208 protein-coding genes, 2 tRNA genes, 1 other RNA gene, 1 pseudogene and 1 riboswitch (2 of these 213 only partly in view) are annotated in these 230,686 nt (G+C 69.1%); of the genes and pseudogenes, 78 read left to right on the top strand and 134 right to left on the bottom strand.

What is annotated here, in order from left to right; genetic code table 11:
- Window positions 1–1,054, bottom strand: the 5' portion of a protein-coding gene (locus QSK05_RS07945) for an EAL domain-containing protein (RefSeq protein ID WP_285596495.1). Its footprint begins 26 nt before the window's first position; only the first 1,054 of its 1,080 coding nucleotides appear in the window; the start codon lies at window positions 1,052–1,054; its stop codon lies off the left edge, out of view.
- A gap of 324 nt (window positions 1,055–1,378) precedes the next feature.
- Window positions 1,379–2,041, bottom strand: coding sequence for a pyridoxamine 5'-phosphate oxidase family protein (locus QSK05_RS07950; protein ID WP_285595508.1), 663 nt, complete (start codon window positions 2,039–2,041; stop codon window positions 1,379–1,381).
- Between the two features lie 270 nt (window positions 2,042–2,311).
- Between QSK05_RS07950 and QSK05_RS07955 the strand changes: the two genes are divergently transcribed.
- Together QSK05_RS07955 and QSK05_RS07960 are read left to right on the top strand one after the other, a co-directional pair.
- On the top strand, window positions 2,312–3,376 hold the full coding sequence (locus tag QSK05_RS07955; protein WP_285595510.1) for a sigma-70 family RNA polymerase sigma factor: 1,065 nt from the start codon (window positions 2,312–2,314) through the stop codon (window positions 3,374–3,376).
- On the top strand, window positions 3,373–4,410 hold the full coding sequence (locus QSK05_RS07960) for a hypothetical protein (RefSeq protein ID WP_285595512.1): 1,038 nt from the start codon (window positions 3,373–3,375) through the stop codon (window positions 4,408–4,410). Before QSK05_RS07955 ends, QSK05_RS07960 begins: the two co-directional genes overlap by 4 nt.
- A gap of 44 nt (window positions 4,411–4,454) precedes the next feature.
- Here QSK05_RS07960 and QSK05_RS07965 read toward each other — a convergent pair whose 3' ends face one another.
- Both QSK05_RS07965 and QSK05_RS07970 read right to left on the bottom strand, forming a co-directional pair.
- On the bottom strand, window positions 4,455–6,284 hold the full coding sequence (locus QSK05_RS07965; RefSeq protein WP_285595514.1) for a hypothetical protein: 1,830 nt from the start codon (window positions 6,282–6,284) through the stop codon (window positions 4,455–4,457).
- Window positions 6,285–6,334: 50 nt separating this feature from the next.
- Complete coding sequence (locus QSK05_RS07970; protein WP_285595516.1) at window positions 6,335–7,192, bottom strand: UbiA family prenyltransferase; 858 nt, start codon at window positions 7,190–7,192, stop codon at window positions 6,335–6,337.
- Between the two features lie 102 nt (window positions 7,193–7,294).
- Between QSK05_RS07970 and QSK05_RS07975 the strand changes: the two genes are divergently transcribed.
- Window positions 7,295–7,786, top strand: coding sequence for a metallophosphoesterase family protein (locus QSK05_RS07975; RefSeq protein ID WP_352300694.1), 492 nt, complete (start codon window positions 7,295–7,297; stop codon window positions 7,784–7,786).
- A gap of 102 nt (window positions 7,787–7,888) precedes the next feature.
- Here the strand turns inward: QSK05_RS07975 and QSK05_RS07980 are convergent.
- Window positions 7,889–7,961 (bottom strand) — tRNA-Lys (locus tag QSK05_RS07980).
- Between the two features lie 162 nt (window positions 7,962–8,123).
- Window positions 8,124–8,750, bottom strand: coding sequence for an oligoribonuclease (orn, locus tag QSK05_RS07985; protein ID WP_285595520.1), 627 nt, complete (start codon window positions 8,748–8,750; stop codon window positions 8,124–8,126).
- 78 nt (window positions 8,751–8,828) lie between these two features.
- On the opposite strand from orn, the gene QSK05_RS07990 reads away from it, so the two are divergent.
- Window positions 8,829–9,986, top strand: a complete 1,158-nt coding sequence (locus QSK05_RS07990; protein WP_285595522.1) for a PrsW family intramembrane metalloprotease — start codon at window positions 8,829–8,831, stop codon at window positions 9,984–9,986.
- Window positions 9,987–10,009: 23 nt separating this feature from the next.
- Here QSK05_RS07990 and QSK05_RS07995 read toward each other — a convergent pair whose 3' ends face one another.
- Together QSK05_RS07995 and QSK05_RS08000 are read right to left on the bottom strand one after the other, a co-directional pair.
- Window positions 10,010–10,243 (bottom strand): DUF397 domain-containing protein, encoded by a 234-nt coding sequence (locus QSK05_RS07995; protein ID WP_352300436.1) that lies wholly within the window; start codon window positions 10,241–10,243, stop codon window positions 10,010–10,012.
- A gap of 226 nt (window positions 10,244–10,469) precedes the next feature.
- Window positions 10,470–11,327: a Sco1979 family transcriptional regulator gene (locus QSK05_RS08000; RefSeq protein ID WP_285595526.1), complete on the bottom strand. Its 858-nt coding sequence runs from the start codon at window positions 11,325–11,327 to the stop codon at window positions 10,470–10,472.
- Between the two features lie 327 nt (window positions 11,328–11,654).
- Between QSK05_RS08000 and QSK05_RS08005 the strand changes: the two genes are divergently transcribed.
- Window positions 11,655–12,251, top strand: a complete 597-nt coding sequence (locus QSK05_RS08005; protein ID WP_285595528.1) for an ATP-binding protein — start codon at window positions 11,655–11,657, stop codon at window positions 12,249–12,251.
- A 21-nt stretch (window positions 12,252–12,272) separates the two neighbouring features.
- On the opposite strand, the gene QSK05_RS08010 is transcribed toward QSK05_RS08005, so the two are convergent.
- A complete protein-coding gene (locus QSK05_RS08010) occupies window positions 12,273–13,121 on the bottom strand; it encodes an SAM-dependent methyltransferase (RefSeq protein ID WP_285595530.1) in 849 nt (282 codons plus the stop codon).
- Window positions 13,122–13,284: 163 nt separating this feature from the next.
- Here QSK05_RS08010 and QSK05_RS08015 point away from each other — a divergent pair, with 163 nt between their 5' ends.
- Window positions 13,285–13,566 (top strand): Lrp/AsnC family transcriptional regulator, encoded by a 282-nt coding sequence (locus tag QSK05_RS08015; RefSeq protein ID WP_285595533.1) that lies wholly within the window; start codon window positions 13,285–13,287, stop codon window positions 13,564–13,566.
- A gap of 24 nt (window positions 13,567–13,590) precedes the next feature.
- Here QSK05_RS08015 and QSK05_RS08020 read toward each other — a convergent pair whose 3' ends face one another.
- Window positions 13,591–13,737, bottom strand: a complete 147-nt coding sequence (locus QSK05_RS08020; protein ID WP_285595535.1) for a hypothetical protein — start codon at window positions 13,735–13,737, stop codon at window positions 13,591–13,593.
- Window positions 13,734–14,162 carry a carbohydrate ABC transporter permease gene (locus tag QSK05_RS08025; RefSeq protein WP_285595537.1) on the bottom strand — a complete coding sequence of 143 codons (429 nt, stop codon included), beginning with the start codon at window positions 14,160–14,162 and terminating at the stop codon, window positions 13,734–13,736. The genes QSK05_RS08020 and QSK05_RS08025 overlap by 4 nt, the downstream gene beginning before the upstream one ends.
- Between QSK05_RS08025 and QSK05_RS08030 the strand changes: the two genes are divergently transcribed.
- From QSK05_RS08030 to QSK05_RS08055, 6 genes are all read left to right on the top strand, one after another.
- Entirely contained in the window at window positions 14,152–14,928 is a 777-nt protein-coding gene (locus tag QSK05_RS08030) for a DeoR/GlpR family DNA-binding transcription regulator (protein WP_285595538.1), read from the top strand. The genes QSK05_RS08025 and QSK05_RS08030 overlap by 11 nt on opposite strands.
- 174 nt (window positions 14,929–15,102) lie before the next feature.
- A complete protein-coding gene (locus QSK05_RS08035) occupies window positions 15,103–15,801 on the top strand; it encodes a DUF3632 domain-containing protein (protein ID WP_285595540.1) in 699 nt (232 codons plus the stop codon).
- A 29-nt stretch (window positions 15,802–15,830) separates the two neighbouring features.
- On the top strand, window positions 15,831–16,364 hold the full coding sequence (locus tag QSK05_RS08040; RefSeq protein ID WP_285595542.1) for a 2'-5' RNA ligase family protein: 534 nt from the start codon (window positions 15,831–15,833) through the stop codon (window positions 16,362–16,364).
- A 63-nt stretch (window positions 16,365–16,427) separates the two neighbouring features.
- Window positions 16,428–17,225: a M10 family metallopeptidase domain-containing protein gene (locus QSK05_RS08045; protein WP_285595544.1), complete on the top strand. Its 798-nt coding sequence runs from the start codon at window positions 16,428–16,430 to the stop codon at window positions 17,223–17,225.
- A gap of 79 nt (window positions 17,226–17,304) precedes the next feature.
- Window positions 17,305–19,386: a putative bifunctional diguanylate cyclase/phosphodiesterase gene (locus QSK05_RS08050; protein ID WP_285595545.1), complete on the top strand. Its 2,082-nt coding sequence runs from the start codon at window positions 17,305–17,307 to the stop codon at window positions 19,384–19,386.
- 27 nt (window positions 19,387–19,413) lie between these two features.
- Window positions 19,414–19,980 carry a DUF1707 SHOCT-like domain-containing protein gene (locus QSK05_RS08055; RefSeq protein ID WP_285595547.1) on the top strand — a complete coding sequence of 189 codons (567 nt, stop codon included), beginning with the start codon at window positions 19,414–19,416 and terminating at the stop codon, window positions 19,978–19,980.
- 9 nt (window positions 19,981–19,989) lie between these two features.
- On the opposite strand, the gene QSK05_RS08060 is transcribed toward QSK05_RS08055, so the two are convergent.
- From QSK05_RS08060 to QSK05_RS08075, 4 genes are all read right to left on the bottom strand, one after another.
- On the bottom strand, window positions 19,990–20,397 hold the full coding sequence (locus QSK05_RS08060; protein WP_285595550.1) for a MerR family transcriptional regulator: 408 nt from the start codon (window positions 20,395–20,397) through the stop codon (window positions 19,990–19,992).
- Between the two features lie 332 nt (window positions 20,398–20,729).
- A complete protein-coding gene (locus tag QSK05_RS08065; RefSeq protein WP_285595551.1) occupies window positions 20,730–21,719 on the bottom strand; it encodes a CAP domain-containing protein in 990 nt (329 codons plus the stop codon).
- 292 nt (window positions 21,720–22,011) lie between these two features.
- Window positions 22,012–22,704: an enoyl-CoA hydratase-related protein gene (locus QSK05_RS08070; RefSeq protein WP_285595554.1), complete on the bottom strand. Its 693-nt coding sequence runs from the start codon at window positions 22,702–22,704 to the stop codon at window positions 22,012–22,014.
- 15 nt (window positions 22,705–22,719) lie between these two features.
- Window positions 22,720–23,502 (bottom strand): crotonase/enoyl-CoA hydratase family protein, encoded by a 783-nt coding sequence (locus QSK05_RS08075; RefSeq protein ID WP_285595556.1) that lies wholly within the window; start codon window positions 23,500–23,502, stop codon window positions 22,720–22,722.
- Between the two features lie 1,655 nt (window positions 23,503–25,157).
- On the opposite strand from QSK05_RS08075, the gene QSK05_RS08080 reads away from it, so the two are divergent.
- The gene (locus tag QSK05_RS08080) at window positions 25,158–25,397 is read left to right on the top strand and encodes a hypothetical protein (protein WP_285595558.1); all 240 of its coding nucleotides are present in this window, start codon (window positions 25,158–25,160) and stop codon (window positions 25,395–25,397) included.
- A gap of 324 nt (window positions 25,398–25,721) precedes the next feature.
- Here QSK05_RS08080 and QSK05_RS36270 read toward each other — a convergent pair.
- Window positions 25,722–26,723 (bottom strand): annotated as a pseudogene (locus tag QSK05_RS36270) (DUF222 domain-containing protein); the annotation flags it as partial.
- Window positions 26,724–26,955: 232 nt separating this feature from the next.
- Here QSK05_RS36270 and QSK05_RS08085 point away from each other — a divergent pair.
- Window positions 26,956–28,023: a PHP domain-containing protein gene (locus QSK05_RS08085; protein WP_285595560.1), complete on the top strand. Its 1,068-nt coding sequence runs from the start codon at window positions 26,956–26,958 to the stop codon at window positions 28,021–28,023.
- A 681-nt stretch (window positions 28,024–28,704) separates the two neighbouring features.
- Here QSK05_RS08085 and QSK05_RS08090 read toward each other — a convergent pair.
- The 4 genes from QSK05_RS08090 to bcp form a co-directional block, all read right to left on the bottom strand.
- Window positions 28,705–30,180, bottom strand: coding sequence for a cytochrome P450 (locus QSK05_RS08090; protein WP_285595562.1), 1,476 nt, complete (start codon window positions 30,178–30,180; stop codon window positions 28,705–28,707).
- A gap of 107 nt (window positions 30,181–30,287) precedes the next feature.
- A complete protein-coding gene (locus QSK05_RS08095; RefSeq protein ID WP_352300697.1) occupies window positions 30,288–30,584 on the bottom strand; it encodes a GroES family chaperonin in 297 nt (98 codons plus the stop codon).
- A 58-nt stretch (window positions 30,585–30,642) separates the two neighbouring features.
- On the bottom strand, window positions 30,643–30,957 hold the full coding sequence (locus QSK05_RS08100) for a DUF3618 domain-containing protein (protein WP_285595566.1): 315 nt from the start codon (window positions 30,955–30,957) through the stop codon (window positions 30,643–30,645).
- Window positions 30,958–30,969: 12 nt separating this feature from the next.
- Window positions 30,970–31,434, bottom strand: a complete 465-nt coding sequence (gene bcp / locus QSK05_RS08105; RefSeq protein ID WP_231485027.1) for a thioredoxin-dependent thiol peroxidase — start codon at window positions 31,432–31,434, stop codon at window positions 30,970–30,972.
- Window positions 31,435–31,539: 105 nt separating this feature from the next.
- On the opposite strand from bcp, the gene QSK05_RS08110 reads away from it, so the two are divergent.
- Together QSK05_RS08110 and QSK05_RS08115 are read left to right on the top strand one after the other, a co-directional pair.
- A tRNA-Leu gene (locus QSK05_RS08110) sits at window positions 31,540–31,621 on the top strand.
- A gap of 884 nt (window positions 31,622–32,505) precedes the next feature.
- A riboswitch (SAM riboswitch) is annotated at window positions 32,506–32,619 on the top strand.
- Between the two features lie 38 nt (window positions 32,620–32,657).
- Window positions 32,658–34,205 carry an aminotransferase class V-fold PLP-dependent enzyme gene (locus QSK05_RS08115; RefSeq protein ID WP_285595571.1) on the top strand — a complete coding sequence of 516 codons (1,548 nt, stop codon included), beginning with the start codon at window positions 32,658–32,660 and terminating at the stop codon, window positions 34,203–34,205.
- 15 nt (window positions 34,206–34,220) lie between these two features.
- Here the strand turns inward: QSK05_RS08115 and QSK05_RS08120 are convergent, their stop codons facing one another.
- The 3 genes from QSK05_RS08120 to QSK05_RS08130 are packed head-to-tail and all read right to left on the bottom strand — an operon-like array spanning window position 34,221 to window position 37,618.
- Window positions 34,221–35,756 carry a molybdopterin-dependent oxidoreductase gene (locus QSK05_RS08120; RefSeq protein ID WP_285595573.1) on the bottom strand — a complete coding sequence of 512 codons (1,536 nt, stop codon included), beginning with the start codon at window positions 35,754–35,756 and terminating at the stop codon, window positions 34,221–34,223.
- A gap of 48 nt (window positions 35,757–35,804) precedes the next feature.
- Window positions 35,805–36,464 (bottom strand): response regulator, encoded by a 660-nt coding sequence (locus tag QSK05_RS08125; protein ID WP_285595574.1) that lies wholly within the window; start codon window positions 36,462–36,464, stop codon window positions 35,805–35,807.
- The gene (locus QSK05_RS08130; RefSeq protein ID WP_285595576.1) at window positions 36,461–37,618 is read right to left on the bottom strand and encodes a sensor histidine kinase; all 1,158 of its coding nucleotides are present in this window, start codon (window positions 37,616–37,618) and stop codon (window positions 36,461–36,463) included. The genes QSK05_RS08125 and QSK05_RS08130 overlap by 4 nt, the downstream gene beginning before the upstream one ends.
- Window positions 37,619–37,805: 187 nt before the next feature.
- Here QSK05_RS08130 and QSK05_RS08135 point away from each other — a divergent pair, with 187 nt between their 5' ends.
- Both QSK05_RS08135 and QSK05_RS08140 read left to right on the top strand, forming a co-directional pair.
- On the top strand, window positions 37,806–38,375 hold the full coding sequence (locus QSK05_RS08135; RefSeq protein WP_285595578.1) for a hypothetical protein: 570 nt from the start codon (window positions 37,806–37,808) through the stop codon (window positions 38,373–38,375).
- Entirely contained in the window at window positions 38,372–39,520 is a 1,149-nt protein-coding gene (locus QSK05_RS08140; protein ID WP_285595580.1) for an alpha/beta-hydrolase family protein, read from the top strand. Before QSK05_RS08135 ends, QSK05_RS08140 begins: the two co-directional genes overlap by 4 nt.
- Here the strand turns inward: QSK05_RS08140 and rdgB are convergent.
- From rdgB to QSK05_RS08155, 3 genes are read right to left on the bottom strand one after another with little or no spacing between them, the layout of a single operon-like run.
- Window positions 39,510–40,124, bottom strand: coding sequence for an RdgB/HAM1 family non-canonical purine NTP pyrophosphatase (gene rdgB / locus QSK05_RS08145; RefSeq protein WP_285595582.1), 615 nt, complete (start codon window positions 40,122–40,124; stop codon window positions 39,510–39,512). The two genes, QSK05_RS08140 and rdgB, sit on opposite strands and share 11 nt — an antisense overlap.
- Window positions 40,121–40,873 (bottom strand): ribonuclease PH, encoded by a 753-nt coding sequence (gene rph, locus QSK05_RS08150; protein WP_285595584.1) that lies wholly within the window; start codon window positions 40,871–40,873, stop codon window positions 40,121–40,123. The genes rdgB and rph overlap by 4 nt, the downstream gene beginning before the upstream one ends.
- A gap of 31 nt (window positions 40,874–40,904) precedes the next feature.
- Window positions 40,905–41,705, bottom strand: a complete 801-nt coding sequence (locus QSK05_RS08155; RefSeq protein WP_285595587.1) for an MBL fold metallo-hydrolase — start codon at window positions 41,703–41,705, stop codon at window positions 40,905–40,907.
- A 124-nt stretch (window positions 41,706–41,829) separates the two neighbouring features.
- Here QSK05_RS08155 and clpS point away from each other — a divergent pair, with 124 nt between their 5' ends.
- The 7 genes from clpS (at window position 41,830) to QSK05_RS08190 (ending at window position 46,745) form a co-directional block, all read left to right on the top strand.
- Window positions 41,830–42,120, top strand: a complete 291-nt coding sequence (gene clpS / locus QSK05_RS08160; protein ID WP_285595589.1) for an ATP-dependent Clp protease adapter ClpS — start codon at window positions 41,830–41,832, stop codon at window positions 42,118–42,120.
- On the top strand, window positions 42,120–42,704 hold the full coding sequence (locus QSK05_RS08165) for a DUF2017 domain-containing protein (protein ID WP_285595591.1): 585 nt from the start codon (window positions 42,120–42,122) through the stop codon (window positions 42,702–42,704). Before clpS ends, QSK05_RS08165 begins: the two co-directional genes overlap by 1 nt.
- An 83-nt stretch (window positions 42,705–42,787) precedes the next feature.
- Window positions 42,788–44,092 (top strand): nicotinate phosphoribosyltransferase, encoded by a 1,305-nt coding sequence (locus QSK05_RS08170; protein WP_285595593.1) that lies wholly within the window; start codon window positions 42,788–42,790, stop codon window positions 44,090–44,092.
- 13 nt (window positions 44,093–44,105) lie between these two features.
- Window positions 44,106–44,714 carry a nicotinamidase gene (locus tag QSK05_RS08175; RefSeq protein ID WP_285595596.1) on the top strand — a complete coding sequence of 203 codons (609 nt, stop codon included), beginning with the start codon at window positions 44,106–44,108 and terminating at the stop codon, window positions 44,712–44,714.
- Entirely contained in the window at window positions 44,711–45,586 is an 876-nt protein-coding gene (locus tag QSK05_RS08180; protein WP_285595598.1) for a hypothetical protein, read from the top strand. Before QSK05_RS08175 ends, QSK05_RS08180 begins: the two co-directional genes overlap by 4 nt.
- Before the next feature lie 74 nt (window positions 45,587–45,660).
- On the top strand, window positions 45,661–46,353 hold the full coding sequence (locus QSK05_RS08185; protein WP_285595600.1) for an alpha/beta fold hydrolase: 693 nt from the start codon (window positions 45,661–45,663) through the stop codon (window positions 46,351–46,353).
- 158 nt (window positions 46,354–46,511) lie between these two features.
- On the top strand, window positions 46,512–46,745 hold the full coding sequence (locus QSK05_RS08190) for a three-helix bundle dimerization domain-containing protein (RefSeq protein WP_285595602.1): 234 nt from the start codon (window positions 46,512–46,514) through the stop codon (window positions 46,743–46,745).
- A gap of 10 nt (window positions 46,746–46,755) precedes the next feature.
- On the opposite strand, the gene QSK05_RS08195 is transcribed toward QSK05_RS08190, so the two are convergent.
- The gene (locus tag QSK05_RS08195) at window positions 46,756–47,337 is read right to left on the bottom strand and encodes a helix-turn-helix domain-containing protein (RefSeq protein WP_285595605.1); all 582 of its coding nucleotides are present in this window, start codon (window positions 47,335–47,337) and stop codon (window positions 46,756–46,758) included.
- Window positions 47,338–47,384: 47 nt separating this feature from the next.
- Between QSK05_RS08195 and QSK05_RS08200 the strand changes: the two genes are divergently transcribed.
- The 5 genes from QSK05_RS08200 (at window position 47,385) to QSK05_RS08220 (ending at window position 52,012) form a co-directional block, all read left to right on the top strand.
- Entirely contained in the window at window positions 47,385–48,272 is an 888-nt protein-coding gene (locus QSK05_RS08200) for a class I SAM-dependent methyltransferase (RefSeq protein WP_285595607.1), read from the top strand.
- 56 nt (window positions 48,273–48,328) lie between these two features.
- Window positions 48,329–49,162 carry a helix-turn-helix transcriptional regulator gene (locus QSK05_RS08205; RefSeq protein WP_285595609.1) on the top strand — a complete coding sequence of 278 codons (834 nt, stop codon included), beginning with the start codon at window positions 48,329–48,331 and terminating at the stop codon, window positions 49,160–49,162.
- A gap of 108 nt (window positions 49,163–49,270) precedes the next feature.
- The gene (locus QSK05_RS08210) at window positions 49,271–49,597 is read left to right on the top strand and encodes a hypothetical protein (protein WP_285595611.1); all 327 of its coding nucleotides are present in this window, start codon (window positions 49,271–49,273) and stop codon (window positions 49,595–49,597) included.
- A 62-nt stretch (window positions 49,598–49,659) separates the two neighbouring features.
- Window positions 49,660–50,466 carry a GNAT family N-acetyltransferase gene (locus tag QSK05_RS08215; protein ID WP_285595613.1) on the top strand — a complete coding sequence of 269 codons (807 nt, stop codon included), beginning with the start codon at window positions 49,660–49,662 and terminating at the stop codon, window positions 50,464–50,466.
- 61 nt (window positions 50,467–50,527) lie between these two features.
- On the top strand, window positions 50,528–52,012 hold the full coding sequence (locus QSK05_RS08220; RefSeq protein ID WP_285595615.1) for an aminotransferase class I/II-fold pyridoxal phosphate-dependent enzyme: 1,485 nt from the start codon (window positions 50,528–50,530) through the stop codon (window positions 52,010–52,012).
- Here QSK05_RS08220 and QSK05_RS08225 read toward each other — a convergent pair.
- The 9 genes from QSK05_RS08225 to QSK05_RS08265 form a co-directional block, all read right to left on the bottom strand.
- Window positions 51,996–53,738, bottom strand: a complete 1,743-nt coding sequence (locus QSK05_RS08225; RefSeq protein ID WP_352300699.1) for a DEAD/DEAH box helicase — start codon at window positions 53,736–53,738, stop codon at window positions 51,996–51,998. The genes QSK05_RS08220 and QSK05_RS08225 overlap by 17 nt on opposite strands.
- Window positions 53,739–54,071: 333 nt before the next feature.
- Window positions 54,072–54,308 carry a Uma2 family endonuclease gene (locus QSK05_RS08230; protein ID WP_285595619.1) on the bottom strand — a complete coding sequence of 79 codons (237 nt, stop codon included), beginning with the start codon at window positions 54,306–54,308 and terminating at the stop codon, window positions 54,072–54,074.
- A gap of 9 nt (window positions 54,309–54,317) precedes the next feature.
- On the bottom strand, window positions 54,318–55,679 hold the full coding sequence (locus tag QSK05_RS08235; RefSeq protein ID WP_285595620.1) for an MFS transporter: 1,362 nt from the start codon (window positions 55,677–55,679) through the stop codon (window positions 54,318–54,320).
- Between the two features lie 75 nt (window positions 55,680–55,754).
- A complete protein-coding gene (locus QSK05_RS08240) occupies window positions 55,755–56,060 on the bottom strand; it encodes a DUF3039 domain-containing protein (protein WP_285595621.1) in 306 nt (101 codons plus the stop codon).
- Between the two features lie 26 nt (window positions 56,061–56,086).
- The gene (locus tag QSK05_RS08245; protein ID WP_285595622.1) at window positions 56,087–56,653 is read right to left on the bottom strand and encodes a YqgE/AlgH family protein; all 567 of its coding nucleotides are present in this window, start codon (window positions 56,651–56,653) and stop codon (window positions 56,087–56,089) included.
- A gap of 54 nt (window positions 56,654–56,707) precedes the next feature.
- Window positions 56,708–57,091, bottom strand: a complete 384-nt coding sequence (locus tag QSK05_RS08250) for a VanZ family protein (RefSeq protein ID WP_285595624.1) — start codon at window positions 57,089–57,091, stop codon at window positions 56,708–56,710.
- Window positions 57,088–58,482, bottom strand: a complete 1,395-nt coding sequence (locus tag QSK05_RS08255) for an NAD-dependent malic enzyme (RefSeq protein WP_285595627.1) — start codon at window positions 58,480–58,482, stop codon at window positions 57,088–57,090. Before QSK05_RS08255 ends, QSK05_RS08250 begins: the two co-directional genes overlap by 4 nt.
- A gap of 92 nt (window positions 58,483–58,574) precedes the next feature.
- Window positions 58,575–60,308, bottom strand: coding sequence for a putative bifunctional diguanylate cyclase/phosphodiesterase (locus QSK05_RS08260; RefSeq protein WP_285595629.1), 1,734 nt, complete (start codon window positions 60,306–60,308; stop codon window positions 58,575–58,577).
- A 153-nt stretch (window positions 60,309–60,461) separates the two neighbouring features.
- The gene (locus QSK05_RS08265) at window positions 60,462–61,478 is read right to left on the bottom strand and encodes a LacI family DNA-binding transcriptional regulator (RefSeq protein ID WP_285595631.1); all 1,017 of its coding nucleotides are present in this window, start codon (window positions 61,476–61,478) and stop codon (window positions 60,462–60,464) included.
- Window positions 61,479–61,735: 257 nt separating this feature from the next.
- On the opposite strand from QSK05_RS08265, the gene QSK05_RS08270 reads away from it, so the two are divergent.
- Complete coding sequence (locus QSK05_RS08270; protein WP_285595633.1) at window positions 61,736–62,077, top strand: L-rhamnose mutarotase; 342 nt, start codon at window positions 61,736–61,738, stop codon at window positions 62,075–62,077.
- Window positions 62,078–62,138: 61 nt separating this feature from the next.
- Here QSK05_RS08270 and QSK05_RS08275 read toward each other — a convergent pair whose 3' ends face one another.
- Together QSK05_RS08275 and QSK05_RS08280 are read right to left on the bottom strand one after the other, a co-directional pair.
- Entirely contained in the window at window positions 62,139–63,797 is a 1,659-nt protein-coding gene (locus QSK05_RS08275; protein WP_285595635.1) for an MDR family MFS transporter, read from the bottom strand.
- Window positions 63,794–64,324 (bottom strand): MarR family winged helix-turn-helix transcriptional regulator, encoded by a 531-nt coding sequence (locus QSK05_RS08280; RefSeq protein ID WP_285595637.1) that lies wholly within the window; start codon window positions 64,322–64,324, stop codon window positions 63,794–63,796. Before QSK05_RS08280 ends, QSK05_RS08275 begins: the two co-directional genes overlap by 4 nt.
- Window positions 64,325–64,423: 99 nt before the next feature.
- Here QSK05_RS08280 and QSK05_RS08285 point away from each other — a divergent pair, with 99 nt between their 5' ends.
- The gene (locus QSK05_RS08285) at window positions 64,424–64,921 is read left to right on the top strand and encodes a MarR family winged helix-turn-helix transcriptional regulator (protein WP_285595639.1); all 498 of its coding nucleotides are present in this window, start codon (window positions 64,424–64,426) and stop codon (window positions 64,919–64,921) included.
- Window positions 64,922–64,980: 59 nt separating this feature from the next.
- Window positions 64,981–66,366, top strand: a complete 1,386-nt coding sequence (locus QSK05_RS08290; protein ID WP_285595641.1) for a dihydrolipoyl dehydrogenase family protein — start codon at window positions 64,981–64,983, stop codon at window positions 66,364–66,366.
- Window positions 66,367–66,435: 69 nt separating this feature from the next.
- On the opposite strand, the gene QSK05_RS08295 is transcribed toward QSK05_RS08290, so the two are convergent.
- Complete coding sequence (locus tag QSK05_RS08295; protein WP_285595643.1) at window positions 66,436–67,977, bottom strand: DEAD/DEAH box helicase; 1,542 nt, start codon at window positions 67,975–67,977, stop codon at window positions 66,436–66,438.
- A gap of 305 nt (window positions 67,978–68,282) precedes the next feature.
- A complete protein-coding gene (locus QSK05_RS08300) occupies window positions 68,283–69,599 on the bottom strand; it encodes a D-arabinono-1,4-lactone oxidase (protein WP_285595645.1) in 1,317 nt (438 codons plus the stop codon).
- Between the two features lie 141 nt (window positions 69,600–69,740).
- On the opposite strand from QSK05_RS08300, the gene QSK05_RS08305 reads away from it, so the two are divergent.
- Entirely contained in the window at window positions 69,741–70,964 is a 1,224-nt protein-coding gene (locus QSK05_RS08305) for an amino acid deaminase/aldolase (protein ID WP_285595648.1), read from the top strand.
- Window positions 70,965–71,058: 94 nt separating this feature from the next.
- On the opposite strand, the gene QSK05_RS08310 is transcribed toward QSK05_RS08305, so the two are convergent.
- The 6 genes from QSK05_RS08310 to QSK05_RS08335 form a co-directional block, all read right to left on the bottom strand.
- Window positions 71,059–71,598 (bottom strand): hypothetical protein, encoded by a 540-nt coding sequence (locus QSK05_RS08310; protein ID WP_285595650.1) that lies wholly within the window; start codon window positions 71,596–71,598, stop codon window positions 71,059–71,061.
- A gap of 159 nt (window positions 71,599–71,757) precedes the next feature.
- A complete protein-coding gene (locus QSK05_RS08315; RefSeq protein ID WP_285595652.1) occupies window positions 71,758–72,729 on the bottom strand; it encodes an acetylxylan esterase in 972 nt (323 codons plus the stop codon).
- Between the two features lie 26 nt (window positions 72,730–72,755).
- The gene (locus QSK05_RS08320) at window positions 72,756–73,619 is read right to left on the bottom strand and encodes an ROK family protein (protein WP_285595654.1); all 864 of its coding nucleotides are present in this window, start codon (window positions 73,617–73,619) and stop codon (window positions 72,756–72,758) included.
- Entirely contained in the window at window positions 73,616–74,539 is a 924-nt protein-coding gene (locus QSK05_RS08325; protein ID WP_285595656.1) for a 2-hydroxyacid dehydrogenase, read from the bottom strand. Before QSK05_RS08325 ends, QSK05_RS08320 begins: the two co-directional genes overlap by 4 nt.
- Window positions 74,511–75,317 carry an acyl-CoA dehydrogenase family protein gene (locus tag QSK05_RS08330; protein WP_285595658.1) on the bottom strand — a complete coding sequence of 269 codons (807 nt, stop codon included), beginning with the start codon at window positions 75,315–75,317 and terminating at the stop codon, window positions 74,511–74,513. The genes QSK05_RS08325 and QSK05_RS08330 overlap by 29 nt, the downstream gene beginning before the upstream one ends.
- 48 nt (window positions 75,318–75,365) lie before the next feature.
- The gene (locus QSK05_RS08335) at window positions 75,366–76,325 is read right to left on the bottom strand and encodes a hypothetical protein (protein WP_285595660.1); all 960 of its coding nucleotides are present in this window, start codon (window positions 76,323–76,325) and stop codon (window positions 75,366–75,368) included.
- A 150-nt stretch (window positions 76,326–76,475) separates the two neighbouring features.
- On the opposite strand from QSK05_RS08335, the gene QSK05_RS08340 reads away from it, so the two are divergent.
- On the top strand, window positions 76,476–76,982 hold the full coding sequence (locus QSK05_RS08340) for a gluconokinase (protein ID WP_285595662.1): 507 nt from the start codon (window positions 76,476–76,478) through the stop codon (window positions 76,980–76,982).
- Between the two features lie 30 nt (window positions 76,983–77,012).
- Here the strand turns inward: QSK05_RS08340 and QSK05_RS08345 are convergent, their stop codons facing one another.
- Complete coding sequence (locus tag QSK05_RS08345) at window positions 77,013–78,014, bottom strand: LacI family DNA-binding transcriptional regulator (protein ID WP_285595664.1); 1,002 nt, start codon at window positions 78,012–78,014, stop codon at window positions 77,013–77,015.
- A gap of 156 nt (window positions 78,015–78,170) precedes the next feature.
- Window positions 78,171–80,024 carry a glycoside hydrolase family 2 protein gene (locus QSK05_RS08350; protein WP_285595666.1) on the bottom strand — a complete coding sequence of 618 codons (1,854 nt, stop codon included), beginning with the start codon at window positions 80,022–80,024 and terminating at the stop codon, window positions 78,171–78,173.
- Between the two features lie 312 nt (window positions 80,025–80,336).
- Between QSK05_RS08350 and QSK05_RS08355 the strand changes: the two genes are divergently transcribed.
- The 4 genes from QSK05_RS08355 (at window position 80,337) to QSK05_RS08370 (ending at window position 84,066) form a co-directional block, all read left to right on the top strand.
- Window positions 80,337–81,584, top strand: a complete 1,248-nt coding sequence (locus tag QSK05_RS08355; RefSeq protein ID WP_285595668.1) for an extracellular solute-binding protein — start codon at window positions 80,337–80,339, stop codon at window positions 81,582–81,584.
- A gap of 11 nt (window positions 81,585–81,595) precedes the next feature.
- A complete protein-coding gene (locus QSK05_RS08360; protein ID WP_285595670.1) occupies window positions 81,596–82,534 on the top strand; it encodes a carbohydrate ABC transporter permease in 939 nt (312 codons plus the stop codon).
- A 17-nt stretch (window positions 82,535–82,551) separates the two neighbouring features.
- Window positions 82,552–83,421 (top strand): carbohydrate ABC transporter permease, encoded by an 870-nt coding sequence (locus tag QSK05_RS08365; RefSeq protein WP_285595673.1) that lies wholly within the window; start codon window positions 82,552–82,554, stop codon window positions 83,419–83,421.
- Window positions 83,422–83,583: 162 nt separating this feature from the next.
- Window positions 83,584–84,066: a molybdenum cofactor biosysynthesis protein gene (locus QSK05_RS08370; protein ID WP_285595675.1), complete on the top strand. Its 483-nt coding sequence runs from the start codon at window positions 83,584–83,586 to the stop codon at window positions 84,064–84,066.
- Between the two features lie 94 nt (window positions 84,067–84,160).
- On the opposite strand, the gene QSK05_RS08375 is transcribed toward QSK05_RS08370, so the two are convergent.
- A complete protein-coding gene (locus tag QSK05_RS08375) occupies window positions 84,161–84,433 on the bottom strand; it encodes a GlsB/YeaQ/YmgE family stress response membrane protein (RefSeq protein ID WP_352300702.1) in 273 nt (90 codons plus the stop codon).
- A 78-nt stretch (window positions 84,434–84,511) separates the two neighbouring features.
- On the opposite strand from QSK05_RS08375, the gene QSK05_RS08380 reads away from it, so the two are divergent.
- Window positions 84,512–85,183 (top strand): response regulator transcription factor, encoded by a 672-nt coding sequence (locus tag QSK05_RS08380; RefSeq protein ID WP_352300474.1) that lies wholly within the window; start codon window positions 84,512–84,514, stop codon window positions 85,181–85,183.
- On the opposite strand, the gene bluB is transcribed toward QSK05_RS08380, so the two are convergent.
- Complete coding sequence (gene bluB / locus QSK05_RS08385) at window positions 85,184–85,801, bottom strand: 5,6-dimethylbenzimidazole synthase (protein WP_285595681.1); 618 nt, start codon at window positions 85,799–85,801, stop codon at window positions 85,184–85,186. It abuts the gene before it with no gap.
- Between the two features lie 57 nt (window positions 85,802–85,858).
- On the opposite strand from bluB, the gene QSK05_RS08390 reads away from it, so the two are divergent.
- Window positions 85,859–86,485: a CG0192-related protein gene (locus QSK05_RS08390; protein WP_285595683.1), complete on the top strand. Its 627-nt coding sequence runs from the start codon at window positions 85,859–85,861 to the stop codon at window positions 86,483–86,485.
- Window positions 86,486–86,554: 69 nt separating this feature from the next.
- Here QSK05_RS08390 and QSK05_RS08395 read toward each other — a convergent pair whose 3' ends face one another.
- The gene (locus QSK05_RS08395) at window positions 86,555–88,465 is read right to left on the bottom strand and encodes a DUF6345 domain-containing protein (protein WP_285595685.1); all 1,911 of its coding nucleotides are present in this window, start codon (window positions 88,463–88,465) and stop codon (window positions 86,555–86,557) included.
- 164 nt (window positions 88,466–88,629) lie between these two features.
- Here QSK05_RS08395 and QSK05_RS08400 point away from each other — a divergent pair, with 164 nt between their 5' ends.
- Window positions 88,630–89,364, top strand: coding sequence for a dienelactone hydrolase family protein (locus QSK05_RS08400; protein WP_285595687.1), 735 nt, complete (start codon window positions 88,630–88,632; stop codon window positions 89,362–89,364).
- A 424-nt stretch (window positions 89,365–89,788) separates the two neighbouring features.
- Here the strand turns inward: QSK05_RS08400 and QSK05_RS08405 are convergent, their stop codons facing one another.
- From QSK05_RS08405 to htpG, 3 genes are all read right to left on the bottom strand, one after another.
- Complete coding sequence (locus QSK05_RS08405; RefSeq protein ID WP_285595688.1) at window positions 89,789–90,958, bottom strand: D-alanyl-D-alanine carboxypeptidase family protein; 1,170 nt, start codon at window positions 90,956–90,958, stop codon at window positions 89,789–89,791.
- Between the two features lie 113 nt (window positions 90,959–91,071).
- Window positions 91,072–91,641, bottom strand: coding sequence for a DinB family protein (locus QSK05_RS08410; RefSeq protein WP_285595689.1), 570 nt, complete (start codon window positions 91,639–91,641; stop codon window positions 91,072–91,074).
- Window positions 91,642–91,671: 30 nt separating this feature from the next.
- Window positions 91,672–93,603, bottom strand: coding sequence for a molecular chaperone HtpG (gene htpG / locus QSK05_RS08415; RefSeq protein ID WP_285595692.1), 1,932 nt, complete (start codon window positions 93,601–93,603; stop codon window positions 91,672–91,674).
- Window positions 93,604–93,798: 195 nt separating this feature from the next.
- Here htpG and QSK05_RS08420 point away from each other — a divergent pair, with 195 nt between their 5' ends.
- Window positions 93,799–94,563, top strand: a complete 765-nt coding sequence (locus QSK05_RS08420; RefSeq protein ID WP_285595694.1) for a PIG-L family deacetylase — start codon at window positions 93,799–93,801, stop codon at window positions 94,561–94,563.
- A gap of 61 nt (window positions 94,564–94,624) precedes the next feature.
- On the opposite strand, the gene QSK05_RS08425 is transcribed toward QSK05_RS08420, so the two are convergent.
- The 3 genes from QSK05_RS08425 to QSK05_RS08435 all read right to left on the bottom strand — a co-directional run bounded on the left by QSK05_RS08425 (window position 94,625) and on the right by QSK05_RS08435 (window position 96,422).
- Window positions 94,625–95,341: a hypothetical protein gene (locus tag QSK05_RS08425; RefSeq protein ID WP_285595695.1), complete on the bottom strand. Its 717-nt coding sequence runs from the start codon at window positions 95,339–95,341 to the stop codon at window positions 94,625–94,627.
- Between the two features lie 223 nt (window positions 95,342–95,564).
- Complete coding sequence (locus QSK05_RS08430) at window positions 95,565–95,801, bottom strand: hypothetical protein (RefSeq protein ID WP_285595697.1); 237 nt, start codon at window positions 95,799–95,801, stop codon at window positions 95,565–95,567.
- A 174-nt stretch (window positions 95,802–95,975) separates the two neighbouring features.
- Window positions 95,976–96,422 (bottom strand): hypothetical protein, encoded by a 447-nt coding sequence (locus QSK05_RS08435; protein ID WP_285595701.1) that lies wholly within the window; start codon window positions 96,420–96,422, stop codon window positions 95,976–95,978.
- A 232-nt stretch (window positions 96,423–96,654) separates the two neighbouring features.
- Here QSK05_RS08435 and QSK05_RS08440 point away from each other — a divergent pair, with 232 nt between their 5' ends.
- Window positions 96,655–97,455, top strand: coding sequence for a hypothetical protein (locus tag QSK05_RS08440; protein WP_285595704.1), 801 nt, complete (start codon window positions 96,655–96,657; stop codon window positions 97,453–97,455).
- A 9-nt stretch (window positions 97,456–97,464) separates the two neighbouring features.
- The gene (locus QSK05_RS08445; RefSeq protein WP_285595706.1) at window positions 97,465–98,436 is read left to right on the top strand and encodes a DUF1152 domain-containing protein; all 972 of its coding nucleotides are present in this window, start codon (window positions 97,465–97,467) and stop codon (window positions 98,434–98,436) included.
- Window positions 98,437–98,447: 11 nt separating this feature from the next.
- Here the strand turns inward: QSK05_RS08445 and QSK05_RS08450 are convergent, their stop codons facing one another.
- From QSK05_RS08450 to QSK05_RS08540, 19 genes are all read right to left on the bottom strand, one after another.
- Window positions 98,448–99,374 carry an ATP-grasp domain-containing protein gene (locus QSK05_RS08450; RefSeq protein WP_285595708.1) on the bottom strand — a complete coding sequence of 309 codons (927 nt, stop codon included), beginning with the start codon at window positions 99,372–99,374 and terminating at the stop codon, window positions 98,448–98,450.
- 10 nt (window positions 99,375–99,384) lie between these two features.
- Window positions 99,385–100,563, bottom strand: a complete 1,179-nt coding sequence (locus QSK05_RS08455) for a C45 family autoproteolytic acyltransferase/hydrolase (RefSeq protein WP_285595710.1) — start codon at window positions 100,561–100,563, stop codon at window positions 99,385–99,387.
- A complete protein-coding gene (locus tag QSK05_RS08460) occupies window positions 100,560–101,177 on the bottom strand; it encodes a GNAT family N-acetyltransferase (protein WP_285595712.1) in 618 nt (205 codons plus the stop codon). Before QSK05_RS08460 ends, QSK05_RS08455 begins: the two co-directional genes overlap by 4 nt.
- A 6-nt stretch (window positions 101,178–101,183) precedes the next feature.
- Window positions 101,184–101,447 (bottom strand): hypothetical protein, encoded by a 264-nt coding sequence (locus QSK05_RS08465; RefSeq protein ID WP_285595715.1) that lies wholly within the window; start codon window positions 101,445–101,447, stop codon window positions 101,184–101,186.
- The gene (locus QSK05_RS08470) at window positions 101,437–102,954 is read right to left on the bottom strand and encodes an AMP-binding protein (RefSeq protein ID WP_285595717.1); all 1,518 of its coding nucleotides are present in this window, start codon (window positions 102,952–102,954) and stop codon (window positions 101,437–101,439) included. The genes QSK05_RS08465 and QSK05_RS08470 overlap by 11 nt, the downstream gene beginning before the upstream one ends.
- A gap of 5 nt (window positions 102,955–102,959) precedes the next feature.
- The gene (locus tag QSK05_RS08475; protein WP_285595720.1) at window positions 102,960–104,954 is read right to left on the bottom strand and encodes a class I tRNA ligase family protein; all 1,995 of its coding nucleotides are present in this window, start codon (window positions 104,952–104,954) and stop codon (window positions 102,960–102,962) included.
- The gene (locus QSK05_RS08480) at window positions 104,951–106,033 is read right to left on the bottom strand and encodes an NAD(P)/FAD-dependent oxidoreductase (RefSeq protein ID WP_285595722.1); all 1,083 of its coding nucleotides are present in this window, start codon (window positions 106,031–106,033) and stop codon (window positions 104,951–104,953) included. The genes QSK05_RS08475 and QSK05_RS08480 overlap by 4 nt, the downstream gene beginning before the upstream one ends.
- Window positions 106,021–107,340, bottom strand: coding sequence for a lysine N(6)-hydroxylase/L-ornithine N(5)-oxygenase family protein (locus QSK05_RS08485; RefSeq protein ID WP_352300707.1), 1,320 nt, complete (start codon window positions 107,338–107,340; stop codon window positions 106,021–106,023). The genes QSK05_RS08480 and QSK05_RS08485 overlap by 13 nt, the downstream gene beginning before the upstream one ends.
- Before the next feature lie 66 nt (window positions 107,341–107,406).
- Entirely contained in the window at window positions 107,407–108,558 is a 1,152-nt protein-coding gene (locus QSK05_RS08490) for an acyl-CoA dehydrogenase family protein (RefSeq protein WP_285595726.1), read from the bottom strand.
- Between the two features lie 105 nt (window positions 108,559–108,663).
- The gene (locus QSK05_RS08495) at window positions 108,664–109,344 is read right to left on the bottom strand and encodes a 2OG-Fe dioxygenase family protein (protein WP_285595728.1); all 681 of its coding nucleotides are present in this window, start codon (window positions 109,342–109,344) and stop codon (window positions 108,664–108,666) included.
- A 162-nt stretch (window positions 109,345–109,506) separates the two neighbouring features.
- Entirely contained in the window at window positions 109,507–109,764 is a 258-nt protein-coding gene (locus QSK05_RS08500) for an acyl carrier protein (RefSeq protein WP_285595730.1), read from the bottom strand.
- A 13-nt stretch (window positions 109,765–109,777) separates the two neighbouring features.
- Window positions 109,778–110,701 carry a beta-ketoacyl-[acyl-carrier-protein] synthase family protein gene (locus tag QSK05_RS08505; RefSeq protein ID WP_285595732.1) on the bottom strand — a complete coding sequence of 308 codons (924 nt, stop codon included), beginning with the start codon at window positions 110,699–110,701 and terminating at the stop codon, window positions 109,778–109,780.
- The gene (gene lipP1, locus QSK05_RS08510) at window positions 110,698–111,630 is read right to left on the bottom strand and encodes a LipP1 family hormone-sensitive lipase (RefSeq protein ID WP_285595734.1); all 933 of its coding nucleotides are present in this window, start codon (window positions 111,628–111,630) and stop codon (window positions 110,698–110,700) included. The genes QSK05_RS08505 and lipP1 overlap by 4 nt, the downstream gene beginning before the upstream one ends.
- A gap of 26 nt (window positions 111,631–111,656) precedes the next feature.
- Complete coding sequence (locus QSK05_RS08515) at window positions 111,657–112,430, bottom strand: SDR family NAD(P)-dependent oxidoreductase (protein WP_285595736.1); 774 nt, start codon at window positions 112,428–112,430, stop codon at window positions 111,657–111,659.
- A gap of 95 nt (window positions 112,431–112,525) precedes the next feature.
- Window positions 112,526–113,770: an MFS transporter gene (locus QSK05_RS08520; protein WP_285595738.1), complete on the bottom strand. Its 1,245-nt coding sequence runs from the start codon at window positions 113,768–113,770 to the stop codon at window positions 112,526–112,528.
- A gap of 93 nt (window positions 113,771–113,863) precedes the next feature.
- Window positions 113,864–115,135, bottom strand: coding sequence for an ATP-grasp domain-containing protein (locus tag QSK05_RS08525; RefSeq protein ID WP_285595740.1), 1,272 nt, complete (start codon window positions 115,133–115,135; stop codon window positions 113,864–113,866).
- 2 nt (window positions 115,136–115,137) lie between these two features.
- A complete protein-coding gene (locus QSK05_RS08530) occupies window positions 115,138–115,989 on the bottom strand; it encodes a [LysW]-aminoadipate kinase (RefSeq protein WP_285595741.1) in 852 nt (283 codons plus the stop codon).
- A 22-nt stretch (window positions 115,990–116,011) separates the two neighbouring features.
- On the bottom strand, window positions 116,012–117,037 hold the full coding sequence (gene argC, locus QSK05_RS08535) for an N-acetyl-gamma-glutamyl-phosphate reductase (protein WP_285595743.1): 1,026 nt from the start codon (window positions 117,035–117,037) through the stop codon (window positions 116,012–116,014).
- Between the two features lie 40 nt (window positions 117,038–117,077).
- Window positions 117,078–117,257: a hypothetical protein gene (locus tag QSK05_RS08540; protein WP_285595745.1), complete on the bottom strand. Its 180-nt coding sequence runs from the start codon at window positions 117,255–117,257 to the stop codon at window positions 117,078–117,080.
- 221 nt (window positions 117,258–117,478) lie between these two features.
- On the opposite strand from QSK05_RS08540, the gene QSK05_RS08545 reads away from it, so the two are divergent.
- The 5 genes from QSK05_RS08545 (at window position 117,479) to QSK05_RS08565 (ending at window position 123,538) form a co-directional block, all read left to right on the top strand.
- On the top strand, window positions 117,479–118,690 hold the full coding sequence (locus QSK05_RS08545) for an ATP-grasp domain-containing protein (protein ID WP_285595747.1): 1,212 nt from the start codon (window positions 117,479–117,481) through the stop codon (window positions 118,688–118,690).
- Window positions 118,687–119,265, top strand: a complete 579-nt coding sequence (locus QSK05_RS08550; RefSeq protein ID WP_285595749.1) for a DUF1062 domain-containing protein — start codon at window positions 118,687–118,689, stop codon at window positions 119,263–119,265. Before QSK05_RS08545 ends, QSK05_RS08550 begins: the two co-directional genes overlap by 4 nt.
- Before the next feature lie 227 nt (window positions 119,266–119,492).
- Complete coding sequence (locus QSK05_RS08555) at window positions 119,493–122,477, top strand: AfsR/SARP family transcriptional regulator (protein ID WP_285595751.1); 2,985 nt, start codon at window positions 119,493–119,495, stop codon at window positions 122,475–122,477.
- A gap of 122 nt (window positions 122,478–122,599) precedes the next feature.
- The gene (locus tag QSK05_RS08560; RefSeq protein WP_285595753.1) at window positions 122,600–122,755 is read left to right on the top strand and encodes a hypothetical protein; all 156 of its coding nucleotides are present in this window, start codon (window positions 122,600–122,602) and stop codon (window positions 122,753–122,755) included.
- 69 nt (window positions 122,756–122,824) lie between these two features.
- Window positions 122,825–123,538 carry a response regulator gene (locus tag QSK05_RS08565; protein ID WP_285595755.1) on the top strand — a complete coding sequence of 238 codons (714 nt, stop codon included), beginning with the start codon at window positions 122,825–122,827 and terminating at the stop codon, window positions 123,536–123,538.
- Between the two features lie 91 nt (window positions 123,539–123,629).
- Here QSK05_RS08565 and QSK05_RS08570 read toward each other — a convergent pair whose 3' ends face one another.
- From QSK05_RS08570 to QSK05_RS08590, 5 genes are read right to left on the bottom strand one after another with little or no spacing between them, the layout of a single operon-like run.
- Entirely contained in the window at window positions 123,630–124,700 is a 1,071-nt protein-coding gene (locus QSK05_RS08570; RefSeq protein ID WP_285595757.1) for an acyl-CoA dehydrogenase family protein, read from the bottom strand.
- Window position 124,701: 1 nt separating this feature from the next.
- On the bottom strand, window positions 124,702–125,847 hold the full coding sequence (locus QSK05_RS08575) for an acyl-CoA dehydrogenase family protein (RefSeq protein WP_285595759.1): 1,146 nt from the start codon (window positions 125,845–125,847) through the stop codon (window positions 124,702–124,704).
- Window positions 125,848–125,857: 10 nt separating this feature from the next.
- Window positions 125,858–129,919, bottom strand: a complete 4,062-nt coding sequence (locus QSK05_RS08580) for a non-ribosomal peptide synthetase (protein WP_285595761.1) — start codon at window positions 129,917–129,919, stop codon at window positions 125,858–125,860.
- Window positions 129,916–131,040, bottom strand: coding sequence for a M20/M25/M40 family metallo-hydrolase (locus tag QSK05_RS08585; RefSeq protein ID WP_285595764.1), 1,125 nt, complete (start codon window positions 131,038–131,040; stop codon window positions 129,916–129,918). Before QSK05_RS08585 ends, QSK05_RS08580 begins: the two co-directional genes overlap by 4 nt.
- A complete protein-coding gene (locus QSK05_RS08590) occupies window positions 131,037–131,915 on the bottom strand; it encodes a RimK family alpha-L-glutamate ligase (RefSeq protein ID WP_285595766.1) in 879 nt (292 codons plus the stop codon). Before QSK05_RS08590 ends, QSK05_RS08585 begins: the two co-directional genes overlap by 4 nt.
- A 228-nt stretch (window positions 131,916–132,143) precedes the next feature.
- Here QSK05_RS08590 and QSK05_RS08595 point away from each other — a divergent pair, with 228 nt between their 5' ends.
- From QSK05_RS08595 to QSK05_RS08625, 7 genes are all read left to right on the top strand, one after another.
- Window positions 132,144–132,875, top strand: coding sequence for a sulfotransferase-like domain-containing protein (locus QSK05_RS08595; protein WP_285595768.1), 732 nt, complete (start codon window positions 132,144–132,146; stop codon window positions 132,873–132,875).
- A 106-nt stretch (window positions 132,876–132,981) separates the two neighbouring features.
- Entirely contained in the window at window positions 132,982–133,560 is a 579-nt protein-coding gene (locus QSK05_RS08600; RefSeq protein WP_285595770.1) for a beta-sandwich domain-containing protein, read from the top strand.
- Window positions 133,557–134,609: a BtrH N-terminal domain-containing protein gene (locus tag QSK05_RS08605; protein WP_285595772.1), complete on the top strand. Its 1,053-nt coding sequence runs from the start codon at window positions 133,557–133,559 to the stop codon at window positions 134,607–134,609. Before QSK05_RS08600 ends, QSK05_RS08605 begins: the two co-directional genes overlap by 4 nt.
- 43 nt (window positions 134,610–134,652) lie before the next feature.
- The gene (locus tag QSK05_RS08610) at window positions 134,653–135,948 is read left to right on the top strand and encodes a DegT/DnrJ/EryC1/StrS family aminotransferase (RefSeq protein ID WP_285595774.1); all 1,296 of its coding nucleotides are present in this window, start codon (window positions 134,653–134,655) and stop codon (window positions 135,946–135,948) included.
- Window positions 135,945–136,787: a transketolase gene (locus QSK05_RS08615; RefSeq protein ID WP_285595775.1), complete on the top strand. Its 843-nt coding sequence runs from the start codon at window positions 135,945–135,947 to the stop codon at window positions 136,785–136,787. Before QSK05_RS08610 ends, QSK05_RS08615 begins: the two co-directional genes overlap by 4 nt.
- Complete coding sequence (locus QSK05_RS08620) at window positions 136,784–137,719, top strand: transketolase family protein (RefSeq protein ID WP_285595777.1); 936 nt, start codon at window positions 136,784–136,786, stop codon at window positions 137,717–137,719. The genes QSK05_RS08615 and QSK05_RS08620 overlap by 4 nt, the downstream gene beginning before the upstream one ends.
- A 13-nt stretch (window positions 137,720–137,732) precedes the next feature.
- Window positions 137,733–138,983, top strand: a complete 1,251-nt coding sequence (locus QSK05_RS08625) for an ATP-grasp domain-containing protein (protein WP_285595778.1) — start codon at window positions 137,733–137,735, stop codon at window positions 138,981–138,983.
- A gap of 53 nt (window positions 138,984–139,036) precedes the next feature.
- Here the strand turns inward: QSK05_RS08625 and ssrA are convergent.
- The 7 genes from ssrA to QSK05_RS08660 form a co-directional block, all read right to left on the bottom strand.
- Window positions 139,037–139,405, bottom strand: a transfer-messenger RNA (tmRNA) gene (gene ssrA / locus QSK05_RS08630).
- A 145-nt stretch (window positions 139,406–139,550) separates the two neighbouring features.
- A complete protein-coding gene (gene smpB / locus QSK05_RS08635; RefSeq protein WP_285595780.1) occupies window positions 139,551–140,021 on the bottom strand; it encodes an SsrA-binding protein SmpB in 471 nt (156 codons plus the stop codon).
- A 110-nt stretch (window positions 140,022–140,131) separates the two neighbouring features.
- On the bottom strand, window positions 140,132–141,430 hold the full coding sequence (locus QSK05_RS08640) for a peptidoglycan DD-metalloendopeptidase family protein (protein WP_285595782.1): 1,299 nt from the start codon (window positions 141,428–141,430) through the stop codon (window positions 140,132–140,134).
- Window positions 141,431–141,501: 71 nt separating this feature from the next.
- Complete coding sequence (ftsX, locus tag QSK05_RS08645) at window positions 141,502–142,416, bottom strand: permease-like cell division protein FtsX (protein WP_285595784.1); 915 nt, start codon at window positions 142,414–142,416, stop codon at window positions 141,502–141,504.
- 17 nt (window positions 142,417–142,433) lie between these two features.
- The gene (gene ftsE, locus QSK05_RS08650; protein WP_285595785.1) at window positions 142,434–143,123 is read right to left on the bottom strand and encodes a cell division ATP-binding protein FtsE; all 690 of its coding nucleotides are present in this window, start codon (window positions 143,121–143,123) and stop codon (window positions 142,434–142,436) included.
- Window positions 143,124–143,328: 205 nt separating this feature from the next.
- Entirely contained in the window at window positions 143,329–144,438 is a 1,110-nt protein-coding gene (gene prfB / locus QSK05_RS08655) for a peptide chain release factor 2 (RefSeq protein WP_285595786.1), read from the bottom strand.
- 413 nt (window positions 144,439–144,851) lie between these two features.
- Window positions 144,852–145,094, bottom strand: coding sequence for a helix-turn-helix domain-containing protein (locus QSK05_RS08660; RefSeq protein WP_285595788.1), 243 nt, complete (start codon window positions 145,092–145,094; stop codon window positions 144,852–144,854).
- A gap of 265 nt (window positions 145,095–145,359) precedes the next feature.
- On the opposite strand from QSK05_RS08660, the gene QSK05_RS08665 reads away from it, so the two are divergent.
- Window positions 145,360–145,665: a hypothetical protein gene (locus tag QSK05_RS08665; protein WP_285595789.1), complete on the top strand. Its 306-nt coding sequence runs from the start codon at window positions 145,360–145,362 to the stop codon at window positions 145,663–145,665.
- A gap of 365 nt (window positions 145,666–146,030) precedes the next feature.
- Here QSK05_RS08665 and QSK05_RS08670 read toward each other — a convergent pair whose 3' ends face one another.
- The 6 genes from QSK05_RS08670 to QSK05_RS08695 all read right to left on the bottom strand — a co-directional run bounded on the left by QSK05_RS08670 (window position 146,031) and on the right by QSK05_RS08695 (window position 150,917).
- Window positions 146,031–146,459 (bottom strand): pilus assembly protein TadG-related protein, encoded by a 429-nt coding sequence (locus QSK05_RS08670; RefSeq protein WP_285595790.1) that lies wholly within the window; start codon window positions 146,457–146,459, stop codon window positions 146,031–146,033.
- Between the two features lie 747 nt (window positions 146,460–147,206).
- Window positions 147,207–147,596, bottom strand: a complete 390-nt coding sequence (locus QSK05_RS08675; RefSeq protein ID WP_285595795.1) for a TadE/TadG family type IV pilus assembly protein — start codon at window positions 147,594–147,596, stop codon at window positions 147,207–147,209.
- A gap of 3 nt (window positions 147,597–147,599) precedes the next feature.
- Window positions 147,600–147,818: a hypothetical protein gene (locus tag QSK05_RS08680; RefSeq protein ID WP_285595799.1), complete on the bottom strand. Its 219-nt coding sequence runs from the start codon at window positions 147,816–147,818 to the stop codon at window positions 147,600–147,602.
- A gap of 75 nt (window positions 147,819–147,893) precedes the next feature.
- Window positions 147,894–148,820 carry a type II secretion system F family protein gene (locus tag QSK05_RS08685; protein WP_285595801.1) on the bottom strand — a complete coding sequence of 309 codons (927 nt, stop codon included), beginning with the start codon at window positions 148,818–148,820 and terminating at the stop codon, window positions 147,894–147,896.
- Window positions 148,820–149,683 carry a type II secretion system F family protein gene (locus QSK05_RS08690; RefSeq protein ID WP_285595803.1) on the bottom strand — a complete coding sequence of 288 codons (864 nt, stop codon included), beginning with the start codon at window positions 149,681–149,683 and terminating at the stop codon, window positions 148,820–148,822. Before QSK05_RS08690 ends, QSK05_RS08685 begins: the two co-directional genes overlap by 1 nt.
- A 4-nt stretch (window positions 149,684–149,687) precedes the next feature.
- Entirely contained in the window at window positions 149,688–150,917 is a 1,230-nt protein-coding gene (locus tag QSK05_RS08695) for a TadA family conjugal transfer-associated ATPase (protein WP_352300504.1), read from the bottom strand.
- 479 nt (window positions 150,918–151,396) lie between these two features.
- Between QSK05_RS08695 and QSK05_RS08700 the strand changes: the two genes are divergently transcribed.
- The 3 genes from QSK05_RS08700 to QSK05_RS08710 all read left to right on the top strand — a co-directional run bounded on the left by QSK05_RS08700 (window position 151,397) and on the right by QSK05_RS08710 (window position 157,231).
- Window positions 151,397–155,371: a type VII secretion EssC family protein gene (locus tag QSK05_RS08700; RefSeq protein WP_285595807.1), complete on the top strand. Its 3,975-nt coding sequence runs from the start codon at window positions 151,397–151,399 to the stop codon at window positions 155,369–155,371.
- 388 nt (window positions 155,372–155,759) lie between these two features.
- Window positions 155,760–156,182, top strand: a complete 423-nt coding sequence (locus tag QSK05_RS08705; RefSeq protein ID WP_285595819.1) for an ATP-binding protein — start codon at window positions 155,760–155,762, stop codon at window positions 156,180–156,182.
- On the top strand, window positions 156,179–157,231 hold the full coding sequence (locus tag QSK05_RS08710) for a SigB/SigF/SigG family RNA polymerase sigma factor (RefSeq protein ID WP_285595821.1): 1,053 nt from the start codon (window positions 156,179–156,181) through the stop codon (window positions 157,229–157,231). The genes QSK05_RS08705 and QSK05_RS08710 overlap by 4 nt, the downstream gene beginning before the upstream one ends.
- A 74-nt stretch (window positions 157,232–157,305) precedes the next feature.
- On the opposite strand, the gene QSK05_RS08715 is transcribed toward QSK05_RS08710, so the two are convergent.
- Complete coding sequence (locus QSK05_RS08715; protein WP_285595823.1) at window positions 157,306–157,728, bottom strand: hypothetical protein; 423 nt, start codon at window positions 157,726–157,728, stop codon at window positions 157,306–157,308.
- A gap of 754 nt (window positions 157,729–158,482) precedes the next feature.
- Here QSK05_RS08715 and QSK05_RS08720 point away from each other — a divergent pair.
- Window positions 158,483–158,731 (top strand): WhiB family transcriptional regulator, encoded by a 249-nt coding sequence (locus QSK05_RS08720; protein ID WP_052535954.1) that lies wholly within the window; start codon window positions 158,483–158,485, stop codon window positions 158,729–158,731.
- Window positions 158,732–159,220: 489 nt separating this feature from the next.
- On the opposite strand, the gene QSK05_RS08725 is transcribed toward QSK05_RS08720, so the two are convergent.
- Both QSK05_RS08725 and QSK05_RS08730 read right to left on the bottom strand, forming a co-directional pair.
- Window positions 159,221–160,720 (bottom strand): sensor histidine kinase, encoded by a 1,500-nt coding sequence (locus tag QSK05_RS08725; protein WP_285595826.1) that lies wholly within the window; start codon window positions 160,718–160,720, stop codon window positions 159,221–159,223.
- Window positions 160,721–160,838: 118 nt separating this feature from the next.
- A complete protein-coding gene (locus QSK05_RS08730) occupies window positions 160,839–165,803 on the bottom strand; it encodes an NAD-glutamate dehydrogenase (RefSeq protein WP_285595828.1) in 4,965 nt (1,654 codons plus the stop codon).
- Between the two features lie 185 nt (window positions 165,804–165,988).
- Here QSK05_RS08730 and QSK05_RS08735 point away from each other — a divergent pair, with 185 nt between their 5' ends.
- Window positions 165,989–166,489, top strand: a complete 501-nt coding sequence (locus QSK05_RS08735; RefSeq protein ID WP_285595830.1) for a DUF2505 domain-containing protein — start codon at window positions 165,989–165,991, stop codon at window positions 166,487–166,489.
- 60 nt (window positions 166,490–166,549) lie between these two features.
- Here the strand turns inward: QSK05_RS08735 and QSK05_RS08740 are convergent, their stop codons facing one another.
- The 4 genes from QSK05_RS08740 to QSK05_RS08755 form a co-directional block, all read right to left on the bottom strand.
- Entirely contained in the window at window positions 166,550–167,056 is a 507-nt protein-coding gene (locus tag QSK05_RS08740; protein WP_285595834.1) for a DUF6912 family protein, read from the bottom strand.
- Between the two features lie 87 nt (window positions 167,057–167,143).
- Window positions 167,144–167,776 carry an HAD family hydrolase gene (locus QSK05_RS08745; protein WP_285595836.1) on the bottom strand — a complete coding sequence of 211 codons (633 nt, stop codon included), beginning with the start codon at window positions 167,774–167,776 and terminating at the stop codon, window positions 167,144–167,146.
- 22 nt (window positions 167,777–167,798) lie between these two features.
- Window positions 167,799–169,124, bottom strand: coding sequence for a CpaE/TadZ family protein (locus QSK05_RS08750; protein ID WP_285595838.1), 1,326 nt, complete (start codon window positions 169,122–169,124; stop codon window positions 167,799–167,801).
- Window positions 169,121–169,795 carry an SAF domain-containing protein gene (locus QSK05_RS08755; protein WP_285595840.1) on the bottom strand — a complete coding sequence of 225 codons (675 nt, stop codon included), beginning with the start codon at window positions 169,793–169,795 and terminating at the stop codon, window positions 169,121–169,123. The genes QSK05_RS08750 and QSK05_RS08755 overlap by 4 nt, the downstream gene beginning before the upstream one ends.
- 257 nt (window positions 169,796–170,052) lie before the next feature.
- Here QSK05_RS08755 and QSK05_RS08760 point away from each other — a divergent pair, with 257 nt between their 5' ends.
- The gene (locus tag QSK05_RS08760) at window positions 170,053–170,274 is read left to right on the top strand and encodes a helix-turn-helix domain-containing protein (RefSeq protein ID WP_285595842.1); all 222 of its coding nucleotides are present in this window, start codon (window positions 170,053–170,055) and stop codon (window positions 170,272–170,274) included.
- A gap of 54 nt (window positions 170,275–170,328) precedes the next feature.
- Here the strand turns inward: QSK05_RS08760 and QSK05_RS08765 are convergent, their stop codons facing one another.
- Window positions 170,329–170,871, bottom strand: a complete 543-nt coding sequence (locus QSK05_RS08765) for a hypothetical protein (protein WP_285595844.1) — start codon at window positions 170,869–170,871, stop codon at window positions 170,329–170,331.
- Window positions 170,872–172,461: 1,590 nt separating this feature from the next.
- Between QSK05_RS08765 and QSK05_RS08770 the strand changes: the two genes are divergently transcribed.
- Window positions 172,462–173,031, top strand: a complete 570-nt coding sequence (locus tag QSK05_RS08770) for an Rv3235 family protein (RefSeq protein ID WP_285596498.1) — start codon at window positions 172,462–172,464, stop codon at window positions 173,029–173,031.
- A 342-nt stretch (window positions 173,032–173,373) separates the two neighbouring features.
- Here the strand turns inward: QSK05_RS08770 and secA are convergent, their stop codons facing one another.
- Complete coding sequence (gene secA / locus QSK05_RS08775) at window positions 173,374–176,103, bottom strand: preprotein translocase subunit SecA (RefSeq protein ID WP_352300714.1); 2,730 nt, start codon at window positions 176,101–176,103, stop codon at window positions 173,374–173,376.
- A 173-nt stretch (window positions 176,104–176,276) separates the two neighbouring features.
- Here secA and QSK05_RS08780 point away from each other — a divergent pair, with 173 nt between their 5' ends.
- Window positions 176,277–177,434 (top strand): GNAT family N-acetyltransferase, encoded by a 1,158-nt coding sequence (locus QSK05_RS08780; RefSeq protein ID WP_285595848.1) that lies wholly within the window; start codon window positions 176,277–176,279, stop codon window positions 177,432–177,434.
- The gene (locus QSK05_RS08785; protein ID WP_285595850.1) at window positions 177,431–177,994 is read left to right on the top strand and encodes a GNAT family N-acetyltransferase; all 564 of its coding nucleotides are present in this window, start codon (window positions 177,431–177,433) and stop codon (window positions 177,992–177,994) included. Before QSK05_RS08780 ends, QSK05_RS08785 begins: the two co-directional genes overlap by 4 nt.
- Before the next feature lie 41 nt (window positions 177,995–178,035).
- Here QSK05_RS08785 and QSK05_RS08790 read toward each other — a convergent pair whose 3' ends face one another.
- The 6 genes from QSK05_RS08790 to mtrA form a co-directional block, all read right to left on the bottom strand.
- The gene (locus QSK05_RS08790; protein WP_502879746.1) at window positions 178,036–179,256 is read right to left on the bottom strand and encodes a winged helix-turn-helix domain-containing protein; all 1,221 of its coding nucleotides are present in this window, start codon (window positions 179,254–179,256) and stop codon (window positions 178,036–178,038) included.
- 68 nt (window positions 179,257–179,324) lie between these two features.
- Window positions 179,325–180,089 (bottom strand): ribosome hibernation-promoting factor, HPF/YfiA family, encoded by a 765-nt coding sequence (hpf, locus tag QSK05_RS08795; RefSeq protein WP_285595853.1) that lies wholly within the window; start codon window positions 180,087–180,089, stop codon window positions 179,325–179,327.
- Between the two features lie 146 nt (window positions 180,090–180,235).
- A complete protein-coding gene (locus QSK05_RS08800) occupies window positions 180,236–181,051 on the bottom strand; it encodes a ComF family protein (RefSeq protein ID WP_285595855.1) in 816 nt (271 codons plus the stop codon).
- Between the two features lie 434 nt (window positions 181,052–181,485).
- On the bottom strand, window positions 181,486–183,348 hold the full coding sequence (locus QSK05_RS08805) for an LpqB family beta-propeller domain-containing protein (RefSeq protein ID WP_285595857.1): 1,863 nt from the start codon (window positions 183,346–183,348) through the stop codon (window positions 181,486–181,488).
- Complete coding sequence (mtrB, locus tag QSK05_RS08810; RefSeq protein WP_285595859.1) at window positions 183,345–184,997, bottom strand: MtrAB system histidine kinase MtrB; 1,653 nt, start codon at window positions 184,995–184,997, stop codon at window positions 183,345–183,347. The genes QSK05_RS08805 and mtrB overlap by 4 nt, the downstream gene beginning before the upstream one ends.
- A 222-nt stretch (window positions 184,998–185,219) precedes the next feature.
- Complete coding sequence (gene mtrA / locus QSK05_RS08815; protein WP_352300517.1) at window positions 185,220–185,897, bottom strand: MtrAB system response regulator MtrA; 678 nt, start codon at window positions 185,895–185,897, stop codon at window positions 185,220–185,222.
- Between the two features lie 614 nt (window positions 185,898–186,511).
- Here mtrA and QSK05_RS08820 point away from each other — a divergent pair.
- The 5 genes from QSK05_RS08820 to QSK05_RS08840 all read left to right on the top strand — a co-directional run bounded on the left by QSK05_RS08820 (window position 186,512) and on the right by QSK05_RS08840 (window position 191,741).
- Window positions 186,512–187,465, top strand: coding sequence for a DUF7847 domain-containing protein (locus QSK05_RS08820; protein WP_285595863.1), 954 nt, complete (start codon window positions 186,512–186,514; stop codon window positions 187,463–187,465).
- Window positions 187,462–188,142 (top strand): DUF4129 domain-containing protein, encoded by a 681-nt coding sequence (locus QSK05_RS08825; protein WP_285595865.1) that lies wholly within the window; start codon window positions 187,462–187,464, stop codon window positions 188,140–188,142. The genes QSK05_RS08820 and QSK05_RS08825 overlap by 4 nt, the downstream gene beginning before the upstream one ends.
- A complete protein-coding gene (locus tag QSK05_RS08830) occupies window positions 188,139–189,395 on the top strand; it encodes a DUF4350 domain-containing protein (protein WP_285595867.1) in 1,257 nt (418 codons plus the stop codon). Before QSK05_RS08825 ends, QSK05_RS08830 begins: the two co-directional genes overlap by 4 nt.
- A gap of 118 nt (window positions 189,396–189,513) precedes the next feature.
- Complete coding sequence (locus QSK05_RS08835; RefSeq protein ID WP_352300716.1) at window positions 189,514–190,443, top strand: AAA family ATPase; 930 nt, start codon at window positions 189,514–189,516, stop codon at window positions 190,441–190,443.
- Window positions 190,444–190,448: 5 nt separating this feature from the next.
- Complete coding sequence (locus QSK05_RS08840; protein WP_285595870.1) at window positions 190,449–191,741, top strand: DUF58 domain-containing protein; 1,293 nt, start codon at window positions 190,449–190,451, stop codon at window positions 191,739–191,741.
- 56 nt (window positions 191,742–191,797) lie between these two features.
- Here QSK05_RS08840 and QSK05_RS08845 read toward each other — a convergent pair whose 3' ends face one another.
- Window positions 191,798–192,367, bottom strand: coding sequence for a dienelactone hydrolase family protein (locus QSK05_RS08845; RefSeq protein WP_285595872.1), 570 nt, complete (start codon window positions 192,365–192,367; stop codon window positions 191,798–191,800).
- Between the two features lie 35 nt (window positions 192,368–192,402).
- Window positions 192,403–193,398, bottom strand: a complete 996-nt coding sequence (locus QSK05_RS08850; protein ID WP_285595874.1) for a stage II sporulation protein M — start codon at window positions 193,396–193,398, stop codon at window positions 192,403–192,405.
- 45 nt (window positions 193,399–193,443) lie between these two features.
- Between QSK05_RS08850 and QSK05_RS08855 the strand changes: the two genes are divergently transcribed.
- Window positions 193,444–194,364, top strand: a complete 921-nt coding sequence (locus QSK05_RS08855; protein ID WP_285595875.1) for an RDD family protein — start codon at window positions 193,444–193,446, stop codon at window positions 194,362–194,364.
- Between the two features lie 287 nt (window positions 194,365–194,651).
- On the opposite strand, the gene ahcY is transcribed toward QSK05_RS08855, so the two are convergent.
- From ahcY to QSK05_RS08900, 9 genes are all read right to left on the bottom strand, one after another.
- Window positions 194,652–196,088, bottom strand: coding sequence for an adenosylhomocysteinase (gene ahcY, locus QSK05_RS08860; RefSeq protein WP_285595878.1), 1,437 nt, complete (start codon window positions 196,086–196,088; stop codon window positions 194,652–194,654).
- A gap of 186 nt (window positions 196,089–196,274) precedes the next feature.
- Window positions 196,275–196,634 carry an ArsR/SmtB family transcription factor gene (locus QSK05_RS08865; protein WP_285595881.1) on the bottom strand — a complete coding sequence of 120 codons (360 nt, stop codon included), beginning with the start codon at window positions 196,632–196,634 and terminating at the stop codon, window positions 196,275–196,277.
- Window positions 196,635–196,644: 10 nt separating this feature from the next.
- Entirely contained in the window at window positions 196,645–196,968 is a 324-nt protein-coding gene (locus QSK05_RS08870) for a hypothetical protein (protein WP_285595884.1), read from the bottom strand.
- A gap of 228 nt (window positions 196,969–197,196) precedes the next feature.
- Window positions 197,197–198,138: a cation diffusion facilitator family transporter gene (locus QSK05_RS08875; RefSeq protein ID WP_285595887.1), complete on the bottom strand. Its 942-nt coding sequence runs from the start codon at window positions 198,136–198,138 to the stop codon at window positions 197,197–197,199.
- Window positions 198,139–198,223: 85 nt separating this feature from the next.
- Entirely contained in the window at window positions 198,224–199,396 is a 1,173-nt protein-coding gene (locus QSK05_RS08880) for an SIS domain-containing protein (protein ID WP_285595889.1), read from the bottom strand.
- A 59-nt stretch (window positions 199,397–199,455) separates the two neighbouring features.
- Window positions 199,456–199,656, bottom strand: a complete 201-nt coding sequence (locus tag QSK05_RS08885) for a Trm112 family protein (protein WP_352300526.1) — start codon at window positions 199,654–199,656, stop codon at window positions 199,456–199,458.
- A 7-nt stretch (window positions 199,657–199,663) separates the two neighbouring features.
- Window positions 199,664–201,139: a phosphomannomutase/phosphoglucomutase gene (locus QSK05_RS08890; protein WP_285595895.1), complete on the bottom strand. Its 1,476-nt coding sequence runs from the start codon at window positions 201,137–201,139 to the stop codon at window positions 199,664–199,666.
- Between the two features lie 126 nt (window positions 201,140–201,265).
- Window positions 201,266–201,568 carry a hypothetical protein gene (locus QSK05_RS08895; protein ID WP_285595897.1) on the bottom strand — a complete coding sequence of 101 codons (303 nt, stop codon included), beginning with the start codon at window positions 201,566–201,568 and terminating at the stop codon, window positions 201,266–201,268.
- Window positions 201,569–201,761: 193 nt separating this feature from the next.
- Window positions 201,762–202,151, bottom strand: a complete 390-nt coding sequence (locus QSK05_RS08900; RefSeq protein ID WP_285595899.1) for a DUF3499 domain-containing protein — start codon at window positions 202,149–202,151, stop codon at window positions 201,762–201,764.
- Between the two features lie 212 nt (window positions 202,152–202,363).
- On the opposite strand from QSK05_RS08900, the gene QSK05_RS08905 reads away from it, so the two are divergent.
- The gene (locus tag QSK05_RS08905; RefSeq protein WP_285595901.1) at window positions 202,364–202,834 is read left to right on the top strand and encodes a metallopeptidase family protein; all 471 of its coding nucleotides are present in this window, start codon (window positions 202,364–202,366) and stop codon (window positions 202,832–202,834) included.
- Window positions 202,835–202,857: 23 nt separating this feature from the next.
- On the opposite strand, the gene QSK05_RS08910 is transcribed toward QSK05_RS08905, so the two are convergent.
- Genes QSK05_RS08910 through QSK05_RS08920 form a run of 3 tightly spaced genes read right to left on the bottom strand, consistent with a single transcriptional unit; the run spans window position 202,858 to window position 209,864 of the window.
- Window positions 202,858–204,429 (bottom strand): DUF5719 family protein, encoded by a 1,572-nt coding sequence (locus tag QSK05_RS08910; RefSeq protein ID WP_285595904.1) that lies wholly within the window; start codon window positions 204,427–204,429, stop codon window positions 202,858–202,860.
- On the bottom strand, window positions 204,426–209,492 hold the full coding sequence (locus QSK05_RS08915; protein ID WP_285595906.1) for a glycosyltransferase: 5,067 nt from the start codon (window positions 209,490–209,492) through the stop codon (window positions 204,426–204,428). Before QSK05_RS08915 ends, QSK05_RS08910 begins: the two co-directional genes overlap by 4 nt.
- Before the next feature lie 36 nt (window positions 209,493–209,528).
- Window positions 209,529–209,864, bottom strand: coding sequence for a WhiB family transcriptional regulator (locus tag QSK05_RS08920; RefSeq protein WP_502879747.1), 336 nt, complete (start codon window positions 209,862–209,864; stop codon window positions 209,529–209,531).
- Between the two features lie 581 nt (window positions 209,865–210,445).
- Here QSK05_RS08920 and cofD point away from each other — a divergent pair.
- Together cofD and cofE are read left to right on the top strand one after the other, a co-directional pair.
- Window positions 210,446–211,456 carry a 2-phospho-L-lactate transferase gene (gene cofD, locus QSK05_RS08925; RefSeq protein ID WP_285595912.1) on the top strand — a complete coding sequence of 337 codons (1,011 nt, stop codon included), beginning with the start codon at window positions 210,446–210,448 and terminating at the stop codon, window positions 211,454–211,456.
- Window positions 211,453–212,499, top strand: coding sequence for a coenzyme F420-0:L-glutamate ligase (gene cofE / locus QSK05_RS08930; RefSeq protein WP_285595915.1), 1,047 nt, complete (start codon window positions 211,453–211,455; stop codon window positions 212,497–212,499). Before cofD ends, cofE begins: the two co-directional genes overlap by 4 nt.
- 16 nt (window positions 212,500–212,515) lie before the next feature.
- On the opposite strand, the gene QSK05_RS08935 is transcribed toward cofE, so the two are convergent.
- The 5 genes from QSK05_RS08935 to QSK05_RS08955 all read right to left on the bottom strand — a co-directional run bounded on the left by QSK05_RS08935 (window position 212,516) and on the right by QSK05_RS08955 (window position 219,520).
- Entirely contained in the window at window positions 212,516–213,625 is a 1,110-nt protein-coding gene (locus QSK05_RS08935) for a DNA-3-methyladenine glycosylase family protein (protein WP_285595918.1), read from the bottom strand.
- 99 nt (window positions 213,626–213,724) lie between these two features.
- Window positions 213,725–214,879: a lysylphosphatidylglycerol synthase transmembrane domain-containing protein gene (locus tag QSK05_RS08940; protein ID WP_285595919.1), complete on the bottom strand. Its 1,155-nt coding sequence runs from the start codon at window positions 214,877–214,879 to the stop codon at window positions 213,725–213,727.
- Window positions 214,876–216,123, bottom strand: coding sequence for a glycosyltransferase family 4 protein (locus QSK05_RS08945; RefSeq protein WP_285595921.1), 1,248 nt, complete (start codon window positions 216,121–216,123; stop codon window positions 214,876–214,878). Before QSK05_RS08945 ends, QSK05_RS08940 begins: the two co-directional genes overlap by 4 nt.
- A 131-nt stretch (window positions 216,124–216,254) precedes the next feature.
- Window positions 216,255–217,247 carry a glycosyltransferase family 2 protein gene (locus QSK05_RS08950; RefSeq protein ID WP_285595925.1) on the bottom strand — a complete coding sequence of 331 codons (993 nt, stop codon included), beginning with the start codon at window positions 217,245–217,247 and terminating at the stop codon, window positions 216,255–216,257.
- 71 nt (window positions 217,248–217,318) lie between these two features.
- Window positions 217,319–219,520: a hypothetical protein gene (locus tag QSK05_RS08955; protein WP_285595927.1), complete on the bottom strand. Its 2,202-nt coding sequence runs from the start codon at window positions 219,518–219,520 to the stop codon at window positions 217,319–217,321.
- 307 nt (window positions 219,521–219,827) lie between these two features.
- Here QSK05_RS08955 and QSK05_RS08960 point away from each other — a divergent pair, with 307 nt between their 5' ends.
- A complete protein-coding gene (locus tag QSK05_RS08960; RefSeq protein WP_285595929.1) occupies window positions 219,828–220,595 on the top strand; it encodes a TIGR03089 family protein in 768 nt (255 codons plus the stop codon).
- Window positions 220,596–220,685: 90 nt separating this feature from the next.
- Here QSK05_RS08960 and QSK05_RS08965 read toward each other — a convergent pair whose 3' ends face one another.
- The 6 genes from QSK05_RS08965 to QSK05_RS08990 all read right to left on the bottom strand — a co-directional run bounded on the left by QSK05_RS08965 (window position 220,686) and on the right by QSK05_RS08990 (window position 230,112).
- Entirely contained in the window at window positions 220,686–221,975 is a 1,290-nt protein-coding gene (locus QSK05_RS08965) for a SpoIID/LytB domain-containing protein (protein ID WP_285595931.1), read from the bottom strand.
- A 237-nt stretch (window positions 221,976–222,212) separates the two neighbouring features.
- Window positions 222,213–224,681 (bottom strand): peptidoglycan recognition protein family protein, encoded by a 2,469-nt coding sequence (locus QSK05_RS08970; RefSeq protein WP_285595932.1) that lies wholly within the window; start codon window positions 224,679–224,681, stop codon window positions 222,213–222,215.
- A gap of 208 nt (window positions 224,682–224,889) precedes the next feature.
- Complete coding sequence (locus QSK05_RS08975) at window positions 224,890–226,020, bottom strand: class I SAM-dependent methyltransferase (protein WP_285595934.1); 1,131 nt, start codon at window positions 226,018–226,020, stop codon at window positions 224,890–224,892.
- On the bottom strand, window positions 226,017–227,186 hold the full coding sequence (gene wecB, locus QSK05_RS08980) for a non-hydrolyzing UDP-N-acetylglucosamine 2-epimerase (protein WP_285595936.1): 1,170 nt from the start codon (window positions 227,184–227,186) through the stop codon (window positions 226,017–226,019). Before wecB ends, QSK05_RS08975 begins: the two co-directional genes overlap by 4 nt.
- On the bottom strand, window positions 227,183–228,445 hold the full coding sequence (locus QSK05_RS08985; protein WP_285595938.1) for a glycosyltransferase: 1,263 nt from the start codon (window positions 228,443–228,445) through the stop codon (window positions 227,183–227,185). The genes wecB and QSK05_RS08985 overlap by 4 nt, the downstream gene beginning before the upstream one ends.
- Entirely contained in the window at window positions 228,439–230,112 is a 1,674-nt protein-coding gene (locus tag QSK05_RS08990) for a glycosyltransferase family 4 protein (protein WP_285595941.1), read from the bottom strand. Before QSK05_RS08990 ends, QSK05_RS08985 begins: the two co-directional genes overlap by 7 nt.
- 237 nt (window positions 230,113–230,349) lie before the next feature.
- Here QSK05_RS08990 and QSK05_RS08995 point away from each other — a divergent pair, with 237 nt between their 5' ends.
- On the top strand, window positions 230,350–230,686 hold the 5' end (the start) of the coding sequence (locus QSK05_RS08995) for a glycosyltransferase (protein ID WP_285595943.1). Its footprint extends 1,172 nt past the window's final position; the window shows 337 of its 1,509 coding nt (coding positions 1–337); the start codon lies at window positions 230,350–230,352; the stop codon falls past the right edge of the window.

Consider the following 230,686-nt stretch of genomic DNA (forward strand, 5'->3'; position numbering starts at 1 on the left):
GCCCGACGATGAAGCCCTGGCCGAACCCGACGCCCAGATCACGCAATGTCTGCAACTCACCGTCGGTCTCGATGCCCTCTGCCACCAGCGACACCTTCGCCTCCTCGGCGAAACCGACCAGACTGCGAGTGAGGGCGAGCCGCATCGGGTCCAGGTCGACGCCACGGACAATCTCGATGTCGAGCTTGATCACCGAGGGCCGCAGCTTCAGCAGATGGACGAAGTTGGCGAAGCCTGCGCCGGCGTCGTCGACGACGATCTCCACCCCGGCCTTCCGCAGCACTCCGAGAGGCTGGGCGAGCAGGGCGTAGTCACGCACCTGGGTGTGCTCGGTGATCTCCACGCTGAGCGGGTAATGGGCGTGACGCAGTAGGAGGTCGACAACACTCGGCGTCATCAGGGCCTCGGCGGACAGATTGACGTTCAGGCGGCCCCCGCCGGGAACCGCGGGCAGTTGCCGCAACGCCGACCGCATGGTCAGCAGTTCCAGCTGCACCCCCACCCCGGCCCGCATCGCCGCCTCGAAAGCATGTGCAGGAGTAGGAAATCCAGGATCGTCAAAGCGGGCGAGCGCCTCGTAGCCGACGACGCCACCGTTCATCAGATCGACGATCGGCTGGTACACCATGCGGAACCGGCTGCCGTCGAGCGCCTCGTGAATGAGCCCGGACTCGCCGATCTGGGCGCGGCGCAACTGCTCGCTCATCACCTCGGCAAGCAGGCCGAGGAACTGCGTGGCGCGCTCGTCCAGCCCCGGTGTACTCACACCGCTGGCACACACCAGCAGCGCCCGGCTGCCGATGGGGATGGCCGCGTAGGACCCGACCCCGTGGATGCGCGTGGTGGGCAGGTCGCGGCTGACCGGGTGCCAGTGCGTGTCGGCCAGATGGGTCGGCAGTGTGCCCGCGAGGATGTGCTGGGTGTACGTGCCCTCGATGGGCGTTCGATGGTCGAGCAGAAAATTCAGTGTCGTCTGACCACAATCGGCGGCCCGCAGAGCCACGTGGTCACCGAGGACCTCGACCACGGCGGCGAACTCCATGCCCAGGTGCACACGAGCCAACCGGAGCAGCCGCCGGATCTCCAGATCCTCACCAGAAACACGTGGTCGCGGAAAGGACGGCGCAGATGCCGTCTCAGTGCTTTCCACAGATTTGCCCCATCCCGGCACTTCGGCGCGCTGATCGTCGACCCAGCTTGATTTTACGGGAGCAAACGTGACCGACCGAGGCAAAGCTTTTCAGCAGTCCCCGGTCCATCGGATTGCGCGCCGGACCCGTGACAGGATTTCCTGCTGAATCCTGTCACATGGGGCTTTTTGCCCCACCGGCAACAAGTGTGATTTATACCACTTGCCACACGGTGGGACCAACTGGGATCACTCCTGGTTGACCGGGTACAGCCCCTGCGCGTAGTTCGAGGACGAGTAGTAGGCCTCGACCTCCGCCAGCGTCTGGTCCGGCCGCTCCATCTGATGGGCGATCTTCGCCCGCGACGGCAGGTGCTCGGGGTTCCAGGTCTCCTGATTCCACAGCTCCGAGCGCATGAACGCCTTGCCGCAGTGGAAGAACACCTCTTCGACGGACAGCACCAAGGCCAGCACCGGGCGGTGGCCCTTGACCACCATCCGGTCGAAGAAGGGCGCGTCACTGACGATGCGCGCCCGCCCGTTGATCCGGAGCGTGTCCGTCCGGCCGGGGATCATGAACAGCAGCCCGGCCCGAGGATTGCTCAGGATGTTCAGGTAGCCGTCGACGCGGCGGTTACCCGCCCGTTCGGGCATGACGACCGTGGTGTCGTCGATGACCTGGACGAAGCCGGCGGGGTCGCCCTTCGGCGAGACGTCGCACGACCCGTCGGCCGCGGACGTGGCCAGCAGGAGGAACGGGGACGCGGCCAGCCACTCCCGGTGTGGCTGCTCCAAACGGGTCATCACCTTGTCCGCCACCCGCTGGATCGGTGTGCCGACCACCTCACGCAGCGCGTCGACGCTGGTCACCTCGGTCATACCCGCCAGCTCGGCCGGTGGCTCGATCTGCATGTGATACCTCCCGTGGTCCCGGGAACGGACCGCCGGGCCGGTTGGGCACCTGCGCCCCTCCCGGAAACCCTGCCCGGTAAGGAACGCGACTGGCAATGGGGTTTCGTCTGCGGGGCAGTGTCCGTCGGGTAGGTGGTTCCCCCAGAATGATGGACGAGGAGACGCGCGGCTTCCCATGGTCGGGGCGAAGACCGGAAGTTTGTCGGTGGCCGCCCCTACGCTTGCGGGCAGATCGACGAAGTGGCCGTTGTCTGGGAGGGGAACGCCGGCATGAGCGAGGTCAGGACCGTCAAGGACGCTCTCGAGATCGATGATCGGGTCGGCGAGGAGCACCAGGCAGACGAACTGGAGCAGTTCCGCACCGAGCTCACGGCCTACGCCTACCGCATGCTCGGATCGGGCTTCGAGTCCGAAGATGCCGTGCAGGAGGCCATGATCCGGGGCTGGCGCGGGCTCGATCGGTTCGAGGGCCGTTCGGCTCTGCGTTCGTGGATGTACCGCATCACCACCAACGTCTGCCTCGACATGCTGAAGAGCCGCGAGCGCCGTGCTCTCCCGATGGATCTGGGCCCCTCGCAGAAGACGGCGGAGGTGGTGATCGGCGAGCCGCTCGGCGAAGCCACCTGGATCCAGCCGATCCCGGACGGCCGGGTGCTCACCGGCACAGCCGACCCGGCCGAGGCCGCGGTGCAACGCGAGACCGTGCAGCTGGCCTTCATCGCCCTCCTGCAGAACCTGCCGCCGCGCCAGCGGGTGGTGCTGATCCTGCGCGAGGTGCTGCAGTGGAGAGCCGCCGAGGTGGCCGAGTTGCTCGACACGTCCGTTGCTTCGGTGAACAGCGCCCTGCAACGGGCCCGGGCCACGCTCGCCACCGACGGCACCACGCCGGACGAGGCGATCGCGAAGGCGACGGCCGGAGCCAGGGCGGGTTCTCTTTCCACCAGCTCGGCCGGCACCACCGACGGTGAGGCCGCCGATCTGCTGCAGCGTTATCTCCAGGTCTTCGAGAACTACGACATGGAGGGCCTGGTGGCCCTGCTGCACGAAGACGCGACCATGTCGATGCCGCCGCTGAACCTTTGGCTGAGCGGCACGCAGGAGATCACCGCCTGGATGACCGGGCCCGGTTACGAGTGCCGGGGCTCCCGGCTCGTGGCCACCTCGGCCAACGGGATGCCGGCGTTCGCCCAGTACCGGGTCGCGCCCGATGGCGGCTGGAAACCATGGAGCCTGCAGGTGCTGCAGGTCGTCGACGGCCGCATCACCGACATGACCTTCTTCCTGGACACGCCTACCTTGTTCCCCTATTTCGGCCTGCCGGACCGTCTGGGGTGAGTCTCTCGCCCGAGGAGGCCACGCACCAGCTCTACGCGGTCGAGCCGGGCCTGTTCACCGCCGAGCGCACGCGTCTGGCTGCCGCTGCCCGCACGAACGGTGACACCGTCGCCGCGAAGTCGATCGGTGGGCTCCGCCGGCCCACCACCTCGGCCTGGCTGGTCAATCAGCTGGCTCGGGGTGAACAGGGCTCCGGTGACGACATGGAGCGTCTCGACCACCTGGGCCGGGAACTCCGTGCGGCCCAGGCCGCCCTCGACGCGCCTCGCATGCGTGAGCTCACGAAGGAACGACACCAGCTCATCGCCGCGCTGGTCCGTCACGCCGAACACGTGGCCGGCGGGGCCGGGCAGAAGGTCAGCGTGGCCGTTCGCCGAGAACTGGAAGACACCCTCGGTGCCGCGGTGGCCGATGAGCAGGCCGCAAGGGCCGTGATGTCCGGCCGACTCACCCGCGCGCTCACATACGCAGGTTTCGGCGAGGTCGACATCACCGAGGCCACGGCCACTCCACTCAGCGTGGTACTGCCGTACCGGGCGCGAGACAGTGACACCGGAGGCACGAAGGAGGCGGCCGGTCGACCCGGCGGCATGAGACGCAGTGACACGAAACTGCGCGATCCAGAACATGATTCTGGCGGAGGTGACCGGAAGAGCACCTCCCCGGACCAGCGCCCAGCCGCTCGGAAAGAACCTCGAGGCCACGTCGAGCAACGGGTCGAGCAACAGACCGCCCGTCGCGCCCGGGCCGAGGGACTGGTCGCGACCACCCGGGCCGAGGTCGCCGAGGCCGAGGCGGAGATGCAGCAGAAGGAACAGGAGCTCGCCGAGCTCACGTCGGAACAGGCCGACCTGCAGGCCAGGCTCGACGAGCTACAGGCCGAAGTGGTGGCGGTGCGTCGCCGGCTCGACGCCGGTGATCGCCGCACGTCCCAGGTCGGGCGCGAGGTGAAACGTCAGGAGCGCCGGCTCAAAGACGCCGGCAAAGCGCTGGAGCGGGCGCAGGCGGCACTCGATCGTCATGAACCGTCCTGAATGAGCGAACCAGGTCTTTCGATGGGATCAAACGATCGAACCTCTCAGGGCTCATAGTCGTCGTGCAGTACGACCCGGGAGAACTCGATCTCCTCCGCCCACTTCCAGAAGTGCAGTCTGCGGGCCTGCGGGGTGTTCCGCTGCAGGGACACCCGGAAACAGGTAGCACCGTCATCGCGCCGCACCGGCTGGTCGTTGCCTCCGAGCCCGGTGCGTAGAGCGTGCATCTGCCGGCCGGCCGACGTCCCGGCCAGCCCGGTGAGCACCTCCACCGTCACATCCACGACCTTGTCGCGGTCGACACCGGGAGTCCCCTCGATCGAGGCCAGGAATCGCGAGCCGAGACGATAGGCCGACAACGGACGCCCCGTCTTCTCCCCCGCCGGGATCCGCCGCGCCCAGCACACCGTCACGTCGAACCGGAAACGGTCTTCAGGATCGGTGAAAAGGTCTTCCGACGAGAGCATCTCGCGGTGATCGCGCTGGGCTCCCCTGCGGTTGCGGCGCCGTAGGCGTTCCAGCTCACGGTCCCGGGCCTCCAGCAGCCCGATCCGCCGGGCCAGTTCGGCCTCCAGATGCTGCATCTCCAGGGTTGACGAGCGCAGTTCCTCCTCCAGCCGGGCCTTCTCGACCAGAGCCAGACGTTTGGCGGAACGTTCCTCCTCCACCGCCAGCAGCGCACTCCGCAGAGCGGTCTTCTTCGCCGGGCGTTCCAGCACCTGCGCGGCCCGGCCGGCCAGCATCGAGGGGGTCGGCCGGGGAAGTTCCCTGACTGTTGAGCCCTCGTGCAGTTGCTCGACGTCGTCCCGGGTTCCGGCATCGCCCTTCTCGAGATAGCTGAGACCGGGCACCCGCACGTTCGGAACGGGGGCGGGCAACGGCACCACGACCGGCCCTGACGGATCAGGACCCTCCGGACGACCGGAGACAGCCGGCGATTCCATCGGCGCGAGCCACCCAGGCCCGCCCGGCAGTACCGCGAGGGACCGCACCGGAACGTCATCATCGACGTCCACCATGCTCAGTGCGGTGCCACCGGCGCAGACCCGCACCGGCACCACCTCCCCCACCGACATCAGGTCCCGCAGATCGTCGGTCAGGTCGCCCGTCACCCGGGCCCGGGACAGGAAGCTCGGGAAACCGGGCAGCAGAGCGATCTCGCACACCGACTCACCCACCGACTCGACCCGTCCGAGAAGTACTTCCCCGTCGACGACCTCGGCCATCCGCTCGCCCGGGGGCATCCGCATCCCGGAGACGTCCAGCCGCCGGGACCGGTCGTCGTAGATCCCGTGCACCTGCATGCCCCGCTCGAACAACCGGTCCGACGCCACCCCGGCGCACAGCAGGCCGACCTGGATCGTCGCGTATCCGCCGCCCTCCAGCATGACCATCGCCTGGGACGGATTCGGGCAACCGCTGACGGTTCCCTTCACCTCCGGTGCCGGACCCCGACCCGGGGCCGCCGTACGGGCCCTCAGCAGGCCGGCCGCATCAGCGGCCCTCAGCCCGTCGTCCAGCAGACGCTCGGTGGTGGCTGTCCCCTCCGCCTCCGAGTAGGCGAACCGCAACCGTGACCGGCGCAGGTCCCGCACCCACTCCAGCCCGGTCGGATAGACCCGCCCGGCACCGCCGTACACCTGGGTCATCTCGGGCATGCCGCGGGAGAACGCCCAGGACGCCGCCGGGTCGCAGATCAGGTAGACGTCGGCCAGCCCGTCCAGTTCACGGGCCAGCCGTCCGGCGTCGATGTAGGGCCGCTCCGCCCCCCGCGCCATCGTGACCACGACCGTGGGTCGCAGCCGTCCGGGCCGGTTGAGCTCCTCGGCCAGTTCCTCGGCCCGCCTGGGACCGGTGATCGTCTGAACTCCCACGCTGCATCCCCCTTTCTCACCGATCGGCAGAACCGGGGACCGTCTGAAGATCAGGCCGTCACGAGGAACCCGGCCACCACGAGTGCCACGGCGATCAGCGTCAGCCGGAACGCCGCTCGTCCGCCGCTCGCCCCGACGCGCCCGATCGCCCCGGTGATCCCGAGAGTCACCCCCGCCGCCAGCAACAGGACCGCGAAAACCTTCCGCAGCACCCCGATACCGTCCGATCCGAGCACCCCGAACAACAGACACGCCGCCGCCAGCGCGATCAGCACCGCCATCACGCTCAGCGAGCGGTCGGGCCCGATGCGCTGGGGCAGCCCTCTCACCCCGGTGATCGCGTCCGCTGCGCTGTCGCCCACCGTGTTCGCGAAGTGCGCGCCGGCTCCGAGCAGAGCGGCAGCACCCATGGTGGACGCCGGTGGCCACTGCCCGAGTACGGCCAGCGAGGCGATGGCCGGGAGAAGACCGAACGAGACCAGATAGGGAAGCGGGCTGATCGGTGCACTTTTCAGCCCGGCGTTGTAGCCGACCGCGCTGAGGACAGCGACGAGATGACAGAGAGCGGCGTCGTTCCCGAGCCGCCAGGACAGCAGAACCGCGGCTGCGGCGGCGCAACAGGCACTCGCAGCAACCACTCTCGCGTCGATCAGCCCGGCGCTGATCGGCTTGTCGGTGCGCTGCGCGACCTCGTCCCGTGAGGCGTCGAACGCGTCGTTGGACCAGCCCACGCACAGCTGCCCGGCCAGGATCGCCACCCCGACCGACACCGCCCGCCCGAAACCGTCCACCGAAAGACCGTTCTGAACGGCGATCGCATACGCCGTAGCGAATACGGTGACGGCCGCGGACGGCAACGGATGGCACGCCGCGAGCAGTCCTCGCGCCGCGCGTCCCCACGTTCGCATCGTTCCTCCAGCCGTTCGGACCACCACCCGCGTCCACCCGCGTCTATCCTGACGTCCGATTCAATCCGATCCAGGCGCCTGCCGTACTGTCGAGATGTGCCCGTGAAGCTGCTGATCATGTCCGACACCCACCTACCCAAACGTGGGCAGGACCTGCCCGCGCAGGTCTGGGACGGCGTGGCGGAGGCCGATGTGGTGTTCCACGCCGGTGACTGGGTGCTGGAGTCATTGCTGGACAAGCTGGAGCGCCGCGCGAAACGCGTGGTCGGGGTGTGGGGCAACAACGACGGGCCGGGTCTGCGCCGGCGCCTGCCGGAGGTGGCCCGGCTGGAGCTGGAAGGCCTCCGGATCGCGATGACGCACGAGACGGGGGCCTCCGACGGTCGGGAGAAGCGCTGCGACAAGGCCTACCCCGACACCGACCTGCTGATCTTCGGGCACAGCCATATCCCCTGGGACACCCTCACTCCGGGCGGCCTGCGCCTGCTGAACCCCGGCTCCCCCACCGACCGCCGCAAGCAGCCCGACCACACCTACCTCACGGCAGTGGCCGAGAACGGCGCCCTTCACGACGTGGTGCTGCACCGGATCTAGGGCCCAGCGCCTGAGCCCTGCCCTCACCGCGGCAACCGCCCAGCATCTGCTGGCTCCAAACACACGAAAGGCCAGGTCCGTAGACCTGGCCTTCGCCGAGGGTGGGCCATCAGGGACTTGAACCCCGAACCCGCTGATTAAGAGTCAGCTGCTCTGCCAATTGAGCTAATGACCCTCGCTGCTCGGCGCCTTGCGGCCCCTCGCTGCGTTGAAAACATTACCAGTTCCCCGGCCCAACTACGAAATTGGTATCCGCTCCCCACCGCGTGACGGGCGGCACAGACGCGTCCAGGCCTGCTCAGAGCACCGGAACCGTCACGCGGGCGGGTGAAGGGGGTCAGGAGGGCGGGAGAACGTACTTCTTCGCGGCGGCCCGGGCCGTCTCACTGTCAGGGCCGGGCTGGGGCACGAAGAGCACCTCGCGGTAGTACTTCAGCTCCTCGATGCTCTCCCGGATGTCGGCGAGGGCGCGGTGGCCACCGTTCTTGGACGGGGAGGCGAAGTACACCCGGGGGTACCAACGGCGGGCGAGCTCCTTGATCGAGGAGACGTCCACGATGCGGTAGTGCAGGTGCGCGTCGATCTCCGGCATGTCGCGCAGCAGGAAGGCGCGGTCGGTGCCGACCGAGTTCCCGGCCAGGGGCGCCTTGCGCGGATCCGGCACCCACGCCTTGATGTAATCCAGTACGAGCTTCTGGGCCTCCTGAAGCGTCACACCACCGTCCAGCTCGGTGAGCAGGCCCGAGGTGGTGTGCATGGTGCGGACCACGTCCACCATGGTGTCCACCACGCCGTCGGGCGGCCTGATGACGACGTCAACACCCTCGCCGAGCACGTTGAGCTGGGAATCGGTGACTAGCGCAGCCACCTCGATGAGGGCGTCCTTCCCCAGATCGAGGCCGGTCATCTCGCAGTCGATCCACACGATGCGGTCCTGCGAACGTTCGCTGTTCTCCGATGTCACGGCCGGTACTCTACGCTCCGAGACGTTCATCGGCTCCTGTTGAACCGCCGGGTACCCCGCGCCGCTAATCTCGACCGGGTGAGCACGCCCTTCCCCACCGGCACCCCCGCGCTGCACCAGCGGCGTCCGAGCATCTTCACGACGCTTCTCTGGGTCGCCGTGATCGTGGTGCTGATCTCCACCGGCTTGCTCAGCCTCCTGGCCATCACGCAGGAGATCGGCATACTCGGCGCCGTCACCGGATCGGTGCTGGCAGCCGTGCCGGTGTTCCCGGTCATCGCCACCTTCCTCTGGCTGGACCGTTACGAGGCCGAACCCCCGTCCCTGCTGGCCCTGGCGTTCGCCTGGGGCGCGGGCGTGTCGACCTTCGGCGCCCTGGTGATCAACACCGCCTCGCTGGTCGCCATCCGCAACGCCGGCGGCGACATGACACACGCCGCTGTGTTCGTGGCACCCTTCGTCGAGGAGGCGTTCAAGGGCCTGGCCGTGGTGCTCATCCTGCTGATGCGCCGCCGGGAGTTCGACGGGGTGGTGGACGGGATCGTCTACGCGGGCATGTCAGGCATCGGGTTCGCCTACGTGGAGAACGTGCTCTATCTGGGACGCACGCTGGCCGACGACGGAACCGGCGGCGGCACCCTCTTCGTGTTCCTGCTGCGCTGCGTGGTCTCCCCGTTCGCGCATCCGCTCTTCACCGCCGCTATCGGGGTGGGCGTCGGGGTCGCCGTGCGCGCGAAGAATCCGCTGGTGAAGGTCTTCGCCCCGATCGCCGGGTACCTGGTCGCCGTCCTGTTGCACGGGGTCTGGAACTGGTCCGCCTCGTCCGGCCTGGCCGGGTTCGCCGCGGCCTACGCGGTCCTGCAGCTACCCGTGTTCATCGCCTTCATCTCGCTGGCCCTGCTGGCCCGCCGCCGGGAGGGCAAGCTGGTCGCCCAGCACCTCGACATCTACGGTCAGACGGGCTGGCTGACCCAGGCCGAGGTGGCCATGCTGGCGTCCCTGCCGGCCCGCCGCGAGGCCCGCGACTGGGCCATGCGTACCGGCGGGACCAGCGCCCGCCGCGCCATGCGCGACTTTCAGGAGATGGGCAGCGAACTGGCCTTCCTGCGTGAGCGGATGGCCCGGGGAACAGCCGCGCCGGACGCCGCGAACACGGAGTACGCCGTCCTCGCCACGCTGTCGGCACTGCGGGACCGCTTCCTGCCGCGGCCCCACCCCGGACCGCCCGCCCCCTGAGTCACTTCTGGATCACCCCTGCATCACCCCAGGAGATGGTCGAAGTCGCCGTCCTTGGCGCCCAGGATCAGCGCCTCGATCTCCGCGTGCGTGTAGACCAGGGCAGGCCCCTGCGGGAACCGTGAGTTGCGCACGGCCACCTGCCCATCCTGCAGCGCCGCCATTTCGACGCAGTTGCCCTGAGAACCGCTGCGGGCTGACTTCTTCCACTCCGCGCTGATCAAGTCAGCCGGCATCCCGTTGTGAAAGTGCGACATCTCGACCTCCAAGTGCTGGGCAGACGACGGTGCTCAGGCTCGGACGCTGGCATGTCCTTCTGCACGTTCATTCTGCACGTGCATTTGCGCGAGCAGCCGGGCAGTTCAGGACTATACGGGCAGGTCGGGCCACTGGCCAGCCCGTTTTGCACACTGTGTGGCCAGTCAGCAACGCCCAGTTATCGATGGTTGTGCACGCAAGGGTGTTATCACCCCAAAGGCGCCCTCAGGCGTCGGCGAGCAGCTTCTGCAGCGTCCGGCGGGTCATGTCCGGCGGGAGACTGTCCACGGTGAGCCGGTCCATGTTCTGCGTGTACCGCTCCACATGGTCCGGCTTGTCGAGGTAATGAGCACTGGTCAGGTGCTCGACATAAACCGTGTCGGGCAGTTCCGGCTCGGGGAACCGCAGGATGGTGAAGGCACCGCCGTCCACCACATGCCCGCCGTAACGGAACGGCATGACCTGCAACGTCACGTTCGGCAACGTCATCATGTCGAGGAGGTGCTCCACCTGCTCGCGCATCACCTTCGCCCCACCCACCGGACGGTGCAGGGCGGCCTCGTCGACCACGGTCCAGAAGTGTGACGGGCTGTTGCGGTGCAGGATCGCCTGGCGTTTCACGCGGAAGTTCACCCGGCGCTCGACCTCTGCCACCGTGGCATTGGGCGCGCCGGAACTGACCATCGCCCGGGCATAGGCCTCGGTCTGGAGAAGGCCCGGCAGAAACTGAATCTCGTAGCTACGGATCATGCTGGCGGCCTCTTCGAGGCCGACGAACGTCTCGAACCAGTTGGGCAGGACGTCGTCGTAGCTGTGCCACCAGCCCGGGGCATTCGCCTCACGGGCGAGAGCCACCAGCATCTCGCGCTGGACCTCGTCCTCGACCCCGTAGAACTCCAGCAGGTCGACGATGTCGCGGTCCTTGAATCCGACGCGGCCGAGCTCAAGGCGGCTAATCTTGGATTCGGACGCGCGAATGCGATAGGCCGCGGCCTCACGGGTCAGATCTTTCGACTCTCGCAGACGTCGTAGCTGGGCGCCCACCAGAATGCGCCGGACCGTCGGTCCACCCGGCGTCGTCACAGTGTGTGCACCTCACCTGAAGTCAAAGAGGATCCGATCGCCCATGAGCGTGGCTCTTCGTGTTCAACCCGCCGCAGTGCCGCGACCTCGTGCCAGTGTGCCATCTCGGCGACCTCAAGTCCTAGCGGAAGCCGCTTTCAGTCAATTTCGGACTGCGCACACATTTACCCCTGATGCACGTGCATCCGCACGAACCAATCAGATACTCTCGAGATGCACGTGCATTTGGCGGTAGCGTTTGCACCGGCACAACGCGTGGCCCAGGGAGAACCGGTCCGGCGAAAGACCGAGGATCCCCGGGGTCGGGAACGAGGTATGGGGCCTGTCGTGGTGATTGCACAGCCGCAGTCCGCGGACGTCGCGCCGTCCGCGAAGCAGAGCACTGCCAAGAACATCAAGCAGGGTGCTGCCGAGATCGACCTCGTCCTCGAGGCCGGGTCTGCCACCTGCATCCTTCCTGTGACCCTTCACGCCGTTCCCCAGGGCCGGGCCATGGTCCGGCGCGGCCTGACCCACCTGGGCGCCGAGTCCGTCGCTGACGACATCGCGCTGGCCGCCACCGAACTCGTCGCCAACGCCATCGAGCACGGCGTGCGCGACGCGGTCGGCCGGGTCGGCGACCCCGACGAACTCCAGCGCCGCCGCGCGGACGCCGTCCGGATCAGCCTGGTGAGCAGCGGCACCCACCTCGTGCTCTCGGTGACCGACCCGAGCCCCACGCCGCCCGTACGCCGCCCTCGCGACCCGTTCGCCGGTGGAGGCCGGGGCCTGCAGCTCATCGAGTCCCTGAGCCTCTGCTGGGGCTGGACCCTGCTCGACGAACAGGACGGGCAGCGGGCCCCCGGGAAATCGGTGTGGGCCATGTTCCCGAAGGTCGCCGTCGAGAAGCCCATCCCTCAGATCCGGATCCAGGGCGCGGCCTGAGCAGTCAGGCCGGCGGCACCGTCAGACGATCTTGCCGACCCCGCTGAGGATACGGATGGGAAGGAAGTTCCCGTCGTTTCTCCATTGCGTGACGTCGACCAGCCCGGGCTCGATCAGCTCGGTGCCGTCGAAGAGCTGTTCCACCTGAGACCGTGACCGCACGACGAGCGGCGTGGGTGAGCTGTCGTAGACCTTCTCCAGCAGTTCGACCGAAGCCGGCTCCATGCCCTCGGAGCAGATCGCGGAGATCGCCAGGTAACTACCGGCCGGCAGCAGACGGCGGTACTGCTCGACCACCTTGATGGCCATCTCGCGCCGCACGAAGTGCAGCACGGCGATGAACAGCAGCCCGACGGGCCGATCCTGGTCGAGATGGGCCTTCAGACGCGGGTCGTCGAGGATCCCGTGAGGCTGGCGCAGGTCATGGTCGAGCGCGAGAACACCGGGGCGGGGTGCGCGCAGAGCGCGGTTGTACGTCATGACGATCGGGTCGTTGTCGACGTACACCACCTTCGCGCCGGGCCGCATCTGCTGAGCCACCTCGTGCACATTCGGAGAGGTGGGGATGCCCGAGCCCAGATCGATGAACTGCTCGACCCCGAGCTCGGCCAGCGCGTTGACGGCACGGATCAGGAAGCCGCGGTTGGCCTGGGCGCAGGCCTGCAGATCGGGGATGACCCGGCCGACCTCGTGCACGGCCTGCCGGTCGATCGCGAAGTTGTCCTTGCCACCGAGCGCGTAGTCGTACATCCGCGCGGCGCTGGGCTTGGCGATGTCGATCTCCGGCGGGATCCACTCCTGCTCGGACGCGGTCCACGACCAGTCGACAGCGATCTGCTCGGCCGGTGGCTCGTGCGGCTGGGTCGTCATCGTCGGCGTACTCCAGACTCGATGCACCAGGTCCCGTTCACCCTATGCGTGGGAACACTTCGGTCTGAATGGTGGAAACCCCCGTCTATGGCATCTAAAGCCTCACTTCGACCGGGAGGAAGGCCGGTGAGCACAGGGAGTGCCCCGGTACTACCCTGGGCAGGTGATCACCGCGTTCGTGATGTTGCAGGCCAGGCCCGACCGGATTCCCGAGGTCGCGACGGAGGTCGCGGGTATCGAGGGGGTGCGGGAGGTGTACTCGGTGACCGGTGACGTCGACCTGGTCGCCGTCGTGCGCGTCGAGCAGCAGGACGACCTCGCCGACGTCATCGCCGATCACCTGGGAAAGGTGGAGGGTGTGACGTCGACGCGTACCTACCTGGCGTTCCGCACCTACTCCCCCGATGCCGTGGACGACGCTCTCACCTCGGGTTTCGACCACTAGATCGGTCATTGGGGACGAGGCCCCTCACCGGGCGCTACCGGCCAGCAAACCGTTGACGATGTAGCGGTTGAACGTCAGGGCCGGCGTGACCGGGACGATGATGGCCAGCACCCCGGCCTCGTCGACCAGGGTCACCGGCACGGTGTGCCGCCCCTGCAGGCCGGCGATCACGACGGTGAGTGGTTGCGTGGACAGATCGCTGGACAGCACCAGTGGCAAGAGGAACTGGGCCCAGGCGACAGGAACGTGATCAGCGCGGTGGAGATGATGCCGGGCCGGGCCATCGGCAGCACGATGTGCCGGACCACCTGCAGTCGGCTCGCCCCGTCCACGGTCGCGGCCTCCTCCAGGCTCACCGGCATGCCGGTGAAGTAGTTGTGCAGCACCCAGGTGGCCAGCGGCAGAAACCCCGAGACGTACACGAACACGATGCCCGTGTAGGTGTTCACCAGCGAGAACTGGCTCATGATCCGGTAGATCGGGATCAGAGTGGCGTAGGAGGGCAACGCCATCGTGGCCAGGACCGTATAGAACAACAGGTTCCGGCCGGGAAACGTCATGCGGGCGAAGGCGTACGCGGCCAGGGTGGCCAGCACGACGGTCAGCGTGCGACGAGCGGACCGACTGAGCGCGATTCTCGACCGGGTGCGGGCCGACGGGAACGTCGATGTCACCGAACTGACCGCGAGCCTCGGGGTCTCCGGCGCCACCGTGCGCCGTGATCTGCAGTCACTGGCCGAGAACCGGATGCTGGTACGCACCCGCGGTGGAGCCATGTCGAACGACGTCGGCGACGAACTGCCCTCGCGCATCAAGGCTTCCCGCTTCCAGGCGGAGAAACGGCGGATCGGTGAGGCCGCGGCCGGGCTGGTCCACGACGGGGCTGTGGTCGGGCTGACCGGCGGATCGACCGCCCTCGAGGTCGCCCGCCACCTGGCCCGGCGACGCGGGGTCACGATCGTCACCAATGCCATCGACATCGCCGGCAAGCTGGCCGGTAACTCCGGGCTCCGCGTCGTCGTGATCGGCGGAATCCTGCGTTCCTCGCAGGAACTCGTTGGGCCGGCCGCCGAGACGATGCTGTCCGACTACCACCTCGACATCGCTTTCATCGGCGTCGACGGCCTCACACCCGACGAGGGCTGCACCACCTACGACGAGATGGAGGCCCAGACCGATCTGGCCTTCCTGCGCCGCTCCCGGCGCAGTGTCGTGATCGCCGACTCCTCCCAACTGGGCAAGGTCACCTTCGCCCGCATCAGCCCGCTGTCCGACGTCAGCGATGTGGTGACCGATACCGGCGCGGACGCCGAGCAGCTGGCCACGCCGGCGGCGACCGGGGCGAGGATCATCGCCGTCTGAGGGCACCGGAACAGCCGGACACCGACTTCGCAGCGGACCGTTCATCGTCCGTCGCTCTCCGTGGACAACGATGGTCCAGGGGTCTGTAACGCTTCGATCTCACTGGGCGACAACCGGGTCCGGAAGGGGCATTCGGGATCGAAGTACCCCTCCGGGGCTGCGATGATCTGATCGATGAGCACCGTCCAGCCTCCACTGAGCGGGTACTACCGCGCCCTTCTGCGGTCGTACCTGACAACGGCGAGCCCTGACCTGGCCGGGACGGTGCACGCCTTCGCCACCCCGGTCGAGAAGGGCGCCGACTCACAGGACCGGCTCTGGACGGCGTGGGGCGAGGTGATCCGTCAGGCGTCCCTGCGAGCGCCCGAAGACCAGACGCGCCTGGTCGATCTCGTCGTCGCCCTGCGCGACCGCGGGGTCAGGCCGGACCCGGCCAAGCCCCAGGTGATCTGGGGGCAGACCCTGTGGACCGATCTGCCGCTGCTGAACTCCCAGATGCGGGAGGCCTGGAACTGGGCCGCCCCGCCGGAGACATCGGACTACACCTGGCGCAACGTCAACGGTTTCGCCGCCCGGCTGACCGTGGCGGGCATCGACTTCGGCCTGCTCGGGCTGTGGACCATCCGTTCCAGCCTCGAGGAGACCACCCAGGTCTCCACGATCGAGCTGATGGCGGCCGCGGAGTGGTTCAAGTACCTCACCGCACAGCTCAAACAGTGGTCCGAGGCCGACCGGCAGTTCGACGGATCGGACGACCCGGCCTCGGCACCGGGAAAGCTGCTGCTGAAAGAGGGCTTCAGCCAGTCCGGGTTCAGCGCCACGCGGCTCAGCTACTGGCAGCGGCGTATCCGTGAGGGCAGTACCCAGAGGTAGACCGGCGCGTCGTCGTCGATACTGGTCACATGCCAGTTCCGGAACAGTCCGCCCTGATCGTGCCCGTCCCCGAGGTGGAGCCGGTGGTGGGCCCGTTCCGCGCGAAGCTGGACGTGAACGCGGCCAAGGGCGTTCCCGCCCATGTGACCGTGCTCTTCCCGTTCCTGCCGCCGTCGGCCATCGACGACGAGGCGCGCACCACGTTGCGTGACCTGTTCGCCGGGCACTCTCCTTTCGAGGTCACCTTTACCGAGGTGCGCTGGTTCGGGGACGCGGTGACCTGGCTGGCTCCGTACCCGGACATCGCCTTCCGGCAGCTCACGGCGGCGGCGTGGGGTCACTTCCCGCAGACGCCTCCCTACGGCGGTGAGCACGACGGCGACCATCCCCACCTGACGCTGGGCCATGGTCACCCGGTCGACGTGCTCCAGGAAGCAGCCGTCGAGGTGACGAGCCGGCTCCCGTTGACCGCCTCGGTCTCGGCTGTGCACCTGATCGCCGGGTCGGACGCTCCGAACTCGTGGCGCACCCTCGACGTGTTCACTCTGGGCAACCACAACTGACCCGTCCGGGCAGTCTGCCCGCCAGCTGTTGAGAACGGGCACCGCAGGCACGATGAGTCAGACGTGGATCACTCGCGAGTTCGGCACTCACGCATTCAGAGGAGCCGGCGGGGGCCTGCTCTCAAGCTCGTGCTGGCCCTGATGTTGCTGTCCCTCGTCATGATCACGCCGATGCTCGCCTGGAATCTCACCGGCGAGAAGGCGGCGCTCGGCCTCAACTACACGCTACGCAGCGCCGAGCTGGCCAGCGGAGGCACGACGACCGCGCGCTGGAACCCGTGTCAGAAGGCGATCGTCTGGCGGGCGAACCTGTCGGGCTGGTCGGCGGGGCAGCGTCCCGCGATGCTCAAGCAGATCCAGACCGCAGTGGCCCGGGTGACGAAGGTGACCGGGATGAAGTACCGCTACGCCGGCACCACCACGTTCATCCCGCGCCAGGAGAACCTGGCCTCGGCTCCGGCCGACATCGTTGTGGCCGTCATCAACCCGAAGACCACGAACTTCTCCTTCAGCGAGAACTCCCTGGGGTACGGCGGCGTGCTGTGGGCGACCTGGTACGGCGGGGACGGTGAAGGAGCGGCTGTGGTGCGGGGTTACGCCATTCTCATTCCCAGCGGGATGAAGAAGCTGAAGCCGGGCTTCGGGCCGGGCAACCGGCAGGGGAACGTGATCCTGCACGAGATGGGTCACGCCACCGGGCTGGACCACGTGCGCAGCAAGGCCCAGCAGATGTACCCCGATCTGACCGCCAAGTCACCCAACGGCTTTGCGCCGGGCGACGTGCAGGGCCTGACGAAGATCGGGACGAAGGCCGGCTGCATCAGCGTGCCGTCGCGCGTCAACATCACCGACTACAACTGAGACGTCATCCGACAGGATCAGGCGACCGGGATCAGTCCATGGGCTTCAGTCGATTGGCGCAGTGCCGATGAGCTTTTCCATGGGGGCAATGTCGCAGCGGGTACGGCAGTGGTGGAGTCTGCACGCGGGGGCGCGATTCTTCGTGACCCTGGCCGTGATCAGCCTCGTTCCGGTGCTGGCACTGGGCACGGTGATGGCTACGCAGTACCGGACCGAGCTGCGTGACCGCGGGGTGGCACAGGGCCGCCTGCAGGCGGCGCTCATCTCCCGCCTGATCACCGACACGCAGCTCGACTCGGTGACGCTGAAGAACGGTGTCACCGTGATCGAGCGCAGCCGGCTGGACCGGCTGGCCGACACCCAGGTGGACAGCGGTGTCATCACCCGCTTCCGGCTGCGGGGGCCCGACCTGCGCATCGTCTACAGCTCGGACGGCTCCGGACTACGGTACGGCCCGGCGATCGGTGACAGCACCGACCTCGACGGTCAGTCGGCTGCCGACGTGCTGACGGCGCTGAAGGGTGATCCGATCGCCTCGATCGTCACGACCACCCGGTCCGACCAGAAGCTAGAGGTGATCGAGGCGTTCGCGCCTCTGTACAACGTCCGTACGCATGTCCTGATCGGTGTCCTGCAGGCCGAGTTGCCGTACGCGCCGATCGCCGCCCAGATGAACTCCGGCCTGCACCGGTTGTATCTGGCCCTGGGTACCGGGCTGCTCACCCTCTACCTGGTGCTGGCGTCCCTGGTCTGGTGGTTCACTCGTGAACTGGCCCGTACCGCGGCGCGGTTCGAGCATCAGGCGCTGCACGACGCGCTCACCGACCTCCCCAACAAGGCCCTGTTCGCCGACCGCATCTCGCAGACCGCGACCCTCGTGGAACGGGGTGGCGGCATCCATCTCGGCCCCGGGCGAAGGGGTGGTGGCGCGGCCGTCGTGCTGTTCAACCTCGACGGTTTCCGTGACATCAACGAGGCGATCGGTCCGGTCAACGGCGACACCGTGCTGACGACAGTGGCCCAGCGCCTGCGCGACACCGTACGTGCGGTGGACACCGTGGCCGGTCTGGGGGGTGACCTGTACGGCCTGATCCTGGCCGGGGTCGAGAAGCCGGACCAGATCGAGGCCGCGGCGGGGCGGATCAACAAGGCGGTCGAGCAGGACATCATCCTCGACGACGTCGACGTACCGGTACGGGTGACCGGCAGCATGGGAGTCGTCTTCATGCCGAAGAACGGCACCAACGCCGAGGTGCTGCTCGACCGCGCCGACGTGGCGCTGCACGTGGCCAAGACCTCCCACAGCAAACTGGTCTGCTACGACGACGAGCAGAACAACTACAGCCCGGACCGGCTCGCGATGATCGGGCAGCTGCGCGCCGCCATCGACAACGACGAGCTGCGCCTGCACTACCAGCCCAAGATCGACCAGCCGGACGGTCATGTCACCTGCATCGAGGCACTGGTTCGCTGGCAGCACCCGGACCGGGGCCTGCTCTCCCCCGACCAGTTCGTGCCGCTCGCTGAGCAGACCGGATTGATCGACGACCTGACCCGCTGGGTGCTCACGACCGCTCTGCGCCAGCTCACGCTGTGGCGACAGCTGCGGGACGACTTGTCCGTCGCCGTCAACATCTCCGAGCGCAGTCTGAACCATCTGGACCTGCCGCAGATGGTCTTCGACGCACTGGCCGAGACCGGTGCCAGACCCGGCGCGCTGATGCTGGAGATCACCGAGGCCGCGCTGACCTCCGACCCGGAACGGGCCGGCGTGGTGATGCAGCACCTGTCGGGGGCCGGGGTGCGACTGAGCCTGGACGACTTCGGTGAGGGCTTCACCAATCTGGGCACCCTGGCCGAGCTGCCGCTGAACGAGCTGAAGATCGACAGGATCTTCGTACAGGACATGCTCAACGGACCGAACGACGCCGCGATCGTGCGGTCGGTGGTCGAGCTCGGGCACAACCTCAACCTCCAGGTCGTGGCCGAGGGGGTGGAGACCGCGGAAATCCTGGTGGCGCTCAACGAACTGGGTGTGAACGCGGCGCAAGGGTACTTCTTCACGCCGCCTCTGCCGTCCGCCGAGATCATGGACTGGATCAGCGCGAACTCACCGGTCAACGAGGCCCAGGACAGCCAGGACCAACCACCGCCGCAGTAGCGGACCGGGGGTGCCAGGATGGGCCTCATGAGTGACAGCGTGCCTGCAGACTCCTCCGAGCCCACCTCTGCCCCGGGCATCCGGATCGGTCATGTCGAGCGGTTGTCCGCGATGGAGGCGCTGAAGCGGCATTACGGGGCCGGGCGGATCAACTCCCTGGAATACGAGAAGCGCTCGGTGCTGGCGGAGAAGGCGCAGTACGAGTCGGAGCTGGACGAGCTCTTCACCGACCTGCCCCTGCCTCATTCGGTCGCGCCGGGTTCACCGGCCGACCCCGGCGCGAGCGCTTCCTCGTCCCCGGTTGGACCCTCTGGTTCGCCACCAGTCGTCGAGACCCTCACCCCGGGCGCCCCGCCCGTCGAGCCGGACCTCGGGCCGGCCCGGGTGCCGAGCCGTGGGGTGCTCAATATCGCGGAGCCGTACGCGACCACGATCGTGTCGATCACGCCGATACTGGCGGTGATCCTGTTCTTCGTGACCGGGACGTGGATCTGGTTCCTCGCCATCCCGATCGTGGCGTTGCTCGTCTACGGTCCTGACGGACGCGAAGGCACCGGTCCCGAGGCTGCGCGCCGGCGGGAACGGGAGAAGTAACGGGGTTCTTCAGTTACTACGTTCGCGATGGGTCGTGAGGCGGTTGCGCAGCGTTCCGGCGAACGACTCGGCGATACGTAACTGGCCCCGCAGAGCGTCGCAGCGGGCATCGGCGGCGACTCGGTACATGGCGAGGCGCTCGACCGTCTGGTCATGGCCCTCGTCCTCGGTGTCCGTGTCATCGAGCTTGTCGAGTACGCCGAGCAGATCGCGCATCTCGTCGAGGCTGAACCCGAGCGGTTTCATGTCCTTGACCAGCTGGAGCCGGGCGACGTCCGCTTCCAGGTACAGCCGGAAACCGCCCTGGCTTCGCGCCGAGGGGGCGATCAGACCGACTTCTTCGTAGTAGCGGATCGTGCGCAGGGAGAGTCCGACACGCTCGGCCACCTCGCCGATATGCATCGTGGGCTCCGCCATCTCTCCCCTTCACGCCGTCCTTTTGATCCTGCCGACCAGCCGCGACGCGTCAGTTTACGCAAGCTCTCCGGAGCCGCGCTGGCCGTATGCCAGATCTGCACTGAGAGCACGCTGAGAGACACTCACGTGGCGCAACACCTGGCCGGGGTCCCTGCCGAACAGAACGGCCCGTAAACCTTCCGCCCGGTCAGAGTTGAAAGATCATTCGGTTTCGTGAGGTGAGTCCCCGCACATCACGCAGCCTGCCTTGCAGCACGTTCTGGCCGACCGCAAAGAGGCCGGGAGCAACTCTGGACGAGTCGTTCCCAGCCTCTTGGTCGGCTGCTGGTGCCTTACAGCGGGGTGCCGAACGTCTGGGTCCAGTAGGGCGAGCCGTTTCCGACTGCGTAGCCCAGGCCCATCTCGGTGTAGGTGCAGTTGAGGATGTTCGCCTTGTGCCCGGCGGAGTTCATCCAGGAATCCATCACGTCGGCGGGGGTCTGCTGGCCCATCGCGATGTTCTCGGCAGCGGCGCCGAACTTGTAGCCCGCGTCGGACATGCGGTCGAACGGGCTGCGGCCGTCCTGGCTGTTGTGGTCGAAGTAGTTGTTCTTCGCCATGTCTTCGCTGTGGCTCTGCGCGGCCGCGGTCAGCTTGGAGTTCAGCTTGAGCGCCTTGCAACCGGCGGCGGCACGCTTGGTGTTGACGATCGAGAGCACCTTCTGAGCCCTGGTGCCACCCGTACCACCACCACTTGAGGACGTCGTGGTCGTCGTGGTGGTCGGCTTACCGGCCGGGGTGCTCGGCTTCGACGTCGGCGTCTTGCTCGGCGTCGCCGTCGGCTTGGTGGTCGGCGTCTTCTTCTTGTTGTTGATCGTCAGCGAGTACGTGGCCACCTTGGCGCTCTTGCCCGACTGCGAGGTGAGCACGCTGACCGTGTATTTGCCGTTGGGAAGCGACGTCGTCTTGAGACGCAGCGCGTAGGGCGCCTTCTCATCCTTCACGACCACACGCTTCTTACCGTCGACCACGAAAACAACCAGGCTGCCGGCCTTTACCTGCTTCGGCCCTTTGATCGTGTAGACGCCACTGACCGTGCCCAGGTTCTTCGGCGCGGCCGAGACCGCCGCGGCCGACTGCGTCGACTCCGGCGTGGGCGCGGTGGTCGACGAGGTGGACGGTGTGGCGCCGGCGTCGAAGTTGGCGGACGCGAGCTTCGTGTTCGACTCGTTCTTCGACCCGAACAGCGACGGCCCGACGAACACTGCCAGGAGCGCGATCAGGGTCAGCGGAGCCAGGACGAAGATGGCGTTCCTCGTCCAGTTCGATGACTGACTGTGCATGAGGACAAGACTCCCAAACGTGCTCGCAGCGGTTGTTCCATTTTCGAAGTTAGCACCGGCACAGTGCAGTGAAAATGCAGCAAACTGCCCCTGACCTCGTCACCTGCACTGTTCCGGCGAGGCTTAACACAGGCTTGGTGATGGCTTGTGGCCCTGCCGACCGGCCCACGCCTCCGGGCCGGCACTTACCGATGCGTACCTGCCGTAATGATTCCCGCCAACTGTCGAACTACTTTGCTGTTCTCACGCACTGGCCGACCTCACGCACTGGCCGACCTCAGCGCTGGCCGGCCTAGGACGCTGGCCGGATCATCAGGTCGTCCGACGCGGTGTCGCGCAGTCGGACCAGGGTCGGCGCATACATGGTGCTCTTGATCCGTCCCAGTGCCTCGCCCGCCTTGGGAGCAAGGTCGGCCGCGCACTTCACCGCTGAGGACAACACCTCGTTCTCCGCCACAATCTGGTCGACGATGTCCCGATCGTGCGCCTCCGGCCCGCCGTAGCGTTTTCCCGATGTCATGGCCTCGTGCGCGGCTTGAGGCGTGAGACGGGCCTGGATCAGTGCGGCCATGGCCCGGGTGAACGGAATGCCCAGGTCCACCTCCGGCAGACAGAACCAGCCGCGGTCGGCACGCATGACCCGGAAGTCATGCGCGAGAGTCAGCATGGCCCCCGCCGCGAACGCATGCCCCTGCACGGCCGCGACCGTCGGGACCGGAAGTTCGAGCAACTTCGCGAACAGTTCGTGGACCGCGACCACGTAGTCGACGAACTGCTGGTCGTCCCGATTCCGCAGCCAGTCGAGATCGAGCCCGTTCGAGTAGATCTTGCCCGTGCCCGTGGTCACCAGCGCGCGGGGACCGTCAGCATGGGCAACCTCTCCGAGCGCACCGCTCACCTCGGCCATCCAGTCGGGACGGAAACGGTTCTCGTCGTCGCCGAGGTCGAGTACGAAGACTTCGCCGGTGCGGGTCAGGCTGGGCATCGTCGGGACTTCTCCTCATTGGCCGGTGAAATCGGGGCTGCGACGTTCAGAGAACGCAGTGACCGCCTCGATCAGGTCTTCCGAGGACAGGAACGCCGCATTCCAGGCCGCCACTTGCTTGAGTCCGATTTGCACCCTACTCGCACGCTCCGCGTCAAGGACCTGTTTCACCCCCTGAACCGCCAACGGCGGATTCTTCGCCACCTCATCAGCGAACTCGCGGGCGGTGTCGAGCACCTCGTCCGGCCCCGGCAACACCCGGTTCACCAGACCGATCCGCTCAGCCCAGGCAGCATCCACGTCTTTACCGGTCAGGGCCAGTTCCCGGAAGTGACCGTCACCGATGATGGCCGGAAGACGTTGCAGACTGCCGAGGTCCGCAACCATCGCCATCCGCACCTCACGCACGCTGAATCGCGCTTCCGAACTGGCATAACGCACGTCACATGCCGCAATCACGTCGACCCCGCCACCGATGCACCAGCCACTTACCGCCGCCACCACTGGTTTACGGCACTCCGCGATTGCGGTTACGGCGTCTTGCATGACGCGGATCTCGTCGTGCAACCTGGTGCGGGGACCGGCCAGTCCGGGGGCGCCGTTGAACAGGCCCTGCCAGCGTTGGCCGAAGGCAATGAGGTCGAGGCCGTACGAGAAGCTTCCACCGCTTCCGGTGAGTACCACCGCGCGGATCGTCTCATCCCTGTCCAGCTCCGCGAACACCCGCGGTACCTCAGCCCAGAAGTCCGGCCCCAGCAGATTCCCTTTGCCCGGCCCGATCAGAGTCACCTCGGCCACGTGTCCTACCGACTCCGGTAACTCGGCTGTCCCTGAGGACCCGGCTGGCTCTGAAGACCTGACTGGCTCGGGGGACCCGACTGACCTTGGCGACCCGACTGGCTCTAGGGACCCGACTGACCCCGGGGACCCGACTGACCCCGAAGAATCGGCTCCCCCCGAGGACTCGACTGCCCCTGGCCGCCCGGGTCCTCCGGCTTCCCGACCGCCGCGCGGCAATGGTCGAACAGTCTTTACCGCGCCATCAGCGCTTTCCTGTCCCAGACCGGCTCCGGCATCCCCCAGCCTCCGCACGTCCAGCGACACCAACGGTTTGCCCGGGATTTCGTACTGCACAGCCGGTCGAGCGTGCTTCACCTGGTCGGTCATCTGCTCCTGCTCCCGCCATCGGAATCTGGAACTATCGGTCAAGTCGGCACAGGCCACTGTAAACCTGCTGCACAGGGGACGCCTCAGAACGGCGGTTCTCCATACCGGTCCTTCTCCTCTTCTATCTTCTTTCCCACCTTCTCCGCACCTCGCAACTTCCCGGCACGACGGTTGCGACGCTCCGTCCGGTCGTTCACCCACCGGATGTCACGCCCCCAGCGAGCAAGCCGCAAAGCGACACGTTGCGCCGAACTCGTCGTATCGGGCCGGCTTCTCTGGCGTCGTTCCCCGATCTGCTCCCCACCGGGTTTCTCGCCGGCGGACCCTTCAGGCTCTCCGGATCGTTCAGCCCGACCCTTCGCCGACCGGGCTCGTATCGGGAGTCCCCATCGTTCATCTCCCGGCAGAGGATCTGGCACAGAGGGATACTCAATACCCGCCGGACTCGTCCAGATAACAGTTCCCACCGGATAATCTTCATGCGCCGAACACCGCCGAACCTTCCATCCCCCAAATGTTTTCAGTCGATGATGTCGGCGACAGGCCGGATGCAGGTTGCAAACGCACGACAGACCGCCCTTCCCGAAGGGAACAATATGATCGATGTCGCACCTGCTCGCGGGTATGGTGCACCCCGGGTGAGTGCAACTCTGGTAGCGCGCCACCACGAGATCGGTCAGGTGTTGACCAGGCTTGTAGCGCTTCGCCGCCGCCGACTGATGCATGGCATCGCCACATTTGGTCAACCCGGAGTGACCCCTAGGACCGGTAGACCGCGAGCTGGAGCCGTGAGGCCGCGGTGTCGACCCGTCGGGACGAGATGCTGACCGCTCAGACTGGACTTGACCGCGCTGCTTCCCAGCCCAACCGTCGACCCTGTCCTTGCGCGGGGCCCCAGTCTCTGCCTCTGCTCCGGTCCTGGCCTTTTCTCCTGTCCCTCCCCCTGCCCCTGCCTTGGCCTCTGCCCCGTCCTTGGTTGCTGCTCTCGTCCCGCCCTTGATTCCTTTCTTGCCATCGGTTTCTGCCCTGTCGTCAGCTCCTCTTTCCCGGTCGCCCTTGCGGGATTCCCTCTCCTGGCGTTCGCTCCTTTCCATCGGATACAGAAGCGTGACTCGCTCGGCAGCGAAAGCGATCTTCCGTGCAAGGTCAGCCGGAACCGCCCCGTAACCCATTAACAGACCAGGCTCTTCGCTCAGTCCGAACAGAGCGGCATCTGTCATGGTGATGACAAGTTGCGGCCCCCGAGCACTCCCAGTTCGCGGTGACCGCCTCCACCAACCGAGGACTTGCCCCTTTCCGACCCGACTCAGACCGAACTCAGCCAACTGCCGATCCTGCTCAGCCTCTTGCGCCTCGACCATCTCTTCCAGATCTCCGGGAGGATCCTCATCGCTCATTTCCTGGCCGGTGATAGACCCGTCCGCGTTGGAGGAATCATCAAGGAATTCGGACTGCGGACCACCATCGGCCCGTTCGGCACCGGCACGGTCGGTCCAAGACCCGTTTGTTATCGAATCATCATCTGATGAAACGTGATTCAGCAAACTTTCATCCGACGAGTTATCAGTCTCCGAACTGTTCCCTGACGAACTGCCAGTGCGTGATTCACTCCCTGCTGGACCATCAACGCGCGAGCTGCTCCCCGACGGATCACTCCCCGGTGAAGCGTGCACCGGCGAACCGCCGGCCCGCCAACCATCGGTTCCCTCGCTGTCAGCTGTACCGCAGGAAGAGTCGGACCTGTAAGAACTCCCGGAAGTCTGCCTCTTCGAGCACTTTTCCAAGTCCGCCTCTTCATCGGACCGCCGAGGATCCCGAACCAGAGGAATCTCGACACCGGCAGCAGCGGCCTCGAACAGTGCGGCCATGGCATCGGCTCGACGCTGCTCATGGGTTCGCGGATCAGGAGCACCGTTGTCCAACGCCTCGTCGCGGCATGAGTCCGCCATGACATCAAGAAATCCGTCGATCACCTGGGCCACGTCGGCTGGGAAAATGCCATGAAGAGCCGCCATGCCGTCAGGCAATGCCTCGAATCTCACTTCCCGGCCCTGCTTCGCCCGTCGATGGCGGGCATTGGCACCATCCGGATCCAATGACGTCAGCAGATCCTCGATGAATCGCTTCAGCTGGGGCGCCGTCTTACGGGGAGCCTCGATCCTCAGAACGGCCTGAACCACATGCCACTCGGGGCATCCGGGCACGAACCAGGTAGGATCGGCCAAGGGGTGATGCAACCGGTCGCAGATCATCTTGGCCCGATACCAATCAAGTTCACCCGATCGCACCAGGTCGAGGATGTCCGGCAGATTTCGCTGGAGCCGCACCGCCGAGTTCACTGTGCTGCTCGCCCATGGTCGCGAGACACGAAGCAAGGGTGCGATCTCGGCAGAAACCTGGCTGCACGCACTGATCACCGAGGCCGAGTCTGCATCCCGATCGATCGCATCCTCGCCGAGTGAGTCAGGACCTCCATCTGTGTCACCACCGGACTCACTATCCGGATCCGCCGCGCCAAGGTCTGCATGACTCGAATCACTACGATCGTTGTTGCGCGAAGGCCGTGGAGAGGGATCTCCACCCATCGAACCTCCGCTCTGAGACTTGCAGATCGCCGGACTCGTGCGATCAACCATCTGCACCATGGAGAGCGCCTGTACCGCTTGCAACTGACGTACGAGGGTCTCGCACTCCGTGACCTGAATCAATGGACCAGGATCCAAAAGGGCGCCTCCAAGACGGCTGTTCAGAAGTCTCGTGACCGTCTTGAGGACAACGTGAAGAGCCTCGACGTCAGGCAGCCCTTCAACAACACCTTCCAAAGGCTCGGCGCCCATTGGGTAAACCCCCATTCAGCAATGGTTTTATCCATCCCCCGACCTCGCTGCCACGATGCTAACCCGCCCCACCGACAATCTTGGTCGAGCCCGGCGATCCAGCCGCAAGCATCCGCACATCCGGAATTCCGGCACAAGTCGGTGTCGAGATTCGGGTGTGAGGATGTGCTGCGGTCCGCCCAAGATTGTCGGTGGGGTGAGGCAGGATGGACTCATGACGGAAGTTCGGAGCGTCGGGAGGGCACAGATGGCAACGAGTCGTGCGGGGAACCAGGACACGGAGCACGATCGCGATCCGGTGACAGACCTGCGGCGCATCGCGTTCCTGCTGGAGCGATCACTCGCGTCGTCCTACCGGGTCAAGGCTTTCCGGGGCGCTGCCTCATCCCTCCTGGCCCAGAACCCCGAAGAAATCCGAGGGGCAGCGGCAGCGGGCAAGCTGACCTCGCTGAAAGGTGTGGGCGAGAAGACAGCAGCGGTGATCGAGCAGTCGCTGGCAGGCCAGGTGCCGGATTACCTGTCCAACCTCGAAAAAGAAGCCGAAACGCCGCTGGCGACCGGCGGCGAAGAGCTTAGGGCAGCGCTGAAGGGTGACTGCCATACACATTCAGACTGGTCTGACGGTGGATCACCGCCGGCCGAGATGGCCTGGACAGCGAAGGAACTCGGTCATGACTACATGGTTCTCACCGATCACTCACCACGCCTGAAAGTAGCGAACGGCCTCACCGCCGAACGCCTGCACCAGCAACTGGACATCATCGAAGTGATCAATCAGCAGCTAGCCCCTTTCCGGATGCTTACCGGCATCGAGGTCGATATCCTCGAAGACGGATCCCTCGACCAGGATCCAAAACTGCTGGCCCGCCTCGACATCGTGGTGGCCAGCGTGCATTCTAAACTTGCGATGCCGGCCAAGGCCATGACGCGACGGATGCTCATGGCGATCGAAAACCCGAACACCGACATCCTGGGCCATTGCACCGGCCGCATGGTCAAACCCCGCGAAGGACGAAATCCTCTGGGGCGAGCCGAATCCGAGTTCGATGCAGCTGCCGTTTTCGCGGCCTGCCAGGAACATTCGACCGCAGTCGAGATCAACAGCCGCCCGGAAAGGCTCGATCCCCCTCGTCGCCTGCTACGTCAGGCGGTGCAGGCAGGTTGCCTGTTCGCCATCGATACCGACGCGCATGCCCCTGGGCAACTCGACTGGCAGATTATCGGCACCTCACGCGCGGCAGAGTGCGGGGTCCCAACCGATCGCGTTATCAATACCTGGAACGTGGACGAACTGCTGACATGGACCGGGGCGTGACCGATACGTGGCTGCAGAAGAACATGGTTCGAGAATTTTGCGGTCACTGTCGGCCCACCCGCCGGCGAGGTGGCAGCGACGTAGTGGAGTGGCGATAGAGGACGAAGGAACAGCGGACGAGGTGAACGCGGAGAAGAACTCCGGGATCGCAGGTGAACCGCTACGGGGGCTGGGACGGGTCTCATGCTTCAGGACCAACAGGTCATCGGGTCTTGAGGGGCCACGCGGCGCGAACCGGACCGCATCATCACACGGAGGAACAGATGAGACCGCTGGGCCAGAGCAGACCCGACAGCACGAAGCGTGTGCTGCAGGAGCCGATGACTAGCCGTCTGCCCTTCCAGCTGAGCGCACCGTTCCAGCTGAGCACACCGTCAGCCGAGCGCGCTGTCCAAGCCGAGCGCGCTGTCCAAGCAGAACATGCCAGCAAAGCATAGAGACCCCGCCGGGAGTGACCCGCGCTGCGTCCCTGACACGCAGCCCGCATCCGCTCCCGACGGGGCATGAGAAAGCCTCTACCATCACCGGCTCCTTCGGCAACGAAGTTGGCAACAAAGCAGCAGAAGTTGTCAACTCGTGACGTGGAGATAGCGGTCACGCGAAGGCGGGGGCAGATTCGCCATAACAGAAAGGCCGCACATCACTACCCTGTGAAGTGGTCTCCTGGTTCCAGCAACTCCCTTACGCGCCGAGTGACGGGTCCGCAGCAGGTACTCGCGGGACCAGCGCCATGGGCAATCCGTGCTTGGGCCTTAGAGTCACCAGTGCCTCGACGACCGGCCGGGGAGCTCCGGCCGGACGACGCACGGCCCGGTCACGAAGCAGAGTGGCCAGCAGAAGCACCGCTTCGACCAGGGCGAAGTCGCGGCCGATACAAAGACGCGGTCCCGCCCCGAAGGGAAGATAGGCAGGATTACGGTCGCCGTGGCCCGAGCCGGAACGGGAACCGGAACCGGAGCCCGAGCCAGAGCCAGAGCCGGAATGGGAGCCCGAGCTGGAGCCGGAGCCGGCAGAACCAGAAACAGCATCGCTGTCGGACAGAAATCGTCCCGGATCGAATCGCTCGGGATCTGACCAGTTCTTGGCGCTGCGGTGCAGAAGCCAGGGACTGACGATGACGAGGGTTCCTTCGGGCACGTCGACGCCGTCGATGGTGTCGGCGCCGGCCGAACGCCGCGTGATCACCCAGGCCGGAGGGTAGAGGCGGAGCGCTTCGTCGACCACGGCGCGGGTGTAGGTGAGGTGGGGGATGTCTTTCCAGGCGGGAGGACGTCCGTTGAGCACCTGGTCGAGTTCGGCGTACAGACGTTCCTGGACCTCGGGGGCGTCGGCCAGCAGGTGCAGGATCCAGACCAGGCTGGACGCGACCGTCTCGTGGCCGGCGATGACCAGGGTGACCAGCTCGTCACGGATCTCCTGGTCGGTCATCCAGGGCCGGGAATCTGCGGCAGCTGGGTCGTCGGACCCGACGCCTGCCGCCCGGAGAAGCACGGCCAGCAGGTCGGTGTCTTCCGCCCGTACTCCCTGGGCCCGGCGGCGGTCGACGATACCGGCGGTGACCTGGTCGAGAGTTGCTACGGCAGAACGCATACGGCGGGCAGACAAGGTGGGGAGACGCGAGAGGGGGCCTGCGGCAAGAGGATTGGTCGCGCGGGCAATGACCTGGCGCAGAGCACGGTCCACGGCCCCGACCAGGTCGGAGCCGGCGTCGGACAGGTCGTCGGCGAAGAGCGTTCTTCCGACGACGGTGAGCATGGCCCGCATGATGGCCGCTTCGGCGTCGATCGGGGCGTAAGGGGCGGACTGATCCCAGTCATCGCGGAGTTGTTCACCGGCGACGACGGTGGAGACCGCCACCTGGTCCAGGCCACCGTGATGAAAGGCGGGCTGCATGATGCGACGGTGACGACGCCAGACCTCCCCGTCCGAGGTCAGGAGGCCGGAGCCGGTGACCAGGGAGAGCGCACCGTACTGGATGGTGGCCTTGGCGTAGTTGCGATGGTTGCGCTGCAGCACGTGCCTGGCCCCGGCCGGGGTGTTGACCAATAGCACCGGGGTCTTCGGCATCGGGAAAGCCACCAGGTCACCGTGCCGCTCGACCACCCGCTCCAACCAGGCCAGCGGGTTACGCATGATCGCGGGAACGCCGCGGATCATGTCGAGCGGTAGCGGTCCGTCAGCATCGAGCGAGGTGTAGCGCGCGTTGCGGCGAGGCGCGGCGGGCCGTGTTCCTGCGCCCCCGGAAGGCTCTGGCGAGAGCGAGCTCAGAGGTACAGCCCCGTCCGGTCGTCCTCCACACGGGGAGCCGCGACAGCGTGAATGTCACGCTCCCGCAGGAGGATGTACTGCTCGCCGTGCAGCTCGACCTCGGACAGGTCTTCGGGGTCGTAGAGCACCCGGTCACCGATCTGGACCTGCCGTACGTGCTGTCCGATGGCCACGACGGCCGACCAGGCCAGACGGCGGCCGACGGAAGCCGTGGCCGGGATGACGATGCCGGCGCTCGAGCGGCGTTCACCGGCCTCCTTGTCGATGGAGACAAGGAGGCGGTCGTTCAGCATGCGGATGGGCAGCTTGGTCGGGGAGCCCGGGGGAACTTCGGTGGAGAAGGAGCTCACCTCAGCCTCGGCCACGAATGAAGATCAGAGCACCGGCGACCACGACGAACGCACCGGCCACCGCCGCGACGCGCTCGCTGCGCAGCTCGCCCTCGGGGGTGTGGGTGACGGTCTGGAACCGGTCGGAGAGCGCAGCGGCACTTCGGCGCGCGATCTCCTTGGGCTGGGCCCGGGTGGTCAGCTCGTCGATCGTGGCGGCGAGGTGATCACGCCGCGCCTGGATCTGCAGCTCCAGCTCGGTGGGCGAACCGCTCGGCGCCTTGTCGGAGGAACCGGAACCGGCCGGCTTCTTCCCCCCGGACTTCTTGTCGCTCATGACAGCCTCTCGTCAGACCTTCAGGGCCTTGCGCAGCGAGGCGACGTGCCCCGTAGCCTTCACGTTGTACTTGGCCAGCTCGACCTTGCCCTCGGCGTCGATCACGATGGTGGACCGGATGACGCCGACAACGGTCTTGCCGTACAAACTCTTCTCGCCCCACGCGCCGTACGACTCAAGCACCTCGTGCCCGGGATCGGACAGGAGGGGAAACGTGATGGCGTCCCGCTCGACGAACTTGGCCAGTTTGGCAGGTTTGTCCGGCGAGATGCCGACCACGGCGAAGCCCTCGGCCTGCAGCGCGTCGAGGCTGTCGCGGAAGTCGCACGCCTGCTTGGTGCACCCCGGGGTCATCGCGGCCGGGTAGAAGTAGACGATGACGCGCCGACCGGCCAGGTCGGACAGCGAGACGGTCGACTCGTCGGCGGCGGTCAGGGTGAACGATGGTGCGGTGTCGCCGACCTCGAGCTTGGCCACGAAGAACTCCTCAATGCTGGTCAGCGGGTGTCACCCAGCCTACCGGGAGCCCGTACGAATACGGCGTCGCCCCGAAGGTCCGGCAACCTCTAGGCTGTCCTCAGCGCGCGAGTGGTGTAATTGGCAGCCACGCAGGATTTAGGTTCCTGTGCCTTCGGGCGTGGGGGTTCGAGTCCCCCCTCGCGCACTTCAGTGGTGTGCGCCGGCTGCTGCGGGATGTCAGCCAGCAGTACGTCGGCGGACCACCGGCAGACCGGCAGACGCGAGACCGGTACCCGGGTCAGGGCCACGGTCGCGTCGTCGATCGTCCAGGCGGCGGCGCTGCCGGCCTTCCCTTCGGGCACCCGGAACAGGCTTGTTCGAGGGAAGCGGACGGTAGCCCCATGAGTCGCCAGGAGCTTCAGATCGATCGGTGAGGTGTGACCGGCCACCACCGTGATCCGCTCGACAGTCTTCCACGCCGATCGATCATCAGCGCGTCGCCGTCGTGCGTGTAGGTCGGCGAAGAGGTCCGAGACCATCGCCGCGCCGACGGCGCTCCCGGACCGGTCGAAAGCCGACAGCCCGGGCGAGAACTGCTCGCCATACTGATGCTTCAGCTGCTCGGGGAGCGACATCGGTGGCCTCCTCGGACCCGGTCACGGTGGAGTTCGTTCGAAGGGCCGACGAAAGGCGCCGCTGAATGGTTGTTCTCGTAGCCGAGGAGCTTTCGCGGCTGCGCGACCGCATCGGACGTCCGTCGCTCGACCGCGCCCTGCGGATCCCGCAGGATCTCCGAGACCTCAGCTACGGGGTGCTCTTCCACGTACCGAAGCCCATGATGGCGCACTGCTTGACGGCCGGACCGGGCACTCACGCCGCCAGGAACATCCGCTCCAGCGCCCCTGGACCAGGTCGTCGGCCCGGTAGGCATCTCGGCACACGGCCATCTACTCGAACGGGAGCCCCCCGTGGATCTCCCTCACCTCTCTCCTTCAGGCCGTCACACTTGCCCTGGGCCCGCGTCTCGCAGGGCGAGACCGCGGCATCCACCTCTTGAGCGTCGTGAATTCGTCGCTTACTGTGGACGCAGGTCATGAGTACCAGCGCATAGCCCCGGCTTGCTGGTCGGCAACCCTCCTCCGCGGTGGGGTGCTCCGGGTGAAGACCTGGCGGCAACCAGATGGTTCGCCGCAAGCGCGGACCCGTTTTGCACCCGGGTCCCAGACCCGAGGAGCACTGCCATGTCCGCATCGTCGTCCTTCCGCAACACCCGGTACCGCCAGGCGAACCTGGGTGTCGCCACGCCGGCCGGTGGGATCTCCACCTTCACGCCGCCCGAGTCCGCCCGGGCCAGCGAGCCCACGACCACGGAGAGCACCCTGCAGATCACCGGTCCCAGCACGAGTACGACGACCCCGCCGACCGCAGCTCGTCTCCCGATCGGCCCGCTGCTGCCGGTGGTGGGCGGCAACCTGGCCGCTCCCCTGGCCGGCAACGGCACCGGGGGCCGCACGGCGCGGGCGGTCAACCTCGACTACGCCGCGAGCGCCCCTGCGCTGCAGGCCGTGGCCGACCACGTGGCCGAGGTGCTGCCGTACTACGCGAGCGTGCACCGCGGCGCCGGGTACGCCTCGCAGGTGAGCACGGCGCTGTACGAGAGCGCTCGGCAGACGATCGGTGCCTTCGTGGGGGCCCGCCCGGGTGACCTGACCGTTTTCACCCGCAACACCACCGACGCCCTGAACCTGCTGGCCGGTGCGGTGCCGCAGGACGGTCCGGGGGCCGGCGAGGTGGTGGTGCTGGACGTCGAGCACCACGCCAACCTGCTGCCCTGGACCGCCCGCCGTCATCGCCTGATCCCGACCGCGAGCACGGTGGCCGAGACCGTCGCCACGCTGGAGGCCACGCTGGCCGAACGCCCGGCCGCGCTGGTCGCGGTGACCGGGTGTAGCAACGTGACCGGAGAGATCCTGCCGATCGGCGAGATCGCCCGTATCGCCCACGCGCACGGCGCCCGTGTCGTGGTGGACGGCGCCCAGCTGGTGCCCCACCGCCGGGTCGACATCGCCGCGCTGGACGTGGACTACATCGCCTTCTCCGGTCACAAGATCTACGCGCCGTTCGGTTCCGGCGTGCTCATCGGCCGTTCCGACTGGCTCGACGCCGCGCAGCCGCACCTGGCCGGCGGAGGGGCCGTGCGCTCGGTCGACGCGCAGGGCCAGGCCGTGTGGACCACGGGGGTCGCCCGGCACGAGGGTGGTACCCCGAACGTGCTCGGCGCCGCTGCCCTGGCCGCGGCCTGCCGGGCGATCGCCGATCTGCCCGAGGGCGCGGTCGAGGAGCACGAGGCGGCTCTGTCCGCGCGGCTTCTCGACGGTCTGCAGGCGATCCCGGGTGTGCGGGTGCTCCGCGCCTGGTCGGACAGCACCGACCGGGTCGGTGTGGTCGGCTTCACCGTCGAGGGTCACGAGGCCGCGCGGGTGGCCGTCTACCTGTCGGCCGAGCACGGCGTCGGGGTGCGGGACGGCAAGTTCTGCGCCCACCCGCTGCTGAACCGTCTCGGTGTCACCGGTGGTGCGTTGCGCGCCAGCCTGGGCCTGGGTTCCCGGAGCGACGACGTGGAGCGTCTGCTGCACGCCGTGCGCACCCTGGTCACCGAGGGGGAGAAGCTGCAGTACGAACAGATCGACGGAGCCTGGACGCCGGTGAACGACGACCGTCCGGCCCCGAGCTGGTCGACGTGGGGCGCTACCAACCCGGTCGACGGTACCTCGGAGTGCGGTTTCTGAGGTGAAGAAGAGGGGTCACCGGACGGTCACGCTGACGGTGTGCCAGCCGGTGGCCCCGTCCGGCGCGGGCGGGGCCTCATCGCCCGTCTGAACGGTGCCGTCGCCGTCCGTGGCCCGGACCTGGACCTGGTGTGACCCCTTCGGGGCGTCGTCCCAGGCGAAGTACCACTGGCGCCAGGTGTCGACGCTGTCCTCGGCCCCGAGGGTGGCCTTCTGCCAGACCCCACCGTCCACCCGGACCTCGACGCCGGTGATCCCGCGGTGCTCGGCCCAGGCGATCCCGGCCAGGGTGACCGTTCCGGCGTCCACCTTCTCGCCGTTGACGGGTACGTCGATGCGGGACCCGGTCTTCACCGGGCCCCGCTCCGACCAGCCCCGCGGCGTCCAGTAGCCCTCGGCCCGGTCGAAGCGGGTGACCTCGAGGTCGACCACCCACTTGGTCGCGGAGACGTAGCCGTACAGCCCGGGCACGATCATGCGGACCGGGAAACCGTGTTCCAGCGGCAGCGGCTCGCCGTTCATGCCGATGGCCAGGATCGCGTCCCGGCCGTCGGTCAGGGTCTCGACCGGGGTCGACGCGGTCCAGCCGTCGGAGCTCGTGGAGAGCACCATGTCGGCGTCCTTGCTCACACCGGCCCGCTCGAGCAGAGGCTGGATCGGCAGGCCGATCCAGCGGGCGGTGCCGGTCAGGTCGCCACCGACCTCGTTGGACACACACATCAGGGTGAGATCCCGCTCGACCAGATCCCCGGCGATCAGTTCGGCCCAGGTCAGCGTGACCTCCTGCTCGACCAGGCCGTGGATGCGCAGTGACCAGTCCTCGGCCTTCAGCAACGGCACGCTCAGAGCCGTGTCGATGCGGTAGAAGTCGTCGTTCGGGGTGAGGAACGGTTCCATCCCCTTGACCCCGACCTCGACGCCGCTGCGGAGAGCCGGTGCCGGATCGGCGGGCACGGGCAGCTCGAGCGCGTCGCGGGAGGCCGTCGCACCCCGCAGCCGGGCACCCAGCCAGTTGCCGAGGGTGCCGGTCGCGATGCCCACGGCGAGCACCGAACCCAGACCGATCACGGTGCGGCGCCCGGCGATCAACGAGGCCGCGGTGCCGGGCTCGGCCCGGCCCCACTCCCGGATCACGCCGACGAGGCGCTGCAGCACGAACATGCCCGCCGCCGCCCCGATCAGGCTGGGCAGGGCTGCGAGCGCCGTGGACTCCGGCCGGGTGGCGGCTGCGAGCGCCGCGACGGCGCCGAGGGCGAGCACGAGCCAGGTGCCGGCCCGGCCGCGGAGGGCGAGGAGGCCGGCCAGGGCGCTGAGAAGGCCCGCGACCAGGTAGGCCACCGTCAGCAGGGCCACCTTGTCGTGGGTGCCGAACGTGCTGACCGCGAAGTTCTTCAGCCAGGGCGGCACGTTGGCCACCACGACGTCGCCGAGGGCCACGATCGGGGCGGAGGAGGGCGAGACCAGGCCGGCGATCACCTGGGCCAGGCCGAGCGCGAACACACCGGAGGCCAGACCGGCGCCGGCTGCGAGTAGTCGTCTGTTGCTGTTCATCTCAAGAGGTGAGCTTGCCCGATCCAGCTGTGCAATGCCACGAAACAGTCAGCCGCCGGGCCGGACCAGCCCACTCTCGTAGGCCGTCACCACCGCCTGGGCCCGGTCGCGCAGACCGAGCTTGCTGAGGATGCGCCCGACGTGCGTCTTCACCGTCTGCTCCCCCAGCACCAGGTGGGCCGCGATCTCGGCGTTGGACAGGCCGCCGGCGATCAGGGTGAGCACCTCGGTCTCGCGGGGCGTCAGGGCGTTGAGTCGCACGGACGGACGCGGGTCACCGGGTCGGCGGGCGAACTCCTCGATCAGTCGCCGGGTCACGGTGGGCGCGAGCAGGCCCTCGCCCGCGGCGACCACGCGGACGGCCTGGACCAGTTCGTCGCTGCGGGCATCCTTGAGCAGGAATCCGCTGGCTCCCGCGCGTAACGCCTCGAACACGTAGTCGTCCAGGTCGAACGTGGTGAGGATGAGGACCTTCGGGTGCCGGTCACCGGGCAGCGCCATGATGCGGCGGGTCGCCTCGATGCCGTCGAGGTGGGGCATACGGACGTCCATCAGGACGACGTCGGGCAGCATCACCCTGGTCACGTGGACGGCTTCGAGTCCGTCGGCGGCGGCGCCGACGACGTCCAGGTCGGGTTGCGCCGCCAGCAGCGCGGAGAATCCCTCGCGCACCATGGCCTGATCGTCCACGACCACGATCCGTGTCACTGGTCCGGTGTCTCTTCCTGGTCGCTCTGGTCGCTGGGTAGATGCAACCGCACGACGAATCCGTTCGGCGTCGGTCCGACCTCAATTCTGCCCCCGGCGGCCGCGGCCCGTTCACGCATGCCGACGATGCCGTGCCCGGTCTCCGGGGGATCGCCGACGGGGCCAGGCTCTCCGCTGGTCACGGTCAGGGTGACGTCGTGTTCGCCGGCCCGGGCCTCCAGACGCACGGGGGCTCCCCCGGCATGCCGGGTGGCATTGGCCAGGGCCTCCTGAGCGATGCGAAAGGCGGCCAGGGACTGTCCTTCCCGGAGCCCTGCGAAGTCACCGGTGATATCGGCGTCGAGCTGGACCCCGGCCCGGCGGGTGCTCTCCACCAGCTCGGGCAGCAGGTGCAGGCCCGGCTGCGGAGCCTCCGGGGCCGAGGAGTCCTCCCGCCGCAGCACGTTCAGGAGTGACCGGGTCTCGACCAGCGCCTTGCGAGCGGTCTCGGCGACGGACAGCAACTCCTCGCGGGCGGCGTCGCCCAGGTCGGGCACCCGGTACTGCGCGGTCTCGGCCTGCACCACGACCAGGGACATGTGGTGGGCGACGATGTCGTGCAGGTCGCGGGCCAGCTGGGCGCGCTCCTCCAGCACCCGGCGGCGGGCCCGTTCCTCCTCGCTCACCTGGGTCTGGGCCTGCAGATCCCGGCGGGCCCGCAGAAGGCGGCCGGTCAGTATCCCGAACAGGGCGATGGCGCCGAGCCCGACCACCCAGCCGCTGCGGGCGTTCGGCTGCACCCCCCAGTAGAAGAGCGACGAGGTCAGGACCCAGGTCCCGAGGGCGTCCCGGACGGAGTGCTGGGCGGCCGTGGAGAACAGCAGCACGAAGATGATCAGGCCCTGCACGATGAGCCACTGCCAGGGTGCGTCGTTCAGCACCGGCAGCGTGAACGCCAGGACGAAAGCCGTTGCCACACTGAACATCAGGGCGGGTAGCGGTCGGGCCACGACGAAGGCCAGGGGCGCGGCCACGATCAGCGCGACGAAGAACATCGGGCCGCGGCCCGTGGCGTGCAGGTCGTAAGTGGCCCCGGCGGAGCCGAAGGCGATCCAGAACATGGCGAAGGTGGCCACCAGCACGACGGGTTCAGGCCAGAGGCGTCTCCACTGCATGACCCGACCCTAGGTTCCCCCGCCCACCCCGTCGTCCCTCTGTGGAGTGACCCGTCGCAGGGGTGCATCCCACCGCGGTAGGGGGCCCGATCTGGCTCCCCAGCACGACGATCCTGCCCACCCCGGATTCCTATCTTCGCCCTCTGCCCCGCTGCCGGACGGTCCGGCCGCGTGGCCCGGAGGAGCCGTGACTCAGCGAATTCTCGCTGTTCTGGCCGGTGCGCTGGTGGTTTTCGGCATCGGTGGCTGGGGTCGAACAGTGGACGTCGAGGGGCCCGGGCAGTCGGGCGCCACTGCGGCGGTGCGAACCCTGGGCACGCCGGACGAGGTGCTCCCCGTGGGGTTCGCGCCCCACCCGGGTGGGTGTTCCTCTCCCATCGGTGGTTCCCCGTACGGGTTCACCGACGCCTGTGTGGTGCACGACCAGGGCTACGACCTGCTGCGGTACGCCGACGACCGGGGTGCGGCGCTGGGGCCCTGGGCCCGCAAGGCGGTCGACGCGCAGTTCGCCCGGCAGACGATGGCCGGCTGCCACGACCCCGGCTGCCGGCTGATGGCCCGGCTCTACAGCGGTGCGGTCCAGTTCAATTCCTGGCGACAGGGTTACGGGGTCCCTCGGCACGAGACGCCGTGGCAGCTGTTCGGGCCGGTCCTCGCCGGGCTGGCTGTCATGGCCGGGCTGCTGTCGCGGCGCGCGATACCCGGCCGCCTCCTCGTACCCGTTCGCGAGCACCACGGACAGCCGGCCACCCGATGAGGACCGTCACCGCTGCCGCCCTGCTCGTCCTGGTCCTGCCGCCGCGCCTGCTGCCCCACCCACTGGCCGTGGACATCCTCATCGGCATGGTCGCCCTGGTGCTCGGGTATGCCGCCGGAGCCCTGCTGGAACGACTGCCGCGGCTGGGCGCCCACCCTCGATCCGGACGCGTTCTCGCCCTGGGCCTGCTCGTCGTCGCCACACTACGCACCGGTTCCCGGCTGGACACGCTGAACGCATCCCTCGGGATCGCCGGTGGTTCCACCCCTCATGCCGTTCTCGCGGTGCTCGGCTCGGTCCTGGGCGCCGCGGTCGTCCTCCTGACCGTCCGGTCGCTGCGGAAGCTGTCCGGACGACGACTGGCCGTGGTGCTCTGCCTGCCCGTGCTCGCCGGGGCCCTGGTCGCCGCGCGATCCTCCTCGGACGGTCGGGAAGGAGCCGAGTTCCTTTCCGGGGCGCGAAATTCCGCCGACATCACCGCGGTCACACACCGTCCGGCCACCTCTCCCCGGCGTATTTATGTGATGCGCGGTTCGGCCGGGACGGTGGCCGACCGCGTCCGTCAAGCAGTCGGTCAAACAGTCGACCGAACGGGAACCATCACCCCGAAGGCGATCCTCATCGTCGTCCCCACCGGGTCGGGCTGGGTGAACCAACGGATGACCGCGAGCCTGGAAGAGCTGTACGACGGCGACCTGACCACGGTGGCCGTGCAGTACGCGTCCTCACCGAGCTGGCTGGCGTTCCTGCGGGGAGGTGAGGGGGTGCGCGAGACGGCGGCGGAGCTGATCGGGCAGATGCGGTCCCGGATCGACCGGCTGCCGGCCCGGCAGCGCCCCGATCTGCTGGTCTACGGCGAGAGCCTGGGGGCCTGGGGCGCCCTGCCCTGGCTGCATCAGGTGGACGCCGCGCTGCTGGTCGGAGTTCCGGGAGGTCATCAGGCCGTTGGACCCGGCCTGATGACGCTCAACCATGCCGACGACCCGGTTCCGGGCTGGCGACTACGGCTTTCCCCGGTGACGTTCTGGCGCTCGAACGCCGACGTGATCTCGTCGCAGAGCGTGCCGTTCGGTCACGGACACAGCTACGGCGGCCCGGAGACCGCCGCGGCCTGGTGCCAGGTGCTGATACTGCCTACGTGTTGAGTAACTTCGACAGATCGGCCGCCAGCGACCGGAACGCGTGGCCCCGGTGACTGATGGCGTTCTTCTGCTCGGGGGTGATCTGCGCGCTGCTGAGGGTGTTGCCCTCCGGCTCGTCCGGCACGAAGATCGGGTCGTAACCGAAACCGCCCGCGCCCCGCGGTTCCCGGATCAGGTGACCCGGCATCGTGCCGTGCCAGACCTGCTCCGTGCCGTCGGGCAGGGCCAGGGCCGCCGCACAGGCGAAGTGGGCGCGGCGGTGCTCGTCCGGCACGTCGCCGAGCTGGGCGAGCAGCAGCTGCAGGTTGGCCAGGTCGTCGCCGTGCCGGCCGGACCAGCGGGCGCTGAACACGCCGGGCGCACCGCCGAGCACGTCCACGGCCAGACCGGAGTCGTCGGCGATCGCCGGCAGCTGGGTCGCCTGCGCCACCGCGTGCGCCTTGAGCAGCGCGTTGGCCGCGAAGGTGACACCGGTCTCGACCACGTCGGCGACCTCCGGGAAGGAGTCCATGCCCAGCAACTCGGCCTCGACCCCCGCGTCGACGAGGATCTGCCGCAGTTCGGTCACCTTGCCGGCGTTGTGCGTGGCCAGCACCAGGCGGGTCACTTCGAGGCCTCCAGCGCCGCCTTCTGGATCAGCGCCAGCTCGGCGCACCCGGCCGCGCCCAGGTCGAGCAGGGTGTTCAGCTCGGCGCGGTCGAAGGGAGATCCCTCGGCCGTGCCCTGCACCTCGATGAACCGCCCGTCACCGCTGCAGACGATATTCATGTCGGTGCCCGCGTTGACGTCCTCGTCGTAACACAGGTCGAGCACCGGGCGGCCACCGACGATGCCGACGCTGACCGCGGCGACCGTGTCCTTCAGCGGCCGGGCGGTGGCGCTGCGCAGCAATTTCTTCGAGCGGGCGAACTCGACGGCGTCGGCCAGGGCCACGTAGGCGCCCGTGATGGCCGCGGTCCGGGTACCGCCGTCGGCCTGCAGCACGTCGCAGTCCAGCACCAGGGTGTTCTCACCGAGCGCGGAGGTGTCGATGATCGCGCGCAGGCTACGGCCGATCAGCCGGGAGATCTCGTGCGTACGGCCACCGACCTTGCCCTTGATCGACTCGCGGTCGCTGCGGGTGTTCGTCGCCCGCGGCAGCATCGCGTACTCGGCCGTCACCCAGCCCTGGCCGCTGCCCTTGCGCCAGCGCGGCACCCCCTCGGTGAACGACGCGGCGCACAGCACCCGGGTGCGCCCGAACTCCACCAGGACGCTGCCCTCGGCGTGATCGAGCCAGTTACGGGTGATCTTGATGTCGCGCAGCTGGTCGCTCGCGCGGCCGTCCACGCGGACGTCGGTCGTGGTGGTTGACATGTCCACGAGCCTACGGGCTGTGCCTCGTCCCCTATTGGACGCCCGACCCCTGCCGGACCGCGACCCGCTCGAGAAGGTACGACCCGCCCACCCGGGCCGCCTCGACCGGACCCACGTACGCGCTACGGGCCTCGCGCACCACGGTGTCCGCGTCGGTCCAGACCGGGATGTGGGTGAGCACGACACGCCGCGCTCCCGCCTCGGTGGCGGCCTCCCCGGCGCGCCGGCCGGTCAGGTGCACGCCCCGGGCCTCGTCGCGGCCCTCGATGAAGGACGCCTCGGAGAGGAACAGGTCCGCGCCCCGCGCCAGCTCGATCAGATTCGCGCAGGAATCGGTATCGCCGGAGTAGGCGACGACGGCACCGTCGTGCTCGATCCGCATGCCGAAGGCCGGGACCGGATGGTTGACGGTGCGCGTGGTGACGGTGAACGGCCCGATCCGGACCACCCCGCCGTCGGTGAACTCCCGCACGTCGTAGACCGAGGGCAGGTCGGCCTCGGCGTCGGGCCCGTAGGCGGCGAGCACCCGCCGGTCGGTACCGGCCGGCCCGTAGACCGGCAGCGGGGCCGCAGCCGCGCCCCGCGGGTGGTAGCGGCGAGAGACGTACAGGCCGCACAGGTCGATGAAATGGTCAGGATGCAGGTGCGAGATGAGCACCGCGTCCAGCGTGGAGGGGTCGGCGAACCGCTGCAGGGAGCCGAGGGCCCCACTGCCGAGATCCACGACGACACGCCACGTGCGTCCGTCCTCCTCGGCCTCGAGGAGATAGCTGGAGGCAGGTGAGTCAGGCCCCGGGAACGAGCCCGAGCACCCGACGATCGTGAGCCTCACCGTGGCCCTCCTGTCCTTCGCAGCGCTCCGTCGACACCGGTCATGGGAATCGAGCGTACGGCCGGGGAGCAGGCAATCCCATCCGAACTGCGAGTGACCCCCGCCTCTTCGTTAGAGTTGTCGTGTGTCGATCGCCCCTGTGGAACTCGAGAAACCGGACACGGTCGAACAACCGGACACCGATGTTCCCTGGATAACGCTCGTCTGGAACGACCCCGTCAACACCATGTCCTACGTGACCTACGTGTTCCAGTCGTACTTCGGCTACTCCAAGAGCAAGGCGGAGAAGCTGATGCACGACGTGCACGTGAAGGGGCGCGCGGTGGTCTCCAACGGCAGCCGCGAGGAGATGGAACGGGATACCGAGGCCATGCATGAGTTCGGCCTGTGGGCAACCTTCCGCAAGGACGACTGATGGCGCACCGCAAGGCTCCCTTCAAGCACTCCCGCGCCGGGGTCCAGGTGAACCTGGACGACCAGGAGCGCGAGATCCTCGTGCACCTGCTGGGCCAGCTGGACGAACTGCTCGACGACGGACGTCCCGCGGGCGAGGTGGACCCGCTGGAGGCCCTGGTCGGGATGCGGGGCTCCGCCGACGAGACCCCTCCCGTCACCCCCGAGGACCCGGCGCTCGCGCGGCTGCTGCCCGACGGCAACCGCGACGACCCGGAGGTCTCGTCCGAGTACCGCCGGCTGACCGAGTACGGGCTGCGCTCACGCAAGCGCTCCGGCGCCCGCACGGCCGCGAGCGCCCTGAACCGGCCGGCACCGGTCGTCCTCAGCAGCGAGGAGGCCCTGTCGCTGATGAAGGCCCTCACCGACGTGCGGCTGGTGCTCGGCGAACGGCTGGAGCTGAAGACCGACGAGGACGCCGAGGCCCTGCACCAGCGCCTGTGGGCCGGCGAGGAGGCGGAGTCCTGGATGGCCACGGCCTCGATCTACGAGGTGCTGACGGCCTGGCAGGAACACCTGGTCGTAGCGGTCTCCAAGAGACTCTGAGGCTTTCGTCGTCTTGACGATAAGAGGACCTGGGGATAGCGTCGTCCCATCGATAGCGTCAGATTGACGAAATGAGCGTAGCGATGAGCGTCCCCAGTTTTCGGCCCAGCCTGCTGACCGACCAGTACGAACTGACGATGGTGCAGGCCGCCCTCGCCAGCGGCGCTGCCCAACGGCGCTGCGTGTTCGAGGTCTTCGCCCGGCGACTGCCGGAGGGCCGGCGGTACGGCGTGGTGGCCGGCACCGGGCGCCTGCTCGAGCAGCTGTCGCAGTTCCGCTTCGGCGACGAGGAACTGGCCGACCTGGAGCGCCGTGGCGTGGTCGACGCGCCGACCCGGCGCTGGCTCGCGGACTACCGGTTCACCGGTGACATCACCGGATACGGCGAGGGCGAGTGCTACCTGCCCGGCTCACCGGTGATGACGGTGGAAGGCACCTTCGCCGAGGCGGTCCTGCTGGAGACGTTCGTGCTGTCGGTGCTCAACCACGACAGCGCGATCGCCGCCGCGGCCAGCCGGATGACCACCGCCGCGAACGGGCGTCCGTGCCTGGAGATGGGGCTGCGGCGCACCCACGAGGAGGCCGGCGTGGCCGCGGCCCGGGCCGCGTACATCGCCGGGTTCGCCGGCAGTAGCGTGCTGGCGGCCGGGGCGCGGTACGGCATCCCGACCATCGGGACCGCGGCGCACGCCTTCACCCTGCTGCACGACAGCGAGATCGAGGCGTTCCGGGCACAGGTCGCCTCGCTGGGGGTGGGCACCACCCTGCTGGTGGACACCTATGACGTGACCGCGGGTGTGGAGCACGCGATCGAGGCCGCCGGCCCGGAACTGGGTGCGGTGCGCCTGGATTCGGGTGATCTACTGGAGCAGGCCCAGGCCGTGCGGATCCAGCTGGACAAGCTGAACGCGACCGGGACGAAGATCGTGGTGACGAGCGACCTGGACGAGTTCGCGATCGCCGGCCTGGCCGCGGCACCGGTCGATTCCTACGGTGTGGGAACGCAGCTCGTCACCGGCTCGGGTGCCCCGACCGCCGGGATGGTCTACAAGCTGGTGGCCCGCGAGGGCGCCGACGGCAGGATGGTCCCGGTCGCGAAGAAGAGCGTGGCCAAGGCGAGCGTGGGCGGGCGCAAGTGGGCACTGCGGCGCCGCGACGCCCAGGGTGTGGCCGACCAGGAGCTGCTCGGCCTCGGCGGGCGGCCGACCGGTTCCCGCCCCGACGAGTACCGTTCGCTGCAGCGCACTCTCGTGTCGGGCGGGGAGGTCGTCGACACCTCCACGGTGGCCGACGCCCGGGCCCGGCACGAGCTCTCCCGCGCCGAACTGCCGGTGACGGCCCGCAAGTTGTCGCGCGGCGAGGCCGCGATCCCGACCGTGATGTTCTGAAGGAGTTTCAGGGATGAGTACAGCTCTGATCATCGTGGACGTGCAGAACGACTTCTGTGAGGGCGGCTCGCTCGCCGTCGCCGGGGGAACCGCCGTGGCGGAGGGGATCACGGCGCTCCTGCAATCGCAGACCGATTACGCAGCCGTGGTCGGCACCCGCGACTGGCACATCGACCCGGGAACGCACTTCAGCGAGTCCCCCGACTACGTGGACTCCTGGCCCCGGCACTGCGAGGTCGGCACCCCGGGAGCGGACTCGCACCCGGCGCTGGACACCACGCCGGTGCAGGCCTGGTTCCACAAGGGGCAGTACGCGGCGGCCTACTCCGGGTTCGAGGGGGTCTCGAACGCTTCGGAAGCTTCAGACGCTTCGGACGGGGAAAAGCTGACCGACTGGCTCCGGGAGCGCGGGGTCACGGCGGTGGACGTGGTCGGGATCGCCACCGACCACTGTGTGCGGGCGACTGCGCTCGACGCCGTCGCGGCCGGCTTCACCACCCGGGTCCTGCTCGGGCTGACCGCCGGGGTGGCCCCGGAGACCACCCGGTCGGCGCTGGAGCAGCTGAGCTCGGCCGGGGCGGAGCTGGTGGGGTCACCCGCGTCCCCTAAATTGGACGCATGAGCGAAGGTCTTGTGGGTCTGCCCGGCAGCGATCACCCGGGTTCCGGCCCGGTGGTGGAACCGCTGCTCGACGGACTCCTCGGGGACGTGGTGTCCGGTGACGCCGAGCAAGCGCTGGCGGCGCACCGCGACCACCGGCGGGCCTGGTACGGCGACCTGATCGGGGCGCTGCGGGTGCCCGTCGAGGCCGCCGAGCAGGTGATCTACGCACTGCACACGTCCGACGCCGGGCTGCCGATCGTGCTGGGTTCCGGGCCGGCCCCCGACGGGGACGACCTGGCGCTGCTGGAAAACCTGCGCCGGGCCCGGTTCCAGTTCCTGGACAACCACCGGGTCGAGCTGATCGCCGTGGAGCTGCCCTTCGCCGGTCCCGGAGCCGGGTCGGCGGCCGAGCGGGCGCGGATCATGCTGGACTCGCTCGACTTCACCGTGCCGGCCTGGTTCAGCGTCCCGGCCGAACCGGGCTGGGAGGCGGCATTCGACGTGCTGCGTGAGGACGGCGCCGAGAGCGTCGCGCTGCAGCTCCTGGGCTCCGCGCAGGACTCCGCCACCTCCCTGCGGGCACTGATCGACCGGGACCTGCCCTACGCGATCACCGCGGGTGTCTCCGGCCTGGTCACCGACGCCGACGGTTACGGCCTGCTGAACGCCCTCTGCGCCACCCGCGCCGCGCTGAACGGCGCCGAGGTGCCGGAGATGGCCGCGATCCTGGCCGAGAAGGAACTGGAGCCGCTGGCCTCGGCCGTACGCCGGATGAGTGAGGCCGACGCCGCCACGGCGCGGGCGTTCCTGCCGACCGTGGTCGTGCCGTCGGTGCGGGCCCTGGTGGAAGAGCTGGAGGCCGAAGGGCTGATCGAGCCCGACGCCGCCTGACCGAGACCATTTCGGGATCGTCCATCCGGGCCCTCCACACTGCGTTCATGATCACGTAACGCTACGTTTTCGCCATGAAGGTGCATAACCGCCCGGGTGCGGGTCCTACCGTTCTGGCGCTGCACGGCATGAGCAGTACGGCAGCGGTCTGGGGCGATCTGGAGAGACGACTCGCCGGGCGGCACCTGGTGGCGCCCCATCTGCCGGGCCGGGGCCCCTCGCGCGACGTTGCGGCCCTCGACGGGCTGGACGGGCTGGCCGACGTGGTGCTCGAGCTGGCCGACCGCTCGCTGTGGGCGGCCGCGGGCGAGACCGTGGTCGTGGGGCACTCGATGGGTGCCTTTCTCGCGCCGATCGCGGTACGGCGGATGGTGGACGCAGGGTTTCGGGTCCGCGGGGTGGTGCTGCTCGACGGTGGCCCCCGGCCGGCGCCGTCTGCCCTCACGCATCCGCTGGTGGTGCGCGCCCTGTTCACCGGGATCGCGCTGACCCAGTTCTGGAAGCTGTCGTTCCGGGCGGGCGACGACGCCGTCGACTGCCTGAGCCGGCCCACCCGGCTGGGGCTGCTGAACGATCTCGACATGCCCGTGCACCTGATCACGGCCGCCTCCGGCGCCCGCCCGTCCAGCCCGGAGTTCCTTTCCGACCAGGCCGTTTCGGAAGGGCTGGCCGAGCTGGGGCGGATGACCACCGAGCGTGTCGACACGACCCACGAGGGCCTGCTCACCCATCCGGCCGTCGCCGCGGCGGTGCGCCGGATCGGCTGACCCGGGCGCGACACCCCGAGTCCGCCCGGCGCAAGCGGATGTGACGAAGTCGGAACCTGCACAGGACCTTCGACCGAGCAGTAGATGACGTGTTAGAACTGGGTTAATGCCCGGCGACGGAGCCGTGTCGTCATGTCATCGAGAAAGTGATCGAGCTCATGCCTGAGCCGGAGGTCGAGGCCCTCGTGGCCGAGTTGTCGGTGAAGTACCCGCTGTTCGCCACGACAACGATCCAGCGCTGGGTCCGGCGTGAGTGCGCGCGCTACGCCGAGGCCCGCATCACCACGTTCGTCCCGATTCTCGTCCGCCGGGGCGTCGAACGCACCCTGCGCGAGCTGGACACCATCCAGGTCATCGACCTCACCGCCCCGAACCTGTCGCCCGTGCACTGAGCAACCTGGGCTACTGGGCCTCCTCCACGTCGAGGTGGATGCGCCGCCCGCCGTGATCCAGGATCGCGAGGATCTCGGCCGGTCCGTCCGGAGCGCCGAACGAGTGCGGCACCATCGTCGAGAACGAGGCCGCCTCACCCGTCTCGACCACGATCCTCCGCTCCCCCAGCAGCAGCTCGACGGTGCCGGACAGCACGGTGAACCAGTCGCTGCCCGGATGCACCTTCAGCGCGTCGTCGCCCCGGGGCGCCGGCTGGGTCAGGCGCACGCGCACCACCGTCATCCCGTTCGGTCCGTCCTGCCGGTTCAGCGTCCAGAACGTCCGCCCCCGCTCCTCGTCGTGGCGCGGGCGGATCACCACGTCCTCGTCCCCCGCCGACTCCACCAGCTCGTCCAGCGTGGCCCCCAGAGCCCGGGAGATGGCCGTCAGCTGGTCGAGGCCGATGCGGCGGTGACCGGTCTCGATGCGGCTCAGGGTCGAGGGACTGAGGTAGCACCGCGAGGCCAGGTCGTCGAGCGACCAGCCCTGGGCCAGCCGTAACCCGCGGATCCGGGCCCGGACGAGCCGATCGACGCCATCTTCTTGCTTCATACGCAAGATGGTATGCCTCAGGCGCAAGATGCTCGTAGGGTCGGGACATGGCAGAACATCAGCACGGTCACGGGCACGGTCACGGTCACGGCGACAGTCACGGCCGTCAGCCCTTCACCGACGACCACATGGTCGAGATGCTCGATCTGGACGGGGAGGTCCTGCGCGACCACCTCGACTCCGTGACCGGGTGGATCGCCGGGCACCTGGGAGAGCACCCCGTCCGTACGATCATCGACCTGGGATCCGGAACCGGTACCGGAACGTTCGCCCTGCTGCGCCGTTTCGGTGACGCCCGGGTGACGGCGGTGGACGCGTCGACCGGCCTGCTGGGGCACCTCACCGCCCGCGCGGAGCACCTCGGGCTGGGCGACCGGGTGACCACCCGTGAGGTGGACCTGGACTCGTCGGCCCTCGGGACGCCACCGGCCGATCTGGTCTGGGCATCCGCGTCGATGCACCATCTGGCCGACCCGGCCCGGGTTCTCGCCGACCTCCGCACCGCCCTGGTCCCGGGCGGCCTGTTCGCGATGATCGAGTTCGAGACCTTCCCGCGCTTCCTGCCCGACGACATCGGCCTGGGCACAGCGGGCCTGGAAGACCGTCTGAACGCGATCGCCGACCGGCAGCGCCAGGAGCACCACCCCACCGTGAACTCCGACTGGACCTCCACCCTCACCGCCGGCGGGTTCACCGTGCGGGAGGAGCGCACCTTCGGGATCTCGCAGACGGCGCCTCTTTCCGGGGCGGCCCAGCGCTACGCCCGGGTGACCCTGTCCCGCCTGCGGCAGGGGATCGGTGACCAGCTGTCCGCCGACGACCGGGCCACGCTGGACGCCCTGCTCGGCGACGACGGCCCTCACCACCTGGAGGCCCGCACCGACCTGGGCGTACGCAGCGAGCGCCGGGCGTGGGTGGCCTCCCCCGTCGGGTGATCGTAGGTACCGGCGGTACCCAGGCTGTTCGGGCGTCCCGCGGTCATGATGGAGGCATGCGTTTCGGCGAACTGCTGCACCTGTGGCGCGACCGGCTCGCCCCGGCCGACGCGGGGTTCCCGGCGACCACGTCACGCCGGGCGCCCGGTCTGCGCCGGGAGGAACTGGCCCAGCTCGCGGGGCTCTCCGTGGACTACGTGCTGCGGCTGGAACAGGGGCGTGCGACGAACCCCTCCGCCCAGGTCGTGAGGGCCCTGGCCCGGGCGCTGCAGGTGTCCCGGGAAGAACGGGACCAGCTCTACGTCGCCGCCGGGCTGTTGCCGCCGCAGGACGGGACGATCAGCGCTCACGTGCCGCCTGGCGTCCAGAGACTGGTGAGCCGCCTGGGTGACGTGCCGATCGGGGTGTACACCGCGGACTGGACCCTGGCCTGGTGGAACGACCTGTGGGCAGCGACGATGGGTGACCCGGCGGAGCTGGACGCGGCCCGGCGCAATCTGGCCCGGATGCTGTTCACCGGCGGCCTGCCGCGGGTGCTGCACTCGACGCGGGCCGACTCGCTGGGCCCCGCCATCGTCGCCGACCTCCAGGTCGCGGCGGCCCGGTACCCGGCCGACGGGGGTCTGACCCGGCTGGTGCGCGAGCTGCGCGAGGCCTCACCGGAGTTCGCCCGGCTGTGGGTGGAGTCGGTACCGGCCGAGCACACCACCGACCACAAGATCATCGATCACCCGGAGGTCGGCCCGATCCACCTGGACTGCGACATCCTCCTGGTGCCCGGGGCGAACCTGCGGATCGTCACCTACACCACCGCCGCCGGTACCCCGGACGCGACCAAACTGGACATGCTGCGGGTCACCGGTGGTCGCAGCGGGATGCGCGCGGGGTGAACCGGGACCGATCACCGTCAAGTCGGGCGCCGGCCGCGCCGATGACCGGGCATCACTCGTGATCCCTCACGGTGCTGCGGGTTTCGCGATCTCTGACGGAGGCTCCGGATGGCCATCTCCCATTCTTCCACTGCTCTGGTCCCGGTGACGGGCGTGGTGGGCGTGTATCTGAACAAGCGCACCGGCGAACCGGTAAAGGTACCGATCGTGGCGTTCTCACCGGAAACCGGTCAGACCTTCTACGTGGACCGCAACGGCAAGGTGGTGGACTACCGGCTCAGCCGGGAGGACGACGTGTGGAGCGTGGGGGTGTTCGCCGCCGGTGACACGGAGGGCATTCACGACGCCGTGGTGGCCGAGCTGAACTCCACCGGCCTCTCGCACCATCCGCTGCCCCACGTACCCGCGGCGGCGTCGGCGGCCGCCCTGTCGTAGAGACCCCCGCCCCCGGAAAACATGTTGCACACGGGGCCCCGCGGGGCCGAAGGTGTGCGGCGATGAACACTGCTGCGGTTCTTGCCGCTTTCGACGAACAACAGCGCCGCACCGGTGAGGGCGAGGGCGCCGACAACCCCGAGTCCGGCCGCGAACCCCGGGTGCTGGTCACGGTGAAGCCCGAGTGGGCGGCCGTCACCTGGTCGCGGCTGACCGAGGCCGACGCCGACGAGGTGATCGCCGCCCAGATCGGGCGGATGTCGGGTCTGGGGCTGGACTGGGAATGGAAGTACTACTCCTACGACACCCCGGCCGACCTGCCGGACCGGCTGCGGGCCGCAGGGTTCAAGGACGAGGACCCGGAGACCCTGATGGTCGCCGACCTGCACGAGCTCGAGCTGGTCGGGGCGCCGGAGGGTATCCGGATCGAGCCGGTCACCGACGCCGCCGGGATCGCCCGGATGGTGGCCGTGCACGACGAGGTCTTCGGTGGGGACCATCGGGCCTGGGGTGACGCCCTGCTGCGCCAGATCGAGGCGACCGCCGGCGACGAGGCGCCGGGTGTGGTCGGCCTGGTTGCCCTGGATGGCGACCTCGCGGTCTCCACCGGACGCGTGAATTTCCACCACGGTACGGATTTCGCCAGCATCTGGGGTGGCAGCACCCGGCCCGGATGGCGGGGCCGTGGCCTGTTCCGCGCGCTGGTGAGTCACCGTGCGCGGCTGGCCATCGACCTGGGCTATCGGTACCTGCGGGTCGACGCCGCCACCATGAGCCGGCCCATTCTGCAGCGCATGGGATTTCACGAGATCGCCACCACGGTTCCGTTCATCCATCACGCGCCGGAAACCGAGAACCGGCACCTCTGACACGACATCAGTGCGCCGCCCGCGTGACACACCCGATCCCCGGGCGGCACACTCCACCGTCGTGACCAGCTTCGACCCGCTCGACCCGCTCGGCCTCGCCGACGACGCCCCGCTCTTCGCCGCCTGGCTGCGGATGTCTGCCGGCGTGAGGTCGGGGAGCACCCGGTTCTTCAGCATTCCCGGGCACAAGCAGAGCAGCCGGCTGACCGGTCCCCTGGTGGACGGCGATCTGCCGCTCTACGCCGGACTCGACACGGTGCAGCTGAGCGGTGGCCTGCTGGCCGAGGCCGAGCAGCGCGCGGCCGCGTTGTGGGGCGTGGACTGGTGCCGGTTCTCGGTCGGTGGCTCGACCCACGCGAACCAGGCCGTGGCCCTGGCCGTCGGCGCCCCGGGCGACACCGTGATCGTCTCCCGCACCCTGCACCGTTCGATGCTGACCGGGCTGATCCTGGCCGGGCTGCGGCCGGTCTGGGTGCACCCCGAGCTCGACGAGCGGCACGGCCTGCCGCTCGGGGTTCCCAGAGAGGCCGTCGCGCAGGCCCTGGCCCACCATCCGGAGGCGAAAGCAGTTCTGGTGGGCGATCCTTCGTACGTGGGCACGACGGGTGACATCGCCGGTCTGGCCTCCACCGCGCACGCCGCCGGGGTGCCGCTGATCGTCGACGGCGCCTGGGCCGCGCACTTCGGGTTCCATCCCGGCTACCCGACCCACGCTCTCGCGCTCGGAGCCGACGCCCTGGTGCTCAGCGCGCACAAGACCCTGCCGGCGATGAACCAGGCGGCGCTGCTGCTCGCGCGCACCTCCTGTGCCTCCCGCGCACCGGGTCTGCTCGATCCCTCTCGACTGGAAAGGGGTTTCGAGGCCGGGCACACGACCAGCCCGTCCGGGGCGATCCTGGCGAGCATCGACGCCTCCCGGGCCCTGCTCCAGCACCACGGAGACCGGCTCCTGGGTGCGTTGTTCGACCTGCGGCTGAACGCCGTCGAGAAGCTCCGCGAGGTGCCGGGTCTGGAGGTGATGACCGGGGAGGGCACCGATCCGGCGAAACTGGTGATCCGGTTGCCCGGCACCGGGGCCTGCGGCCTGAAGGTCGATGCCCGCCTGCGGGCAGCGGGTTTCACGATCGAGATGGCCGACCGGGACACGCTGGTGCCGATGCTGACACTGGCCGACGAGGCACCCGCGGTCGATGCTCTGGTCAGCGCGATCATCACAGCGGTGGACGCGGAACGCGCCAGCGCTCGCGAGGCGGTGTTCGCGCCCTCCTGGCGCACGGTGCCCGTGACGGGCACTGCGCCGCGCGAGGCATTCTTCGCCCCGCACGAGACCGTCGGCGCCCTGGACGCGGTCGGCCGGGTGAGTGCGGAGCTGATCGCTCCCTACCCACCCGGCGTGCCGGTCCTCGCCCCGGGTGAGGTGATCACCCAGGAGATCGTGGACGCGTTACGCCAGGTCGCCCACGACGGTGGCCGGATCGCCTACGTCGAGGATCCGACGCTGACCACGTTCCAGGTGGTCGGCCGAACCCCTACTTCTGGCCGATGAACCAGCGCCGCAGCGTGGCGATGCGCTCCTGCAGCTGTTCGGCGCTGGCCTTGGCCACCTCGGGACCGCCACAGGCGTCACGCACGTTCGAGTGGACCACGCCGTGCGGCTGACTGGTCCGCCGTGACCAGGCGCCGACGAGGCTGTGCAGTTCCTTGCGCAGTGCCGTGATCTGCCGGTGACCGGTGACCTCCTGCGGTTGCTCCGGAGCGACCGCCGGCTTGTTCTTGTTGCGCGCCAGCTGGTCGGCCTGCCGCTGCCGCAGCAGCGTGGTGACCTGGTCGGGCTCCAGCAGGCCGGGGATGCCGAGGAAGTCCTCCTCGTCCTGGCTGCCGACCTCGGCGTGGGTGCCGAACTCCTGCTTGTCGTAGAGCACCCGGTCGAAGGTGGCCTGCGACTCCAGGGCCTCGAACGGTGTCTTCTCCAGGTCGCCGGAGGCCTTCTCCTCGCGGTTGGCCTCGAGCAGCAGGCTCTCTTCCGGGTTCTCGTCCTCGTCGCCGTCCTTCTTCGGCTTGTCGAGGGCGTGGTCGCGCTCCACCTCCATCTGGGCGGCCAGGTCGAGCAGCACCGGCACGCTGGGGAGGAACACGGAGGCCGTCTCACCCCGCTTGCGTACCCGCACGAAGCGGCCGATCGCCTGGGCGAAGAAGAGCGGCGTACTGGTGGAGGTGGCGTAGACGCCGACCGCGAGCCGCGGCACGTCGACACCTTCGGAGACCATGCGGACCGCGACCATCCAGCGCGAGGTACCGGCCGAGAACTCCTCGATCTTCTCCGAGGCACCCTCCTCGTCGGAGAGGATGATCGTCGCCGACTCGCCGGTGATCTCCTTCAGCGTGCCGGCGTAGGCCCGGGCCGTCTCCTGGTCGGTGGCGATGATCATCGCGCCGGCGTCGGGCACCCCGCGCCGCACCTCGGTCAGTCGCTTGTCGGCCGCCTGCAGCACCGAAGGGATCCAGGAGCCCTGAGGGTTGAGCGCGGTGCGCCAGGCCTGACCGATCATGTCCTTGGTCAGGGGCTCGCCCAGCCGGGCGGCCACCTCGTCCCCGGCGCTGGTGCGCCAGCGCATGGCCCCGGAGTAGGCCAGGAACATGACGGGGCGCACGACGCCGTCGCGCAGGGCCTCGGCATAGCCGTAGGCGTGGTCGGCGCGCGAGCGGCGGATGCCCTCCCGATCCTCCTCGTACTCGACGAAGGGGATCGGGCTGGTGTCGGACCGGAACGGGGTACCGGTCAGGGCCAGCCGGCGGGTGGCCGGGTCGAACGCCTCGCTGACACCGTCGCCCCAGGACAGCGCGTCACCCGCGTGGTGGATCTCGTCGAGGATGACCAGGGTCTTGCCGGCCTCGGTGCGCGCCCGGTGCAGCAGCGGCTTCATCGAGACCTGGGCGTAGGTGACCGCGACCCCGTCGAACGAGGCGCCGTGGGCCCCCTGGGCGTTGCTGTAGTTCGGGTCGAGGTGGATACCCACACGCTGCGCCGCGTCGGCCCACTGCCGCTTCAGGTGCTCGGTGGGGCAGACCACGGTGACCCGCTGCACGACGCGCCGCTGCAGCAGCTCGGTGGCGATGCGCAGGGCGAACGTGGTCTTACCGGCGCCCGGGGTGGCCACCGCGAGGAAGTCGCGCGGGTTGGTGGTCAGGTACTTCTCCAGCGCCGCCTGCTGCCAGGCCCGCAGCTTGGACGACGTGCCCCAGGGCGCCCGGGCCGGGAAGGCCGGGGGCAGCTGGGAGGCGGCCGACGAGCTCGCGTGCGCCGGGTTGGTGTGCCCCGGGCTCGGCGGTGGGGGCGGAGGAGGAGGTGGACCCGGCTGACTGGAGACCGAGTCAAACAGCGAGGGAGCGTTGGAACCGCCGGGGGTCACGCCGCCGTCCTTTCGTCGTTCACGCGGATCTGCCGGTGTCCCAGGAGATTTCCCGCATCCGGAGTGCCGCCGTCGGCCCCGTGATCCCTAGTGATTGGTCGCGTCATCGACCAGTGAGGCTACCTGCTGATGGGCGCCGGGGCGCGACGCCGACCCGGTGACGACCGCCGCCGAAGGGGTGCGATGGATCACGAATCAGCGCGTGACCAGGGCCGATGGCGTGATCGCGATCGGGAAGGGAACGGCCAGAACCAGTTCCTCGTCACCGGTGGCCCGGCCGGTCTCGGCATAGGCCCCGTCACGCAGTTCCAGGGTGAGCACGCAGGGTTCGTCCGGATCGACGATCCAGTACGACTCGACGCCTTGATCCTGGTATTTGCTGCGCCTGTACAGCCCCAGAACCATCCACAGGCCACAGAAGGTTGTGGACAACCCTGTGGATCACGTCGGTCGCGCCCGGAAACCCGCCAGCGCCACCAACACCCCGAAGACACCCGCGGAGAACCACATGATCGTGAACAGCCGGGCGTCTCCCCCGACCGGGTCGTGCCAGGCGGCGAACGCGGCACCGGTGACCCCGATGCCCAGCGCCGCCCCCAGCGCGTCGGACAGCTGCAGGGCCGAGGAGTTGCGGCCCTCCTGCCCGGGCTCGCTGTAGCTCAGGGTCAGGACGCCGGTGCTGGCGATCGACAGGCCCATGCCGGTGGCGCAGAAGGCCCACAGCGGCAGCACCAGCCAGCCCGAGACCGGGGGCCGGATCAGCAGGGTGAGACTGATCAGCGAGGTCGCGATGATCAGGGCGCCGATCACGAAGAGCAGGTGCCGGGGAAGAGGCATCCAGGGCCGGGCCTGCACGTAGGACCCCGCGGTCCAGCCGACGATGCCGCCGGTGAGTACCAGCCCGGCCTGACCGGCCTCGAAGCCGTGCTGGTTGATGAGCATGAGCGGGATGAACGACTCGGCACCGAAGAACATCCCGGCGAACAGGCCGCGCAGGGCGATGACGGTGGGCAGGCCGCGCCGCAGCAGCAGGGTGCCGCGCGGAACCAGGGGACGGAATCCCGCCACCACGAGCAGCAGGGCGAGCACCACGACCGTCCCGCCCACAACGCCGTGCCCCAGACGCGCCAGACCCCACTGCAGCCCGAGCACCCCGGCTGTGACGGCCACACCGCAGACCGCACGCCGGCGCACCTGCGAGGGGGTCAGGGCCGACGGGTCGCCGGGTTCGTGGGACGGGGCGGACCGCAGCTTCGGCAGCAGGGCCAGGGCCGGGGGCACGGCCAGCGGCACGACGAGCAGGAAGACCAGCCGCCAGGTGACCTCCTCGGCCAGCCAGCCGGCCAGCGCGGGGCCGACGATCCCGGGCACCACCCAGGCGCCGGCGGTCAGTGAGAAGACGCGGGGCTGCAGCCGGGTCGGGAAGACGTCGGCGATCACCACGTACATGGCCACGACGAGCAGGCCCGCGCCACCACCCGCCAGAGCTCTCCCGGCCAGGAGGAACGTGAAGGTGGGCGCGAAGCCGCAGATCAGCTGGCCGCCGCCGAACAGGACGAGCCCGGTGGTCACCGGCCGGCGGGTACCCGAGGTGTCGCACCAGCTGCCGCTCAGCACCACCCCGACGAGCTGGGCGGCGATGAAGACGGAGAAGCCGAAACCGATCTCCCGCACCGCGTTCAGGTCGCGGGTCAGCACGGGCATCGCCGTCGACACAGCGACCGCCTCGAAGGCGATCAGAGTGATCAAGGTGACGATGCCCGCGAGGGTGGTCAGGTACGGCGAAAGCCGGGCCGACGCCATTGCCCGCTCGGGTGTTTCCGGTGGTTCGGGGTGTTGCGTGGCCCCTGACTCAGAAGGGGGCGGCTGTTTCAGGGGTTACTTACCGTCCTTGTCATCGCCGCCGCCGGAGTTGAGGCCCTCGTAGATGTCTTTGCACATGGGGCAGACCGGGAACTTCTTCGGGTCGCGACCCGGCACCCAGACCTTGCCGCAGAGCGCGACGACCGGCTCTCCGGAGAGGGCCGACTCCAGCACCTTCTCCTTGCGCACATAGTGCGCGAACCGCTCGTGGTCGCCGGGCTCGACCTCCTGCTCGACGTGCTCACGCTCGAGCAGGCCGGTGGTCGAGCGGTCCGGCGAGGACATCGGGTCCAGCTGGGGTTCGGGGTAAGGCGTGCTCATGGCGACTGAGTCTACGACTAGTTCGCCTAATTCATGGTCGGGTCGTCCGGGTACGTGGACACCAGGGCGAGCTCTCCGCGCTGGCGGCGCAACACCTCGCCCCACAACCGGTCGGGCCGGTCGGTGAACGCGTCCCGGGGCTCGGAGTCGACGACGAACCAGGCTCCGTCGGCGATCTCGGCCTCCAGCTGACCGGCCGACCAGCCGGCGTACCCGGCGAAGATCCGCAGCCCGGCCAGACCGGGCACGATCACCTCCGGAGGGGCGTCCAGGTCGACCAGCCCGATCGAGCCGATGAGCAGGCGCACGCCGACGGGCTCCGTGCCCTGACCCGGCATCGCGACCAGTCCGAGGGCCGAGTCGAGTTGCACCGGGCCGCCCTGGAAGAGCCGCCCCGGAGCGGTCGTGTAGGGCTGCCAGGACGGGAGGACGGACGAGACATCCACGTCCATGGGCCGGTTCACCACGAGTCCGAGTGCCCCGTCGTCGCCGTGGTCGAGCATGAGGATCACCGTGCGGCGGAAGTTCTCGTCCTCCAGGGTCGGGCTCGCGACGAGGAGGCTGCCGCTCAGCCGACGGGTCTGGATGGGCATATGCACATCATCAGGGTCGGGGACGTGTGGATACAGCCCAAGCCACGGGGAGAGTCAGCCACGGCGCCACAGAATCGCTGTGACGATCACCACACCCGCCAGATCGGCCACCACATCGGCCGGGTCGCCCGACCGGTTCGGCAGGACGAAGTGCTGGAGCAGCTCACTCACCACCGCGTGCCCGGCCAGCACGAGAGCCACCGGTCCCAGGCGCAGATTCGCCCGGGCGGCTGCCCACACCAGCCCGCCGAAGATCGCACCGTGCACGACCTTGTCGACCGGCAGGCCCCCGGTGCCCGGGGTTCTCGGGGCGTAGAGCACGACCAGATGGAGGACGAGCGTCAGGACGAGCACGGTCCGTCGCCAGGGCGACGCGGCACCGAACCCGGACCTGACCGGGTCCGGTGCCGACGACGTCCGCAAGGAATCGGTGCTCACGCCTGAACAGCCACCGCCGCCTCGTGGACGGCGGCCGCGACCACGGCGCTGACGTCCGGGTGGAACACGCTGGGCACGATGTACGCGGCGTTGCGCTCGGAGTCGGTGACCACCCCGGCCAGGGCGCGGGCCGCGGCCAGCAGCAGGTCGGTGGTGATGACCTTGGACTGGGCGTCGAGCAGGCCGCGGAAGACCCCGGGGAATGCCAGGACGTTGTTGATCTGGTTGGCGAAGTCGCTGCGGCCGGTGGCGACCACGGTGGCGTGCTGCGAGGCCTCCAGCGGGTCGACCTCGGGCACCGGGTTCGCCATCGCGAACACCACCGCGTTGGTGGCCATCGTGGCGATGTCGTCGCCGGTGAGGATGCCGGGGGCGGAGACCCCGACGAAGACGTCGGAACCGGCGAGCGCTTCCTTCAGCGAACCGGTGACCCCGCGCGGGTTGGTGTTCTTCGCGGTCCAGTGCAGGCTCTCCGGCAGACCGGTGCGGGCCGGGTGCACGACACCCTCGATGTCGCAGACCACCACGTCCTGCGCCCCCGCGGCGAGCAGCAGCTTGAGGATCGCGGTGCCGGCCGCACCCGCGCCCGACATCACGATCCGGACCTGGGAGATCTCCTTGCGCACCACCTTGAGCGCGTTCGTCAGCGCGGCCAGGGTGACGATCGCGGTGCCGTGCTGGTCGTCGTGGAAGACCGGGATGTCCAGGGCCTCACGCAGACGCTCCTCGACCTGGAAGCAGCGCGGGGCGCTGATGTCCTCGAGGTTGATCCCGGCGAACACCGGGGCGATCCGGATGACGGTCTCGACGATCTCGTCGACGTCTTGCGTGTCCAGGCAGATCGGGAACGCGTCGATGTCGGCGAAACGCTTGAACAGTGCTGCCTTTCCCTCCATCACGGGCATCGCGGCGAGCGGGCCGAGGTTGCCCAGGCCGAGCACCGCGGAACCGTCGGTGACCACCGCGACGGTGTTGCGCTTGATGGTCAGACGGCGTGCGTCCTCGGGGTTCTCGGCGATCGCCTGGCAGACCCGCGCCACCCCGGGGGTGTAGATCAGGGAGAGGTCGTCACGGTTGCGGATCGGCACCTTGGACTCGATGCGCAGCTTGCCACCCAGGTGCATCAGGAAGGTCCGGTCGGAGACCTTGCCGATGGTGACACCGGACAGCGAGCGCAGCGAAGCGATCACCTCGGGCACATGGTCACCGCCGCGCGTGGCGCAGGTGACGTCGACCTGCAGCCGGTCCACGCCGGACGCGGTCACGTCGAGCGCCGTGACGATCGCGCCGGCGTGCTCGATCGCGTGGGTGAGCTCGCTGACCGCGGTGGACCGGGCCGGCAGTTCCAGCCGGACCGTGATGGAGGAGGAAACACTGGGTGCGCTCGGCATGCGCCCATTGTGGTCCAACTGTGGTGTGCCGGTGACCATCGCAGGACACCTTGCGGCCGGTTTCGGTGCCGTCGGCCCCTTTAAATATGAACTCAATTCAGCACATCCGTGAGGGCACCCGGCTCACCGTCGATGAAGCCCTGGTACTCGTCACAGCCCATCCTCTGCAGAACACCCAGCGTGTCGGCGTCTTCTACGCCCTCGGCCACCACGAGCAGCCCCAGGCCGTGGCCGAGACCGAGCACCGAGGCCACCACGGCACCGGCCCGCAGTTCGGCGGGCAGGTCGGCGACGAAAGACCGGTCGACCTTGAGCACGTCGACGGGAAGGCGGCTCACGTACTGCAAGGACGACCAGCCGGTACCGAAATCGTCGAGGGCGATCACCACGCCCAGCGCCTTGAGCTCTTCCAGCACCTGGCGGGCGGCGACCGGGTCTTCGGAGAATGCGGTCTCGGTGATCTCCAGGACGAGCCGGCCGGGTTCGACCCCGCTCTCGGACAGGGCGCGCGTGACGGTACGGGTGAGCCGGCCGCTGATCAGCTGCCGGGCCGAGACATTGACGGCGAGCGTGAGCTCCGGGTGCTGGCGGGTCAGGTCGGAGAGGTCGGCGAGCGACTGCCTGAGCACCCAGTCGCCGAGCTCGACGATGCGGCCGGTGCGCTCGGCGATCGGGAGGAAGACGTCGGGCGCGAGCACGCCCAGTTCCGGGTGACGCCAGCGCAGCAGCGCCTCGACGCCGGTGATCCGGCGCTCGCCGCAGGTGCGGCGCGACTGGTAGACGAGTTCCAGTTCACCGTCACCGACTGCCCGGCGCAGGGCGGTGGCCAGCTCGAGGCGTTCCTCCACATTGTCGCGCAGGCTCGCGTCGAACAGTTCGTAGCGCCCCCGGCCCCGGCCCTTGGCGTGGTACATCGCGGTGTCGGCGTCGCGCAGCACGCTGGCGACCGGGTCGTCGTCCTCGGGCACGGCGTCGATGACGGTGACCCCCACGCTGACGCCGGGGGCGACCTCGGCGTCGCCGATGACGATGGGGTCGTCGAGCACCTCGATGATGCGGCTGGCCATGGCGACCGCGTCGTTGACCGCGTCCACGGCCATGACCACCACGAACTCGTCACCGCCGAAGCGCGCGACGACGTCGGCGGACCGGCAACGGCGCCGCAGTCGCTGGGCGACCGTGACGAGGACCTGGTCGCCGACGGCGTGACCGAGTCCGTCGTTGATGTCCTTGAAACCGTCCAGGTCGCAGAAGAGAACGGCGAGACGGCGCTTGCCCCCGGGACCGGCAGGCCCCTCCCCCGAACGCAGCCGCGCCATCGACGCGGCCAGCCCTTCCATCAGGACGGTGCGGTTGGGCAGACCGGTCAGGGAGTCGTGGGTGGCACGGTGGTTCAGATCGTTGTCGCCGGACGGCGGGGCGTCCGGGTCGACGACCCGGTTGACGGCGACCAGCCCGCGTGAGGCACCGGCGTGGTCGTAGAGCGTGGCGACGGTCGACTCGATCTCGACCACCGCACCGGAGCGGCTGATCTGCCGGACGAACCCGTGCCAGCGCCCCTGCACATGGATGTGGCGCCGGGCGGCCGCCGCGTCACCCTGCGCGTAGATGGTCTCGATCAGTTCGGTGAGCCGCTGCCCGATCGCGTCACCTGCGAGGATGCCGTACGTGCGTTCCGCGGCCTCGTTCCAGTGGGTGACCAGCTCGAACCGGTCGATGCCGATCACCGCGTCGGGCAGGATCGGGAGCAGTGAGCCGGTCACGTCGGTCACGGCGGGCACGGCCGGCACCACGGGCACGGCGGCCACCGGACTGCGTGCGGGCATGCCGAATCCCGGGGGCGCCAGCCGCAGCCCCCGGTCCTGATTCAGATCCGATTGCGTCACGATGCAGCACACAGTATCTCCCGTGTCGCATTCTGTAACGGCGATTGGCCCGATTCGACCCGTTTCCCGACTGAGAATTTGCTGAGAAAATGATCAGGAACCGCGGACCGTCGACTCCCGCACGATCAATTCGGGCAGGTAGACGACCTGACGGTGCTGATGCTCGACGCCGCTCTCGTGCGCCTGCGTCTCCTCGGTCAGCAGTTCTGCCGCGGTGCGGCCGATCTGGTGCCGGGGCTGGCGTACCGACGTCAGGGGCACTGCGGCCGCGGCGGCGAACTCGATGTCGTCGTACCCGACGATGGCGAGATCGTCCGGCACCCGGATGCGCAGGCGGGTCATCTCCTGCAGCAGCCCCAGGGCCAGGAGGTCGTTCGCGCAGAACGCGGCGGTGGGACGCCGCGAGGCCGGCATGCCTGCCAGGCGCTGACCGGCGGCCCGCCCCTCGGCCACGGTGAGGGCCGCCGTCGGCAGCACGGTCAGTGCCCCGGCGCCTTCCACCGCACCGCGAAAACCACGGAGCCGGTCCTGCACCTGGCCGATGGAGTCCGGCCCGCCGACGAAGGCGAAGCGCTCGTGACCGCTCTCGACCAGGTACTCACCGGCCAGCCGGCCACCGTAGACGTCGTCGACCGAGACCGAGCACCAGTCGTCACCACCCGTGCGGTCGACGAGCACCACCGGCACGCCGATACCCGGCAGCGCCGCCCGGCCGACCCCACCCGGATCCACCGGCGTGACCAGCACACCGCGCACCCGCTGTTCGAAAAGCAGTTCCAGGTATTCGTGTTCCCGCTGGCGGCTGTTGTCGCTGTTGCACAGGAACACGGCCAGCCCGGCATCCCGGGCGGCCTCCTCGACGCCCCGGGCGACGTCGGTGAAGAACGGGTTGGCGGCGTCGAGCACCAGGTAGCCGATGGTGCGGCTGGCCCCGGCCCGCAGGTGCCGCGCGGACTCGTTACGCACGAAGCCGAGCTTCTCGATCGCGGACTCCACCCGGGAGCGGGTCGCCTCACCCACCCGGTCGGGCCGGTTCAGCACGTTGGAGACCGTGCCCACCGAGACCCCGGCCGCGGCCGCGACGTCCTTCACGCTGACCGAGCTGGACAACCGTCCGCCCCTCTCCGGGATCGCACCACGAACTGCTGATTGAAACGCCTCAGCGCCCCGAGCGCCAGAACCGCTCGCCGCACAGGAGCCCCGTCACGACCTACTCCGGACATTCTCCCCCACCGCGCCGCTGAACTGCGCCGACAGGACGTCCATGGCCACCAGTGCCTGTGACCCTTGACACTAGCGAGCGGCCAGACATAGCGTCACCGCACCTGAATCGTTTCAAACCCCTGGTCTTGCGAGGAACCGAACCCATGAACAGGTACTGCTTCCTGCTGCAGGTCCGGCCTGAGCGGCTCGCCGAGTACAAGGAGCGTCACGCCGCCGTCTGGCCGGAGATGCTGCGGGCCCTGGCCGACTCCGGCTGGACCAACTACTCGCTCTTCGCCCGCGAGGACGGTCTGCTGGTCGGCTACGTCGAGGCGCACGACCTGATCGCGGCCCAGGAGGCCATGGCCCGCACCGATGTGAACTCCCGCTGGCAGGAACAGATGGGCGAGTTCTTCATCGGGCTCGACGGTCGCGCGCCGGACGAGGGTTTCCTGCTGCTGGAGCAGGTCTTCAACCTGGAGGACCAGTTGGGGAAGACCGTCTGACCGGCACGGCGAAGGGCCGGGACCCCAGGGGGTCGCCGGCCCTTCGCCCGGTTCGGGTTCGCTACCTGACGTGCTTGCCCTCGGCGGCGGCACCCGCCGGAACCGGCTGGGCGTCGTCGACGAGCTCCGAAGGCGACTCACCGACGTCGGACGGCTTCATCGACACGGTCTTGCGCAGCGCGACCTCTTCGATGAAGAGCGTCGCGATCAGGCCGACCACACCGACCACCGCGGCCACCAGGAAGATCCGGGCCGTTCCGTCGCCGTACGCGGCGCGCACCACCTCGGCGACCGGGGCGGGCAGGCTCTTCACGTCGAGCGTGCTGCCGCCCGAGGAAGCGGCGGCGGGGTCGATGCCGATCCCGACCAGGCCCTTCATGATCAGGTCGGTGACGTGGCTGGCCAGGATGGCGCCGAGCACCGTGACGCCGACCGCGCCACCGAGCGACCGGAAGAAGGCGATGACGCCACTGGCGGTACCGATGTCGGTGCTGTCGACGGTGTTCTGCACGGCCAGGACCAGGTTCTGCATCGAGGCACCGACACCGGCGCCGACCAGGACCATGTAGAAGCCGATGAGCACCAGCGAGGTGGTGTGGTCGATGGTGCCCAGCAGGCCGAAGCCGACCACGAGCAGGGCCACGCCGCCGACGATGTAGCGCTTGTAGTAACCGGTGGAGACGATCAGCCGGCCGACGATGATCGACGAGACCATGACGCCGAGCATCAGCGGCATGGTGAGAAGACCGGCCTGGGTGGGCGAGTAACCGCGGGCCACCTGGAAGTACTGCCCCAGGAAGACCGATCCGCCGAACATCGCGATACCGACGGCGAGCGAGGCGATCACGGCGAGCAGCGTGGTGCGCTTGCTGATGATGGCCGGCGGCACGACCGGCTCCTTGACCCGGCGCTCCACCACCACGGCGAGGGCCAGGACGACACCGGCACCGACCAGGAACGCGGCGGTCTGCCAGGACATCCAGGCGAAGTCGTCACCGGCGAAGGAGACCCAGATCAGCACGGCACTGACAGCCGCGGCGATCAGCGTGGCGCCGGCCCAGTCGATCGAGGCCTTGCGCGGGTGGTGCTCCAGGTGCAGCGTCTTCTGGATCAGGACCAGGGCGATCACGGCCAGCGGGACACAGACGTAGAAGCACCAGCGCCAGCCCAGCGAGCTGTCGACGATCACACCACCGATGAGCGGGCCGCTGACGGTCGCGAGCGCCATCACCGAGCCGAGGTAGCCGTTGTAGCGGCCACGCTGACGGGGCGGGATCATCGCGCCGATGACCGTCTGCGACAGGGCGGTGATGCCACCCATGCCGACGCCCTGGATGACCCGGAAGCCGATCATCATGCCGACGTTCTGCGAGGCGCCGGAGGCGGCCGAGCCGATCACGAAGATCACGATCGCCAGCTGGAGCAGGAACTTCTTGTTGAACAGGTCGGAGAGCTTGCCCCAGATCGGGGTGGTGGCCGTCATCGCCAGCAGCGTCGCCGTCACCAGCCAGGTGTAGGCGCGCTGCGAGCCGTCGAGGTCGGCGATGATCGTGGGCAGCGCGTTGCTGACGATGGTCGAGCTGACCATGCCGACGAACAGGGCGGCGAGAATACCGACGAGCGCCTCGACGATCTGCCGGTGCGACATCTCGGAGGACGGGGCGCCGGAGGATGGGGGTAAGGACTGCTGCGACGGCGGATTGACCGTGCTGGAGCTCATGAGTGGACCTTTCTCGTACTGCTGGATGTCGCTTCTCCGGTGCCTGCCGCGCGGTGCGCCGTCGCATCGCCCCGGTGGAGCGCCGGATCGTTGTGAATGACCTGCTGAAGTGCCTCGTCCAGCCGGAGGAGCTGGGCACAGAGCGACTGCGCCTCCCCGTCCGTCCAGCCGTCCAGGGCCTTCATCACCAGAGCGGCCCGGTGTGAACGCATGTCGTCCAGGCGCTGCCGTCCGGCCTCGGTGACGTGAGCCAGCCAGGCCCGGCCGTCCTGCGGGTCAGGCCGGCGGGCGGTCAGGCCCACCGTCTCCAGCACCGCCAGCTGACGGCTGACCACCGAGTTGTCGACCCCCAGGACCTCGGCGAGGCACGAGGAGCGAACCTCCCCGAGGCTCTCGACCTGACTGAGCACCATCAGCGAGCTCAGCGAGAGCCGATCGGCTTCCTTACCGGAGAGGGCCTTCATCGAACGGCCCACGGACTGCATCTGAAGGAACAGGTCGGAGACCGCTTCGGCGGTGACAGACATGGCCGCCTTCTTCCAAGGATGTTTGCTTGCCTCACACAACTATAAAGGGAACCGTTGCACAGGGCAACTAATTCCCCGGACCGCTTATAGGGTGGCCGTGTGTCACCAGACGATCTCGAGCACGTCCCGGCCACCCCCGGGGCCGGGGAACACCTGCCCACCGCGTTCACCACGATCGAGCAGGAGCTCACGGTGTTCGTCCGGCGGGCCCGGGGCTTCTCCGCCCAGATGTCCCGCGAGTTCCATCCCGACCTGGAGCCGGGCGCCTACGCGATGCTGCTCTGGCTCGACGACGTGGGCTCGGCCCGGATGACGGAGATGGCCTCGTACTTCGGCATCGGCAAGCCGACCGTCTCGCGGCAGCTGCAGCTGATGGAGAAGCTTGACCTGATCGCCCGCGAGGTCGATGAGAAGGACCGGCGGGCCCAGCGGCTCACCCTGACCGAGAACGGCGCCGCCCTGGTCCACCGGGCGCGCGGGGCCCGGCGGGAGAGCTTCCGGGTGAAGTTCGGCGACTGGCCGGCCGAGGACGTGGACCGGCTGGCCGAGCTGCTGACCCGTCTCAACGAAAGCCTGAGCAAGCCCAACAGCCAGTGAACGGGAGTGCAGTGTCCGACCCAGTGCCAGACCAGTCAGCCCAGTCTGACCAGCCAGACGTGTTCGACGTGATCGTGATCGGGGCCGGCCCGGCCGGTGAGAACGTGGCCGGCCGCACCGCTGCGGGCGGGCTGAGCACCGTGATCGTGGAACGGGAACTGCTCGGCGGTGAATGCTCCTACTGGGGCTGCATCCCGAGCAAGACGCTGATCCGTCCGGGTGACGTGATCGCCGCCGCGCAGCGGGTTCCCGGTGCCGCGCAGGCCGTGACCGGAACGATCGACGTGCAGGCCGTCCTGGCCCGCCGCGACTACATGACCTCGAACTGGGACGACTCCGGCCAGGAGCCGTGGCTGAACGACAGCGGCATCGCGCTGGTGCGTGGTCACGCGAAACTGACGGGCCCGCGCACCGTCGAGGTCACCGACTCCTCGGGCGCCACCCGCACCCTGACCGCGAACCGGGCCGTGGTGCTGGCCACCGGCACCACCGCCGTGGTGCCGCCGATCCCGGGCCTGGCCGAGGCCGACCCGTGGACCAACCGCGGCGTCACCGAGATGAAAGACGTACCCGACCGGCTCGTCGTCATCGGCGGCGGTTTCGTCGGGGCCGAGATGGCGCAGGCGGTGAAGCGCCTGGGCGCCTCCGAGGTGACGGTGCTGGAGGGCGGGCCGCGCCTGCTCTCCCGCGAGGAACCCTTCGCCGGCGAAGAGGTGGGAAAAGCCTTCGCGGCGGAAGGTATCTCGGTGCGGACCGGGGCGAGGGCGACCAAGGTCGAGCGGCACGAGGACGGCACGGTGACGGTCACGCTCGACGGTGGCGACGCGATCACGGCCGATCAGGTCCTGGTCGCCACCGGCCGCCGGCCCCACACCGACGACCTCGGTCTGGACACCGTCGGCCTGACCCCGGGCCGGCCGGTCGAGGTGGACGATCAGCTGCGGGCCACAGGGCTGGAACAGAACGACTGGCTCTACGCCGTCGGAGACGTCAACGGTCTGGCCCTACTCACGCACATGGGCAAGTACCAGGCCCGGATTCTTGGCGACGTGCTGATCGGGAAAAACGCGCACGACCGCTCCAGCCGCGACGTGGTGCCTCGCGTCACCTTCACCGACCCGCAGGTCTGTGCCGTCGGCCTGACCGAGAAGCAGGCCCGTGACCGGGGTCTCGACATCCGGGTGATCAGCTACCCGACCGGCAGCGTGTCCGGGGCCTACACCTCGGGCGACGGCGTGGAGGGCACCAGCCAGATCATCGTCGACACCGCCCGTGAGGTGATCGTCGGCGCCACCTTCACCGGGCCGGGCGTCTCCGAGCTGCTGCACTCGGCGACGATCGCGATCAGCGCCCAGGTGACGTTGCCCGATCTGTGGCACGCCGTACCCAGTTTCCCCACGATCAGCGAGGTCTGGCTGCGCCTGCTGGAGGCGTACGGCCTGTAGGGGCACCCACACCATGAAGGACGCCCAACAGACTCGAGTCTGTTGGGCGTCCTTCATGCGTGCTGGGTCTTAGCTGATCGGGGCCTGACGCGGGCCACGGCTCGGGCGGCCGCTGCCGCCACCGGCCGGACGACCACCGCGGGGGGCGCCGAAGCCGCCGCCACCCTCACGACGCATGCCCCCGCCGACACCGCCACCACCGGACCGGCGGCGCTGGCCACCGGACGAACGCTCCGGACGGGCCGGGGCGAGCGGACGGACCTCGAACGGCTCGCCGGACTCGGCGATCTCACGAACCGCCGCGTGACCGGGGTGAACCTGGTCCATGGTGGCCGTGACCGAGGCGTCGCGGTGCAGACGGTTGATCTCGCGGGTCTGACCCGGCTCGGCGAACGCGACGACCGTGCCCCGGGCGCCGGCGCGCGCGGTGCGGCCGGAACGGTGCAGGTAGTCCTTGTGGTCGCCGGGCAGGTCGTAGTGCACGACCAGGTCGACGTCGTCCACGTGGATGCCACGGGCGGCGACGTCGGTGGCGACCAGAACGCGGGGCGAGCCGGCGGCGAACGCGTCGAGCGCGCGCTGACGCTGGTTCTGGTTCAGGTTGCCGTGGATCGCGGTGGCCTCGGCCCCGGCCCGGGACAGCTGGCGAGCCAGCCGGTCGGCGCCGTGCTTGGTGCGCACGAAGAAGATCGTGCGGGCCGGGCGGATCGCGATCTCGCTGGCCACGAGCAGCTTCTCGGCCGCACCACTCATGGCGAAGACCTTGTGGTCCATCGCCGTGGCAGCGTCGGTGGTCTGCTTGACCGCGTGGAACGCCGGGTCGGTGAGGTACTCGGTGACCAGCTTGTCCACACCGCCGTCGAGCGTGGCCGAGAGCAGCAGACGCTGCGTGTCGGCCGGGGTGGCGTCGAGGATGCGCCGGACCGCGGGCAGGAAGCCCAGGTCGGCCATGTGGTCGGCCTCGTCCAGCACGCTGATCTCGACCTGGGACAGGTCCGCCGCGCGGCGGTCCATCAGGTCGATCAGACGGCCCGGGGTGGCGACGACGACGTCGACGCCACGACGCAGCGCGTCGATCTGCCGGCTGATCGAAAGACCGCCGACGACCGTGGTGACGCGCAGGCCCAGCGGGCGGGACAGCGGGTTCAGGGCCTCGTTGACCTGGCGGGCCAGCTCGCGCGTGGGCACCAGGATGATGGCGCGCGGCGTCGAGGCCACACGCTGCTTGGGCTCGGCGGCCAGGCGCGCCAGCACCGGGATACCGAAGGCCAGGGTCTTGCCGGAGCCGGTCTGGGCGCGACCGAGCACGTCACGCTTGGCGAGCGCGTCGGGCAGCACCCGGGTCTGGATCGCGAAGGGCTTCTCCATGCCCTCGGCGGCCAGCGCGGTGACCAGCTGGCGGGGCAGGCCCAGCTCGACGAACGACTGGTCGTCGGGCGCGGGGGCCTCGGCCGCAGCGGTCAGAGCCTGCTCGAGGGGGTTGGGACCGGCCGGCGGACGGGGACGCCCGGAACGGCGGGGACCACTCGGACGACCGGAGGAGCGACGAGGCTGGTTGCTGCCGCCGAAGCGAGAACCGGACGAACGGGGACGATCAGTGGTGTACGGCATGTATGTGCGACTACTCCATCATTTGCGCAGGAGGCCACGCCGTTCGGAGACGCCGGCCCCTACTGACAGGACTCGACCTGAGGCTCCGAATGACCGATGACGGCCTGCGGCCGGCAATACCTCTACCGGCGGTGTGGAGCGACTCTTTACGTGCGACCACGCGGACGGCTCGCCCGCTAGAGCGGCGGCGCAGATCGCGTCGCCAGTGGAGACAGCGTATCAGGGCCAAGATTTCTTCCGGGCGTCGGCGATCTTGCCCATGGGTTTCCGGAGCGTGAATCCGCGTGACTCCCGGTTCACGACCTTCACCCGATCGGTCCCAGTACCCGGTCGAGGTAGGCGTTGGTGAACAGTCCCTCCGGGTCCAGGCGGCGGCGTAGGGCCGCGAACTCGTCGAGCAGCGGGTAGACCTTCCGCAGGCTCGCGGCGTCCTGAGTGTGGATCTTGCCCCAGTGCGGCCGGCCACCGTAGTCGGCCATGATCCGCTCGACCGCCCCGAAGTACCCCTCGTGCCGGGACCGGGCGGGCACGTGCACGGCCATGAACGCCGACGCCCGGCCGGAGGCCATCGACAGCGGGATGTCGTCCGGCGCCACCACCCGCACCTCGACCGGGAAGGGGATGCGCCAGCCCGAGTTGTCCACCAGCTCCCGCACCCGGCGCACGGCCTCCGGCATCGCCGCCCTCGGGATCGCGTATTCCATCTCTTTGAACCGCACCCGGCGCGAGGTGGTGAAAACCCGCTCGGAACGGTCGGTATAGGTGCGTGAGCCCCACACCCGCACAGCGAACCGGTTGATGGGAATCACCGCGGCCGGCACCCGGCGACCGGTGGCGACCGCCACCCGGAACACCTCGTTCGCCATCAGTTCCTCGTCCCACCAGGCCCGGATCCGGCCCAGGGGCGCCAGGACCGTGTCGAGGGGCAGGCGGGTCTTGTAACGGGTCTGCACCCGATCGGTGTGGGGGAACCAGTAGAACTCGAAATGATCGATCTTCTCGGCCAGTTCGTCGAACCGCGCGAGCACCTCGGGCAGCGGCACCGACACCTCTTCGGCGCACAACGCGAAAGCCGGCACCGTCTGCAGCGTGACCGTCGAGACCACGCCGAGTGCACCGAGATTCACCCGGGCGAACTCGAAGACCTCCGGGTTCTCGGTCGGCGAGCAGTGCATCACCCCGCCGTCGGCGGTGACCAGTTCCAGGGCCCGCACCTGGGTGGAGATCGCCCCGAACCGGGCTCCGCTGCCATGTGTTCCGGTGGCCAGGGCGCCGGCGAGGGTCTGCCGGTCGATGTCGCCGAGATTGGTCAGGGCCAGACCGACCCCCGCCAGGATCGGGTTCAGCCGGTGCAGGGGCATTCCTCCCTCGACCGTGACCAGGCCGGTGGTGGTGTCGATGGAACGCACCCCGGCGTGCCGGTCGAGCCGCAGCTGAAGCTCTTCGGGGCGGGCGATGCCGGAGAACGAATGACTGGCCCCCACCGGGCGCAACCTCCGCCCGGCCGCCCGGCGCACCGCCTCGACGATCTCGTCGGTACCCCGCGGCGAGATCACGGAGCAGTCGGCGGTCTCACAACCCGCCCAGTTGGCCCAGCCGGTCTTACTTTTCGTACTCGTCACCACGGATGTCCCCCCGAGGCCCAATCTGAACACGCGTCCAGTTCTTCTCAGTTTGTCCGGCCACACTGTGTGAGTCAATGGTCACACCGTTGCCAGATCGAGGTCTTGACCGATTAGCCCGATACGTCGACGCTTGCCCGCATGACCGCGCCTGAGACCGTGCGCCCCGTCCTGCCTCACCCGGCCGCGACCAGAGCCCGTCTGGACGCCGCGACCTCCCACCTCGATCCTCCGGTGGCCGTGGTCGATCTTCCCGCTCTCGACGCCAACGCGGCCGACCTCGTGCGCCGGGCGGGCGGGAAACCGATCCGCCTGGCGAGCAAGTCGATCCGCTGCCGGGCCGTCCTGGAGCGGGTGCACGCCCGGCCGGGGTTCTCCGGCGTGCTCGGCTTCACCCTGGCCGAAGCCCTCTGGCTGGCAACCACCTTCGAGGACGTGGTGGTCGGCTACCCGACCGCGGAGCGGAACGCCCTGCGCGAACTGGCCGCCGACGAGCAGGCCCGGCAGCGGGTGACCCTGATGATCGACTCGGTCGAGCAGCTCGACCTGATCGACACCGTGGCCCCCGGGCACCCGCAACTGCGGGTCTGCCTGGATCTGGACGCCTCCCTGCGCGCTGCCGGGGGGCGGGTTCACATCGGGATGCGGCGCTCCGGCGTGTTCACCCCGGCCGATGCCCTGGGTCTGGCCCGCAGTGTCGACGCCAGAAGCGGTTTCCGACTCGTCGGGATCATGTCGTACGAGGGGCAGGTGGCCGGGGTCGGCAACCGCCCCCCGGGAAAACGGCTGTACGGGCTGGCTGTCACCGCGATGCAGGCGCTCTCGGTGCGGGAGCTGGCGAGCCGCCGGGCCGAGGTCGTCGCGGCCGTGACCGCGCAGTACCCGCTGGAGTTCGTCAACGCCGGGGGTACCGGCAGTCTGGAGACCTCCGCCGCCGAGAGCGCCGTCACCGAGGTCACCGCCGGTTCGGGGCTCTACGGGCCCGCCCTGTTCGACGCGTACCGCCACTTCCGGCCTGCCCCGGCCGCGCTGTTCGGCACCGACGTGGTGCGCCGGCCCGGACCGGGATTCGTCACGGTGACCGGTGGTGGCTGGATCGCTTCCGGCCCGATCGGTCGTGACCGGGCGCCGGTCCCCACCTATCCCCCCGGGCTCTCGCTCACCGGTACGGAGGGCGCGGGTGAGGTGCAGACCCCGCTACAGGGGCCGCCGGCCGACGCACTGAAGATCGGCGACCGGGTCTGGTTCCGACACGCCAAGGCCGGTGAACTCGCTGAGCACGTGGCACAGTTCCAGTTGATCGCCGCCGACGGATCGGTCGGGACGGTGCCTACCTACCGCGGTGAGGGTCAGCACTTCCTGTAACCGGCCGGCCTGATCGGGGCCTCGCTCTCACCACCGCAACAGCCGCGAGACCCACTCGCTGCCGGAGTGGGTCTCGCGACCGTGAATACTGCTGCTACAGCTGGGTATCGATCTCACTCCCCGTCCGGGTGAGGGTCACCTGAACCTGGGAGACCTGTAGCCCGGTGGTGTCCCCGAGCTGCTGGAACTCGTCAATCGCTTCCTCGACGGAATTCACGGTGGTGCTGGGGTTCAAGAAAGTGCTGACGGCGGCCTGATCGAAGCTCCGCTGCTGATCGATCGCATTCTGATCGTTGATCACCTCCGTTGTCGCCTGCAGGTCCTGCTCGGCGAGGAGCTGGTCCTGCAATTGAGCCCGCTGGACGCCGATCGCCTCCAGCGCGGCCCGACGGTCATCGGCCCGGTTCTGAGCCTCCAGCTGCGCCTGCAGCTGGGCCTGTCGCTCGTCCTGACGATCCAGGATCGCCTGCTGAGCCTGCTGACCCTGTATCGACTGGCCGGTCAGCTGGGCCTGACGGTCCGTGGCCTCCCGGGCGTTCTGGGTCCTCAGTTCGTTCTGCTGGGCGAGGAACTGGGCCTGCTGGCTGATCGCCGTGGCCGTTTCCCCGAGATCACCGATGGGGCCGATGGTCATGTCTGTACCTCGATTCTTTTCGACGGATACCGACGTGATGAGCATCGGTCGGGCCCCCGCGACCAGTTACCGGTGCGGTGCGCCGTTCGGAGGAACGAGGCGGCGCATTAGCTCCGGCGGAGCAGTGACCGGTTGCGGGGAACGGCGCTGCGGCGTCGACTACGCCCTCGCATCGTGGTCACCCAGGAACTCCCGCAGCCAGTCGTACTGCTCGATCTCCTGATAGCCCTGGCCGCCCTCGTGGTTGTTGTAGGCCCATTCCCGGATCTCCTTGGGCCCCGGCCAGGCGTTGTAGGCGCCGTAGACCGTTGAGGGCGGGCAGATCTGGTCCATCAGGGCGACCGAGAACAGGGTGGGCACGGTGCCTGCACCGCGGGCGAAATTGACGCCGTCGAAATAGGAGAGCGTGCTCATCAGCTGCTGCGCGGCGTCACGGCGGCGGGACAGGAAGGTCGTCAGCTCGGTGTACGGCTGCTGGGTGGCGATCCAGGCGGCCCGGGGGAAGTCGCAGAGGAAGGGCACGTCGGCCAGCACCGCCTGCGCCTCACCGAGCACACCGCCCGCGATCGCCAGCCCACCGCCCTGGCTGATGCCGGTGGTGAGCACCCGACCGGCGTCCACCGCGTCCAGCCCCCGGGCCACGTCGACGGCCAGGGCCGCGTCGGTGATCAGCCGGCGGTAGTAGTGCGTCTGCGGCGACTCCCAGCCACGGGTGAGGAACCCCGGCACGCTGGAACCCTGCCCGCCGGTGTCCTCGGAATCACCGCCCTGGCCACGGGTGTCCATCACCAGGTGCGCGTAACCGGCCAGGGCCCAGCTGATCCGCTCGTGCGGCAGACCCCGGCCGCCGGTGTAACCGATGTACTGCACGATGCCCGGCAGCGGTGCGTCACCCCGGTTCACCGGCAGGTGCAGCCAGGCCTTCACCGGCTGGCCGCCGAACCCGGCGAACGTCACGTCCCAGGTGTCGACCGCCGTCAGGCGGTTGTCCACCTTCTCCAGCTGCGGGGCCCAGGACGCCTCCCGCGACTCCTTGAGCGTGTTCCGCCAGAACTCGTCGAAGTCGTCCGGCCGCGTGACCGACGATGCGTATGTGCGCAGCTCGTCGAGAGGAAGATCCGCGTAGCCCACTGTCTGCCCTTCCCTGGGAACTGATGTCAGAACGATGCCGCCGCGTGGACCGCGGCGCCGATCAGAGGGGCGTGCTCGGTGTCCACGGCCGCACGCAGCACCACGTCGCGGGCCAGTCCCTTGCGCAGCGGCGCCTCGATCAGGTCGAAAGAACCCGCCACCGAACCACCGAGCACCAGCACCTCGGCCCCGAAATCCCTGACGTAGGGTGACAATGCCTCGCCCAGAGCCCGGAAGGTGTGGTTCCACAGCTCGATCGCCGGACTCGTCCCCCGGCGCACCAGCGCGGCGATCTCGTGCACGTCGAGGTGCTCACCGGTCTTCTCCGCATAGGCCCGGCGGATCGCCCGGCGGGACACGGTCTCCTCGAGTTCCGCCCCGCCCCAGACGATGAAGTGCGCCTCACCGTCCGGCGGGACACCCGGCCCGGCGGACATCGGGAGGCCGTCCGCCACGAACGCCGAGCCGACCCCGGTCCCCAGCGTCAGGCAGACCGCCCGGGTGAAGCCCTTCGCCGCCCCGGCCGCGTACTCCCCCAGACCGAAACTGTCGGCGTCGTTGAGGAAGACGACGCGCCCCGGAGTCTGCGCGAGCCCGGTGACCAGGGCCTGCCGCACGTCGAACCCATTGAGCGACTCGAACTTCCCGACCCCCGCGTACCGCCCGATGCCGGTGTCGTACTCGAACGGGCCGGGCACGGCGACACCCCAGGTCGAGCCGGCCGGGACCTCGATCCAGGCGGCGCCTTCCAGCATGGTGCTCACGAAGGCTGCCGACGACACGTCCGGCTCGAGGTCCCAGCGCCGGCTGCGCACCACCCGCAGGTCGTCCAGCGACACCAGCGCCGCCGTCAGGTGCGACCCGCCGATCTCCAGAACCGGCACGTTCACGGCTGGATCACCACGTTGCGCAGGGGTTTACCGTCACGCAGGGCCTCGGCCTGCGAGCGCACCAGCGCCGCCACCCGGGGGGCCATGGCCGTGGTGTTGCCCCCGATGTGCGGGGTGATGATCACGTTGTCCAGCTTCCACAGCGGGTGCCCGGCCGGCAACGGCTCGGGATCGGTGACATCGAGCGCCGCCCGGATCCGGCCCGTGGACAGCTCCTCGACCAGGTCGTCCGTGACCGCGACCGACCCCCGGGCGACGTTCACGAGCAGGGCACCGTCTTTCATCGCCCGGAGGAAGGGGGCGTCGACGAGGCTGGTGGTGGAGGGGCTCAGCGGCACCACGACCACCACGATGTCGGCCGTCGGGAGCAGCTCCGGAAGCTCGGAGACACCGTGAACGACACCACCCGCGTCCGTACGCCGGCTCGAGGCGACCCGCACCAGGGTGATCTCGAACGGCGCGAGCCGGGTCATGATGGCCCGCCCGACGCCGCCCTGCCCGATGACGAGCACCGTGGAGTCGGCCAGCGAGCGGGTCTGCCCGCCCTCCCACTCCCCGTGGTCGGCTGCCCGCACGAACCGCGCCAGCTCGCGTTGCGCCGCGATGATCAGGCCCAGGGTGAGTTCGGCGGTGGAGGTCTCGTGCACACTGGCGGCGTTGCAGAAGGTCAGTCCCTCGGGGAGCAGCTCGGCGACCCCGTCGTACCCGATGCTCTGGCTCTGCACCACGCAGCGGTCCGCCCGGTCGACCTGCTCGAGTGCGCTCAGCGCGCCGGCCTGGGACATGTACGGCACCACCACCAGGTCGAGATCACGCCGCGGGGGTGGGCCCTGAAGGTTCCACCGCACCGCGGTGACGCCGGGCACGCCGGACACCGCCTCGAGCAGCTCGTCACTGGGCAGACTGACCACGATCGCCATGTGGCGAAGCCTGACATCCCGAGGCATCCGGACGCCAGGGGCGGCCCGCGAGCTCCGCGGCGTCGATCGTCCGGGCCGTGTCCCGCAGAGCGGCCGGGTCGGCGCCGGGGTCGAGGGCCCGGCGGGTCACGTCGGCCCGGGCCCGGAAGGTGGTGGGGCGGTCGAAGAGCGTTGACCAGGGCACCACTCCGACCGCGGCGACGTGCACGCCGTCGAGGCGGATCGTGCCGCTGCTGTCGGTGGTGATGCCTAGCTCGTCGCGGCGGACCACCGCGAGGACCTCGTCCGGCTCGTCGGTCTCCTCGGCCAGCTCGTCGACGAGCACGGCGCGCGCGACCAGCCAGTCGGACCGGATCCGGCCGCTGCTCTCGCCGTCGAGGCGGTAGACGCCGTTGCGCCAGCGGCACAGGGTGAGGGGCACCGGGGAGACCGTGCCCAGGTCGGCGAAGCAGGCCCCGGTCAGGGCCTGGGCGAAGAAGTATTCCTGCTGGCCGGGTGTGCCCTGCTCGGTGAGGGCCCGCAGGAACATCGTGTGTCCGTGCAGGAGCCGGGCCAGCGGGAGGGAGGCGGTGGCCAGCAGGCGGTGCACCTCGGTCAGCGTCTGCACCGAGCACTGCGGGCCGCCGAAGGCGGCGGGCACGGTGATGCCGGTCAGCCCGGAGGCGAAGAACAGGTCGGTCCCGTCCGTCTCCGGTGTCACCAGTGTCACCGCATCACGTAACCGCCCGGCCGCCGCCAGGGCGTCCGCGTCGCCGGCCACGGTCTGGGTCATCACCATGGCGCCAGGATGCTGGACGAAGGGCCGGGTGGGAAACGCCGGCCCGGATCAGCTGCGGGAGACCCCCGGCCGGGACCGCACGATCGTCAGTCCTTCCAGACCGCCGAGGTCGGAGAGGGTGAGCAGATCGTGGACGCGGCGCAGCCCGGGTTCTGCGGTCGGTGCCCGGCGGACGGCGAGCGCGGCGATGTGGGCGGCGTAGGGCAGCTGACCGTGCGCGGTGGCCTGGCTCACGTTCTGCCCCGCGCGGGCGACGACGTGCCAGGTACGGTTGCCGGGCAGATGGAGGGCGGACGGCAGCCGGCTCGCGCCGCGCAGCCGGGTCAGGCCCTGCAGCAGAGCGGTGGTGAAGCGGTCGCTGGTGGCGAGGTACGTGCGCACGGGACGTCCCAGGCCGGCGGTGAGCATCTGCTGATCGGGGAAATCGACCCGGGCCAGGCTGCGGCGGGTGCCGTCGGGCAGCGTGACGGTGTGGCGGCCGCTGAAATTCAGAACTTCCTCACCGGTGGCCGGATCGGTGAAGTACCGGCCGAGCAGCGCGTAGGTGGAGCCGATGTCGGCCGCGCTCTCCGGGTCGCCGGCGCCGAGCACCACCCCGATCTCGACCGGGTCGCGGCCCTGATCCTGGGCCGCCACGTCGCGGGCCAGCATCCCGGCCAGCACGGGCACCAGCCGGGCAGCGGTCAGGACCGGGGTCTTCGGGTGCGTGCCCGCCGGGTCGGCCAGCTCGGACAGGTACGCCGGGGAACCGCCGAGTTCGACGAAAGCGGCGCCGGCCGAGGTGGCACGGGCCACGAGACGGGGGTCTTCCCGGCCCGAGGCGTTGACCACGACCGCGGCCTGGCTCGCCGCGTGGTAGAAGTCCTTCAGGTCGCCGCGCAGGTTCAGCATCTGCTCGTAGCGCCCGGGATCACGCCCGGCGAGCACCGCGGTGTCGCCCATCTGTGCGAGAGCCGTGGCCGTGGCCCGCCCGAGGGCGCCGTGTCCGTCGAGGACGAGTACCCGCACTTCTTTGCTCCTTCGGAAGTAGAACCGCGTTTTCCACTATGCGTGAGGTCGTCCGGGCTCGCGCGGTGAGTGCAGGATCGGCGGGCGGACCGGGTCGCTTTAACGGAGGGCGCGGTGGCCGGGGCCCGGCTTCCGCGAGATGATCACGCTATGACCGGTTCACCGCTGATCGTCGTCCTCGGCCCCTCCGGCAACGGCAAGTCCACCCTGGGCAAGGGCCTGAGCGAGGCGCTCGGGGTGCCCTTCGAGGACGCCGACGACCTGCATCCCGCGGCCAACGTGGAGAAGATGGCCGCCGGCCACCCCCTGACCGACGACGACCGGGCCCCGTGGCTCGCGACCGTGCACCAGCATCTCGCCGACGGGGCCGGAACCGGCCTGGTGATGGCCTGTTCGGCGCTGAAGCGGCGCTACCGCGAGACCCTGCGGGAAGGACTGCCGCAGCTGCGGTTCGTCGTGCCCGACGTTTCGCGGGAGGCCCTGACCGAGCGGGTCGCCCGGCGCCAGGGCCATTTCATGCCCGCGAGCCTCGTCGACTCCCAGCTCGCCGCCTACGAACCCCTGGAGGCCGACGAGGCGGGCCTGCGCCTGAACGGTGAGGAGAAGCCGCAGGTGCTGGTCGAAGAGGTGCAGCGCTGGCTCGCCCTGTCCTCCTGAGGGGCGGCCGGCGGGCTCGGTGAAGGCCTGCTAACCACTGCTTTCCCGCTGGACCAGCTCGAAACCGACGTTGATCTCCTGCCTCTCACCCGCCGGGTCGTCCAGTCGGCGCAGCAGGGTGTCGACGGCGGCCTTGGCGATGCCGGCCTTGTCCGGGCGGATCGTGCTGAGAGACGGTGTGGAGAAGCTCGACGCCTCGATGTCGTCGAAGCCCATGACCGCGATCTCGTCGGGCACCCGCACGCCGTGCTCGTAGAGTTCACGCAGCGCCCCGGCGGCCAGTTCGTCGCTGAAGCAGAACAGCGCGTCGGGGCGCCCGTCCCGTTCCAGCAGCTCACGCACAGCGGAAGCCGCACTGCCCCGGCGGTAGTCGGGAGTACGCAGGTAGAGACCCGTGGGGTCGAGGCCGGCGTCGCGCACGGCCCTCTCGAAACCCTTGAGCCGGTACTTCGAGGTCGCGTCGCGGGCGCCACCGCTGCCCCCGATCGCCGCGACCCGGGTGCGGCCCCGCTCGATCAGGTGGGCCACCGCCTGCCGGGCGGCCTCCACATTGTCGATGCCGACGTGGTCGAGCGCGGTGCGGGCGGTGCGCTCCCCCAGCAGCACCAGGGGCCGGCTGCCCGCCAGCCCGGCCAGGTCGACCCCGCGCAGACCGAGCGAACTGAACAGCACCCCGTCCACCCAGCTGGCCCGCGACAGGGTGGTGAGCAGCTGTTTCTCCCGCAGGGGGTCGCCGCCGGACTCGTCGATCTGCACGGTGATCCCGCACGAGCTGGCGTAGTCGACCACCTCGTGTGCCAGCTCACCGAAGTAGGAGACGTTGATCTCCGGCAGCACCAGCATGATGATGCCGGTGCGGCCCTGGCGCAGACTGCGCGCGACCAGGTTGGGCCGGTAGTTCAGCTCTTCCAGGGCCGCCTGCACCCGCGCCCGGGTGGCCGGGGCGATGTGCTGGAAACCGTTCACCACGTTGGAGACCGTGCGCACGGAGACGCCCGCCTTCTCGGCGACGTCGCGCAAGGTCACAGCCATCCGCGCACCTTCTCACATCCCCCGTGAGGTGCGTGGCCCGGTCCGGGTGAACCGGGCCACGCTGTGTCAGCCCTGTCAGCCCTGTCAGCCCTGTCAGCCCTGTCAGCCCTGTCAGCCCTGTCAGCCCTGTCAGCCCTGTCAGCCCTGTCAGCTGTGTCAGTCCTGCCAGCCGTTGGTCGGCCCGGCCTCCAGACTGCGGCTGTCCTTGGCACCCGTGACGATCTGCCGGATCGTCTCCACCGGCAGCTTCGGAGTGCCGTCGGAGTACAGCAGGCCGTTGGTCTCCTGCCCGGTGTCCATGAACTGCGTGTAGCAGAAGCCGACCACGGTGGGGGCAGCCCGCAGGGCGTCGAAGAGCTCACCGACGATGAACTCGTACTCGGACGGCGAGGTGACACTGGCGTAACCCCAGTCCTCCTCGTTCGCCGACAGCGAGATGCCACCGAACTCGGTCATCATCAGCGGAGCCCGGCCCGCACCCCACTTGGCCAGCCCGGCCGGGTCGACGACCGGCTTGCGCCCCTGCACCCCCAGTTCGGAGCGCACCAGGGCGTCGGCCGCCTCCGCCGTGCCCCAGTTCTTCAGCAGGCCGGGGCCGTTGGTGGTGTAGTCGTGGATACCCATGATGTCGCTGTCGACGTGCTCCCAGCCGTCGTTCGAGATCACCGGCCGGGTCGGGTCGAGGGCCCGGGTGATCGCGGCGAGGCCCTTCGAGAAGTTCTGCTGGGCCACGTCGTGGGCGATGTCCTGCACGCCCCAGCTCTCGTTGAACGGCACCCAGACCACCACGCTCGGGTGACTACGGTCACGCCGCACCAGCTCCAGCCACTCGGCCGTGAGCAACTCGACCGCGGTGGCGGAGAACGAGTACGCCGCGGCGGTCTCGCCCCAGACCATCAGGCCCAGTTTGTCGGCCCAGAACAGGAAGCGCGGGTCTTCGGCCTTCTGGTGGTTGCGCACCGAGTTGAAGCCCATGGCCAGCAGCAGCTCGACCTCGCCGCGAAGCTGGGCGGTGCCCGTGCTGGCGTTGTGCGTGGCCGGCCGGTAGCCCTGGTTCAGCACCGAGCGGGTGTAGATCGGTGCATCGTTCAGCTTGAACGCCCCACCGCCAACCGAAACCGTGCGCAGACCGGTGTAACTCGCGATCTGATCGAGCACGGCGCCGGTGGCCCGGTCACGGATCACCACGTCGATGTCGATCAGGTTCGGGTGCTCGGGGCTCCACAGCAGGCGGGCCCGGTCCTGACCGTTGACCAGCGCCGGGATCTTCAGGTCCAGGCGGGTGGTCGTCTCCCGGATCACGGTGCTCTGCTCGGCCAGCACCTCGTCACCGAAGCTCACCGTGACCTCGACGACGGTCTTGTCCGAGGGCAGCCGGTTCAGCACGACCTCGCCGTGCACCGCGCAGCCGGTCACGTCGGACCGCCAGAACACCTCGGTGACGTGCTCGGCGGGCACGGACTCGGCCCATACCGTCTGCCAGATACCGGTGGTGCGCTCGTACCAGATGCCGTGGGTCTTGTCCCGCCAGTCCTGCTTGCCGCGCGGGGCCTCCAGGCTGAACGGGTCGTCCTGCGCCCGCACCACCAGCACGTGCTCGGAACCCTCGGCGAGCACATCGGTGACGTCCACCGTGAACGGTGTCTGCCCGCCCACGTGGTGCCCCACGTGCTGCCCGTCGATCCAGACGTCGGCGCGGAAGTCGACCGCCCCGAAGTGCACCAGCGCCCGCCGGCCGCCCTCGCGCGACAGCGTGGCGTCCGCGACCGTTCGGCGATACCAGACCACCGGATGGAATCCGGTGTCGTTGATACCCGAGGCCGGTGACTCCGGTGGGTACGGCACCTCGATCGTGCGGTCGAACACGCCGGAAGCCGCCTGGTACCAACGGCCGGCGAGGCCCTCGCCGGCGTCGTCGTGGGCGAAGTCCCAGGTCCCGTCGAGGCTGGTCCACTCACCACGGGCCAGGATCGGCCGGGGGTACGAACCGTCCTGTTCTGTCGCCTTCACGTATACGGCCCTTCCGTCGAGACTTCGGTGCGAATGCGTCGTCGGCACCCGCGTGCCAGTGTGAGGCCTCCATTTGCAACGATGCAAGACGAAGTTGCGACTGCGTGAGCACGATTCCGCCGTCACCAGAAATTGCTGACCAGGCAGGCCTTGCATCGATGCAAACCGGTGTGTCAAGGTCTCGCCAAGCTTGATGCGGGCCGCACAATGAGGAGCGAATGCCGTATGCGTGGTTCCCACACACGCCGAAACTTCCTGGCCATGGGAGGCGGCCTGTCGTTGGCAGGCCTTCTGTCCGCCTGTGGTTCTCCTGTGGTCACCAGCCTGACCGGCGGACAGCCGGCCACCGCGGATGTCATTTTCTGGCATCTGTTCGGCGGCGGTGACGGCGAGAACATGGCCACGATGGTCGACACCGTCCAGAAGGCGACGGGTCATTCGGTCGAGTCCACCCTGCTGTCGTGGGGAAACCCCTACTACACGAAGTTGTCCCTGGCGGCCTCCAGCAACCGGCCGCCGGACGTGGCACTGACCCACCTGTCCCGGCTACCCACCCTGGCGCAGGCCGGGCTGCTCACCCCCTGGAGCGAGACCGGGCTCGGCCAACTGGGTGTCACCCAGGACAAGTTCACCCCGGCCGCCTGGGAGAAGGCGACGATCGACGGTGAGACCTGGGCACTGCCCCTGGACACCCACCCGTTCGTCCTCTACTACAACGAGGCTCTGGCGAAGCAGGCCGGCCTGCTCAACGACGCCGGCGACAACCTGGTCGACATCTCGGGCCGGGAGCGCTTCGTCGAGGCGCTGACCGAACTGAAGAAGGCGTCGGGCAAGTACGGCGTCACGATGCCGACGATCACCGACCCGTCCACGGTCTGGCGCTGGTTCTACACCGTCTACAGCGGCCTGGCCGGGCCGATCGTCTCGGACTCGGGCACCGAGGTGACGGTGGACAACGACGCCATGAACGAGGCGTTCGCGTTCATCCAGAGCCTGACCCAGGAGCTCGGGCTGATGGGGGCGAGCATCACCCCCGACCTGGCGAAGCAGCAGTTCAGCAACGGTGACGCGGGCTTCCTGCTGGACGGCGTCTGGAACATCGCGCTGTACCGCGACGTGAAGGACCTGAAGTTCAACATGGTGCCGATCCCGGCACTGCTGGGCGACAAACCGGTGGCCTACGCCGACTCGCACGCCCTGATCATCCCCAGGTCCAGTGCGCGATCGACCGAGCGTGAGGGCTACGCCGAGCAGTTCATCCAGGGCATTCTCGGGCAGAGCGCGGTCTGGGCCGGTGGCGGTCACGTGCCGGCCTGGCTGCCGGTGCAGGAGAGCGCGGCGTTCAAGGCGCTGAGCCCGCAGAAGAACTACGTGGACGCCGCTTTCAACGCCGTTTACGACCCGGCGGGCTGGTACACCGGAGCCGGTTCGGACTTCCAGAACCAGATGGGCGGGGTCATCTCCACCGTCATCACCGGGGCCACCAAGCCCCAGAGCGGCACCAGCCAGATCAAACGGGCACTGCGGCAGTTCGCCTCCACCAACGCGCCGGTCAGCTAAGGAGCAGACACGTGACAACGACGACTACTGCTCCCGGGCCGGGTATCGCCAAGGTCGACACCACCCCGATCGACAACAGCGGGCGCGACACCAAGGCGGGCTGGCTGTTCTCCGCACCGTTCCTGGTGCTCTACACCCTGTTCCTGATCGGCCCGGTGATCGTGGGCCTGGTGATCAGCTTCTTCAACACCGCCACGGTGAAGAACGATCTGGGCGAGTTCGTGGCCCTGGAGAACTACACCGACGTGCTGGGCAACCTCGACTTCTGGAAGTCGATGTGGCACTCCACGCTGTTCACGATCCTCACCGTGCCGTTCCTGGTGGTACTGCCCCTGCTGGCCGCGATCTTCGCCAGCCGGATCAGCCGTCACCAGTGGTTCTACCGGATCGCGTTCTTCGCGCCCTACGTGGTGCCGTCGGCCTCGGTCTGCCTGATCTTCGGCTTCATCTACGCTCCCGAGTCCGGGCTGTTCGTGAAGGCCCTCGGCCTGGTCGGACTGCCCGCGCCGGACTTCCTGGGCAGCACCGACGGCGCCTGGCTCTCGCTGACGATCCTGACCGTGTGGTGGACCTTCGGCTTCAACTTCGTGCTCTACACGGCTGCGCTGCAGGAGATCCCGGAAGAGACGTACGAGGCGGCGGCCATCGACGGGGCCTCGCCCTGGCAGCAGCTTCGCTCGATCACGGTACCGCTGCTGCGACCCACCCTCTCTCTGGTGCTGATGCTGCAGATCCTGGCCTCGCTCAAGGTGTTCGACCAGATCTTCATCCTGCTGCAGGGTGGCCCGAACCTCAGCACCCGACCGGTGATCCAGTACATCTACGACACCGGATTCACCACCTACCGGGGCGGTTACGCAGCCGCGGCGACCATGGTCTACTTCGCGATCCTGGTCATCATCTCCGCCGTCTGGATGCTCGCCACCCGCCGACGCGGCGCGGACGCGTGAGAGAGGACCTGTAAACCATGACAACCGCTACTCTTTCACGGAACAAAGAGACCTCGAAGGCCGACAAGCTCGGCTCGAAGAGCTTCAACCGTCTCGCCGCCACCTGCCTCACCCTGTGGGCGCTGATCTGGCTGGTGCCCTTCGCCTGGGCCGTGATCACCTCGTTCCGTCCGGGCGACGAGATCACCGCCGACCCGATGAGCATCTGGTCGGACCACTGGACGCTCGACGCCTACACGAACGCGTTCAAGCTGAACTCGATCGGCTGGTGGTACCTGAACAGCTTCCTGATCTCCACGCTGTCGGTGATCTTCACCGTGGTGATCTGCTCGCTGATCGCGTTCGGCCTGGCGCACCTGCGGTTCCAGGGCAAGGGCGCACTGATGATCCTGATCCTGGCCGGCCTGATGGTGCCGATGGAGGCCCTGGTCCTGCCCCAGTTCATGGAATTCCGCCTCCTCGGTCTGCTCGGCACCTACTGGGCGCTGATCCTGCCCGCCACGGCGTCACCAGTCGCGGTGTTCGTGTTCCGTTCGTTCCTCAAGGGCATTCCCGATGCCCTGATCGAGGCCGCGCGCATCGACGGTGCCTCGTGGTGGCGGATCTACCGGGAGATCTGCATGCCGCTGTGCCGTCCGGCGATCTCCGCGGTGGGGATCTTCACGTTCATCACCACCTGGAACGCCTTCCTGTGGCCCCTGCTGGTGCTGACCCAGACCAAGTCGCAGACGATCCCCGTGGGTCTGAGCGGCCTGCTCGGGGCCACCGGCGTCAACCAGGCCGAGGTGCTCGCGAGCGCCGTGCTCGGTCTGCTGCCGCTGCTCGCGGTGTTCCTGGTGGCCCAGCGCCAGATCGTGCAGGGTGTGGCGAGCACGGGCATCAAGTAAGCACAACCTCTTCTTGATCATGCAAACGTTCCCCGGGGAACGTTTGCATGATCACGGCCAGTTTGGGGGGCCTTCCCCAGCGTCCATGGAGGACGAGGTACCTGGCGCACGCCTGTCGGCACGGTTCCGGAGGGCGAACCAGCGGGCCGATAGCCTTGGGCCGTGCCTGAGATCCTCGAGCTGCTCGTGTCGCCGGTCCACCGGTTCGAGGGCCGTCCGGCCGACGGGCCCGCCCCCGCGCCGCCCGGTGAGCTGGTGGACAAGGTCCTGGTCCGGGCCGGGCTGGGCCTGGTCGGCGACCGTTATTTCGGCAAGGCCGCCCACCGGGACGCCGCGGTCACGCTGATCGCGGCGCAGTCGCTACCGGCCGGGGTCGGCCTGATGCAGTCGCGGCGCAACATCCTGGTCCGCGGGATCGACGTGGACTCGCTCGTGGGTCAGGTGCTCACCCTGGACTCCGGCTGCGGGCCGGTGTCGTTCGCGGTGCGGCGCCGGGCGAACCCCTGCGCCTGGATGGATGTCGTCATCGGGCCGGGTACCTTCAAGGCCCTGCGCGGCAAGGGCGGAATCCGCTGTGTGCCGCTGACCGACGGGGAGCTGCACATCGGCCCGGTCGAGGTGACCACCACCGAACCACAGACGTGATCGGGCTTTTCCTCCTGGAGGAAAAGCCCGATCACGATCGGCGCAGCCGCTGGAGCCGACCCGCGAACCGGCGCCGGCGTGCGTCCACCATCGATCAAATGGTGCGCCGCGAGCCCATGTTCAACCACACGAGCAGCACGATGATGGTCCCGATGATCGAGCCGATCAGCCCGGAGGGCTGGAGGAACCCGTCGGTGGAGTCCTTGCCGAAGATCAGGTAGCCGAGGAAGCCACCGACGAACGAGCCGACGATGCCGATCACGATGGTGGTGACGATCGACATGTTCTGCCGGCCGGGCACCAGAAGTCGCGCCACGGCACCGGCAATCAGGCCGACGATGATGAGAGTAATGATCAGACCGAGCATTTCGGATACCTCCATAGATTGCCGTGACCTCGAATAAACCACCCCTGAGGCTGGTCCGGTACACCCCTATGGAGGGTTATGGTGACGGACGTGCCGCATCCGCCGATTCTCGTCGCCATCGTCAACGACTACGACGTAGTCACCACCGGTCTGGCCACCATGCTCGACGGCTACCGCGACCGGGTGGTGATCGCCGAACTCGATTCGAACCTGGGCGTGGACGATCACGTCGACATCGTTCTCTATGACACGTTCGCCCAGCCGGAGTCCGACGTGGACGAACTCAGCACCCTGGTGCGCAATCCCCGGGCGAAGCGAGTCGTGGTCTACACCTGGAACTTTCACCCCGACCTGATTCAGCGCGGTCGCGAGCAGGGCATGCACGGTTACCTGTCGAAGACGCTCTCGGCCTCGGAACTGGTGAAGTCGCTCGAGGCCGTGCACGCCGGCGAGATGGTGATCAGCCACCAGGCGCCCCGCGCGCGCACCAATCCCGGGCTCGACTGGCCGGGCCGCCCGGAGGCCCTGACCGACCGCGAGGCCGAGGTGCTGGCGCTGATCACCCAGGGCATGAGCAATGCCCAGGTGGCCGGGCTGACCTTCCTCAGCCCGAACACGATCAAGTCGTACATCCGCAGTATCTACCGCAAGATCGGGGTCGAGAGCCGCACCCAGGCCGTGCTCTGGGGCGTCGACCACGGGTTCACCCCCGACCACCGCCGCATCGAGCACTGGCGGGGCGGGCCGTGATCACCAGGTCTCCTGGTGCACGAACTCCTCCAGCGGGGTGCGGGCCCGCCAGCCGTGACGTTCCAGGTCGGGAATCTCCTGCAGGGCGCTGACCGGGCCCAGGCAGAGCCAGGCCACCGGCCGGACCCCGTCGGGGATGTTCAGCAGCCCGGACAGGAACGGCTCGCGGTAGAACGACACCCAGCCCACGCCCAGGCCTTCCGCGGTCGCGGCCAGCCACAGGTTCTGGATGGCCAGGCACACCGAATACAACCCGGCGTCGGCGATCGCGTGCCGGCCCAGCACCGCCGTCCCGCCCCGCGAGGCGTCGTAGGTGACCACGACCGACAGGCCGGCCTCCATCACCCCGTCGATCTTGATCCGGGCGAAACGCTCGGCCTCCTCCCCCTCCAGCGTCGCGGCGAACACGTCGCGTTCGTGCCGCACGTGGTCGGAGAACTGCTGACGCGTGTTCCGGTCGCGGATCAGCAGGAAGTCCCAGGGCTGCGTCATGCCCACGCTCGGGGCGGCGTGCGCGGCGGCCAGGACCCGGCCCAGCGTGACCTCGTCGACGGGTTCACCCGTGAACTCGGCCCGCACGTCGCGGCGGCGGAACATCACCTCGTACAGATCTCGCACGGCAACATTGTCCGTGCCTGCCGTAGCGACCCCCTCACCGGGTCGTAGGGTCGATCCATGGCTCTCATCCACAAGGCGACGCTGACCCCGTCGAAGATCGAGCTGCTCACCCCCTGGCTGCGATCGCGGGCCTGGGCGGACGGTGTCACGCAGGTCCGCCAGGTCGGCGCCTACCGTTTCGACGACCCGGACGGTGAGGTCGGCATCGAGACCTTCCTGCTGGCCGTGCCGAACAGCGACGTGGTGCTCCAGGTCCCCCTCACCTACCGCAGTACCCCGCCGGCCGGGAACGACGAGCACCTGATCGGCACCACCGAACACTCGGTGCTCGGCACCCGCTGGGTCTACGACGGCTGCGGCGACCCGGTCTGGGCATCGGTGCTGGCCACGGTGATCCTCACCGGCGGGACCCAGGCACCCGAAATGGTGGACGACGGCAACGGTCAGGTGGTCGAGCGGACGCCCACGGCCACCGCGATCGGCTCCGGTACCCCCGGCGCCGACGTGCCGCCCGTGGTCGGCGCCCAGCCGCACGACGAGTCCGGCTACACCGTGGTCACCACCGGTGGGCCAGTGCTGGTCGTGGCCCGCGCCGTGGGCAACGAGCTGACCGGGCTCACCCAGACCCTGACCGTGCGCCGGGCGGACGCCGAACCGGTGGTGGTGGCCGGGGTCCGCGCGTAGGTCCCTGGCTCGACTCATGACGAAAAGCCCGCTCCCCCAGGGGGAGCGGGCCATTCTCGTCGGAATCGCTCAGCTCACGCCGCTCACCGAGACGAAGCCCTGGAGCGGGTTGGACGTGCTCCCGGGACGGATGTCCGGGCCCACCGAACCCTGGCCCCAGTAGTAGTCACCGAGGTTGGTGACCCACTGGCCCGTCGCCGCCTTGTAGGTGGCCGGGCTCATCGAACGCCAGCGCGTCCCGGCCGGCTCCAGGTCAGCAGCCATCGTGCCCCAGGCCTGCTGCACGGTCAGGGCGTCACGGGTGGTCCACCACAGGAACTTCTCCGGGAACAGGTAGTTCGCGAACCGCCGTCCCGTACCGCCGTTCAGGCACTGGGCATTGGTGTCGAACCCGTTGAGCAGGTGCAGCCCCTGGAAGGCCTGACCCCAGCGGCCGAAGTAGTCCTTCTGGCCGTTGGTGTCACGCAGCACCTGGCAGCTCTCCAACTGCAGCCACTCCAGGTTGTCGTCGCCCCAGCGAGCATCGGCCGGCGTGATGTTGCCGTCGTCGTGGGCTCCCTTGAAGGTGAACCCGCCCGACCAGCCGTGGCCGGTGTACCACTGGGCGTCGACCTTGTCGGTGTAGCTCGCGTCCAGGCCACCCTGGTTCTTGTCCTTGAAGTCCTTCTCCCAGGCCAGGGGCCCGCGCCAGTCGAAGGCGACGCTGTGCCCCTTCGACTGCATCACCGACTTGTAGCCGTTGGCGCTGTCCTGCGCGCACTGCCACTCGTCCACCGTTTGCTCGATGCCGTTGCTGGCGAGGGTTCCGCCGACACCACCCTGCACACCGGAGGACGAGGCGTCACCCTTGAGGTTCACCAGGTCCACCTTCGCGGTGGTGGCCAGGCCGTTGGTGTCGGCCACCGTCACCGTCAGCGTCTCGGTGAAGGTCTTCTGCGGGTCGCGGGGGTCGTAACGGTTCTGCCCGGCGTACTGGATCTCCGCCTTCTGCAGGTCCAGCGGGACGGACGACGAGGACCAGCTGTAGGTGTACGGCCCCGTGCCACCCTTCACCCCGGCACTCGCCGAGACCGTGCGACCGTCGCCGGAGGCCTTGAGCTGAACCGTCGGCGCCGAGGCGGGCGATGCCGGAACCAGTTTGCCGCCGTACGAGCTGGTCTCACTCACCCCGTCGACCGGCCGGCAGATGTAGTGCGGCAGCAGCTGGGCCACCCCACCCTTACCGTTGGCGTCGGTCGCACCCAGAGCCGGGGCGTAGTAGCCGAGCACCGGCGTGTCCTGCTTCGTGCGGGCGCCGTAGAGCTGGGTACAGGTTTCCTGGGCCCGGGCCGGGCTGATGATCGGCACATCACCCGAGCGCTTGATCTGGCGCACCGCCTGACCGAGCTGCACCACGCTGCCGTCCCCCGCGAACGAGGCCCGGATCTTCGCCCCCGGCCCGACCACCGGCACGTCACCCAGCGTCAGCTGGTACGAGACCGTGGTGTCCAGGTTGTAGCTGCGCAGCAATGTGCCGCGGGTGTCGCTCTGATCGAGGGTGGTGTGGTCGACGATCGGCTTCGCGCCGTAGCCGTCGGGGACCGGCAGCAGGCTCTTGGCCAGCTTCAGCGCCTCGTCGTCGGGCAGGGCCTTGGTGCGGCCGAGGGCGGTGAAGTCGATGGCCTCGGAGACCGTGGCCCGGCCGTCCTCGTCCTTGCCCCGCTCCAGCGCCGTACCCGGCACCCGGGCGAAGCGCTTCGGGTCGGTGAACGAGAACGACCCGTCCGGTCGCAGGGCATTGCCGACTCCGGCGGTCCGGGCGAGCTTCTCGGCCTGATCGACGGTGAGCCCCTCCTGCACCACGGCGTAGACCGGGGCGGTGGGGACGATGGCTGCGTTCACGGACGCATTCACCGACGCATGCGCGGTGCCGTGGGTGAGAGGAACCAGGCCGGCGGCTGCCAGCGAGACGACGAGAGCTCGTCGGGTAGTTCTGGACATCGGGAAACTCCAGGGTGTGGGCTGGCCGGACGGGCAGGCCCGGCACCCGGAAGTGAGCTGTCCAACCACACATCAGATACACAGAGCGCCATCGCAATTTAACTTTGCGTTACGCTTGAGTAGGTACACGGGCTCCCTGGACGCGAGGGATAGGGTCCGTCGGTGTGAAGCTTCGTGAGGAACGCGTATCGGTGCCCGGAACCGGGCACGAGATCAAAACGGTCGTCATCGCCCCGGTCGGCGACACCCCCCGCCCCGGAGTGGTGCTCTACACCGACATCTTCCAGCTGACGGAGTCGACGCTGCGCACGGCCCGGCGTCTGGCCGCCTCCGGCTTCCTGGTCTGCGTGCCGGAGATCTACCCGCGCGGCGAACTGGCAGGCGTGGCCCTGGAATTCGACGACGACGGCAAGGCCCGCGGAATGGCCGGCGCGGCCGCCATGCCCACGTCCGAGTTCGACGAGGACCGCGTCAGCGTACTCGATTACCTGGCCACCCGCGACGACGTCACCGACCTCTTCGTGACCGGCTTCTGCATCGGCGGCCACCTGGCCTTCCGCGGCGCCTTCGACCCCCGCGTCACCTCGACCGTCTGCTTCTACCCGACCGGGCTCCAGGACGGGAAACTGGGCGCGGACATCGCCGATTCACTGTCGCGCGCCGGGGACATCACCGGCCGCCTGCTGATCGTGTTCGGCTCGGCCGATCCCCACGTGCCGGCCGACGCCCGCCTTCAGATCTTCTCCGCGCTGTACGCGGCCGGGCTGGAACACACCGAGTTCCACGTCTACGCGGGCGGGGAGCACGCGTTCATGCGGGACATCGGGGTGCGGCATGATCCCGAACTCTCGGATCTCGCTCTGCGGGAGGCAGTTTCGTTCTTCACCGGGCGGTCGTAAAGGTCGATGCCCATGGTTGGGGACGGGCCGACACCCACCGTCCCCAACACCGTTTCCAGAGATCGAACTCTCCGGCCTGGACACCCTCCAGGAAAACCATCCGATCTCTCCCGGAGAAAATCTGGTCCTGACCAGTGTCCACACCCGGCGCTCCTACCTCCCGCCCGGGCGTCTCTCGCGATGATCACCAACGCCCGCCGACCCGTGGTGCTCATCGCCCGGGACCGCCCGGGACCTGTCCCGGAGATCAACAGCAGGGCAGCTGAAGCGTTGTGTACACCTGGTACATCCGGTACCGGATGTACCAGGTGTACACAACGCATACCTCCCGGCTCGCGCCCGAGCCCGGCAGACCTGACCCACCCACACCGGACGATTGCACTGGACTGCGTTGCCCTCTCGCACTTGTCCACGTCACGATGAATCAGGAAAGAGGTTCCAGCGCAACCCCGATCGAGGATCCACCCGTCTTCAGGGTGATCCCGGCCGGGGCCTGCCCCGGTTTCCGGTCGACCGGCAGCCCCAGCCGGTACTCCATTCCCGACCAGCCCGGCACCACCACCGAACTCGCGACCCCGTACTCGGTGACCAGGCCGTCGTCGTCGGTGACCGCGAGCACCGGCGTGCCGCGTTTCACCAGGGTGACCCGCCGCAGGGCCCGACGGGCCGAGATCACCATCTTCTCGCTGACCCTCAGGGCGTTCGTGAGGATCCGCGGACCGGGTGCACCGAGCATGACCCCGTAGATCGTGTAGGTCTCGCCGCCCACCTCGTCCGTGGCAGCGAACAGCAGACAGCCTCCGGCCGCGTCCGTGGAACCGGTCTTGATGCCGATCACGCCGTTGCGTCCCAGCAGTTTGTTCGTCGTGGTCAGGGTATTCATCGGAATACGGGCCTTCGGCATCGCGACGATCTGCGCGAAGGTCTCGTCTTTCATCGCCGCCAGGGCCAGGTCGACCAGATCGATCGCGCTGCTGCGGGACTTCGCGCTCAGCCCTGAGGTGTCGGCGAAAGAGGTATCGGTGAGACCCAGTTCGGCCGCCTGGGTGTTCATCCGGGAGACGAACTTCTTCGGCGATCCGGCGTCCCAGCGCCCGAGAATATCGGCCATGTTGTTCCCCGACCGGATCAGCAGCGCCTCCAGCGCCTCACGCTGCGTGAACTTCAGCCCGGCCCGGACCTTGACCAGGCTCTCCCCGTTCGCCCGGCGCCGGGGATAGGAGTCCGCCTCGGCCTTCGTGACCGTGATCGTCGGCCCCTCCTCCCCCGGAGCGAGCGGATGATCGTCCAAAATTGTATACGCCGTCATAACTTTCGTGACGCTGGCAATCGGCACGGAAACCGTGCCCCGACGCCGGCTTCCCATCGTGCCGACCCCGGGCACCACCAGCCGGGCCCGGCCCTTGTCCGGCCACGCCACCTTCGGCGCGCCTCCCGGAACGATTCCCCGGGTAGGCACGAGCCACTCCTGTGTGGTGGCGGTCCGGTGCAACGCAACAACAGGGGACGCCGTGGCCGGCGCGGTCGGCAGGGTCACCGAGGCGCACACGGTCAGGGCGAGCAGGGTGGACGTTCTGCGCACCGTCGCCGGCATTGCGTCGACTCCCGGAGTACGAGGGTGAGGGGGCCGCGCCTGCCGCAGCCCCCTCTACTGTCAGTAGATGCTACTGACACTCCTCGTGACCTCCGGGAGATCGGTGACGCGTGTTACTCGCCGACCGAGCCGTCGACCGCCTGACGGAGGAGGTCGGCGTGACCGCAGTGCCGGGCGTACTCCTCGATCATGTGCGTGACGATCCACCGCAGGCTCGGGGTCTGACCGGTCCGGTGCACCCGCTGGGCGAGCTGGCTCAGGTCGCCCTGCGCCAGAGCCTTCACGACGGCTGCGCGCGACCGGTCGACTGAGGTCTGCCAGAGCGCGAGAACCTGCTCCGGGGTGTCGTCCGCGGCCGAGTGCCAGTCCCAGTCGGAGTCGGCGTTCCAGTCCACGGTGTCCCAGGGCGGTGACGGCTCGGCACCGAGCAGGAAGCAGCCGAACCACCAGTCCTCGACGAAGGCCAGGTGCTTCATCATGCCGCCGAGCGTCATGTCGCTCGGCGGCACGGTGACGGAGAGACCGGCGGAATCCAGCCCGCCGGTCTTCCAGGCGAAGGTGGCGCGCTGGTACTCCAGGAAGCCGATGAGTGTCTCGGCCTCCGTACCCCCGAACGGGGGCTCGGGTCGTCCGTACTCGTCGATATCGACCGCTACGTCATCGACCGCTACATCGTCAGCCATCGGTTTCCCCCTGAGGTACCCGCGCGTCCATCATTCTTTGTTCAGTGACTCCCCGAGTTGCGTGGCCAGCAGCTGCACGAACCGGGCCGGATCGTCGGGCTGGGTGCCCTCGGCGAGCAGCGCCATACCGTGCACGAGCTCGACGGTCTCGGCGAGCTTCGGGTCTTGCGGCCGGGCCTCGTGCGCCGCACGCAGACCCGCCACCAGCGTGTGCGTGGGGTTGAGCTCGAGAATCCGCCGTTCCTGCGGGATCGGCTGCCCCATCGCCTTGTACAGGTTGACCAGGGTGGGCGTGGCGTCACCGGTGTCGCTGACCACGCAGGCCGGCGAGGTGGTCAGACGGTTGGAGAGCCGGACCTCCTTGACGTCTTCAGTGAGCACCTCGCCCATCCAGGTGAGCAGCCCGGCGAACTGCTCCTTGCGCTCCTCGCGCTCGTTCTCCTCGGCCTCGTCCAGCTCGATCTCACCCTTGGCGATGGACTGGAACTGCTTGCCGTCGAACTCCGGCAGGCCGTCCACCCAGACCTCGTCGATCGGGTCGGTCAGCAGCAGCACCTCGAGTTCCTTCGCCCGGAAAGCCTCCATGTAGGGCGAGTTCTCGATCGCCGCGCGAGAGTCACCGGTCAGGAAGTAGATCTTGTCCTGGCCTTCCTTCATCCGCTCCACGTACTCCCGCAGCGAGGTGCGCTTCTTGTCCTCGCCCAGGTCGTGGGTGGTCTCGAAGGAGCTGATCTCCAGGATCGCGTCACGGTTGGCGAAGTCCTGCAGCAGGCCCTCCTTCACCACGCGACCGAACTCGTCCCAGAACTTCTGGTACTTCTCCGCATCGTTCGCGGCCAGCCCCTTGATCGCCTGGAGCACGCGCTTGGTGAGCCGCTTGCGCATCGACTCGATCTGACGGTCCTGCTGAAGAATCTCGCGGGACACGTTCAGCGCGAGGTCCTGCGAGTCGACGACGCCCTTGACGAAGCGCAGGTACGTCGGCACCAGCTCCTCGCAGTCGTCCATCACGAACACACGGTTCACGTAGAGCTGCACGCCGTGCTTGGCGTCGGGGCTGAACAGGTTGGCGGTCGCGCGCTCGGGCAGGAACAGCAGTGCCTGGTACTGCAGGGTGCCCTCGATGTTGAGCCGGATCGTCTCCAGCGGGTCGTTCCAGTCGTGGCTGATGCGCTTGTAGAGCTCGGCGTACTCCTCCTCCGTCACCTCGGAGGCCGGGCGCGTCCACAGGGCCTTGCGGGAGTTGACCGTCTCCAGCTCGGGCGCCGCGGGCTCCTCGCCCTCTTCGGCCACGGGCACCTGCAGCGACTCCATGCGGATCGGCCAGGTAATGAAATCTGAATACCGGGTGACGATCTCACGAACCTTTCGGGGGTCCGTGTAGTCGAAGAGCCGGTCTTCGGGGTCGGCCGGCTTGAGGTGCAGCGTGATCGAGGTGCCCTGAGGGGCGTCGTCCAGAGGCTCCAGCGTGTAGGTCGCCTCGCCCTGCGACTCCCACCGCGTCGCCTCGGTCTGGCCCGCACGCCGGGTGACCAGGGTGACCCGGTCGGCGACCATGAAGCTGGAGTAGAACCCGACTCCGAACCGGCCGATCAGCTCCTCCGTGTCCGCGTCTTCACGCTGCGTCTCTTTCATCTGGCGCATGAACTCGGCGGTACCGGAGTTGGCGATCTTGCCGATCAGGTCCACGACCTCGTCGCGGGACATCCCGATGCCGTTGTCGCTGAGGGTCAGCGTGCGTTCCTGCGCATCCAGCTCGATGCGAATGTGCAGGTCAGAGGTGTCGACGTCGAGCTTGTCGTCGTTGAACCGCTCCAGCCGCAGCTTGTCCAGGGCGTCCGAGGCATTGGAGATCAGCTCACGAAGGAACAGGTCCTTGTCCGAGTAGATCGAATTGATCATCAGCTGCAGCAGCTGACGGGTCTCGACCTGGAACTCGTAGCTTTCGGCCTGTGTCGTCATGGCCACCTTTCCCCACGTTCTTGATCTCTTCTGAGCATTGCGCGACCAAAGATTAGCTCTCCCCGTGCCGCCTGCGAGCCCCCTCCGGCACGGCTCGCGCGGCTGTTCATCTTCCGAGGTCACGCACGGCCGGGTGTGCTTGGGTTGGCCCACCGGCAAACCCAGCCCGCCCGTACACGCGAAAGGATGCCCCCTGTGGCCGCACCGGAGTCCCTCTCAGACCGTCCCTGCATCGTTCTCAGCTCCCACCTGGGCGATGCGGCGCTCTCCTGCGGCTATCTGATGTCTCAGCTGTCCGCGTCGACACCGGTCACGGTGATGACCGTGTTCACCCACAGCCAGGGCAATCCGACCCGCACGGCCCGCGCCTACCTGGAGAAGCGCAACGCCCGGAAGGCACCCGCCCTCTACAACCAGCGCCGCACCGAAGACCTGATCGCCCTGCGTTCCATCGGTGTCACGGGGGTGCACTTCGGGTTCGCCGACGCCCTGTTCCGCCGGCGCCCCGACAACCGGCTGCCGAAGATCGCGAACGACCTGGTGCCGGAGCTCAGCGTCATCTACCCGACCTACCGCTGGCACATCGCGCAGGGCAAGGTCTCGCCGCTCGACGAGAAGCTCCTCTCCGACCTGGAACAGCGCCTGCTCTTCACCACCGGTGAGGACGACGTGATCCTGGCCCCGATCGGCCTGAGCAACCACGTCGACCGGGTGCTCGTGCACGAGCTCGGCCTGCGCATGGCCAAGCACCGCACCGTGGGCTTCTACGCCGAGCAGCCCGACGCCCAGAAGCTCGAGGGCGACGTGCCCGCGCCGAAAGGCACCGAGCTGGTGAAATTCGACGTCGATCTGCACGCCAAGGCCCAGCTGCTCGAGCGTTTCACCACCCACACCCGGGCCATCCTCGGCCGGCGGGTGCCCGCACTCGACGAGTACGTGTTCATGCCGACCGCGGGCTGACCGTTCCGGCACGCAGAAGGCCCGGGTCACCTGCCGGTGCCCGGGCATTCTGCTGTCCGGATCAGTAACCGTTGTTACCCGGCTGCTGCGGGAACTGACCGTCCGGGCCGGGCTGCACGTACCGGGTCGGCTCGTCCTGGGGATACTGGTTCTGGTCCGGCTGAGCGGGGTGACCCCACTGCGGCTGACCCGCCTGACCGAACTGCTGACCCGGCTGACCCGGCTGACCGAACTGCTGGTTCTGCTGCCACTGGCCCGACGGGGGACCGGACGGGACCTGCGGCTGCGTCGCGGGCGTCTCGTTCAGCCGCAGGACATTGCCGACAACCAGGGCGATGGCGAACAGCAGGCCGAGGAAGAGACCGATGCTCCGGCTGAAGCCCATGTCGTAGTCGATGTCGCTGGTGTCGATGCCGAAGCCCGAGAAGTCAGGCATCTCGATCTCGGGGACAGACTGTCCGACAACCAGTTTCGCCAGCACGAGCAGAGCCGCCAGCCCGGCCAGGGCCAGGCGCCCCAGACCCAGGAACCCGGTGACCTCCTGGGGCAGCTTCACCTTGGCCACCTGGACGAGCACGACCTCGGCCAGCAACAGGATCACCAGCAGACTGGCGGTCTTGGTCAGCGCGAAGTCCCAGGCATCCGCGTTCGCACACGTCGAATTCCCGAGAACCGTTGAACAGAAGCGGAAGTACGGAAGGAACGAGGTGATCAGAAAGAGCGCACCGGCGGCGGCGACGATCTTCCCACCGAGGGTGAGTGACGGATTGCTGGGCATGAGCGAGAGCTCCTTCTGATCCACATGTTCCTGAAATAAAGCTGCGGGCACACTGTGCCAGCGAAGTCGGCGCGACAAGAGAGGGTTTCCTCCCGGATGTCGCGTACTTCCAGGAACCAGACGCGGACCGGGCTCATCCCGTTGCATGCCCCGCGACTTTTGAATGTCACCCGAAAAGCACGGGAGGACAGCCGCGTCCACCATGGGCAAAAACCGGCGCCAGTCAGCGCCGCGAGGCGGACAACCCCTGCGAGCGCGCAGCGCGGAACCGGCGCGCGGCCCAGACCCCCACGCCGGCGGCGACGACGACCGCGGCCCCGATCACGACGACGGAGACCGGCTGCGTCAGATCGATGAGCGACAGCACGCCGATGATCGCCCAGAAGGCGACCACGCCCGCGATCACCCCGACGACACCGACGAACCGCGGCTGCTCGCCCTCGGTAACAGAACCCCCCATGGAACACCCCTCCCCAGGAACCGGACAGGCCCCTCCACCCGGTACGCATCACACTACGGTGTGACATGTGCGATTCAAGCTACCAGCGAGAGCGGTGATACGGCCTGCACCCGGCCCGATCGGGCCGCCCGAACGGGCGAACACCCACCGAAAACTTCCGCTGTGGAGCAGAAATCACGCAGCGTGAGCCGACTGGAGAACGGGCGCCGATTCAGCCCGGCGCAGGTAGGTACCGACGGCCAGAACCGCCACGAGTACCAGACCGGCGGAGATGCCGTAACTGGGCCCCAGCCGGTCCGCCCCCACCAGCAACTGCAGCAGCACCAGGGCAGTGGCCGTACCGGCCACCCCCAGGCGCACCGTGCCCCAGCCGGCCCCGCCGAGGTCGGGTAGGCGCACCCGGACCACCTGCACGGCGACGACCTCGGCGACGAGGGCGAGCACGAGCAGGGCCGCGAGGGCCGAGAACGGTGTACCCCAGGCCGACTCGGAGTCGCACACCTCAGTTCCGAAGAGCCCGAAGCATTTGCGGTGCCAGGGCAGGAAGGTGTCCAGCAGGAAGAGGGTGCCGCCGAGGGCGACCAGCCTGCCCCCCAAGGTGAGCGGGACGTTACTGGGCATGGAACCGGTTCTCCGATCCGGGTCGTGTCTTCCGGGCAATCCTGTCAATGGACTGTGCGACCCACTGTGCCAGGAGTTCTGGACCGATGACGGCGCATTTACCCGGTCGTGTCCCGTTTGCACCGCGTAATCGTCACCAAACTGACGGATCCACGGTGCTTTCGTGCCCGAACAGGAGTCGCTTTCCTACCCACGCATTAAGTCGCGCCACCCACACACCGAGGTTCTGGACGTGCCCCACCGGAACGAGAGCGAGTCGCAGCCCCAGGTCGGGCCTGTCGGGCCTGGTCCGGTGGTGTTCGCGCCGGAGGCACACCGTCCTCGGGACCTGCGTCTGCTGGTCGACTCGTCCGGCCTGACGCTGGAGATGGGTCTCGGGATGCGGCAGAACTTCGTCTGGTCGGACTGCGAGGCGGTCATGGTCTGGCCGGACCGGGCCGAGCTGGTGCTGGGTGAGGGGGCCAGCCTGCTCGTGCGGGCCGCGGACTGGCACCACGGCGACCGGGCCCTGCGGTCCATCACGGAACGGGTGCCCACCGACGTACTGGTGCCGATGATGGCCGACGACGAACCGCAGCCGGAGGTCTACCGCCTGCCGGGGCTGGCCGCGAGCCCCGGCGTGGTGCTGATCGTGCTGGCCCTGGCGGCCGGGGCGATCGGGCTGATGGGTCTGGTGATCGGTGCGACCGAGAAACATGTCTCCGCTCTCGCGGTGGGCACCGTGTTCCTGGTCGGCGCCGTACCGCCGTCGCACGCGTTCGTGCAGCGGATGCGCGTGCCCCGGCGTTGGCGCGAGCGCGCAGCTGTCAGTGGACCGGTCTCGGTGCGGGTGAACTCCGTGATGGCCCGCGCCACCCCCGGGCTGCTCTGGACCGCACTCGTGGCGCTGCTCGTCCTGTGCGCCGTCCTGGTGGGACTCGCGATGGACGATCTCTCCACCCTCCTCTTCGCCCTCTTCAGCGGGGCAGGGGCGGCCGGCTGTGCCCGGGAGCTGTTGCGGCGTCGTCGCCGGGGGCGCCGAGGCCGGCCCTAACCTGGTTCCATGATCGATTCCCGGTCCTTCTCCCTGGAGGTCCCACCGCTGTTCGCAGCGCTGGACGGGGCCCGGAACGTGCTGCTCGCGGGGGCCGGTGGGGGCTTCGACGTCTATGCCGCCCTGCCGCTGGCCGTCTCGCTGTGGAACCGCGGCGTCACGGTGCATCTGGCGAGCCTCTCGTTCGCCGAGCTGGAGACGCTGGAACCGGGTGCGTGGCAGACACCCGACCTGGCCCGGGTCGGCTCCGGCAGTGGGGGGCCGGCGGACTACTTCCCGGAGCGGACCCTCGCCCGGTGGCTGGCCGGTCAGGGACTCCCCTCGACCGTGTACGCCTTCGCCAAGGTGGGTGTCCAGCAGCTGCGCGAGGCCTACCGGCACCTGGTCGACACCCTCGGGATCGACGCGATCGTTCTGGTCGACGGGGGCACCGACATCCTGATGCGCGGTGACGAGACGGAACTGGGCACCCCGGTGGAAGACATCACCAGCCTGCTGGCGGTCGCCGGCCTGGAGGTGCCCGTCAAGCTGGTGAGCTGCCTGGGTTTCGGCATCGATGCCCACCACGGCGTCGTGCACACCCAGGTGCTGGAGAACCTCGCCGCGCTCGACCGCGAGGGTGCCTACCTCGGCGCCCTGAGCGTTCCCGGGAGCAGCCGGGAGGCCGTGCTCTACCGCGACGCCGTCGACGACGCCCAGGCCGCGACCCCGATCCGGCCCAGCATCGTGAACGGCCAGATCGCGGCGGCCACCCGCGGCGACTTCGGAGACATCCGGTTCACCGAGCGCACCAGCGACAGCACCCTGTTCGTCAACCCGCTGATGGCGATCTACTTCACCGTCGGCCTCGACGCGCTGGCCGCCCGCTGCCTGTACCGGGACCGGATCGCCGACACCGTCCTGATGCGCCAGGTGGCCACCCGCATCCGGGGCTTCCGGGACGAGATCACCCCGCGCGTGCCCCGGGCGTTCCCGCACTGAGGTTCGTGCGCTCAGACCGGCCTGATGCCGGCGACCAGGTCCTGCCGGGCCCGGGCGATGCGTTCCTGGGTGATCTCCGGAGTGTCACCCACGACGGCCACATAGGCCCGCCGGGCCCGCACGTCATCGGCCGGAGCGATCCGGTCGCCGACCTGGTAGGGGAAACGGACTCCTCGTACCCACGGCGTCACCGCGATGTCCTCCATGCCGGTGTAGGTCTCCAGGAGCCCTTCCGGTAGGAGGAAGAATCCGAGCTCCGCGTACCGGGAGGCGTCCGGGACCAGGGGGTGGCCGCCCTGAAGACCGCTGAAAACTGCCTCCTCCAGGTCGAATCCACAGGACCCCTCGATGAGCAGGGGAATGCGGTCGACGCCCAGGTGAGGCCGGACCGACACGATCTGCGGCCCTTCGGGCAGCAGGACCACCTCGGTGACGGACGGGCCGGAACGGTATCCGCTCGTCATCAGTTCGTCCGCGACCACCTCGCCGATGGTCTTCTGTTCGTGGTCGGTCAACGGAGCGGGCTGCAGGTAGCCGGTCAGACGGAAGTGCGGCGGGCCGGTGGTCCGGTGGGCCGTCATCCCCACGACGTGATGGGTCCCGTTCACGGTCACCGCCTGGACGCTCACCCGGGGGGCCTCCGGCGGCACCCGGACCGTTCCCGACCGGGCCGCGAGGCGTTCGTAGACCTCCGGCGGGTTCGGGGACCGGCCCAGCCGCCAGGCCTCCTCGACCACCGGCCGGACGCTGCTGCCGTATCCGCAGTGCATCACCACGTCGATGCCCGCACGCTCCACGGTGGACACGATCACCTCGCGCAGGCCGGCCTCGTCGGTGAAGTCGGTGAGCAACAGCTCCTGTGAACAACTCTCGATCCGTGGGGCGAAGTCGGCCTCGAGCTGAGAAGGGTCCCACACCGACCAGATGCGGAACCCCATCTCGGCTCCCCTACGGACGAGTTGGTGACTCGGCATCACCAAAAGCACCCTGAGCTGCGAGACTCCTGGGAATTGTGCGTCCATGCCCTCGACTATGGACCGCCCTCTTCCCACCTTGTTCCCCTTCGCTTCCCCTGCCGCCGTGGACGAGTACGGGTCGGTCACCGGGCCGTAACGAGTAGACCAGTTCCCCGGCCGTCGACGGATCTCCGGGCCAGAGCCGTAGTTCCCCCCGGTCGGGGCGCATCATCACGGCCGCGACCGTGCGTTCGCGCCGGATGTCACCGTTGTCCGCCACCAGCACCGGCGGTACCGACAGCAGCCGGTGGTGGCCGTCCGTGTCGTCCGGGTCCAGCACCAGTGCTGCCCGGACCGCCTCCAGACGCCGCCGGGACGAGTTCTTGGCGAAGATGTTGATCTCGTCCCGCGCGAGGAGGTCCGGGTGCAGGAAGTGGTTCGTGTGGGCCAGCTCGTCGCCCTCGATCAGACGTCTCTGGGTGCCCAGGGCCTCGACGCACACCACCCGTTCCCGGCCGCAGACCATGAATGACCGGGAGCTGGCCAGCGGTAGCGCGGTGAGCATCGCCACCGCCTCGTCGACCGTGCCCGCGCTGTCCAGCACGTGCCGGATCGCCAGGTAGGGCGGCACGCCCGGGGTCCAGTCACCCCCGAGGACGAGGTTGATGCCGACGGCGATCCCGGCATCGTTCAGCCCGAGGTACCCCAGGAGCCCCGCGAAACTGAGGACGAGACTGCGCCGGCCTGGCCCGGAGACCGCCAGCAGGGCGATCTGGTCGTCGAGATTCCCGTTCAGGTCGACGGTCTGCGCCAGTACCGGCCGGTTCCGGACCGAGGCGTAGGTGCTGCAGTCGCCCGCCGTGACCCGGCTGTAGCCCAGGAGCTCGCGCCGCAGTTGCAGCAGCCAGGCCTCGTCCCGCTCGATCCCGGCGCCGACGGCCAGCCCGTCCACCTCGTCGGCGAGCCCGGGCAGCACGGCGGCCACGACCTCCCGGTGGGCGGCGATACCGGGCCGGAGCGAGTCCAGGTCCATCGGCCGGTCGCTGAGGTGGCCGAGACGGGCGAGCGAGTCGTCCAGGAAGCCCCGCAGCCGTCCGGCCAGCGCCCGGCCGTGGGTGACCCCACGGGACCGGGGCGAGCCGGACAGCTCCAGCAGCGGAACGCTGTTCATGTCCCGGATCCGGTGGCCCGGCCGAATCGGCGCAGCTGGTCCTCGACCGAGGGCCACTCGCTGCGGAGCACCGAGTAGAAGATGGCGTCCCGCCGGCGACCACCGGGCATCGGGTTGAAACTGCGCAGCACCCCCTCCTGGGTGGCCCCGATCTTGCTGAGCCCCGCCCGGGCCCGGTCATTGAGGACGTCCGTCTTGAACTCGACCCGTTCCGCGCCCAGGACCTCGAACGCGTGGCTCAGCAGCAGGTACTTGACCCACCGGTTGATGCCCTTCCCCCGGAAGTCGGCGCCGAGCCACGACCAGCCGATCTCCAGACGCCCGTCGGCCTCGGCGAGATTGCCGTAGCTGGAGCTCCCGGCGACCTGCCCGGTGCCCCGGTCCACGACGATGCGGACGACCCGTCTCCCGCTCGCGTGGTCGGCGAGCAGGGCGTCGAAGAAGGCGTCGAAGTCGTGGTCGTTCTCGACGCGGGAGACGAAGTAGGTCCAGATCTGCGGATCGAACGCGATCCTCCGCAGGGGTTCACGGTCGGTCTCCGCCACCGGGTGCAGTTCGACGTGCTCGTTCCGCAGAACGGTGGAGGCACTGTGGCTCCAGGGTGCGCGGCTCACGGATCCTCACCCTTCCGGGACGGCGTGGGGGCGCAGCGCGTTCACGACGCCGTCGAGGGTGCGCATGCGGGCCAGATCGTCCTCGGTGAAGTTGTGGAGACCGACCGACGCCGCCTTGCACAGGGAGGTCAGGAAGAGCACCTTGTTGAGCGACGAGACCCCGTAGACCTCGACGAGGTCCTCGCTCGGGTCGAGGGTCGCGGGGTCCGGGTGGTCACGCAGCACCTGGGAGAGCTTCACGCGGGCCAGGGTGTCGAGGTCAGTAGGCACGGATACCTGCTTTCGGGTCGTCGATACGGTTGCTGTAGCGGTGGGCGATGCGGTGGCGCACGGGCTTGAACTGTGATGTCAGGAGACCGTTCTCGACCGTGAACGGTTCGTCGGCGACGATCACCCGCACGATCCGCTCGTCCGGCTCGGACACGGCGTTGACGTCGGCCAGGGCCACGCTGACCGCGCCGGTGTCGACCGGGCCGGGAAGCGGGGAAACGACGGCGACCAGCCCGGCCGAGCTCGGGTGGTACAGGACGCAGTCGCTCACCGCACCGGTGTCCCGGAAGCGGGTCTCGACCGGCCGGACGATGATCTTCTTGCCGTTGCCGAGGACCAGGACGTCGTCGGCGCGGCCGAGGATGTACAGGAACCCGTCGTCGTCGAGCCGGCCCAGATCGCCGGTGCGCACCAGACCTCCTGGCCCGAAGATGTTCTCGCTGCTACCGGGCGCCGCGAAGGTGTAGCGGGTGTTGACCGGGAAGTCGCTGCGCACGTGGACCACCCCGTCGTCATCGATGATGATCTCCTTGCCGGGCAGAGCCCGCCCCACACTCCCTTCACGCGTGGCGCCGGGATAGTTCTTCGTGACGATGCAGGTCTCGTTGAGTCCGTAGCCCTCGTAGATCTCCAGCCCGGCCCGGCCGTAGAAATCGAGCATGGCCCGGTCGGCCGGGGCCGAACCCGTCCACAGGTACCGGATCCGGTCGCCGAAGACCTCCGCGACGGCTTCGGCGGGTTCGGCGCCGTCGGCGACACTGTTCTCGATGTGCCGCCGGACCGCGTCGAAGAAGGCGGGCACCCCCATCACGACCGTGGGCCGCACGGTCGACATCACCGCCAGCACCGACTGGTAGGTCGTGATCGTGAGGTCGTGCCCCCAGTACAGGGCCGAGTAGAGCCAATAGCGCTGCTGGAGGATCGAGAGCGGCAGAAAGGTGAGGATGTCGTCGCCCGGGCCGTGCCCGAAGAGCCCCTGGACGGCGTGCAGCGACGAGTCGATGCTGCCGGCGGTCGCTTCCAGTCCTTTGGGCACGCCGGTGGAACCGGACGTGAACTTCACCGTCGTGCAGTCTGTGGTCGCCCACTGCACCGGGTCGAGGTCCGCGGGCACCTCCCCCGCATGGTCGGCGACGATCGAGATCGGTACCGCCTGCGGTGGGGCGTCGTCGGGCAGGGGAACGTCGGTGAACAGCAGGTCGAGGTCGTAACGCTCGACCAGATCGGCGTCCGGGGTGAACTTGCCCGGTTCGAAGCCGGCCGTCTGTGCCTTGATCATGAGAGCGGCGAGGTCGAGCAGCACCCATTCCATCCGGTTCGCCGACAGAATCCCGATGCGGCTGCCCGGGCCGGCGCCCCGGCGTCGCAGGGCACCGGCCACGGCCCGGGCCTGGTCGTAAAAATCGGCCGCCGACCATGATGTTCGATGACCGAGCCCGATGACCGTGATGCCCGCCCCGGGTGCCGGCCGGGTCGAGATGACGTGATTGATGACGGAGGTGTCCACGGCCGCTACCTGTCCCGGGCCGGTTCGCCGACGCTGAAGAAGCGGGTTCCCGCCAGGGTGCAACGGTTTCCGGGGCCGACCAGACGCACCTCGTCGGGCCATTCGCTGACCGCCGGAAGCCCTAGGGAAGCAGCGAGTCTCGCCGAGAACCGGGGCATCATCGGGGCCGCCGCGGTGGCGAGCAACCGGGCTGCCGCCAGTTCGAGAGCGACCGCCGTGCGGGCCTCGGAACTCCACCGGTCGATCCCGGCCAGGGCCGCCTGTCGGCGCGAGAAGGCCCGGACATCGGTGACGATGCCGTCCAGGACGGCCGCCGCGTCGCGCACCGAGAAGCCCCCGGGGTCGAGCGCCGCGGTGACCTCGTCGAGCCGCAACGACAGCCGGGCCAGGAACGCGGTGTGCTCCCCGGTCCAGGTGCCGGCGTCGGGAACCACACCGCCGAAGTCCCGGTCGATGCGCTCGCCCAGCCCGCCGAGCCAGTCCTCCCACTGACCGACGAGGGTCTGCGAGCAGGCCCGGTCGAACTCGGCGCGACGGAAGTCGGTGCGCTCACCCTCGGGGCGAGTGCGGCAGAGGTAGTAGCGGACGGCGTCGACGGACTCCGGGGTGAGGATGTCCTTGCCCCAGATCGCATGCCGTCGGCTGGTCGAGAACTTCTGCCCTTCGAGCAGATAGAACTCGTTGACGTGGTAATCGATGTCGGGGTCCCACCCGGGGAAGGCCAGCCGGTAGAGAACGGGGTAGAGGATCGAGTGGTAGAAGCTGTTGTCGTAACCGAAGAAGTGCACGATCTTCCAGTCCGCCGACGGCGTCTCCCGTGACCAGCTCTCCCCCCGGCCGGCGCCGAGACGTTCGATGCCGTGCAGGAACCCGTAGCTCATCTCCGGCCAGACCCAGATCGCCTGACCCTCCAGGTCGTCCTGCGCCGGTGGCACGCCCCAGCCGGACGGGTGCGAGACCGGCAGGTCGAGCCGCCCGCGGGCGAAGACCCGCTGGGCCAGCTCGCGCAGACGGGCCGGCACCCGGCCGCGCCGATGATGATCGGCCACCACGTCGGCGAATTCGTGCAACGGCAGCGTGTAGCGCTCGACCTCGGTCTGCTTCGGGGCCGAGGGGCTCAGCCGGGAGACCGGGGCGGCGAGGTCCGCCACCAGGTTGGGCTCACCGCACTCCTCGCAGATGTTGCCGCCCGTGCTCCCGGAGCAGCCGGGACAGGTCCCCCCGACATTGACCTCGTAGAGATACTCGCCGGTCTCGGCGTCCTGGAGGGCAGGCGTGGTCATCGGGCGGACGTGGCCCGACTCCACCAGGCGGGTGAAGAAGCGCTGGAGGCCCTCGGGGTAGCCCTCGTTCACGCTGGTGGCGTAGAACTCGTCGACCTCGATGTCCATCGCCTTCAGCGTCGCGGCGATCTCGGCCGAGTAATGGGCGGCCACCTCGGCGGGAGTGGTGTTCTCGCGTTCCGCAACGGCGCCGACATAGCTCTGGAAATCGTCACTGCCCGTCAGGTGCCAGGCCTGGTTGCCCTGCAGTCGCTGGTGCCGGACGTAGACGTCCGCCCCCAGGTAGGGACCGGAGAGATGACCGAGGTGCAGGTCGCCATTGGGGGTGGGAGGGGTGGAGAAGACGAACTGCGGACGCCCGGTGCGCCCGGTGCTGTTGCCCGACCGGGCCTGGTCCTGCGCCCGGGCCGGGTCGCGCCAGTACTGGGTGAAGAAGATCAGGTCGGTCCCGCCGTTGTTGCTGATGGTGTGCGACTCGAACGGCTCGAACAGGACCACGGTGCCCGGCCGGACTTCTCGGGTGCGCCCGTCGACGGTCAGATCGCCGGTGCCGGAGACGATCACGAAGAACTCGGTCTCGTCGTGCTGATGGCTCTGCGAGGCCGCGCCCGGGACCACCCGGCCCCAGCCGGCGCCGAAACCGAGCCCCTCGACCGAGGACATGTCGATGTCGAACGCTTCCGACAGCTCGGATTCGCTGTACTGGTTGAGGATCATGCCAACCTCTGTGGTTGCTGGTAGGAGTTCCGGTGCGGGACAAGGTGCGGGGCGAGATCCAGCGCGGCGACGGTCTCGACCGCGATGGCGGGGGCCAGGCGGTACCCGGAGCCGTTGGCCGCCCCGGCGAAGACGAGGCCCGGTCGCAGTTGCGCGACGACGGGTTCGCGGTTCGGGCTGTAGGCGTCGCAGAACACCCGGCCGGAGTCGCACCGCGCCACCAGGCCGGGAGCGAACCGGGCCAGGGCGGCCCGGGCGTCGTCGAGGTCGAAGCTCTCCAGGCCGCGTCCGACGTCGTCGGGATCGACGTCCCAGCGATCGCTCGTGTAGCTGAACAGGAAGTGGTTGCGTTCCAGGAGCGGCAGGAGGAAGGCGTCGTGGTCGTGGAAGATCGTGAGCGGGTCGTCCGGTGACGGGAGAAGGGCGAGATGGGCCGCGACCACCCTCTTCACGCGCAGTTCCAGCGGTGCGAGCAGGTCGGCCCAGGCCGGGTGCGCGATCCACGGGCCCGGAGCCAGCACGACCTGCCGGGCGAGCACCTGCCTCCCATGGCCGAGGGTGAGCCGGATCCGGCCGTCCGGGCCGTCGCAGATCTCCCCGACCTCCGCCCCCTCGAGCACCGTCACCCGATCACGCAGACCTGCCAGTAGCCGGTTGGCGACCCCCTGGACATCGGCGTAGTGGCAGCCCTCCACCTTCCAGGCCCGGGCCGCGACCCCGGGGCCCCCGTCACGGGCGGCCCCGGACCAGGCGATCTCGTCACCGAGCCGGACGTAGGTGGTCGACACGGCGCCGGCGTCACCACCGGTGACGACCGTCGCGTCCACCTGCCGGATCGGCAGGTCGAGTTCGGCGGCCAGACGCTCCCAGACCCCCTGGGAGTACTCGGCCATCGACCGGACCCGCTCGGTCGCACCTCGCGGGAAGTGCACGCCCGCCGATCGGCTGGAGGCTCCCTGACCGATCAGGCCCTGTTCCAGAACAACCACCGTGGTGCCGGGAGATGCCGCCACCACCTCGTGGGCGATGAGCGCACCGATGACCCCGCCACCCACGATCGCGACGTCTACAGCGTCCACTGGGTGCCCCGTCCGATCTTGGCCGACCAGTCGATGAACGACATCGCCGGGTCCGGGGTGTTACGCCCCCGCAGACGATTGGTCACCCGCTGGGCCCGCCAGGCGTTCAGGCTCAGGTTCACGTCAGGCAGACCCCGCTGACCTCGTACAGCGTTCTGCAGGAACATGTTCCGGTCCGGTGGCCCGTCCCAGACCGCAGCGAAGTCCTCGTCCACACGCATCTCGCCGTCCTCGGTCTCGACGCGATCCATCAGCGACGCCAGGAAGTCCTTGGGGGCCGACCGGAAGCCGGTGGCCCACACCACCGCGTCCACCGGAAGGAACTGGCTCTGGTCGGGCTCGTCGTTGTGCCGGACGATCAACTCGAAACCTCCTCCCGCGGTGCGGTCGACCGACAGGATGCTGCGGTTGGGCAGCAGACCGAACCGGTTCTCCTCCCGCTCGATGAACTGGATCCGGTACAGCTCCTGGTAGATCGCCCGGAGCGTCGACTCGGAGATCCCGTCCGAGGTCAGCAGGTGGGCCGAGCTGAGTTCGGCGCGTTTGGTCCCGGGCAGCCGGTAGAAGTAGTCGGAGTACCCCGGCATGTAGAAGTCGTTGGTGAAGGTCGAGTCGTCGATCGGGAAGTAGTTGCGGCGCCGGGAGACCCAGGACACCCAGGCCGGGCGCTCAGGACCACGCCGCGAGATCAGGTCCAGGAACGCCTCGGCCCCGGACTGCCCGCCACCGACCACCGCGACCCGCCGGCCGGCCAGATTCTTCGCCCGGCTCATGTACTGGCTGACGTGGAACTGGTCGGGCCCCAGATGAGGAACGGCGAACTCCGGCACCCAGGGCACGGTCCCGACGCCGACGGCAATGTTGTCGGCGGTGACCTGACGGCGATCGGTGGTGACCCGGAAGACCCCGTCGAAGTCGACCTGCTGGACCGTCTCGCCGAAGCCCACGTTCTCGTTGCTCCGGGCCGCCCAGGCCAGGTAGTTGCGGAACTCGGTCCGCGGCACCTCGGCGAACTGGGCGTTGAGGAAGTGGTACATCCGGCCGTGCTCGTGCAGGTAGGACAGGAAGGAGAACCGGTTGGTCGGGTCGGTCAGGCTGACCAGGTCCTTGAAGATGGACACCTGAAGGGTCGCACCGGTGACGAGCTGGTCGTCGTGCCAGGAGAAGCTCGGCTTGCGATCGAGGAAGAGGGACGGCTGCTCCCGATCGCCGTGCAGCAGTGCCGCCAGGCTCAGGTTGGCCGGTCCGGCGCCGATCCCGAGGAGCCGGTAATGGCCGCCGCACTCGTCAGATCCCAGCCCCGTCATTGATTTCGGTACAGGTCCCACGTCAGGTCCTTCCTATGGATGGGTGTAACCGGGATCAGCGATGGTTCACAGGGCATCGGCGATCGTCATCTCGATCACCTCGGACGACCCCTCATAGATCCGCAGCGAACGAATCTGTCGGTACAGCAGTTCCATCGGACTTCCCGCGACGAGTCCTGCGGCTCCGAAGATCTGGAGGGCGGCGTCCACGATCTCGCCGGCCGCCTCGCTGGCGTAGAGCTTGGCGATCGAGGACTGCGTGGCATGGTCGCGTCCGGTGTCCACCGCCCAGGAGGCGCGTGCGGTCAGCAGGGCGGCGGCCGAGAGCTTGACCTCCATACCGGCGAGCGAAGACCTGACCAGCTGAAGGTCTGACAGCTTGCCTCCGTACGCCTTTCGGGTACGAGCGTGTCCCAGCGCGAGGTGGAAAGCCCGTCGGGCGAAGCCCACTGCCGCGGCGGCAACGCTCGCGCGGGCCCGTTCGAGCACGTCCAGGGCGACCACCAGACCCTGCCCCCGTTCACCGAGCACGGCTTCCGGCCCCACCACGACGTTCGTGAACGTGAGCTCGGCCCACGACCGGGGTGCGATCGCGCCCACCGGGTCGGCCTTGAAGCCGGCCGTGGTGGTGTCGACGAGAAAGGTGGTCAGCCCCAGCGGTCCGGGCCCGTCCCCGGTCCGGGCCAGAACCACACACACATCGGCAATATCGCCCTGGGCGATCCACGACTTGGTTCCGTTGAGGACGAATCCCTCACCGGCGGGGGCCGCCTCAAGTATGCAGGCGGAGAGATCGGAACCCGCACCGGGTTCAGAGAGTGCCATGGCCCCCGCCGCGGCCCCGGAGGCCAGGCCCGGCAGGTACCGGCCACACTGCTGTGCGGTGCCGTGCCGGATGATCGCATCGGCGGTGAGTTCTTGAATGGCGTAGGCGAAGTCGGCCAGGTCCGCGTGATAGGCCAGCGCCTGCCGACGCAGGCACACCGATCGGAAGTCGGAGCCGGGTCGATCCGGGTCGAGATGGCTCAGCCATCCCGCCCGGCCGATCTCGGCGAGCATCGCCCGGCCGGCCGCAGCCGGATCGGCGATGTCCGGGCTTCGCAGTACCGGCTCCCGATCACCGCACCATTGCCCGATCTCACCGGCCAGAGTACGATGGACGTCGTCGAACATCGGTATCGCGAGAACGCCGGGGTCGAATACTTCTGAGAGACTCATCGTGATCCTCACTCGAAAGATCGACCCAGGATCTGACATGGGTCGTCCGTGTGGCTCAGAGCCCGACGCGCACCGCCGGGCCCCGGGCCCACGAGATCGTCCAGGTCAGCAGAATTCCAGAAAGAACATGTCGCGGTGCCCTTCCGCATACGCCGCGACAGCCTCCACCGGTGATGCGGAATGCATGCAGGTGGCGTCGTCCAGGTAAATGAAATCGCCTGGCCGGGTGAGCGTCTGGCTCATGATTGGCGTCTGGTCGTTGTCGTAGATCGTACTGACACCGCCGGAGACGTTCTCCCGCTCCACCATCATCATCACGATGTGGGCCACCCCGTCGCGATGAATTCCTTCCGGAGTGGGGTTTCCCGACTCTCCCCGGGTCGCGACGATGCGGTGCTGGTGGATGTTGATCTGCCGCACCCGGGTGGCAGAGTCCTGCGCGTCGCCGGTCTCCGCGATGTGGTTGCTGAAATGCTCCACCAGCCGGCGGAAGGTGGCGGTGTCCAGCAACGCCTGGTCGATCGGCTCGAAACGACGTGTGACACCGCCGTTCAGCTTGTTGATCTCCTTGCTCTGCAGGAACCCGTCCTGATCGAGCACCTCGATGGTCTTGTCGTCGAGGTGGTACGAGATCGTGGTGTACTTGCGGCGACGGTAGGTTCCGCCGTCTGCCATGTGCTGGTCGCGGGGCAGGTTCTCCCAGAACCGGCTGAACTTGTCCCAGTCGTTGTCGTCCCAGGCCAGGTAGTCGCGAACATTTCCCAGCAGGTACTTCGGTTCACCCATGGTTCCGGTCCTCCCTCTACCCGATGAGGCGAACTGTCCGTCGCCTCTCGAATGACGTTACGCACCAAGCGAACCATGTGCGTCAGTGGAGAGTGCATCCTGAATGACTCATAGTGTTGGGGTTTTCCAATGACCGCTGCGTGCGTCGATTACCCTCGTTGGCTAATTATGCTGTACTGCAGAACGATTCGCATCAATCAGTTCAGCGACCTCCACCAGACGATGACCGCCCACCAGAGCGCCCATCTCGATCCGGACCGACGTCTCCCGCAGGATGCGGAACTGCAGCGCGACCGCCTGCAGCGAGCCGAGGCCGAGCTCGGTCAGTGTGCGCCGATCGATCTCCTCGGACTCCGGCACCTGCAGGGTCTCCCGGACCAGGGTCCGCAGCCACGGCAGGGTTTCACTGGTGCTCAGCATGGTGTTGCCTCCTTCAGGAGTGGTCGACGGCACGCAGCAGGCAGGACGCCCTCAGCCCGGGCACACTCGAGGCCAGCAGGTAGTGCCCACCCGGGCGGACACCGCCGGCCGACCAGCGATCCGCGAGGTTGATCAGGGGGTCCGCGGCGAAGCAGTGACCGACGCGGGTGATGTTCGAGGTGTCCAGTTGCGACGGATCGAATCCGGCCTGCAGCTCCTTGATCGTGACAATGGGAAGAAAGATGTTGTTGTGCATCAGAGCGTCGATGGTGTCGAGGCCGATACCGGCCTGGGCGAGCGCCTTCCGGTCGGCGATCCGGGCCAGGTCGGCGCTGATCTCGTGGCTGCCCCCGAGCGCCGCCGGATCCTGCGCCTGGGCGTCACCCACCCAGACGTAGGACTCCGGGGTGGCCGACGGCTCCCTCGTCATCAGGCAACTGGCCGCACCGTCGCTGAACAGCGCGAAATCAGCGATCCGGTCGGACTCGACGGTCACCCGGTCGGTGGTGATCACCAGCACCCGGCGATGTCGCCGGGCCGCTAACGTGCCGGCCGCCAGTTGCAGTCCGGTCAACAGGTTCGCACACCGGTTGAGCGTGACCCCGGTGACCGGGACCGGCCCGAGACGCAGGCCCTGGAGCAGTGACCGGACCAGCTCGCCGTGGTCCGCGACATCGGCGGGAAAAGTGCTGGAGCACAGCACGACGGCGTCGATGTCACCGGGTCCGACGCCGGCAGCGTCCAGGGTCAGGCGCCCGGCCCGGACAGCGAGGGTGGCCGTGTCGAGTGCGGTCCGGTGCACGGCGCCCCACCCCCACAGGTCCGGGTCGGGCACCATGCCCCGATCCTCGACGACGTCGGAGAATCCCTTCAGTTCCGCGTGGTCCGTGAGGATCTCGCCGAGTACGTACCGGGGTGCGCACAGCGTGATGCTCACTCCAGCCGCCGGCGCAGGAACTCGGCGATCTCGCCCAGGGCGTCCCTCGCCGTCCCGAGAATCGCGGACATGGCCACGAATCCGTGGGGCAGATCCGGGTACCGGTGATGCTCCACCGGGACACCGGCCCGGGCGAGCGCATCGGCGTAGGCGTCGCCCTCGTCCGCCAGGGGACAGTACTCCGCGGTGATCACGAGGGCCGGCGGAAGCCCGCTGTGATCGGCCGCCTTGAGGGGTGAGGCGAGGGGGGACTCGCCGTCGGCCGGATCCGCGAGGTACCGGCTCCAGAACCACCCGGAAGACGTCGCGTTGAAGAACATCGGGTCGTTGTGCTCCCGCATGGACTCGGTGTCGGCGTCGTTGCTCATCGGTGGATAGACCAGTGCCTGGGCGCAGATCCGGGGCCCGTCAGCGTCTCTGGCCATCAGGGTCATGGCCGCGGCCAGGTTCCCGCCGGAACTGTCCCCGACCACACCGATACGTTCGACGTCGGCGCCGATCTCGGCCCCGTGCTGCGCCACCCACTGCACCGCGGCGTAGCAGTCGTCGACGGCCGCCGGGAACGGGTGCTCGGGAGCCAGTCGGTACCCGGCCGAGACGATCACGCAGGGCACCAGGGTGGACAGCGCCCGGCAGATCGCGTCCGAGGTGTCCAGGGAGCCGACGACCCAGCCGCCACCGAAGAAGTACACCAGCACCGGGAGCGGACCTTCACTGTCGGGCCGGTAGACCCGGATCGGCTGCGGGCCGGCCGGTCCCTCGATCTCCAGCTCGAACACCTGGTCCGGTTGCCGGTGCCAGTCCCAGGTGGTGGCCTCGGTCTCGCGGTCCGAGCGCCGGGCCTCGTCCACCGTCATCGTGTAGAGCGGCGTGAAACCGGTGGCCACCCGGTACTCCCGAACTCCCGCCACGATCGGATCGAGCGGCACGGGAGGCCTCCTGTTCGTCCGGACGCTCATCGGCCGATGAGGTGCTTCTGAGTCGCCGGACGCATCCGGAGACCGTGAATCCCGCCGTCCACGGCCAGCACGGTGCCCACCGTGGCCCCGGACAACGGGCTCGCCAGGTAGGCGATGGCCCCCGCCACCTCGGCGGCCGCCACCAGACGGTCGATCGGCAGGGTCGCGTTCATGGCCGCCCGGGCCGACTCCGGATCCGGCGTGCGGCTGAGCTGCCCGTTCACCCAGGGCGAGTCGACGGCACCGGGAGCGACGGCGTTGACGCGGATGCCCTCGCGGACGTGGTCCGCCGCCATGGCCTGCGTCAGGGCGGAGATCGCGCCCTTGCTGGCCGAGTACAGAACCCGCCGCTCCAGGCCGGCCCAGGCCACGATCGAGCTGGTGTTGACGATCGCGGCAGCCGGCGACCGGCGCAGGTGCGGTACCGCGTGCCGGGCGACCCGCACCATGCTCACCACGTTCGTGTTCAGCGTGCCGAGCCATTCCTCGTCGCTGTTCTCGGTGACGTTGCCGACCGCTGCGATCCCGACATTGTTCACCACCACGTCGAGCCGGCCGAACCGCTCGACCACGGAGTCGACCGCGGCCTTGACCTGGGCGTCGTCGGTGACATCAACCTCGATGCCGAGAATGTCGCCGGGCAGGCCGTCGGGCTTGATGTCGAAGGCGACGACCTGGGCGCCACGGTCCCTGAGCAGTTCTGCGGTGGCGAGGCCGATCGCCCCCGCTCCGCCGGTGACGATCGCAACCAGTCCGTTGAAGTCACTCACAGTCTTCTCCTCGGGTTGATGTGGACATCGTGGATGACCGGGTCCGAACGAGATTCCGGACGGACCCGGGGGTGACCCCGCGGACCGGGTGGGCCTCAGTCCGCGGTGAGAGCAGGCGCCTGCAGGCGCAGGCAGAGAAAGACGCTCAGCAGTCCCAGTACCCCCGTCAGGGCCCACAGGGCTTCGGGTGCCAGCGCGTACAGGGCACCCCCGATGACGGGGCCGGCCCCGGTGCCGACCGTGTAGGCGGCGCCGTACAGCCCCTGGTACCGCCCCACCATCCCGGGCGGGGTCAGACTGGCCAGATGGGCCTGGGCGACGGAGGAGTAGAGCATCTCGCCGAACGTCCAGATGAGCACCGTCACCGCGAGCAGGGCCAGACCGGAGGTGAAGCCGGTCAGGGTGAGCCCGACACCGGTGAAGACGTTCCCGACAGCCAGCACGTTCTGCGGCTTGTACCGGGAGACCACACTGATGAGAGGCAGTTCCAGCAGCACCACGAGCAACCCGTTGAGACCCATCAGAAGGCCGAAGTCGCTCTCGTCCAAGTTGATCTCGGTGACGTGCAGGGGAAGTCCGACCGTGGTCTGGATGTAGACGAACATCGCGAACACGGTCATCAGCAGGAATTGCCGCAGAGTCCGGTCGGCGAGCACCTGGCGATACCCGGTGGTGGTCCCGCCCTGCGGTTCTTCGTCTTTCTGCGCGGTCTTCGCCTCGACCGCCGGCTCGGGCGAGCGGCGCAGCAGGATCGCGACGATGACGCCGAACACCAGAAGTGTGCCCGCCTCGGCGAGGAACAGCCCGACGTAGGAGATGGTGGCCACCACACCGCCCAGGACACCTCCCACGGCGGAGCCGATGTTCTGGGCGAACCGCAGCACCCCGAAGGCGGCGAGCCGTTGCTGCGGGTTCTTCACCGCGTCGATCACCACCGCCGCCATGGCCGGCCGGTAGATCTGCGAAATCACACCCATCAGGGCGATCACGATCAGGATGGCGGGTAGCCAGCCGAGAAACGGCACGATCGCCGTCAGGGCCGAGGTGGCGAGAACGGACAGCAGGATGGACCGGCGCCAGCCGATGGTGTCGGTGAGGTACCCGCCCAGGACGTTGCCGAGCACTCGGCTCAGCCCGGCCACGCCGAGCACCAACCCGGCGGTCCCGGCGGAAAAGCCGCGCTGGGTCAGGTAGAGCACGAGGAACACCGGCAGGAAGGTACCGATCTGGAGGATCAGCCCACCGAGGCTGATGACCCAGACCCGGTTCGGCAGACCCCGGAGGGTGTCCCGGAATCGAGGTTCGCCGACGTCCGGTCGGACTGCACTTCTGGACAACATGGCTCCTAGTCTCGGAACTCCCGGCGTAGAGCCGGAGGCGCGAATTCTCTCCTCATTCCGAAGCGGTATCAAACCGGCATTTCGCCGTGGCGATCACCGCGTGACGCCGGCGTAGAGGTGGTCCTGCTCGAGCCGCCGCAGCGTGCGGTAATCAGCCTCGATCTGATCCGGATCGTCGGAAATCAGGATGACGTAACCCGGTTGGGTGGCGACGTCGATGGTGCGGGCCAGGGGCTCGCCTGCCGGGTGCGCCATCCGGGCCTCGGCGAACGACGGAAGTTCGCGCACCACAGCCAATTTCTCGTCGTCCGGAGCCGTACCCAGTTCGTGCGGATTGACCAGATGCACATAGCGCAGGTGCTGATTCACCCGATAGGCGATGTCCGGCAGGCGTTCGAGAGCGGCCGGGTCCGCCACCGACAGGGCGAGGAGATCGATCTGGTTGGTCCCGAAGCAGCGGTTACTGATCTCCGGGATCTGCCCCCCGCCCACCCGCGCGGCACACTCCACGAGCACCGGCCCCCGGGCGGTCATCATGACCTCGGTGTGGGCGGCCCAGTGCCGGATGCCGAGGGCGTCGAGCACCTCCCGGACGTAGGAGTCCAGTTCACCGGCCACCGGATCCTCCGGTGCCAGCATCTCGTTGTAGTCGTAGATGATGTTCCCGCCGGCCAGCCGGTTCTTGTAGTACCGCCAGATCTCGGTGGTGTGGTGCCGCCCCTCACGACTCACGGTGTTGACGAAATACTCGTCCCCGTCGAGGAACTCCTGGGCGAGGACCTCGGTGTTGGGGCGGGCGTAGCGATCGGTCCCGGCCATGATCTTCCGGTGGACGGCCCGGACCTGCTCCCCGGACGAACAGGCCACCACGTTGTCGGTACCGGCGCTGGACACCGGTTTCAGGACGACCGGGTACCCGGCGGTCCGCTCCGCCCACCCGACGATCTCGTCGGCGTCGGAAGAGACCATGGTGTCCGCGTGCCTGCGTCCGGACTCCCGCAGGGCCAGGACCATCTCGTACTTGTTCCGGCGCGCCGTCGTGCGGGCCGTGCCGTTGCCGGGGGTACCGAGCTCCGCGGAGAGCCGATCAGCCAGCTCCACACCCGACTCACCGCCGGCGATCACCCACCCGACATCGAGCCCGCGCAGCTGCGACACCGTGGCGGCAAGGTCGCCATGATGCCTGATGTTGGCAAAAAACCCTTCGGGAAAAGGTAATTTGGCCATGAAGACATCAGGGCTCGGAGACTGCACGTGGACGGCCTCAAGACCGAGCCGTTGCACCGCGGGCAGCATGAGCCGCCCCAGGGAGAGAGCGTCGACGAACGCCACCCGCTGCCTTCGTCCATGAGTACTGGTCGGCATCCTCAGCCACCTTCTTCGTCGTGGGAGCGATCCCTGATCGCCACCGTGGTTCCGGAACCGGCCAGCGCCCGGCCGACCGGATGGGGCACCCGCCCGTCCGCGATCTGGACGCAGGCGACCCCACCGGCCAGAGCCTCGCGCGCCGCAACAAGTTTGAGCGCCATACCACCACCGACGGCGCCACCGGGAGCGCCGCTGGGTGGCACTTCGTAGGCACTCAGCAGGCTGGTCTCGTCGCCGGGGTCTGCGAGCAGGCCCGGTGCCCCGGTCAGGAGCACCAGGCGGTCTGCCCGCAGGGCCGCCGCGAGAGCCGCCGCCGCGCGGTCGGCGTCGACGTTCACCGGACGTCCACTCTCGTCGATCGCCGGTGGCGAGACCACCGGCACGAAGCCGGCCGCCAGGAGAGTCTGCACCAGTTCGGTGCGTACCTCACCGAGCCGCCCACTGAGGTTGTCCCGCACCACGGTCGTCCGGCCGTCCACCACGGCCCGCACGGCGGTCTTGCGACGGGCCTGCAGCATGCCCCCGTCCAGGCCGGTGAGGCCCACGGCCGCAACCCCCCGGCGGGAGAGTTCCGCGACGATCCCCGGCTTGACCGATCCGGCCAGGGCCAGCACGACCACCTCCAGCGTGGCCGGGTCGGTGTACCGGGTGGACACCTGGTCCGGAGCGACGAGAGTGCGTTGGGGTACGTCGAGTTTTTCGGCCAGACGCGCAATTTCCCCCGATCCCCCGTGAACCAGGAGGATCGAGTGCCCCTGGGCCACGAGCCGGGCGACGTCGGCACAGACGCCGGCGATGTCGACGGCCGGGTTGCCACCGCACTTGATCACCGTCAACGGTCTGGTGGTCACGGTCTTCTCCAGTTCACCGAAATCAGATGGGATGCAGGCCGGGAAAGGTGAGGCCGAGGTTCTCGGGCCGACCCATCCGGATATTCATGCACTGGACCGCGTTTCCCGCGCCTCCCTTCATCAGGTTGTCCAGTGCCGCGATGACGACCAACCGCCCGGTCTTCTCGTCGTGGGCAAATCCGACGTCGCAGAAGTTCGATCCCAGAAGGATCTTCGGCTCCGGATACCGGAAGGTGCCCCGCCGGTGAGCGACCAGGCGCACGAACGGCTCGTCCTGATAGCTCTCCCGGAAGGCCCGGCGCACCGCCGAGAGGTCCACACCGGGGCACAGGGTGACGTGACCGATCGTCTGAACGCCCCGCACCGCCTCCACCCCGGTCGCCGTCATCATCGTCGGGATGCCCGTGTGCCGGGCGATCTCGGCCTCGTGCCGATGCCCGGTCGGAGCGAAGACCCGCATCGCACCACTACGTTCGGCGTGCAGGTTGCCTTCCCCCGCGGTGGCCCCGGAACCGCTGGAACCGGTCCGGGCGTCGAACCGGGCCGACCGCTCGACCAGTCCCCGCACCGCGAGGGGGTGCAACGCCAGGATGCCCGCCATCGCCATGCAACCGGGCATACTGACCCGGTCGGCACCGCGCAGGCGTTCTCGGTGAAGCTCCGGGATCCCCGGTACGAAGTCGCCGAGCAGATGCGGGGCGACGTGCGATGTCCCGTAGTACTGCTCGAAGACTCCGGGGTCGTCCAGCCGGAAGTCACCCGTGAGGTCGATGACCTGCTTCGCCCGGCCGGCCCAGGTGTCGATCTGGGTCATGGCCGAGCGGTGCGGCAGCGACAGGAACACCGTGTCGCAGTCGCTCACCTCGTCGGCCGAGCAGAACGTCTGGTCGGTGACCGAGCGCAGGTTCGGGTGCACGCCGTCGACCCGTTTGCCGGCGAACCGGGACGACACCGCGCTCACCGCCTCGACCTCGGGATGGCCGAGCAGCAGACGCAGCAGTTCACCACCGATGTAGCCGGCCGCGCCGACCACCGCTACCCGGGCCACTACCGGCCGCCCGGGAGATTCAGCTGCTCGTGCTCAATCATTACTCTCCCCAGTCCTCTTCGACCTCGGGCGCCAGGGCGAGCACGGTCGGGGCCAGGGCCACGATCTCCAGTTCACTGCGGCAACCGGCACAGTCGATGATCTCGTTGAGCCGCACCGACTGACTGATCCGGACCTCGTCCTCGCACTCGGGACAGGCCTGCAGGGTGGTCATGGTCATCGGGGAAATTCCTTCCGCTTGGTCCGCCTCATCGAGAAAGACGCTACGTGGCAGCGAGTTCGGGTACGTCCGCGACAAGTTCAAGCAGGACTCGACGGAGGGCTTACTTTCCCGGCGAGAAGTCATCGTCCCGATTACCCGGGCCAATTTCCGCGCGTGCGAGCCTGGCTGAAATTCACGTTCCCTGTTCTCCCCGAAGTCCCCGAGCTGGAGGTTCCAGCATGAAACCCGTTGTTGTCCTTTCCCAATGGGGTGCCGGCGGTGTGGTTCTCGCCGCCGCGCAGTTACGGGCCCGCGGTCTGCGGTCGGTCTTGGTCTCCGAACTGCCCGACCACCGCTGGCGCCATCTGTGCGACGACCACGTCCTGATGGACTGGGCCACCGAGGACGTGTCCACCCTGATCTCCCGGCTCGACCAGCGCGGGATCGTCCCCGTCGCCGTCGTCAACCTGGTGGAGCCGCTCATTCACTGGCAGCAGGAGCTGAGCGCCCACTACGGCCTCCCCGGGGCCGGTGGCGGCCTCACGTCGCTGGCCAGCAAGACGCTGGTGCGTGAACAGATGCGGACACTCGGGCTGTCCACCGTGCGCTTCTGCAGCGATCCGGCGGAGGTCGACTTCTTCCCGGCGATCGTCAAGCCCGCCAGCGGCTCATCGGCCTCGTGGCTGGTGCGGCTGCTGCACGACCACAACGATCTGCTGGCCTACCAGCGCCTCCTGGCCGAGCGCGATCTCGCCGGCACCGACCTGATCTTCGAGGAGTACCTGCCCGGTACCGAGTTCTCCCTGGACGGGCCGGTCGTCGACGGGATCTTCCATCCGGTGCTGGCGGTCGAGAAGCCCGACCACGACGAGATCCGGCACCACGACGCCGGTCTGCGGATCCACCCGCCCCAGGACGAGCACGTCCGGGCCGGTGTGAGCGCCCTGCGCGACAGCCTCAGCGCACTGTGCACCCACCTGCGGCTGGACTCCGTCTGGCTACACGTCGAAGGCCGGTCGAACGCAGACGGCAGGACCGAGCTGGTGGAGATCAACCCCCGGTTCGGCGGAGGCATGTACTACACGGCGATCCGGGAGGCGACCGGCATCGATGCGATGGAGGCGGTCCTGGCCATGTTGCTGGGTGAGTTCACGCTGGGGCCGGCCCGGCCTCGGCACCAGGGGGCGATGCTCGGCTGGGTCGACGTGGAGGCCGACGAGATCGGCCGGGTCGAGATCAGCACGACGGCCGACGACCTGCGGTCATTCCCCTTCGTGATCGACGCGGACGTCGTCGACGGGTACCAGGCCACCGACATGGAGAAGGAGAACTACTTCCTGCGGTTCGCCATGACCGCCGATTCGGTGGACGAGTTGCGGGCCCGGGCGGCCGACGTGCTGGCCTCGGTCGACTACCGCATCGTCGCCCCGGGGACGGAGGACCGACGATGAGCGCCGGGACGATGAGCCCGCCGATCGCGGCGACCTGGGAGATCCGCCGCACCCGGCTTCCCCTGGTCCGGCGGCGCTGCCCGGACTGCCGGAGCCGGACGGCGCAGGCCTCGGGCAAGTTCCGGGTCAACGCCAGCGCCAAGTTGCTGGACGTGTGGCTGCTGCTGCACTGCACCGGTTGCGAACGCACCTCGAAGGTGACCGTCATCGAACGGTCCGCCACGATCGCCCACCACCTGCTCGTCCGGTTCGAGAACAACGATCCCGACCTGATCGCGCAGGTGCTGCTCGACCCGGCGACCGCCCACCGGAACCACTTCGCCCTCGACTGGGGCAACTCGTGGGAGGTCGTCACCGATCCGGATGCCTCCTGGCAGCATCCCGGCACCTTCCGCGTCACGTTCGCCGACCCGATCCCGCTGCGTCCCGCCCGGCTGATCGCCGCGGGCCTGCGCATATCCCGGAACAAGGCTGAGGAACTGCTGGACACCCGGGTGATCGAGCTGTCCGGCGAGCTCGGTACCAAGATCCGCAGCACTTTCGAGTTCACCACGGCCTCGGTGCTGAGCGACTGATCCCCTCCCCCGGCCTGCTGTGAAGAGATTCTGCAGACTTGAACTCTTGAGTACACTCTGCGGTAGCACTGACTTCAGGGGGACGAACGTCGGCGCGGGACGAGACAGATCGCGTGGTCGGTCTGCCTTGTCTCGGCAGTAGGCAGGGGGAATGAGTGGGGCCCGCGACATCGCCGAACAGCGCTAACAACCTAGATCCTCGTCCCGGATTCTTCATCCTGGGATCTTTGGAAGTCCACCTCGGCAACGTTCTGGAGTCCTTCAAGGGCGCACTGCAGCAGCGTGTTCTGGTGATGCTTCTCCTGGAGACCGGCCGGGTCGTGCCGGTCTCCCGGCTGGTGACGGCTGTCTGGAACGAGGAACCACCGGACAGCGCCGAGCACCAGGTGCGCAAGGCGGTGGCCAAGCTGCGCAGTCGGCTCCCGCACGGTCGCGACATCATCGTCACCGACGGCCCAGGGTACCGCGCCGTCGTCGACGCCGAGCAGCTCGACCTGCTGCGCTACCAGAAACTGCTGCGGCAGGCCCGGGAGTCGCTGAACGGCGGGGAGTCGCAGCAAGCCGTCGCGCAGTTGCGCGAGGCCCTGGCGCTGTGGCGAGGACCGGTGCTGGCCGGCTCCGGTGGTCATGTGGTCGATGCCGCCTCGACCGTTCTGGAGGAGCAGCGGCTCAGCGCCGCCGAGCAGTTGTACGAGTTACGCATCGCCTCGGGCGAGGCGACCGAGGTCACCGGCGAACTCCGCGCCCTGGTCGATGAGAATCCGCTGCGGGAGACCCTGCGCCACCAGCTGATGCTCGCGCTCTACCAGTCCGGGCAGCAGGCCGCCGCACTCGACGAGTTCGCCCGGGCCCGTGGCCATCTCGCGGACGAGCTGGGTATCGACCCGGGATCCGGGCTGATCGACCTGCACGATCGGATGCTGCGCCAGGATCCGTCCCTGAGCCGGCCGGAACGCTCCGAGCCCCGCACCCGCCGCCCGCCACGCACGCCTGCGGTGCCCGACCAGACCGACGAGGCGCCGTACACGTTGCCGTTCGACGTGCCCGATTTCTCAGGCCGTACCGCCGAACTGCAGTGGATCCACCAGGCGGCCGACCGCGGCCCGAAGACCAGGCCCACGGTCCTGGCGCTCGACGGTATGGGCGGCGGCGGTAAGACCGCCCTGGCGGTCCACGCCGCCCACCACCTGGCCCAGGACTACCCGGACGGCAGTCTCTTCATCGACCTGCACGGCTTCACCGCAGGTCAGAAGCCCCTCAGCGCATTCCAGGCGCAAGGCGACCTGCTCGCTGCGGCGGGTATCGCCAGCGACGAGATCCTCATCCTGCCGGCCGGCCGGGCCGCCCGCTGGCAGTCCTACATGCGAGGACGGCGCATGCTGCTCGTCCTCGACAACGCCTCGGCCTCCGAGCAGGTGCGGGCCCTGATCCCGGCCTCGTCGGACACGCTGGTCCTGGTCACCAGCCGTTCCCGGCTGACCGGACTGGACGGGGTCGAGTGGCATTCCGTGGGTGCTCTCGCGGAGCCGGACAGCCATCAGCTCCTGCGCAGCACCCTTGATCCCGATCGCATCGCGAGGGAACCGGACGCCGCCGCCGAACTGCTGCGCCTGTGTGGCGGGCTGCCCCTGGCGGTCCGGATCGCAGCGGCCCGGCTGGCCAACCGTCCGCACTGGACCATCCAGAAACTGGTCGAACGGTTGCGGCACCACGACCGGCGCCTGGACGAGCTCACCAGTGAGGGCCGAGGAGTCGCGGGCGCGCTGCTGCTGTCGTACCAGGCCATGCCGCCCGAGCAGCAGAAAGTCTTCCGCACCCTGGGATTCCACCCCGGACGGCACCTCGACATCGACGAGGCCGCCGCGCTGCTGGACGTGGACAGTCTCACGGCTGAGAACGACCTGGACGAACTGGTCGACGTGCGTCTGCTGGAGGCCACCGACTCCGGGCTCTACCGGATGCACGACCTGGTCCGCAGCTTCGTGCAGCGGGTCTCCCAGGACGAGAAGGCGGACGACGACGGGCTGGCGGTGGAACGCCTGCTGGACCACTACCTGATCGCGGCCGAACGCAGCTGCGACACCCTGTTTCCCGGACGGCGCACCTTCGGACGGCGCGAGGGAAGCGGCCGGGGCACCGACGATCTCGACCACAAGGACACCGCACTGCAGTGGCTGGACCAGCACCGCGACAGCCTGCTCGCCGCGGTGGACACCGCCTACGACCGGGGACTGCTGTGGCACGCCGCCCGGCTGCCGCGTGAGGTCGGTTTCCACTCCAGCATCCGCGGCTACGACGTGCTCGCGAACGCGGCCCTGGAGAAGGGGGTCAGCGCGTCGCGGCAGCTCGGGGACAAGTCCCTGACCCGGCTGAACCTGATGAATCTGGCCATGGGCCGGTGGCGGCTGGGTGAGCTGCGCGACGCGGTCGTGCGGCTGGAGGAGGCCGTCGACCTGGCCCTGGAGATGCAGGACCGGCACAGCGAGGCCGAGTGCCGGGCCCGGCTGGGACAGGCGTGCAACAGCATGGGCGAGCTGGAACGCGGGCTGGACCTGTGCCAGGAGGCCAACGCGCGGGCCCAGGAGCTCGGGTTCCCCCGGCTCGAGGGCTCGTCGCTGAGCACGCTGAGCCTGATCCAGGTGCGGTTGGCCCGCTACGAGGAGGCCGAGGAGTCCGCCGGGCGGGCGGTGGCCATCTTCGACACGCTCGAGGAGATCCAGCTCTCCGTCGACGCGTTGAGCAATCTCTCCCAGGCGGTCGAAGGGCTGGGCCGCTTCGAGGAGGCGCTGGTCTGGGCCGACGCGGCGCTGGAGCGGTGCCGGCGGATGAGCATGCCCTCCGTGCTGCCGCTCGTCCTCGCCCGCCGGGCCGACGCGCTGACCCGTCTGGGGAAGCTCGACGAGGCCGCGGACACAGCCGGCCAGGCCCTCGACAAGGCCGCCAAGAGCACCGGCGACATCCATCGGGCCGTCGTGCATCTCGCGGCCGGACGGGTGATGTATGCCCAGGGCGACCTCGACACGGCGCGGGCGCAGCAGCTCCTGGCGCACGAGATCGCCTGCCGGATGGAGTTGCGGTACGACGAGGCCTGCGCGCTGTGGGGTCTGGCCCGTACGGAACAGGCGCAGGGGGATCTGGAGACGGCCGAGCAGCACCGCCTCCGGGCCGATGAGCTCTTCGACCTCATGAAGGTGTCTCAGAACGGTAGATAAGTCCTGGTCGGAGGCTTTCCCCCGAAGAGGGATCCGGCCGGTGTCCAGAGGGGAACGCGCCGGGAAGGCTGATCGGAAGTATCAGCGGTGTCGAAGAAGACTCCTCCGGAAAAAGGAACATCATGCGCCTCCTCGCGACCGCCGCTCCCGTCGTTGCCCTCGCTGCCCTGCTGGGCGGATACGCGACGACCCCCAGCACACCGATCACCTCTGCGGCCTCCGCGGGAACGCTCGACAACAACGGCAACGGAATTCTCGACAACAACGGCAACGGCTGATCCAGGCACGTCGCCCGCCGGTCCGGAACGCGTCCTTGCTGAGAGACGCCGCAATTCGAGGGGAACAGCATGACTATTCGAGTGCTCATCTGTGATCTGGTACCCGTTATCGCGGACGGTCTCAAGACCCTCCTGGAGGCGGTGCCGGACATCGATGTGGTGGGAACGACGCCCAACGGCATGGAAGCCATCATTCTGGTGCGCACCCTGCAACCCGATGTCGTGGTCACCGATCTGCAGCTCGAGGCCATTCCCGGCCTCGAGGTGATCCGTCGGCTGGGTAGCGAGGAAAACCCGCCGCAGGTCGTCGTCTTCACCGCTTCCGACGCCGACCAGGTGGTGAGCGACGTGCTGCACGCCGGTGCGAGCTGCCTGCTCGGCAAGGACGCGAGTGCGCAGGAGCTGGTCACCGCGATCCACGCGGCGGCCGCCGGGCAGACCATGCTCGCCCCGAGCATCGCGCGCCGCCTGGTCACCTGGTTCCGCGAGCAGCCCCTCCCCCAGGAGGTCGTCAAGTTCACCGAGATGACCGAACTGACACCCCGGGAAAGGGAAGTGACCAAGATGGTGGCACAGGGGATGTCCACCGACGAGGTCGCCCGCGAGCTGATCATCGGTGAGGCCACCGTCCGGACCCACCTTTACCGGGTGCGCACCAAGCTCGGTGTCCGGGACCGGGCCGAGCTGGTCTCCCTGGCCTACCGGACCGGGCTCATCCACTCGGCCGGCCGGGCCCACGGGAACGAGCGGGAGTTCGCAGCGAGCAGACCCAGAGCGAGCTGACCTCGCCTCCGCGCCCTCCGTGCGGTTCCCCGTAGGACGAGGAGGCGGCCGGTACGGGAACACCGTTCCGGCCGCCGCCGACGAACCGTCCTCAGGACCGGGCCTGCTCCAGGGCCCGCAGCTCCACCCGACGGTACAGATCGGCACCGGCCGTACGCCACAGCGCGGCGGGATCGCCGTACCGGGCCGACTCGGCCACGGCCAGCCGGAAGTACCGGTGCAGATCCAGCTCTGCCGTCATCGCGCGCACCCCGCAGCTCTGCATGCTGACCCGCACCACGTCGCGCGCGGCCTCGGCGGCCATCGCCAGCGCCGTGATCGGTGCGGTACCCACGGCCTCCGGCGCGGAGTCGACCAGCCACGCACCTCGGTACACGGCCGCCCGGGTCGCGCGTAGCGTCACCATCGCTCGTGCCAGCGGGAACGAGACGGCGGTCAGATCACGCAGGCGGCTTCCCGACTGACGCCGGAAACCGGTGTACTCCACCGCAGTCCGATGCGCACCGTCGGCGATCCCGAGGAGGTAGCCGGCCTGCCGCAGGCGCGCCCGGGTGAGCGGGCCGGCCGGGGAGTCGTCCAGGCGCGCGACCACGTCCGCCGCGGTGAACGGGGCCGCCGCGAACCGGGCGACCGGAGGCCAGCAGGAATTCTCCACCACGATGCCAGGGGTCCTCCGTGGGAGAGCGACCAGCACCCCCTGGCCCCCCGTGCGCGTGGCCACCAGAAACGTTCCCGCGTCCACGTCGTCCACCGTGACCGCACCGTTCAGTTCCCAGCCCCCGGCCCGCGCCGTCGCAGTGACCCCGCTCCCGGCCGGCAGCGCCTCCAGACCGGCTGACGCGTGCCCGGCCGAGTCGGCCGAGTCGGCCGGGACACCGGCGTCGGCCGCCAAGGCCATGGCCCGGTAGGGGTTTCCCCGGGCCGCGCGACCGAGTTCCTCGCTGACCAGAACCCCGGCCGTCAGGCCGAGGTCGAGGCCGCCAGAGGTGACCGGCCGCTCGAGAGCGGCCGCGTCCAGCCCTTCGATCACCGTCCCGGCCGCACTGTGGGCGCCGTCGTCCACCGGCGCCCCGTGCAGTCCGCCGACCGCGGGAAGACCGGCCAGACCGGCCCGCAGGCTCTTCCCCAGCTGAACGAAAAGTGGATCAGGGGTGGGAATCACGTCAGTACCTCTCCGATCCGAGGGAGTCGAACGCCGTGGCCATGATCTGGAGCATCACCTCGGAGGTACCCGCCGACAGGGTGAGTCCGGGCGCCTCCCGACAGGCCGAGTCCAGGGCCAGGACGGTCCGGTGGCGGTCCGCCCGTTGCTGCGGGCTGGGGACACCGGCGGCCCAGATCGCGATGTCCTGGGCGAGTTCGCTGCTGTGGTACTTGGCCACGGCCGCCGAGACCGGGTCCATCTCGTCCGACGCGAGCCTCGAGAGAACCTCCCAGGCCAGGACGTGGTCGGCGGCCAGGGCGCCCTGCCAGCGGCCGACCTGTTCGAGATGGGCGTCGTCGGCCCCGCGGTCGACCAGGGTCTCCAGCGCCAGATCCAGCCAGCGCTCCGCCTTGAGGTAGTAGTCGAGGCCGGTACGCTCGATCGCCAGTGCATCGTTGAGCAAGACCCATCCCTCGTCCCGGGGCCCGAGAAGGGCGTCACCCGGCACCCACACCGAGTCGAGGTCGACCCGGTGGAAGTGCTCGTCACCGATGCCGGCAACGGTCGATCGAGCCACCCCGGGAGCCTTCAGATCGACCAGGAAAAGACTTATCCCCTGGTATTTTCCGGAGCCAGGAGAGGTACGGGCCGCGCAGAGCCCGAGATCCACCAGGTGCGTCTTGAGACTGAACACCTTGGTCCCGGTGATCCGGTACCCGTCGCCGTCCGGCTCGGCCACGGTCCGCAGCGCGCCGAGATCGGACCCGGCGTCGGGTTCGGTGTAGAGCACCGAGGCAAAGCTGTGACCGCGGGCCAGTGCGGGCAGGTACCGGCGTTTCTGCTCGTCACTGCCGGTCATCAGCAGGAACTGACCGACGATCTGAATGGTGTTGACGTGCAGGGTGTCCGGGATTCCTGCCCGCACCAGCTCCTCGGCGAGGATCGCCGCGTCGGTGAGGGCCCGGTCGCAACCGCCGAACTCGGCCGGCCAGTGCACGGCCAGAAGTCCTCGCTCCCCGAGCAGGCGGTAGAGCGGACGACCGTCCGGCTCGACACCGTCCGCACCGGTGGCCTCTTCCGCCGCGGTACGTATCTCGTCCGATCGCAATATCTTTCGAACTTCTGCCCGGAAGTTTTCCTGGTCATCGGTGAATCCGAACCGCATCTGCGTCTCCTCAGGAGGTGAGCGTCTCTTCGATCGCCGCGGCCACCCGGCTCAACGCCGGCTCTGCGAAAAGGGTGTAATGGTCGGCCGGAACGCCCTGGGCCAGGAAGGGCCCGGTACATACGGCCCGCCACTGCTCCTGCCGGGCGGGATCGGGTGAAGCGGTGAGCACCGTGACCGGTCCGCCGTAGGGGGCCGGCGGCCGGTACTCCTGCATGGCCAGGGCGCAGGACCGGAAGATCTGGAACCGGGAGTCCAGCTCCGACTCGGTGAATTCGGTCTCGACACCCAGGTTCTTCAGCGCCTGCCCGACCCCGAGGGAGCCCAGTTCGGGGGCCTGCGGTGCGGCCCGCCCGGCCAGCCGGGCGACATCGTGCACGAAGCGCTGCCGCATGATCTCCTCGTCGAGGCGAACGCTGTCCTCGTCGTAGGCGGCATCCAGCAGGACCACCGGCGGTCGCTGCCCGGTGTCCCGTTCGATCTGCCGGGCCACCTCGAACGCGAGCACCCCGCCGTACGACCAGCCGGCCAGGCAGTGGGACTCCGGCAGACCGTGCGCGATCAGGGACCGGGCGATCCGTCCGGCCGTCACCACCAGGGCGTCATCGGGATCGATCGCCGCGTCGGCCGGATCGGCCACGAACCCCTGTACCCCGATGTCCTCGCGCAACGCTCTGACCAGGGGTACGTAGCAGAACAGTTCGCCGCCGGAGGGATGCAGCAGGGTGACCTGGGACGGGCCGGAGGCACGCAGGACCAGGGGTTCGGGGTCTGTCGCCCCGGCGCCGCGCAGGTTCTCCAGGGTGCTGAGCGGATCGCTGTGGTCGCGTGGTCGTTCCCGGGCCGCGTCGATGGTGGCGGCCAGGTGCACGACGGTGGGCGAGGCGAAGAAGTCGCTCAACGCGATCTCCACCCCGTACCGGCGCCGGATCGCCGACATCAGCTGGACGGCCTGGAGGCTGTTGCCACCGGCCAGGAAGAAGTCGTCCCGCGCACCGAGCCGCGCACCCCGCAGGAGGGGGGCGAGCACTTCCTGCAGCAGGGACCGCTGGGTCGGGGTGAGCGAGTCGTCTTCCGGTTCCCCGCCCTGACGGTCCACGTCAGGTGCGGGCAGGCGACGCCAGTCGACCTTGCCGCTGCCGGTGAGCGGTAATTCCTCGAGAAGGACGAAATACGAAGGGATCATGTACGACGGCAGACGGGCACCGAGGTACTGGCGCACCTGTGGCACCTGCTCCTGGGTGATCCCGGTCAGGAAACCGACCAGGTGCTGGGAGCCGTTCTCGTCGGTCCAGGCCCGTACGCTCACCGTCTCGACCCCGTCGAAGCCGGTCAGCGCCGACTCCACCTCCCCCAGCTCGATCCGCAGTCCACGGATCTTGACCTGCTGGTCCAGGCGGCCGAGAAAACTCAGCCTCCCGTCGGGAAGCCTCTTCACCAGGTCGCCGGTGCGGTACAGACGACCACCGGGCGCGGTGCCGAAGGGATCGATGATGAACTTCTCCGACGTCAGCTCGTCCCGGTCCAGGTAGCCCCGTGCCAGACCGGCACCACCGATGACCAGTTCGCCCGGCACCCCGACCGGCACCGGCCGCAGGTCACGGTCGAGCACGTGCGCCACGTGGTTGGCCATCGGCAGCCCGATCGGCGGCTGGGTGTCCCAGGTGCCGGAACACTCCTGCACGATCATCGTCACGGTGCACTCGGTCGGCCCGTAACCGTTGAACAGCCGTCGGCCCGGGTTCCACCGGTTCACCAGCTCACCACTGAACGCCTCACCCCCGACGAACGCGATCCGCAGCCGGTCGAACGTCTCCGGCGCCAGCAAGGGCATCACGGTCGGGGGCAGGTCGATGACGGTGATACCGGCCTGCTCCATCAGGGCCTGGAGCCGGTCGACGGACAGCCGTTCGTCGTCGGTCGCCAGGTACAGACGGGCTCCGGTCAGCAGCGCGGAGAACATCTCGAACACCGATACGTCGAAGGTCGCCGAGGCGAACCCGAGCACCCGGTCCTGCGGGGTCAGGACGAACAGGTCACGGCAGGAATCGATGAAACTGACCACGCCCCGGTGCTCCAGCAGAACGCCCTTCGGCTTTCCGGTGCTGCCGGAGGTGTAGATGACGTAGGCGACATCGCCGGGTCCCGCCGCGAGGGGCGGGTCGTGTGCGGGCATCAGGTCCAGCTCTGCGCCGACCTCGTCCAGCACCACCACGGGTGCGTCGACCCCGCTCACCGCGGCACCGGCCCCGCTGTGCGCGATCACAGCAAGAAGTCCTGCATCGGAGGCAACGTCCGCAACCCGTGCTGGTGGGTGCGAGGGGTCGAGCGGGACGTACGCCGCCCCGGTCTTGAGCACGGCGAGGACGGCCGTCGGCAGGTCGGTGTCCCGGCGCAGGCAGAGACCGATCCTCGCCCCGGGCCGGGCGCCGCGCTCCCGCAGCAGGGCCGCGAGCCGGTTCGCCCGGGCATCGAGTTCGGCGTAGCTCAGGTGGATGCCCGCGGCCACGACGGCCACGCTGTCCGGCGCCTCCCGGACCCGGGCCTCGAACTGCTCGACGACGGTGGACTCCCGGATCGGCCGGACCGGTCCGGTGGCGGCCGCGCTCAGGAAGTCCAGGTCCTGCGGGCTCAGCAGCTCGATGTCCGACAGCGGGATGTCCGGGGTGGCGGTCAGGGCCCGCAGCAACCCGTCGTAGTGCCGGGCGAACCGGGCCATGCTCTCCACGTCGAAGAGGTCGGTGCTGAAGTCGATGTGCAGCTCGGCATCGGCGCCCGCCGCGTCGGGCACGATGACGGACCAGCTCATGTCGAACCTCGAGGTACCGGTCCGGACGGGTTCGGGTGAGGCGACGATCTGCGGAAAATCAAGGGCCGGCGAGGCTTCCTCGATGCCGAAAACGATCTGGAAGACCGGCGAGCGGGACGGGTCGGGGGCCGGGTCGCTCGCCTCGACCAGCGATCCGAGAGACAACCCCGTCCACTGCTCCGCCTCTGACCGCACCTGGACGACCCGGTGGATCAGCTCACGGAAGACCGGGTCGCCGGACAGGTCGGCCCGCAGCACTCTCAGATCGGTGAGACATCCGACCACCGCGGCCATGGCCTCGTGCCGGCGGTCGGTGTACGGCGATCCGATCACCAGGTCGTCCTGGCCGCAGTAGCGTTGCAGCAGAACCAGGAACGCGGCGGTCAGGACGTCGGGGAGACGAGCGCCGGTCTCCCGGGCCAGTTGCCCCCCGCGCTCCAGGCCCTCGTGCCCGACGGCGAAACGTCGGCGCTCACCGGCGAAGGTCCGGGACTCGCCCCGGGGCCGATCGGTCGGGAACTCGAGGGTCTCGGCACCGGCCAGCCGGTCACGCCAGTAGCCGCCGAGCTGGTCCGGGCCGGTGGCGCGCAGACGCTCCCGACACCACACCCCGTAGTCCGAGTGCTGCACGGGAAGATCGGGCAACTGCACCGGACCGCCCTGGCGGATCGACCGGTAGGACTCCGCGAGGTCACGGATCAGCAGATCGCGGGAACGGTCGTCGCACACCAGGGCGGGCAGGTCGAGAACGAAGAGATGATCGTCCGGGCCGACCCGGATCAGCTCCGCCCGCCACACGGGAACCCGGCTCAGGTCGAACGGTTCCGCGCTCAGCCGCCGCACCCGGGCCCGCGCCGCGCCCAGTCGCTGATCGGCGTCCTCGCCCTCCGCTTCCACCCGGGACAGCCCGACGGGAACTTCCGGCACGATCACCTGCGCAGGGCTGCCCTCACGCTCCACGACGACCGTCCGCAGGGCGTCGTGCCGGGCCACCACCGCAGCCAGCGCCCGGTGAAAGGTGTTCCCGTCCAGATCTCCCCGCAGACGCAGGCACAGCGGTGCCCCGGCGACGGAACCGTGCGGTGCCTGCTGGTCCAGGAACCGGAGCGTCTCCTGCGGTGTACTCAGGGGCACCGGGCCGGTGTCACCACGTGGCGCCGGGCCCCGCCGGGCCGCGGTCTCCACCCCCTCACGCAGGCGGGAGAGGAACCGCGCCCGCCGCCCGGCAGGCAGCAGCGCCAGGCGCTGGGTCATGTCGGTCATCGGAGAACTCCCGCCGGTCGCAGCATCTCGATGACCTGGTCGGCCCTGTGACGGGGCAGGTCGGTCAGCTCCTCGATCGCGGTGGTCAGCACGTCGATGCCCCGGAAGTAGTCGGAGAGCACGATGTGCTCGTCGTCGGCGTGGTCCAGGCTGCTGTCACCCGGACCGTAGGTCGCCATCGGGATGTCCCAGACCTCGGCCAGGGTGTTCATGTCCGAGGTGCCGGTCTTCACCAGGAGCCGGGGTTTGACGTGCAGCCGGCGCGCACCGGTCACCAGGGCCCGGACCACCGGGTCGGCCCGCCCCACCCGGTGCGCGGCCACCGAGTTCAGCACCTCGAGGTCGCCTACGGGAAGGCGCTCGCGGAGCGTGCGGACCAGGGCGGTGTCGTCGAATCCGGGTGGGGTACGGACGCTGAGGTCCGCCGTCGCGGTGACCTGGTCGGCGTTGATCCCGACCAGGGTCGCACCCGGTCGGTCGAAAACGCCGTGGCCGGAGTCCGGTCCGAGCAGGTCGACCAGTGTGTCCCAGCACGAGACGGCCAGCTCGGAGGCCTTCGGCACCGGGTTGCTCGGGTGCGTGGCCGGGCACGCGACGGTGTAGCGCAGGTCGAGCTTGCCCTTGTACCCGAGCACCACGTTCGACCAGCCGCTCGGTTCGCCGATGATCAGCGCGTCCGGCCGGTCGTGCGTGGCCCGGATCGCCATGGCTCCACGCGAGCGCGGGGTCTCCTCCTCCACCACGCCGATCACCACGAGCCGACCGCGGAAGTTGACCGCACCGACGGCAGCACAGATCATCGCCGCGAGAGGTCCTTTGGCGTCCACAGCGCCGCGGCCGTAGAGCCTTCCCGCTTCCGAGCGGACCGGGACCGGGCCCGGAACGGTGTCCAGGTGCCCCAGCAGCATCAGGGTCGGGCCGTCCCCGCGCTCGATCACGCCGATCACGTTGCCGACGTCATCGATGTGCGTACGGAAGCCCAGATCCGTCATGGCCGCGGCGAGGAACGCGGCCTGATCGCGTTCCTGATAGGACGGGGAGGGAATCTCCAGCATCCCGCGCAGCAGCCCGGCGGCATACGTCTCGGTGATGTTGCCCCACGCGGTGAGTGCCTGTTTCATCGGTGTACCCGTTCCAGTAGGTGGTCGACAATGGCGTCCGCGACGTCGACCCGGTCGCCGTGCGCGGACTGGAATCCGCTGAACTCGACCCGGTGGTTGACCTCCAGCACCAGTAACCGGCCCTCGCGGTCCTCGACCAGGTCGACCCCGGCGATGTCGGCGCCGACCGCGGCGGCGGCGTCGAGAGCCAGCCGCGCGATGTCCGCGGTGACCTCGCACGCCTGGGTCTGGCCACCGAGAGCCACGTTGGTACGCAACGACTCTCCGGTCCGGTAGACGGCACCGAGCACCCGGCCACCGACCACGATCACCCGGATGTCCCGGTCGGGTTTGTCGATCAGTTCCTGTACGTAACCCAGGTGCGACTGCGGACCGGTCAGTGCCGCCGCGTATTCCAGCACCGCCTCGGCGGTGGCGCGGTCGGGCAGCGGGACGATCAGACGGCCCCACGAACCGACCAGCGGTTTGATCAGCGCCGGGTACTTGATGTCGTCCAGGGCGTCCAGCGTGGCCTCGGGGGTCAGGCCGAGCGCGGTCCGCGGCATCGGCACTCCCGCCGCCTGCAGGCTGACGGTGGAGCGCCACTTGTCGCCGCACACCTCGATGGCGGCGGCGCTGTTGACCACCTCGGCACCGGCCGCCGCGAGACAGTGGGCCGCGTACGCCGCCCGGACCTGACTGATCTCGCGGTTCAGCACCAGGCGCCACGGCAGATCGCGTCGCCCGGCCACAAAGGACTGCCGGCGTGTGTCGACGTGCTCGTAGGGGACGCCGCGCCGTTCGAACGCGCCGAACAATCGCTTCTCGTCCGCACCGACCCTACTGGCGAGCACCGCTATCGTGCGCTCGCCCAGGTGCTCCGGTGTCGCTGACACGTGACCTCCGCAGTAGGACCGGTCTTCTGGGTGGCAAAAATCTAAGCCGTTCCGGGATCGGCCACGTCCGCGCCAGATTCAGTTCGAACGACGCAGCGCGCTGACTTTCCGGGCTCCGGACTGCCGGTCCTGATTACCGTTTCCGGCTCGCCCCCGTGTCAGTCTGGCGGAAGTCGTATTCCGGCCACGCCGAGCCGGCCCGAGATACCCGAGGCAAGGGGAAACATGATGGGACGCACATCGGAGTGGGCTTCGGTGCTGGCTCTGTGGAGCGCACCACGCAGCCGCTCGACCGCGTTCGCCCGGATGATGGCCGAGCGCGACGATCGCCTGGTCGTGCACGAACCCTTCTCCCGGGTGGTCGATTTCGGCGAGGTGGAGGTCGGCGATCAGATCGCCCGCTCCGAGCAGGAGGTGATCTCCGCACTGCGGTCCAGCGCCGGGCGCCGGCCGGTCTTCTTCAAGGACACCACGGACTTCCACTATCCGGCGCTGCTCGCCGACCAGGACTTCCTCGCGGGCGCGACGCACACCTTCATCATCCGTGACCCGGCCGAGGCCATCGCCTCTCACTACGCACTCAACCCCAACCTTGAGCAGGACGAGATCGGCTTCGCCCGTCTCCACGAAATCTTCACTGCTGTAGAGGAAGCCACCGGCACCACACCCGTCGTCATCAATTCCGACGATCTGCTCGAGCGGCCGACCGAGACGGTGAAGGCGTACTGCTCGGCCGTCGGCATCCCCTTCCTGGCCGACGCACTGTCCTGGCGGCCGGGGATGCGGTCGGAATGGCAGACCACCAGCAAGTGGCACCGGGCGACCAGCCAGACCTCCGGATTCGAGCGCCGGGCCCTTACCGACGCCCCGAAGATGACCGAGAACCCGAAACTCCGGGCCTACATCGATCACCACCGGCCGTACTACGAGAAGCTGCGCGCCGTCGCGCTGGCGACCTGACGCCGTCCCGGATCCCCGATGCCGCCACCGGATGTTCTTTCCGGCGATCGAGGTTCGGCCACATCCATAACCGTTCAGTGAGGTGGATCATTCGATGGACATAGCGATGTCCTCAGCCAGATCAGGCCTGTGCGACCCGGTCGACATCTCCGGCCATCGCAACAACACGGCCGTCTCCACGGCCACCGGGACCGGGGCCGGAGAGTTCAACGTATGGGGAAATTCTTTTGCCGCCGAATATTTGCCGTCCGGACCGGAACGGGTTCAGGTCGACGGCATTCCCTTCGACTTCCCGCGGGTCGGTGACGGTCCCGACAACATCCGCTGCTCCGGGCAGGCCATCCGCGTCCCGGAAGGTCGCTACGACTGGATCCACGTCCTGGCCGCCTCCGAACGACGCAGTGAGGAGACCGTCGACCTGCGCTTCGCCGACGGCTCGGTCGACGCCGAACCGCTGCGGGTCTCCGACTTCTGGTCCGCACCGGCCTGGTTCGGTGAGATCAAGGCGTTCGAGAGCCTCGTCATGCACTACCCGCACCACGTGCAGCGCGGTGTCCCGGCGGTGATGTGGGCCCAGCGGGTGCCGGTCACCCGGCGGGCCGCGCTGACCAGCATCCTGCTGCCCCGCAACGTCGCCGTGCACATCTTCGCGGTCACCCTCCAACGGACGGAGAAACTGAGATGACGGTCGAGGCGACGACCCGGACGTCCATGGTCACCGGCGCGGAACCACAGTGGTGGTACCGCGATCTCGTCAGCTGCCTACAGTCCACGTTCGGCTCGGTCCTGGCCCGGGCGGGGGCCGACCCCCTGACCGTGCTCGGCTCGGGCTGGCGTTTCCTGCACCGGCCGGGCGACGTACGGTCCGAGGAGTTCTACTACCCGTGCCCCACCGATGCCTCGCGCGAACCCGACCTCGGCGCCGCTCTGGCTCCGCACCACGAACTTCACGCCCGATGGTGGCAACCCGCCGACGAGAACGACACCTGGCGGGAGGTACGCGATTCCCTGAACGACGACCGGCTGGTGATCGCGGCCGTGGACAACTACCACCTGCCCTTCCGGCCCGCCTACGGCGACGTGCACGCCGCCCACCTGGTCGTCATCTACGGACTGGACGAGACCCGTGGGCTGGTGCACGTCTGTGACGCGATGCCCCCCGCGTTCCGCGGCACTGTCCCGATCGAGGCATTCCTGCGCAGCTGGGGCTCCGCGAATCCGAGCGACGTCCAGGACGCCTTCTTCAGCGACTCCCAGATCGGGCGGCGCTGTCTCGACGTCCGTCTCGACGCGGAACCCGCACCGCTGACGCCCGAACTGCTCGGCGGCTTCATGCGCATCGACGTCGAGCACTTCACCACGGCCGGACCCGGCCGGACCGGGCTGACCGGCTACGACCGGTTCGCCGCGGAACTGCTCGACCGCTGCCGGGCCGGGGACGCCGGCGCCCTGCGCGAGCTCTACCCGTTCGGCTGGGCCATGCAGGCGCAGGCATCACTCCACGGTGAACTGGTCCGGCGCTGCGGTCATGAGTGGGACGACCCGGCCCTCGCCGGGGCGGGCCGCGCGGTGGAGACCGTCGCCCACGCCTGGACCGGACTGCGGTTCACCGGCGCCCACGGGCTCGCCGATCCCCGGGCGGTCTCGTCGGACATCGCACATCACCTCACGGTGCTGCGCTCGGCGTACGCGCGCGCGGTCGACGCCGTGGGCGCCTGCGCGGCGCGACTTTGACCGCGAGCGGACCGATCAGCGTGGACCAGCGGAGGAGAGAGCCATGAGCAAGCTGGCAGTGTTCGGCGGTACGGCCGCCGTGCCGAAGCACCGTCGCCGGGTCGAGTGGCCCCTGGTGGAGGACGACGACCGCAAGGCCGTCCTCGGCGCGCTCGACGGTGCGCGGCTGGTGTCTGACACCGACGGGGTGAACCCGGTGTCGGACCTGGAGGAGAGCTGGGCCCGTCAGTTCGGGTTCGAGCACTGCGTCGCGGTGTCCAACGGCACCGCGGCCCTGGCCCTGGCCCTGGCCGCGCTCGGTATCGGCCCCGGTGACGAGGTGATCGTGCCCGCACTCACCTTCATCGCCACCGGGCTCGCCCCGTTGCACCAGATGGCGGTTCCGGTGTTCGCCGACGTCGATCCGGTCACCTTCACCATCGACCCGGACGACATCGAACGCCGGATCACGCCCCGGACCAGGGCGATCATCCCCGTGCACCTGCACGGAGCCCCCGCCGACATGGACCGGATCAACGAGATCGCGACCCGGCACGGCCTCGCGGTGGTGGAGGACGCCGCCCAGGCCCCCGGCGCGACGCACCGCGGGCGCCCCGTCGGCGGGATCGGCGATCTGGGCACGTTCAGTCTCCAGGTCAGCAAGAACATCCCGACCTGTGGTGAGGGCGGGCTGGTGGTGACCCGCAGCGCCGAACTGGCCGAGGCGGTGCGCAAGGGACGGCAGTTCGGCGAGGTCATCGAGAGCGGACGCGAACGCGACTACATCTCCTACAACCTGGGCTGGAACTACAAGATGAACGCGCTGCAGGCCGCGTTCACCCAGTCCCAGCTGACCCGGTTCGAGGGGTACGAGCGGGCCCGGCAGCAGAACATCGGCGGTTTCCTCGCCCGGCTCTCGCGACTGCCGGGGATTCAGGTGCCGACCGCATTGCCGGACACCACCCATGCCTGGCACATTCTGCGCTTCCGGTTCGATCCGGCCGCGTTCGGCCTGGACGGCACGCGACCGCAGGCACTGCGCTCGGCCCTGCGACGGCTGCTGCGTGCCGAGGGCGTGCCGATGTCGCAGTACCAGCTCATGCCGCTACCCGACCAGAAGGTGTTCGTCGAACGTCTCGGTTTCGGCTCGGGCTATCCCTGGTCGGTCACCGGAGCGACGGGAACAATTGCGGGAGAGGGGTATCCGGTGACCCGCGCGGTGATCGCCGACTCCCTGACCATTCAGAAGCGGCACCTGCACCCGGGGTCGGGAGACCTGCTCGGACTCTACGCGGACGCCTTCGAGAAGGTGTGGGAGAACCGCGACGCGGTGGCCACACTCGCGGGTGCGGCGTCATGACGATCATCCAGTCCCCGGAGACCTCGACCCTGTACTCGGTGGCCGCGCGCATCCGCTCGCACGTCGTCGACATGTGCGCGGGACCGGAGGGCGGCCATCTCGGGGGCGCCTTCTCCAGTGCCGATGTGCTTGCCGCCCTGTACTTCTCGGTGATGAACGTCGATCCGCAACGACCGGACGACCCGGATCGCGACCGGTTCCTGCTCAGCAAGGGCCATGCTGCGATCGGTCTCTACGCGACGCTCGCCGAGCGGGGGTTCATCCCGGTCGAGGAGCTCGCCGGGTACGGCCGGCCGGGCAGCCGGCTGATGGGTCATCCCGTGCGGGCGGTGCCGGGGGTGGAGCTGCCGACCGGCTCGCTCGGGCACGGGCTGGCTCTGGCCTGCGGCTTCGCTCTGGCCGCGCGATACGCCGGCCGCCGCTCGCGCAGTTTCGTCCTGCTCGGTGACGGCGAACTCCAGGAGGGCTCGGTCTGGGAGGCCGCGATCGTGGCGGCGGCCCAGCGTCTGGACCGGCTGGTGGCTGTGGTGGACCGCAACGGCCTGCAGTTGACCGGCTCCACCGAAGGTATTGCCCCGATGGAGCCGCTGGCCGAGCGCTGGCGCAGTTTCGGCTGGTCGGTGCGCGACGTCGACGGACACGACCCGGTCGAGCTGGCCGAGCATCTGGACGAGGCGCCGTGGGAACCGGGCCGCCCGAGCGTGCTGATCGCGCGCACGGTCAAGGGCCAGGGCCTGCCGTTCCTGGCCGGCCACAGCAGCAGCCACTACGTGACGCTGTCGGCGCGCCATCACGCCCGGGCGATCCGTGCACTGCGGGCCGGGGAGGTGGACGGATGAGCACAGCGAGCCGGGAGGCGTACCGGGACACGTTGTTCACGCTGCTGGAGCAGCACCCCGAGCTGATCTGCCTGGACACGGACACCGGGTTGTTCCGGGCCGAGCACGCCGCGGCGGCCGGTGAGCAGTACCTGAACCTCGGCATCGCCGAGCACACCCTGATGGGCGTGGGCGCCGGGATGGCTGCGAGCGGGCGGGTCCCGTTCGTCAACACGATGGCTACCTTCGCGGTGTCCCGGGCCCTCGAAGCCATCAAGATCGATATCGCGTACAACCAGCTACCGGTGCGCATCATGGCCACCCACGGTGGTCTGTCGGCCGGGCACCTCGGCCCGACCCATCAGGCCCTGGAGGATCTCGCCCTGATGCGGATCCTGCCGGGCATGACCGTGGTGGTGCCGGCCGATGCCGCCGCCACCGAGGAGTTCGTCCGGCAGAGCATGGATGTGGCCGGCCCGATGTACATCCGGCTGGACCGCAAACCGACACCGCTCCTGCCGCCCGCACCGCCCCCGGTCATCGGCCGGGCGCAGACCCTGCGCGAGGGCGACGACGTGGTTCTCGTGTGCTGCGGGCCGTACCCGGTTCTCGCCTGTCTCGAAGCGGCCGATCTCCTGGCCGGGCAGGGCATCGGGGCCAGGGTGCTGAACATGCACACCCTGCGGCCGTTCGACGCGGCCACGCTGGTGGCCGCGGCGCGACCGGCGCGACTCGTCGTCACGGTGGAAGAGCATTGGCGCAGCGGAGGTCTCGGCGGCGCGGTGACCGAGGTACTGGCGGAGTCGGTGCCCCGGAAGGTGCTGCGGCTGGGCCTGCCGGACCAGTTCGTCGACGTCGTCGGCGACCAGAGACATCTGGTCTCCCACTACGGCCTGACCGCGGAACGCGTCGTCAGCAAGGTCCGGTCCGCCCTCGATGCTGCCCACTGCTGAAGGAGAGTCCCCGATGTCCCGGTCCGAACTGGCCCCCTCGTCACATGTCATCGTGATCAATCGCTGGCGGGAGCACTACGCGGAATATGCCGCCCATATCGACCACCACCGGCATCGCGTGACCTACGTGAGTACCGAGGTGGGTCTGGCCTCGGTGCCGGACACCGCGACCGAGGTCGTCGTGGTGACGGCTACCGACGATCTGGCCGAGGTCACCGCGGCCGTCGACGACCTGGTCGGCCGGCACGGACGCCCCGACGGGATCGTCGCTCTCAAGGAGGACGATCTCCTGATCGGCGCCGCACTGCGGGAGCGGTGGAGCGTGCCCGGCCCGTCGGCCGGCCAGTTGCTGCCGTTCCGCGACAAACTGGTGATGGCGTCCCTCATCGCCGAGGCGGGCGTACCCGCACCGGCATTCGCAGCGGCCCCGGACGCCGCGCGGGTGACGGCCTTCGCGCAGCTCCACGGCTGGCCGGTGATCGTCAAACCGACGACGGCCAGTTCCAGCCTGGGTGTGGTGCGGGTCGAAACCCCGCAGGACGCGGCCGGCCTGGACCTCGACGACGGTCCGCACATCGTGCAGACCTTCGATCCGCGCCCGATCCATCACGTGGACGGTTCCTTCGACGGGGAGAAGGTCTGTGTCGTCCGGACGTCCCGTTATCTCACCAGTTGCCTGGACTTCCGTGACGGAAAGGTTCTGAGCACGGTCGAGGAAGACGACCCGGTACTCCAGCAGTTCGTGGCCGACTTCGCCGACCGGGCCCTGCGCGCGCTCACGGACCGGCCCACCGTGTTCCATCTGGAACTGTTCGTCGACCGGACGACCGGTGAGTGCAGCTTCCTGGAGGTCGGGGCACGCGTCGGAGGTGGAGAGACGTCGTTGCTGTGGCGCGAGGTGCACGGGACGGACCTGATGGAGATCGCTGTCCGCTATCAGCTCGCACTGCCGTCACCGTTGATCTCCGCGCCGGCCACTCGTGAGGTCGCGGGCTATCTCCTGGCGCCGGCCCCGCAGAACAGGCCGTGCCGGATCACCACCGTCACATCGATGCTCGGGCAGTCGCCCGGCCCCTACGCGGAGTCGATCCCGGAGGCCGGCGACGTGCTGTCCGACGCCGACTCCTACTACGAGCACGTGGGTGGGAGATTCCGCTTCCGGGGTGTTTCCACGGCCGCGGTGGAGGAGGCCATCCGGCGGACCGCAGCCACGTTCCGGGTGGAGGGGGAGGCGCTGGAACAGCGTGTCTCCCAGTTCGCCTGACCTCAGCTGCTGTTACCCGGAACCGATCGGTTCCGGGTAACAGCAGGTCAGAGCGGTGGAGGTGGGGGGAATCGAACCCCCGTCCGTCAGCGCAGAACCAGGGCTTCTCCGGGCGCAGTCTGCTACGGCTTTTCTCAGCCCCAGCGATCCCACAGACAGGTCGCTGAGCCGGGCTCAGTCACGGTTAGTGTTCCCGCAGGCCCCGTAACCGGTCCCTTGGGCAGTGGCCTTCTAGTCGACGCCAGGACCCGGGACGAAGGCATTCCCGAACTGACGGACTCACACTCGCTTAGGCAGCGAGGGCGAAGTCGTTGCGCTGTGTATCGGCAACTATTGTTTTGCGACGAGGATTTACGAGATCACATCGCGTACTCGGCCCGCTTCTCCTGGTAAGACGACCAACGTCGAAACCAGTCACCCCCGAGGGGAGTGGATCTGGTTCGACAAGATCTGGAACTTCCCAGTCTTGCCGTGTTCAGTTATCAAACGGTGCGGCCAGGTTCGGCCCCACCGCGCTGTACAACTCTACAGCCTCGGGCCGTGTTCCCGCCTCTTCAATTGACCCGGCTAGCGGTTGGCCCGCAGCGACATGGCGCGATCGGACTCGCGCTTGTCCTGACGCTCACGCAGGGTCTGCCGCTTGTCCCAGTGCTTCTTACCGCGGGCCAGGGCGATCTCCACCTTGGCCTTGCCGTCCTTGAAGTAGAGCTGCAGCGGCACCAGCGTGTAACCACCCTCACGGGTACTACCCGCCAGCTTGTCGATCTCGGCGCGGTGCAGCAGCAGCTTGCGGCGCCGGCGCGGGGAGTGGTTGTTCCACGTGCCCTGGAAGTACTCCGGGATGTGCACGTGCTCCAGCCAGGCCTCACCACGATCGATCTGGGCGAAGCCGTCGGCCAGGGAAGCCCTTCCCTGGCGCAGGGCCTTGACCTCGGTACCGGTGAGCACGATGCCCGCCTCGTACGTGTCGTCGATGTGATAGTCGTGCCGTGCCTTGCGGTTGGACGCAACCACCTTCTTGCCAGTTTCCCTGGGCACGCCTACCTCACCTCTTCCGCCGAATGCCGAAGAGCAAGTCTATGAGGTGGCGCAGCCCCTGCCCACTTCATTACCCCGGGTTACGCGGTGAGCGTCGTACGGGGAGAGCATCAGAGCCAGCCCATCGGATCGGTGGTGCCGCCGTTCACCCACACCTCGAAGTGGAGGTGGCAGCCGGTCGACAGGCCCGTGGTGCCGGAGTATCCGATCAGCTGGCCCCGGCTGACCTGGCCGGAGTGAACGCTGATGCGGCTGAGGTGGTTGTACGACGTGGCCACGCCGGCTCCCCGGAGCCGTCCGTGGTCGACCACGATCTGGTTGCCGTAACCGCCCGACCAGCCCGCCCGCACGATCGACCCGGAGGCCGCCGCCCTCACCGGAGTACCGCAGGGAGCACCGAAATCGGTGCCCGTGTGCAGCTTCCGGTAGTTCAGGATCGGGTGGTAGCGCCAGCCGTAGCTCGAGGTGATCGGGGCGCCGACCGGGTAGGACAGGGTCGACCCGCCCGGCGCCGCTTCCGGCTCCGCGTCGTCGGCGGCCCGGGCCCGGGCGGCCGCGGCCCGCTCCCGCAGGATCCGGGCGAGCTTCTCCTGCTCGGCCTCGGCCGCGTCGATCCGCTTCTGCTCGGCGGCCTTCCTCGCGGAGATGACCCGGACCGCCGCGCCGCGCACGTCGACGAGCTTCTTGATCTCCTGTGTGGCCGACCGGGCCTGGGTGGTCGCGGCCTCGCGCTGCACCACGACCTGCGCGGCCTGTTCCTTGAGGTCGGCCACCTGCTTCCGGCCGGCGTCGAGTTTCGCCTTGCGGGCCCGAATCTCAGCCTGCTCGACGGCGAGCCGGTCGATGGCACCACCCTGGGCCCGCAGCACGTTCCCGGCCAGACCCAGCCGATCGGTGAACTGTTCGGGGGTCTGCGCGTTCAGGGCGATCGACAGCCCGGTCAGACCGGAACTGACATAGGCCTCACGGGCGATCCGGCCCAGCCGGTCCCGGGTCTCCTGTTCCTGCTCAGCACGCGACGCGAGGGCCCGTTGCGCCTTGTCGACCGCGGCGACCGCGAGCTCCAGCTCGTCGGCCAGCTGCTCGTCCCGCTGATCGGCCCGCCGCAGGGCTGCCTCGGCGACCTTCAGGCGGGAGTTGGCATCCGCGAGCCGCGCCTGGGCCGTCCGCAACCGGACCGCGGCCTCGACCAGATCGTCCGATGTTCCCTCGAGATCGTCGCGCAGCTGCTTGATCTCGTCGGCGAGCTTCGCCTGCTTGTCCCTGACCTCGTCCGCCGCCGCCGGGGTCGCGGTCTGCGCCACCTGCGTGACGCCGACCGCGAGAGCTGACCCGGCCACCATCAAGGCCGCGAAAAACCGGGTAGGACGGCCCGTCCTACCGGGTGCACCAGTGGTCCACCGCTTCATCCGCGTGCCTCCTGTCGCTGATCACCCCCATGAGCGGGTGGCAACATTGGTCACACACGGTACAGGGGTGACTACACCTTGAGGTATCGCTGCAGCGCCAGGAAGGCTGACACGCCAGCGATCCCCAGACCGATGATGAACAGCCACGGCACGACCGTCAGGGCATCGCCCACGTCCACGTAGTTCGTGAAGGTCAGCTGCTTGGCCAGCCGGCCCTGGATCTGGAACTTGGTCACGCCCACCAGCGCCACCGAGGCCAGGGTGGCGCCGACCGCCGCCGCGATCATGCTCTCCAGGATGAACGGGAGCTGGATGAAGAAGTTCGAGGCCCCGACCAGGCGCATGATGCCGGTCTCGCGACGGCGGGTGAAGGCCGTCAGCCGGATCGTGGTCGCGACCAGCAGCACCGAACACAGCAGGGTGATCACGGCGAGCAGCCAGGATCCCAGCTTGAGCTGATTCAGCAGCGCGAACAACCGGTCCAGTACCTCGTTCTGGTTCTGGACCGACTCCACGCCCTGGGTGTTCTTGAAGTAGTCCGAGACCACCTTGTACTGCTCGGGATCCTTCAGGTCGACCCGGTACGACTCCGGCATCTGGTCAGCGGTCACGTTGTCGGCGAGAGCGCTGTCCTTGCTCTGTTCCTTGAAGTGCTCGAAGGCCTGCTCCCGCGACTCGAAGAAGACCTCCTTCACGTAACCCTGGAGCTGCGGCGACTTGAGGTTGGCCTCGATCTGTTCCTTCTGCGCGTCGGTGGCCACCCCGTCGGCACAGCTGGCCGCGATCGAGTCCTTACCGCACAGGAAGATCGACACCTGGACCCGGTCGTACCAGTAGTCCTTCATGGTGTCGACCTGGCGCTGGGCGAGGAAACCGAGCCCGACGAGGAAGAGGGAGACGACGGTGACGAGGACGACCGAGATGGCCATGGCCAGGTTGCGGCGCAGGCCGATGACGATCTCATCGAGAATGAACTGGAAACGCATGTTTTTTCAGTTGCTTTCTACCGGGAGTATCCGTAGACGCCGCTGACTTCGTCGCGCAGCATGTTGCCGTTCTCAAGTTCGATGACGCGCTTGCGCATCTGGTTCACGATCTCGTGGTCGTGGGTGGCCATCACGATCGTGGTGCCGGTCTTGTTGATCCGGTCCAGCAGCCGCATGATGCCGACGCTGGTGTTCGGGTCGAGGTTTCCGGTCGGCTCGTCGGCCAGCAGGATCGCCGGCCGGTTCACGAACGCCCGGGCGATCGCTACACGCTGCTGCTCACCACCGGAGAGCTCGTGCGGGAACCGCTGTTCCTTGCCCGCCAGGCCGACCAGCTCGAGCACCTCAGGAACGGTGTGCGCGATGGCGTGCCGCGGCTTGCCGATGACCTGCAGGGCGAACGCGACGTTCTCGAAGACCGTCTTGTTCGGCAGCAGGCGGAAGTCCTGGAAGACCGCGCCGATGGTGCGGCGCAGGTGCGGCACCTTCCAGCTGGACAGCTTCGCCACGTCCTTGCCGGAGACCCGGACCACACCCTTGGTGGCCTTCTCCTCACGCAGCGCAAGGCGCAGGAACGTGGACTTACCCGAGCCGGAAGCTCCCACGAGGAAGAGGAACTCGCCCTTGCCCACCTCGATGCTGATCGAGTTGAGCGCTGGGTGCTTGCTGCCGGGGTAGACCTTGGTGACGTCGTCGAATCGGATCACGGCTGAGACCTCGGCCGCCGTCGGGGACTGGGAACGTGCTCGCGGCCGGTCCGAAGTCTAGGGGGCTTCACGAGTGCGGAGGGGGACTCATCGGGCCCAGGTGCGTTGTAAATGTGAACCTGTGCAGGTCCTGTGGCCCTAGAGGCGCCAAAAACTACGGACGGCGAAGAGTCGGTTACCTCTTCGCCGTCCGGGGGTCACGTGCTTACGCCGGCTGCTCCTGCGACTTGCGCCAGCGGATGCCCGACTCCAGGAACTCGTCGATGGCACCGTCGAACACGGCCGAGGGGTTACCCGACTCGTACTCCGTGCGCAGGTCCTTCACCATCTGGTACGGGTGCAGCACGTAGGAGCGCATCTGGTTGCCCCAGCTCGAACCGCCGTCGCCCTTCAGCCCGTCCAGCTCGGCCTGACGATCCTGGCGAGCCTTCTCCAGCAGCTTGGCCTGCAGCACCCGCATCGCCGACACCTTGTTCTGCAGCTGCGACTTCTCGTTCTGACAGGTCACCACGATGCCGGTGGGGAGGTGCGTGAGGCGGACCGCCGAGTCGGTGGTGTTGACCGACTGCCCACCCGGGCCGGAGGAACGGTAGACATCGACACGGATGTCGTTCTCCGGGATCTCGATGTGGTCGGCCTCCGCCACCACCGGCAGCACCTCGACGCCGGCGAAGGACGTCTGACGGCGGCCCTGGTTGTCGAACGGGCTGATCCGCACCAGCCGGTGCGTGCCCTGCTCGACCGAGAGCGTGCCGTAGGCGTAGGGCGCGTCCACGCGGAACGTCGCCGACTTGAGGCCGGCCTCTTCCGCATAGGAGGTGTCGTAGACCTCGGTCTTGTAGGAGTGCCGTTCGGCCCAGCGCAGGTACATCCGCAGAAGCATCTCGGCGAAGTCGGCGGCGTCAACGCCTCCGGCCTCCGACCGGATCGTGACCACGGCCTCACGGGCGTCGTACTCACCCGACAGCAGCGTGCGGACCTCGAGCTCGCCCAGCGCCGTGCGGGTCGCGGCCAGCTCGGTCTCCGCCTCGGCCAGGGTGTCCGCGTCGTCCTCACCCTGGGCCAGCTCGACCAGCACCTCGAGGTCGTCCACGCGGGCCGACATCTTTTCCAGGCGCTCGAGCTCGGACTGCAGGTGGGAGAGCTTCGACGTGACGACCTGGGCCTTGTCCGGGCTGTCCCACAGGTCGGGGGCCACGGCCTGCTCGGAGAGCTCGGCGATCTCGGAGCGGAGCTGGTCCAGGTCACTCACCTTGAGGATGGACTCCAGGGTGCTGCGCAGTGCGCGGATCTCGCTGGGAAAGTCGGTGGCCACGTTGATCGAGGTTACGCGTTATCGGGCCCAAACACAGAGTCGGCATGTCGGTCGGCACCGGTGAGCAGGGCCGGAACACTCTCGCGCACACACAGGAGCCGCACTGCACCGATGTTGCAGGGGTCACACAAAAAGACCTTTGGTCCGCTTATGACCGATTTACAGTGACTAGTGGCGCTCGGAGATACGCGCAGCACCACTGGATATTCCCGGTCGGTGCTCCAGCTGCGTCACGGCGTCGGTACGAGCTCCCGGCCGCGCGTCCTGGATGAATCCGGACGCGCGGCTGGGCTCCAACTCCCACAGGGGCTCCCATTCCCCGATCCCCGAGTCGCTCTCACGCTTCCCGGTTCACGGCGAAGAGCCTGCCCCCGTCCTACGGGTTCCGCATCTCGAGCCGTGCCGGCGAACGGCTACAGCCCGAGCGAGTCGAGGTCGTCCGGTTCGGCGCCCCGGCACAGGTCGGCGAAAGTGACCTGGAGAGCACGGCAGATCATCGGGATCTCCTGGACCAGGATCCGCCGGTTGCCCTTCTCGGCGTCGTGCGCCTGGCTGAGCGACCAGCCGACCAGCGCGCCGAATTCCTCCTGGGTCAGCCCCAGGCGCGACCGCTCGCCGCGGATGTTCCGCGCCACGATCCGCCCCAGGTCCGCCACGCGCCCGACCGTAAATGGCCCGCCAGGTGAGGGAGTAGCAGAAAGCGGCTTGATTTGGTGTTTCCCCAAACGGTACGGTGAATCACCAAGCCAGTTCGGTCAATGGCAAATGGCTCCAGACCGGTTCCGGCCCGCCGGTTGACCTCCCTCCGTCCTGGCGGGTCGGAACCACACCATCCGAAGTTCTGTGTGCCGATCGCCCGTGATGGCTGTCAGCACTGACTACCCGTACTGATGTCCGTACTGATTTCCCAAGAGGAGTTGCATGCAGGCCGGCGAAACCGCCCATCAGATCCAGGCCCATCTCCGGAGCTGCGGGGTCGTGGTCCATCTGGCCACATCCGTTCCCCGTGAGCCAGGTCGGCCGTTCGGCATCGTCGTGTTCCTCGAAGAGGTGCTGGCCCAGCACGAGCTGGCGCGCGACTGTGTGATGCGGCTCCCTGGGGTGCTGGAGGTGACTTTCTCGTCCCTGAGTCGAGCGATCATGTACGTGGTCGTGGGACCCCTGGGGTTGGTGCGGTCGTCGGCGGTGTTGCAGGTAGCCCCTCCCGTTGAGGCGCGCGTGGCGTGAGTTTCCAATGGGGGACGCACAAACTGGCCATCGTTGTCGTCGCACCTTGGTGCAGTCCCGGCTCCCGGCCACTGGCTCCCGGCCACTGGCTCCCGGCTCCCGGCTCCCGGCTCCCGGCTCCCGGCTCCCGGCTCCCGGCCACTGGCTCCCCGCTCCTGGCTCCTGGCTCCCCGCTCCTGGCTCCCAGTTCCTGACCCCCGGCGCCCGGCGCCCGGCCACTGGATCCTGACCACTGGCTTTCGGCTTTCGGCTTTCGGCTTTCGCCTTTCGCCTTTCGCCAGTGACCTCTATCCGGCTTTGGGTATCAGTCAACCCCCGCGTATCACTTTGCCCCCGAAGGCTTCTGGCCACAGCTCGGCAGGCGGCTACGGCTCGGGCTCACGGGCCGAGGCTCGGCTCGTTGCCTGCAGTGGTACGCCGTCCGCCCATCGACGTACCACGAGCCCCACCAGAGGTATACGGGCACGACCGACGAGGGTGACCTGTGCAGTGGTTTCCTCCCAGACGCCTGTCGGACTACCGAGCCCCACGTCAAGGTCGGCGGCGGTCTCCGGCTTCTCGCCCAGATAGCTGCGCACGCTGGCATGCACGGTCTCGTCGGAGATCGGCACGAAAGACTCCCTCATTCCCTGTCGGTAGAACGACTCCTCATCGAGGGCATCCGCGGCGTCCAGCGCTGCGGCATCGGCCAGATCCTGCAGTTCCTGGCGTTGCAGATGCAGCGCGGTGATGTCGGTGGTGACGAGGGTCAGAAGCAGCGCCAGAGCAACGAAGCCAGCTATCAACGGCACCATCTGACCAGAATCTCCACTGACGACGGATGCTCTGCACCGAATTGATGACCATCGCCGACAAGACTTCGAGCCCTGGGCGAAAATCTCCCCGGAGTCGGCGATCCCACCCGCGGCGGACGGCTCAGGCCAATCACGATCCTTGACTCTGCCCAAAATCCTCCTTCCGCCACACCTCACCCAGAACAAGCTCCCACCGCTCAAAGTTCGTGACTCCAGATGGTTTTCACCCATCAACACCATCATCTCAACTCTCTCGGACGTGCTCCGGTGGATGCCCTTGATGACCGAGCTCCCTGAATTCGTCTACCGTCTCAACCTGACTGGCGCTCACCACCACTTGGGCGCGCAGGGCGTCCGCCAATCCCACCGGAAGCCAGGGGAAACGTGCCGCGACCTCCACCTGAGCCGTCACGCGTTCGCCCGGCAGTAAGCAGGACGCCCGGCTGCAGCTGATGTGAAGTGTTCCGTCGCTCGGTGGGAACCCCTGGTCCTTGAGCGCCAACTCGGCCGACATAGCTGCTCTTTCTTGACCCTCCGCATCATTCGAAGCTGTGACGAAGGACCGTGCTGCTTCTCTTGCCGCACCGTCCGCAGCGAACGAGGCCGCTTGCACCCGTCCGAGAATGAGCACCAGGTAGGCGACAGGAATCATCAGAAGAAGCCCCAGGGCAACGAATTCAATCGCCGCCGATCCCACTTCACGGGAATCGCAGAATCCTCCCCCGGACCTGGCCGAGCCCCGACGTTTCACGGCCCGGCCTCGGCGAGAGCGTGCCCGGTGACGTCTACGCTCCGCCCGACGCCGATCAACCCGGCGACAGGCAGCGGCGCGATCACCCGCACCTCGATGATCGCCGCCCCGCCCAGATCGACACGACGGGCAGAGACATACCGCGCGTATCCCGACGAGAGTTCTTCCCTGATGAGGCTACGGGTACGGTCGGCACCGGCAGCGGGATCTCGATCGGACAGGGCACCGAACCTTGCCCCCTGAGCGGCGCAATCGATGAGAACGTTCCGCACGTATACGGTCAGGGCGAGCTGAACGAGGGCCAGGAACAGGAACACGAGCAACGATCCGACCAGGACGAAATCGACAACCGCAGAGCCCGTATCACGCCGACGTAAGGACTGCACCGCTCAGGGCCCGCCGACGACGTTGTCCACGGCGTCGTTGAAAACCTGAACCAGCCGCGGACCGGCTGCGCCCCAGAGAGCAACCACCAGGCCCGCTGTCATGAGGGTGACCAGCACCCAGCCAGGAACGTCGCCCCGGTCACCTCCGCGACCACGCACCAGATACATCCGGGTCATCACGAATGCCGCGAGATGTTGAGCCAGGACACGGCCGATAGGCACCCGCCGTCGCTTCGCCGTGCTGGACGGCATCGCCGAGTAAAGCATGTGCATCCCCGTTCTTCGTTGGATCTGTAGCTAGACCGTGAGCTCGAGTACCGCCAAGCCGGGATACAGCGCGAAAAGCACTGTGACCGGTAAAATCAGGAAGACCACGGGCACCATGGCACCGATCTCCCGACGCCCACTGGACTCCATCAACCGACGCCTGGTCACTTCCCGGACGTCTTGGGCCTGAGCTCGCAGAACATCGGCCAGAGGAGTGCCCCGTTCGATCGCGACCACGATTCCGTCGACGAACCGGGCGAGGCTCGGGATCGCACTGCGCTCCGAGAGATCGTTGAGAGCGTCGATCAGAGATCGGCCGGTCCGGGCTTCCGCCAGGGTGCGACCGATCTCGGTCGGCAACTCACCGCGGCAGGTGCGGGCCACCCGGTCGAGAGCACCGAGCGGACCCTCGCCGGCGCCCACAGCCAGGGCGAGAATCTCCGCCACCGCTGGGAACTCTGCCAGGATGTGCCGCTCACGCCGCCGAACCTGCCAGTCCAGCGCCTGGTCACGACCCAGCACCCCGAGCAGCGTTCCGATCAGGACCAGGCCCACGAGCGAGACCACGCTCAGACCGCTCCCGACGGCGATCGCTGCCGCCACGCCGGCTCCTGCCCCTGTTCCCAGTGCTCCGGCCATCACCTGCTGGGCCCTGAACTGCTCGATGGAGACGCTCGTACCCGCCTGGCGAAGGCGTCTTTCCACCGAGGCGTTCCCACCACTGACCCGAGCGGCCCCCCGCGCGGCCCGGAGCATGAACGGTTGGATCAACTCACGGATTGCCGATCCCTTGCCTGGCTGCCGCAGCTGCGACTCATCCATGACAAGCCGGGCACCGCGCAGGTACGGCGCGAGACGTTCGTCCAGCGTGGGACGCCGGTTCCACGGGACGCCCAGGACCACGAGCCACCCGCCGATTCCGGTCAGGGCCCCTAGCAGAGCACCCAGTGCAGACATCAGCGCAACACCCGCTGCTCTTCAGGGAGCCGGCCGATCACTGTCATCAGGCGGTAAGCGAACACGGAGGCGCCGGCGCCGACCGCCAGGACAACGGTGCCGGTGGAACTCTCATAGGCCTGTACGGACTCGGGTTTCGAGGCGAGAAGGGCCAGTACCAGCCAGGGCGCCGACACCGCCAGCCGGGCAGCGGAAACCGTCCAGCTCTGCCGGGCCTCCAGCTCCGACCGAACTCTCGCATCATCACGCAGGAACATGGAGAGGTTACGAAGGAGACGCCCGAGATCGGAGCCACCGACCTCACGCGTGATGCGCAGCGCCTCGCAGAGCCGGTCGCCAACGGGATCGGCCAGCCGGGACTTGAGGGCTTCCAGCGAGTCCCCGAAGCTGCCGGTGAGCCGATAGTCGCGGGCGAAGGCCCGGAACGGTGGACGCAGAGGTTCCGGGCCTCGTTCACCGAGGGCACCCAGAGCCTCTGGAAGGGAGAGACCGGCGCGGACTCCCGAGGCCAGATTGTCGACGACATCGGGCCAGAGTTCACGGAAGCGCTGACGCCGTCGCCGCGCACGACCACGAGCCGCGGCGTAGGGCGCCCAACCCGCGATCGCAGCAAAGCATCCGGTGACCGGGAGAACGCCGGTGAAGGCGAGTACCACCAGTCCTACTCCAGAGCCGGTCCCGGCGCATACAGCCAGGAAAGCGGTCGGAGACACAGACGGTAGATCTGCTTCGTCGAGCAGGGCTCTCAGACGACCCACCGGTGACCGGCCGGCCAGACCCAGCAGACGGGGTGCCGGTTCCCAGCACGCCCACCAGATCAGGAACAGGCCCACACCCGCGGTCAGCCCGATCAGTGCACCCACGCCGTCACCTCCAGCCGCCCCGCAGCACTGCCGCGACGTCGATCCCCGCGCGCTCGTACCGGTCCGGGTGCGGCGGGAATCCCTCGCTCCTCACCAGCCGGTCACCGCGCCGCCCGAAGATCTCGGTCGTCTCGATCACGTCTCCCTCGACCCGGCCCGGCACACCGACGATCTCGGTCACCCGGCGCCGCCCGTCACCGTCCAGGCGCACCTGCACCACGAGGTCGATCGAGCTGGCCACGGTCGGGACGATGAAGCGGCCGCTGACATTCTCACCCGCCAGCAGCGGAAGCGTGCACATCTTGATCACCGCTTCCCGTGCGGAATTGGCATGCACGGTTGCCATTCCGGGGAGACCGCTATTGAGTGCGAGAAGCAGATCCAGACTTTCGGCCTGGCGCACCTCACCGATCACGAGCCGGTTCGGGCGCATCCTCAGGGCTTCCTTCACCAGTCTGCGCAACGGGATCTCACCCGTTCCTTCCAGACTGGCCTGACGACACTGCATCGGAACGGTGTCCCGGAGGGTAGCCCTCAGTTCGAAAACCTCTTCACAGGTGATGACCCGCTCGTGAGCGGGTACCGAACCCAGCAGGCAGTTGAGCATCGTGGTCTTACCGGCCTGAGTTCCCCCGGACACCAGAATGTTGAGCCCGGCAACGACCGAAGCAGTGAGAAAATCCGCAGCCTGTGGGGTCAGTGTTCCCAGCGTGACAAGATCATCGATCCGGGACGAGACCACCGTGAACTTACGGATGTTCACGGCATAGGAGTGCCGGGTGATGTCCGGGATGACCACGTGGAGCCGGGAGCCGTCAGGCAACATCGCGTCCACGAAAGGACTCGCCAGATCGACCCGGCGTCCCGAGTGCTTCAGCATGCGCTCGACCAGGTCACGCACCTCCTGATCCGTGAAAATGGTGGTGGTGAGCTCACTGACACCGGAACGAGCAATGAAGACGCGGCCTGGATCATTGATCCAGATCTCCTCGATCGACGGATCGTCGAGGTACGCCTGGAGCGCGCCGAACCCGGACACTTCGTCGATCACCCGCTTCACCGCATGCCCGACGTCCGCGAGCGGCGGCAACGACCGCAGCAGTGAGCGTTCGTCGTACGCGGCCACCTCAGACTCGACGAGGCGACGCAGTCCGGCTGAATCACGACCGGGATCAATGCCTTCCCGGCGTATCCGCTCCCGTACCCCGTCGGAAACGATCGAGACAGCATCCACCGGATCCCCCTACTCATCCCCGTGGGGCCGCAAGCCCCGTGGCGGCCTGGCCGCCCGCCCCCCGTGACCACAGCATAGGAAACCCGGACAGACCCTGCGCAAGTTATCCACAGGAATGGTGAAATTCGACGGCCCGGAGAAGGTTGTCCACAGGTGGCCGTCGCTCCCGCCGCGAGGGGCGCACAATCGATGGCATGAGAGTCCGCGTCACTGTTGTTCTTTCCGAGATTGAATTGACTGCAGTTAATGTCGAGATCCAAGTGCAGCCGGGAACGCTACTGGGGTCTGTGAGCGATCAGCTCTCAGCTGTTCTTCCTGAGCCAAATAATCTGAAGAAGAGATATTTTCACTGCGGCGGCCAATCCGTACCACTGACCCATCCGATCGGCCTCCCACCGCTCGTCCAGGGGGCAACACTGGTACTCAGAGCCCAGGAGGACGTTCCGGCAACCACCTCCGGGGTCCTGGAGGTCCACACGGTGGCCGGACCGGATGCCGGTCTCACCCACGCCCTAACGGTGGGGCACCCGGTCCTCATCGGCAGACACCGTTCCTCCGGTATCTCGCTGGCCGACCCCGACATCTCCCGTCACCACGCCGAGATATCAGCTTCGGACGATGGTCTGACCGTCAGGGATCTCGGTTCCGCGAACGGAACCCGAGTAGCGGATCAGCTCATCGGAAATGCTGTGTTCGAGTTGCGGCCCGGCGACCTGGTACGGCTGGGCAACAGCACCCTGGCCGTACGGACGCCGACCCGACCGGCCGCTGCCGTCACCCCGGACGCCGAAGGCCATCTCATGGTCAATCGGCGTGCGTCCCAGGAGCCACTGAAGCCTTTTGCACTGATCACCTTCCCGCAGCCACTGTCCACTCCGCCCCGCCCGCAACTGCCCTGGCTCATGATGCTGGCGCCCCTGCTGCTCGCAGTGCCCCTGGCACTGCTGTGGAGGCAACCCGCCTATCTCCTCATCGCTGCGATGAGCCCGCTCCTGATGCTCGGGCAGTACGCCACCGACCGCCGCCGGGGTGGCCGCGAGAGCCGATGGCTGGCCAAGGCACACCGGAAGCAGACGCTCGAGGCGGAAGAGGCCCTGGAGATGGCTCTTTCCCGAGATGCCGAATATCTGGAGACCGTCTACCCCGATCTGGCCCGTCTCGCAGTCACGGCCCGGGTCCCCACCGACGACCTCTGGCTCCGGACACCGCGACAGCACGTGGCCCTGGCCGTACGAATCGGCCGGGGCGAGGAGCCCTCATGTGTGATCAAGCGCGATCCGGGCCGGAGCGGCCCTGAGGACACCGGTGAAACCCATCCCGTGCTCCCTGACGTCCCCGTCGGGCTGGAGCTCAGGGATTTCTCCGTCGTCGGCATCTGTGGGCCTCGCCGAGCTGTTCTCGGTACGGCCCGGGCCGTCATCGGTCAACTGGCAGTACTCCACTCGCCGCGTGACATCTCCATCGGTCTCCTGCAGTCACAGCCGACCGGCTCCGGAGAGGCAGAGGCCGACCAGAGCGTGCCCGAGTGGGAGTGGCTGACCTGGCTCCCTCACCATTCACCCGACCCGTCCGCATCGCCGGGCGCGATTCGGGTGCTGGTGCTCGACGGGGCCAGGCGCCTGCGACGGCGACCGGACGTCGCGGAGACGCTGTCCCGGGCCGGGGTCACAGACCCGGGTGACACCCGGGAGACCAGGCATGTCCTTCGTGCTGACCCTCTGCGAACCACCCATGCCGCCGGAACCGTCGTCTTCTGCCTGGAGCAGGACGAAGCGTCGTTGCCCCTGGAATGCACTGCCACCATCGTTCACACCGACGGTGCCGACGACGCTGTACTGCACCGAGCTGGGCAGGTCCCGAGATCGTTCCTGCCCGACCTGGCCGGAGCACGGTGGGCCGACCGGTTGGCTCGCGACCTCGCCCCCCTGCGTGATGCCACTCCCGACGCACGCACCGACATCCCCCGTCAGGTCCGGCTGGTCGATCTTCTGCGTCAGGTGCAGAAGATCGATCCCCTGGACGGAGGATCGCTCGCGCAGGCCTGGCGATCGGGTCCGGCGAGAGAGGAGAGAGGATCGACTGTCGCCGTCCTCGGGCAGTCCGCGGCCGGCCCGGTGACCGTCGACCTCCGCGCGGACGGGCCCCACGCGCTGATCGGCGGCACCACCGGATCGGGCAAGTCGGAGTTGCTCCAGACGCTGATCTCGTCGCTGGCCGCCGGAACCGGTCCGGACCAGCTCATCCTGTTGTTGGTCGACTACAAGGGTGGGGCTGCCTTCCAGGCCTGCACCGGGCTTCCCCACGTGGGCGCGGTACTCACCGACCTCGATCTTCCGTCGGCGCGCCGGGCCCTCTCATCCTTCACCGCAGAGCTGCGACGCCGTGAAAGGTTGCTCCTGCAGGCCGGGGCCACCGATGTCGATGCTTACGCCACCGCCCGGGCGCATCGTCCCGAGCTGGAGCCGATGCCGCGGCTCGTGGTCGTCGTCGACGAGTTCCGGGTACTGGCCGAGGAACTTCCGGAGTTCGTCACCGGTCTGGTCCGTATCGCCACGGTAGGCCGCTCGCTGGGGGTTCACCTGGTGCTCGCCACCCAACGCCCGGCCGGAGTGGTCTCCCCGGACATCGCGGCCAACGTGAATCTGCGGATCGCCCTCCGGGTCCGGGACGCTGCCGACTCGCAGGACCTGATTGCCGGTCCTGCGGCCGCGTGGCTACCCGCGATTCCGGGGCGCGCGCTCCTGAGGGTCGGGGCGGCAGCACCGGTGGAATTCCAGGCCGCGCGGGTGAACGCGCACCTGCCTGCGGACCAGGGCATCGGTACTCCGGTCGTCCGGCTGCTTCGATCATCCTCCCCTGCTGTACTTCGCGCCGAACCAACTGATGAACCGGCCTCGGACGACCGGGAAGACCGTCCCGGCGATCTGGAGCGACTGGTCGACTCGACCCGGTCGGCAGCCGCCGCGCTGGGTCTCGTACAGGCCCGGGCCCCGTGGCTGCCGGAACTTCCGTCCGAGCTGGAACTCGGCCGACTGCGTCGGGGTTCCCGCCCTGAACACGTGATTTTCGGGTTGAGCGACCTACCCCACGAGCAACGGCAGGAAGAAGCAGGCTGGGATCTCACCGCCGGTCACCTGGCGATCGTGGGCGGTGCTCGTTCCGGACGTTCCGGTGTCCTGCGCACGCTGAGCGTCAGCGCCACGAAAGCCGAAGATCCACGCGTCCACACATATGTGCTGGACTCGTCCGGAGGGCTCGTCGATCTGGAGACGCGCGGAGTGGCACGGGCTGTCGTGCGGCTCGACGACCATGAACGCGCGGGACGCCTGTTGCGTCGGCTGGGCAAAGAACTGTACGAGCGGCAGAGACCGGTGTCCGGATCGGGATCACGAGTGCTTCTGCTCGTGGACGGGTGGGATGCTCTGATCACGGCCCGGTCAGAACCCGGTGGTGCCGCGCTGCTGGACTGTCTGCTGGCGGTACTGCGGGACGGACCGGCCGCAGCGATGAACGTCGCCGTCACCGGCGCCCTTCCTCTGCTGACCGGACCGCATTCGTCGTTGTTCACCCAGCGACTCGTCCTGAGTCTGCCCGATCCGGTGGACGCCATGATGGCTGGAGTACCGGCGGAACTCGCGCGCAGCCCAGGCCGGCCCGGGCGAGGTGCGTGGCTTTCCTCGGGACATTCTGAATTCCATGTGGTCCAGGTCGCCCGATCGGTGAGTGAGCCCGTCGGATCGGCTGCCGGAGAACCTGGGACGACGGACGACGGCTGGGCTGTTCCCGCCCTTCCGACAAGGGTTTCCCGCTCCGCTCTGTCTCCGGCGGAAGCTCCCGGCAAGGGCTCGGGGATCGTCGTGCCGATCGGGATCGGTGGCGATCAGGCCCGGACAGTCGGTCTCGATGTGACCGCTGCCCCGGTGACGCTGATCCTCGGGAGCCGCGGCAGCGGTCGGACGACAGCCCTGTTCAGCCTGGCCGAGGGATTGGAGGAGCTGGGCGTCCCCACGTTCATTCTCGATCATCGCACCGCCCGGCGGACAACCACCGCCGCCGACCTCACAGCTCGTCTGACGCTGCTGCCGAGCACGGTGGTGCTGATGGACCTTCCCCCGGTACCTGGTGCCGCAGTTCCCGACGACGGCGATCTGGCCGAGGCTCTGTCAGCGCATCTGGCCGGTGCTCACGGCGAAGAGGGACACCTCGTCCTGACCGCCTCCGGCCATGACGTCGTCGGAGCGTACCGAGGGCCGCTGCTCCTGGCTCGCGGCGCCCGGCAGGGACTCGTCCTGGGAGTGCCCACGCTCACGGATGGGGAGGCGTTCGGGCTCCGGCTCGATCGTCACCCGGCCGGGCCGCCGGGTCGTGGCGTACTCGTCGCTGCCGGGACAATGATCTCTGTGCAGGTCGCTCACCCGGCATCAGCGGGCGCCCCCGGTCCCGGAGACGCGTGACAGGAGCGCCGCCCCCGGAACGGGCGCCTCTCCAGGCCCCGCGGGGCGACCCGAGCTCGGGCGAGCCGTGATGCACGGGAAGACGTCGGGCCACGGATCTGCGGAATCCTGCGTGGTTCCGCACAGCGACAGGGTGACGCGACGAGCCCCTCACCCATCACTCTCGGAGCTCGGCATGAGGCTCCCGTGACACTGGGCAACCAACTTCCAGCAGCTTGTGACATACAGCTACTGGAGCTCAAAATCGCCGGACCCAGTGCTTCAGTTACGGCGCCGAGCACAACTCAGTGTGTTCTATCCTTGCCACATGGTGACATCGGTTTCGTTCGGTAACGAACGAACCCCGCACCGCTACAACACAGCTCGTGCTGTGGGGTCCAGGAAGGGTGTGGGCACGATTTCGCTCGGCAGCCGCTCCGAGACCGTCCGGAGTACGGACACCGTCGATCTGCGGGTTCCGGCCGATCCCGCCTATCTGGCGATGATCCGCACGGCAACCGCCGGGTTGGCGACACGGCTCGATCTGACGCTGGACGAGATCGAGGACCTGCGCATCGCAGTCGATGAGGCGTGCTCCCTGCTTCTTCAGGGCCGCGCTCATCCCGACCGGGCGATCCACGCCGAATTCGAGGTGGGGCCGCCGGGGAGCGGCACGCTGTCCATCCTCATCACCGGCCCGGTCAGCCAGCTCCCCGAGGGGCGCGGCTATGCCTGGGCAGTGCTGCAGGCGCTCGCGGGTGACGTCATCACCGGCATCGGGGAGAACGGCGCATGGATCAAGCTGACGTACGTCGGACGGGGAGACCAGTGATCCAGCAGCAGGAGTCGACGCTCAGTGTGCTGCAGCGCACACCCCGGCGGGATGGTTCCCCGGACGCACAGGCCGCCGAGGCCCACGCCGACCCCGTGGAGGACGGAGTAGACGACGTTCCCGTCGTCGCGCCGACCCCCGAGGGCTCACCGGAGGTCGGCCCGGCCCAAGCGCCCGCTTCGGCTCCACACCGCCGCGCGGTCGCACCGCCGGCCGAATCGCCCCAGATGGTCGCGGCGCGCCTGAGGGAGAACACGGACGACGACCCGGCTACCCTTCGACGCCGAGGTCGGCACGTCCGGGATGACGACGAAGAGCCCGCCCCGCCCGACCCGGACCTGTTACGACTGTCGACCCTGTCCAAGGGCGACCCGCAGTACCAGCAGTTGCGACGCATCATCATCGAGACGCACCTGCCCCTCGTCCACCACCTCGCACAACGATTCAAAGGCCGCGGCGAACCCTACGACGACCTCGTCCAGGTCGGCACCATCGGCCTCCTGCACGCCGTCGACCGCTTCGACCCCCAACGCGGAGCCTTCGCCGCCTTCGCCGTCCCCACCATCGTCGGAGAAATCCGCCGCCACTTCCGCGACCGCGGCTGGGCCATGCGCATCCCCCGCCGCATCCAAGACCTCGGCCGCCGCGTCTCCGAAGCCCGCGAAACCCTCACCCACACCCACGACCGCTCCCCCACCGTCCAGGAGATCGCCCAATACCTCGACGTGGACGCCGACCTGGTGATCGAGGCGCTCGACACGGCCAGTGCTTACATCACCGTGCCCCTGCCCACGACCGCCGACGAGTCGGACCGGATGGGTAAGGCCTTCGAAGACGCCGGCCTGGAACTGGTGGAGCAGCGGGAGACCCTGCGGCCCCTTCTGGCCCGCCTGCCGGAACGCGAGCAGCGCATTCTTGAACTGCGGTTCGGCAAGGGACTGTCCCAGGCACAGATCGCGGCCGAGGTGGGCGTCTCGCAGATGCACGTCTCCCGGCTACTCACCAAGAGCCTCAACATCCTGCGCAGCGGACTCACACAAGAGTTCTAGAGCCTGTCCGGGGCCGGTAAGCCCCAGAACCCCGCTATCGCACCCGTGCACCCCTGCACGGGTGCGATAGCGCGTTAGGCGGCCTGTTCTTCGTCCTCCCGCACGATCACGTGGCGGCCGGCAACGAGGACCCCGACGACGACCGCGAGCGCCAGGATCGGGATCCCGACGTACCAGAGGCTGCTGGCGGACACCGGCATGCCCACGCCCGCCTGAAGCAACTGCCAGGTGAGAACCGGGCCCCGCGTCCATCGAGCACCCTGACGGATCGCCCGGGCACAGCCCGCCAGAGCCAGGCCGACAACGGACGCCACGACCGCGAGACCGATGTCGTTCATCGGGCGTTCGGCCCCGGCACTCTCGATCGCCAAGGCCGTGGCCCCCGCCAGCAGGGCGAGCGCCTCGATGCCGACCAGGGCCGCCACCAGGAGCCGCAGCCTCTCACTCGCCGCGGCACCGGTCCCGGTCCGATCCGCCGGGCTTTCCTGGCTTGCCATCCGACCCATCCTCTCCCTCATCATCCATTTACCCGATAGCGATTAAACCCGTTACCCTAAAACCGAACTCGACACGGTTCCGCAGACGCGAGGTTCGTTCTGCGACAACGACTGTCAGAAGTACATCAGCCCAGACTTAAGGCTTTGAAAGCTATTCTTGCGGCGATGCACTCAGTCGGCCCCATTGGGGTCTTTTGGGCACTTCGGCCTGCGGAGTCGGCGCGCGTGCGTCAATATAAGAGTCGGAACAAGGCACGGCTCACTCTGCGTTGAACACCCGGAAGAATCCTGGCACCACTCTTCCGGCTCTTTCACGGCGTGCACTCAGGAATGTACGCGCCGTACTAGAGCGTTCACCAAACGCGTTCTTTGCCCCACACCCTGGGTCACAGAACGGACACGACCGATGCGAACCAGCGTTCGACCAGGCAGATTCTGTCAAGAGCAATGACCAGCAATGTATATACGCAGCGTGTTCGAACGACTACAGTCCTGCATCGTGACCGTGGGCAACGAGACATCGCGCAGATCACTCGGGGAAAACCCTTGTGAAAGCGGGCACAAGCGTGTGAGGCTGGATGCCGAATCCGGTGCAAGCACGTGAAACACAAACACCGATGACTGGGTCAGCCCGGTCACCCCGGCCACATCCCGCAAACCGGGTGAAGGCCAAACATCCACGAGCAACGGCGTCTGCAGCCGTGTCTCGAACCGTATACAACCGCCCGTTCGGGCGTGAGGAGTGGACGATCCCATGGATTGGCGCCATGAGGCTGCTTGCCTCGAGGAGGACCCGGAGCTGTTCTTCCCGATCGGGAACACCGGCCCTGCGATCCTTCAGATCGAGGAAGCCAAAGCTGTTTGCCGTCGATGCGAGGTCGTCGAGACGTGCCTTCGCTGGGCCATCGATTCCGGGCAGGACGCCGGAGTCTGGGGTGGCCTGTCGGAGGACGAGCGTCGTGCGCTGAAGCGCCGCAACGCTCGTGCCCGTCGCGCCAGCTGACCTTTTCGTCAGCCAACCGTAGACCAGGCCGGCGCGGGTACTGCGGTCACTCAAGTGCGTTCGATCGATTCGCCCGACACAATCGGCGGTCGGCAATCAGAACGTCAGCAGTCGATGGATCGCAGTACCCGTCGCTGATTCTCGGCGACACCGAAGCATCCCGCACGATCTGCCAGACCCGGCACCTACCGCGGTTGACTCATTCAGTCTGCGGTAGAGGCGCTTAGGCAAGGCAAACCAGAGCAACGTTCGGCGACAGGCCGATTACGGTGCGAAAGTTCCCTCCTGATACAGGAACTGCGCACCGGTTCGGTGATCGAGCACTGGCACTGATGGCACGACCACGTACGTTGCTGATTCGTCACAGGTTTCCCGCTGTCTCACCGGAACCATTTGCGGGTCCACTTCGTACACACCGGCCTTCCGGCCACTGCGTGTCCCGGAGCATCACCGTATGGATGCCCGGGACATCGTGTGTTTTGGGGCCTTTCAGAACTCGGGCTGGTCTTCGGGGGAAACGCTGGCGATCGCCTTGCGCAGGGTTACCTCGACGATGACGTCTGTTCCCCCCTCCGGCCCTTTCTCCCAGGTGATGCGCCCCCGCATCTCTCCACTCACCAGGGCCTGGACGATTTGTGTCCCGAGACCCGAAGCGCCGGCACGGAACTCCTCGGGGAGGCCGCTGCCGTCGTCGCGGATCGTCGTCCGCAGTTCGGCTCCGTTCCGTTCCGCGATCAGCGTGACCGTTCCGCCACGGTCCCGGAAGCCGTGCTCCACCGCATTGGTCACCAACTCGGTCAGGACCAGGGCGAGCGGTGTCGCGTTCTCGGCCCGGAGCTCACCGAACCGGCCCTCCCGCCGGATCTTCACCGAGTTGGACGGCGACGCCAGCTCGACCGCCAGCGACAGCGTGCGTCCCACCACGTCGTCGAAGTCCACCTTCTCGCCGAATCCCTCCGAGAGGGTCTCGTGCACGAGCGCGATGGTGGAGACGCGGCGCATAGCCTCCTGCAGGGCGCCCCGGCCCTCTGCCGACTTGATCCGGCGGGCCTGCAGGCGCAACAACGCAGCGACCGTTTGCAGGTTGTTCTTGACCCGGTGGTGCACCTCGCGGATCGTCGCGTCCTTGGTGAGTAGTTCCTGCTCACGCCGGCGGAGTTCGGAGATCTCCCGGACCAGGAGCAGGGCGCCGGACCGTTGGCCCGCCGCCTTCAGCGGAACCGCCCGCATCGACAGAGTGGCGCCGTGGTTCTCGATGTGGCTCCGCCAGGGGGCCCGGCCCATGAGGACCAGCGGCAGCGACTCGTCCACCAACCCCGGCTGGTCGAGCAACGAGGTGACGATCTCGGACAGGCTCTGGTCGACGACCTCACCGAAGTGTCCCAGCCGGTGCAGGGCGGACACGGCGTTCGGGCTGGCGTAGGTGACCTTGCCCTCCTTGTCCATCCGGATCAGGCCGTCACCCACGCGTGGGGCACCACGACGCGGACCGCTCGGGGAACCCGGGGCAGGAAACTCGCCCTCGCAGATCATCCGGGTCAGCTCGTCCGCGCACTGCAGATAGGTCAGTTCCAGTCGGCTCGGGGTGCGGGCGGCCGAGAGGTTCGTGTGCCGGGCGAGGACGGCTATGGCCCGGCCGGCTCGGAGCACGGGCACCGTCTCCTCGCGGACCGTCACGTCCTCCTGGTAATCCGTGCCCCGTTCCCGGCAGATCCGCAGCTGCTCGTAGGCCCGGTCCAGCAGTGGGCGCCGGCCGGCGTCCACCACCATGCCCACGACGTCGTCGTAGTAGACGGTGACGCCGGTGCTGGGACGGCAATGGGCCACGGCGACCCAGCCACCGTCACCCTTGCGGGGCACCCAGAGCACCAGGTCTGCGAACGACAGGTCGGAGAGCAGCTGCCAGTCACCGGTGAGTAGTTGCAGCCACTCGAGGTCGGCCTGGTTGAGTTCGGTTTGCTTCGCGACCAGGTCTTTCATCGTGGGCATGCGGCCACTCTAACGAGGGCTGCAGGTCGTCACCGGCGGTAGAGGCCGCGACGGGAAAGTCGTACCGTCGCGGACCTCACATCCGGAGGTTCAGCCGCGTTTGCTCAGCATGGGCCGGTCACACAATGCTCCGCAGCGAGCGCAGCACCACGGACAGCGCGGCCACGTCGGCTGCCTGCAGCCGTTCCACGTCCTCCAGCGTCATGCGAACCCGGGTCACCCTCTCCGAGTTCGCCGCCTCGAACTCGGAGATCCGGTCGGCCGGCTCCCCCGGGCCCGTCTTCGTGAGCACGGCCACGGTCAGCGACTCCAGCGCCGCGTACAGATCGGCCCGCAGAGAGGCCCGCGCCTGCAGCTTCCAGCGGTCGCTGCGGGGCAGACCAGAGATCCGGCGCAAGAGTCCCTGACCGCCGTAGCGTTCCGACAAAGTCAGGTAGACCCGCGCCACCTCCGCCGGGTCGGCGCCCAGACGGCCGGCGATCTGGGTGATGTCGAGCAGCATGTAGCGGGTGAGCAGGCCCGCCGCCTGCCGGGCCAGTGGCTCCGGAACGCCCCGCCGCTTCCACTCCTCGATCTCCGCCGCCAGCACCGTGCGCTGCTCGGGTGCGACGAGCTCGGGGATCTGTGGAGCCAACTCGGAGATCGCCGGGCCGAACCGGGCCACCTGCTCGGCGATGTCGATCGTGCCGGGCACGGCCTGGATGAACCAGCGCACCGCACGGTCCAGCAGCCGACGGAAGCCCAGGTACAACGCTGCCTGATCGTTGGTGGAGAGCAGACCGTCGAGGGCCTCCACACTCCGGGCGAAGCTCTCGAAACCGAAGATCTCCCGGGCCACGATATAGGCGCGGGCGATCTGCTCGGGCTCGGCGCCGGTCTCCTCCTGGCAGCGATGGGCGAATGTGATGCCACCCCGGTTGACCATGTCATTGACCAGGCAGGTGGTGACGATCTGCCGGCGCAGCGGATGCGCGGCCAAGGCGTCGCCGTACGCCTTGCCGATCTGCGGCGGGAAGTAGCCCGTCAGCACACGGTCCAGCCAGGGGTCGTCCGGCAGCTCGGTGTCCACGATGTCGTCGGTGAGGGTGAGTTTGGCGTAGGCCACCAGCACGGAGAACTCGGGCGAGGTAAGACCCAGCTCGGCAGTTTTCCGGTCAGCGATCGTCGTATCGTCCGGCAGGTGCTCCAGGGCACGGTTCAGGGCGCCGCGGGCCTCCAACGCCTGGATGAATCGCTGGTGCACCGGCAGCATGCCGCGGGACTGCTGACGAGCATTACCGAGCAGCACGTTCTGCTCGTAGTTGTCCCGCAGCACCAGCCGCGCCACGTCATCGGTCATCGACGCCAGCAGTTCGGTGCGCTCACCGGCGTCCAGGCGACCGGCGGTGACCAGTGCGTCCAGAAGGATCTTGATGTTGACTTCGTGGTCGGAGCAGTCCACCCCAGCCGAGTTGTCGATCGCGTCGGTGTTGACCCGTACCCCGCAGAGCGCTGCCTCCACGCGGCCGAGCTGGGTCAGACCGAGGTTGCCGCCCTCACCCACGACACGCGCCCGAAGATCGCGGCCGTTCAGCCGGATCGCGTCGTTGGCCTTGTCTCCCGCATCACCGTGACTCTCGCTGGAGGCCTTGACGTAGGTGCCGATGCCTCCGTTCCAGAGCAGGTCGACCGGCGCGCCAAGGATGATCTTCATCAGCTCGTTCGGGGGCATCGCGGTGCGCGATGCCGGGATGCCCAGCCGCTGGGCGACCTCGGGCGTGATCGGGATCGACTTGGCACTGCGCGGGTGAACACCGCCGCCCTTGCTGATCACATCGGTGTCGTAGTCGGCCCAGCTCGAGCGGGGCAGGCGGAACATCCGTGCACGCTCGTCGTAGGACTTCTGCGGATCGGGATCGGGGTCGAGGAAGATGTGCCGGTGGTCGAAGGCGGCCACGAGTTGCAGGGCCTTCGACAGCAACATGCCGTTGCCGAACACATCGCCGCTCATGTCACCGATGCCGACCGCCGTGGTGCGCATCGTGGAGACGTCGTGGCCGAGCTCGCGGAAGTGCCGGTCGACGCTCTCCCATGCACCCCGGGCCGTGATGCCCATGACCTTGTGGTCGTAACCGACCGAGCCGCCCGAGGCGAACGCGTCCCCGAGCCAGAATCCGTAGCAGGCAGCCACCTCGTTGGCCAGGTCGGAGAACGCGGCCGTGCCCTTGTCCGCCGCGACGACCAGGTAGCTGTCGTCACCGTCGTGCCGGAAGACCCGGGGTGGAGGCACGATCCGCTGGGTGTTGTCCTCCATCACCCGGTTGTCGGTCACGTCGAGCAACGAGCCGATGAAGCTGCGGTAGCAGGCGATGCCCTCGGCCAGCCAGGCATCACGGTCGACCGCCGGGTCAGGGAGTTGCTTGGCAACGAAACCGCCCTTGGCACCGGTCGGCACGATCACGGCGTTCTTCACCATCTGGGCCTTCACCAGGCCGAGGATCTCGGTGCGGAAGTCCTCCCGGCGGTCGCTCCAGCGCAGACCGCCCCGGGCCACAGCGCCGAACCGCAGGTGCACGCCCTCGACCCACGGCGAGTACACGAAGATCTCGTGGGCGGGCCGTGGTGCGGGAAGGTCCGGCACCACGTGCGGATCCAGCTTGAAGGCCAGCGCCCTGCGAATGCCGGTCGCCGGCTCGGCATCGTCCTCGAGCAGGTACCGGTTGGTGCGAGTGGTGGCCTGCACCAATGCCAGGAACGACCGCAGAATCCGGTCCTGGTCGAGGCTCGAGACGTTGTCGAGGGCCGTGGAGATCCGGGTCACCAGGTCGCCGACGGCTTTGGCCCGGCCTCCGGCATCCGTCCCGTCGACGAACTGGTCCGGGTCGAAGCGTGCCTCGAACAGCTCGACCAGCATCACGGCGATCTCGGAGTTGGCGACCAGGCAATCACCGATGTAGTCCTGCCCGAAGGTGGATCCGGTCTGGCGCAGGTAGCGGGCGTAGCCGCGCAGCACCGAGACCTGTCGCCAGTCGAGGCCCGCCGTCAGGACGAGCCGCTCGAAGCCGTCACTTTCCGCCTCACCCCACCAAGCCGATTCGAAGGCCTCGCAGAAGAGCCGGTGCAGTCGCTCGTACGTAGGCACGCCGGACACCGAGGGCCGGTGGGCGCCTCGGAGGCCGAAGTCGTAGATGTAACCCTTGCGGCCGGAGGACGAATTGAAGGCGTACGGGCGCTCGTCCACCACCTCGACGCCGAGGTTGCTGAGGTAAGGCAACACCGCCGACAGGGACAGCGGCTCGCGGCGGTAGAGCACGAACCGGTGCTCCCCGGGGGCGGCGCCCGGCAGCTCGTACAACTTCACGGCGAGAACGGCGGAGCGTCCCTGGGCCGAGTCCATGGAGTCCAGGCGGCAGAGGTCCTCAACCGCGGTGCGAGGATCGACGTCCACACGGTAGGCCTGACCGATCCCGGCCCCCCACTCCCGCACCAGACGAGCTCCGGCGGTGTCGCCGACCTCCTGGGCTGCGGCCTCGGCGAAGTCGTCGTCCCAACTACGTGTCAACTTCACCAGCTGCTGCTCGAGGGCAGCCAGGTCGAGATCGGGCACCGCTGCGCCGGGCTCCACACGCACCACGAAGTGCAGCCGGGCGAGCACCGATTCGGTGACGCGCGCGGTGTAGTCGGCCGTCCGCGCACCGATTGCTTCCCGCAGCACCCGCTCGATGCCCAACCGCACCGAGGTGACGTAGCGGTCACGAGGCAGGAACACCAGGCAGGAGACATAACGGCCGTAGTCCTCCACCCGCAGGAAGAGCCGGGTACGACGCCGTTCCTGCAGTTGCATCACCGTCATCGTGACCCAGGCCAGCATCTCGGCGTCGATCTCGAACAGCTCGTCGCGCGGATAGACCTGAAGGATTTCCAGCAGGTCCTTGCCGGAATGGCTGTCCGGGGTGAACCCGCCGGTGGCCAGTACCGCTTCAGCCTTGCGGCTGATGACCGGCACGTCCCGCACGTCGGCCGTGTAAGCGGTAGACGCGTACAGGCCGAGGAATCGACGTTCCCCGGTCACCCGCCCCTGCGCGTCGAACACCTTCACACCGATGTAGTCGAGATACCCGGCCCGGTGCACGGTGGAGCGCGAGTTGGCCTTGGTCAGCACGAGCAGCGACTGTTCCCGCGCCTTCACCCGGGCCTTGGGCGTCAGACGCCCGGCGGTGCGCGGGTCCTGATCGTGGCGCAGCACTCCCAGACCGGTTCCGGTGCGAGCGATCAGGAGGCCCTCACCGTCCCGTTCGACCAGGTCGTACTCGCGGTAGCCGATGAAGGTGAAGTGACCGGCCGCCAGCCAGCGCAGCAGTTCGGCCCCCTCCTCCACCTCGGCGCGCGCCGGGCCGATGGGCGGAACGTGGAGCAGTTCGCCGGCGATCCGATCGGCGGTGGCTCGCATCTTGGGCCAGTCCTCAACCGCCACCCGTACGTCGTCGAGCACCCGGCGGAGACCACGCTCCATGGCCACGACCCGTTCGGGATCGGTCTCACGGCCTACCTCGACGTGGATCCACGACTCGGCGTGAGCGTCCCGCGGCAGTGGCTGCCCCGCCGCACCGGCTGCGCGGGAGGCTGCCAGATGCGGTTCCATCCGAAGGACCTCGAGCATCGAACCGGTGATGTCACGGCGCACGACGAACTGCGGATGGATCGTCATCTGGAGCTCGCAGCCCAGACGGGCGAGCTCTGCATTCACCGAGTCGACGAGAAACGGCATGTCTTCGACGACAATCTCGATGACGGTGTGCCCGCACGACCACCCGTCGGTCTCGGTCGTCGGCGTGAGCACCCGTACCAGGGCCTTGCCCTGGGGCCGGACAGCTGCCAGCTGACGGTGCGAGAGGGCCAGCCCGGCAAGATCGAGAGAGGTGCGCTCGCGCAGATCGTCGAGAGCGACGTTGCGGTAGTACCGGTGCAGGAACTCACCCGGGTCCGGTGGTGGCTCGCCCGGTGGCTCGTGGGAGATCAGCTCCCGGCCGGCCTCCTGGGCGCCTGCGAGAAGCGCCTGCCTGTCCCCTTCTATTGTCGGCAGCGTCGTAGCTCCACCCGACATCACGCGGCACCCCAGAACTGTGAGAGAGAACCCTGTGCGCGGGAGCCACGCCGTCAGCGCGACTCCCGGACCGTGACCCTACCCTTGCCTCCGACAGCGACCAGCCGACAACGCGGTCCGCTCGTCTCCGGAGTGTTGTCGATTCGATCTGGCCATCTTCTGTATGAGCCGAAAGGGTGTCATCCGTGCGCGTGACCGCTGACATGCACTATCCAGCCGACCCGGGCAGCATTTTCGCGATGCTCACGGACCAAGCCTTCCAGGAACGGAAGACCGGCGAAATTTCCAAGGGCCCGTGGGACGTCCGGGTGCACCGCGAAGGCGATTCAGCCGTGATCGTGAGCCGGCGCACGCTGCCGCCCGACGTGATCCCGGAGGCGTTCCGGGGAATGGTCGGTTCCAGCATCACCGTCACCCAGACCGAGAAGTGGGGTCCGGCCGGGCCTGACGGTATTCGCAGCGGCAGCATCGACGTGGAGATCGGCGGAGCTCCGGTGCGGCTCACAGGTCTGCTCACCCTGAGCCCGGCGGCCGACGGCGGCTGCACCGAGCGCGTCGAGGGTGATCTCAAGGCCAAGGTGCCCCTGTTCGGGGGAAAGATCGAGAGGGCCGCGGAACCGGCGGTGCGGGCTGCCATCGACGCCGAGGGACGCATCGGCCTGGCGTGGCTGGCGGAGCACCCCTGATGAGCCGAGGACGGTGGCGCCGGACCTGTCACTGGCCGGGCACCACCGTCCTCCACACAGTCAGTCGGAGATCAAGTCGTCGATCTCGCTGATGTCGTACCAGAGCAGGTCGCAGGCGCCGGCTTCCTCCACGACGAACATGGCGTCCTCGTCACCGCCGTCGGCGGCGGTCAGGGCCGCGATCCCGGCCAGGATGATGTCTTCTGCTTCGGACTCGTCGATGTGCAGGCTGACGACGTCGGCCAGGGGTACCTCGACCTCGAGTGTCACCGAGGAACGGTAGGGACCTCCCGTTCGCACAGCCGTCGGTGGCACATCAAGAGCCAGCACGACGCGCCGCGGCTTGGCCGGGTCTTCGGCAAGCATCCGCAGCGAGGCCTCAGCGGCCTCGGTCAGAGCGGCGAACTCCAGACTCTCGACGTCGTCGTCGGTGTACCACTCACGGATCGCGGCGGTTACGGCGTGCGCGGGAAGCGGAGCACTGTCGGCCGCATCCGGGTTGAGCACACCACGCTTCGCCGTCTCCGCCAGCACGGCCAGCGTGGTCGGGACGTACACCCTCGTCATCGCTCCACTTTCGTCTCACTCGTCCAGGTCGCCCAGGTCGGCGGAGCCGTCGGGGCCGGGACCCAGAACCGTAACCGGTGACGACGCTCAGCGTAGATCGAGACCGAACAGGATCTCGAGTTCGTCGACCGTCTCCTGATAAGCGGTGAAGTGAACCCCGACCATGCCGACCCGGGCCGCACCGACGACATTCGGGCGCAGGTCGTCGACGAACACGCATTGCTCCGGCTCCAGTTCCAGGAGTCGCGCGGTGTGCCGGAAGATCTCCGGCTCGGGTTTGCGCATACCGACCCGCCCGGAGATCACCACCTGGTCGAACGCCCCGATCCAGAGGTGCTCGGGATAGTGCTCACCCCACGAGTTCGAGAGCAGCGCCGTTCGCAGTCCGGCTGCCCGTGTCCGGCGCAGCAGGCCGACCATGTCTTCGGACAGTGCCTGCAGCCCTTCGAGCATGCGGGCCAGGATGCCGTCGGCAGCGATCGTTCGCCCTTGCTGACGGAACCGATCCGCGAGCACCTGCTCGAACTCTGCCGCGCCGAGTTCCCCCCGCTCCAACGAGTGGATCGGGGACTTGTCCTCCCGGACGAGTCCCGTCATGACCGCACTGTAGGTCTCCATGTCGATGCCCTCGGCGCCCACCCAGCGCGTGATCGCCTCGTCCAGGGGGGCTGTCAGTACCCCGCCCCAGTCGACGATCAGGCCGCGCAGTTCGGTACTCATCACGGCATCGTAGGAGCCCAGCTCATGCGCTGCGCCTTCCCCACCGGGCACGGCGACGCGGACGGCCGGAGAACCCCGGGGTGTACTGCTCGATCAAGGACGCCGCCAGCGCCTCGAACGGACGGCAGGCCGGTGACGTGGGTGCCTGCTCCGTGAGCGAACGCCCCAGCAGCATGGCGGCGTCCAGCGCGGGACGATCGTCAGGAATCAGCAAGGGTTCGCGCACCCCGGCGTAGCGCCGCAGTGCATCGGCGATCATCTGTTCGGGGTGATGACCGACCGCCCCGTCGCGGACCCGGGTCACGATCACGCGGATCGCTGCCGTACCGGCCAGGTCGGTCACCTCCGGCAGCCCGGCGATGAGCCGTTGCAGTCCCAGAGGCTCGGCGCTGCCGACGGCAAGCACCACGTCTGCCGCGGCAATGGCGGAGAGTGTGGCGGCGTTGCGACGAGGAGCAGTGGTGTCGAACATCAGTTCCTCATCGGCCTCCAGACCGAAGCCTGCGTCCACCACGGTCCATCCCGCCAGTGACCGGGCCTTCTCCCAGACCACGTCGAGGGCGGACGCGCGCAGTTCGGGCCAGCGGCGGGACTGCGGCAGCCCGGTCAGCACCCGCAGCCCGGACTCCAGGGGTGGAGCGAGTTCAGCCAGCTTCGGTAGGTCGAGCGTGCCCTGGTTCGCGGCGCGGGCGGCCGCTGCGATACCCGCTGTCTCGTCGAGCAACCCCAGGGACTGAGCGATAGCGGCACCATGCGTGTCAGCGTCGACGAGCAGGGTGTCCTGCCCAGCGAGCGCGAGATGCGACGCGAGAGTGAGTGCGACGGTCGTGCGGCCCGGCGCCCCGGTCGGTCCCCAGACCGTGACGATCCTTCCCGGCGGTGACGATGGGAGGGTCGGCATCTCCGGGAAGGACGGCCCGGGTGGGCAGGGTAGTGCCGCACTCGGGTCGCCGAACGCAGGACTTCCGAGAAGGGGTTGCTGGCCTGCAAGTTCAGCTACCGCCGCGGCCACCGCGGCGGCGATGTCCTCCACCGGGGTGTCGGCGGCCAGGACGGGGTCGACGCCGAGCCGGGCCAGCCGCTCGGCGGCTGCCCGGTCGCCCGGTGCGGCGAGACCGACAACCGCCAGCCCGGCAAGTCGCAGCCGCGTGACGGCATCGCGGTCCAGGCGCTGGAGTTCGGCCGAGAGCACGACAGCCCTCGCCAGGCCGGCGCCCGCGGCGGAGAGCAGGTCGAGCACGTCGACGCAGCGTCGCACCACGGTGACGCCCGCGGACGACCGTTCGAGTCCCGAGACCAGCGGTGCCTCGCGGTCACCGACGACGGCAGTGAGAACGGTGAGGGTCACGAGCGGGAGACCGGTCGGGGTGTGCCGAGCACCGGCAGGATGCTGAGCCGGGCCTCACCGGACACCGCCTCCAGTACATCGGTCAGTTTCTGCTCGGGCACGAGCACCTGCAGCGAACCGGACCGGCTCGAGTTGAGGCCGGTACCCGGACCGGTGACCGCGAACACCTCGACGTCGGAAGCAATCTGGCGAGGCACCTGATATCCGGCGCGCCCTTCCTCACGCGGGAGGGCGGCCCAGATGTCAGCCCGCCCGCCGGCCGCGAGGCCCCCCGGCGGCGGGCCGTCGAAGGGAATGACGACCGGCCGAACCGACAGGCTGGCGGCAGAGCCGATCGCCGCCATCGGAATCAGCTCACCGTCGCCGACCGTGCGGACGAGCACGGCGCCCACGGGAAGAGGACTGTCCGCGTCGAGATAGCCGGCCCCCGTGCCGTCTACCCTGACCCGGACCACGCGCAGCACCTCCGCGGTCAACGCGGTCCCGGGCGGCAGCGCACCGCGCGCAGCATAGACCGCGCGTGTCTGCCCGGCCTCGGCCACCAGCCGGGCCCCGGCCGCGATCGAACCGAACAACAGCACCAGCCCGACGATGAGTCGAGGGTCGCGCCAGCCCGGCCGTCTCAGCCTCGCGGGCGCCGTCCTCGTCGACACCAGCTCGGACACCACCATGACGCCCCCTTCAATCTCCCCCGGGAAAACAGCCGCAGAAACTCCAGCAACCCCGGAGAGCAACTACATGGTCACTGTGTGCGGTTCATCGTGGCAGAAAGCAGGACAATCGGGCGCCCGATTCGCGCAACCTGTGGATAAGGCCGGCTTCGTGGCGGCCTGTGGACAACTCATCGGGAACAGCTCGGCGACATGACAGACTGTCCGCACAGCCGGCCTGCTCCGAAGGTTGGCCGCGACCGCCGCAGGAGGGCTGCGTGACTCCCCGCTTCCTGGAACTCGCCGACGTCGCCGAGGAGCTCAGCATCTCCGTGCGACAGGCCTACACACTGGTGCGCTCCGGCGAGCTGCCGGCGATCCAGGTCGGTGGCCGCGGCCAGTGGCGCGTCGAGACGTCCGTCCTGGAGGAGTACATCCAGAACAAGTACGCCGAGACCCGCGAGATGGTACGTAACCGCCCGGCCTCCGAGACGGACTGATCGACGCCACCCCACCCGCACGGGCAGGCCGATGGACCAGTCACAGCTGCGGCCCTACCGCGTCCGGATCGCTGCCATCGCCTGAAACGGCACGGTCCTCACCTGCCGCACCTCGCCCACGCGGCGAGCCACATCGGGTGGATGGACGGCGAGGTCCAGATGATCGGAACCGACACGGTCGATCGTGCCGTCGAGACGGCCCGTCGGCCAGAAATCGATGCCCACCCCGGCCCGATCCCGGGCCAGGCCCCGCAGCACCGTCCCCAGCCGTAGCCTGCGCCCCACCTTTCCTTCCTCCGGCAGTGCCTGCTGAGAGAGACCGCCCGCGGACACCACGGCGTCGACGGGGATCAGGAGACCGGTCCGGTCGGACAGCAGCACCCAGTCCCGCCCGACCTCGAGAACCGTTCCCCGTCGATTACTTCCGTCGCGCAGATCGAGTGCGACGACACCGCCCACATGCGCCCGCAACCGGTCGGTGAAGGTGACGCGATCGCGTTCACCACGCACCAGATCGACGAGATCAGCCTCGGCCTCCGCCCGCCCCTGCTCATCGAACCGGGCCTCAAGGTCATCGAAGAGCTCCTCCCAGCGCATCTTTCGACGCTACCCGGATACCGGCACCCAGAGGCACGAAAACGGATTTTCCGTACCCGCTGGACTCCTCGCTCGGTTCTGGGTGACACTCATCGTCATCAAACGACATCAAACGTCGTTCGGAGTTATTACACGTTCAGATGGTCGACCACGGGGGGTCTTCATGTCGCAGACGTATCTTTCGGTGTCCAATCCGCCGTCCCGGGGTGCTGCGCTCCTACTGGCAGCCTTGGCGCTGGTCACCGGCCTGACCCTGCAACTGGGTCACCTGGCACTCGGCTCGTGGGCCGAGCTCACCGCACCCGGACCTGCCACGCCGGACCAGGCATTCGGTTTCATAGCGAGCGCTGCCGGGACAGCGCTGACGGCCTGGCTACTGGTGGCGCTGGCGGCAAGCACCTTGGCAGCGGCAGCTTCTCGCTCCCGTATGGCTGCGCCGACTGCACGCACCGCACGACGCATCGCACCCGCCGCCGTCCGGAATGCGGTCGCCGCTCTGCTCGGGGTGGCGCTGGTGGCAACACCGACGGTTGCACAGGCCGCGACCTACCGCCCCATGCTGGCGGCCTCGGCCAGTGCGGCAGCTACCGAAACCAGCGCAAACAACTCTGTCGCCATGACTGTCGAGTCGACGACCGGGGCCCTCACCACTGGGTCCGCCACCGCCGACGCGACGGACGGCGCCATACTGACGCTCGTCCGATCGACCCCGACGTCCAGGAGAACCACCGTCGCTTCGGCCACCGGCGAGGCGACAGATTCAGCATCGCCCAGGGAGAAGCTCTTGGAGCTTCTTTCACCAGGATGGACTCCAGAGCGCCCACGCCCCACAGCCACCTCCCGTTCTCAAGCCGAGGTCGGGGTCCTCACCTCCTCTCCGAGGAGGGCAGTGCGCGAACCCATGGGCCACCACGTGGTCGTGAAACGGGGCGACACCCTGTGGTCGATCGCGGCGCAGCACCTCGGTCCCGGTGCGAATGACGTGGATATAGCTCACGAGTGGCCACGGTGGTATCAGGTGAACCGGCATCTCATCGGTGCCGACCCGCACAAACTCCTACCCGGCGAGCGCTTGCGGTCACCGGATCTGGTCAGCAGACCAGCGACACCGGAACAACGGACGCGTGCCGAGGCACCGGTTCCGTCACAGACCAAACAGCACAGCCAGAGGGAGGCCGGTCGATGACGTCACCGAAAGGCTCAGCCGTCAAAGATGGTTCAGGCGGATGGGACAACCGACCCCATCGCCCCAGCTCTGCTCCCGACATCGGCCCTGCCTCCAGCACCATCGCGGCCCCGATCCATGGCACTGCCCCGGACACCGGCACCCACATCCCCGGCGGCATCAAGACCCTTACCCGAAAAGCCAGCGCAGACGTCGAAGTCCGCACCGGCGACAGGGAACGCGGCGACGGAAAGCGACGGACCGCCCGAAGGCCGGAGACCTCACGGGCGAAGATGGCGGCATCCACGCCTCCGCCGCTCCGGTGCACGCCGATCCCGCGCAACGAGCCCCGGCCCGCGATCAGGGTCCACCCGCATGAGAACTGGCGTGACGTGTCTCCGGCCCAGGGCACGCTGACCCTGATCATGCCGTCACCCGAGCTGGGTACGACCTCGTCCGGGGCCGGCTCCTCAGACACCGACCCGTCGCAGATCCGGCCGCCGGAAGCCGGCATTTCAGCGGTCAGGCCTCCGGCGAGCGAGACAGTTGCCACCGCCCGGACACCAGCGGCCGGACCCACAGCGGCAGAACTTCCGGCGGCGAGGTCGGATTCCGCGCCGGTCGCACTGCCGGGAAGTTCCGGGCTGCTTCCCGAACCGCGCCCCTGGGCGGCAGCTTTCATTCAGGCAGCGATGGAGGTGGCATCGGGATTGAGGCCTCCGACCCAGTTGATCCGCTGGACCACCCCCGAAGTGCACGGAACACTCGTCCGCCGGGGAACTCTCACGGCCCGGGCCCTGCGTAACGGCAACGGGATGGGGACGAAGCCGCGGCTGCGAGCACTGCGGGTCTGCGTCCCCAAGACCGGGGTGTGCGAGGTGAGCGCGGTCATTGCGGAACCGGAACGGGTTCGAGCCGTGGCCTTTCGCATGGAAGGTCTCCACGGACGCTGGCGCGTCACGGAATTCGAGATGCAGGGCCGCTACGAGAACTAGGGCGCGAACCGTTCCCAGTGCTACCCATCCTCAGCGTTCCGCGGACACGACGGGGATGTCACGTCGAGAAAGGATCTCCGCCTTGGGATTTCAGGGTCCGTGAGTCTGACGGATCGTGAGTCACGGGAGGAATGACCATCTCGACAGGCTGTTCGCGGACATCGGCCGGCAGAACGGCCGCGGCCCGCCACCGGAGAGTACCGGTGGCGGGCCGCACGTGGTCCTGGAGAAGACCGAGCCTCTGTGCCATCTGCTGAGGCCACGAGGACCACCGGGCGAACCGCGCCCGACCCTCCTCCTCGGCCGTTCAGCTGTCAGGGCAGAAGGCCCGAAGGCCCTTCGTCAGCGACGGCCCTTTTTACGCGACGCGCGCCGCGACGCCCGGTTGACCGGTGCGCCGTCCTCGTCCACCGGGGTGGCCGTGCCGTTGTTGTTCTCCTGGTGCACCTCGACGCCACCACCGACGTCCTCGCTGGGGGCGCTGTACTGCAGCTGCGCGGGACGCTGCTGACCGGCGACCAGCCCCTTGGCGACGAGAACCGGGGCGTCCTGGCTGAGGCTCGCCTCCTCGGCAGGCTGCACCTCGACCTCGACGTGGAAGAGGTAGGCGATGGACTCTTCCTTGATGCCCTCGGTCATGGCCTGGAAGAGCAGGTAGCCCTCGCGCTGGTACTCGACCAGCGGGTCACGCTGAGCCATGGCCCGCAGGTGGATGCCCTCCTGCAGGTAGTCCATCTCGTACAGGTGCTCACGCCACTTACGGTCGAGCACAGAGAGCACGACGCGGCGCTCGAGCTCGCGCAGCGTGTCCTCTCCGAGCTCTTCCTCGCGCTTCTCGTAGGCCAGCCGCGCATCGGCGGTGAGCTCCGCGATCAGCATGTCCTGCGTGATGGCGCCCCGTTCGCCGGCCTCCTCGATAACGTCTTCGAGCGAGATGGTGGCCGGGTAGAGGCGCTTCATCTCGGTGAAGAGCTGCTCGAGGTCCCAGTCGTCGGCGAAGCCCTCGGCGGTCGCGGCCTGGATGTAGCTCTTCAGCACGTCGTCGACGAAGTGCCCGATCTGCTCGTGCAGGTCGGCGCCCTCGAGCACCCGGCGGCGCTCGGCGTAGATGACCTCACGCTGGCGGTTCAGCACGTCGTCGTACTTGAGCACGTTCTTGCGGATCTCGAAGTTGCGGCCCTCGACCTGGCTCTGCGCGCTCTGGATGGCGCGGGTGACCATGCGCGACTCGATCGGGACGTCGTCCGGCACCTTGGCCGCGGTGAGGAACGACTCGACCATGCCGGAGTTGAACATGCGCATCAGGTCGTCCTGCAGCGAAAGGTAGAACCGGCTCTCGCCCGGGTCGCCCTGACGGCCGGAACGACCGCGCAGCTGGTTGTCGATACGCCGCGACTCGTGCCGCTCGGTGCCCAGCACGTAGAGGCCGCCGAGTTCGATGACCTCTTCGTGCTCGTCCTTCGTCGACTGCTTGGCCGCCTCGAGGGCGGCCGGCCAGGCTTCCTCGTAGGCCTCGGGAGTCTCGACCGGGTCGAGCCCTCGCGCCTTCAGCGTCGCGACCGCGGTGAACTCGGCGTTCCCGCCGAGCATGATGTCGGTACCACGACCGGCCATGTTCGTGGCCACCGTGACCGCGTTCTTGCGGCCGGCCTGCGCGACGATCGCGGCCTCCCGCTCGTGCTGCTTGGCGTTCAGCACCTCGTGCGTGACCTCGGCCTTGCGCAGGAGCTCGGAGAGGTGCTCGCTCTTCTCCACGCTGGTGGTGCCGACGAGCACGGGCTGACCGGTGGCGTGCTTCTCCGCGATGTCCTCGACGACCGCGTCGAACTTCGCCTCTTCGGTCTTGTAGATCAGGTCGGACTGGTCCTTGCGCTGCATCGAGCGGTTGGTCGGGATGCTGACCACGCCCAGCTTGTAGATCGACATCAGCTCGGCCGCCTCGGTCTGGGCGGTACCGGTCATCCCGGAGAGCTTGTCGTACATGCGGAAGTAGTTCTGCAGGGTGATCGTGGCGAGCGTCTGGTTCTCGCTCTTGATCTCCACGCCCTCCTTGGCCTCGATGGCCTGGTGCAGACCCTCGTTGTAGCGACGGCCGGCGAGGATACGACCGGTGTGCTCGTCGACGATCATCACCTCGCCGTTCGTGACGACGTACTCCTTGTCGCGCTTGAACAGTTCCTTCACCTTCACGGCGTTGTTCAGGTAGCCGATCAGGGGGGTGTTGACGCTCTCGTAGAGGTTGTCGATGCCGAGGTGGTCCTCGATCTTCTCGATGCCGCTCTCGAGCACACCCACGGTGCGCTTCTTCTCGTCGACCTCGTAGTCGTCGTCGCGCTTGAGCACCTTGGCCAGCTTGGCGAACTCGACGTACCACTTGGTGGGCTGGTCGGCCGGGCCGGAGATGATCAGCGGCGTGCGCGCCTCGTCGATCAGGATGGAGTCGACCTCGTCGACGATGGCGAAGGAGTGGCCGCGCTGCACCAGGTCCTCGCCGTTCCACGCCATGTTGTCGCGCAGGAAGTCGAAGCCGAACTCGTTGTTCGTGCCGTAGGTGATGTCGCACGCGTACGACTCACGACGCTGCGCCGGTGTCATCTGCGACAGGATGTTGCCCACCGAGAGACCGAGGAAACGGTAGACGCGGCCCATCAGGTCGGACTGGTACTCGGCCAGGTAGTCGTTGACCGTGACCACGTGCACCCCGCCGCCCGACAGGGCGTTCAGGTAGGCCGGTGCGGTGGCGACGAGGGTCTTGCCCTCACCGGTCTTCATCTCCGCGATGTTGCCGGAGTGCAGTGCCGCGCCACCGACGAGCTGCACGTCGAAGTGCCGCTGGCCGAGGGTGCGCTTCGCGGCCTCGCGCACGGTGGCGAAGGCCTCGGGCAGTAGCGCATCGAGACTCTCGCCATCGGCGAAGCGTGCCTTGAACCGCTCGGTTTCTTCCCGCAGCTCGGTGTCGCTGAGCCGGACGAAGTCATCCTCGAGCGCGTTGACCTGTGCAGCCTGGTTCTGCAGCCGCTTCAGGGTGCGGCCTTCTCCGGCTCGCAGCAGCTTCTCGACGATCTTCACCACGGGGCGCTCTCCCAGATCCTTCAACCGTGCTTGTGTCCGGCGGCGCGACCTGTGATCACGCTGCCGCTTCTAGGCATGACGAACGGCAGTGCCGTGCCGTGCCCTCCATCGTAGACAGGCTTGGGACCAAACGTGTTTGCTCCACCGGCGCTTCATCGGTCAGGCTCGCAGGTGTGTCGGGTGAGTGGTCTTCCTCCAGCAGCCTTGTCCCCCAGCTCACCGACGGTTTGGTGACGCTGCGCGAGCTTCGTGAAGCAGACGTCGACACCATCGTCGCGTACTGCAACGACCCGGCCATGGAGCGCTGGACCACGGTTCCGTGGCCCTACCGGCGTGAACACGCCCTCGAGTACGTCGCCGCCGGGCGACGGTCGTGGGCCGAGGGATCACGTTTCGACTTCGGCATCGAGTACGAGGGCCGGCTGGTGGGGGCGGTCGACCTGCGCCGGCCGGTCCTGCCCGCACTGGCCGAGGTCGGCTTCGCCCTGGCCCCGCAGGCGCGGGGCCGGGGCCTCATGACCCGGGTGTTGCGCCTGGTGCTGCCCTGGGGCGCCCGTCAGGGCATCCAGGTGGTGCAGTGGCGGGCCAACGCCGGCAACTGGGCCAGCCGGCGGGCTGCCTGGTCGGTGGGCTTCACCGTGGAGGGCCCGCTGCCCGGTCTGCTGGAACACCGGGGAGCGATCGTCGACGGCTGGCTGGGATCGATGCGCGTGACCCCGGACACGGCCTTGGTGCCGGCCCATCCCTGGTTCGACCCGGTGACGATCACCGGTCGCTCGGTGAAGCTGCGCGCGGCCCGGGAGAGCGATGTCCCCCGCTTCGTGCAGGGCCACGCCGACCCGGCGAACAAGCGCTGGATCCCGGGCATCAAGGAGACCTACACCGAGGCTGATGCCCGGGCCCATCTGGAACGGGACGCCGAGAGCGCGGCCGCCGGGCGAGTGCTGTCCTGGGTGGTGGTCGATCCGGAGCTGGACGTGATGCTCGGTGAGGTACAGGTCTTTGTGCAGAACCTCCGCGACGGTCAGGGCGAGATCGGCTACTGGCTGCATCCCGAGGGGCGCGGGCGGGGCCTCGCGACCGAGGCGACGTTCCTGGCCGCACGGCACGCCCTGCTCCCGGTCGAGGAGGGCGGTCTGGGCTGGAACAACCTGGGCCTGCGGGCGAGCGCCGACAACCTGGCCTCGCAACGCGTCGCCGAGCGGGCCGGGTTCCGGCGGGTCGGCATCGAGCGCAACATCCACCAGCCACCGTCGGGCGGTGCCCGCACCGGCCTGGTGAAGTACGACATGGTGCCCGCCGATCTGGCCACCCTCGAGTACCCGGCATGAGCCGGCCCCGCCGCCAGCCGGAGTCAGCCCTGGCGGACGGCTACCGACTGCGCCCCTGGAGTACCTCCGACGCCCCCATGATCCAGATGGCCATGCGCGACGTGCTGGTCCGGCAGTACGCGTCGCAGCTCCTCGACGACCGCGACGCCGTGCTCGGGGCCGTCCACACCTGGAACGGCCAGTGGCACGACGGGGCCGGTGCGGCCTGGGCCATCACCGAGCCGGGCGGGGAGGCCATCGGGCAGGTGCGCTTCGGGTTGCTCGACGAGGAACTCGGCACCGGCTCGGTGGGGTACTGGCTGATGCCCGAGGCTCGGGGCCGGGGCCTGGCGGCCCAGGCCCTCACACGCTCGAGCACCGTGGTCTTCGCCCGGCTGGGGTGGCACCGCATCGAGCTCTACCACGCGGTCGAGAACGCCCGGTCCTGCGGCGTGGCCCGGCGGGGCGGGTACCCGATGGAGGGCGTCATGCGTGAGGCCATGCGCTACCCCGTCGACGGCCGGCTCTCCGACGAGCACCTGCACGCCCGGCTCACCTCCGACGAGCAGAACCAGCATTGAGGACGAGGCACCTCACCTGACGGGACCCGTCACGCCCCTCCTCACCGCCCGAACAGCTGGGCGAGCGCCGGGCCGAGATCTCCCTTCGGCTCGGCGACCACCCCGTCCAGCTCCAGCCACCGGGCCATCAGCCGCAGCTCGTCGGCCAGTTCCCCGAGAACGGCCGGCGCCGGCACCCCGGGCTCGGAGTAGGCCGCCTTCACCAGCAGCCGCCCTCCCCCGCCGGGCGCCCGGTCGGCCTTCAGGTCGACCCGGCCCACCAGCTGCTCGCCGAGCAGGAAAGGCAGCACGTAGTAGCCGAATTCACGCTTGGCGGCCGGGGTGTAGATCTCCAGCCGCAGGCGGAAGTCCCAGAGCACCTCCGTGCGCGGACGTTCCCAGACCAGGGAGTCGAAGGGGCTCAGCAGGGCCCGGGCAGTGATCCGGCGCGGCACCCGGGCCCCCGGGTTCAGATAGGCCTGGCGCCCCCAGCCCTCGACGGTCACCGGCAGCAGCTCACCGGCCTCGACCAGGTCCCGGACGGCGGCCTGGGACTCGGCCGGTTTCAGCCGGAAGTAGTCGCGCAGACAGCGCTCTGTCGCGACCCCCAGAGCCCGGGAGGCGATCCGTACCAGCTCCCGCCGGGCATCTTCGGGGTCGGGGTCGGCAGCCGCGGTCACGGCTTTCGGCAGCACCCGCCCGGGTAGGGCGTAGCGGCGCTCGAACTGCTGGGTGCGGCCGACGGAGGTGATCCGCCCGGCCCAGAACTGGAACTCGATGGCCCGTTTGACGTCGCTCCAGTTCCAGCCCCATTCACCGGTTCGCTCGCGCGGTGTTCCGTCGCCCACGATCTTCTCGGCGGCGGAGGCGGTCAGCGGCCCGTGCCGGTCGATCACCTCGAGCACCTCGTCGAGCAGCTCGGCGCGATCACGGGCGATGCGCTGCATACCGCCCCAGGCCTCGTGCGCGGCACGGTCCATGCGCCAGCGCAGCAGCCGGTGGGTCTCGGGCGCGATGAACGACGCCTCGTGGGCCCAGTACTCCACCATCCGCCGCGGCGCGGTGTTCGCGGCCTTCTCCAGCAGCGCCCGTGGGTAGTCACCGAGCCGGCTGAAGACGGGCAGGTAGTGGCTGCGCGACAGCACGTTCACCGAGTCGATCTGCAGCACGCCGACGGTGTCGATCACCTTCTGGACGTGCCGCGAACTGATCGGCCCGCTGGGCCGCTCCACCCCGAAACCTTGTGCGGCCAGGGCAATACGGCGGGCCTGGGGCAGACTCAGCCGTTCCCGGGAGGATCTCCTCCCGGGAACGGCCGGGTCGGGTAAAGGTGCTTCGGGGGCAGAGGGTCTCAGGCCGGCGCGCCGGCCGTGGCCTCCGCGTCGACTGCCAGTCGAATCACTCCGTAGTTCCACCCGCGCCGACGATAGACCACAGAGGGCCGGTTGCACGCGGCGTCGACGAAGAGGAAGAAGTCGTGACCCACGAGCTCCATCTCGTAGAGCGCCTGGTCGATGGTCATCGGCCGGGCCTCGTGGTCTTTCGTGCGGATCACCACCGGGCTGTCCGCGAGCGCCTCGGCCCCTTCGGGCAGGTTGGCCCAGTCCATGCTCTCGGCGAAGCCGTCGATCTCGTCCGCGGCGTCCTCGAGAGGGTCGCGGGTCTTCGTGGGGGCACCGTTCCGGGTGCCGGCTGTGTCTTCGATCGGGCGCTCGGCCAGCGCGATGCCGGCCTGGGTCACTGCGGCACCGGTCCGGCCGCCTTCACCGGGGGCCCCGAGGCCGCGCACCGTGGCGGGGGCGTGCCGGCCGTGATGGACCTTCTTCCGGTCGGCCACGCGCCGGAGCCGCTCGAGCAGCTTGCCGAAGGCGATGTCCAGCGCGGACAGTTCGTCCTGGCCGCAGGCTTCGGCGCGGATGACCGGACCGCGGTCGCGCACGGTTATCTCGATCCGCTCGCAGTTGCTGCTTTGCCGCGGATTCCGCTCGTGGGACAGCTCGACGTCGATACGGAAGGCCGTCGGGCTGAGCTGGGACACCTTCTCCAGCTTCTCCTCGGCGATCCGCCGGAACCGGTCTGTAACCTCAACGTGCCGACCAGTAATCACGATGTCCACGAAGAATCCTCCTGTAGCGTTGCTACGCCTCATGTGCCAGGCCGAACGGGCCGCGATCTCGGAAGGTTCCGAATCGAACCGGAATCGGCCCGGAAATGGCACGGGCGCCAGTGCAATGACGGGGAAATCGCTGGGCGAGAAGCCAGCTACTTCTTGACATCCTCCTTCCTGCTTTCCGCGCCGAAATCAGCGTGGAGGGCGGAAGTGGCGACCCGACGGCCGCCGTGCGTCGAGATTAGAGCAGGCGTTCCGATGTGGATACCCCCTGTCCGACGTAATGTCACCGACAAACCGCTGACACCGACCACGCGGGCCCCCTGAGAGGTCAGCGCGCGCGCCGCTTCTGCCGCGGTCGCGCCGGTCGTGACAACGTCATCGACGATGACGCATCCGCGTTGCCGGAGAGGAAAGCGCAGTCCCTCCCGGACGGCAAGCGCACCCGCCAGATTGTCGCGCCGGGCCCGGGCGGACAGTTCCCCCTGATCGCGGACACCACGGCGGTGCGTGAGCACCGGCGCGACCTGTGGCGGCGGGCCGAAACCGGCGGCCGACCAGGCCGGGCCGGCCTGCCGGACGGCCTGGCGGGCCAGGTCGGCGACCAGGTCGCCACCCCGCCGGCGACGGGCCGGGCCGGACGAGGGGACCGGCACCACCAGCCAGCGACCACCCGGCCCACGAGTAGACGCCCGGCAGGCCAGGAGCGCCCTGGCCAGAGCTGCGCCGAACGGTCCGGTGAGGTCATGGCGCCCGCGCTCCTTCCAGGCCACCACCAGCCGGGCCGCTACGCCGCCGTAGGTCGTGGCACCCCAGACGCCCCAGCCGGGTGGCCAGCCCACCATCGGCCGGAAGAACGCCGGAGCGTCCAGCAGACCGCCGCAGGCGGCGCACAACGGCACGTCCGGAGCACCGCACCCGGCACACTCCGGGGGCCAGACCAGCCCTCCGCCCAGTCGCCAGAACATGCCTGCCGAATTCATTGCTTTCGCTGTGAAAAGCATGATTCCACCCTGGCCTGTCCGGTATCGGCCCGCCATCTCCGGCCGCCGTACTGTGGATAAGGACTTCGTTGTGCCTACCTGTGAATGTACGACGCCGGACGGTGATGTTCCCGGGTCCTACGTCCGCAACACACCGGCCTTGCGGCCCGGGTGGAAGAACTCATCACCCGAATGACGCAATAATTCGGAGCACCCTCCGAAAGGGAACTTCCCGGAACTGCTTGAGCGAGCACTGAGCGCCCGTTCACATCGGCCCATCACGAACGCATCACGGCCGATCGGCAACCGCCGGACGTTCGGCCCGAACGCGCCTATCACAGACAGATCACGACGGTGCGCAGGACAACGAACGAAAACCGACAGACCGAAATACCGGGCGATCCGGGCAGGTGATCGGGTCAGCCGGGGAAGGCGGGCCACCGCGCGCTGGAGATCTTCGCCCAGGACGGCCGGGACCGTCCTTGGGTGCCCTCCTCGGTGCCCACGATCAAGGTGGAGGCGCCATCACCCACAGTGATGGTCTCGGCTCCGGCGACCGCGTCGATCGGCTGGATCGTGCCGCCGATCTCCACGATCCACGGCCGATCGACACCGGCGGAGACCGTCTCGTCATTGGCGTTCGCCGCCGACGGCAGCCTCCGGCCGAGCACCGCGAGGTGCTTCTCGTCCACCCAGGCCACGTCACGCACCGAGACCAGGTCGGGAACGATGCCCTCGGGCTGCGTCAGGCGCACCGGCCGGCCGCTCTCGTCCCGCACGATGCCGGTGAGGAAGACGTGCGGCTCGCCGTTGTCCGTGATGGCCAGTACCGCCCGGGTGCCGTCCCGCGAGACGCGCAGCGCCTCCACCTGGTAATCCTTCAGCCAGTCGGCCTCCACGAGCACCCGGTCGTCGTCCGAGGCCGCCTGGGCGATGTCCACCGCCCGGACACCCGACGCGTCCGCCGTCCACAGCCAGCCGCGGGTGTCGAACGACGGTGCGGTGAAACCGGAGCCGGGCAACTGCGTGGTCTTGCCGGAGCCGGCCTCGGAAAGCAGCAGGCGCGACCGGTCGGCGGAGAGTGCGGCGAACCAGCCCCCGTCGTAGGACACCCCCGGCGAGGCCAGCCCGTAGACCGCGTTCAGGGAGTCGAGATCCTCGAGCCCCTTGACCACCTCGTTGCCGTCGACACCGATCCGCACCATCCGGCCCTTGGTATCGATGCCGACGGCGGCACCGCCGACCGCCGGGTCCACCACCGGGCGTGGGCCGGACTCCGAGGGAATGTTGTACGACACCCGCTCGACCGTGATCCGCACCGACGAGATGGTGCGCAGCTGACCCAGAGTGGTCTGCAGTTGGGCCAGCATCAACTGTCGCTGGCGGTCATCGGCCAGCCGGGCGTTACGGGTCAGGTCGACCGTCGCGATGCCGTTCGAGACCACCACCGCCGACACCGCCATCTCGGTGCCCGGCGGCACACTCGTCGCCACCGCGTCGGCCAGCCAGTCCGGCGGCCCCTCCAGCAGCGCGCGCACCAGGGCGGTGGGCAGCTCCGGCGAGCCCGGTGCGCTGGCGAACCAGTGGGTGTCCGGCACCAGGTAGTCGCCACCGGCATCGGGGAAGTACACCGAGTACGGCTTGAACGTCACGTTGAAGTCGTTGCGGGTGATGAGGATTCCGTCGTTCAGCGTGTTGATGCGCCACTGGCCGCCGCTCTTCACCAGCCCGAAGTAGCGAGGCTCGGCCTTCGATCCGGGCGGGATCACCCGGTACCGGCCGCTGCTGTCGATGTGGGCGATCGACGGAGCCCGGACGACCACCTCGGCGACCTCACGCCCCGGGGCGGCCCCCGCCGCACCGGCGGCGCCGGCGTCGGCGCCCGCCGTCGCGGAAGGCGTGACCGAGGCGGTGGCCTGCGAGTCGTCATCGTCCTCGGGCAGCTGTCGCGTGCTCAGGGTGTCCAGCGAACGGAACACGGTCACCGAGGTGTCGGGACGCCAGGCCAGGCGACGCTCCGGGCTCAGGAAGCTGCGGGCGACCGCGTGGTCGTCGCTGTAACCAGCGCTGGCGGCCAGGAAACCCCGCACCACCTCGACCGGGCTCTGCCCCGTCTTCGGGCCCTCCGGCGCCAGCTGGAAGACGCCCTCGAGCGGGTCGTCGTTGATGACGTCCCCGCTGATCACCGGGCCGGTGCGGGGAATGGTCGCGCAACCCGGCAACCCGACCACGGCGACCATGGCGAGAACCAGGGCGGGTACGCGTCCCCAAGCACGACTCACAGCTGACCCGCCTCCAGTCCCGGCTCCTCGAGCTGCCCCTCCATCTCGGGCCCCGGCGCGAGCATCAGCAGTGAACCGGTGTCGGTGCCCAGATGAGGTACCAGCGGTAGCGGGGACCCGACCAGCAGCGCCCCGACCTGCTTGGGCAGGGTCAGACGGAACACCGCCCCGACCCCCGGCTCGCCCCAGACCTGCAACCAGCCCCCGTGCAGGTGGGCGTCTTCCTGCGAGATGGACAGTCCCAGACCGGTGCCCCCGGTGGTGCGTGCCCGCGCCGGATCAGCGCGCCAGAACCGGTTGAAGACCATGCTCAGCTCTTCCGAGCTGAGCCCCACCCCGTGGTCGCGCACGGCGATGGCCACAGCGTCGGTCGACTCGGCCACCTGCACCTCGATCGGCCGGCCCTCACCGTGCTCGATCGCGTTGCCGACCAGGTTGCGCACCACCCGCTCGACCCGGCGGGAATCCACCTGGGCCACACAGGGGTGCAAGGAGAGCTGCAGCACGATCGTGCTGCCCTTGCGCTCGGCGAGCGGCACCAGGTTGTCGACGACCCGCTCGGCGAGCTCACGCACGTCCACCGACTCGACGTCCAGCACCGCGGCCCCGGCGTCGAACCGGCTGATCTCCAGCAGGTCGCCGAGCAGGGACTCGAACCGGTCGAGCTGGGTCTGCAGCAGCTCGGCGCTGCGCCTCAGCACCGGGTCGCCGAGTTCGTCCCGGCTCTCGTGGATGACCTCGCTGGCCATCCGGATCGTGGTGAGAGGGGTCCGCAGTTCGTGCGAGACGTCGGAGACGAAGCGCCGCTGCACACGGGAAAGCTCTTCGAGCTGGTGGATCTGCCGTTCCAGGCCTGCCGCCATGCCGTTGAACGCCCGCCCCAGCCGGGCGATGTCGTCCTGTCCACGCACCTTCATGCGCATGTCCAGGCGGCCGGAGGCCAGTTGCTCGGCGGTCTTCGCGGCCTGCCGGATCGGCGTCACCACCTGCCGGGTGATCACGTAGGCCACACCGCCGACCAGCAGCACCAGGCCCAGCCCGGAGGGCAGCAGTGTGCGCCGCACCAGGTCGAGGATCTGCGTCTCCCGCTCCAGCGGGAAGACGAAGTACAGCTCGTAGTCGCCGGACAGCGGCACGTCGATGATGGTGCCGACGGCCAGCGCCGGCACCTCCTCACCGTTCAGCGGCATGGTGGTGATCTGCGACTGCTGACGGCCACGGGAGTTCACCGCGTCGCGCAGCGTCTGCGGGATCACGTTCAGCGGGACGCCGGGAGTGGCCCGGTCTTTCAGTTCGGTCGGCTGGGTGGATCGCTGCGCCCGGCGCAGGATCACCTCGCGGCTGTCGGTGCCCTCCGGCCCCTGCAACTGGGCCAGGAGGTCGTTGATGTCGCTCTCCTGGCGTGTGCTGTCCGGGTAGTCGGTGGCCGCCAGGACGGTGTTGGCCTCATCGGTCAGGCTGGCCGCCTCCGCCGTGGCGGTCTCGGTGCGGGAGTCGATCAGACCGTCCCGGATCCGCATCAGGAGGAAGTTGCCGACCACCAGCACCACGCCCAGGCCGAGCAGCATGGTGGTGGCGACCACGCGCAGCCGCATCGACCGGCTCCACCGCCGCCGGATCTTCTTGAGCAGTTTCTTCGCGCGCCACATCACCCCGTGCCGAACACGGCCGAAGAACCGCCTCGCCCGACCGACCGGACCCCGGGAAGCCGGCCGCGCCGGAGCAGGTGCCCCGGCCGCGGGCCGGCGGACGGCCCGGGCCGGACCCGTCGGTTTCTTGGCCTGACCGCTGGCCCCGGTGGACTTGGCCCCAGCGGACTTGGCCCCGGTGGACTTGGCCCCGCCGGACTTCGGTGACCCCCCCGCCACCGGCTAGGCCGGCCCGGCCTTGTACCCGACGCCGCGCACGGTGACCACGATCTCCGGCCGCTCGGGGTCTTTCTCGATCTTCGACCGCAACCGCTGCACGTGAACGTTCACCAGACGGGTGTCCGCCGCGTGCCGGTATCCCCAGACCTGCTCCAGCAGCACCTCACGGGTGAACACCTGCCAGGGCTTGCGGGCGAGTGCGACCAGCAGGTCGAACTCCAGCGGGGTCAGCGAGATCACCTCACCGCCGCGCCGGACCACGTGCCCGGCGACGTCGATGGAGACCTCACCGATCTCCAGGGCCTCCGGCGCCGGCTCGTCGGTGCGCCGCAGCCGCGCCCGAACGCGCGCGACCAGCTCTTTCGGCTTGAAGGGCTTGACCATGTAGTCGTCGGCACCCGACTCCAGCCCCAGTACGACGTCGACCGTGTCGGTCTTCGCCGTCAGCATCACGATCGGGACGCCCGACTCCGCCCGGATCAGGCGGCAGACCTCGATGCCGTCTTTGCCCGGCAGCATCAGGTCGAGCAACACCAGATCAGGACGGGTGGCACGGAACGCCTCCAGTGCCCCTGCGCCGTCCGCGCAGAAAACTGGCTCGAACCCCTCGCCCCGCAGGACGATCCCGAGCATCTCCGACAGTGCATTGTCGTCATCGACGACGAGAACCCGGCCTCTCATGGGGGACATCGTGTCAAAGACCGGGGACAAAAAACGAAACGGGCCCGACATGCCAGGATGAACCTCCGGGGCAAGATGGTCATCAGCCCCGTTCGACGCGGTGGGGAAGAACGAGCGGGAGGGGTTGCCGGGTGTCCGAACAACCAGGTGGCTGGTCGGTACCCGGTGGTGAACCGGAGAAGCGTCCCGGCTCGTCCTCCGACGATCAATCCGCAGGTCAGCAGGCAGATCAACAGCAACCACAAGAGACGCCGACGGGCTCCGCGCCCGGGTCGCCCCCTTCGGGTTGGGGCTGGGGCGGAAGTCAGCCGCCCTCTCATCCGCAGCAGACACAGCAGCCGCAGTACCCACAGCAACAACCGCCCCATTCCCAGCAGTCTCCGTACCCCCCGCAGCCGGGATGGAACGGTCAGGGCCACGGACAGCCCGGCTACGCACCCCCTCCGGGTCCCGATCAGCCGCCGGGCTGGGGTGCGCCTCCCTCCGGCTGGAACGCGGCACCACCCCAGAACAACGGGTGGGGTGCTCCTCCTCCGCAGGGCGGCTGGAACTCCCCCTCCCCGGGACAGCCCGGCTGGCAGCGGGGTGCGGGCCGGGGTGCGGGCATCATCCCGATGCGTCCGCTGAGCATCGGCGAGATCTACGACGGCTCGATCCGCGCGATCCGCGCCAACCCGCGCACCATGGTCGGGTTCTCCGCGATCATCGGCGCGATCATCATCGCGCTGGGCACCGTGCCGCAGCTGCTGGCCCTCAACGACCTCTTCTCCAACCCGCTGCTCACCAGCGACGCCGAGACGCTGGACACGATGGACTGGGACTCCTTCTACGACCTGTTCGGCGTCCTCGGGGTGACGCTGCTCGTCTCCCTGGTCCAGTCGGTGCTCTCCACCACGATCATCACCGGCATGCTCATCGTCGCCGTCGGCGGTGCCGTGCGGGGCGAGACGCTCTCCCCGGGGCAGCTGTGGCAGCGGGCCCGCCACCGCCTCTGGTCCGTGCTCGGCCTGGCGCTGCTCATGGTTCTCGTCGCACCGCTGTTCATCGGCCTCTGCCTGGTCCCGGGCGGCCTGCTGACCTGGGCCGGCATCTCCGGCGACAGCGACGGCCTGCTGATCGCCGGGGTCATCGCGCTGCTGGCCGGCGGGCTCGCCGGAGCCCTCACCTACGCCGTGTTCTACCTGGGCTTCTGGTCGGTGGCCGCACCCGCCCTGCTGCTCGAGAACCTCGGCGTCGTCGCCGCGCTGCGCCGCTCGGCCCGCCTGGTGCGCGGCTCGTTCTGGCGGGTGTTCGGCATCAGCCTGCTGACCATGGTGATCGCGTCCGTGATCACCCAGATCTTCGGGGTGCCGTTCCAGCTCATCGGCAACGTGGTCTCGCTCTCGGGCGACCTCGACCTGGGCACCTCCCTGTTCGTGCAGCAGATATTCACCGACGTCGGCACGATCCTGGCGGGCGCCGTGGTCTACCCGTTCTCCGCCGGCGCCATCGCCCTGCTCTACCTCGACCTGCGGATGCGGCGCGAGGGCATGGATGTGGAGATGCTGCGCTCGGAGCAGCCCCGGTGAAGTTCGCAGCACCGCCGGCCGAGGTCCCCGTCGAGCCGGACCGTGGGCAGGCCCGGGAGTGGGTCGTCTCCGAGCTGAGCCGCCGGGAGTACCAGGAGGCGCGGCCCGGGCTCATCCAGCGGGCGGTCGACTGGATCCAGGAGAAGTTCCAGGGTGTCCATCCCGGCTTCGATTCACCGGTCCAGATCACCGTCACGATCCTCGCCGTGCTGCTGGTGGTCGCGGTCGGTCTGGCGCTCTGGCGCTCCGGCGGTATCCGCCGGGGCCACCGGCGGCGTCCGGCGGCGGTGCTGCCGGCCCACGTCACCACCGCCGCCGACCATCGCGCCGCCGCGGACCGGCTCGCCGCCGCCGGCCAGTGGGGCGACGCCGTGCTGGAACGCTTCCGGGCCGTCGCCCGGGAACTCGGCGAGCGCGCGCTGGTACCGGTCTTCCCCGGCGCGACCGCCGTCGAGGTGGCCCGTGAGGGTGGCACGGCCCTGCCCGCACTGGCCGGTGACCTGCGCACGGCCGCCCGGCATTTCGACGACATCTGTTACGGCCACCTGGAACTGACCGATGAGCGGGGACGCGAGGCGGACGGGTTCCTGCGCCGGCTGGACGAGCAGGTGCGGGCCGCCCGGGCGACCGCCGGTCTGCCCCGGGACAACAACACTGAACAGGTGACTTCGCGATGAGCACGGCCGCCGAGGCCCCGATCGCCGCCCCCGCACCTCCGAGCCTGCGTCAGGACTCGACGGCAGCCTGGCGGCGCTGGCGCTGGCCGCTGTGTGTGCTCGTGGTCATCGTCCTCGCAGGCACCGTGATCGCACTGACCGTTCCGGCCGGCGATGACGGCCGGCGGCTGAGTCCCGCCAACGCCGCTCCCGAGGGCGGCCGGGCCCTGGCCCAGGTTCTGGGCCGCCAGGGGGTCGACGTGGTGCGGGCCGACCGCACGGACGAGGCCACGGGTGCCACGACCCTGGCCAGCACCCTGGTGGTCGCCGACACCATGCTGCTCGCACCCGAGCAGCTCGACCGGCTGGCCCGGGACGACGCGAGCCGGCTGGTCCTGATCGAGCCGGACGAGGTCACCCTGAGCGTGCTGGCCCCCCAGGTGCGGGCCGCCGGCTACAGCAACCGCACCGATCCGGAGTACGCCGACTGCTCGGTCGGGGCTGCGGTCACCGCCGGAGACATCCGGGGCGGTGGCCATCTCTACGCCCGTTCCGGCAGGGCCACGGACGGCGGGGTGGCCGTCTGCTACCCGCAGTCCGACTCCGACGACACCTCGGGGGTAGACAGCAGTACCGAGCGCGGCAGCTATGTGGTGACGACGGCGAACGGCCGGCAGGTCATCGTGATCGGCCAGTCCGACCTCCTCACCAACGAGCACCTCGCCGAGAACGGCAACGCGGCCCTGGCCCTGAACACGTTCGGCGCGCAGTCGTCGCTGGTCTGGTACATGCCCGACCCGCTGGAGGTGGTCGGCGCCGACCAGCGGCCCGCGTTGACCGACCTGATGCCCGGCTGGGTGCTCTGGTCGCTGGCCCAGCTGGCCCTCGTGACCCTGCTGGCGATGGCCTGGCGCGCGCGGCGCTTCGGCCGGCTGGTCGGCGAACCGCTGCCGGTGGTCGTGCGGGCCGCCGAGACCCAGGAGGGCCGGGCGCGGCTGTACCGCCAGGCCGGGGCCCGGGGCCGGGCCGCGGCCACGCTCCGCACCACCAGCCTGCGCCGCCTGGCCACCCGGGTCGCCGCCCCGGGCGGCACCACCCCACAACAGCTGGTGGTCCTGGTGGCCGCCGCGACCGGCCGGAACCTCTTCGAGGTCGAGCAGACCCTGCTCGGCCCGGCGCCGGCGTCCGACGGTGCCCTGGTCGAACTGGCCGACCGGCTGGACGCACTCGAACGGGCCGCCGGCATCCACAGCACCCCCACCCGTCCCCGCTGACACCGCACGATCTGAGAGGCTCGCCTTCGTGACCGACTACCCGACCACGCAACCGGACACGCACTCGGACGGCTACTCCACCTCCGCGACCGGTGACGCTGAGTCCGCCCGGCAGGCCCTGGTGCGGGTCCGCACCGAGGTGGCGAAGGCCGTGGTCGGTCAGGACGAGGCGGTCACCGGTCTGGTGATCGCGTTGCTCTGCCGCGGCCACGTGCTGCTCGAGGGCGTACCCGGCGTGGCGAAGACCCTTCTGGTGCGGTCGCTCTCGGCCGCTTTGCGGCTGGAGACGAGCCGGGTGCAGTTCACGCCCGACCTGATGCCGGGCGACATCACCGGCTCGCTGGTCTACGACAACCGCAGCGGCGAGTTCTCGTTCCGTGACGGCCCGGTGTTCACCAACCTGCTGCTGGCCGACGAGATCAACCGCACCCCGCCGAAGACCCAGGCCGCGCTGCTGGAGGCGATGGAGGAGCGGCAGGTCACCGTCGACGGCCGGCCCCGCCCGCTGCCCGACCCCTTCGTCGTGGCCGCCACCCAGAACCCGGTCGAGTACGAGGGCACCTACCCGCTGCCCGAGGCCCAGCTCGACCGTTTCCTGCTCAAGGTGACGATGCATCTGCCGCCCCGCGACGTCGAGCTGGAGGTACTGGCCCGGCACGCCGCCGGTTTCGACCCGCGGGATCTGGCTGCCGCCGGGGTGAGTGCCGTGGCCGGACCGGCCGACCTGGCCGCCGCCACCCGCGCCGTCCGCACCGTGGACGTGAGCCGCGAGGTGATGGGCTACATCGTCGACGTCGTGCAGGCCACCCGTTCGTCGCCGTCCCTGGCCCTGGGCGTGTCCCCCCGGGGCGCCACCGGCCTGCTCAACACCTCACGAGCCTGGGCCTGGCTGCAGGGCCGGCACTACGTCACCCCCGACGACGTGAAGGCGCTCGCCCCGGCCACGCTGCGGCACCGTATGCAGTTGCGGCCCGAGGCCGAGCTGGAGGGTGTCACCACCGACGGCGTGCTGGACAGCGTGCTCGCCGCCGTCCCCGTCCCCCGCTGACCGGCATGACCATCAGCGGGCGCGCCGTCGTCCTGGCCGCGATCGGCCTGGTGCCGGTCGTACTGTGGCCGGGCTGGGGATCGCTACTGGGCTGGGCTGCCCTGTTCGCCGTGGCGGTGCTGATCGACCTGCTCCTGGCCGGGTCGGCCCGTGCCCTGCGGGTGCACCGGGAGCCGATCGCCACGATCCGGATGGGCACCTCCACCCCGGGTTCGTTCGTGCTGACCAACCCGGGCCGGCGCACCGTGCGGGGGTCCCTGCGCGATGCGTGGCAGCCCTCAGCGGGCGCCACCGGTGAACGGCACCGGGTGAAGCTGCCCGCGGGCCAGAGCCGCCGCATCGTGACCACGCTCACGCCCACCCGGCGAGGTGACCGGCAGGCCGGTGACGTGACCGTGCGCAGCTTCGGACCACTCGGTATCGCCGCCCGCCAGTACTCCCTGCCCGCCCCCGGGCACCTGCGGGTGTTGCCGCCCTTCACCTCCCGCAAGCACCTGCCCAGCAAGCTGGCCCGGCTGCGGGAACTGGACGGCCGTACCTCGCTGCGGATCCGCGGGCAGGGTACGGAATTCGACTCGCTGCGCGACTACGTCGGCGGTGACGACGTGCGCTCGATCGACTGGCGTGCCACGGCCCGGCGCGGCGGGGTGGTCGTGCGCACCTGGCGCCCCGAGCGCGACCGCCGGGTGCTACTCGTGCTCGACACCTCCCGCACCTCTGCGGCCCGGGTCGGCGACGAGCCTCGCCTCGATGCCGCCATGGACGCGGCGCTGCTGCTGGCCGCCCTGGCCTCGCGGGCCGGTGACCGAGTGGACCTGCTGGCCATGGACCGCCGGGTGCGGGCCCGCGTCGAGGGTGCCGGCCGTAGCGACTTACTGCCCCAGCTGGTCTCGGCCATGGCGCCGGTCGAGGCCGACCTGGTGGAGGCCGACTGGGCCGCGATCGTGGCGACAGTGCTGGGCCGGATGTCGCAGCGGGCCCTCGTGGTGCTGCTGACCCCGCTGGAGGGCGCGGCGATCGAGGAGGGCCTGATGCCGGTGATCGCCCGGCTCTGTTCCCGGCACCGGGTGGTCGTCGCGTCGGTCGCCGATCCGCAGGTGGCCGCGATGGCCGACGGACGCGGCGACGCCTACGCCGTCTACGGTGCGGCCGCCGCCGGGCGCGCGGCCCTGGACCGGGCAGCGACCACGGCCGAGCTGCGCCGGATGGGCGTCGACGTGGTTGACGCCTCGCCCGAGGACCTGCCTCCGCAACTGGCCGACCGCTACCTGGCGCTCAAAGCAGCTGGCCTGCTGTAGCACCCGACGGGCGGGCTCTTCCCCCGCCACCTTGGTGACGTGGCTGTGAGCTGCTCTCAGAGCCCGGCGAGGAACTCCAGCACCCGCCCCGTCAGCAGCCCAGCCGCGACCGGGTCGTACTCACTGAAGCTCGAATCGGCGAAAAGGTGCGCGGAACCGGGATAGACGAACAGATCAATGCCGCTCTCGGCCGAGGCGAAGACCTCGGCCGCTGCCAGGTCGCCGGAGTCGGCGAACTCCGGATCGGCAGCCATACCGTGGATCTGCGCCCGAACGCCCGGCCAGGAGCCGAACTCCGACGGCGGGACGAAACCACTCAGGAACAGGGCCCCCTTCGCGCCGGATCGGGTGGCGACGAGCTGCGCTGCCGGCATCACCCCGAGCGAGAAGCCGGCGTAAACGAGCTCTGCAGGCAGCTCCTGGACCGCCTGCACCCCACGGTCGACCACCGTGTCGAAGCCCAGCGAGCGCGCATGGGCCACCCCCACGTCCACCGATGCGAAGGTCTTACCCTCGAAAAGATCTGGGGTGTGCACGATGTGCCCGGCCGCCCGCAGATCTCCGGCGAACTCCCGCACCCCGGCAGTCAACCCCAGGGCATGGTGGAACAGCACAACCTCGGCCATCGTCCGCTCCCCTCGAACAGGTGTCCTATCCCGGCTCAGCCTGCCACAGGCCGGACGTCACCGGCCAGTTCGGCGGCCAGGTCGCCGGTTTCACCGGCGAGTGCTGCCGTCCGGCCGTAGCGCCAGACGTATCCCAGGAAGACCAGCCAGACCACCGCGCCGATCGTGATGCGCGCCCAGGTCGGCAGCGGTGAGGGAGTCACGAAGGCCTCGACCACGCCGGACACCAGCAGCACCACGACCAGCCCGATCGCGATCGTCACCATGGCCCGGCCCTCTTCCCCGACAGCCCGACCACGGCTGCGGGGCCCGGGATCGACCCAGGCCCAGAACACCTTGAGCCCGGCTCCCGCCGCGACGAACACGCAGGTCAGCTCGAGCAGACCGTGCGGCAGGATCAGACCGAAGAAAAGGTCGAGCCGGTCGTTCGCGGCCATCAGGCCGCCCACCAGCCCGAGGTTGAGTGCGTTCTGCGCCAGCACGTAGACCACACCGACCCCGGTGATGCCGAGCACGAAGCAGAGCGCGGCCACCCAGGCATTGTTCGTCCAGACCTGCACGGCGAAGCCGGAGGCCGCGTTCTCCGAGTAGTAGCTCTCGAAGTCGTTCTGCACCAGCTGCTGGATCTGCTGCTCGCTGCCGACCGAGGCCTGCACCCGCGGGGTCACCGCCACCCACCAGCCGAGCGCCAGGGCGACCAGGGCCGAGCCGGCCGCCGCGCCCAGGCTCCACCAGCGCGACCGGTACACCGCCGCGGGGAAGGACACCGTGAACATCCGGGCGAACTCGCGGGCCGGCGGCTCGTTGCCGCCGGAGATGCGGGTGCGGGCCCGGCCCACGGTGCCGGAGAGGCGGGCCACCAGGGCGGGATCATGCGACGAGGAACGGACGACGGACAGGTGCGTCGCGGCGCGCTGGTACAGCAGCACCATCTCGTCCACCTCGGCACCGGTCAGCCGGCGCCGCTTCGTCAGCCGGTCGAGGCTGTTCCAGTCGGCCGAGTGCACGGCGACGAATGCGTCCAGATCCACGGAGCGAGCCTAACCTTGTCGGTGGCACCACGTAGCCTGGCAGTTGTGATCACGGACCCGCTCGCCCCGTTGCCTCCCGGCCAGGACCGGTCGGTCGGTGTCACCGGCCTGGTCGGCGTCGACGAGCTGGATTTCTCGGACGAGCTGATCACCGGTGAGGCGGTGGTGCTGGAGCTGCGCCCCGCCTCGTTCATCACCCGGGCCCTGGCCCTGGTCGCCGATCTCGTGCTCACGGTCACGGTGTTCTTGCTGCTCTACTGGCTGCTCTACGCCACCAGCGGCTCCGTCGACGAGGCCGCCGGCAGCGCGCTCGTGCTGGTCACCGTGCTCGGTGTGGGCGTCGGCATGCCGATCCTGATCGAGACCCTCACCCGAGGTCGTTCGCTGGGCAAGTGGCTGGCCGGTCTGCGGGTGGTGCGCGACGACGGTGGGCCGATCCGCGCCCGGCACGCCCTGATCCGCGGGCTTCTCGCCGTACTGGAGATCTACTGGTCGGCCGGGTCCATCGCCCTGCTCACCTCACTGGTGAACAAACGCGGCAAGCGTCTGGGCGACCTGGTGGCCGGCACCTATGTGATCCGCGAACGCCAGCCCCGTAACCTGCCCCCGCAGGTCGCCATGCCACCGCATCTGGCCCCCTGGGTGCGCAACGCCGACCTGGGCCGCCTGCCCGATCCGCTCGCCCGGGCCAGCCGTCAGTTCCTGGCCCGCGCGCCGCGTCTGGCGCCCGACGCCCGGCACCGTCTGGGGTATTCACTGGCCGCCCAGGTGGGTGATCTGGTGGCGCCGCCGCCCCCGCCGGGCACCCACCCCGAAGACTTCCTGGCCGCGGTCCTGGCCGAGCGGCGCGACCGTGACTACGCCCGCCTCTGGCGCGAGATGGAGCAGCGCCGGGCCCGGAGCAACTCCCGGGCCGCCGCAAGCCCGCTGTCCGCAACCGGTTTCGGGCTGCCAGACGGCGACTGACCCGAGCGAGACCAGACCAGGCGAGACCAGATCGGGCGTAGACCAGACCAGATCGGGCGTAGACCAGACCAGATGGGCCCGAACACGACCTGACCGAACGAGACCAGGCAAGACCCGACGGAACGAGACCGACCCGAACCGAAACCGACCGGACCCGAAGGCGACCGGAACTGAAGTGACCGGACCCGGGGCGGAAGTGCACCCGCGTCCTCCATCAGTGCCGGTGAACCAAAAGCGCAAGGCGCGCCCTCCCCGGCGAGGGGAGGACGCGCCCGGCACTCAGCACATCAGTAGCGGTACTGCTCCGACTTGTACGGGCCCTCGACGTGAACGCCGAGGTACTCCGCCTGACCCTTGGTGAGCTCGGTCAGCTTCACGCCGAGCGCGTCCAGGTGCAGACGGGCGACCTTCTCGTCCAGGTGCTTCGGCAGCACGTAGACCTGGGTCTCGTACTCGTCGCGCTTGGTGAAGATCTCGATCTGCGCGATGACCTGGTTCGAGAACGAGTTCGACATGACGAAGCTCGGGTGACCAGTGGCGTTGCCCAGGTTCAGCAGGCGGCCCTCGGAAAGCACGATGATCGAGGTGCCGTCGGCGAAGGTCCACTCGTGGACCTGCGGCTTGATCTCGGTCTTGGTGATGCCGGGGAGCTTGGCCAGGCCGGCCATGTCGATCTCGTTGTCGAAGTGGCCGATGTTGCCGACCACGGCCTTGTCCTTCATCCCCTGCATGTGCTCCGCCGTGATGACGTCGAAGTTGCCGGTGGTGGTGATGAAGAAGTCACCCTGGGACAGGACGTCCTCGATGGTGGTGACCTGGTAACCGTCCATCGCCGCCTGCAGCGCGCAGATCGGGTCGATCTCGGTGATGATGACGCGCGCGCCCTGGCCGCGCAGCGACTCCGCGGCCCCCTTGCCGACGTCGCCGTAACCGCAGACCACGGCCACCTTGCCACCGATGAGAACGTCGGTGCCGCGGTTGATGCCGTCGATCAGCGAGTGCCGGATGCCGTACTTGTTGTCGAACTTCGACTTGGTGACAGAGTCGTTGACGTTGATCGCCGGGAAGAGCAGCGTGCCGCTGCGCTGCATCTCGTACAGACGCAGGACGCCTGTGGTGGTCTCCTCGGTGACGCCCTTGATGCCGGCGGCGAGCTCGGTGAACCGGGTCTTCGAGGCCGCGACGGACTTGCGCAGCACCTCGAGGATGACCCCGTACTCCTCGGAGTCGTCCTCGGAGGTGGCGGGCACGGCGCCGGCCTTCTCGAACTCGACGCCCTTGTGGATGAGCAGCGTGACGTCGCCACCGTCGTCGAGGATCATGTTCGGACCCTCACCGTCGGGCCAGCTGACGATCTGCTCGGTGCACCACCAGTACTCTTCGAGCGTCTCGCCCTTCCAGGCGAACACCGGCACACCCTGCGGGTTCTCGGGAGTGCCGTTCGGGCCCACGACGACGGCCGCGGCGGCCGCGTCCTGCGTGGAGAAGATGTTGCAGGAGGCCCAGCGGACCTGTGCGCCGAGCGCGGTCAGCGTCTCGATCAGCACCGCGGTCTGCACGGTCATGTGCAGGGAACCGGTGATGCGGGCGCCGGTCAGCGGCTTGCTGTCACCGAACTCGGCCCGCAGGGACATCAGGCCGGGCATCTCGTGCTCGGCGAGGCGCAGCTCGTGGCGGCCGGCCTCGGCCAGGGAGAGGTCAGCGACCTTGTAGTCGAACGTCATTATCGTCCTTCGGCATCGTCGGATGCGGCTGTAGACAGAGAAAGTCCACAGCGCGGTGAGCGGGTCAATGGCATGGCGAAGCAGACCTGGAAAAAACCCGATCAACCTGAAAACCTTGCCAGACCCCGGCGCGGCCCATCTTGGCCGTCGGCATCACCTACGCCGGAACACTCACCACGATAGCAATCAGGTCACGGAATGGGATCCGCCGGTCCGGTGCATTCGGCCTCGTTCGGTGAATGGCACGACCAGGTCGAGGAGACCGGGGAAATGCTCGTCGAACTCCTCACGCCGCAGGCGGATCGTGCGGCGGGCACCCTCGTCGCGCTGTTCCAGCAGGCCGGTCTCGCGCAACACGGAGAAGTGATGGCTGAGTGTCGCCTTGCTCACGCCGACGTCGAGCGAGCCGCAGGGCAGCTCCCAGTCTCTCGCCTGGGCGACACACCGCACGATGGACAGGCGGACCGGGTCGGCCAGGGCGGTGAGCACGGCCTCGATCGTCACGTCACGCGGATGCGTGTGCTGGGGTGGGCGGCGACCGGACATCGCCCCGATCTTAGGGCGTGTATCCCGGCAGGTAACCCGGCTCGGCCGTAGTGGTGGGCAGGAGTGGGGCCAGATCGGCCGACCGGCCGTACCGGGCCCCGTCGTTCGTGCTCGCCACGGCCTGCACGGCCTGGGCCGAGCTGATCACCAGGGCCCCGACCAGGGCCAGCGAGACGATGACGACGGCCGCGGCGGTCATCCGGGACCGGCGCGACCACCGGCCGAACCAGCCGAACCTCTCGGGCCGGGAGGGCATGGCGGGCGACCGATCGTGGCTCCTGGCCTGGTGGGGCAGGACAGGTCGCAGCGTGCGGGGTGCGGGGTCAGCGCGCACGACGGCCTCCGGGCGTGAGTGGACAGCGAGCAGGTTCTGGGTGGAGCGGGGTGGAACGAGACTGACGCTACCCACCGAAACCGAATCGACGGTCAAGTGCCTGCTAGGTCAGCGTTATCGCCGTCCACAGAGTTAACGCACTCCTATGTCAGCAGCTACGGAGCGACAAAAGCAGACGCGACGGGTCTATTGATCGATCAAGAGACCCGCCGCGGCGTGGCTGATACCTCAGGTGGCGGGAACCCCGTGCGGCCCCCCGGACCCGTGGGCGATGTCCGGCTCCAGGAAGATCAGCTTGGCCTCGGGCATCGCGGCACGCACCCGGACCTCGGCCTCGTTGATCGCCGCCGCGACCTCGACCGCGGACTCGGTCGGGACCACCGCGATCTTGGCCGCCACCATCAGCTCTTCCGGGCCGACGTACAGCGTGCGGATGTGGATGACGCTGTTGACGCCGTCCCCGACCAGCGCCGTCTTGATCCGCTCCAGGTCGGCCGGGTCGGCGCCCTCACCCACCAGCAGCGAGGACGTCTCCATGGCCAGGATCCCGGCGACGACGATGAGGAGTAGACCGATCATGGCGGTGCCGACCGCGTCCCAGCGACCGTCCCCGGTGATCAGCGTCATCGACACACCGAACAGGGCGAAGACCAGACCGGTCAGAGCCGCCGTGTCTTCCAGCAGGACCACCGGTAGTTCCGGGGACTTGGTCTCACGGATGAACCGCCACCAGTTACGCCCGTCCCGTGTCGGGTTGGCCTCCTGAATGGCCGTGCGCAGGCTGAATCCCTCCATCCCGATCGCGACCAGCAGCACCGCGACGGGCACCCACTGCCAGTTCTCGATCGGCTCCGGGTGGGACCACTTGTGGTACGCCTCGTAGAGCGCGAAGAGCCCGCCGACGCTGAACAGGATCACCGAGACGATGAAGGCGTAGAGGAAGCGTGAACGGCCGTAGCCGAAGGGGTGCTCCTCGTTGGCCTTGCGTTCTGCCCGCCGGCCGCCGACCAGGAGCAGCACCTGGTTACCGGAGTCGGCCAGTGAATGGATGCCCTCGGCCAGCATCGAGCTGGACTGGGTCAACCCGAAGGCGACGAACTTGGTGACAGCGATGCCCAGGTTGGCACTGAGCGCGGCGATGATCGCCTTGGAACCACCCTCGGTGGACATACGTTGACTTCTCTCCCAGTTGTTTCAGACCTTGAGGCGGGAGCAACCTACTACTTGCCTGGGAAAACCGATCTTCGAGCCGTCCTCAGTGAGTGCGATCACGCAGGTCAGCCACGTGCGGCGAGGTCAGCGGGTCGATACCGCCGGCCAGCGCCATGTACACGGACGCGAAGTCGGTGATGGACACCAGGTCGGCGAGTCGTTCCAGAGGGTGACCGGGGTCGGCACCGATCTCGGTCACCCGCACCCCCGCGTCTTCCGCGGTGGCCCGCACGGCGTCGGCGGTGCGGCTGGTCTCCAGCCACGACCCGTCGGGCCGGTCGAGCGTGGGCGCGGCGTCGCGCAGGAGCAGCAGGCGCATCTGGGGTGAGGCCGCAGGTACGTCGTCGAACTCGGGGTCGGCGAAGAGGTCGGCCGCCGGGCGCTTGGCCAGCGGGCCGTCGAAGGTCGCGACCACGTCACCGGCGTCGTCGGGCAGGGCACCCCGCATGGCCGGGACCCGGGCGGTGCGGGCCAGCATGGAGACGGCCCGCAGCGCGGCCACACCGGTCACGTCACCGTCGCCCAGCACCACCGGCACGACCCCGGACAGCTCCAGGGCCAGCGACTTCGCCGGGTTGACGAACGCGTCTGAGGAAGGGCGGTACTTGTCGGCCTGGGCGTCCAGCCGGTCGGCGACGCGCTCCAGCACCTCGCGGGAGGCGTCGGTGAGACCGAGCTCGTGCGCCACCGTGATCACCGGCACGGCCAGCGACCACAGGCCCATACGGGACGCCCGGGCGGCCGCGGTCTCGCTGCGCTGCACGGCGACGTGCACGCCACCGGTGCGCTCCGAGACCTCGGCGAGCGGGGACCTCGGCGCGCCGACGGTGAGCAGACGACACCCACGACGGGCTGCCTCGGCGGCGAGCCCGAGCGGCCCCGGGGCCCGGCCGGACATCGACACCGCGACGACCAGGTCGAGCGGGCCGACCCAGCCCGGCAGCGGGAGACCCCGCCGCACCGACACCGGCACCGGGGCACCACTGCCGGCCAGCAGGATCAGGACGTCACCGACGACGGCCGAGCCGCCGAGGCTGGCCACGACCACCGCACGCGGACGACCGTCGGAGACGATCTTCTGGATACCGGCCTCGGCCGTGGCCGACAGGGCCATCCGGACCTGGGCCCCGGCCATCGCCAGCGCCCGCAGGCTGCCGGAAGGGTCTGCCGAGGCCAGGCCGTCGGGGTCGTCGAGCAACTGTTCGTCGAGTGCCATCGTGCCGTTTCTTCGTAGCGGACGAAACAACAGAGTTTCGGAGCGGACGAAAGGAGCTGTCAGGAGCGGGTTCGCGCCTCGTCGACCAGCAGCACCGGAATGCCGTCGTCGATGCGGTAGGCCAGTGAGCAGCCCGTGCACTGCAGCTCGGGGGTGGATTCGGGCCCCTGGCCGTCGGCCAGGGCCGAACGGCAGCTCGGGCAGCGGAGGATCTCCCGCAGCCAGGATTCGATAGCGGTCACCGGGTCATCCTCGCGCATCCCCGCCTCAACTGGCGAGCTCGGCGACCCGGACCAGGCCGAGCACCTCGTCCCGCAGGCTCTCCATCACCGCCGGGTCAGCGGCCTCGGAGTTCAGTCGCAGCAGCGGCTCGGTGTTGCTGGGGCGCAGGTTGAACCACCACAGACCGGCCGGACTGCCGTCACCGCTGGGCGCGTCGGCCTCGTGGCTGACGGTGAGACCGTCCTGCCGGTCGATCTGCACGCCCGGACGGCCCTCGAAGGCCTTCACGACGCGGTCGGTGGCGAGCTCCACGTCGGACACCACCGAGTTGATCTCGCCACTCGGCGTGTACCGCTCGTACTGCGCGACCAGGCCGGAGAGCGGGCCGTCCTGCTCGCCCAGGGCCGCCAGCACGTGCAGCGCCGCGAGCATGCCGGTGTCGGCGAACCAGAAGTCGCGGAAGTAGTAGTGCGCCGAGTGCTCACCGCCGAACACCGCGTCGTGCTTGGCCATCTCGACCTTGATGAAGGCGTGGCCGACCCGGGTGCGCACGGCGGTGGCGTCGTTCTCGGCGATCACCTCCGGCACCGCCCGGGAGGTGATGAGGTTGTGGATGACGGTGGCCTTGCGGCCGGCCGCGCGCTCCTTGGCGATCTCCCGGGCCGCCACCAGCGCGGTGATGGCGCTCGGGCTGACTGGCTCGCCCCGCTCGTCGATGACGAAGCAGCGGTCGGCGTCGCCGTCGAAGGCCAGTCCCAGGTCGGCGCCGTGTGCGGGCACGGCCTTCTGCAGGTCCCGCAGATTGGCCGGGTCGAGCGGGTTGGCCTCGTGGTTGGGGAACGTGCCGTCGAGCTCGAAATACATCGGCACGATCTCGAGCGGCAGGTCGGGCAGGCCGATCGCGGCACCGAGCACAGCGGGCACGGTCAGGCCGGCCATGCCGTTGCCGGCGTCGACCACGATCTTCAGTGTGCGGCGGGACGGCAGCGGCACCAGGCCGCGCAGGTGCTCGGCGTAACCGCGCAACGTGTCCTGCTCCGAGACGGAACCGCGCAGCGCCGGCTCCGGTGCTTCCTCGCTGCCCCAGGTCGGGTGGTCGAGCAGCGCCTGCGCCAGGTCGCGGATCTCGGCCAGACCACTGTCCAGACCGATCGGGCGGGCGCCGGCGCGGCACATCTTCATGCCGTTGTAGCTGGCCGGGTTGTGACTGGCGGTGAACATCACCCCGGGCGCGTCGAGGGCGCCGCTGGCGTAGTAGAGCCCGTCGGTGCTGCACAGGCCGATCAGGACGACCTCGGCCCCCTCGCCGGTGACGCCGTCGGAGAAGGCCTGGACGAGGGCCTCACCCGTGTCGCGCATGTCGCGACCGAGCAGCACCCGACCGGGCGGGCCGTCGGGGTTGGAGGTGAGCACCGCGCGGGCGAAGGCCGAGCCCAGGGCCCGAGCGATGCGCTCGGTCAGCTGGGTGCCGACGAGGCCACGGATGTCATTGGCTTTGACGATTTCGGTGAGCTGGGCCACCTGCGCAGATTAGCCGAGGCACTGCCCGTGACGTGCCCGGATCCTGGGCGTCGCGACGTGGATAACGCGTTTTGGCTCGTTCGGCGGACCCAAACGCGCTATCCCGTCGCTGCGTGTCGCCGGGTTTCAGTTCTTCCGGGCCTTGTCGAGCACCGTGGAGACGCTCATGGCGTCACCGCCGTGCTCCCAGGTCTTGTGCTCGCAACGGTGGCACGAGGTGAACTCCACCGGGGTGCCGTCGGTCAGGTTCATCGACAACCGGGTCACCCGGGTGCTGCCGCAGGCCTGGCACTGGATCTCGGCACGGTGCTCGCGCTGGGTGAGAGAACCCAGCGGGATGGACGGGCCGGCCACGCGCCCGCGACGGCGGCCACGCGCCGGTGCACCGCTCGTCGAGTCCGCCGTGGAGGTCCGGGACTGAGGAGTCATAGGAGGGGAGATCCTTGCTTCGGACGACAGGGGAAGTGACCCACGGTGAGTTGTCACTCGAACGTGGGCTGCTGCGATGCTCCCTGTCATTCGGCGAGTCACACCGGCACCTTTAGTCACCGGAGCGTCGCGGCATCCGGGCTCTACCAGAGCGATCCGGACAGAATTCCTACCACCTACGACCACCTACGACTCAGGTGAGGGGCTCGCCGAGGATCGGGTCGCGCAGGACGCGCAGGTGCCCACGACGGCCGACCTCGACGGTGGAGAGCTCGGCGTCCACATCCGGCGGGAGTTCCGCGGGAGCGGGGCGCGCGGCCTCACGGACGGCATCAGCCAGCGCCAGGAGATCGTCGTGCGAGGGCGGCGGGGGCGCGAACTCACCCGGCGAGAGCCGCACGACCTCCCAGCCGCGGGGAGCTGTCAGGCGCTCGGCGTGCACGGCGCAGAGGTCGTAGCAATGCGGCTCGGCATAGGTGGCCAGGGGCCCCAGCACCGCTGTCGAGTCGGAATAGACATAGGTGAGGGTGGCGACCGCTACCCGCTGGCAAGCGGTCCGGGAACAACGGCGCACTCCACTCACGATTGAGAAGTTACTCCCTCATCAGGCGTACCGGCTGCACCGGCACGCCAACCCAATGCGCGTCGTCACCGGTACCGGCCCGGAACTGTCGACCGGGGTGACGTCTCACATCTTGCCCGATCCGTCCCCGGACGTCACGGATGACGGGCATCCCGTCGCAGGCCGGGGCGAATTTCGCAGCCGTCCGGCCCGCCTCCAGTAGGCTCGGATCTGTGGCCCGACCTCGCGCGATCCCGGATCCGGTGCCCCTTCCCGGCAGCGGCGGTCACCGCCCGAAACGCCGGGACCGGCGTGGGCGCGGCATGCGCGGGCAACTCCTTCCCCGCACTGTCCCGGCCTGGCGCAGCCGGGCCGACCGCTTCGACGACCTGGTGCTCGACGCCGTCGAGCGCCTGGAGGCCCGCTGGGCCCGCGAACTGGACGGCGTGGAGTTCGCCGTGGAAGACGTGCCCCCGAGCGATCCCTCCCCGTGGGAGCACGGCGAGGTGCCGTTGGGGCGGTTCTTCCCCGCCGACGGCGCCCTGCCGCCACGCATCGTGGTCTACCGGCGCCCGGTCGAGACCCGGGCCGCCGACTCCCAGGACATCGGCGAGCTGGCCCAGAGCGTGGTGGTCGAGCAGGTGGCCCACCTGCTCAACCTGACCCCCGAAGAGGTCGACCCGCGTTACAACCGGGACAGCTGACCCCGGCGACTGTCAGCCGACCGTCAATGCAGTCCCAGCCGGGCGTCGGCCACGGCCGTGGACGGCGCCCGGTCGGCCCGGGGTGGCTCGACCCCGAGCACCGTGATCACCGGGCCGTAGTCGTCGGCGGCGGTGGAGACCACCGAGGCCGCGACCGGCCCACCCCCGAACGCCGACACGTAGAACGCCGCAGCCTGCTCGTCCAGCGCGAACGCCGCGGCGGTACCGGCCCTCATCTCCACGTCGATCGGGTCGAGCCGCGACCCCCCGGCGTCGTACGGCGTGATCGTCAGCGAAGCGGCCTTGCCCGGGGCGGCCAGCGAGACCGTGGAGCGGGTGCCCGGCGGAAGCATCGTGTAACCGTTCCCCGTCAGGATCTTCGTGGCCGGCGCCGAGCCGAACTCGGTGGCGTGGTGTCCGGCCGCCGACGGACGACCGATCTGCGCACCCGCCACCACCGGCACGTCCGAGTCGATCACCGCCGTGTAGGTGCCGGAGGCGATGCCGTACACCGGAATGTCGGCCACTCCCCCTGCCGGCACGTTCACCACACCGGCCGTGGGCATCTCGACCGCCCCGGTAGAGCCGAGCAGCCGCAGGCGCACCACGGCCTCCTCGCTGCCGGGCACGGCCACCCGGATCGACGTGGAACCCGGTGCGGTGGTGTCGTCCGCGGTCTTGGAGTAGCCGTTGACCAGCGAGATGCCGGGCACGAGCTGACGCCGGGCGGCCTCGGCGGAGGGTGACACGACATCCACCCCCCCGGCGACCAGGCCACGCAGCACCGAGTCGTGCATCCGGGCCAGCACCCGGCCGGTGCGGGCCACCACGTGCACGGCCACGCTCTGCTTTCCGGGGGCCAGCGCGTCGACGAACACCGGGCTCTGACCGCCCGCGGGCACCACCACCCCGGTACCGGAGGGCGCCTCGGCCCGGCCGTCCTCACTGAGCACCGACACGTCGACCACCGAGGCGGTGGACGTCGGGTTCGACAGCACCAGCCGCAACCGCTCGCCGGAGACCGTTCCTCCGCCGACCAGCCAGGCCTCGGCCGCGGGCTGGTCGCAGCGACTCGCCGAGAGTCCCCGCAGATCACCCCGGGCCGTGACCGTCGACTGCACCGCGGACAGTTCCGGCGGGCTCTGCGGAGTGTCGTCGACCGCGGACATCACGACCGGTCCCAGGCTCCAGGTGGACAGCCCGCCCAGTGACCTCTCCCCCGCCTTCACCGGCAGCTCGAGCTCGGTGCCGGTGTGTACCGGAACATCGCTCACCGGAACGTTCTGACTGAGCCCTCGAACGGTTCCGGACAGATCGCCCCCGGCCTTCACCGTCGCCTCTCCGTCGCTGCCCGAGGCCAGCAGGGCACTGACCAGCACCCCGGCACCGGGACTGACCGCCGTGCCACCGTCCGGCACCACCAGGGTCTCCGGACCGGTGCAGGCCAGTGTCGGCGCCGAGATCACCGCGGGCAGGGTGCTCGAGACAGTACGGACCCCGATCTGCTCGGGCAGCATCGCGGCCCCGACCGCGATCCCCCCGGCGACCGTCAGCACTCCCGTTACCGAAAGAACTTCACGTGCGCGCTGATTCACGAACTCTCTTCCTCCCCGGAGCCGGCGGGAGCGTCAGTTCCCGCTTCCTGGCCGCGCTCACGGTTGGTTCCCCGATCCGATTCACCTCCAGTCTCCCGTGCCTCGAGGGGCCTTGCCGTGTCCCCATTTAGGGGCTCAGGGACTGCGGAATCAGTGAGACCCGCCGTTTTCGGAGAGTTTTCAGACGGTCGTGAATCGCCCGGTTCAGCAGGGGTTTCGTCGGCGGCGATTTTTTCGTTCTCCCGGGAGACCCTCGGGCCCGGCGGCAGAGAACGCACCGAGCCACCCCGCAGCGGCCGGAGGACCGGGGCCGCTGCTTCGGGGGCGGGGTTTCCGGTCGGCGGGGTTCCGGCCAGTGGATCCCCGGTCGGCGGGGTTCCCATCGGCCGGACTTCGGCCGAATGGTCCTCCGCGCAGGAGGCTTCGGTCCCCGGAACTCCCGACTGCGGGACATCGGTCGGCGCGACGTCGATCTGCCGGGATTCGTTCCTGGTCGCCTCGTCCCCGGCCCTGTCCACCCCCGGAGCTGCGGCCGCAGATGCCTCGGTTCCGGAGCTCCTGGCTTCCGATCCTTCGGCCGGCGACGCCTCCGGCGCCTGCGCTTCCCGGGTCCCGGGTCCTGCGGCCACGGATTCCGGGCCCGCCCCGGCCCCGTCCTTCACGCTTCTCCCGCCCGGCGTCTCCCCCGCCGAATCATGTTTCACAACGGGCCACTTCCGGTCGGGAACAGGCATGACCCGGCCCTCCCGGACTCCGGTGGCGGCTTCATCGGCAACCCCGGCTCCAGGTGCGGAACCGACCCCGGAGCCAGTCCCGGTTCCGGCTGCGGTCCCGATGATGGAGGACGCGTCCACCGACGGTTCGGGGTCGGTTCCGGCAGCCGCCACGGCCGCCGCCGGATCCGAAGTCCCAGCTTCAGCGGCGGTCCCGACACCACTCACGCCCCCGACCGAGGTCACGGGCCCGATGATGGAGGACGCGTCTGCCGACGGTTCGGCTGGTGGTCGCCGGCCGGTGGGCTTCACGGAGCGGGTGAGCCGCTGCCGTTTCTCGTCAGCAACCGTTCCCCTGGCGGCCGACCCCTGGTCGGCCCTTCCTCCGGACACCGTTGCCCCGGACACCGTTGCCCCGGACACCGTTGCCCCGGACACCGTTGCCCCGGACACCCTGCCCTCGGCCGCCAATGCCTCCGCGGCTTGGCGGGCTGCCCGGCGGCGGCGACGGGAGGGCCGGTCGGCCATCGCATCGTCCGCATCGGCCGCCTCGAGGGCCAGGCTGCGGGCCAGGTCGGCCATCCGGGCCTGGTGCTGGGCGTAGGACTGACCCGATCCGTCCGGACGAACCACACCCGAACGAGTTTCGGTTCCACGCGGGTGGTCCAGAGCGTCGCCGGGCCGGCGGACACGGCGGCCGGTACTGCCCGCCGGCATCGGCACGGGCTGTTGCGAGCGCCACGACTTGGGCGGGGGCAGCAGTCTCGGACGGCGACGGGGCAGTGGCACCGCGGCGAGCAGGGCCAGGCCCAGCACACCGAGCCGGGTCAGGTCGAGCGCTTGGCCGCCGGTGCCGTCGGTGCCGTCGTGCCGCACGACCAGCGTGCCGCCGTTCCGGGGCAGCTCGAACGCCTGCGCCCAGCCGGCGTGGTGGGTCGGCACCAGTGGGGTGCCGTCGAGCGTGGCGGTCCAGCCGGCATCGGCCCGCTCGCTGAGCACCAGCTGCCGGGCGGCCTCACCCTCACCGAGCCGAGCGGTGAAGTCGACCCCCGGGGCGGGGACGGTCGCGAGCAGATCGCCGCTCCCCGACAGGACCCGGACCCGGGCCGGGCGATTCGGCGGCGGGACCGCACCCGATGCGTCCTCGGCAACGGCGTCCCCGGAGACCGGCTCGCCCCCGGACTCCGGCTCGCCCCCGGACTCCGGCTCGCCCCCGGACTCCGGCTCGTCCCCGGGCTCCGACGCTGCCAGTTCGACCCGCCACAGCACCTTGCCGCCGGAGTTGCTGACCCGCACCAGACCGGGCGCGACGTCGAGCGCGTCGACGGCGGCGTCAGCCGCGGCCGGGTCGGCGGGCCGGCCCGTGAGCAGGAGCACCGAACCGATGTCGAGATCGGCGAAGCGCGAACGCTGGTCGGCCCCGGAACCGGACAGCAGGCCACCGATCGCCTTCAGCACCGGTTCGTCGGCGGCCGCCCGGGCGGCCGAGGCGGAGGGGGTCAAAGAGGCAGCGGACTCCTGCCCGGTCTCGGGACCGCCCGTCCGGTAGAGGGCCCAGCGCACGCCGTCGCGGGTGGGCTGGACGGTGAGGGTGCGGGTCGCGGCCGGGCCGTTCGCCTCGGCGGCGGCCACGGCGGGCAGCACCACCGGGTCGGCCCGGTGCACCCAGCGGTTCGTGCTGCCGGTCCAGCCGTCGGCGGCCCACGAGGTCAGCACCAGCAACGGCGTGATCACGGCCAGCGTGCCCACGGCGACGGCGCTCCAGTGCCGCACCCCGATGCTGCGCCGGCGCAGTCGCCCGGCCGCACCGTCCAGATGCGACAGCGCGGCGACCAGCAGCGCCAGTAGGAGCAGCGAGACGGCGGGACCGGACCAGCCGTGCAGCAGCCCTTCGGAACTGCGCCGGGTGTCGGCGACCGGGATCACCACGGCGGTGCCGAGCGCGGCCAGGGCCACCAGCCAGGACCGGACGGCGGTCCGGCGACGCCGCCGGCCGAGGAGGGCCATGAGGCCGAGCAGGAGCGGCGGCACGACCACGACCACCGCGAGACCCCGCAGCCACAGGCCGGCGTCACCGGCACCGGTGAGATCGGCGACGAGGACGGCCAGCCGGTGCACCGGGCCGTGATTGATGACGGCCGGGTCGGCGGGCCACAGCAGGGCGGCCCAGCCGGGCGAGCCGGGTAACACCGCGCTCGCACCCCCGGGCTCGGCGAGCAGCAGCCGCGCGTCGTTCGCCACGGCCATCCACCAGGGCATGAGCAGCGTGACCGGAACAGCAACTGTCCACACCAGCAGACGACGCCCGTGCCGGGCCGTCAGCGCCAGCAGGAGCACCGCGAACAAGGCCGGTGGCGCCAGGGCCGGCGAGGCGGCGATCAGGACGGTGAGAGTGAGCCCAGCACCCGACGCCGCCGCCAGTGAGGCTCGTCGGCGTACCGGTGCCCCGGGGAGGGGGTCGGCCGGCCGCAGCCCGACGGCCCGGGACAGTGCCAGGGCGGTCAGCGGCAGCATCAGGTGCGCGACGATCGCGGCCAGGCGCCCGGCGGTGACCGCGAGGACGAGCGACGGCGCGGCGGCCCAGACCAGCGCGGCCCAGGCCCGCAACGCGCGGGACCGGGTCACCGCGGCAGCCGCCCACCAGGCTGCCAGCGAAGCCAGGGGCAGGGCCGCGAGCAGCAGGAACTCGGTGGCGACCCGGGTGGAGCCGGCGAACGGCCAGGAGAGCAGCGCCAGCACCAGGTCGAACGGGTCGGCGACCGCGGACAGCCCGAGCCCGGTGGGACGCCAGTCCGACAGCCCCCGTGACCAGAGTTCGGCCGCCGTGGCGGGGGCGGGGATCAGCGCGTCGGCGACCGGGGTGCCCGTGCCGCGCAGCAGCACCCGCAACGCCACCAGCCCGGCGGCACCGGTCAGGGCCGCGACGCTCAGGCCGATACGCAGACCGGCCGGGCGCCGGGGCCGATCCCGTTCGTCGTCGAACCGGACCTCGTCGGCGACGTCGGCGGGAACGGCCGGAACCAGGTGTTCGCGCACGTCGACGACCAGGTCGTCCGGCCCTCCGCCGGACGTGCCCGATCGGGCAGCGGAACCTGTTCGCCCGGCGCGGGCGGCGACCGAACCCGGCGCGGGCCGGGCCCAGGCCTCCTCCTGCGCCAGCAGGTACGACGACAACCGGTCGCGCCGCTGACGCAGCGCCGGGCGGGTGCCGGCGAGCAGGCTGCGGTACTCCCGGCGAGACATCCGGCGGCCCTTACGGGCCCGTCGGCGGGCCCGTACCCAGGCGATCGGGCGGCCGGCCGCCAGCACGTACGCGGCGAGCTCGGCCATCGCCCGGTCGGGCTGGCGGAGGGCGAGCCGGGCCAGGGCCCGCATCACCGCGGCCGCGCCGAGCCAGACCAGCAGGAAGGGCAGCAGGAGCAGCGGGGCCGAGGCCAGCCGCAGGTGCACGGCGGCCCTCCGGTCCCGCCGGGCCCAGGCCGCAGCACCGGCGCCATCCGCGCGCAGGCCCGACGCCGTCGCCTCGGCGTGCGCCATCACGGCCTGCGGCACCACCACCACGCGCTCGCCGGCCAGGTGCGCCCGGCGGCACAGATCGAGGTCGATCCGGGCGTCGGCCAGCGCCGGGTCAGGACCTCCGAGCCGGTCCCAGAGATCGCGCCGGACAAGCATTCCCGGGGTCGCGACGGCCAGCACGTCACTACGGTGGTCGAGCTGCCCCTGGTCGTAGTCGTCGACGTCCACCCCGGTGACCCGGGTGCCGAGCACCGACGTGGTGAAGCCGACGTCGAGCAGGCGACGACCGTCGGTCCAGCTGACCTGCTTGCAGCCGGCGATGCCGATCGAGGGGCCGGAGTCGATCGTCTCCACGAGGCGCCGCAGGGCGTCCGGGGCCGGGGCGCTGTCGTCGTGCAGCAGCCAGACCCATTCCGTCGGCGTCCCGGAAATACCCGCCGGTTGCCGATTTTCCCCGGCCGCCGTCAAGGCAGCCGCAACCGCGTCGCCGAAGCCGGTCCGGGCATCGACCCGCACCACGTCGGGGGTGGCGATGGCCAGCATGTCGGCGGAGTTGTCGCAGGAGCCCGCATCGACCGCGACGAGACGGTCAGGACGCCGGGTCTGCGCCTCGAGGGCATCCAGGGTGCGGGGCAGGAAGGCCGCCCCGTCGTGAGCGACCAGCACAGCCGTCACGGCGAGGGCCGGACCGGGTTCGGCGGGTGGCTGCCAGTTCGACCAGTCGACCTCGTCGCCCGGCTGCTCCAGCTCTGGTTCGACGAAAAGCAGTTCCGGACGCCGGATTTCGACGCCGGACCCGGCCTTGGTTAACGGTGCCTGGCCATCAAGGCTCACAGCGAACGTCTCATGAGAAAACTCTTGAGGGGGTCTTCAGACCGCCTGCTTCTTCACCCGGCGGCGCTCACGCTCGGAGAGCCCGCCCCAGATGCCGAACCTCTCGTCCTTGGCGAGTGCATACTCCAGGCACTCCGCCCGCACCTCGCACGACATACAGACCCGCTTGGCCTCACGGGTGGAGCCGCCCTTCTCCGGGAAGAACGCCTCCGGATCGGTCTGCGCACAGAGTGCCCGCTCCTGCCATGCCAGTTCTGGCGGCAGGCCGTCGGAACTCGTGGCAACCAGGGTGAGAACATCCAGCTCGGCCGAATTATCGCTCTGCTCTGCGTCGTTCGCGCTGTCGCTGATGATGATGTCACCTGCCGCCATGAGCTCGTGCACTTGGCGCCTCCCTCGAACCAGGCCCCTTTGACAGGGCGTTCCCCCCACTAAGCGTGATGGCGCGCATACGTTAGGTGATTTCATGCTGTCGACACCAATGAAATTACACGCGTGTCGTGCCACGTGCGTCAAGCTGGAATCTGGTAGATGCTTCCGTTTGACACGTGCATCATCCCGTGTAATACGCGGATTTTCACCCGTACCGATCGGGTGAAGACAGGACATACCGAGCCGTGACGTCTGGGGCCGATGCGCCCCTTGCGATCATCGTCACGGCATGCGTTCCACAGCGGCCGGAAATGGGCCGAGAAAATGTCATCCTGCCGCCCTACACACCCCTCCCCCGTTCGTCGGGGCGAAATCCTCCGTTGCAGGTGCCAACTCCCGGTTGCGTGCCTTCGGTTCCCTGTGATGAGCACCGATGGGTCCCGAATGATGCTCCTCCCGCCGATCCGCGACCAGTGCACTGCCGTATGTATAGGTAGGTGCACCCCCGCACCCCTACGGCGGGCATCGTGCTCGCGATGTCCGGAGCCAAGCCCCGTTCGGGCGTCTGAAAGGATCACGGCATGCGCATCACGGCTTTGGCCGGCGGGGTCGGCGGCGCACGCTTCCTCCGCGGTCTTCTGCACCATCTCGACTCCCGTCCGGACTCGGGCGACGGACCCCACGAGGTCACCGTCATCGGGAACACTGCCGACGACGTCACCCTGCACGGGCTCCGGATCTGCCCCGACCTCGACACCGTCATGTACACCCTCGGTGGCGGCATCCATCCCGAGCAGGGCTGGGGCCGGGCCGGGGAGACCTTCGGCGTGGCGGCCGAGCTCGAGGCCTACGGCGCCGAGCCGCAGTGGTTCACCCTCGGCGACCGCGACATCGCCACGCACCTGGTGCGCACCCGCATGCTCGGCCTGGGCTACCCGCTCTCCGCCGTGACCGAGGCGCTGTGCGCCCGGTGGCAACCGGGCGTCCGTCTGCTGCCCATGAGCGACGACCCGATCGAGACCCACGTGGTGATCGACGACCCGGACGCCGATCCGGCGCCCGACGGCTCCCCCGCGGTGAAGGCGGTGCACTTCCAGGAGTGGTGGGTGCGCCTGCACGCCGCCGCCCCGGCCCGGCAGATCCTCGCGGTCGGCATCGACCAGGCCAAGCCCGCCCCCGGTGTGCTCGACGCGATCGCCGACGCCGACGTGGTGGTGCTGCCCCCGAGCAACCCGGTGGTCTCCATCGGCACGATCCTGGCCGTGCCCGGCATCCGCGACGCGATCCGCGCGACCAAGGCCCCCGTGGTCGGAGTCTCCCCGATCATCGGTGGCGCCCCGGTGCGCGGCATGGCCGATGCCTGTCTCACCGCGATCGGGGTCGAGACCTCGGCCGCGGCGGTGGCCGACCTGTACGCCGACTTCCTCGGCGGGTGGCTGGTTGCTCCCGGTGACCACGGCAGCGTGATGCCCGACGAGGTCACCCTGCGGGCGGTGCCGTTGCTGATGACCGACCTGGAGGCCACCGCGGCCATCGCCGGTGCGGCCCTCGATCTGGCGCAAGAGCTGGCCGGAGAGTCGGCAGGCCGATGACCGGCGAGCTCCTGGTGGTCCCGGTCCGGGGCATCGGTGAGGTCGGGATGGAGGACGACGTGGCCGCCCTGGTCGTGTCGGCTCTCGACACGAACGGGCAGAAGCTGACAGACGGTGACGTTCTCGTCGTCTCCAGCAAGATTGTCTCGAAGGCCGAGGGACGCACCGTTCCCGCGACCGACCGGGACGAGCAGATCACCGCCGAGTCCCGGCGTCTGGTCGCGGCCCGGCGAACTCCCGGGGGCCTGGCCCGCATCGTCGAGGCGGCAGCCGGGCCGGTCATGGCGGCGGCCGGGGTGGACAACTCCAACGTCGCCCCGGGCACCGTCCTGCTGCTGCCCGTCGACCCGGACGCCTCCGCCCGCGTCCTTCGTTCCGCCCTGCACACCCTGACCGGTGCGAACGTGGCCGTGATCGTCACCGACACGGCCGGGCGGGCCTGGCGGGACGGGCAGACCGACTTCGCCCTGGGCTGCGCCGGGCTGGCACCCACCGAAGACCTGCGCGGTACCGCCGACACGCACGGTCAGCGGATGGAGGTCACGGTCCGCGCCGTCGCCGACGAGCTGGCCGCGGCGGCCGACCTGGTCAAGGGCAAGCTGCAGGGCGTCCCGGCAGCACTGGTGCGAGGTTTCGGCTCCCACGTCCTGGCGGTGGACGCGCACGGTCCCGGGGCCGCGATCATGTTGCGGCCCGCGGCGACCGACTGGTTCCGGTACGGCCAGGTGGAGGCCGTGCGCTGGTCACTGGGGGTGGATCCGGCCGCGGTGGAACCCCCGGCCGTGCCCCCGAGCCCGGTGCTGGACCGGCTGCTGCGCGCGGTCGAGGTGGCCCTGGCCGCACCCTCACCACTGACCGGGGTGCCCGCCCCGGTCTGCGTCACCACCGTCGACGACGAAGGCCTGCTCGTCGTTCCTGAGCTGCCCGCCGACCCGATCGCCCTCGGTGCGCTCGCCCAGCGGCTGTCGGCGGCGGCCTGGTCGGAAGACCTGACCGTGACGATCACTCTGGAGCCGCGCGGGCTGCGCGTGCTGGCGCGGTAGGTGGGAGCCGGCGTGCTCAGCGCGGTAGGTGGGTCGGGAGCGTCATCCGCGGTGCCCGGCGGGGACGGGTGACGGCGTCGAGCTCCAGCAGTTTCTGCACCCGGTAGCGGTGCCCGCGGTAACACTCGATCACCTCGGCGCAGCCCGCGTCGTCCATCACCGTGCCGGTCAGGGCCCAGGAGACGTTGCGGGACACGTGGTAATCGGCCCAGGAGAACGCGTCGGGGTCACCGTGCGCCCGCTGCCGGACCTCCGCCGCCGTCCAGATACCGATGCCCGGCACGGTACGCAGCATTCTCGCCGCCTCGTCGTGCGGCAGGTCCACCGTCGCCTCCAGGCGGCCGGCCACCTGCGCGGCCGCCAGCACGGCACGGCGCCGGGCCTCGTCCACCCCGGCCTTGAGCCAGACCCACGACGGGATCTGGCGCCAGGTCGCGGCGTCGGGCGGCACGTACAGGCCGGTCGCCTCCGGTGCCGGTCCCGGAGCCGGCTCGCCGAACTTGACCACCAGGATGCGCCAGGCCCGCCGCGCCTCCAGCCCCGTGACCCGCTGTTCCAGGGCCGCCGGCACCAGTGCCTCGAACACGGCCCGGCTGCGTGGTACCCGGTAGCCGGGCCGCGAACGCCAGGCCTGCACCAGCTTGGCGTGCTCGGGCCGGGGCACGAACCCCGAGGCGTCATCACCCTCCCCGAGCAGCTCCGGCACCCCGTCGAGCACCCACTGCGCGCCCGCCCCCCAGGCCGTGGCCTCCACCTCACCGCCGGTGATGCGCACGACCAGACGCACGAGCGCCGGACCGTCGGGGGTGCGGGTGGCACGCCAGATCGGGTCGCCCGGCTGCGTGCGGAAACACGGGTCGGATCCGCCCCGCCGAAGACCGGACAGAATGTGGTGCACCGAGATCGGGGCCGCAGGACGGTAGGTGCGGCTCGCCGAACGCACCGGGGTGACGGTGCGGGCCGCCGTGAGCCGGGCCGGCTCCTTCCGGGACCGGGGCGCACGGGCCGCGGTCGCCGGTTCCGCGCAGTGCCCGCCCAGCCCCGAGACTCCCGAGAACTGGCCGCGGGTAACGATCCCGCCCGTCCGGGCGGGGTTGCGCCGGGTGGGTCCGTCGCTGATGGTCACCTGCACATCCTGCACCGGGCAAGGGATCGGCGCGCGGAACCCACGCGGATTCAGGTCCTGTCGGGCGACACTCCTTGGTGACAGAACCGGGCGCTTCGGTCAGATGATGGGATGTTCGGGTGACTCGGCGGCCGGCTGGGTCCGACGGGCGGCCAGGATGCCGGCGCCCGCCGCGAGCAGGTCGACGGCGGTGAAGAGGACCCGGGAGATCAGCACCACCACGACCACCTTGCCGTGGTCGTCGAGCACCGTCGACAGCACGGCGGCGAGGGCGACCTCGCGGGCCCCCGCGCCCGCCGGGGCGATGATGATGACGAAGCCGACCGCCCAGGCCAGGGCGTAGCCACCGATCAGCAGGAGGGCGGTGGAGGCATTGGCGTCGGCGCCCAGCGGCACGCTGAGGGCCCAGACCTGCAGGCCCGCACCGACCCAGGAGCCGATGGCCCACAGCGTGGAGACGACGGTGCCACGGCCGGAGGTGCGCTCGGGCAGCCCTTCCTTGCTGACGATGCGCAGGGCCCGGTCGACGAGGCGCCCCATCACGGCGGGGTGCAGCACGACGGCCAGGGGAACCACCAGCAGCACGGCCCAGCCGAAACCGTCGGGCAGGGCGTCGGGGGCGAACGGCACGGCGATCAGCACCACCAGCAGGGCGCTGAGCACCGACAACAGCATGCTGACGACCGTGGCGGTAGCCGTGCGGCGGCGGGGCACGTGGTGATCGCGGCCCAGCTCGGTCTGCATGACCACCGGCCAGACGCTGCCGGGCAGGTACTTGCCGAGCTGGCCGACGAAGAAGATGCGGGCCGCGACCGGCAGTCTCAGCCGGGAGCCGAGGTCGGCCAGGAGGGTGCGCCAGACCATGCCGGCGAGCGCCACGTTGAGCACCGTGGCCAGGGCCGCGAAGGCCAGCCAGCCCGGGCTGAGCTGGGTGACGGCGTCGGCCACCTCCTCGCGGCGGCTGAACACGGCCCAGACCGCGAGCGCCACGAGCAGCAGGCCGAAGGCGACCCGGAACGAGCGGCGGCGGCTGAGCTCACTGGCCCGGCCCGCGAGCGCGCCGATCCGCCCGATCAGGGCCTGACCGGAACCGTTGCCGGTAGCGGGAGGCGACGTCGCCTCGTCCTTCGTTCTGGTTGGCTCGTCGGCGCCACCCACCGACTCGATGTCAGCCTCTGACTTCCCACCGGTGTCGTCCTCAACAGCCGGGAACTCGTTCGCTCCGCCGGTGTCCGGACCCGAGGGCGCGCTCACGGCTGCCGCGACTCGACCGGGACAACCCCGGTCAGTGCCTCGACATAGCGGTCCCAGGGGCCGGCCAGGTCGATGTCGGGAAGGCCGGCGCGCAGGCGGTCGAGCTCACCGGGGGCCGTGAGCTGCTTGAGCGCGGTGACCAGGGCGGGCACGTCGGCGGATGGCACCAGCAGGCCGTCGACGCCGTCGTGCACGTCGTCGGGGAAGGTGCCGACGCTCGTGGCGAGCACCGGCAGGCCGTGGGCGTGGCCGAGCAGCACGTTCTGCGAGGCGGTGGCGTGCCGGTAGGGCAGGGCCAGCACGTCGTGCGAGGCCATCAGGGCGGGGATGTCGACGCCGGCGACGTAGCCGGGCATCACGTGCACCCTCGCGGCGAGCGCCGGGTCGGCGGCCAGTTCGCGCACCCGCTCACCGGCCGCGCCCCACTGCTCACCGGCGACGGTGACGGTCACCTCGGGCACACCCTTCGCGGCCTCGAGCAGCAGGTCGTAGCCCTTGTACTCACGCACCATGCCGAGGGTGAGAACACGCAGCGGGTCACCGGCGGACCGCGGGGCGCGCCCGGCGGCGAGCTGACGGCCGGCCGGCTCGGGCAGGCCCCCGGGCAGGTGCGGGGCCAGCGGCACAGTCACCACGGGACGCCGGTCGAGGCCGAGTTCGTGGGCCAGCCGGGCCTGTTCGGCGGAGTGCACGACGATGCCGTCGACCGAGCGCAGCATCTGGCGGATCAGGAACTCGCCGCCCGGGTGGGTCTCGTGCGGCACCACGTTGTGGGCGATGGCGATGATGCGGGGCTTGGCCGCCCCGACCCGGCGACCGCGGGAGGCCATCCGGATCGAGCGCACGAGCGCCAGCAGCGACGGCACCTGCACCGGCACGACCACGACGATGACGACCAGGTCGACGTCGCGCAGGGCCTTGCCGGTGCTCCACCAGGAGTTCGGGCGGTCCCAGCGCAGCGGGCGGGTGGTGTTCGGGAACGGCGGAAGATCCGGGCCACCGTCGGGCACGGCCTGCTCACCCGGGTAGAGCGCGTGCGGGTAGAGCCGGGACCAGGAGACCAGTTCCACGTCGTGACCGGCGGCGGCCAGGGCGTGCGCGGTCTGCGTGGTGTGCGCCGCCACGCCGCCCTTGAACGGGTGCGACGGACCGACGACCGCGACCCGCAGGGGCCCGGGGGGCTCGATCGGGTCGGGCCGGTCAGGCGGGTCAGGTAGATCAGGCACCACGAACAACTCCGCCATCAGTAGATCCATCCCCGGCAGCCTCGACGGACCGACCGGTACACCAGGTAACGGCAGGTGCGCGAGTGCCTCGTGGAGCGAGGACTGATGAGTCGCGGCGCGGTACAGCGTGCTGAACGAGGCGCCATGCCTCAGCCCTCGTGGACGCCGGGGTCGAGCGCGCTGTCACCGCGCGACCGGACGATGAGGTCGGCCAGCAGACCCATGCTCGCGATCAGCAGACCGGCGATGAGCAGCAGCATGGTGTTGGCCGGGATGTAGAACGGCTGCCGCACGTTGTCGACGATCGCCTTCACCGCGCCGATGCCGAGCAACCACAGCGCCAGCGGCATGAGCACCTTCAGCGGGTCGAAGTACATGATCATCCGCAGCACCTGGAGGATGTACCGGTAGGCGTCACGGACGAAGTGGAACTTCGACGTGCCGGCCCGCTTGGCGTAGTCGATCTCCATGTAGTGGATGTCGTGCTGGTTCTGCAGGAACGACAGCGTGATGGTGGTGACGCAGGAGAACCCGGGCGGCAGCAGACGCAGGTAGGGCAGCGACACCGAGCGCCGGAACGCGCGCAGACCGGAGTTCAGGTCCGGGATCTTCTGGTTGCTCAGCCGCTCGGCGATCTTACGGATCAGCCACTTCGCCGGCACGCGCAGCCACTTGTGCGTGCCCTCCTCGGTGAGGCGGGCGCCGACGACCTGGTCGTAGCTCGGGTCGGTGAGCAGCACCTGGATCAGCTCGGGGATACGCTCGTTCGGGTAGGTCATGTCGGCGTCGGTCCACACCACGATCTCGCCGCGGGCCCGCAGGGTGCCGATGCGCCGGGCCGTGCCCGAGCCACCGTTGCGGCGGAATGCCAGCACCTGAAGGTGCGGCATGCGCAGGGAAGCCTCGCGCAGCACGGCGAGCGTGCCGTCGGTGCTCGCGTCGTCGATCGCCAGGATCTCGTAGCTGTGGCCCGACGCGTCCATCGACGCGGTGATGCGCTCCAGCTCGGCGAGCACGTGGTCCTGCTCGTTGTAGCAGGGCAGCACGATCGTCGCGGTCACCCCACCGCGTTCGGGCACGACCGGTTGCCCGGTCGGCTGGGGTGACGTCGGGGTCTGCGGGGCCAGCGGTGATGCACTCATCGAGGGTGAGGTTACCGGCTGCCGAAGGACGTTTCGGACGCCGGACTCCAGCTGTGGATAACAGTTGGGGTTCAGGACACCCCGGCGGCCCGGGCGAGCCAGACCTGCACCGGCAGGGGTGCTTCCCCGTCCGGCACCTTCGTCAGGTACCGCTGGTCCTCGTTCGACGTCAGGTTCACCACCGGTTCGGACGTCAGACCCAGGGCCTGGATCACGGCCTCACCCTCGGGCGTCGCGGCGAGCAGCACCGGGGTGTTCCCCGCCGCTGTGATTCTCGCGACGATCGGTTTCACCACGGCGGCCACCGCGGCGGTGTCGGTGATGTCGGTGATCCGCACGGACGCCGCCGGACGGTCGCACGATCCGCGCACGACCTGGGGCCACTCGTTCGCGGCCCGGTTGTCCAGGGCCAGCACCACGTCGTTCGCCCCGAGCGCGGCACAGACCGCCTCGACCGCGGCCACCTCCCCGGTCTCGGTGCGCTGCCCGGCGACCGGCCGGGTCGCCAGCCCCGGCGGCAGCACCATCACCACCACGGCGACGGCCACCACCCCGGTCAGCGCGGTGGCCGGCCAGCGGTGCAGGGCCCGGCGGCTGACCCAGGCGGCAGCCGCGGTGGCAGCGATCACGAAGGCCGGGATGACCACCGGCACCATGCGCCGGTCGGCCCAGGGGTGGTCGGGCGTGATGCCCGGGCGGTACAGCGTGAGCAGGATGCTGCCGAAGGCGATCACCGCCGGTCCGAGCCAGAACGGCACGCCGGTGGTACGGCCCTCGGTCCCGCCCGCACCACAGGTGCCGCGGGCGGTCGAGTTCAGCCACCACCGTCCGGTCGCCGCCGCGAGCACCATGAACACCAGCCAGGCCGCGACCAGCATCGCCGGACCGGTGTACCAGCTGATCCAGTTCAGGCTGTGCTCGGCGTAGGTGCGGCCGCCGTCGACGGTCAGGCCCTGCTCCAGCTGCAGCCCGGCGACCACCCGCGACCCCGGGTCGTTCGGGTCCTGCCGGGTGGTCATCCACAGTGGCCGGGTCGCCAGCCCGACGCCGATCAGGCCCACCGCCCCGGCGAGCAGCCACGGCCAGCGGTTCTGCCAGACGTCCGTGGTCAGTCTCCGGTACAGCGCACCGGTCCGACCCTCCCGGCGCCGGGCGATCGCCACCGCCGCCCAGCTGCCCAGACCGAGCACCACGCCACCCGCGATCAGCGGCACCAGGCTGGCCGAGATCGTGCCGAGATAGGGCCGCGACAGCCAGACCGCGGGGATCACCGCGATCGCGGTACCGCCCAGGGCCCCGGTCACCAGCGGCCGGGCCGCCGGGTGCCGGCGCAGCGCCAGCACCGCTACGACCGGCAGCAGCAGCGAGACCTCACGCAGACCGTCCACCCGGAACAACCCGGCCAGGCCGAAGGCCAGACCGGCGGCGAGGCCAAGCCACCTCCCCGCCCTCGGGTCGTCCGTCCCGTGTACTCCCGGGATCGCGAAACCGTTCGCCCGCAGCGGGTTCCCGGCGACCACGGCATCGACGAGCAGCGCGGCCGCGACCGCGACGAAGAGCAGGGCGATGGGCTCGGAGTAGGTCGAGCGGGCCGCGTGCAGCACCGGCTGAATCATGGCCAGCGACAGCGTGGCCAAGACCGCCCAGCGGGGCCCGAGCAGCCGTGTCACCAGCCCGGCGAAACCCAGCAGGGCCAGCGCCGAGCAGATCGCGGGCACGATCAGCAGGCCGTTCCAGCCCGCCGCCCACCAGCCCAGCGAGTACACCGCCGGGGCACCGAGCAGGAACTGCGGCACGATGTCGACGGTCGTCCCCGCCGCCCCCGCGCTGCCGTGCACCACCTGGTAGTAGGCCGGGCTGGACAGCCGGAAGGCCGGGTCGGTCAGAGCCTGGCTCCCGCCGAAGGCCTCCAGCCAGGACGGGATCGGCAGGCCGTGCCGGGTCGCGATCCACTGGCTGTAGAGAGCGTAAGAACCGGCGTCGCGGCGCAGCACCACGTGCTCGGCGTGGGTCAGCGCAGCCCAGACGCCGTGACCGGCCGCGATCGCGATCACCGCCGGGGCGCTCCAGCGCGGCGCCGTCCGGGCCGGGACGAAGCGCACCACCCAGACCGAGAACACCAGCCCGGCCACCAGCAACGGCACGACCAGCCCCGGCAGCCAGCCCCCGAAGGGCACCAGCAGGGCCGCGAGCAGGCCGGCGATCGCCAGGAAGCAGGCGGCCAGCGGGCCGGACCGGGCCAACACGACGCCGGAGAGCCGCTCCCCCCGCATACCGGGAAGTGAATCGGCAGGAGGTTCCGTGCTCGTCCGCTGGCTCACGGCTCTCAACTTTCGGTGGGTGCGGGTCACCACCGGCAGCAATGAGCCGGCAGGGGTGCCAGCGGCTCTACCGGCTCGGGCGCAAACCTACGAGACGCCCGCAGCAGGCTCCAATCCGCCGCCCCACCCCCAAGAGTTCTAGAACTCCGGGGAGGTTTTGCATGATCACGAACAAAGGGGGGGGTGGTGAGGCGCCCACGCCCACGCGCCCGCACCGGGTGGGCAGGCAACCGCCGACCGGCCCCTCTACGCTGGCGCCGTGACCACCCAAGCCCCGGCTGACGTCGCCGCGCTGTTGTCGTCCCTGATGTCCACCGATCCGGGCCGGCCCCGGGTGACCTGGTACGGGCCGAACTCCGAGCGGGTCGAGTTCTCCGCCAAGACGCTGGGCAACTGGGTGGCCAAGACCGCGAACCTGCTGGTCGAGGAGCTCGACTGCGAGCCCGGGTCGACGGTCGCGATCGCCCTGCCCGTGCACTGGCGCAGTGTGTCCTGGCTGCTGGCGGCCTGGGCGGTGGGCGTGCATGTGGTGGTGTTCGACGAGAACCTCGGGCCGGCCCGCACCGACCTGAGCTTCGACGTGCTGGTCACTGACCGGCCGAGTTCACCACCGGTGGGAAGCACCCAGGCCGCGCTGGTCGTGGTGGCTCTGCCGTCGCTGGCCACCCGCTGGACCGGCGACGTACCCCCCGGCGCGATCGACGCCGCCTCCGAGATCCGGCTGCAGCCCGACGCGTTCAACCCCTACGCGGCGCCCACCCCGGACAGCCCGGCCCTCACCATCGGCGAACTCACCGTCTCCTACGGCGATCTCTTCACCCAGGCCCGGACCGCGGCCGGCGAGGTGAGCACCCGTCTGCTGACCGGAGCCGGGCCGTCCCGCGCCGTCGAGGCCTATCTGGCCCCGCTCGTCACCGGTGGTTCGGTGGTTCTGCACCACGACCTGACCGGCCTGGGCACCGAAGAGCGGGAGCATCTCGAACAGCAGGAGCAGGTCACGGCCACCGACCTGGGGCCCGCCCTCTAGAGCCGACAGACCGAAGCCGGACACCCGCGTCCACCATAAAAAGGTGCGCCGCCCCCACGACTGTGGGGACGACGCACCTCGAAAGAACTGTCAGCCGAAGGTGAACCCCGGCGACTTGAGCCCGAGACGGTAACGGGCCTGCGCACCGGTGAAGGTCTTGGTGACCTTCCTGCCGTCGATCTTGCCGGTGATCTTCACCCCGTTCACCCGGGCGGCGCTGCCGCGGGCGGCGACCGAGTAGGAGCTCACCGAGTCGAAGCCGAACTTCTTGGCGAAAGCGGCCCTCGTCATCCCGACGCTCCAGGAGCGATAGGGATTGTCGGAGGCCTCGTCCCAGCGGCTGTCGTTCACCGGCTTGAGGTAGCTGATCTCGTAATTGCCCCAGACATATTCGCGGTTCTCGGTGTAGCCGCCCATCGAGGACGAGTAGAGCGCCTCGATGGTGCGCCCGGAACCGTCGACGATCACCTGGTTCGCGGTGGCGATGACGGCTTTTCGCCAGTTGCCGCCGTAGGCGGCGTCCACCGACTCGACCGCGTAGCCCCGGTAGACCTGGTCGGCGGTGCCCGCGCTGAGCACGTACGCCTTCAGGTCCGCGTTGTACTTGGTACTGAGATACGTGCGGGCGGCCACGGTCTGGGCCTTCAGGGCCTCGATCGGCCAGGACACCGGCACCTCACCCAGACCCATCAGATACTTCTGCACGGCGGTGTAACCGCCCGAAGCGGTGATGGTCTCGGTGACCTTGATACCCGCGCCGGAGCCGATGTAAGCGGCCCGGTCGTAGCGCGTCGAGAGGGCCGAACTACCGCCGTACGGATAGACGTTCACCACCTTGCCGGTGTGCGCGGCCGACATCACCGAGGCGTTCTGCACGAACATGCGGCGCTTGCCGGCCTGGTCGAACAACGCGATGCCCTGACGTCCACCGATGGTCTTGCGGGCGACGGTCCAGGTCGAGCCGGTGGGCTGGACGACGTGGCGGGTGGGACTGGCCCATCGCACCGTGCCGGTCACCGCCTGCAGCTTCGACGACGAGGCACCCGAGGCCAGGTTCAGCACGACCGGGGCGTCGAGACTCTTCCTGGAGAGCGAGGCGTCGTAGTAGTACGTCTTCAGAATGGTCTTGTACCCACAACCGAGGCGGGCGGCGCCCTGGGCCCCGTACTGACTCATACCCATACCGTGGCCCCAGCCGCCACCGTAGATCTTGACGGCGCCCTTCGGGACGCCGGCCTGGGAGATCCGGCTGCCGCCCGGTGAGGGGCAGCCCTTGGCGGCGGAAACAGGTGCTACTGCGGCATTAGCGACGGTCGGGCCCGCCAGTACGGCGAGTGCAGTTCCCAGGACGGTCGCAGCGATCGAGCGGGGACGGCGCATCGGGTAGGGCTCCCTCGAGTTACGGACACAAGGGTGGCCGGCTCGATCTGCCTCCGCCGGCCACGCAAAATCCATCGGCCGCATCCCTGCCCTGGTGAGGTACCGCCCGGGGGCTCCCCTGAAGGGAGCAGTCCGTCGCTCCCCCACACTTCTCAGAACTCCTCGGAGCTACTGAAGGGGAACTTGATCTTTTCCCGGAGAAGACCTGACCGGGTGACCCAGAACGGTGCGTGACCGTCACCGCACGTACCCCACGACGTCGACCCGCACCCGGGCGCTTCCCACACTGCTGACCAGGCTGATCGCCCCGGCGTCACCGATCGGGACGAGCACCTGGTTGGAACGGGTGTCGCCCTTCGCCACCCGCAGCGCCACCGCGTTGGAGGCCGGGGCACCCCAGGCGTACGCGCCCAGAGCGGTCGTGGAACCGGGGTCGATCGCGGCCAGGGTGAGGATCACGCCGGTCGCATCGCCCGGAACGGCGCTCTTCGCCCCGGTCACCGTGATCTTCTTCGGCGTCCGCGGCGCGAGCGTGGCGTCGGTGAGGAGAACCGGCTTGACCGCTGTCACCGTTCCCGGTGCCTGAGCGGTGACGATCCCCCGCACGTCGATGGTCGCGCTGGTCGCTGCGCCGGTGTTCCTCAACGTGAACTGCCCGCCGGTGACCGGCACGATCGCCAGGTTGTCGATGGTCTCGTCGCGGCGGTAGGTCAGGACCGGCAGGGTGTTCACGGTCAGGGTCCCGGCCCCGTACGGGCCCATCGCCGAGACGTCGACGATCACAGCACTGATCTGCGTCGAGGCGATCCCGGCGACGGTGCCGGGCAGGATCACCGAGCGCGGCTGACCGTCCTTGAGCTGCCCTCCCTGATCGCGGCTGTCGAAGATCCGCAGGCCGTCGACCGGCTGCACCGGCGACCCGGTGGCGCTGTAGTACCCGACCACGTCGACGGTCAGTTCGGTCACGCCCTGGGCGTTCCCCACCGTGATCGAGCCGTCGGCGCCGACCCTCGTGGTCACCAGGGTGGAACGGGTGACGCCCCGCGGCACGGTGCTCACGGGACGCGCGGACACGCGGCCGGTCGGGTAGGCGGTGAGGGAGGTGTCTGCCGTGGAGCAGGAGGCCGTCAGGTTGAGTACGACCGAGGTGACGCCGGTGGCCGGGATCCCGGCCTGTCCGAGCACGGGCACCCGGGCGTAACCGGCCGGCCCGAGACCGATGTTCGTTCCGCTGCGGGTGTTGTAGAGGCGGGTCGGGGCTACGGGTACATAGCCGCCCGCACCGCCCGACGGGGTGGCCGCCGGCTGCGCCGGTTGCCGGGGCGGGGTCACCAGAACGGTCCGGGCCACGGGTTTCGCCGCCCCGGTGGCCGAGGACGAGGTCAGGGTCAGGATGTAGGTGCCCGGGCGGGCCAGGGCGCCGTCGGCCCGACGACCGTTCCAGGTCGCCTGGATCTCCCGGCCCGCTGCGGCGTTTCCGCTGACGCGGGCGACGGCACCGCCGTTGCAGGGAGCGGTCACGTCGAGCCGCCAGTTCTGCCGGCGCAGGGACCGGGCCGTGATCGTCAGCGAGGCGCCCTGCTGCGCGGTGCTCTTCGGCACACTGGGGTTGATCAGCGCGGCCTGCATCAGGGCGGTGACCTTCGACCGGATCGCCGGTAGGTACGGGTAGAGATACCTACCCGGACAGGCGGTGTAACCGGTGTTGCGGTGTCCCATGATCACCGGCAGGGTCACGGTGCGGCCGGCCGGGTAGCGCGCGGTGCCCCCACCGGCCGAGGTCAGCCGGGTGGAACCGTTCGGATCACGATGGTACTGGTTCAGTTTCCAGGCGAACAGGCGGGCCACGGCATTGACGGACGAGGCGGTCGGCCGGGTCACGTCGTAGTTGCCGATCACCGAGACACCGAAGGTGTTGGTGTTGAAACCGCCCGCGTGGGCGCCGGTCACGGCCCGGTCCAGACCACCGGCGCGCCCTTCCCAGATCCGGCCGTACTTGTCGACGAGGGCGTTGTAACCGATGTCGCACCAGCCGCGGGACAGGTGGTAGGCGTAGTCGCCGCGCAGGATCGAGGGCACCTGGGCCGCGGCGTAACGGTTGTTCCCGGCGGTGTGGTGCATCACCACGGCTTTCACCGTGGTGGTGACGGTGGGCGAGCACTTCACCCGGGACTCGTCGGCTCCCCACTGCGCGCGGGTCATGATCGTCGGCCGGCCGGCCTGGGCCGGGCCGTAACCGGCCGGCTGCACCGCCGCGGCGACCTGGTCGTAGTCCGAGCTCCCGGCGTCGACGAGCTCGAGTCTCATCTCCGACGGCAGCTTTCCCGACTGCGCCGTGACTTTCGCCTGCACGCCGTCACTGGGCCCGACGTAGAGCGGGTCGGTGCCGCCCCGCACGTCTTTCGTCGCCATCACGTCGTCACCGGCGTCGTCGTCCAGACCCTGCCAGGCTCCCCACGCGCCCTGCTGCCGCGTTCGCACCTGAATCGTCACATCCGGTGCGGTTTTACGGCCCTTCCAGGTGACCCCTACGGTCTGGAAAGCGCTGGTTCCGCGCTTCGGGGTGAGAACGCGCGCCTTGCGTTCCGATGCCGAGATTGCCGGGTTCAGAGCAATCTTGGCGATCGATGGACGTACGACGACCGGATCGGTGATGCTGCTCGCCGAGACCGAAGGGTCTTGCGCCCAGGCATTTGCGACCGGCACGAGCGGCACAACCGGCGAGACCGGCAGAACAGGCAGGACGGCGAGACAGGACAGGAAAAGGGCTGGTGCATTACGCATTGGCGGGGGACCCCAGACAGCAGAAAATACGTTCAGTTTCAGACTAGATACTCAACGTAATTTGCCGGGGAACTCGCCATCCCCTGTCCACCTGATGGCACCGGGCGACGCCGCCGACGGCATCGGGCGATCAGCCCAGAGGTTTGCGCAGCACCAGCAGGAAATAGTCGCGCTGCAGATCAGCGCGGGGATAACGGCCCAGAATATCTTCGAAACGGGAGTAGAACTCCTCGTCGATCGGGCTCTGGGTGAACGCCCGGTGCGCCACCTCAAAACCCAGCAGATCGGCGTAATACTCGTAATGCAGCCAGCTGAGCCGGTTCACCCAGGCATGCCCGATCGGCTCGCGCCCGTGCTTCACGTCCCAGGCCCGCACCACCTCGTCGGTGAACAGCAGGTGAGGCCAGGGGAAGAAGATGTCGCGGTAGCGGTGCGAGGCCTGGGGGCCGGCGTGCAGATTGGCCCGGATCCAGGCCAGACCACCCGGCTTCAGCAGGTCGTAGGTGGCCTTGAGCATGGCGTACGGATGCGTGACGTGCTCCCACACGGTGAAACTGAGCACCCGGTCGAACGAGTCGGGCTGGTACGGGCTCTTCACCGAGAGGTCGGCGCACTCGAAGTGCACACGCTCACCGGCGAGCTGGTCCCACGGCCGGTAGTGCGAGACGTCGACACCGTGCGCGTCGCAGCCGAGGTTGTGGGCCAGCGACCAGACCTCGAACCCGTTGCCGCAGCCGATCTCCAGCGTGCGCTTCCCGGCCAGGCCGACCATGTCGTTGACCCAGCCCACGCGCCGCCGGGCCGCCTCGGCCAGGGCCGTGTCACTGTACGAGGGCGGGCTCGGCACGATCCGCCGGTCCTGGTACTCGGCGTTGAGTTGTTCCAGCAGGTCGATGCCGTAGACCTGCCCGCCTCCGTCACCGGTCTCGTAGAGGCTGCTCACCCGGTGCCCGGAGCCGGTGATGCCCTGTGGCAGCTGCCACTGCAGATCGGCCGGCAGGGGCGGCACCTCGGGCAGGCCGGTCGGCGGACGCACGCTACTGGTGCCTGGTTTCGGTTTCGGCACCGGTTTCGGCGGTTTCGCGAAGGGCGCCGGCTGCCTTCCGAGCACCAGGTCGCGCAGGGCGATGGCGGTGCGGATCGCGGCCTCGTCGCGCGGTGCGGGAAGCCGGCGAAGAGCACGGAGAACCACGTCCCGGGGGACGCGGAATCCTCCTCCCCCGGAGGTGGTGGGGAGCCCTCCGTTCCTGTTCGTGATCATGCAATCCCCCAGCCCGTAGGGGGCCGGGAGGAGCCCCCACTTCCCCGGGGAAAGTTTGCATGATCACGCAGGGTTGGTTGGTCGTCGACATAGCTGAGGATTGCCTCGGCGATGCGGGGGCCGGCGGCGCCGTCCCAGAGTGGGGGGCGCTGCTCCGGTGGGGCCGGGCGCGTCGCCCCCGGCCGCGCGAGCACCTCGTCGAGAGCGGCCGGCACCTCCTGAGGCGTCACCAGACGGTTGGTGCCGTGCGTGATCGTCACCGGCCGCTCGGTGTTGGGCCGCATGGTGAGGCAGGGCACCCCGAGCACGGTCGCCTCCTCCTGTACCCCTCCGGAGTCGGTGAGAACGGCGGACGCGCCCCTCACCAGCCCGAGAAAACTCGTGTAGGGCAGGGGTTCGAGGATCTTCACAGCACCGGATGCGTGCAGGCCCGCCTTCTCGAGGCGGTCGCGGCCGCGCGGGTGCAGCGGCACCACCAGCGGCATGCGTTCCGCGACCTGGTGCAGCACCGCGACCAGCCGCTCGACCGCGGCCGGGTCGTCCACGTTCGAGGGCCGGTGCAGCGTGGCGACCAGGTAATCGCCCTCCAGGCCGTGGGTGGCCCGGGCGGCCGCCTCGTCGAAGCGGTCCAGGTGCTTCAGCAGGGTATCGATCATCGGGTTGCCGACGAAGTGGATGCGGTCGGCCGGCACCCCCTCGCGCGCCAGGTGCCCCACCGCGTCGGCGCTGGTGACCAGCAGCAGGTCGGAGAGCTGGTCGGTGACCCGGCGGTTCACCTCTTCCGGCATGGTCATGTCGAAACTCCGCAGCCCGGCCTCGACGTGCGCCACCGGGATCACCAGCTTGGCCGCGACCAGGGCGGCGGCCAGGGTGGAGTTGATGTCGCCGTAGACCACCACCAAGTCGGGCTGGTGCTCGAGGAAGACCTTCTCCAGGCCGGTCATCACCGCGGCGGTCTGCCCCGCGTGACTGCCCGAGCCCACCCCCAGGTCGAGATCCGGCTCGGGCAGGCCGAGCTCGTCGAAGAAGACCCGGCTGAGGCGGTCGTCGTAGTGCTGACCGGTGTGCACCAACACCTGTTCCACCCGGCCGTGCAGTGCCTCCAGCACCGGCGCGGCCTTGGGGAAGTTGGGCCGGGCGCCGGTGACGTGAACGAGCTTCCTCATCCCGGGGCCCCCGGAGGGCTACCGGCCGCCGCCCCGGCGACCACGCCGTCCTGTGCTGGAAGGCTCATGGCCACCGGCGCCTGCGGCACCACCCCGGTGTCGGCCCACGACCGCATGTCGGCGGCGAACCGCTCGGCCACCACCGCCCGGTCGATACGCCGCCCGGCCGCGGCCGCGGCCCGGTCGAGAGCCCCGAGATCGGCTTCCAGACAGGAGAAGACGGCCTCGGTCAGGGCCTCCACGCCGTCGGGTGGGTAGACCAGCGCGGCGCCCCCGTCCACCACCGGCAGCGATCCGGAGTTCGACGGCATCAGCACCGGCCGGCCGAAGCTCAGGGCCAGGGCCAGCACCCCCGAGTTCAGCGAGCGCCGGTAGGGCAGGGCCACCAGGTCGGCGGCGCGCATCAGCACCTGGATGTCGACGTCGGGCACCTGGACGGGCATCAGCCGCACCGCCGGGTGCGCGGCCGCCGCGATCAGGAACTCCCGGGTCTGCGGCGCGTCGTCGGGCTTGCCCGCCACGATCAGCACGATCTCGCCGGGCCGCACCCGGGAGACCCGGTCCACCGCCTCGAGCAGGTCGACGATGCCCTTGTACGGCTTCACCGCGCCGGTGAGCAGCAGCGCCACCGCACCGTCGGGAATGCGCAGCCGGCGCCGGGCGTCGGTGCGGCCGATCCAGTCCGGATACACCCCCTGATAGCCGGGATGGTCGCACTGGTAGACCTTCTCGGGCGGCAACAGGAACCAGTCCCCGACCGCCGCCACGGTGCGGGAGCTCATCACGTGCACCAGGTCGGCCCGCTCCACCACCTGCTCGCGCAGCCGCACCTCCTGCGCCTCGAACTGGGTGTCGTGCGGCAGCACGTTGTGCACCGTCCAGACCAGGCGGGCACCACGGTCTTTCAGCGTGTCGAGCAGGTCGGCGTGCCGGCCCACCGCCTCGTCGGCGCCGCGGTCGTCGGTGCATTTGGCCAGCACCTGGTTCAGCCAGTGCAGATGCACCACGAGCGGCACGTCACCGGGCCAGTTGCGGGTGGTGGCGAGCAGGTCGGTGGCGCGGAACGTCGGCGCGGCCACCAGCCCCCGCCCGGCGAACCGGCTGTAGAGCACGCTCTGGAAGGGATTTCCGGTGTAGTACGGAGTGAACGGCCAGACCACGGGCTCCGGCCCCTCGACCGGCACCCGGGCCAGGGCCGCGAAGGTCTCACCGATCCAGCCCTCGGCGCTCTGGTCGCGCCCGGGCATCGAGATCAGCATCCGGGGTCCCTTTCCGCATAGCGCTGCTGCGCGAAGGTGTAGACCGCGTCGAAGGCCCGGCCGTTCCCGGCCCAGGTGCGCTCCCGGCGCACCCAGTCGGCCGCCTCCGCAGCACGTTTCGCCATCTCCTCGGGATGGTCGGTCAGCCAGGCCACCGCCCCGGCCAGCGAGCCCGCGTCACCGGCCGCGAAAATGCTGGCGCGCTCCAGGTTCTCCCCGGCGATCTCGACCAGCGCGGGCAGGTCGCTCACCAGCAGCGGCACCTCCATCGCCATCGCCTCGAAGGGCTTCATCGGCGAGACCATCCGGCCCGCGCGCTCCGGCACCCGGGGCACCACGAACAGGTCGACCTGGGCATACCAGTCGGGCACCTCGTCGAAGGGCACCGGCCCGGCGAACACCGCGGCCTCGCCGAGACCGAGCTCGGCGGCCCGGGCCTCCAGCTCGGCCCGGCGGCGCCCCTCCCCCACGAGCAGCACACTGATCGGCAGCCCCTGCCTGCGCAGGAGGGCGGCAGCGGCCAGCAGCACCTCCTGCCCCTCGCGGAAGTGGTCGAGGTTGCTGATGTAGCCGAGCACGAAGGTGCCGTCCAGGCCGAGTTCCGTACGCCGGGCGGCAGAACGGGTGCGCGGCTGGAAACGGTCCAGGTCGACGGCGTTGGGGATGACGAAGACCTTGTCCTCGGGCACCCCGTGGCCGTGCACGATCTCCTCGCGCATCGGCCCGCTCAGGGTGACCACGGCATCGGCCGCGCGCATGGCCCGGGTCTCGGCGGCGAACCGCCGCCGGTAGTACTCGGCGTGCTCGGCGTACCGCTCGTCGGCGGTCCAGGTGGTCTCGAAGAACGAGCGCACCTCGTAGATCCACGGCAGCCCGGCCCACGCCGACAGCGCCTCGCCGACCACGCCCAGGTCGTAGCCCCGGTGGCCCGAGCCGGCGTGCAGCACCTGCGGCCGCACCCGCGCCACCTGCCGGGCGAACGTGGTGGTGGTCAGCTGGACGTACTCCTCCCAGGTCACCGCCGAGAGCTGCCCGGCGCCGGGCATCACGTGGTGGTAGTCGATCGCGTCGACCGTGGAGATCGGGCCGACCCGGACCTCGCCGTCGGCGGCCGGGGGGAATCCGGGCAGGGTCACCGCCACCGGGTCGCGCCCGGCCCCCCGCACCGCCAGGAGCGTCTCGTGGGTGCGGGTGCAGTAACCGTTGTTGCGGTGCGGCATCGACTCCTTGGCCAGGTACAGCACCCGGCCGGGAACCGGTTCGGCGAGCCGCCCCGGTCGATCGGCCGGGCGGGGCCCGGGCACGCTCGGCCGCCAGCCCGCGTCGGTCTCCACCAGCCGGCCCTGCACCGAACGCTGCAACCGCACGTTCTTCCCGCTGGGCGCGGCCATCGCCAGCCGGGAGGCCTCGGCCACCGCGTCGGACAACTGCCCGGTGCGGGCGAGCACCTGGGTGCGCAACCGGGCCACCCGCATGTCGGCGGGACTGCGCCGGGCCGCGTCGTGCAGCAGCCGCAGGGCATCGTCGTGACGCTTGTCCCGGTCCCGGCGCACGGCGGCGCCGATCTCGGCGTAGGTGATCGCGGTGCGCGCGGCCCGGCGGCCGCGGCGGGGTAGCGCTGTCACCTGGCGTCTGAGCTTCCGCCGCCAGCGGGCGAACGCTCCCATGCGGAACCTCTCCTCGAATCCGAACCGACAGCTGCACCAAGATCCCGGCGGGCGGGTCCGGCACGCATCGTCACAGGATGTACCGGATCTGCGACGGCCAAGTCTGCCGTATGTTGGGCCCCACCACGGCGAACGAGGGCCTCCCCCTCCGAACAGCCGAGGTGGCAGCACACTGATGTGTCAGATGAGACGCAGATGAAAATCTCCAGATGCAGATGAGGACGGCGACCTCACTCCATGCGCACCGGACCGCCCACCGTGGTGCTGGCCACCACCAACGGCAAGGGAATGGGACACCTCTCCCGCCAGCTCGCTCTGGCACTCGCCTCTCTGGGCGGGATGGACCCGGTGATCTTCTCGCTGTCGTCCGCCGTCACCGTGGTGAACCAGTACGGCATGCGCGCCGAATGGGCACCCGGCTCGCAGCGCAAACAGGTGCCGCGCCGCCACTGGGACGCCTACCTGGCCGAGCGCATCACCGCCCTGATCACCGAGACCAACGCCAGCGCCTTCGTCTTCGACGGGGTGTACCCCTACGACGGGGTGCTGCGGGCGCTGCGCCGGATGCCCGACG

Source organism: Kineosporia sp. NBRC 101731, assembly GCF_030269305.1.
Taxonomy (GTDB): Bacteria; Actinomycetota; Actinomycetes; order Actinomycetales; family Kineosporiaceae; genus Kineosporia.

What these genes read in the sequence shown, in the direction of transcription:
- QSK05_RS08610 (WP_285595774.1), top strand. Translation starts at nt 134,653, where the DNA reads ATGAGCAAGCTGGCAGTGTTCGGCGGTACGGCCGCCGTGCCGAAGCAC.
- QSK05_RS08975 (WP_285595934.1), bottom strand. Translation starts at nt 226,020, where the DNA reads ATGATCACGAACAGGAACGGAGGGCTCCCCACCACCTCCGGGGGAGGA.
- QSK05_RS08920 (WP_502879747.1), bottom strand. Translation starts at nt 209,864, where the DNA reads ATGGCGGCAGGTGACATCATCATCAGCGACAGCGCGAACGACGCAGAG.
- mtrA (WP_352300517.1), bottom strand. Translation starts at nt 185,897, where the DNA reads ATGAGAGGCCGGGTTCTCGTCGTCGATGACGACAATGCACTGTCGGAG.
- QSK05_RS08215 (WP_285595613.1), top strand. Translation starts at nt 49,660, where the DNA reads ATGAACACTGCTGCGGTTCTTGCCGCTTTCGACGAACAACAGCGCCGC.
- QSK05_RS08725 (WP_285595826.1), bottom strand. Translation starts at nt 160,720, where the DNA reads ATGCCCACGATGAAAGACCTGGTCGCGAAGCAAACCGAACTCAACCAG.
- wecB (WP_285595936.1), bottom strand. Translation starts at nt 227,186, where the DNA reads ATGAGGAAGCTCGTTCACGTCACCGGCGCCCGGCCCAACTTCCCCAAG.
- QSK05_RS08800 (WP_285595855.1), bottom strand. Translation starts at nt 181,051, where the DNA reads ATGTTCTGGCGACTGGGCGGAGGGCTGGTCTGGCCCCCGGAGTGTGCC.
- QSK05_RS08375 (WP_352300702.1), bottom strand. Translation starts at nt 84,433, where the DNA reads ATGCTCGGTCTGATCATTACTCTCATCATCGTCGGCCTGATTGCCGGT.
- QSK05_RS08185 (WP_285595600.1), top strand. Translation starts at nt 45,661, where the DNA reads ATGAAGGTGCATAACCGCCCGGGTGCGGGTCCTACCGTTCTGGCGCTG.
- QSK05_RS08210 (WP_285595611.1), top strand. Translation starts at nt 49,271, where the DNA reads ATGGCCATCTCCCATTCTTCCACTGCTCTGGTCCCGGTGACGGGCGTG.
- QSK05_RS08495 (WP_285595728.1), bottom strand. Translation starts at nt 109,344, where the DNA reads ATGGGTGAACCGAAGTACCTGCTGGGAAATGTTCGCGACTACCTGGCC.
- QSK05_RS08405 (WP_285595688.1), bottom strand. Translation starts at nt 90,958, where the DNA reads ATGCCGGCGACGGTGCGCAGAACGTCCACCCTGCTCGCCCTGACCGTG.
- QSK05_RS08545 (WP_285595747.1), top strand. Translation starts at nt 117,479, where the DNA reads ATGAAACCCGTTGTTGTCCTTTCCCAATGGGGTGCCGGCGGTGTGGTT.
- QSK05_RS08055 (WP_285595547.1), top strand. Translation starts at nt 19,414, where the DNA reads ATGAGTGACAGCGTGCCTGCAGACTCCTCCGAGCCCACCTCTGCCCCG.
- QSK05_RS08260 (WP_285595629.1), bottom strand. Translation starts at nt 60,308, where the DNA reads ATGCCCGCACGCAGTCCGGTGGCCGCCGTGCCCGTGGTGCCGGCCGTG.
- QSK05_RS08615 (WP_285595775.1), top strand. Translation starts at nt 135,945, where the DNA reads ATGACGATCATCCAGTCCCCGGAGACCTCGACCCTGTACTCGGTGGCC.
- QSK05_RS08605 (WP_285595772.1), top strand. Translation starts at nt 133,557, where the DNA reads ATGACGGTCGAGGCGACGACCCGGACGTCCATGGTCACCGGCGCGGAA.
- QSK05_RS08490 (WP_285595726.1), bottom strand. Translation starts at nt 108,558, where the DNA reads ATGAGTCTCTCAGAAGTATTCGACCCCGGCGTTCTCGCGATACCGATG.
- QSK05_RS08520 (WP_285595738.1), bottom strand. Translation starts at nt 113,770, where the DNA reads ATGTTGTCCAGAAGTGCAGTCCGACCGGACGTCGGCGAACCTCGATTC.
- QSK05_RS08090 (WP_285595562.1), bottom strand. Translation starts at nt 30,180, where the DNA reads ATGATCCGCGGCGTTCCCGCGATCATGCGTAACCCGCTGGCCTGGTTG.
- QSK05_RS08245 (WP_285595622.1), bottom strand. Translation starts at nt 56,653, where the DNA reads ATGCCCATCCAGACCCGTCGGCTGAGCGGCAGCCTCCTCGTCGCGAGC.
- QSK05_RS08595 (WP_285595768.1), top strand. Translation starts at nt 132,144, where the DNA reads ATGGGACGCACATCGGAGTGGGCTTCGGTGCTGGCTCTGTGGAGCGCA.
- QSK05_RS08755 (WP_285595840.1), bottom strand. Translation starts at nt 169,795, where the DNA reads ATGGTGGTGTCCGAGCTGGTGTCGACGAGGACGGCGCCCGCGAGGCTG.
- QSK05_RS08845 (WP_285595872.1), bottom strand. Translation starts at nt 192,367, where the DNA reads ATGGCCGAGGTTGTGCTGTTCCACCATGCCCTGGGGTTGACTGCCGGG.
- QSK05_RS08085 (WP_285595560.1), top strand. Translation starts at nt 26,956, where the DNA reads ATGGCAACGAGTCGTGCGGGGAACCAGGACACGGAGCACGATCGCGAT.
- QSK05_RS07950 (WP_285595508.1), bottom strand. Translation starts at nt 2,041, where the DNA reads ATGCAGATCGAGCCACCGGCCGAGCTGGCGGGTATGACCGAGGTGACC.
- QSK05_RS08305 (WP_285595648.1), top strand. Translation starts at nt 69,741, where the DNA reads ATGACCGCGCCTGAGACCGTGCGCCCCGTCCTGCCTCACCCGGCCGCG.
- QSK05_RS08240 (WP_285595621.1), bottom strand. Translation starts at nt 56,060, where the DNA reads ATGAGCACGCCTTACCCCGAACCCCAGCTGGACCCGATGTCCTCGCCG.
- QSK05_RS08625 (WP_285595778.1), top strand. Translation starts at nt 137,733, where the DNA reads ATGTCCCGGTCCGAACTGGCCCCCTCGTCACATGTCATCGTGATCAAT.
- cofE (WP_285595915.1), top strand. Translation starts at nt 211,453, where the DNA reads ATGACCGGCGAGCTCCTGGTGGTCCCGGTCCGGGGCATCGGTGAGGTC.
- QSK05_RS08205 (WP_285595609.1), top strand. Translation starts at nt 48,329, where the DNA reads ATGCGTTTCGGCGAACTGCTGCACCTGTGGCGCGACCGGCTCGCCCCG.
- QSK05_RS08095 (WP_352300697.1), bottom strand. Translation starts at nt 30,584, where the DNA reads ATGCTGAACGACCGCCTCCTTGTCTCCATCGACAAGGAGGCCGGTGAA.
- QSK05_RS08525 (WP_285595740.1), bottom strand. Translation starts at nt 115,135, where the DNA reads ATGCCGACCAGTACTCATGGACGAAGGCAGCGGGTGGCGTTCGTCGAC.
- QSK05_RS08670 (WP_285595790.1), bottom strand. Translation starts at nt 146,459, where the DNA reads ATGGTGCCGTTGATAGCTGGCTTCGTTGCTCTGGCGCTGCTTCTGACC.
- QSK05_RS08115 (WP_285595571.1), top strand. Translation starts at nt 32,658, where the DNA reads ATGTCCGCATCGTCGTCCTTCCGCAACACCCGGTACCGCCAGGCGAAC.
- QSK05_RS08325 (WP_285595656.1), bottom strand. Translation starts at nt 74,539, where the DNA reads ATGGCGATCGTGGTCAGTCTGCCCAGTGACGAGCTGCTCGAGGCGGTG.
- QSK05_RS08475 (WP_285595720.1), bottom strand. Translation starts at nt 104,954, where the DNA reads ATGATCCTCAACCAGTACAGCGAATCCGAGCTGTCGGAAGCGTTCGAC.
- QSK05_RS08270 (WP_285595633.1), top strand. Translation starts at nt 61,736, where the DNA reads ATGAACAGGTACTGCTTCCTGCTGCAGGTCCGGCCTGAGCGGCTCGCC.
- QSK05_RS07970 (WP_285595516.1), bottom strand. Translation starts at nt 7,192, where the DNA reads ATGCGAACGTGGGGACGCGCGGCGCGAGGACTGCTCGCGGCGTGCCAT.
- QSK05_RS08455 (WP_285595710.1), bottom strand. Translation starts at nt 100,563, where the DNA reads ATGAACAGCGTTCCGCTGCTGGAGCTGTCCGGCTCGCCCCGGTCCCGT.
- QSK05_RS07955 (WP_285595510.1), top strand. Translation starts at nt 2,312, where the DNA reads ATGAGCGAGGTCAGGACCGTCAAGGACGCTCTCGAGATCGATGATCGG.
- QSK05_RS08620 (WP_285595777.1), top strand. Translation starts at nt 136,784, where the DNA reads ATGAGCACAGCGAGCCGGGAGGCGTACCGGGACACGTTGTTCACGCTG.
- mtrB (WP_285595859.1), bottom strand. Translation starts at nt 184,997, where the DNA reads ATGTGGCGCGCGAAGAAACTGCTCAAGAAGATCCGGCGGCGGTGGAGC.
- QSK05_RS08390 (WP_285595683.1), top strand. Translation starts at nt 85,859, where the DNA reads ATGGCTCTCATCCACAAGGCGACGCTGACCCCGTCGAAGATCGAGCTG.
- QSK05_RS08235 (WP_285595620.1), bottom strand. Translation starts at nt 55,679, where the DNA reads ATGGCGTCGGCCCGGCTTTCGCCGTACCTGACCACCCTCGCGGGCATC.
- QSK05_RS08330 (WP_285595658.1), bottom strand. Translation starts at nt 75,317, where the DNA reads ATGGTGATGACCCAGACCGTGGCCGGCGACGCGGACGCCCTGGCGGCG.
- QSK05_RS08395 (WP_285595685.1), bottom strand. Translation starts at nt 88,465, where the DNA reads ATGTCCAGAACTACCCGACGAGCTCTCGTCGTCTCGCTGGCAGCCGCC.
- QSK05_RS08425 (WP_285595695.1), bottom strand. Translation starts at nt 95,341, where the DNA reads ATGCCCAGCAATCCGTCACTCACCCTCGGTGGGAAGATCGTCGCCGCC.
- QSK05_RS08180 (WP_285595598.1), top strand. Translation starts at nt 44,711, where the DNA reads ATGAGCGAAGGTCTTGTGGGTCTGCCCGGCAGCGATCACCCGGGTTCC.
- QSK05_RS08065 (WP_285595551.1), bottom strand. Translation starts at nt 21,719, where the DNA reads ATGCACAGTCAGTCATCGAACTGGACGAGGAACGCCATCTTCGTCCTG.
- rph (WP_285595584.1), bottom strand. Translation starts at nt 40,873, where the DNA reads ATGTCAACCACCACGACCGACGTCCGCGTGGACGGCCGCGCGAGCGAC.
- QSK05_RS08665 (WP_285595789.1), top strand. Translation starts at nt 145,360, where the DNA reads ATGCAGGCCGGCGAAACCGCCCATCAGATCCAGGCCCATCTCCGGAGC.
- QSK05_RS08060 (WP_285595550.1), bottom strand. Translation starts at nt 20,397, where the DNA reads ATGGCGGAGCCCACGATGCATATCGGCGAGGTGGCCGAGCGTGTCGGA.
- QSK05_RS08565 (WP_285595755.1), top strand. Translation starts at nt 122,825, where the DNA reads ATGACTATTCGAGTGCTCATCTGTGATCTGGTACCCGTTATCGCGGAC.
- QSK05_RS08175 (WP_285595596.1), top strand. Translation starts at nt 44,106, where the DNA reads ATGAGTACAGCTCTGATCATCGTGGACGTGCAGAACGACTTCTGTGAG.
- QSK05_RS08295 (WP_285595643.1), bottom strand. Translation starts at nt 67,977, where the DNA reads ATGCCGTACACCACTGATCGTCCCCGTTCGTCCGGTTCTCGCTTCGGC.
- QSK05_RS08435 (WP_285595701.1), bottom strand. Translation starts at nt 96,422, where the DNA reads ATGCCCAGTAACGTCCCGCTCACCTTGGGGGGCAGGCTGGTCGCCCTC.
- QSK05_RS08450 (WP_285595708.1), bottom strand. Translation starts at nt 99,374, where the DNA reads ATGGGGTTCCGCATCTGGTCGGTGTGGGACCCTTCTCAGCTCGAGGCC.
- QSK05_RS08190 (WP_285595602.1), top strand. Translation starts at nt 46,512, where the DNA reads ATGCCTGAGCCGGAGGTCGAGGCCCTCGTGGCCGAGTTGTCGGTGAAG.
- QSK05_RS08410 (WP_285595689.1), bottom strand. Translation starts at nt 91,641, where the DNA reads ATGGCTGACGATGTAGCGGTCGATGACGTAGCGGTCGATATCGACGAG.
- QSK05_RS08165 (WP_285595591.1), top strand. Translation starts at nt 42,120, where the DNA reads ATGGCGCACCGCAAGGCTCCCTTCAAGCACTCCCGCGCCGGGGTCCAG.
- QSK05_RS08640 (WP_285595782.1), bottom strand. Translation starts at nt 141,430, where the DNA reads ATGAAGCGGTGGACCACTGGTGCACCCGGTAGGACGGGCCGTCCTACC.
- QSK05_RS08550 (WP_285595749.1), top strand. Translation starts at nt 118,687, where the DNA reads ATGAGCGCCGGGACGATGAGCCCGCCGATCGCGGCGACCTGGGAGATC.
- QSK05_RS08770 (WP_285596498.1), top strand. Translation starts at nt 172,462, where the DNA reads ATGCCGTCACCCGAGCTGGGTACGACCTCGTCCGGGGCCGGCTCCTCA.
- QSK05_RS08830 (WP_285595867.1), top strand. Translation starts at nt 188,139, where the DNA reads ATGAGCACGGCCGCCGAGGCCCCGATCGCCGCCCCCGCACCTCCGAGC.
- QSK05_RS08195 (WP_285595605.1), bottom strand. Translation starts at nt 47,337, where the DNA reads ATGAAGCAAGAAGATGGCGTCGATCGGCTCGTCCGGGCCCGGATCCGC.
- QSK05_RS08200 (WP_285595607.1), top strand. Translation starts at nt 47,385, where the DNA reads ATGGCAGAACATCAGCACGGTCACGGGCACGGTCACGGTCACGGCGAC.
- QSK05_RS08715 (WP_285595823.1), bottom strand. Translation starts at nt 157,728, where the DNA reads ATGGCAAGCCAGGAAAGCCCGGCGGATCGGACCGGGACCGGTGCCGCG.
- QSK05_RS08575 (WP_285595759.1), bottom strand. Translation starts at nt 125,847, where the DNA reads ATGCGGTTCGGATTCACCGATGACCAGGAAAACTTCCGGGCAGAAGTT.
- QSK05_RS08275 (WP_285595635.1), bottom strand. Translation starts at nt 63,797, where the DNA reads ATGAGCTCCAGCACGGTCAATCCGCCGTCGCAGCAGTCCTTACCCCCA.
- QSK05_RS07995 (WP_352300436.1), bottom strand. Translation starts at nt 10,243, where the DNA reads ATGTCGCACTTTCACAACGGGATGCCGGCTGACTTGATCAGCGCGGAG.
- QSK05_RS08430 (WP_285595697.1), bottom strand. Translation starts at nt 95,801, where the DNA reads ATGGGGGGTTCTGTTACCGAGGGCGAGCAGCCGCGGTTCGTCGGTGTC.
- QSK05_RS08580 (WP_285595761.1), bottom strand. Translation starts at nt 129,919, where the DNA reads ATGACCGACATGACCCAGCGCCTGGCGCTGCTGCCTGCCGGGCGGCGG.
- ahcY (WP_285595878.1), bottom strand. Translation starts at nt 196,088, where the DNA reads ATGACGTTCGACTACAAGGTCGCTGACCTCTCCCTGGCCGAGGCCGGC.
- QSK05_RS08685 (WP_285595801.1), bottom strand. Translation starts at nt 148,820, where the DNA reads ATGTCTGCACTGGGTGCTCTGCTAGGGGCCCTGACCGGAATCGGCGGG.
- QSK05_RS08765 (WP_285595844.1), bottom strand. Translation starts at nt 170,871, where the DNA reads ATGCGCTGGGAGGAGCTCTTCGATGACCTTGAGGCCCGGTTCGATGAG.
- htpG (WP_285595692.1), bottom strand. Translation starts at nt 93,603, where the DNA reads ATGACGACACAGGCCGAAAGCTACGAGTTCCAGGTCGAGACCCGTCAG.
- QSK05_RS08310 (WP_285595650.1), bottom strand. Translation starts at nt 71,598, where the DNA reads ATGACCATCGGCCCCATCGGTGATCTCGGGGAAACGGCCACGGCGATC.
- QSK05_RS08340 (WP_285595662.1), top strand. Translation starts at nt 76,476, where the DNA reads ATGACCGGTTCACCGCTGATCGTCGTCCTCGGCCCCTCCGGCAACGGC.
- QSK05_RS08345 (WP_285595664.1), bottom strand. Translation starts at nt 78,014, where the DNA reads ATGGCTGTGACCTTGCGCGACGTCGCCGAGAAGGCGGGCGTCTCCGTG.
- QSK05_RS08865 (WP_285595881.1), bottom strand. Translation starts at nt 196,634, where the DNA reads ATGTCCGGTCGCCGCCCACCCCAGCACACGCATCCGCGTGACGTGACG.
- QSK05_RS08035 (WP_285595540.1), top strand. Translation starts at nt 15,103, where the DNA reads ATGAGCACCGTCCAGCCTCCACTGAGCGGGTACTACCGCGCCCTTCTG.
- QSK05_RS08875 (WP_285595887.1), bottom strand. Translation starts at nt 198,138, where the DNA reads ATGTCCACCGAGGGTGGTTCCAAGGCGATCATCGCCGCGCTCAGTGCC.
- QSK05_RS08880 (WP_285595889.1), bottom strand. Translation starts at nt 199,396, where the DNA reads ATGGCACTCGACGAACAGTTGCTCGACGACCCCGACGGCCTGGCCTCG.
- QSK05_RS08070 (WP_285595554.1), bottom strand. Translation starts at nt 22,704, where the DNA reads ATGCCCAGCCTGACCCGCACCGGCGAAGTCTTCGTACTCGACCTCGGC.
- QSK05_RS08560 (WP_285595753.1), top strand. Translation starts at nt 122,600, where the DNA reads ATGCGCCTCCTCGCGACCGCCGCTCCCGTCGTTGCCCTCGCTGCCCTG.
- QSK05_RS08485 (WP_352300707.1), bottom strand. Translation starts at nt 107,340, where the DNA reads ATGACGGGGCTGGGATCTGACGAGTGCGGCGGCCATTACCGGCTCCTC.
- QSK05_RS08820 (WP_285595863.1), top strand. Translation starts at nt 186,512, where the DNA reads ATGCGTCCGCTGAGCATCGGCGAGATCTACGACGGCTCGATCCGCGCG.
- QSK05_RS08945 (WP_285595921.1), bottom strand. Translation starts at nt 216,123, where the DNA reads ATGGCGGAGTTGTTCGTGGTGCCTGATCTACCTGACCCGCCTGACCGG.
- QSK05_RS08965 (WP_285595931.1), bottom strand. Translation starts at nt 221,975, where the DNA reads ATGCGCCGTCCCCGCTCGATCGCTGCGACCGTCCTGGGAACTGCACTC.
- QSK05_RS08895 (WP_285595897.1), bottom strand. Translation starts at nt 201,568, where the DNA reads ATGACTCCTCAGTCCCGGACCTCCACGGCGGACTCGACGAGCGGTGCA.
- QSK05_RS08255 (WP_285595627.1), bottom strand. Translation starts at nt 58,482, where the DNA reads ATGCCGAGCGCACCCAGTGTTTCCTCCTCCATCACGGTCCGGCTGGAA.
- QSK05_RS08380 (WP_352300474.1), top strand. Translation starts at nt 84,512, where the DNA reads ATGGTGACGGACGTGCCGCATCCGCCGATTCTCGTCGCCATCGTCAAC.
- QSK05_RS08785 (WP_285595850.1), top strand. Translation starts at nt 177,431, where the DNA reads ATGAGCCGGCCCCGCCGCCAGCCGGAGTCAGCCCTGGCGGACGGCTAC.
- QSK05_RS08040 (WP_285595542.1), top strand. Translation starts at nt 15,831, where the DNA reads ATGCCAGTTCCGGAACAGTCCGCCCTGATCGTGCCCGTCCCCGAGGTG.
- QSK05_RS08600 (WP_285595770.1), top strand. Translation starts at nt 132,982, where the DNA reads ATGTCCTCAGCCAGATCAGGCCTGTGCGACCCGGTCGACATCTCCGGC.
- ftsX (WP_285595784.1), bottom strand. Translation starts at nt 142,416, where the DNA reads ATGCGTTTCCAGTTCATTCTCGATGAGATCGTCATCGGCCTGCGCCGC.
- QSK05_RS08885 (WP_352300526.1), bottom strand. Translation starts at nt 199,656, where the DNA reads ATGCGCGAGGATGACCCGGTGACCGCTATCGAATCCTGGCTGCGGGAG.
- QSK05_RS08540 (WP_285595745.1), bottom strand. Translation starts at nt 117,257, where the DNA reads ATGACCATGACCACCCTGCAGGCCTGTCCCGAGTGCGAGGACGAGGTC.
- QSK05_RS08170 (WP_285595593.1), top strand. Translation starts at nt 42,788, where the DNA reads ATGAGCGTCCCCAGTTTTCGGCCCAGCCTGCTGACCGACCAGTACGAA.
- QSK05_RS08730 (WP_285595828.1), bottom strand. Translation starts at nt 165,803, where the DNA reads ATGTCGGGTGGAGCTACGACGCTGCCGACAATAGAAGGGGACAGGCAG.
- QSK05_RS08050 (WP_285595545.1), top strand. Translation starts at nt 17,305, where the DNA reads ATGGGGGCAATGTCGCAGCGGGTACGGCAGTGGTGGAGTCTGCACGCG.
- QSK05_RS08955 (WP_285595927.1), bottom strand. Translation starts at nt 219,520, where the DNA reads ATGCGGGGGGAGCGGCTCTCCGGCGTCGTGTTGGCCCGGTCCGGCCCG.
- QSK05_RS08985 (WP_285595938.1), bottom strand. Translation starts at nt 228,445, where the DNA reads ATGCTGATCTCGATGCCCGGGCGCGACCAGAGCGCCGAGGGCTGGATC.
- cofD (WP_285595912.1), top strand. Translation starts at nt 210,446, where the DNA reads ATGCGCATCACGGCTTTGGCCGGCGGGGTCGGCGGCGCACGCTTCCTC.
- QSK05_RS08445 (WP_285595706.1), top strand. Translation starts at nt 97,465, where the DNA reads ATGATCGATTCCCGGTCCTTCTCCCTGGAGGTCCCACCGCTGTTCGCA.
- QSK05_RS08745 (WP_285595836.1), bottom strand. Translation starts at nt 167,776, where the DNA reads ATGAGTACCGAACTGCGCGGCCTGATCGTCGACTGGGGCGGGGTACTG.
- QSK05_RS08280 (WP_285595637.1), bottom strand. Translation starts at nt 64,324, where the DNA reads ATGTCTGTCACCGCCGAAGCGGTCTCCGACCTGTTCCTTCAGATGCAG.
- QSK05_RS08100 (WP_285595566.1), bottom strand. Translation starts at nt 30,957, where the DNA reads ATGAGCGACAAGAAGTCCGGGGGGAAGAAGCCGGCCGGTTCCGGTTCC.
- QSK05_RS08990 (WP_285595941.1), bottom strand. Translation starts at nt 230,112, where the DNA reads ATGGGAGCGTTCGCCCGCTGGCGGCGGAAGCTCAGACGCCAGGTGACA.
- QSK05_RS08500 (WP_285595730.1), bottom strand. Translation starts at nt 109,764, where the DNA reads ATGCTGAGCACCAGTGAAACCCTGCCGTGGCTGCGGACCCTGGTCCGG.
- QSK05_RS08365 (WP_285595673.1), top strand. Translation starts at nt 82,552, where the DNA reads ATGACAACCGCTACTCTTTCACGGAACAAAGAGACCTCGAAGGCCGAC.
- QSK05_RS08720 (WP_052535954.1), top strand. Translation starts at nt 158,483, where the DNA reads ATGGATTGGCGCCATGAGGCTGCTTGCCTCGAGGAGGACCCGGAGCTG.
- QSK05_RS08950 (WP_285595925.1), bottom strand. Translation starts at nt 217,247, where the DNA reads ATGAGTGCATCACCGCTGGCCCCGCAGACCCCGACGTCACCCCAGCCG.
- QSK05_RS08120 (WP_285595573.1), bottom strand. Translation starts at nt 35,756, where the DNA reads ATGAACAGCAACAGACGACTACTCGCAGCCGGCGCCGGTCTGGCCTCC.
- QSK05_RS08130 (WP_285595576.1), bottom strand. Translation starts at nt 37,618, where the DNA reads ATGCAGTGGAGACGCCTCTGGCCTGAACCCGTCGTGCTGGTGGCCACC.
- QSK05_RS08840 (WP_285595870.1), top strand. Translation starts at nt 190,449, where the DNA reads ATGACCATCAGCGGGCGCGCCGTCGTCCTGGCCGCGATCGGCCTGGTG.
- QSK05_RS08010 (WP_285595530.1), bottom strand. Translation starts at nt 13,121, where the DNA reads ATGACGACCCAGCCGCACGAGCCACCGGCCGAGCAGATCGCTGTCGAC.
- QSK05_RS08740 (WP_285595834.1), bottom strand. Translation starts at nt 167,056, where the DNA reads ATGACGAGGGTGTACGTCCCGACCACGCTGGCCGTGCTGGCGGAGACG.
- QSK05_RS08585 (WP_285595764.1), bottom strand. Translation starts at nt 131,040, where the DNA reads ATGAAACAGGCACTCACCGCGTGGGGCAACATCACCGAGACGTATGCC.
- QSK05_RS08140 (WP_285595580.1), top strand. Translation starts at nt 38,372, where the DNA reads ATGAGGACCGTCACCGCTGCCGCCCTGCTCGTCCTGGTCCTGCCGCCG.